Origin of the sequence: Nocardioides sp., assembly GCF_035576065.1 — a bacterium.
GTDB lineage: Bacteria > Actinomycetota > Actinomycetes > Propionibacteriales > Nocardioidaceae > Nocardioides.
On record NZ_DATLWX010000001.1, the window covers coordinates 1 to 224,551 of the forward strand.

Below are 224,551 nucleotides of genomic sequence, written 5' to 3' on the forward strand. Positions count from 1 at the left end.
GAAACGGCCGTCCCCGCTGCCCCTCGGACGATGGCATCAGCGGCTCGATCCGAGCCCACTGAGCGTCGGTCAGCACTGCAGAACGTGACATGAGTCAACAATCACGGCTCGACCCCGCGTTCTTTAGGAGACACGCCCTAGCTGCCCGGGGCCGTCAGCTCGATGTCGGCGCCGGCCTGGTTCGTCGCCGGGTCGGTCATCGCCGCGAGCGCGGGATCCGACACGATCGCGGCCACGGTGGCCGGGTCGAGGGCTGGCGTGGGGGAGTAGGTCTCGTACAACGCGTAGACGACTCGGCCGCTCTCGGGGTTGATCGACTGCGCCAACACCGTGGATCCGCGCGTGTTGTCGTCGCTGAACGCCTCGGCCGTGCCTGAGGCGAGGATCGTCCCGTCCTCGTCCGTCTCGCACTCGCCGCCGCCCATGGCGGTGTCGGCGATGTCCTCGCAGCTGTCGATGGGCGCGTCGCCGGTGACCTGCACGGTCACCACCAGCACCTGTCGTCCGCTGAGCCTGACCTGCACGCCGACGCTGTCGCTCTCGCCGGCGGCCGAGTAGGAGACGATCCGTTCGGCGCCGACGACCTCGCGGACCACGCCCGCGACCCCGGCCGGGGTGATCGCCTCGAGGGTGGCCGGGTCGCTCGACGAGGGATCGGGATCCGCCGCTTCGTCCGGGGCCGTGTCGTTGCCACAGCCGCCGGTCAGGACGAGCGCAAGCAGCAGGGGAAGGGCGCGACGCGGTCCGGGCATGCCTGAGTGTGCTCCTGACGGGGCGCCGGGGAAAGGACTTCGCCCCACGGAGCACGAGTGGATACGTTTCCGCCATACGCCACCGCCTCACCACCCGGTCCCGGGACGGACGCGACGTCACCTTGCGCCCCCTGTTGCCCCGGGACGCGCCTCGGGTGCAGGAGGCGTGCTCCGATCCCGAGACGGTCAGGTGGCTCGGCAGCGACGTCATCAACGAGCGCCACAGCCTGGAGCACGCCAACGGTTTCATCGAGCGCGCGCTCGCACACGTCGAGGGCGGAGGCTTCATGAGCTGGGCCGTCGCCGACGCGACGACGGACGTGCTGCTGGGGCACATCAGCCTGAGCGGTCGCCACGGCGAGCTGACCGACACGGCGGCGCTCGGCTACTGGGCCCACCCGGAGGCTCGCGGCACGGGGACGACGACCGCCGCAGCAGTCGCTGTCGTCGACGAGGCGCTCACGCCCTTGGCCGATGGGGGAAGTGGACTACGTCGTCTCACCCTTCTCGCAGCTGTGGCAACTGCGGGTCGCAGCGCGTGGCCGAGGCGGCGGGGTTCACGCGCACCGGTAGGACGCGCCAGAGCGACTGGCTGATCGACGGGACGTACACCGACGAGTTCGCCTACGACGTGCTGGCCACTGATCCTCGCTGAGGTGAGCACGTGCCGCTCAGCTCACGTGGCGCTGAGGACGAACTCCTCGATCACGGTCCCGGCCCGAGTGGGTCGGTTGCTGCTCCCCCGAAGCACCAGGTCCCAGCCGTGCCCGATGGGTGCCTCGTGGAAGCGGGCGCCGGTGGCTCGCGCCAGTTGTCGAGCCCTGCCGAACTCCAAAGGGCCGTCGCTGCGTGCGTAGACGACCAACCCGGGTTTCGTGATGTCCGGTGCCAGGTCGATCAGGTTGTCGCCGTCCCAGGCGCTGAGGCCGGACACGTCCACCCAGGCATCCACGCCTGCCCCACGAGCGACGGCTCGCACCGTCTGCGACCCGCCCATCGACGCGCCGATCAGGGTGACCGGCGCGTCTGGGGCTCCGACGTGAGCGAGGACGGCGTCGACCTGGACCTCGATCCGGTGAGTGATGGTGCCGCGGCAGGTGGCGCCGTACCCGCACACGTCCATCGACACGGCGAGCACCCCTCGCGTCGCCAGTCGTGCGGCATAGGGCAACCACCCGCACAGCCCGCCAGTCGTCTGGGGCAGCAACACCGCCACGGCCCGCGGTCGCCCGGTGGGCCGCACCGCGACTGCCGGGATCGTCATGCCGTCGCCCTTGACCGTCAGGTTGTCGAGAGTGGCGTCCGGGGGCGTGCTGCCCGAGCAGCGTTCCGCGATGGTCTCGTGTCCGGACGTCGAGTCGGACGTGGCCTCGGACGTGGCCTCGGACGGGGGCTCTGACGTCGGCGACGGAGCAGGTGCGTCTGCGTCCGTCGAGCCCTCGGCCCCGCACCCGGTCAGCAGCAACGCAGCCGCGAGCAGAAAGCCCAGGCCCTGTCGGAGGTGGCGGCGTTGAGGCATGCCCGGATGCTAGTACGGCAGTAGCCTGCCCCCATGTCTCTCGGGGACCTGCCCACCTCTCCACGGCTGACCTTTCGCCGGATGACGGCCAGCGACCTCGGCGTCATGGCCGATCTTCTCGGCAGTGCCGAGGTGATGCGCTTCTACCCGCGGCCCAAGACCCGCGAAGAGGCGAAGCAGTGGATCGAGTGGACGCTAGAGAACTACGCCCGGGACGGCTTCGGCCTGTGGGTCATCGAGGACGACAGCGGCGAGTTCCTGGGCGACTGCGGGCTGACGTGGCAGGTCGTCGACGGACAGCAGTACCTCGAGATCGGCTATCACGTCGTTCCGCACCGACAGGGTCAGGGCATCGCCACCGAAGGGGCTCGAGCATGTCGGGAGCTTGCGCAGGGCCGCGGCGTCAGGCGGCTCATCGCCATCACCCATCCGGACAACCGTGCCTCCCAACGTGTCGCTGAGAAGACCGGCATGACGCGCGAGAGGTCGACGTGCATCACCACGGCCGTCCCCGTCGTGGTGCACTCCATGACGCTGGACGATCACGCGTTCGGCTAGGCCTTCGGGCTCCAGCGGATGCAGGTCGCGACCTGCCGCAGCGGCATCGTCCGCGTCCCGTGCGCATCGCAGATCTGCTGGAGCAACGCCTGGGACTCCTCGAAGGAGGCGGCTCGCTCGTCCGCCGTCATGGCGATGGCCATGGAGGTCGTGGCCTGGAGGGAGGCCAGGTGGTGCGGGGACACCTCCCACACCCACTCGACCTGGTTGGACTCGAGCTCGTCCGGGTCGAAGTACGACAGCCGCTTGTTCAACCCGTCGGTGCTCGCCTTGCTCTTCCGGTCGTAGTCGTCGGAGTCGGCGGCCAGATCACGTTCCCACGGCTCGACCGGTTCGGCCGCGACGTTCCAGACGATTCCGAGCCAACCACCTGGCTTGAGGACGCGACGCAGCTCCGCGAGGGTGGGGTCCGGGTCGAACCAGTGCCACGCGTCCGCGACCAGGACTGCGTCGAGCGCGTGGTCCTCGACCGGGATGCGGGTCGAGCTGGAGTGATGGAGCCGAGCCGCTGGGTTGTTGGCCCCGAGCACCGCGAGCATCCGCTCGTCAGGCTCGACGGACTCGACCTCCAGGCCGCGGGCGAGCAGCAGCTCGGTGAGCTTCCCGCTTCCGGCACCCACGTCGGCGACCCGAGCCGGGGCGGCGGGCGCGAGCCAGTCCACAGCGGCTGGAGGGTAGGAGGGACGCCACCGGTGGTAGTCCTCGGCGACCTCCCCGAACGTCATTGCACGATCGCTGAGCGTCATGGCCAGCACCCTACGAGGCGGGCCGAGCGCCGTGGCCGCGCTGTGGTGGGATCGGGGCATGACCGCCGATGAGAAGACCCGCCTGCTCTACCTGGTGCGTCACGCCGAGCCCCGCCCGGACGGTTCCGGGCTGACACCAGCTGGCACCGAGCAGGCCGAGCACCTGGGTCGTCGGCTGGCACAGCTGTCAGTGGGCGAGGTCATGCACGGGCCCCTCCCGCGAGCGGCCGAGACCGCGCGGGTCGCAGCCGTTCAGTTCGACCACCCGCCGTCTTTGTCAGAAGCCGACGTGGCGGGCGACTACGTGCCGTCCGTTCCCGCGACTGACGAGGTGCCCTCTGCCTGGGCGGACACCGTCATGTCGACGTTCGCCGACGTCTCTGAGGAGGAGGCGCACGAGGGTGCGGCTCTGGGCTCCCGGGCGATCGAGCGCCTGGCCGGCCCGGCCACCGATGGGCGCAAGCCGGTCGAGATCGTCATCACGCACGCCTTCACGATCAGCTGGCTGGTCCGCGATGCCCTCGACGCGCCGCACTGGCGGTGGTGGGGGCCGATCCAATGCCATGCCGGCCTGACGGTCATCATGTATCCGTTGGACGGGCCACCTTCCGTCATGGTCTCCAACGACGTGACGCACCTGCCGCCGGAGCTCCGCTGGACGGGGTTCCCCGGCCATCTGCGCGTGTGAACCGACCGTCAGGTCAGCGCCCAGACGAGGTGCTCCTCGAGGCGGACCCGCTGCCCGGGTTCGTCGAACATGCCCCTGCGCCCGGGGGGCGGCAGGAAACCGACGACGTCCATCACGTCCCAGTAGGAGTCGCGCTCCACGCCGGTGAGTCGGGAGTACGCCGACGCGAACCGCTGGCCCGTCACGGTGTCGTGGCGCACGGCGAGGTTGGTCGCGCAGTGCGCCACGTCGAGCCACGCTGGTCCCGTCGAGGTCTCCACCCAGTCGACGACGCCGGTGATGGTGTCACCGGACCACAACAGGTTGCGCGGGCTGAAGTCGCGGTGCAGGAAGACCCTTGCGAAGGGCGGCGGATCGGCTGCCAGCACGTCGAACGCGGCTCGCCAGAGCTCCGGGCGTCGTGCCCATGCGGGCACCACCCACTTCGCCGGCCAGGCCCACGACTGGAACTCCCGCGGGGGCGGGATCGCCTCCACGGCGTGGATGGAGGCGAGCAGCGCGGCCATGGCCGTGAGCGCGTCGTCGTCGCAGCGGGACGTGTCGAGTGCCCCGGGCACGAGAGTCATGAGGTGCGCGGGGTGGCTCGTGCTCCGGCCGTCCAGGTCGGTCGCGAGGCTCGCGGGAGCCGGCACGGCCGTCCGCAGGAGCGTCTGCTGCGTGGTGGACTCGCGCGCGACCAGGTCGGGACCATGGGTCCGCCATGGTTGCTGGTCGATGAGCCGCAGGACCGCCGCTACGCCGCTCTCGTCGTGCAGCGCCAGCATCGTCGATGTCATGCCGCCGACCAGTGGCACCGCGTGGGTCACGACGCGGTCGAGGTGCTGCTGGGCCCAGGCGATGGCGTCGGCGTACATCCGGGACAGCATCCCAGCCCTGCGGACGCCACTGGAAGACTGGCCCCGTGAACGACGTCCGACCACCGCGCCCGCACACCAAGCTGACCGAGGACGGTCGCCGGATGCAGGAGGTGCTCACCTACGCCCGACGGGGGAGCCGGTTCACCCCCCAGCAGGCCGAGGGATGGGCGGCGCACCAGGCCGACTGGGTGATCCCGGACGCAGCGGTCGACCGCCCTGACTTCGACCTGGGCAGCTGGTGGGATCGCGAGGCGCCGCTGATCGTCGAGATCGGCTCGGGGATCGGCGAGGCGACCGCCGCGCTGGCTGCCGCGCGGCCCGAGGCGAACATCCTGGCCTTCGAGGTGTGGCTCCCCGGGATCGCCGACTCGTTGTGGCGCGTGGCGCAGGCGGGTGCCGACAACGTCCGCTTCTGCAGCGTCGATGCGGTCTGGTCGCTCGAGCACCTGGTGGAGCCCGACAGCCTGAGCGAGCTGTGGACCTTCTTCCCCGACCCGTGGCACAAGACCAAGCACCACAAGCGCCGACTGGTCACTCCGGCCAACGCAGCCAACCTGGCACGCCGCGTGAAGCCAGGTGGGGTCTGGCGGCTGGCCACCGACTGGGCCGACTATGCCGCGCAGATGGCCGAGGTGCTCGACGCGGAACCCCTGCTCACCGGCGGCCCGGTCGAGCGCTGGGCCGACCGGCCGATCACCCGCTTCGAACGCAAGGGGCTCGAGCGGAACCGCGTGATCACCGACCTCGCCTACACCCGCGTCGACGCCTAGGGCTCACCACCAGGGGAGCGTCAGCGCTCGCCCGTCAGCCTGTTGCGCATCACGGCCTCGCGCTCGAGGCGGGCCGAGTCGCGCTCGCGCCGCGACGCGATGACGGCCGCGAGGAAGTCGTGTGGCTGGGTGCCGCCCGGTGGCGCAGGCGAGACGTAGGTTGCGACGTCTGCGGCGAGGCGGGAGCCGAGATCGTGCCGGGTGCGTGGGTCCAGGGTCTGTGCGCGGCCCAAGTACTGGCGCACCGCCAACGCCAGGCTGGTCGGCAGGCGGGCCATGTCGGCCGACCGGGCCCAGGTGGCGAGGTGGATCGGCATCAACGCCGGGGGCGAGAGCCTCAGTCGGACGCGCTCGCGCACGACGTAGGTCCCGGCTGCGTGATCGCCCAGACGCTTGCCCTTGGCGGAGAGCATCGCCGAGAAGAAAGCGGGTGCGCCCGTGAACGCGTAGACCTCGACGAAGCCGACGAGCGCCCTGACGAACGCGTGCTGGAAGGAGATGGGCCCGGCGTCGTCCCGGACGGTGCGCAGGCCGCAGATCAGCTTGCCGAGCGAGCGGCCCCGGCTCAGCGTCTCGACGGTCGTCGGGATGACGAGGAAGACGGTGATGAGCGTGCCGATGAAGGCGACGTGGGCCAAGGCGCCGTCGGTCTGCAGGACGGCGATGCCGAGGAACAGGATGAACACGACCACCAGCACCAGGGTGACCAGGACATCGATCAGGCCGCTGCCGATGCGCGAGCCGAGGCTCGCCGCGGGCAGGTCGAGCGCGACAGCCTCCCCGGTGACCAGGTCATCGGAGGTGAGGCTGGCGAACGGGGATCCCTGAGCAGACATCGGCACCAGCATAGGCTGGGCGCGTGGACCTCGACGCATACGTGTTAGCTCACGGCGCACAGTGGCGTCGGCTCGAAGAGCTCACCACCCGCCGTCCGCTCAACGGCGCCGAGAACGACGAGCTCGTCGACCTCTACCAACGCGTCGCCACCCACCTCTCGGTCGTGCGCACCTCGGCACCCGACGCCGCGCTGATCTCCTACCTGTCCTCCATCCTGGCCCGGGCCCGACTGCGCACGGTGGGCGCGCGGACCACGACCTGGGGCAGCGTGGGGGAGTTCTTCACCAACCGCTTCCCGGCCGCCCTCTACCGGCTCCGCTGGTGGTGGTTGACCACCATGGCCGTCAACGTCGTCGTCACGGCAGTGATGATGTGGTGGCTCCTCCAGAATCCGGCAGTCGAGCAGAGCCTGCTCTCGCCCGACGAGGTCGACCAGCTAGTCCGCCACGACTTCGAGAACTACTACAGCGAGTACGCCGCCTCGCACTTCGCCGCCCAGGTGTGGATCAACAACGCGTGGGTCACGGCCCTGTGCATCGCCCTCGGAGTCCTGGGTGCCCCGGTCATCTACCTGCTGTTCAACAACATGGCGAACCTCGCCATCATCGGCTCGATCATGATCCGGCACGACCACGCTGCCCACTTCTTCGGCCTGTTGAGCCCCCACGGGCTCCTCGAGCTGACGGCCGTCTTCGTCGCCGGCGGGGTGGGCCTGCGGCTCTTCTGGTCGTGGGTCGCGCCCGGCGACGTCACCCGCGGCCAGTCGATGGCGCGCGAGGGTCGGACGGCGGGGACGGTCGCCCTGGGGCTGGTCGTGGTGCTGTTCGTCAGCGGGATCATCGAGGCCTTCGTGACGCCCTCCGGCCTGCCGACCTGGGCGCGGGTGGGGATCGGCGTCGTTGCCGAGCTGGCGTTCTTCGCCTACGTCTTCGTCTTGGGCCGCAGTGCCGTGGCACGCGGCCACACGGGTGACATCGACGCCGCACTGTTGGAGGCGCGCGTCGCCACCCAGGCCTAGACCCGAAGCGCCCTGAGCGCAAACCCCCGAGGGAAGGCCCGCGGCGGACGGCTCACAGCAGTCCGCGCGCCTTTAGTGCGAGGTAGTGGTCGGCTAACGCCGGCGGCAGCTGGTCGGCGTCGGCGTCCACCACGTGCACGCCCAGCGCCGCCAGGATGTCGCTGGCCCGTCGTCGTTGCTCGACGACGCGGGCAGCAGCCGCGGCGGCGTACACGTCGGACAGCGAATCGCGCTGCCGGGTCATCTCGCCGAGCGCTGGGTCCTGCACCGAGGCGACGACGACCCGGTGGTGCTTGAGCAGCGCCGGGAGCACCGGCAGGAGGCTCTCGATCACCGAGGCGGGCTCCAGGGGAGTCAGGAGCACGACGAGGGCCCGCTGGCGGCCCAGACGGTTGACCTCTCCGGCCAAGGCAGACCAGTCCGCCTCGGCGATCACCGGGTCGAGGTCGGCCATCGCCTCCTGCAGCCGGGCCGCGATGTCCCGCGCACCTGCGGCGCGGACGCGAGCCCGGACCCGACGATCTCCCGCCAGGAAGTCGACACGGTCGCCGGCACGCGCCGCCAGCGCCGCCAGCAGCAGCGTCGCGTCCATCGCCGCGTCCAGGCGCGGGACATCGCCGATCCTGGCGGCCGAGACGCGCGAGGTGTCGAGGACCAGGACGACTCGGCGGTCGCGCTCGGGCTGCCAGGTCCGGACCACCACGTTGCGGTTGCGGGCGCTGGCCCGCCAGTCGATGGACCGCACGTCGTCGCCGCGGACGTATTCGCGCAAGGAGTCGAACTCGGTCCCGGCGCCGCGGATGCGGACGGCAGAGCGGCCGTCGAGGTCACGAAGGCGCGCCAGCCGCGACGGCAGGTGCTTGCGCGACTCGAAGGGCGGAAGGGAGCGCACCGTCCCGGGCACGTCGAGCGTCAGCTGCCGGGCGGCCAGACCGAGGGGGCCGGGAGCGCGTACGGTCACGCCGACTGCGCGAAGGTCGCCTCGTCGGCTGGGACGCAGCGACGTGGTCACGACAGCGCGGCTGCCCGCCGCCAGTCGGAGCTGGTGCCTGTTGTTCTCGGCGCCTGCGCTGGGTTGCCAGGCGTCGCGCAGGACGGCGCGGACCGGCCGCGTGCCCAGATTTCCCACCGTCAGCCGGGACTCGGCCTCGTGGCCCAACCGGGTTGACCCGATGTCGCCACGCTCGATCGTCAGGCTCTGCGGCTTGACGGCCAGGAGCCAGTCGACGACGGTCGCCACCGCGACCAGGAGGAACCACAGCCACACCGTGCTCATGGCAGGCCGCAGCACCACGGGCACCAGCCCGAGGAGGAGCAGCAGTGGGACGCGACCAGTGATGACCATGGTCAGTGTGTGCTCAACGCGGAACCGGGACGGAGTTGAGCGCCGAGGTGAGGACGGCTGCGACGTCCACCCCTTCGAGCTCGGCCTCGGGCCGCAGTCCGAGCCGGTGGACCAACGTGGCGTGGGCGAGGGCCTTGACGTCGTCGGGCGTGACGAAGTCGCGTCCCGTCAGCCACGCCCACGCGCGAGCGGAACGCATGAGCGCCGTCGCACCACGGGGCGAGACCCCGAGTGACAGCGAGGGGGAGTCGCGCGTGGCCCGGGCGATGTCCACGATGTAGCCGGTCACCTCGGGGGAGACCTGGACGGAGCGCACCGCGACCTGACCGGCCTCGATGTCCCGAGGGCCGGCGACCGCCCGCACCCCGGCGGCGCGCACGTCGCGGGGGTCGAAGCCCGCCGCGTGCCGGTTGAGGATCTCCAGCTCGTCATCGCGTCCGGGAAGGGGCAGCACGATCTTGAGCAGGAAGCGGTCGAGCTGGGCCTCCGGGAGGGGGTAGGTGCCTTCGTACTCGACGGGGTTCTGGGTGGCCGCGACCAGGAAGGGGCGCGGCAGCTGTCGCGACACCCCGTCCACCGAGACCTGGCCCTCCTCCATCGCCTCCAGCAACGCCGACTGTGTCTTGGGGGGAGTCCGGTTGATCTCGTCGGCCAGCAGCAGCTGGGTGAACAGGGGCCCCTCGCGGAACGCCAGCTCGCCGGCGCGACCCTCGATCACCATCGACCCGGTGATGTCACCGGGCATCAGGTCGGGCGTGAACTGGACCCGACGGGTCTCGACGTCGAGGGCCCCGGCCAGCGTGCGCACCAGCAGGGTCTTCGCCACCCCGGGCACGCCCTCCATCAGCACGTGGCCGCCGCACAGCAGGGCGACGAGCAGCCCCGAGACGGCGGCGTCCTGGCCCACGACCGCCTTGGCGACCTCGGTGCGGACGGCACCCAGCCGCTCGCGCGCTCCCTCGTGCTCAGCGTGGGTCTCGTGGGGGCTCTGGTCGGTGCTGGTCATGTGCGGCCTACCTCTGTGTCGAGCTCGGCCAACGCGGTGGCCAAGCGGATGAGTTCGTCGTCGGTGCGGGGCGCCGTCGCCCCGTCACCGATCAGGTCGTCTATGTCGGCAGCGGTTCGGTCGAGGCGGGCGCTGACGTCGCGGACGAGGACGTCCACGTCGGACGGGGGCAGCCGCAGGTGGGAGGCCACGCTGTCCCGGGTGGATCGACGCAGCACGTCCGCCGCGTGCTGACGGGCGGAGGCCGAGCGGTAGAGGCGCCCCCGGGCCTCTGTGGTCTCCAGCGAACGGACCGAGACCGGCAGGGGTTCCACCGCGAGCGCGCCCAGTCGCCGGCCCCGCCACCAGATCAAGGCGAGGACAGCGAGCCCGAGCAACCACAGGGCCGGCTTGAGCCAGGGGGGGAGCAGCGAGCGCAGGCTCACCCCGTCGTCACCGACCAGGTCATCGAGGCTGGGGACGTACCAGACGACCCGCGGCTGCTGGCCCAGCAGCCTGAGCGCTGCCGCAGCATTGTCAGCCCGCAGGACCTGGTCGTTCTCCAGGATGCCAGGGGCACCGAGCAGGACCAGGCCCTCGTCGGCGGAGGCGACGAACCAGCCGCCGTCGGATGCGAAGCAACCGGCGTTCGTGGCATACGACGACGCCTCGTCGACCTCGATGTCGATCCCCTCGAAGTCCCCGAGGCCGGTGTCCGTGCAGGCGGCTGTCTGAGTGCCCTCGAGCGAGCTGAAGGCGACGGGTGCCTCGACACCCAGCGCCTCGACGGTCCCGGGAGCTGCCCCCGACACCACCACGGTGCTGTCGCGGGCGGCTTCGAGGAGTCGGTCAGCGGTGCTCTTGCCGAGATTGGAGGCGGACGTGACCAGGACCGTGGTGGCCGGGTCGAGGGTCTGCTCCTCGAGCGCTGCGGCCGAGCGCACGATCTCGACCTCGACACCCTCCTGCTCCAAGACCCGGGCCAGGGCCTGGGCGCCGCGTGCCCCGGGGTTCTCGGGGTCATGGTCGGCACCCGTGCGCGGTCCGCCACTGAGCAGCGCGGCGACGACGATGGCCGCGAGCGTGCCGAGCCCGATGAGCACCATCGAGCGGTTGCGCTCGAACCACCCGCTCATCGTGCCCCCGCGAGCTCGGCGTCGAGGGACAGCAGGAGCTCGGCCTGCTCGCGGGTGGCTGCGCGGTCGCCGTACAACACGAGATCGAAGAGCCGGGCGCCCTCGCTCATGCCATCGGCCTGCTGGGGGTATGCCGCACGCAGCGCCTGCGCGACCTCGTGGGCCGTGGCGCCGGGCGACTCCCCGAGGCCCCCCTGCTCGACCTGGCCGGCGGCAAGAGCGCGGAACGCGTCGACCAGCGCCTCGGAGAAGCGCCCGTCTGCGTGGGCGCGCTCGGCGCGCTCACGCCACTCCGCGGCGCTCATCGATTCGTCGGGGAGGACCGCACCCGTCGCCGAGACCGACCGCGGGGACGCGCGGGCGCGGGTCACGAGCCAGATCAGGGCGAGCACCAGCAACAGGCCGACGGCCATGGCCGCAAACGTGGAGAGGGGAGGGGCCCCCGAGGCCGCGTCGAGCAGGCCGAGGAGAACCCTTCTCAGCCACTCCAGGAAGCGGCGGACGACGTCGTCCTGGTGGTATTCGGGGTCGATGAGCTCGCGGCGCAGCAGGCCGCGCCCCTCCTCCGGCGACGGATCAAGAGGCGGATCGAGGCGGAGGGCCGCCGTCACCATCGGGTCACGACTGGGTGATTCCCGCTCGTTGCATGAGCTCCACGTCGAAGGCCTCCTTGCGCATCCTCAGGTCGACGTACTGCAGGGTCGCCACCGAGGTCGTGAAGGGGGCCACGAACGCTGCCGTGATCACTGAGGTCAGCGCCTGACTCACCACGAGGAGGTAGACGCCCGCCTCGCCCGGGAGGCCGCCGAGCAGGAGTCCCTGGCCCACGATGCTGACGGGGGCAGCCAGCATGGAGCCGGCGACCTGGGCGATGACGAAGGTCAGCAGGGCGATGCCGAAGGTCCGCCAGAAGGCCCTACCCGTGAGGTGGTAGCCGCGCCCGAGCGCGCCGAAGACGCCGACGTCCTCGAGCATCAGCACCGGCACGGGCAGGTAGTAGAGGCGGACCCAGAACCAGACCAGGAAGGCAAGGAACGCCGGGATGCTCACCAGGGCGTAGAGGACCGGCAGCTCCCAGGAGTCGGCGGCCATCGTGACCGGGATCCAGCTCAGGAGGTAGACCGTGATGATCATCGTGGTGGCCGCTCCGAGCATGAAGGTGAGGCCGATGAGGCGCCAGCGCTTCCCCCGGGTCGCCGCCCACGCCTCGCCGAGGGACATCTTGCGACCCATGACCGCGGCCGCCACCACGTGCGCGATCATGCCGGCGACCAGGATCAGCCCCAGGCTCTGCAGCAGAACACCCAGTCCGAGAGCTCCGAAGACCCCGAGGAAGCCCGCCACGTCCGCGGACGTGGCCGCGGCTCCGGCGTCGCCCGACGAGCTGGAGGTCAGGTCGCCGGTCATCGACAGGTCCATGACCGATCCGAGCACGGCCGTGATCACGACGGGGATCGCCATGGCCACGGAAGCCACCAGCACGGCGGAGCCGACGGTGGCCCGTGGGTTGAACCGGATGATCTTGAACGCTGCGTCATACATGTCGCCCAGCGACAGCGGCCGGAGCGGGATCGCGCCCGGCTTGTGGGCAGCACCGGCGTATGCCGCAGGACGGAACGACGACGCGGGGGCCTGATGGGGGGCTGGCTCGTCCGGCCGGCGCGGTCGCCTGTGCGCTGCGTAGGGGTCGTAGGGGCGCGGCGGGGCCTGCAGTGGGTCCTGGAGGGGGGCCTGGATGGGAGCCGTCGGCTCAGGTGCGGTCTCGCCTGCCGGGCCGTGCGGGCCCGGAGGCGGGCTCTGCCACCCCGGTGGTGGGTGATGCTCGGACACTGGATTCCCCGTTCGCTGAAGTCGGCGCAATCCTGTCAGGTCGCCCCGGGTCGTGGACCACCCGCAGGCAATAATGAGTGCGCACGGGCGCCCCCGATGCCCCCGATCGGTCCGATTTGGCGCGTACGGCGATCTCTGCCAAGATAGTCCGGTTGCTCCGGCGAGTCGTCTGTTCGCGGCTGGCGGAGTGTGGCAGCACTTGACTACTGAATCGCGTCTCCGAAGATCGATTGAGTCTGTTGCGTGTTTCCGCACCCGGCCATGTTGACGAGTAGGAGACCCGATCAGCCCGACGAACCCGTCGGGTGCCCCCCACAACACATCGAGATCCTGGTCTCGTGTCGTGCGAAAACCACACGACACGCCCGACCGCGGGGGTCGGTGGTGGGAGGCGGATGCACGGGCGGTACGGACTCACCCGAGGACGTGTCGTGAACCAGACCAGAACGCGGTACGACCCCCCGGGGCGTACGAGATCGATAAGGACGAGAGAGACCTATGGCGGGACAGAAGATCCGCATCAGGCTCAAGGCCTATGACCACGAGGTGATCGACACCTCGGCGCGCAAGATCGTGGACACCGTCACCCGCACGGGTGCCAAGGTCGCCGGCCCCGTGCCGCTGCCGACCGAGAAGAACGTGTTCTGCGTCATCCGCTCGCCCCACAAGTACAAAGACTCACGCGAGCACTTCGAGATGCGTACCCACAAGCGTCTCATCGACATCATCGACCCCACGCCGAAGACCGTCGACTCGCTGATGCGCCTCGACCTGCCTGCCGGTGTCGACATCGAGATCAAGCTCTGAGGTTGATATGAGCACTCTGGAACGCAATGTGAAGGGCCTGCTGGGCACCAAGCTCGGCATGACCCAATTCTGGGACGAGAACAACAAGATCGTCCCCGTGACCGTGATCGCGGCTGCGACCAACGTCGTGACCCAGGTCCGTCAGCCCGAGATCGATGGCTACAACGCCATCCAGGTCGGGTTCGGCGAGATCGAGGCACGCAAGGTCAACAAGCCCGACGCCGGACACTTCGCCAAGGCCGGCGTGACCCCACGCCGCCACGTCGTGGAGATCCGCACCGCTGACGCCGCGTCCTACACCATCGGTCAGGAGCTCAGCCCAGAGCTGTTCGCTGCCGGTGAGGAGATCGACGTGACCGGCACCAGCAAGGGCAAGGGCTTCGCCGGTGTCATGAAGCGCCACGGTTTCCACGGTGTCGGTGCCTCGCACGGTGCCCACCGCAACCACCGCAAGCCGGGCTCCATCGGCGCCTGCGCCACGCCTGGTCGCGTGTTCAAGGGCACGCGCATGGCCGGCCGCATGGGTAACGACACCGTCACCACCCAGAACGTCACGGTCCACGCCATCGACGCCGAGCGCGGCCTGATCATGCTCAAGGGCGCCGTACCCGGCCCCAAGGGTGGTCTCGTGGTCCTCCGCTCGGCCGCCAAGAAGACGGAGGCCTGATCATGGCTAGCAACAACGTCAAGGTCGTCCCCGTCGACCTGCCGGCCGCCATCTTCGACGTCGAGGTCAACATCCCGTTGATCCACCAGGTCGTCGTCGCTCAGCAGGCCGCAGCTCGTCAGGGCACCCACTCCACCAAGCGTCGCGGCGAAGTCCGCGGTGGTGGCCGCAAGCCCTACAAGCAGAAGGGCACCGGTCGCGCCCGTCAGGGCTCGACCCGCGCTCCCCAGTTCGTCGGTGGTGGCGTCGTCCACGGCCCCAAGCCGCGCGACTACAGCGAGCGGACCCCCAAGAAGATGAAGGCCGCCGCCCTGCGCGGTGCCCTCTCCGACCGGGCCCGCAGCGAGCGCATCCACGTCGTCGACGGGCTGATCTCCGGCGACAAGCCGTCCACCAGGACTGCCCTGGCCGCGTTGACCACCCTGAGCGACCGAGTTCGCTTCCTGGTGGTCCTCGAGCGCAGCGACACCATCACGTGGCTCTCGCTGCGCAACGCTCCGCAGGTGCACCTCGTGGCTGTCGACCAGCTCAACACCTACGACGTGCTCGCCTGCGACGACCTCGTCTTCACCCAGGGCGCCTACGACGCCTTCGTGAGCGGCTCCGCCAAGACGGCCAATGCCCGCCAGGGCGCCGTCGTCGAGGCCCCGGCCGCCGACGAGGTCGAGACGCCTGCCGAGAAGCCGGTCAAGGCTGCCAAGGCCGAGAAGCCTGCGAAGGCCGAGAAGCCCGCGAAGGCCGAGAAGCCCGCCAAGGCCGAGAAGGTCGAGGTCGAGGCTGAGAAGGCCGAGACCGACGCCGAGGTCGACGTCGAGACCACTGAGGAGGACGACAAGTGAGCACCCTGCACAAGGACCACCGCGACATCCTGATCGCGCCGGTCGTCTCCGAGAAGAGCTACAGCCTCCTCGACGCCAACAAGTACACCTTCATTGTCCGTCCGGACGCCAACAAGACCGAGATCAAGATTGCGGTCGAGAAGGTCTTCAACGTCAAGGTGACCTCGGTCAACACGATCAACCGCCAGGGCAAGACGCGTCGTACGCGCACCGGCCTCGGCAAGCGTGCCAACACCAAGCGCGCCATCGTCAGCCTCGCTGAGGGTCACCGCATCGACATCTTCGGAGGTCCGGTCTCCTGACCGGGCTTGCTGATTAGGAACTGATTATGGCTATCCGCAAGTACAAGCCGACCACCCCGGGCCGTCGTGGCTCCTCGGTGGCCGACTTCGTCGAGATCACTCGGACCACGCCCGAGAAGTCGCTGACGCGTCCGCTTCCCAAGAAGGGCGGCCGCAACAACCAGGGCCGGATCACCACCCGGCACCAGGGTGGCGGTCACAAGCGCGCCTACCGCATCATCGACTTCCGTCGCTACGACAAGGACGGCGTGCCGGCAAAGGTCGCTCACATCGAGTACGACCCCAACCGCACCGCCCGCATCGCGCTCCTGCACTACGCCGACGGCGAGAAGCGCTACATCGTGGCCCCCAAGGGCCTCGAGCAGGGCACGCCCGTCGAGTCCGGTCCCAACGCCGACATCAAGCCCGGCAACAACCTGCCGCTGCGCAACATCCCGGTCGGTACCACCATCCACTGCGTGGAGCTTCGTCCCGGGGGCGGCGCCAAGATCGCCCGCTCGGCCGGTAACTCCGCCCAGCTGGTGGCCCGTGAGGGCAGCCGCGCCACGCTGCGCATGCCTTCGGGCGAGATGCGCTTCGTCGACGTGCGTTGCCGTGCCACGGTGGGCGAGGTCGGCAACGCCGAGCAGTCCAACATCAACTGGGGCAAGGCCGGCCGCATGCGCTGGAAGGGCAAGCGCCCGACCGTCCGTGGTGTCGTCATGAACCCGGTCGACCACCCGCACGGTGGTGGCGAGGGCAAGACGTCCGGTGGTCGCCACCCGGTCTCGCCCTGGGGCCAGAAGGAAGGCCGTACGCGCAAGCGCAAGGCCTCCGACTCCCAGATCATCCGTCGTCGCAAGTCCGGCAAGGGTAGGAAGTAACCGACATGCCTCGCAGCCTGAAGAAGGGCCCCTTCATCGACGACCACCTTCAGAAGAAGGTGGACGCCGAGAACGCGAAGGGCAGCCACAACGTCATCAAGACCTGGTCACGCCGGTCGATGATCGTGCCCGACATGATCGGTCACACCATCGCCGTGCACGACGGTCGCAAGCACGTCCCCGTGTTCGTCACCGACTCGATGGTCGGTCACAAGCTCGGTGAGTTCGCACCGACGCGCACCTACAAGGGTCACGTCAAGGAAGACCGGAAGGGGAAGCGTCGATGAGTGTCACCGAGCGCCGGCGCACCAGTGCCCGCCGCGAGACCCTGCTGGGCGACCAGCCCGGGGCCTACGCGTGTGCCCGCTACGTGCGCATCACCCCCATGAAGGCCCGCCGTGTCGTCGACATGGTCCGTGGTCGCCGCGTCGACGAGGCCCTCGCGCTGCTGCAGTTCGCACCGCAGGCCGCCTCCGAGACCGTCTACAAGGTGCTGGAGAGCGCGATCGCCAACGCCGAGACCACCGAGGGCCTGGCCGTTGCCGACCTCGTCGTCTCGGTCGCCATGGTCGATGAGGGCCCGACGATGAAGCGTTGGCGTCCGCGTGCGCAGGGTCGTGCGACCCGCATCAACAAGCGCACCAGCCACATCACGCTGGTCGTGCAGCCGGCCGAGGTCGCTGCCGCCAAGAAGAACACCAGCGCCAACAAGAACGGAAGGGGTGCCTGATGGGTCAGAAGATCAATCCGAATGGCTTCCGCCTGGGCATCTCGACCGACCACAAGAGCCGTTGGTACGCCGACAAGCTCTACAAGTCCTACGTCGGCGAGGACGTCGCGATCCGCAGGTTGCTCTCCAAGGGCATGGAGCGGGCCGGCATCTCCAAGGTCGAGATCGAGCGCACCCGTGACCGTGTGCGAGTCGACATCCACACCGCGCGTCCCGGCATCGTCATCGGTCGCCGTGGCGCCGAGGCCGACCGCATCCGTGGCGAGCTCGAGAAGCTCACCGGCAAGCAGGTCCAGCTCAACATCCTCGAGGTCAAGAACCCCGAGGTCGACGCCCAGCTCGTCGCCCAGGGAGTTGCCGAGCAGCTCTCAGGTCGCGTGCAGTTCCGTCGCGCGATGAAGAAGGCCATGCAGACCTCGATGCGCTCGGGTGCCAAGGGCATCCGGATCCAGTGCTCGGGTCGTCTCAACGGCGCCGAGATGTCGCGTACCGAGTTCTACCGCGAGGGACGCGTCCCGCTGCACACGCTGCGCGCCGACATCGACTACGGCTTCTACGAGGCCAAGACGACCTTCGGTCGCATCGGCGTGAAGGTCTGGATCTACAAGGGTGAGGTTGCCGGCACACGTGCCGAGCGCCAGGCGCAGGCTGCTGCTCGCGCCGGTGCTCCTGGTCGTGGCGGTGCTGGTGGGGCTGGTGGCGCCGGTGGCGCCGGCCGTCCGACTCGTGGCGGAGAGCGCCCGAGCCGCGGCACCCGTACCGACCGTCCTGCTCGCACCGACGCGCCTGCTGAGGCTGCTGCTCCGGCGGCGACCGAGGCCCCGGCCGCCGAGGCAGCTGCGACCGCAGGACAGGAGGGCTGAGACCATGTTGATGCCCCGTCGTGTCAAGCACCGCAAGCAGCACCACCCCAAGCGGACGGGTGCGGCCAAGGGCGGCACCAAGCTCGCATTCGGTGACTATGGCATCCAGGCGATCGAGGGTCACTACGTGACCAACCGACAGATCGAGTCGGCTCGTATCGCCATGACCCGTCACATCAAGCGAGGCGGAAAGGTCTGGATCAACATCTACCCGGACCGCCCGCTGACCAAGAAGCCCGCCGAGACCCGCATGGGTTCCGGTAAGGGTTCGCCCGAGTGGTGGGTCGCCAACGTCAAGCCCGGCCGCGTCATGTTCGAACTTTCCGGTATCGACGAGGAGACCGCTCGTGAGGCCATGCGCCGCGCGATGCACAAGCTCCCCATGAAGTGCCGGTTCATTTCCCGCGAGGCAGGTGAATTCTGATGAGCAACAAGCTGAATGCCTTCGAGCTCGACGAGCTCAACGCTGTCGACCTCGAGTCGAAGCTTCGTGAGGCCAAGGAAGAGCTGTTCAACCTCCGCTTCCAGGCGGCCACCGGCCAGCTGGAGAGCAACGGCCGGCTCCGTACGGTCAAGAAGGACATCGCCCGGATCTACACCGTGGTGCGTGAGCGCGAGCTCGGCATCCGCAGCACCCCGGGTAGCACTGAAACTGAAGAGGCCAGCGCATGAGCGAGACCACCGAAACCACCCAGGACGCGCAGCGCAACCAGCGCAAGACCCGCGAGGGTCTGGTCGTCAGCGACAAGATGGACAAGACCGTCGTCGTCGTCGTCGAGGACCGCGTCAAGCACGCCCTGTACGGCAAGGTCCTGCGCAAGACCTCGCGGCTCAAGGCCCACGACGAGCAGAACCAGTGCGGCATCGGCGACCGGGTCCTGATCATGGAGACCCGCCCGCTCTCGGCCACCAAGCGCTGGCGCCTCGTCGAGATCCTCGAGAAGGCCAAGTGACCTGAGGCCGACCGCCTCGAGCTCCAACTTCCACCATTCCGTTCGGCCAGGCTCGCGATCCAGTGAGACCGCGAGAACCAGCTCGACAACCAGGAGAAACCAATGATCCAGCAGGAGTCGCGACTCAAGGTCGCCGACAACACCGGTGCAAAGGAAATCCTCTGCATCCGTGTTCTCGGTGGCTCGGGACGTCGCTACGCCGGCATCGGTGACGTCATCGTCGCCACCGTCAAGGACGCGATCCCCGGTGGCAACGTCAAGAAGGGCGACGTCGTCAAGGCCGTGGTCGTACGCACCGTCAAGGAGCGTCGGCGTGCAGACGGTTCCTACATCCGCTTCGACGAGAACGCCGCCGTGATCCTCAAGGCCGACGGGGAGCCCCGCGGCACCCGCATCTTCGGCCCCGTGGGTCGCGAGCTGCGCGAGAAGCGATTCATGAAGATCATCTCGCTCGCCCCCGAGGTGTTGTGAGAGATGGGTAAGGGCATGAACATCAAGAAGGGCGACACCGTCAAGGTCATCGCCGGCAAGGACAAGGGCGCCCAGGGCAAGGTCATCTCGGTGCTCCGCGAGGAGCAGCGCGTGATCGTCGAGGGTGTCAACCGCATCAAGCGGCACACGAAGGCTGTCCAGGGTGGCAACACCGGCGGGATCATCACCGCCGAGGCCCCCATCCACGTCAGCAACGTGATGCTCGTCGAGGGTGACGGCGTCACCCGCGTCGCGTTCCGTCGCGACGAGGTGACCAAGCGTCGCGCCGACGGTTCGACGTACCCCGCAGAGCGCAGCGTTCGCGTCTCGCGCAAGACCGGTAAGGAGATCTGAGATGGCTGAGACCACCCAGACCACCGAGATCCCCCGCCTCAAGGCTCGCTACCGCGCCGAGATCATCCCCGCGCTGCAGTCCGAGTTCGAGATCGCCAACATCATGCAGGTCCCCGGCCTGACCAAGATCGTGGTCAACATGGGTGTGGGCGAGGCTGCCCGCGACTCCAAGCTGATCGAAGGCGCGATCAAGGACCTGACCGCGATCACCGGCCAGAAGCCGTCGGTGACCAAGGCCCGCAAGTCGATCGCCCAGTTCAAGCTGCGCGAGGGTATGCCCATCGGTGCCCACGTCACGCTGCGCGGCGACCGCATGTGGGAGTTCCTCGACCGTCTGCTGTCCCTGGCGCTTCCTCGTATCCGCGACTTCCGTGGCCTCAGCGGCCAGCAGTTCGACGGCCGCGGCAACTACACCTTCGGTCTGACCGAGCAGGTCATGTTCCACGAGATCGACCAGGACAAGATCGACCGCTCGCGCGGCATGGACATCACGGTCGTCACGACCGCGACCAACGATGACGAGGGTCGCGCTCTGCTCAAGCAGCTCGGCTTCCCCTTCAAGGAGGAGAACTGACATGGCGAAGACTTCGCTGAAGGTCAAGGCCGCTCGCAAGCCCAAGTTTGCGGTCCGGGGCTACACCCGCTGCCAGCGCTGCGGGCGCCCCAAGGCCGTCTACCGCAAGTTCGGCCTGTGCCGGATCTGCCTGCGCGAGATGGCGCACCGTGGCGAGCTGCCCGGCGTGACCAAGTCCTCCTGGTAACCGACCACTTCTTTCACTTCAAACGATCGCTGCAGGTCGCACCTGAGATGCAGGTGCGAAACCACGGTGGAGAAAGGGCCTCACGGCCATGACGATGACTGACCCGATCGCAGACATGCTCACGCGTCTGCGTAACGCCAACCAGGCGTACCACGACGAGGTGTCGATGCCTTTCAGCAAGATGAAGGCCGGCCTCGCCGAGATCCTCCAGCAGGAGGGTTACATCACGTCCTTCGACGTGAAGGAGCCTACTGAGAACGAGGTCGGCAAGACGCTGATCGTCACCCTCAAGTACGGCCGCAACCGCGAGCGCTCCATCGCCGGGGTCCGCCGCATCAGCAAGCCCGGTCTGCGGGTCTACGCCAAGAGCACGGGTCTTCCCAAGGTGCTCGGCGGGCTGGGTGTCGCGATCATCTCGACGAGCCAGGGTCTCCTGACCGACCGCCAGGCCAACCAGAAGGGCGTGGGCGGAGAAGTCCTCGCCTACGTCTGGTAATCCGGACTACAAGACCAGAAGGAGAAACGAAGCATGTCGCGTATTGGCAAGCTCCCCATCCCGGTCCCGTCCGGTGTCGATGTAGCCATCGACGAGGCGACGGTCACCGTCAAGGGCCCGAAGGGCACCCTGAGCCACACCGTGGCCAACCCCATCGTGGTGGCGAAGAACGACGACGGTGTGCTGGAGGTCAAGCGTCCGGACGACGACCGCGTCAGCCGCTCGCTGCACGGCCTGACCCGCACCCTGATCCACAACATGGTCGTGGGTGTCACCGACGGCTACGAGAAGAAGCTCGAGATCGTGGGCGTGGGTTACCGCGTCCTGCCCAAGGGCCCCACGCAGCTCGAGTTCCAGCTCGGCTACTCCCACTCGATCGTGTTCGACGCGCCTGAGGGCATCACCTTCACCACTGAGGGACCGACCAAGCTCGGCGTCGTCGGCATCGACAAGCAGCTCGTCGGTGAGGTCGCAGCGAAGATCCGCAAGCTGCGCAAGCCGGAGCCCTACAAGGGCAAGGGCGTTCGTTACTCCGGCGAGCACATCCGCCGCAAGGTCGGAAAGGCCGGTAAGTGACATGGCTATCTCACTGTCAAACAACAAGCACACCGCTGGTCGCGTCAAGTCGCGTCTGCGTCGTCAGGTCCGAGGCCGCAAGCGCGTGTCCGGCACTGCCGAGCGTCCGCGCCTGGTCGTGACCAAGTCGGCCAAGCACTTGTCCGTCCAGGTCGTCGACGACCTGCAGGGTGCAACCCTGGCCTACGCCTCCACGATGGAGGCCGACGTCCGCGGCACCGACGGCGACAAGACTGCCAAGGCCGTCAAGGTCGGTGAGCTCGTTGCCGAGCGCGCCAAGGCCGCTGGCATCGACGCGGTCGTCTTCGACCGCGCCGGCAACAAATACCACGGTCGCATCGCGGCCCTTGCGGACGCCGCCCGTGAGGGCGGACTGTCCTTCTGATCGCTAGTCAACGCGGTAAGAGAGAGAACTTAGATATGGAGCACATCTCATGAGCGGAGCCCAGCGCGGACAGCGCAGCGGTGGCTCGGGCGACCGTCGTCAGCGTGACGACCGTCGCGGTGGCGGACCCGAAAAGTCCGTCTACATCGAGCGCGTCGTAGCGATCAACCGAGTCGCCAAGGTCGTCAAGGGTGGACGTCGCTTCAGCTTCACCGCCCTGGTCATCGTCGGAGACGGCGACGGCATGGTCGGCGTCGGCTACGGCAAGGCCAAGGAAGTGCCCGCGGCGATCGCCAAGGGTGTCGAGGAGGCGAAGAAGAGCTTCTTCCGCGTCCCCCGCATCCAGGGCACCATCCCGCACCCGGTCCAGGGCGAGAAGGCGGCAGGCGTCGTCCTGCTCCGTCCCGCGTCCCCCGGTACCGGCGTCATCGCCGGTGGGCCGGTGCGCGCCGTGCTCGAGTGCGCCGGCATCCACGACGTCCTCAGCAAGTCGCTGGGATCGTCCAACCAGATCAACATCGTCCACGCGACTGTCGCGGCGCTGCAGATGCTCGAGGAGCCCGAAGCCGTGGCTGCTCGTCGCGGTCTCACCGTCGAGCAGGTCACCCCGGCTGCGATCCTCAAGGCTCGCGAAGCCGGTCGTGCCGAAGCCGCAGCAGCTGCTGCCGCGGGGGTGTCCTCCTGATGGCACAGCTCAAAGTCCAGCAACTGAAGTCCACGATCGGCTGCAAGGCCAACCAGCGCGACACGATGCGATCGCTCGGTCTCAAGCGCATTGGTGACGTGGTCGTCAAGGAGGACCGCCCGGAGATCCGCGGCATGGTCCAGACGGTCCGTCACCTGGTGACGGTCGAGGAGGTCGACTGATGACGCTCAAACTGCATCACCTGCGCCCAGCACCCGGCGCCAAGACTGCCAAGACCCGCGTCGGTCGTGGTGAGGGCTCCAAGGGCAAGACGGCCGGACGTGGCACCAAGGGCACCAAGGCCCGCTACCAGGTCCCGGTCGCCTTCGAGGGTGGCCAGATGCCCATCCACATGCGCCTGCCCAAGCTCAAGGGCTTCCGCAACCCGTTCAAGGTGGAGTTCCAGGTCGTCAACCTCGACAAGCTGAGCGCTCTGTTCCCCGAGGGTGGACAGGTCACCATCGAGGACCTGATCGCCAAGGGCGCCGTCCGCAAGGGCCACCCCGTCAAGGTGCTCGGCCTCGGCGAGATCTCGGTCGCGGTCCAGCTCAGCGTCAACGCGTTCTCGGGCTCCGCCAAGGAGAAGATCGAGTCCGCTGGCGGCACCATCACGGTGGTCTGAGGACCATCACCCAGCATCAGTAGAACGCGGCCCGGTCGAACAGTGGGAACTGTGCGGCCGGGTTTGCGCGTTCACCGGGGAAGGCCGACGGTGTCCACACTGTTAGGCTTCCCCGGGCCCTCACGGAGGTAGTCCCAAGGGTTTCATCGCCGAGGCAGGTCCCCTGCTGCGTCGGCAACGTCCACGAAAGAGGATCCTGTGCTCAGCGCGTTCGCCAACGCTTTCCGCACGCCGGACCTGCGGCGCAAGCTGCTGTTCGTCCTGCTGATCGTCATGGTCTTCCGGCTCGGCTCGCAAGTGCCGACCCCTGGTGTCAATGTCGCCAACGTCCAGTCGTGCCTGGCCGACGTGGAGGACAGCGGGCTCTACCAGCTCGTCAACCTGTTCTCGGGCGGTGCCCTGCTCCAGCTCACGATCTTCGCGCTGGGGATCATGCCCTACATCACCGCGAGCATCATTCTCCAGCTGCTCGTCGTGGTCATCCCACGACTCGAGGCGCTGAAGAAGGAGGGCCAGTCGGGGCAGACCAAGATCACCCAGTACACCCGCTACCTCACCCTCGGGCTCGCGCTCCTGCAGGCGACCGGCATCGTGGCCCTCGCTCGCTCGGGCAACCTGCTCCAGGGCTGTGAGCGCGACCTGCTCCACAGCAACAGCACGTCCACCTTCCTGACGATGGTCATCACCATGACCGCCGGCACGGCCGTCATCATGTGGCTCGGTGAGCTCGTCACCGACCGCGGCATCGGCAACGGCATGTCGATCCTGATCTTCTGCCAGGTCGTCGCCACCTTCCCGGCCTCGCTCTGGCGCGTCCAGCAGACCGAGGGCCCGTGGGTCTTCGGCATCGTGATGCTGATCGGGCTGGTCCTCGTGGCCGCGGTCATCTTCATCGAGCAGGCGCAGCGGCGCATCCCGGTTCAGTACGCCCGTCGCATGGTCGGCCGCAAGATGTTCGGCGGCTCGTCGACGTACATCCCGCTCAAGGTCAACCAGGCCGGCATCATCCCGGTCATCTTCGCCAGCTCGCTGCTCTACCTGCCGGCGATGGCGGTGCAGTTCAACCAGACGAGCAGCTCACCCGTGCTGCAGTTCATCAACAAGTACCTCGTCGGCGGCGACCACCCGATCTACATGGCGGTCTACTTCCTGCTCATCATCTTCTTCACCTACTTCTACGTCTCCATCACCTTCAACCCCGAAGAGGTGGCGGACAACATGAAGAAGTACGGCGGGTTCATCCCCGGGATCCGTGCGGGCAGGCCGACCGAGGACTATCTCGCCTATGTCTTGTCGCGCATCACCTTCCCCGGAGCGCTCTACCTCGGCCTCATCTCGCTCATCCCGCTGATCGCGATCGTGCTGGTCAACGCCGACCAGAGCTTCCCCTTCGGCGGCACCTCGATCCTGATCATGGTCGGCGTCGCGCTGGACACGGTCAAGCAGATCGAGAGCCAGCTCCAGCAGCGAAACTACGAAGGGTTCCTGCGCTAAATGAGGCTGATCATGATGGGCCCGCCCGGCGCGGGGAAGGGCACGCAGGCGAAGTTCATCGCCGAGCACTTCGACATCCCCGCCGTCTCCACCGGGGACATCTTCCGGGCCAACGTCTCCCAGGGCACCGCGCTGGGCGTCAAGGCCAAGGAATACATGGATGCGGGGGAGTACGTCCCGGACGAGGTCACCAACGAGATGGTCCGCAACCGGATCCAGGAGCCCGACGCCGACAAGGGGTTCCTGCTGGACGGCTATCCCCGGACGCTGGCCCAGGTCGAGGAGCTCGACTCCATGATCAAGTTCACCGGTCACGCGCTGGACGCGGTCGTCGTCCTGACCGTCGACCAGGACGAGGTCGTCGAGCGACTGCTGCAACGCGCCGAGATCGACGGCCGGACCGACGACACCGCTGAGGTCATCCGGCGGCGACAAGAGCTCTACGGCGAGGAGACCGCGCCGCTGATCGAGGTCTACCGCGATCGCGGCCTGCTCATCGAGGTCGACGGGTTGGGTGAGGTCGAGGACGTCACCCAGCGCATCTTCGACGCCCTCGACGTCGTGCCCCAGAGCTGACCCCCACCCGGTGTTCAGCAACCGCGGCCTGGAGATCAAGACCCCGGCCCAGATCGACAAGATGCGCATCGCCGGACTGTTGGTCGGCGAGACGCTGGAGCTGTTGCGGGCCTCGGCGCGTCCTGGTGTGACCACAGGCGAGCTCGACGCGATCGCCGAGACCAACATCCGCGACCACGGCGGCATCCCGTCGTTCAAGGGCTACAGCCAACCGCCGTTCCCCGCCACCATCTGCGCGTCGGTCAACGACGAGGTGGTGCACGGCATCCCGGGCGACCGGACCCTGCGCGACGGCGACATCATCTCCATCGACTGCGGCGCCATCGTCGACGGCTGGCACGGTGACGCGGCCATCACGGTCGCGATCGGCGAGATCGCCCCCGAGGTCACCGAGCTGCTGCGCGTCACCGAGGAGGCCCTCTGGCAGGGCATGGTTGCGGCGCGCCTGGGCGGGCGGGTCAGCGACATCTCCCACGCGGTCGAGCGCCACGTCCGCGGCCAGGGCTCGTACGGCATCCTCGAGGACTACACCGGGCACGGCATCGGCAGCGAGATGCACATGGCGCCCAACGTGCCCAACGTCGGCAAGCCGGGCAGGGGGGCGACGCTGGTCGAGGGCCTGGCCCTGGCCGTCGAGCCGATGGTGACCCTGGGCACGAAGGAGACCGATCTCCTCGACGACGAGTGGACCGTGACGACGGCTGACGGATCGATGGCCGCGCACTTCGAGCACACCTTCACCCTCACCACTGCCGGCCCGTGGGTGCTGACGGCAATCGACGGCGGTGCCGCCCGACTGGCCGAGCTCGGAGTCTCGTTCGGCGGTCGATGACCGGGTCCGCTGTGCGTCGCGATTTCGACCACGTGCGGAGGCCCGTGTCAGACTGACGCGGCAGGAGGGGAGTATTCCCCCGTGATGGTGTCGTCAGTACGGAGCGGGCGCGAGCCCGCACCCGGTGCCATCGGTTCGCGCCAGCGGCGTTGAGCGGAAGAGACCTCCGGCACGGCCGCCCCGGCGCGGTGTCGGTGTTCGCACATCCCCCTTCCCTTCCGTAGGAGCAACCTCGTGGACGTCCCCACCTGGGTCTGGATCGCCACTGGCGTGGTGACCATCGCCGTCTTCACCTTCGACCTCGCAGTGGTCGGCCGCCGACCGCACGAGCCGAGCATGAAGGAGTGCGCCGCCTACCTGTCGATCTACGTCGGCATGGCCGTGATCTTCGGCCTTGGTGTCTGGTATTCGTCCGGCGGGACCTACGCGCTCGAGTTCTACTCCGGCTGGCTGGTCGAGTACTCCCTCTCGATCGACAACCTCTTCATCTTCATCATCATCATGGCGAAGTTCGCGGTGCCCCGCGAGCTCCAGCAGTACGCCCTGATGATCGGCATCGTCATGGCGCTCGTCATGCGCGCGATCTTCATCGCCGTGGGCGCAGCCGCGATCAGCAATTTCAGCTGGATCTTCTACCTCTTCGGCATCTTCCTCATCTACACCGCGATCAAGCTGGCCAAGGAGGGGGCCGAGGACGAGGACGAGGACGAGTTCGAGGAGAACAAGCTCGTCGCCTTCATCGAGCGCCGCTTCCCGGCGACCTCGGAGTGGCACGGCAAGAGCCTGTTCATCACGGGTGAGAACGCCAAGCGGATGATCACCCCGATGTTCATCGTGATCCTGACCCTCGGGACCACCGACCTGCTCTTCGCGCTCGACTCGATCCCGGCGATCTTCGGCATCACCAAGGAGCCCTACCTGGTGCTCACGGCCAACATCTTCGCGCTGATGGGCCTGCGCCAGCTCTACTTCCTCATCGGTGGACTGCTGCAGCGCCTGATCTACCTGTCCTACGGGCTGGCCTTCCTGCTCGCGTTCATCGGCGTGAAGCTGTTCATGCACGCCCTGCACGAGAACGAGCTGCCGTTCATCAATGGCGGCGAGCACCTCGACTACGCCTGGCTCGAGATCCCGATCTGGCTCTCGCTGGTCGTCATCCTCGCGACGTTGGCGATCACCGCGGTGCTGTCGCTGTGGGCGTCGAGCCGCATGTCGGCGGCGGAGCAGGACGCCAAGTCCGGTCCGCGCCGCGACTGGGACGACGACTAGGGCCGGGGCTGACGTCGACCAGCAGCTGGTCGGCGTACGCGCCTGATCGTGCAGATCAGGGCACGCATCTGTCGGCTGTCGGAGATTCGTCGGAGCCACGCACCTGTCGCACCTCGAGGCACACCGCGTCGGCGCTCTCGAACCGCACGGACAGCTTGTTCGTGCGTTCGAAGCCGTCGACCCCTGTTTGCTGCCAGATCCACCTGTCGCCCGGCTCGACACCCTCCTGACCGTCCCAACGGAAGACGACCGTGTTGCCGGTGCGCTCACCGCTGAGGGTCGGCGGCTTGGTCAGGGAATCGACGAGCAACGGGGCGGGAGTGGAGGCCGTCGGGGTGGGTGTCGGCTCCGGGTCGTCGCGACCACGGTCGGCGAAGACGAGCCCGCCGATCATGACGGCCGCTGCGACGAGACCGACCACGGCCCAGACGAGGGCGGGGGTGCTCTTCTCCGGCTCGGCCTCGGGCTCGCTCTGGGCGGTGGAGATCCGATGGGGTGCGGAGGCGGAGATCACGGTGACCGCCTTCATCACCGTCCGGTCCTCCTCGGGCTCGGGGCCGGGGGCCCGGACGGAGGTGTCAGGGCGGTCGCCCTCGACCGCGACCGCGGTCCGCGACCAGTTGGCCGCGGTCTCGATCTGCTGCAGGCTCCGCGCCAGCTCGAGGGCGCTCTGCGGGCGATGGGCCGGGTTCTTGGCCAGGCACTGCTGCAGAAGACGGTCGAGCGCGGGCGGCACGTCGGACCGTTGGGTGGCCGGCGGGGCGGCGTGCAGGATGCGGGCGCTCAGTGCGCGGGTCGAGTTGTCACCTGCCGGGATGGAGAACGGCGACCGGCCGACCAGCAGGTGCCAGATCGTGGCGCCCAGGGAATAGACGTCGGAGGCGACCGAGCCGTTGGACCGCCCGTCGAGCAGCTCCGGCGGCGACCACGGATAGGAGATCCGGACGTCGCTCTCGCCGGCGACGTCGGCGATGTGGCCCGCGATCCCGAAGTCGGTGAGGGCAGGTTCGTGGTAGGTCGTGACCAGCACGTTGCTGGGCTTGATGTCGCGGTGCAGGATGCCGGACCGGTGGGCCGTCTCGATGGCGCTGGCCAGCTTGATGCCGGTGCTGACGGCGTCCACGACCGCCATCGGGTTGGAGCGCACGCGCATGCCCAGGTCGGGTGGTGGGCAGTAGCGCATCACCAGGTAGGGACGCTCGCCCTCGAGCGTGACGCCGGCGGTGATCACCGAGACGATGTAGGGGTGGTCGGCCAGGCGAGCCATGGCGTTCGCCTCGGCCGTGAAGAGCTGCTTCTCCCTGTCGTTGAGGGGTACGTCGGGGCGCACCACCTTGACGGCGACGCGCTGACGGGGCCACTGCTGCTCGTAGAGGAAGACGTCGGCGAAACCGCCACTGCCGAGGTGCTCGACGAATGTGAAGCCAGCGATGACGGGTGCACTCATCGGGCACTCACCGCGGCACCACCGGACCGACCTCGAAACGGACCTCGTAGACCTCGGCCAGGTCCAGGCTGGCTCCCGGCTCGAGCACGTAGGCCTCGCCGGAGCGCATCTGTTCGGGAGCGCGGCCTGGCATGGTGAGCATCGTGCCACCTCGCGAGTCCAGGTCGCGCGCCAGTACCAACCAGCCGTCGAGCTCGATGTGCAGGTGCATGCGCGAGACGAAGGTGTGGTCGGCGGGCAGGTGCACCAGGTGTGGCCAGTCGGAGCTGTCCTCGAGGGGGGCCGGCTTCCGGCCGAGCACGACGCCGCGGTCGAGCGGGACCACCTCGCCGGTCGGCAGGCGCAGCCCGCCCAGTGGCGGGCGAGGCACCCGGCGCGGCTCCTGGGGAGCGACGGGCTGACGGCAGATGCGGCACATCCTGCTGTCAGCAGGGGTGAGGTGTCCCGAGGAGCAGCTGATCGCCAGCACCGTGTCGTTGGTGCCGTGCCGCAGGTGCGACGCGAGATCGGGTCGGTGGACCGTCGACCCGTCGTGGTCGTCGGGAACCTCGGGGCTGTCGGCAACCTCCTCCTGCGGCGGGTGGATCGTGGCGTGGGTCCCCTCATAGACGCGCTCGACAAAGCCTGGGTCGGGTTCGGTGGTGTCCGTCAGGGACCCGGTGTCGGCGGAGGGCTCGAGGTCGTCCTCAGCCCGCGGTGAGCCTCGACGACGCGGACGCAGAGGCGGGCCGTCGGGTCCGGTGGCGGCAAGGATGGCTTCGGGGATGCCGTCGATCAGCAGCCCGCCCGGCGGCGGCGGTGGCGCGCTCGCGATGGGCGGGGGGACCGACTTGTGGGCGAGCGGCTTCAGGGTCGCGCGGGCGGCCGACACCACGCCCCCTGTCAGGCGACGCGCCCGGGGTGGCGATGCGAGGTCGGCGCCGCCGTCCAGGGAGAGGATCCGGTCCGCACCGGAGATGCGTACGTGACCACGCCCGCGTGAGATGACGGTCGCGGCGCCCCCGCCCAGGTCGGCGACAGCCAGCGCAGGCGGGTCGCCGCCGAAGGCCTTTTCCACGATGGACAGGACCCGCTCGGTCGTCGTCGAAGCATCGCTCGCGCCGCTCTCCGAGAGCACGGCCCACAGCTCGTCCAGGACGTCATCGTCGCCGGGGTCCGTCACGAGCACCCAGTGGCCTCCGACCCCGAGGAGGACACCGTCGCCGGGGACATACGTGGTCTCCACGACCATGCCGGTCTCCTCTCCCCGTCCAGCGGCCACTGCGACCCATAGTGTCGCGCTCGTCGCCGACGAGGTGCCACTTTGTCTCAACTTGTCTTGAAGCGCACACCTACATACGCTCCACGTGCAATGTTGAGGTGTCGAAACATTGCGTGGCCAGGGGGATCGAAGTGGGACGCACGGGTTTCGTCGCACGGCACAAGGTCGCCGTGGCGTCCAACACCGCCCTCGTGCTGGCCGCCGCAGCCGTGCTGGCCTACGCCGTTGCGGCCGACGGATACCAGGCCCACGAGGCGCAGCTCAACGATGGCGGCATCTGGGTCGTCAACGGGGACAGCGGGATCCACGGCCGCATCAACAAGCCGATCAACCAGCTCGACACGAGCGTCCTGAGCGACGGTGGTGAGGACCGGCCCCTCGACGTCGTCCAGGACGGTGCAGCAGTCCTCGCGATCGACCGCAAGGCCAGCACCGCCCAGGTCATCGATCCGTTCGCGTCCAAACTCGACGCCGCGGCCAAGGTGTCCATCCCCTCCGAGAGCGACCAGCAGGCCGCGGGCGGCACGTTCGCCTCGATCGATCCCGAGACAGGCGACCTGTGGGCCGTCCAGCTCGATCCGCAGCGCGGACGGCCCGTGATCACCTCCCTCGACGCGCAGTCCGACCCGTTGGCGTCCGTCGGTGAGGGTGCGGCACTGGCGGTCAGCCAGTCCGGCACCGTCGTCGCCACCTCTGGCGAGGAGGGCACGGTCACCTATGTGGTGACGGCCGGCGACGGCTTCGCCAAGCCCCGCACCGAGGACCTCCCAGCCGCGGCGGGCGCTCCCACGGCCGTGACCACGGTCGGCGACCAGGTCGTCACCTTCGACGCAGTCACCGGTCAGCTGAGTGTGATCGGTGCGGGCAGCGCGACGTTGGCACTCGACGCCGTGCTGCAGCAGCCCGGTCCGTCGGCTTCCTCGGTCCTGGTGGCCACCCACGACCAGCTGATGGAGGTCAACCTCGCGACCGGGACGACCACTGTGGTCATCGACGGGCCCAACGGGAAGCCGGCCGAGCCCGTGCGCCTCGGAGCCTGCTCGTACGCCGCCTGGTCCCGCGGGCTCGGGGAGGTCGCCATCCGCTGCGGTGACGACGAGGCCACGCCCACCACCCTGGGCGGGCAGGCGAGTGAGCTGACGTTCCGCCTCAACCGCGGCGAGATCGTGCTCAACGACAACAAGAGCGGCGCGGTGTGGGACATCGACGCCCCCGAGCCCGAGCGGATCGACAACTGGAACGCCTTCACCAGCAGCAAGCAGGTGCAGGACGAGGACAAGAAGAGCGAGGAGCAGACCTCCGGGGATCGCACTCCGCCCAAGGCGCAGCCCGATGAGTACGGCGCACGCGCTGGCCGCACGACGATCCTGCACCCGCTCGACAACGACTCCGCCCCTCAGGGCCGGCTGCTGAGCATCATCGACATCGACCAGCCGACGGGGGGAGCGTCCGCGCAGATCAGTCCCGACGGCCAGACGATCGTCCTCAAGGTGCCCGGCGGGGCCCGCAACACCTCGTTCGACTACACGATCGACGACGGCCGCAGCAACTTCACCGACCACGCGACCGTCACCGTCAAGGTCCGCGGCGACGCCGAGAACGAGCAACCGACCCTGCGGGAGGGCTTCGAGTCGCGGCGGTGGCACGTGCCTGCCGCGGGGTCCCTGACCGTGCCGGTGCTCTCGGACTGGCGTGATGACACGGACGGCGACGCCCTCGTCCTCGACAGCGCGGTCGCGCTCGGGGTCGGCGAGTCGGGCGCGTCCGCCCGCACCACCTCGGACGGGCGGGTCCGGTTCACCGGCTCCCCCGAGGGAGGCGAGACGGTCCAGGTCGAGGTGACTGTCAGCGACGGCCGGTCGGCCCCCGTCCCGCAGACGCTGACCTTCGACGTACAGGAGAAGTCCGACCGCAAGAAGATTCCGGCCAGCGCGGAGCCGGACGTCGTGCGCGGTGAGGTCGGGACGCCGATCAAGATCCGACCGCTGCTCAACGACCTGCCGGGGTCTGATCCGAGCACGCCATACGCAGACCTGGCGCTGGGAGGGAAGATCCCTGCCCAGCCGGGCGCCACCATCAGGACCGACGTGGAGAGCGGCATCATCACGTTCGTCGGCGACCGACCCGGGACCTACTTCCTGGACTACGAGGCGGCCTTCGGCTTCGCCGAGCTGGACCGCGAGACCATCCGAGTCGACGTGCTCCCCGCGCCCAAGACCCCGGGCGCCCCGATCACCATGCCGGACACCCTGACCGTCTACGGCCAGGCGGCTGGCGTCGTCGACGTGCTGGCCAACGACGTGGACCCGGCGGGTGGACTGCTCGTGGTGCAGCGCGCGTTCGCCGACAACCCCGACGTCGACGTTGCCGTCATCGACGGCCGCTGGTTGAGGATCTCCGCGCCTCAAGGACGGCTGTCGCCCAACCCGCAGCTGGTTCGCTACACCGTCAGCAACGGCGCCACCTCCGGCATCGAGGGCGAGGTCTCCGTCAGTCACCGCCCGGTCCCCGGGGACAACACACCGGTGACGACCGTCGACCGGGTGCACGTGCGTAGCGGCAGCTCGGTCACCGTGCCCGTGCTCGACAACGACATCGCGCCTTCGGGGGATCGGCTGACCCTCGTGAGCGACACCCTCCAGGGCGTGCCCGGTGAGCTCAAGATCGACGTGGCGGGAGACGTCAAGGGCGACCTCGGCACGGCCCTGGTCTCGGGTCGCAGCGTGCGCTACATCGCCCCGGACCTCAAGGAGCGCGACTCGTTCCAGGTCATCTATTTGGCGCAGTCCAGCACGGGCGAGACGACCAACGGTCTGCTCGTCGTCACCATCACGCCTCAGGACGATCCCAACACCGCGCCTGAGCCGCCCACGTTGGAGGGGCGCGCCGTGGGCGGTGCGACCATCAAGGTCCGGCTGCCCGGCAGCGGGGTCGACCCCGAGGGTGACCCGGTGACGGTGGCGGGCCTCATCTCGGCGCCCAGGTTCGGTCGGGTGTTGTCCTACGGTGGCAACTTCCTCGAATATCAGGCCTACCCACGCGCCACGGGCACCGATGAGTTCGAATACTCCGTCGTCGACAGCCACGGCGGTCTGGCCACTGGCCTGGTCAGGGTGGCGGTCGTGCCTCCGGGCTCGCCGCAGCCCCCGTTGGCAGTCGCCGACCAGCTCACGGTCGAGGCCGGCCGCACGGCCGTGTTCGACCCGTTGAGCAACGACTTCATCGCTCCCGGCGACGAGGTCAAGATCACCCTGGTGGACCCGCCTGACGGTGTCACCCTCGACCCGGAGACCGACTTGGTGTCCGTGCCCGCTCCCAAGGAGACGAGCGGCGCCTCGTCGGCCATCGTCTACTCGATCACCAACGGGATCGACGTCTCCCTGGCCACCTTGAAGGTCGAGACGGGCGACGAGTTCGAGAACCCACCTGTGGTGTACGACGCCTTCGGGCGGACCACCGACAGCGGCGGGGTGTCGGTCGACGTCCTCGAGGGCGCCTACGACCCCGACGGGGAGGCCGCCGCGCTGACGGTGACCAAGGTCTACGGCACCGAGGGCAGCCCGACGATCGAGGACGACAACCGCACGATCCGGGTCAACCGCGGACCCAACCCGATCGTCGTGCCGTTCCGGGTCGAGGACGCCAACGGCGCGGCCGCGACTGCGTCCCTCTACGTGCCTCCCACGGGCACCGGCATCCCCTACGTCAAGCCGGACGCGCTGATCGAGCTCGAGGAGGGGGGCAGTGCGGAAGGGAAGCTCTCCGACTTCATCATCAACCCATCGGGCAACTCGCTGCGACTGACCAGCGGCACCGCCGTGTCTACGTCCCCCCCGACGGACCTCGAGCCGGCACGCGTGGGCGACGACGGCTTCGAGATCTCCGCCCGCGACGGCTACCGGGGGCCCGGTGCGCTGCTGCTCGAGGTGACGACGGCGACCAACGCCGCCGGCAACGAGGACCCCCAGGACCCGACCGACGGCTTCACCGCGCTGCTCTCGATCCCGGTCCAGGTCGGCGATGACCTGCCGGTCCTGGCGTGTCCAGAGGCCACCATCCCCATCTCCGCGGGTGAGTTCAAGGACCTCGACATCGCCGCCCTGTGCAACGTGTGGACCCCGGATCCGGCGGACATGGCCAGCCTTGTCTACGAGGGCACCTGGACCCAGGAGGTCGAGGCTCTCAGCGTTGACGGCAACGGGACCCAGGTCCTTCGGGTCACCGCCGCCGACGACGCCGACCGCGGAGGGGTGGCGGCGCTCTCGATCACGGGTGGGGGCAGCGCCCCCTCCGAGATCAGGTTCCGGCTCGACAACCCGCCTCCTCCCAGCATGCTGCCGATCCCTCCCGAGCAGATGGACGCGGGCCAGAGTCGTGAGATCAACCTGGCGCCCTTCCTCAAGCCGGGTGTCGCCGAACCGAACCCGACCGTGGTGTCGATCGAGGTCGTGAGCGGTGTCGGCGTCTCGGCGAGCAGGAGCGGGTCCAGCGTCACCCTGCGTGCGTCCAAGGAAGCCAGAGGCCGTGCGGTCTTCCGGGTGGTCATGAGTGACGTGGACGACTCGTCGCCGGCGCCAGGTCGTCGCGCCGAGGGGCGTCTCGAAGTCACCTTGGCGGGCGTCCCCGGCCAGCCCGGCACGCCGTACAAGCAGGACAACGAGGAGAAGGGCGTCGCCCGCATCAGCTGGTTCGCACCGGAGGACGACGGCGGGTCACCGATCACCCACTACATCCTCAAGGAGACACGGTCGAACGACCAGATCAGGTGCCGCACCAACCTCTGCGACTACCCGGGCCTGAAGGACGGGAAGAAGTACAACTTCCGGGTGGCGGCCGTGAACAAGGTCGGCACCGGACCGTTCAGCGACTTGTCGTTGACAGCGCAGGCCGCCACGAAGCCGGGGCGGGTCGCCAGCATCAGCATGGTCGACCGGGGTGACCACACGATCACCGTCGGCTGGACGAAGCCCGCGGGCGAGAAGACGATCGAGGCCTACATGATCAGCTGGCCAGGAGGCGGGCCCGTTACGGTCGCCGGCACCAGCACGTCCCACCTCGTCGACGGCCTCGACAACAACCGGACCTACGTCTTCTCGGTCGAGGCGAAGAACAGCGTCGGCTGGTCGCCCCCCCGCCTGTCCGCACCGTTCCAGTCGATGGGGACGCCTGCTGCCCCCGCGGGGCTCACGGCGGTCGACCAGCAGAGCGGCGTGCAGTCGACGAACATCAACGCGATCTGGACCGCAACCGCGCCCGAAGGGCCGGCGCCCACGCTCTACTCGCTGTCCTACAGCGCCAACGGTGGACCGATGGTCACGGTGCCCGGGTGCGGCCGCATCCAGGCGACGAGCTGCACGCACTCGGGAGTCGTCTACGACGGCACCAACTACAACTACTACGTCCAGGCCCACAACGCCGAGAACACCTCCGTGGCGAGCGCTCCCTTCCCGATCGACGCAACGGGCAAGCCGGCCAACTGGGGCGCGTGGACGGTGGGGCCGACTGGCCAGGACACCATGGTCCGGGTCACGGCGACGGCACCGGAGCCGCGGGGCGAACTGGCCCAGGCGTCGATCCTGGTGGCCGGTCAGGTCGTGTGGACCCTGAGGGTGCAGACCGGAGCCGTCATCAACGAGGTGGTGCGGACGCCCAGCAATGAGGAGGGCTATCCGGTCCAGCTCCGCATGTGCAACGAGAACGCCGCTCGCGTCGGTTGCAGCTTCTCCGATGTGAAGTCCGTGCAGGCGTACGGGCCGTTCCGCGAATCCCATCTCAACCAGCCCACTGCAGAGGTCAGCGGCCTCACCGTCACGTGGACCATCAGCGGGACGTCGAACGGCGACCCCGCCGTCGTCGGCCTCAGGATCGACGGCGGGAGCGAGGAGATGCGGATCCAATCTGCGCCGGGGGCGTTCTCCTTCACCAAGGTCGTTGCCGTCGGCACTTACAACACCAGCACCACCATCGCGGTGCGCTTGTTCGACGACAATCCTCTAGGACGGGGCGAGACGACCGACTACCAACAGGCCGAGAGCGGAGATCCGCCGACGCCGCTGCTCTCGATCTACAAGCGGGCCTCGTGCGACGACGACGACCTCGACTCCAATGGCAACCCGATCACGTCCAACGACTGCAGCAATCTGGGGGCCGCGGGCTGCACGGACGCCCGCTGCGGCTTCCTGGGCCTGCGTGTGTCCGATGGTCGTGACGGGATCCGGTGCTCGGTGACCGACTCCGACGACCCCGCAACCGTGCGCCCCGCGCTGGACGTGTCCAACGGCGAGACCGCCACCCCCTGGTACTTCGACAACGGCCGGGTCGAGGTCACCTGCCAGTTCAGGGACCGAGGACGGCTCTACGCGACGGTCGTCTCCAGCATGGACTGGCCATAGTGACCTCTCACACCCCGACCACCAGCGTCGGATGGACGCCGGCGCATCCACCACGAGGAGCAGCATGACGATCTCGCACGAGCAGGCCGACTGGTTCAAGCAGACCTTCGACCAGCTGACCGACAACATGGAGAAGGCCGTGCTGGGCAAGCGTCACGTCGTCCGGCTCGCGCTGACGTGCCTGCTCTCCGAGGGCCACATCCTGCTGGAGGACTTCCCCGGGACGGGCAAGACCATGTTGGCGCGGGCACTGGCGAACACCGTCCAGGGCTCGCACGCCCGGATCCAGTTCACCCCCGACCTGCTTCCCTCCGACGTCACCGGCGTCACGGTCTACGACCAGCACAAGGGCACCTTCGAGTTCCACCCCGGCCCGATCTTCCACACGATCGTGCTGGCCGACGAGATCAACCGGGCTTCGCCGAAGACCCAGTCGGCCCTGCTCGAGGTGATGGAGGAGAGCCGCGTCACCGTCGACGGCGTGGCCCACTCGGTGGGTCGGCCCTTCCTGGTGATCGCCACCCAGAACCCGATCGAGCAGGCGGGGACCTACCGGCTGCCGGAGGCGCAGCTCGACCGCTTCCTGATGAAGACCTCCCTCGGCTACCCCGACCGGGCTGCGACGATCGAGCTGCTCGTCAACGCTGCCGTGCGTGACCGGGCGTCCCTGGTGACCCCGGTGATCAGCGCGGCGACGATCTCGCAGATGAGCGGGCTCGCGGACCTGGTCTACGTCGATCCCGCAGTGATCGGCTACATCGCCGAGCTGGCGGAGGAGTCGCGGCGTCAACCGCACGTCAAGCTCGGCCTCTCGGCCCGTGGGTGCCTGGCCTTCATCCGGGTCGCCAAGACCTGGGCAGCCGCGGACGGCCGCGACCACGTCGTGCCCGACGACATCAAGGAGCTCGCCGAGCCCGTGCTGTCGCACAGGTTGCTGCTCGACGCCGAGGCGCAGTTCAGCGGCGTCAGCGTCCAGACCGTCATCGGTCGTCTGCTCGACGCGGTTGCGCCGCCGACCGACCGGGTTGCCTAACCCGAGATGGAACGGGCCCAGGAGCTGCTGAGTGTCGTCCGCCCGGTCGGGTGGTCGATCCTCGGCCTCGGAATCGGAGCGATGTATCTCGCCACGCTCGCGCACTGGCGCGAGCTGGCGGTCATCGCGGCTGCCTGCCTGCTCCTGGTCCTCTTCGCCGCACCGTTCCTCCTCGGGCGCACCAACGTCGACGTCGACCTGCGCCTCGAGCCGGAGCGGGTGGCAGCAGGGGAGTCGGTCGCTGCAGGGGTGGTCGTCAAGAACATCGCCAGCAGCCGGTTGATCCCGACCACCCTGGAGGTGCCGGTGGGGGGGTCCGTCCACCGCTACGGCATCTCCTCCCTCGCCGCCGGGGCACAGCACGAAGAGTCGTTCATGATCCGCACGGAGCACCGGGGCGTGATCCGCGTCGGCCCCGCCACGACGCGCCGCGGCGACCCGATCGGGATCTTCTCCCGCGACGTCATCTGGACGCCGGTGCGCGAGGTGCTGGTCCGGCCACCGATGGTCCCGCTGGAGTCGCTCGGAGCCGGTCTGCTGCGCGACCTCGAGGGCGTCTCCACCGATGCCGTCTCGCACAGCGACCTGGCCTTCCACGCGTTGCGCGAGTACGTCCCCGGTGACGACCTGCGGCACATCCACTGGCGTTCGTCGGCGAAGGTGATGGCATCGACGGGGGAGTCCAGCCTGTTGGTGCGGCAGTACCTCGACACCCGTCGGAGCCACGCGGCGATCGTGGTCGATGACGTCGCTGCGTCGTGGGCCGACCCCGACGACTTCGAGTCGGCCATGTCGGTGGCGGCCTCCATCGCCGTACGCGCGGTGCTGGATGAGTTCGAGGTGTCCTTCGTCTGCGGCGAGACGGCGTCGACCGGAGCCAACGGGCACCTGGCGCTCGATGCCGTGTGTCGTGCCGAGCACGGCAGCACCGGCATCGTGGTGGCGGCACGCCGGGCCACGCGGGTCGCCCCTGACTGCAGCCTGCTGTTCCTGGTCGGCGGCCCCGGCACGGAGTTCACCGACATGTTGCGCGGCGCGGCTGCGTTCCCGCCTGAGGTGCGGCGCTACGCGATCCTGATCGATCCTGCAGGCACGAGCCGGGTCACCGAGACGATGGGACTGCCGGTGCTGCACCTGGCAGACAAGAACGACCTCGGAGCCCTCCTCCGGTGGAGCGTCAAGTGAGCACCATGGCCGTCAACCCGGCCGAGACCGTCACCCGCTCTCGTGGCAGCAGGCTCCTGCCCGGCGCTGCGACCGCGCTGGACCTCACCGCGGTCCTGGTGCTCAGTGGGCTTGCCCTGAGCGGGTTCGCCACCTCGTTCACCGGTGGGGCCTTCCTCATCGTGGGGATGATCGGGGTGGTGCTCGGCATCGCGGTCACCCACCTGACCCGCGCCCTGCGGTGGCCCCTGATCGCCCCGGTCGTGATCCTGTCGTTCCTGTTCCTCGCCCTGGGGGGTCCGCTGTGCCTGCGATCGGTCGGCGACACGGCCTTCCTGCCGGGCGGTACGACGCTCGGAACCCTGACGGAGCAGGCAGTCTTCGGGTGGAAGGACATGCTGACGACCCTGCCGCCGGTCGACGGTGACGGGCCGCTGCTCGTCCTGCCGTGGCTGCTCGGGCTGGCCGCGGGCTTCGTGGGCACGGCCCTGAGCGGGGTCACGGGGAAGCGCTCGTGGGTGACCGCCCTGCTGCCGGTGCTCGGGTTGACCGCCGTGCTGGTCGCGGTGATCCTGCTCGGCGTGCGCCACCCGCACTCCGTCGTGGTGCAGGGCACGGCCTTCGCCGCCGTATCACTGGGGTGGCTCGCCATCCGAGCCCGACGGGCCTCAGCCGCCGTCCACGGCGGGTCGTCGGGCTACGGCAGGCTGGCCCTGGGCGCCCTGCTGGTCATCGGGGCGTCGGCGCTGGCGCTGCCGGCCAGCGGGCTGGTCACCGGTGAGGACGACGACGGTCGCACGGTGGTGCGGTCGTGGGTGGAACCGCCCTTCGACATCGGCCGCTACCCCTCGCCGCTGGCGGGCTTCCGCAAGTACATCGACCTGCGACCGAAGTCCGACCCGGCCAACGTCTTCGAGAAGACCCTGTTCACGATCGAGGGCGCCCCCGCCGGCGCCCGGGTGCGGATCGCCACGATGGACACCTACGACGGCTTGGTCTGGGGCGCCACCAACGACGCGATCCCCGGTGCCGCCGACGACTCCTTCCAGCGCGTGTCCTCGACCATCGACAACCCGGTGGAGGGGGAGCGGATCGAGGCGACGGTCACCATCGGCGAGGCGTACGACAGCGTCTGGTTGCCCACGATCGGTGCGCTGCAGGAGGTCGACTTCCGGTTGGGCGACCCTGAGTCGAAGGCGGAGACCTTCCGCTACAACCTCGCCACCTCGACCGCGGTCGTGCCGTCCGGCATGCGTCAGGGTGACACCTACTCCTTCACGGCCGTGCAACCGCCCGCCGCGGTCGACGAGCAGACCCTCGCCTCCAGGACACTGGCGCCAGCGCCCCCGGGCACCGGGTTCCTCCAGGCCCCGGCGACCGACTGGTCGGGCGAGGCCACCACTCCCATGGCCCAGGTGCTGGCGATCGCCGAGCACCTGAAGTCCGAGGGGAAGTACTCCGACGGGGTCACCAAGGCCGAGCAGGTGTACCACCCCGGCCACAACCTGAAGCGACTCTCCGACGAGTTCGTCAACGATCAGCAGATGGTCGGCAACGACGAGCAGTATGCCGCCGTGATGGCTCTCCTGGCCAACGAGGTCGGGGTTCCTGCGCGGGTGGTGCTGGGCGCCGTGATCCCCGAGGACGGCGTCGTCACCGGCGAGCAGGTCGAGGCGTGGGTCGAGCTCAGGGCAGCAGACGGCTCGTGGCGAACCCTGGAGACCGACCGGTTCATGTCCGACGAGCCGCCTGCCGAGAGGTTGCCCGAGACCAACACGCCGATGAGCGGGACCATCGTGCCGCCGCCCGCCCCGATCCCGCCGCCGTCGGACGCCGGCGACCAGAGCGACGCCGAGCTCAAGGAACGTCGGACCAAGAAGAAGGACAAGGTGGAGGCGGCGGCGGACGAGTCATTCGCCGAGAGCGTCCCGGGCTGGCTCGTCCTCGGGGCGAAGTACGTCGGCGGACCCCTGCTGCTCGTGGCGGTGATCCTTGCCTCGATCATCGGGCTCAAGGCGCTGCGCCGGCGACGGCGGCGTACCACCGCGAGCATGTCGGCGCGCATCGTCGGAGCGTGGCGTGAGCTGGTCGACCATGCCCGCGATCTCGGTCAGCCCGTGCCGTTGGGTCCCACGGTGACCCGCCGCGAGCAGTCGGGCTCCATCGTGTCGGGGACAGCGCCAGCGTTGGCCCGTCGCGCGGACAGCTTCGTCTTCGGACCAGCGGTGCCCGCGGCCGAGACTGCAGCGGCCTACTGGCAGACGGTCGAGTCCGAGCGCCGGGCCATGTCGCAGGCCGTGGGTCGCCGTCGTCGGTGGGCGGCGGCGATCAGTCCGGCTTCACTGCGGAGGAACAGGGCGACCTCATCCACCGGTGCGCGGGCCCGCGGGTCCCGCCGGTCCTCGTGATTGGTGTTTTCATCCCGGGGCGCACTAAACTGGCGTGTCGACCCAACGTGGGTTGCGTTTCGTGGTGCCTCGCGGCTGCCCGATCATCGCAGAGTTCGCTCGCAGGAGCGCCTCCCTGTGTGCCCGGGATGAGTCACCACGGACCACCGCACGAGGTCCACCGCCCCAGGGCGGAGGTTCCCGGGCCGGCCGCTCCACACCAGTGGCGTGAGCACCAGACGGTAGATGACCGAACAACAGATTGTGGAGGACATGCCGAAGAAAGAAGGCGTGATCGAGCTCGAGGGCACTATCACCGAAGCCCTGCCCAATGCCATGTTCCGCGTCGAGCTGAGCAATGGCCACAAGGTTCTCGCTCACATCAGCGGCAAGATGCGTCAGCACTACATCCGGATCCTCCCTGAGGACCGTGTGGTGGTGGAGCTCTCCCCCTACGACCTGACCCGAGGTCGGATCGTCTACCGCTACAAGTAACCAGCCGAGCAGCAAGGACTTCGTCAATGAAGGTCAACCCGAGCGTCAAGCCGATGTGTGTCAAGTGCAAGGTCATCCGTCGGCACGGACGCGTCATGGTCATCTGCGAGAACCCGCGTCACAAGCAGCGGCAGGGATGAGCGATGACCTTCAGGTTCGGCGCAGCCGAAGCTGAAGGGCAGCGCGAGCCCGACGAGAGCTTGCTCTCGAGGGAAACGCAGAACAACTGAATCAACCACAACGTGATCGCTAGGCAGGTGCCCTCCGGGAACCCTGTTGAAATCACCTCCGGAGCATTGGCCGGAGCTCACCCGAGGCGGGATGAGACGCGACACGACCAGAAACCAACGCGAACAACAGACAAGGAAACGCCACATGGCACGCCTCGTTGGTGTTGACCTCCCGCGCGACAAGCGCATCGAGATCGCACTCACCTACATCTACGGCATCGGCCGTACCCGCTCCCAGCAGCTGCTCGCCGCAACCGGGGTCGACCCGAACGCGCGCGTGCACACGCTCGGTGACGAGGAGCTGGTCAAGCTTCGCGATGAGATCGAAGCCAACTTCAAGATCGAGGGTGACCTCCGTCGCGAGGTCCAGGCAGACATCCGCCGCAAGATCGAGATCGGCAGCTACCAAGGTCGCCGCCACCGCATGGGCCTCCCGGTCCGCGGTCAGCGCACCAAGACCAACGCGCGCACCCGCAAGGGTCCCAAGCGCACAGTTGCCGGCAAGAAGAAGGCCAAGTGATCCGACGCGTTTCGCGTTGAGCCTCCAGGCGTAGATCACTGCCACTTCACGAAGCTTCCCGACCAGTTACCTCATAGGAGAAACGTATGCCTCCCAAGAGCCGCGCCACCAAGGTGCGTCGCAAGGAGAAGAAGAACATTGCTCAGGGCGAAGCCCACATCAAGAGCACGTTCAACAACACCATCGTCACCATCACCGACCCCACGGGCGCCGTGATCGCGTGGGCCTCTGCCGGCACCGTCGGCTTCAAGGGCTCGCGCAAGTCCACGCCATTCGCCGCGCAGATGGCGGCCGAGGCCGCTGGACGTCGCGCCATGGACCACGGCATGAAGAAGATCGACGTCTTCGTCAAGGGTCCGGGTTCGGGTCGTGAGACCGCCATCCGTTCGCTGGGTGCCATCGGCCTCGAGGTCGGCACCATCCAGGACGTCACGCCCACCCCCCACAACGGATGCCGCCCGCCCAAGCGCCGGCGCGTCTGACCCGGTCGACGAGAGACTGAAGGAGTAATTTAATGGCCCGTTACACCGGACCCATGACCCGCAAGTCGCGCCGTCTCGGCATCGACCTGGTCGGCGGCGACTCGGCCTTCGAGAAGCGTCCCTACCCCCCCGGCCAGCACGGCCGCGGCCGCATCAAGGAGAGCGAGTACCTCCTCCAGCTGCGCGAGAAGCAGAAGGCCCGCTTCACGTACGGCGTCATGGAGAAGCAGTTCCTCCGCTACTACAAGGAAGCCAACCGTCGCCAGGGCAAGACCGGTGACAACCTGCTCCAGCTCCTCGAGTGCCGCCTCGACAACGTCGTCTACCGTGCCGGCTTCGCCCGCACCCGCCGAGCTGCTCGTCAGCTCGTCGTGCACGGTCATTTCCTCGTCAACGGTCACAAGGTCGACATCCCCAGCTTCCAGGTCTCTGCACACGACATCATCGACGTGCGCGAGAAGTCGCTGGAGATGACGCCGTTCATCGTGGCTCGCGAGACCCACGCCGAGCGTCACGTGCCGGCTTGGCTGCAGGCCCTCCCGAGCCGGATGCGCATCCTCGTGCACCAGGTCCCGGTCCGTGCACAGATCGATGTGCCCGTCACCGAACAGCTGATCGTCGAGTACTACTCGAAGAAGTAACCGCGCGGGGGCTCCGCCCCCGTGTACCCCCGTCGGGCTCCACCCGGAGCCCGGCTGGGGAGCCTCCTTTTTCATGTGATCGGGTCCATCAAATGATGGTTGGGCCTGGGAAGGACACATTCAGTGCTTATTGCTCAGCGCCCGACCCTCTCCGAAGAGTCCGTCGACGAGTTCCGCTCGCGCTTCGTCATCGAGCCGCTGGAGCCCGGCTTCGGCTACACGCTCGGCAACTCCCTGCGGCGTACCCTCCTGTCCTCCATCCCGGGGGCTGCGGTCACGAGCATCAAGGTGGACACCGTCCTCCACGAGTTCTCGACCATCGAGGGCGTCACCGAGGACGTCACCGAGATCATCCTCAACCTGAAGGGCCTCGTCGTCTCCTCCGAGCACGACGAGCCCGTCACGATGTACCTGCGCAAGTCCGGTGCCGGCGACGTCACCGCCGCCGACATCGCGCCGCCCGCCGGCGTCGAGGTCCACAACCCCGAGCTCAAGCTCGCCACCCTGTCCGCCAAGGGCAAGCTGGAGATGGAGCTCGTCGTGGAGCGCGGCCGCGGCTACGTCTCTGCGGTGCAGAACAAGGGTGCCGACAACGAGATCGGCCGCATGCCGGTCGACTCGATCTACAGCCCCGTGCTGAAGGTGACCTACAAGGTCGAGGCCACCCGTGTCGAGCAGCGCACCGACTTCGACAAGCTGGTCATCGACGTCGAGACCAAGCCGTCGATGCGTCCCCGCGACGCCATCGCCTCGGCCGGCAAGACGCTCGTCGAGCTCTTCGGGCTGGCACGTGAGCTCAACGTCGAGGCCGAGGGCATCGACATCGGCCCGTCGCCCGTCGACGAGCAGCTCGCTGCCGACCTGGCCCTGCCCGTCGAGGACCTGCAGCTCACGGTCCGGTCCTACAACTGCCTCAAGCGCGAGGGCATCCACACCGTGGGTGAGCTCATCAGCCGCTCGGAGCAGGACCTGCTCGACATCCGCAACTTCGGCGCGAAGTCGATCGACGAGGTCAAGGCCAAGCTCGTCGAGATGGGTCTGTCCCTCAAGGACAGCGCCCCCGGCTTCGACCCGCAGGCTGCCCTGGCTGCCTACGGGGATGACGACGATGACGCATTCGTCGAGGACGAGCAGTACTAAATCGCACTGCTGACGTGCGCCTCGCGGCGTTCTCGTCGGTCGGCGACCCGCTGCGCTCCAAGGTCGCCTTCCTCCTCGGCCTTGCGAGGCACACGCCATCAGCACGATCACCCCAGAACGCACCATCTACTCGAGTACCTAGTACGGCCCGAGAGAAACGAGAACTGACATGCCCCAGCCCAAGAAGGGCAAGCGCCTGGGCGGCTCTGCCGCCCACCAGCGCCTCATCCTTGCCAACCTCGTGACCGCGCTCTTCGAGCACGGACGGATCACCACCACCGAGGCCAAGGCGCGCATGCTGCGCCCGTTCGCGGAGAAGCTGATCACCAAGGCCAAGCGCGGCGACCTGCACAACCGTCGCGAGGTCCTCAAGACCATCCGCGACAAGGGTGTCGTGCACGTCCTGTTCACCGAGATCGCGCCGACCTTCGCCGATCGTCCCGGTGGCTACACCCGCATCACCAAGATCGGGCCCCGCAAGGGCGACAACGCGCCCATGGCGGTCATCGAGCTGGTGACCGAGGCGTACGCCCCGAAGGCGACCTCGACGAGGAAGGCTGCTCCGGCGGCTGCTCCGGCGGCTGCTCCGGTCGAGGACGAGACCGAGATCGAGTCCGTTGAGGGCACCGACGAGACGACCGTCGACCCGGTGGAGGCCAAGGCCGAAGAGGTCGGCGTTGCGCCGCTCGTCGAGGTCGAGGGCGTCGACATGGAGGTCTTCGAGGAGACCACCGGCGGGTTCGCGGGCAAGTACGACGGCTCGCACATGCCGATGGAGAACGTCGACGAGGCTCCTGATGGCTTCCCGGTCAAGGGCAACGAGGACTCGATGAAGTTCCACGAGCCCGACGGCCAGTGGTACGCCCAGACCACGGCGGAGGTGTGGTTCGACTCCGTCGAGTCCGCCGAGGCCGCTGGTTTCACCCGCGCCGGCGAGTGATCTAGCCCCACGTCAGGTCAACGGACCGGTCAGCCCCCTGGGGATGGCCGGTCCGTTGTCATTTCGCACCGCGCTGCTGCTGATCGAGGGCATCGAGCACGACGCGCGCGTCCAGGCGTCGAGGGTCGCCGCCGGTCGATGTCAGGTCACGGGTCGCCGCGACGATCGCCTCGTTGGCGGGTGTGGGGGTGCCGTGGAGCCGACCGAGGAGCACGATCTCGCCTGCGCGGTAGTCGATCTCGGAGTCCAGGCCGCGACTCAGGCTCTGACGCAACGAGTTGCCGGAGATCGATGCGACGGTGTCACGGAGCTTGAGCGCGTCCCCGCGCCGCTCATCGTCGGCCGCCTGCGTGACCACGTGGAAGCCTGCTGCCGCCAAGGCAGCCTCGGCCTCGACGCGGACCCGTTCGGCCAGGTGGCGACCCGCGTCGTCTCGCCCGAAGAGCGCGCCGACGTCGCCGACGGCGTTGACCACCAGCTTGCGGCGCTTCCACGCCAAGATGTCGGGGCGCTCCTCGGAGACGAAGCCTGCACTGCGCAGGTCAGCGGAGACGACCGCCGTGAGTGCGTCCGTGCCGCCAGGGATGTGCCCGATGTCGAGGATGCCGGGCGTGGGGTGGCACTTCGCCACCACCAGCCCCGGATCGAGGTGGGTCGAGGGGAGCATCACGCAGAGGGCGTAGACACGGCCGAAGAGCCGTAGCGCGGCCTGCTCGGTGGCGATGCCGTTGGTAGCGCAGACGATCGCAATGTCCGGCGGTGCGTGGTTGCGCAGGTCGGCCAGCGCCTCCGCGGCCTGGTGGGACTTGACCGCGAGGACCACGACGGTGTCCTCCGACCACGACACCCGAGCCGCCGTGTCGGTCGCCGGTGCCGCGACCTCGGCCACCCCGGCGCCGGTGTCCAGGCGCAGCCCGCCTGATCGCATCGCCGCCAGGTGGGCTCCCCGTGCCACGAGCGTCACCGGGTGCCCTGCCTGGTGCAGGAGACCGCCGATCACACCACCGACCGCACCGGCCCCGTAGACGACGTACTTCACGGGTTCCAGCCGGTCTCGACCAGGCGCACGGCCTCGGCCTGGGTCAGGCCGTGGCGCCGGCAGGCCCGCACGTACGCCGAGGAGGCCTCGCGCACATCGGCGCCGGGGCTGGTGGATGACACATGGGTGCCACGACGTCCCTCCGTGACGACCAGGCCGTCAGCCTCCAGCTCCTTGTAGACCCGGGCCACCGTGTTCACCGCGACGTCCAGGTCCGCGGCCAGCGCACGCACGGTGGGCAGACGGGTGCCGCTCGGGAGCTCGCCGGCAGCGATCCTCGCTGCGATCTGGGCCCGAGCCTGCTCGAAGGGAGGCACGTCGGTGTCGTGGCGGATCGGGTCGAGCTGCATGACACCGACCCTACGGCTGGGTGCGAGGCCCCGGAGTGATAGACCAACTGACATGGAACAGGTCGCTCTGGTCGTGGGTGAGGCGCTGGTCGACGTGGTGAGGGCCCGCGACGGGTCTGACCGTCACCACCCGGGCGGGAGCTCGGCCAATGCCGCGGTGGCCCTGGCCAGGCTGGGACGGCCGGTCACCTTCCTCACTGCCTTCGCCGACGACGACCACGGCCGGCTCCTGGCCGACCACCTGCGGGACAACGGCGTGCACGTCGGCGGCGACCCGTTGACGCTCGACCGGACTCCGACGGCCGTCGCGACCCTGGCCGAGTCCGGGGCGGCGAGCTACGAGTTCGACGTGGAGTGGCGACCCGGCCTGATGTCGCTGCCCACGGGCACGGACCCGGTGGTCGTCGTCTTCGGTTCGCTCGGGGCGGCCCTCGACCCGGGCGCGCTGGACGTGGCCGCACTCGTCGCTGAGCAGCGCCCCGGGGCGCTCGTCGTCTTCGACCTGAACGCTCGCCCGCAGGTCACGGGTGCCGGCCCCGAGGTGGTGAAACGGGCCGAGGACATGGCTGCCCTGGCCGACGTCGTCAAGGCGAGTGACGAGGACCTCGACGTGCTGTGGCCCGGGCAGGACCACCGGGAGGTGGCAGCCGGCTTCCTGGCGCGGGGCGCCGGCGCCGTGGTCGTCACCAGGGGCGGCGACGGGGCGCGCTGGTTCACCGACGCGGGGGAGGGGGAGGTCCCCGCCAGTCGGACTCGCGTGGTGGACACCATCGGGGCGGGTGACACCGTCACGGCTGCCGTCGTGGACGCACTCTGGAGCTTCGACGTGGTCGGCCCCGGAGCCCGCGAGCGGCTGCGTGACCTCGGCCCGACGAGGTGGACCGCCGTGCTCGCCCACGCAGTCAGGGCCGCAGCAGTCACGGTCGGTCGCCCCGGTGCAGACCCGCCACGGCGGTCCGAGCTCAGCTGAGGCCGGTCACCCGCGCCAGGCAGGGTCTCGGCCGATGAACCCCATCAGCCGGTCCGCCACAGGAGCATCCGCAGGGACGGGCACCGGTGCGCCGTACTGCCCAGACGAGCGGAGCATCTCCTCGATGGGCCGCATGCCCTCGAGCAGCGCGCCGGCCTGGTCCTCGTCGAGGTCGGGCTCCTGGCTCGTCGCCCGGGCGAGGTCCCAGGTGTGCATGAACACGTCGGCGGTGTAGAAGCGGTCAACGGCGTCGACCAGTCGGTGGGTGCCGGCACGCGGGTGCGTGAACGACTCCTCACCGCGGGTCTCGATGAGTTCTTGTACGGCGTCGGCCTGGTGCTGCCACGCCGCCACCGGGTCGTCGGCAACGTCCGGACCGGCGGGGAGCACGACCTCCCCAGCAGCCAGGAAGTGCGGGAACCACCCGACGAGGTGACCCACGACGTCTCGCGCGGTCCAGCCCTCGACGGGCGCCGTTGCCTGCCAGTCCTGCGTGCCTGCGACCTTCTGCCCGAAGGTCGCGGCGACCTCCCGGTGGCGCTCGGTCGGAGACTCAGACAGCGTCATCGGCGAGCACCCCGCCCGCGAGCAGCCTGTCGAGCTTGGCGTAGCCCTCGTGGATCCCGACCTCCATGCCGCTGGACAGCATGCCGTCGCGGCCCTCAAAGGAGTCGCACAGGGAGAAGCCGTGCAGGCGGGTGCGGCCGTCGCCGAGATCCTCGAAGGTCATCGTCTCGAGCGCGATCGCCTCGGGCATGCCCTCCCAGGTGAAGGTCTGGACGATCTTGTCGTCGCCGATGTGTGGGAAGGTGCCGCGGAAGGCGTATTCCTCCCCATCGCGTTCGGCGACGTAGCGGTAGGAGCCCAGGGTCCGGCAGTCCCAGTGGTCGATCCGGGTCGTGAGCGAGTCGGGGCCGATCCACTGCTTGAACACGTCCGGGTCGGTGTGCGCTCTCATGAGCTGGGCCGGGGTGGCGGAGAAGTCGCGCCAGATGTGCACGGCCGGGACGTGCGGGTCGGCTTCGATGGCGGCCTCGGTGTAGCGGGCGTGGGTGTTGGCGGTGGTGGTCATGATCCTGTCGTTCCTTCCTTCAGGGGGTTGTCAGGTACGTCGATGTCGTCGGTGCCGTTCAGGGCTGCCAGGACGTCGTCGAGGCGGCTGAACCGTTCCTCGGCCTGGCGGCGGTATCGCTCGATCCACTTCGTCATGAGGTCGAACACCTCTGCTTCCAGGTGCACCGGGCGGCGTTGCGCCTCGCGGCTGCGGCTGACGAGACCTGCCTCCTCGAGCACCTTGAGGTGCCGCGAGACCGCTTGCAGGCTCACGTCGTACGGCGCCGCAAGGTCACCTACGGTGGAGTCGCCGGCCGTGAGCCGGGCGACGATGTCGCGGCGGGTGGGATCGGCCAGGGCGGAGAAGACCTGGGAGAGGCGGTCGACCATCGGACACCTTCTCAACTGATTGGTTGAATAAAGGTAGATCCGAGTGGGCTCGTTGTCAACGGATGAGTTGAACAAGGGTGGCTGCCCCTGACGAGGCAGCCACGGGACTCGGCGTCAGCCGCGGCGGATCCGGACCGTCCCGGACGTGTCGGCACCGCACTCGGCGGCGCCTGGCGCGTACGAGGCGGATGCCGTGATGTAGTAGCGACCTGCCTTGCGCGGTGCCTTCATGCGGTGGCCACCGGTGCTGCTCGTGGTGACGACGGTGAGACGACGATCAGCACCCTTCTGCTTCCGCATCAGGGTCACCTTCACGGCCGCCTGGCACGCCAGGGCGGTGGAAGCGATCGTGATGGCGAGCCGGTCCTTCTTCTTCTTGTGCTCGAGTCCTGCCGTCCTCGACGCGGTCGGACAGCCCGTCGCCGTGGACGCCGGAGCGACGCGGCACCCGTCGAGGGCATCGACGCGGCCGTCGGAGTCGTCGTCCAGGTCGCAGGCGTCGCCCACACCGTCGTCGTCGGTGTTGATCTGGTCGTTGGCGAGGCTGGGGCAGTTGTCGACGCTGTCCTCGACGCCGTCGCCGTCGGAGTCGCAGGTGGCGAACGTGAAGGTGAAGGTGAGTGCTCGCAGGGCGGCTCGGCTGGTCGAGGCGTTCAGGACCCACAGGCTCCAGTCACCCGCGGCCGAGTGCCCTTCGAGATTCGTGGCAGGTGAAGCCGGCCGATAGCGGCCGGCGGCGGGGTTGGTGCCACTGATCGGTGGCTGCAGCGCCTCGTCGTCGAACACGTAGAGGCCGTTGAGGGCACCCGTCGAGGAGCCGTTGTTGTAAGCCTGCATCGTCGGCTGGAGCGTCGCGCCGGACGTCTGAGGGCTGAGCACGTGCAGGGAGACCTTGGAGTCGGGATGGGTGAGGTCCACCGAGACGTCGAGGTCGGTCACGACCCGCGTGTCGGTCACCTTGATGTCGAACGGGTTCCAGGAGTGGTTCTCGTTGGGGCCCTTGGGCTCGATGGACCGAGGCATGGCCGAATGGGACACCGTGCACGGCTGGACGGCAGCGTGCGCGGGCGCGGTCCCGGTCGAGGTGGCGAGGGCGGGGGCGAGCGCTACGCCGAGCCCGAGGGCTAGCGCGCGGACGAGGAGACGTGAGGGCTTCATGGCAGGCCCAGCCTAAGGCACCCCGTCGTGCCCCCGTGGTGTCGGCGACCAGCGTGGCCCCGAGTGTCCGCTCACTCCAGCCAGGCGTGCACGTGCGAGACGACGGAGGCACCTTCACCGGAGGCCGAGGCAACGCGCTTCATGGAACCCGAGCGGATGTCGCCGGCAGCGAAGATGCCCGGCACCGTGGTGGCGAGGTTGTCTGGCGGTAGCCCGTCGACCCATGCCGCGGTGGGGACGTCGCGGCCGGTCAGCACGAAGCCCCGGTCATCGCGCGCCACCTCGTCAGGCAGCCAGTCACACCGCGGGTCGGCGCCCAGGAGGAGGAACAGTCCCCGTAGCTCGCGGCGGTGCACCTCGCCCGTCGTGACGTCCTGGATGTCAACCCATTCGAGGCGACCCTCGCCGCCCCCGTCGACGATGCTCGAGCTGGCGAGCACCTCGATGAGCGGGTTGAACCCGATCTCCGTCACCAGGTAGTGCGACATCGTGGCGGACAGGTCTGACCGGCGCACCATGATCGTCACCGAGCGGGCGAAGCGGGCGAGATGGACGGCTGCCTGTCCGGCACTGTTGCCGCCGCCGACGACGATGACGTCGCCTCCCTCCATCTCCCTGGCAGCAGCCATCGCCGCGCCGTAGTGGACGCCGGCCCCCACCCTGTCGTCGATGGACTCGATGCCGATGCGGCGGTACGTCACGCCGGTGGCGATCACCACCGCGCGCGCGAACACCTCGCCGCCCTCGGTGCGCACGACGTGCGGTGCGCCGTCGAGACCGGGTTCGAGGGACAGGACCGGCCAGCCGGTGAAGAACCGGGTGCCGAACCGGATGGCCTGGTTGCGGGCACGCTGGGCGAGTCGCATGCCAGAGATGCCGCGCGGGAAGCCGAGGTAGTTGCGGATCATCGAGCTGGTGCCGGCCTGGCCGCCGATCGCCTCGCTCTCGATGGTGACCGTGGACAGTCCTTCGCTGGCGCCGTACACACTGGCTGCGAGCCCAGCGGGCCCGGCGCCGATCACGACGAGGTCCATCACCTGGTCGACGTCGATGTCGTCGGGACGGCCGTACAACGTGACGGCCAGGTCGCGGGTGCTGGTGGGCACGAACGGGTCGGTCGTGTTGAAGGTCTCCACGACGGGCCACGCGCCCGTCGGCCCCTGATATCGCGCGAGCACCTCGCGTCCCTCGTTGCTGTCGGGCCGGTAGACGCCGCAGGGCGCTCCGACCCGGTCGAGATAGTCGCGGAGCTGCAGCGTCAGGGGATCCTGCTCCGGGGCGATGAGGCGCACCGAGACGACCTCCGGCACCGCGACGGTGGCTGCCCAGTCGTTGAGGAGGTCGATGATCGCGGTGTGGAACTCCTCGTCCCGGACACCTCGGGGCAGCAGGAGGAAGGCGTCGTACTTCCCGTTGGCCTGGCCGTCGCGCAGGCTGGTGGCGTCACGGCGGAAGTTCTCCCAGTGCGACACCACGACCCTCCGAGCGGTCGGGACCCCCTCCCGGATCCTCGTGATGGCGGGATAGAGCTCCATGTCGGGCAGCACGGACTCCAGCACGAACAGGGCGACCTGGCCGTCGTTCGCCATGACGTCCGCCGCCTGGATCTTCGCGTCGGCGGCAGTGGGGGCGCAGCGGACGTCGTACTCGCGTGTGTAGCGCCAGAACTGCTCCTCGAGGACGTCGAGGTTGTCGCCGGAGACGAGGATGATGGCGGGGTTGCTCACGCGTCGAGTATGGCGCGGTCACTCCTGCCGCGCCCGTACCTCGTCGGGCACCTAGGATCTGCGGGTGCGCATCCGGCTCGACGTGTCCTACGACGGCACCGACTTCAACGGGTGGGCCATCCAGCCCGCTCTCAGGACGGTGCAGGGCACCTTCGAGGACGCGTTGGGCACCGCGCTGCGGCTGCCTCAGGTGCGGGTCGTCTGCGCAGGTAGGACCGACGCGGGGGTGCATGCGCGTGGGCAGGTCCTGCACGCCGATCTGCCGCCTGACGCCCTCGATGTGCTGGTGGGTCGTTCGAGCGACGCGCCACTGGCCGCCCTCGTGCGCAGGGTCAACGGGATCCTGCCGCCCGACGTCCGCGTCCGGAGTGCGACCGAGGCCGAGCCGGGGTTCGACGCGCGCTTCTCGGCGATCTGGCGGCGCTACGCCTACCGCGTTGCCGACCGCCCGGACGGCGTCGACCCGCTGCTGCGCCATCACGTGCTCGCCTGGCCCCACGTTCTCGACGTGGACGCGTTGAACCGCGCCTCCACGCCGCTGCTCGGTCTCCAGGACTTCGCCTCCTTCTGCCGGCGGCGCGCGGGGGCGACGACGGTACGCACGCTGCTCGAGCTGGCCTGGTCCCGCACGCCCACAGGCCTGGTCGAGGCACGCGTCGTCGCTGACGCCTTCTGCCACACCATGGTGCGGTCGCTGGTGGGGTGCCTGCTGGAGGTGGGGGAGGGTCGGCAGCCGCCCGAGTGGCCGGCTGAGATGCTGGTCGGGCGCGCCCGCGTCTCCTCCCTCCGGGTCGCCCGCCCCCATGGGCTGACTCTGGAGGAGGTCCGCTACCCCGAGGGAAACGAGCTGACGGCCCAGGCGGAGCGGGCGCGCAACGCAAGGAGCCCCATCTGATGAGCGACGACCACTACTTCTCCGCCGACCCCGCGGTGCCGTTCACGCGGGAGTCGTTCACGGTCGAGGTCTGGGGGCACTCCTTCGAGCTGGTGAGCGGCTCGGGAGTCTTCAGCCGCGGTCACCTCGACCACGCGACCGCCATGCTCTTCCGCGAGCTCGAACCGCCCGTGCAGGGTCAGTTCCTCGACCTCGGCTGTGGGTACGGCGCCATCGGGCTCGCGATCGCCCGCGCCGTACCCCTCGCAACCGTGACGGGGGTCGACGTCAACGAGCGGGCGCTGCTCCTCGCCAACGAGAACGCGAGCGCTCTGGGGCTCGGGCCGCGCTTCGTGGCCGCCCTCCCGGACCAGATCCCCACGGACATGACGTTCGACGAGATCTGGTCCAACCCACCCATCCGGATCGGCAAGGAGGCCCTGCACGAGCTGTTGCTCACCTGGCTGCCGAGGCTGCGCCCGGAGGGACGCGCGGTGATGGTCGTGGGCAAGTTCCTCGGCGCCGACTCACTGCAACGCTGGCTGACCGAGCAGGGCTGGCCCACGACGCGCCTGGCCAGCGCCAAGGGTTTCCGGGTGCTGGAGACGCGTCGGGGCTAGCCCGCGGGCAAGGCTCAGTCCTCTTCGCGCTCGATCTGGGCGACGAGGTCAGCGGCGTCGGTGTCCACGGCGAAGACCGGCATGATGCTCACCATCCAGGTGGGTCGCATGCCTTCGATCTCGTGGGCGAAGTCCCACGCCTGACGGGCCGGGAGCGGCCCGAGACGCACGTAGTCGCCCTCGTCCTCGTGCTCGTGGTCGGTGTCGATCTCGATGACCCAGGTCTCGGACCAGTCGTCGACGAAGTGCTCGAAGGTCGTGTCGGCGTCGTCGGGGGTGTCCTCGGCGACGGGGTAGATCAGGGGCATGGCGACTCCGTTCGGTGGTGGTGGAGTGTGCTCGCTGGCTGAGGCCCATCGTCGCAGGCGGGTCAGCGAGGCGCTCGCCGGTCCGGTGGCGGCCAGCCTCCCGACGTCCGGACGGGCCCGTTCTACGGGGAGGTAGCGTCCCTGCCGTGTCACCGGCCGACCCCACACGACCAGTCTTCGACCGTCTCCTGAGTGACGCTGTCCCTGCTCTCCTCGGCGGGAGTCACCGGCAGGACGTCCCGCCCGTCGATGGCGGACGCTGGCCGGTCAGTGTCGTCTCGATCCCGGGCGAGCGTTCTCGCGATGTTCTCACCGAGGTGATGGACGAGGCGCTGGTCCATGCCGGACCGGGCCACTTCGAGACCGGCCGGGCAGACGCCAGTCATCTGACCGTCCGCGCGCTGGAGCCCTACCGCGACGCTGCAAGCCCTGCAGACGAGATCAGCGACGACTGGATCTCGGCGCTGGAACTGGTGGGCCGGGGATCGCCGCCCGTCCGGCTTCGCCTCACGGGAGTGACGCTGTCCACCAGCGCGGTCATGGTGCAGGCCGAGCCGCTCGACGACGCACCGTGGGAGCTCATGCGCCGACTACGCGCCGCCCTGGGGCCGCTGGCCTGGTTCGAGGAGCAGGAGCGTGACATCTGGTACGCCAGCGTCCTGCACTTCGCGGCGCCGATCCTCGACGCGCCGAGCCTTGTGTCCTGGGCGGCGGAGCGGCGACGGTCGCTCGCCCACGACCTGGTCCTCGACTCGTTGATGCTGGCTCGCTTCCGATACTGCGCCAACGGCGGCCGGCGGCACATGGCAATGGAGCCGTGGCACAGTGTCGACCTCGCCGGGGGCTAGCGGGTACGTGGAATAGCACGCCCACGTAGTTGCCTGCCGCGTCCCGGGAGCGGCGAACTCATCGAGGGCTGTGTCGGTGCTCGCTGACTGCTCCACGGTGGTCGTCGCAGTGCGCGCTCTGGCCAACGCGTAGGCCTTGGGCTATCGAACCGATGAGCAGGCAGACGCCCGCGATGACGGCTGCCGGGTAGGCCGCCAGTCCGTACCCCATCTCAGCGAGGACACCGGCGACAAGGGCGAGCCCTGCGCCGCCCAGGAGGTAGCTCCACGGTCCTGACGACGACTTCGAGTCTGTGGTCACGCACGGACCTTAGCGAGACCACGAGAAGGCGCGCCTACCGTGCCTGGAGCGCGAGGATCTGTCGAGAGTGGGCCGTCGATCAGCTGCTGCGCCAGGCGCGGAGCATGCCGGCGGTCAACCGGGGCTGGATCCGGTCGGAGGCCAGGGCGCTCCTGCTGGTGGAACCAGGCAGTCGGATCCCGCGGACGACGCCGTCACCGAGGGGGTAGCCGGTTCGCGGGGAGAATGCCATCCAGCGGATGGTGCGGAGGTCTACGCGGCGCGTTGCACTGCTGTCGGGTGCCAGTCGGACGCGGCCGGTGGGTTCGTCGGCCCGGAGGCCGCCGTAGATCACGATCGCTGGGCCCGTGCGGGGGTTGGTGAAGCGGAGCCAGCCCGGTCGCGCGGCTTTGCGGACAGCGACCTCGGGGGACTCGGTGACCGTCACGGTGACGGTGGCCGGGGTGAGGTGCTTGGAGTCGCACGCCCAGTAGGTGAACTGGTAGGTGCCGGCGCGGTTGGCCCATGGCAGCACGGCGATACGCTCGCGAGCGCCCTCCTCGAGGGGTCGTCCGCCTGAGCTGAGGCCAGAGTTGGGCGTCTCGATCGTGAAATCGCCATCGGGCTGGACCTCGGCCACAGACAATCCACGCTCAGGTGCCTGCACCCGGCAGATCTCGAGGATCTCGCCCGCCGCGCCGCTGTCATTGGCGAGGACGTCGATGAAGCTGACTCCTCCGAACTCGTCGCCTACCCCCTCGACGGCGACGGACTCGCCGACAGCGACGGGAGGAGGGCTGTCATCGGCCATCGCCGGCACGAAGGTCCCCAAGCTCAACATGGTGGTGACAACCGCCGCCGCGGTGGTCAGGACGGCGAAGCGCTGGGCGCGAAGAGGCACAAGAGGCTCCCGAAAGGTGGCGCCGAGGACGGCGCGTGGATGAGAGCGCACCTTACGACGCCGGACGCCCGACCAATGACACGGCGCGCCACACGGGCGATCTCACCGCTCGTCTCCCGGTATGGCCCGCCCTGGCACCGCCGGGTCCCAGCAGGTGTACCACTCGGTGCCGAGCAGCTCGGCGCGTGCGTCTGAAGCCAGGTTGGCCACAAGTCCGGGGAGTGCTCCTCGCCGTACCTCAGATCGGTGGGACAGGACGGCCCCGATCTTCTGGTCCAGCCACGGGGTGACGTCCAGGCTCAGGGCCACGTGCTCGTCGGGAACGCTGTGTTGCGTCCTCCGCGGTCCGATGATCCTCGTCAAGGTCTCCATGGCCGAGTGCGGATGGGTTGCCAGGTGGAGACTTCTCGTGGACCACGGCGGGCCGGCGTCTGGGTAGAGGCCCTCCAACGCGGCTGACTGCGCCGCAAGCACCGTGACTCGGTGCGTGTGCAGGTGGTCCGGGTGTCCGGTCACCCCGCCGTAGGCGTCGTGGGTCACGATGATGTCTGGACGGAAGTCGCGGATGTGCTCGACCAGCCCTCCCACGGCCTCATCGAGCGGCGCGTCGCAGAAGCGGGCGCGGTCCGGCGCTGACTCGGGGACACGCGCGTCGGCGTACCCCAAGAGTCTTGGCTCCTCCGCCCCGAGACACCGCAGCGCCTCGGCAAGCTCCAGGGCACGCAGACTGCCTGCTGCCCAGGTTGACGTGACCACGGCGGTGCGTCCGCCCGCGCTCGCCGTGCGGGCCAGTAGACCGCCTGCTGACAACGACTCGTCGTCGGGATGTGCGAACACCCCGAGGACACGTGGCACGCTCACGAGAACGATCTTCGACCATGTCACTGAACTGGTACGCGCCGGGCTGTGCGGAGCGTCCGGGGGTGTCGAATGTGATGGGGGCGGAATGGCGCAGGAGCCACGGGCAGGGGAGACTGCCGGAATGATCGGACGACTCGCAGGGATTGTCATCGACTGCCCAGAGCCCCGCGCGCTTGCGGAGTTCTACCAAGAACTCCTTGGCGCGAAGCGAGTCGAGGACAGCGCCGAATGGGTCACTCTTTCGCTAGCCGGCGGACTCCCTTCGTTCTCGCTGCAACGAACGGACCGGTATCAGGCTCCAGACTGGAACTCTGGTCTACCGCCTCAGCAGATGCATCTGGACGTCCTCGTCGACAATCTGGACACCGCCGAGGCGCAGGTCCTGAGCTTGGGGGGCACACTCCTGGACGGCTCCGACAAGCCCATCGGCTTCCGGGTCTACGCGGACCCTGTCGGCCATCCCTTTTGCCTGGTGACGTCCGAAGGCCTGACATAACGGCACCCGCTGGCGGTGCGGCGCATGAGCACCGACGTGCGGATGCCGACCGCAGCCAAGTGGACCGGGCCCTGGTGTCCGCAACCCAGACGGTCGGAGATGGGTGGCGGGATTCTTTCTCAATTTGTTCTCCCCACCAAGCGGATCAGGGCGAAATGGGGGCCAGATTGTCGGTGGCCCCTGCTTGGGTTGTCTCATGACAGCGACCGCCACCACCACCACTCTGCCGGACACTCCGGCCGAGGTGCTGGCTGCGTTGCGTGCCGAGCAGGACCTGCGGCGGGAGTCCGACGTCAGGTCGATGCAACTGGCTGCGCACTGGGTTTCGCTACACCCGGCCGCCGATTCAGAGGACCCGGCCGGGTGCTTCCAGTCCCCGAAGACCCTCGCCGGTGAAGGCTCCCCAGCCATCGACGAGTTCTGCATCCCCGAGGTCGCGACGAAGCTCGGGATGACGTGTGACTCCGTTGGGTCGTACCTCACCGACGTCATTGAGCTCCGCTACCGCCTGCCCCAGCTGTGGGCCGGGGTCCTGATGGGTGACGTGATGCCGTGGCGGGCGAGGGTGATCGCGCAGACCACCGTCGATCTGACACCTGAGGCGGCGGCGTTCGTGGACCAGCAGACCGCGTGGTGCGCCAACAGGGTCACCCCCTCCCAGCTGATGAGGCTGGTCGCCCACACCCGGGCCAGGTTCATGCCGAACAGCTGGCCGCGGAGATCGAAGCCGCCGCGGACAAGCGGCACGTCACCTTCGTGGTTGACCAGGTGTCCTTCGACGGCACCATGCACCTCGAGGCCGACCTCGAGGTCCCCGACGCCCTCGGCCTCGCCCAGGCGGTCGCAGACGGTGCCGCCCGCCTCGCCGCGCTCGGCTCGGACGACACCCTCGACGGGCGCCGGGCCACAGCGCTGGGTGACCTGGCGCGCCACCAGCTCGCGTTCGGGTTCGACGAGGTTTCCTCTGACGAGCGGGCGGCTACATCGGCCAAGCCGGTGACCCAGATCGTCCTCTACGCCCACCTCTCGGCGGACGCCATCCTCCGCCCAGGTGGGATCGACGGGGAGTGCCTGAGCGGGTACGTCGAACAGGCCGACCACCGGGTCCTGACGGCCGCCCAGATCCGGGACTGGTGCGGACGACCCGACGTGAGCGTGGTCGTGAAGCCCGTGATCGACCTCCACGAGCGTCTCGAGACGGCCGGCTACACCCCCACCGACCGGATCCGCGACTACGTGACTGCCCGGGACCGGACGTGCGTTTTCCCGTGGTGCGGTCGCAACGCGCGCAGCTGCGACCTCGACCACGTCGTCCCGTTCGACCACTCCGACCCGACCCGCGGTGGTCCCACCAGCACCGACAACCTCGCCCCGTTGTGCAGGCGACATCACCGCCTCAAGACCAAGGGTCGCTGGCGATACCGAATGACCAGCCTCGGGGTGTTCGTGTGGACCAGCCCCCTCGGACACCAGTACCTCCGCGACCACACCGGCTCGCGAGCCCTCGGCCACGAGCACCCAGCATCAGGTGCAGCCGATCACCCATCGGACGTCACGAGCCACCCACCCGACCAGTGACAACCAAGCCCAACACCCCGCAGAGCACATCTGCTGCGGGGCTGCAGGCACGCCCGGGACCTGCGCGGCGTCAGGGCTCGGTCAGGCAATCGCCCCGGAGCCGATCAGCTCAAGGACCTCGGCGGTTTCGGCCAGCGTGTTGATGTTCGCCACGATGCCGCGGCAGTACGCCGACTCGTCGAGGAAGAAAGGGACCATGTCGATGACGACGAGCGCGGTTCGACGTGGGTCGATCACCTCGAACGCGTGCTGACGCCCGCGACGGGGGATGTGGCGGCGGACCTCGCGCTCCTCCACCTGCCAGTCGTGGAAGGCGAGCTCGGAGGAGTCGGGCAAGGAGGCGGTCACGGGACGACGCTGGGCGACCGGGCCTCCGATGTGCGGACGGGCGCGCCCTCAGTTGGAGAGCGTTCGTGACGCCACCAGCACACCAATTTTGTCGATGCGGTGCTCGGGGTTGTCGAACTCGTCCGCCCAGTAGTTGCCGGCCGCATGGTCCTCGATCGTCGCGCAGGTCGACAGCGTGATCATCGCTCGGGTCGCCTCGCGCCCCGGCCGGCCCGGCACCGGAGCGCGTTGGGCAGCCAGGGACGACGGGGAACGGAAAGAGGTCCGTCGCGTGCGGCGTACCTCGTAGACGAGGAGCGTGTCCCCTACCCGGAGGAGGACACGGCTGCCGCGGGGGAGCGAGGGCAGGTAGCGGAAGGGTTCGGTCGAGGAGAGTCGGTGACCGGTCACGATGTGGTTGCCGATCACTCCCGGAGCTGCACCGCCGCCGGGGCCTCGGGGAGAGGCCAGCGAGCCGTCGTTCTGCAGCCGGGTGCCCTCGGCGTCGTCGGGAGAGCCGCGATAGCGGATCACAGGGAAGCCGCGCAGACCCAGACGCGGGATGGTCAGGAACGATCGACGAGGATCGGGCGGCGGTGTCGTCTGGGTCGGGCTGGACGCGGAAGCTGCCGGCGGTGATGCAGCGGCGCCGGGCGACGCAGGCTCCGTGGACTCCGTGGACTCCGTGGAGGGCGTGGAGGGCGTGATGGTCGACGAGGGGGAGGCTGCAGGCGAGGGCGCCGGCTCCATGGACACCGTCGAGGAGCAGCCCGCTGCCACTGTCGCGAGGGCGAGCACAGTCGCCGTACGCCCGAAACGTTGGAGTGCTCGCATACGTCCACGGTAGGCGCGGTCCGGGCAACGTCCCTTCCTACGCGGCACAATTGCCTGCATGACGTACGCCGCCGACGAGCACCGCTACGACCAGACCGACTACCGCCCCAGCGGACGCAGCGGGCTCAAGCTGCCGCCGCTGAGCCTCGGCCTGTGGCAGAACTTCGGCGACGATCGGCCGGAGGAGACTCAGCGGGCGATCCTGCGGCGGGCCTTCGATCGCGGGGTCACGCACTTCGACCTGGCCAACAACTACGGACCGCCCTACGGCCGGGCGGAGGAGAACTTCGGTCGCTACCTCGCCGACGACTTCAAGCCCTACCGCGACGAGCTGATCATCTCGACCAAGGCGGGCTGGGACATGTGGCCGGGGCCCTACGGCCAGGGCGGCGGCTCGCGGAAATACGTCCTGGCCAGCCTCGACCAGTCGCTCCAGCGGATGGGCCTGGACTACGTCGACATCTTCTACAGCCACCGCTTCGACCCGGAGACCCCGGTGGAGGAGACGATGATGGCCCTCGACGCGGCGGTGCGGTCGGGCCGCGCCCTCTACGCCGGCATCTCGTCCTACTCCGCGGCAAAGACCCGCGAGGCCGCCACGATCGCCCGCGAGCTCGGCACCCCGTTGTTGATCCACCAGCCGTCGTACTCCATGCTCAACCGCTGGATCGAGGAGGACCTGCTCGACGAGCTCGAGGAGCAGGGGATGGGCTGCATCGTCTTCAGTGCGCTCGCACAGGGCCTGCTGACGGACCGCTACCTCGACGGCGTGCCGCCGGACTCCCGCGCCGCCCGTGACGACTCGACGATCGCCGGCCTGGAGGACGACGTCCTCGATCGCGTGCGCAGGCTCGACGAGATCGCCGTCGGACGAGGCCAGAAGCTCGCCCAGCTCGCACTGCAGTGGGTGCTTCGCGACGACCGCGTCACCAGCGCCGTCATCGGCGCCAGCAGCGTCGAGCAGCTCGACACCAACCTCGATGCCCTGGACGCACCGCCGCTGACCGAGGACGAGCTGGCCGAGATCGACAAGCACGCCGTCGAGTCGGGCATCAACCTGTGGGCCAAGCAGACCGAGGAGTGATTGCTCGCAACGGGTGAGCCCGTGCCCCGTCGGCTGGTCGGTGTCCTGTGGTGAATTCGTGGACACCGCACAAGGCCTTGCTGCCTTTGGCATGCTTGACACGGTCAGTACGCGGAGAGGAGCCGGGTGAGCACGGCACCAGACTTCGACGAGTGGGTAGCGGCGCGTGGACAGCCACTTCTGCGGCTCGCGTACGTGCTGACAGGAGATCCGGTCGAGGCTGAGGAGATCGTCGAGGACGCGCTGTCCCGGGCGTTGCCTCGCTGGTCGCGGATCTCGCGTCGCCACGACCCCGACGCCTCCGTGCGACGACTGGTCGTCCGGGCGCACGTGTCGCGGTTGCGCCGCTTTCGCCGCCGACACGCGCCGCCGCCACCCCCTCTCGAGCTCGTGGCCACGACCGGAATCACGATCGAGGTCCCGGATCTCATCTGGCCGGCATGTGGGTCCCTGCCCCGGGACCAGCGCACCGCTCTCGTGCTCTGCTACTACGAAGGTCTCTCGGACGAGGAGATCGCGGACCTGACAGGTGTGCGCGCAGGCAGCGTCCGTTCCCAGATCTCCCAAGGGATCGCCGCGGTCCGGGCCGAGCTGGCAGAGCTGTGACGGACTTCGAGACCCGACTGCGCGACAGCCTTGCCGAACGGGCCGAGGAGGCTCCGGCGCCGACCGGCCTGGCAATGGGCGCCAGGGGGCGGCTGCATCGGCGTCGTGCCGCCATCGCCAAGGTCGCGGCTGGCGTCGCCGTGGGGACCGTGGTGGTCGCGGCCGTGCCGTTGGGGATGGCCCTCGTGGAGGGAGTGGACGCACCATCGCGTCCACGGCAGGTTGCCCCCAACACGCCGTTCATCGTTCCCGACAACTCGCCCGAGATCGAGCCAGCGCGCGACACCCGGCGCGAGGTCGAGTGGTCGGACATCACTTTCAAGGTGCCCTCGGAGTGGAAGGCCGGTGCGACCACGGCCTGGTGCGCGAAGGCCCGGAAACCCGGAGGTGTCGTGCCTCGCATCGACATGCCGGACCAGGAGCGGCCGACGACCTCGTGCACGCCGACGAGCGGGTACGGCGTCCGGGTGAGCCCGGCCGCGGATTTCGAGCCCGACCGCAACTCCCGCGAGGTCTGGGAGTACGACGCGGAGGGCGCCACCACCGAGGAGTACCCCGACGGCGCGTGGGTCTCCTACTGGTACGACGACGACTGGGTCGTCACGACCGCGACGCCCGACCCGGGGCTGACGAGCCGGATCACCCGGTCGGTCCGCGGCATGGGGGCCGACGTCAACGGCTGCGCGATGATCCTCGATGAGTCGGACCTGCTGGAGAAGGTCGGGGCGCCGGGAGTGGGTGCCTCGCTGTGCCGATACGCCTGGGACGGCGAGCTCGAGGACAGCCAGCGCCTCACCGAACGCGAGGCCGACCTGGCCCTGGCCGCTCTGGGTGCCGCGCCCGAGATCGCCGGCGACGACGGTTGCGTCCAGGAGCGGGGGTGGGTGGTCGCGCTGACGCCCGCGGGCCAGCCGTCCTACCTCGCCCGCTACGGCACCTCGGGACTCGGCTCCTGCCAGGACGGTGTCGAGTCCGGGGCGCCGGAGCAGCTGGTCTCTCGCGACCGGCTGGAGCTCACCACCGAGGTGGCGCTGGCGCTGGACCTTGGCGACCTGTCGATCGACTGAGGCGCCGGATCGTGCTGTTGATCAAACGCGTAGCCGTGGGGGCCGCCGTCACGGACAATGCTCCCCGTGGGACATGTGGATGTGTCGGGAGTGCGCTACGAGCTGCCCGACGGACGAGTACTCCTCGACGAGGTGAGCTTCCGCGTCGGCGACGGCGCCAAGGTTGCCCTCGTCGGGGCCAACGGTGCCGGCAAGACGACGCTGCTGCGCATCATCACCGGTGACCTCAAGCCGCACGCGGGCGCGGTCACGCGCAGTGGCGGGTTGGGAGTCATGCGCCAGTTCGTCGGTCACGGAGGTGGGGACGAGACCGTCGCGGACCTGCTGCTCAGCGTCGCGCCCGAGGCGGTCCGCGAAGCCGCAGCCGCGGTGGACGCGTGCGAGCTCGCGCTGATGGACGTCGACGACGAACCCACCCAGATGGCCTACGCCACCGCCCTGTCGGACTTCGCCGACGCCGGAGGCTATGACGTCGAGGTCACCTGGGACACGTGCACCGTCGCCTCGATGGGGCTGCCCTTCGAGCGTGCCCGGCACCGGATGCTCTCCACGCTGTCCGGCGGCGAGCAGAAGCGACTGGTCCTCGAATACCTCCTCCGCGGTCCCGACGAGGTCCTGCTGCTCGACGAGCCGGACAACTATCTCGACGTCCCCGGCAAGATCTGGCTCGAGGAGCGCATCCGGGAGTCGACCAAGACCATCCTCTTCATCAGCCACGACCGTGAGCTCCTCAACAACACCGCGACCCGCATCGTCACCGTGGAGCTGGGTCACGCCGGCAACCTCGTCTGGACCCACCCGGGAGGGTTCGCGAGCTACCACGAAGCACGCGAGGACCGGTTCCTGCGCTTCGAGGAACAACGACGCCGCTGGGACGAGGAGCACGCCAAGATCAAGGCGCTCGTCCTGCGGCTCAAGATCAAGTCGGAGTACAACGACGGCATGTCGTCGCAGTACCGCGCGTCGCAGACCCGGCTCCGGAAGTTCGAGGAGGCCGGCCCGCCCATCGAGCAGCCGCGCGAGCAGCAGGTGACGATGCGGCTCAAGGGCGGCCGCACCGGCAAGCGCGCCGTGGTGTGCACCGACCTGGAGATGACGGGGCTGATGCGCCCGTTCGACCTCGAGGTCTGGTACGGCGAACGCGTGGCCGTTCTCGGCAGCAACGGCTCGGGGAAGTCACACTTCCTGCGGTTGTTGGCGGCCGGCGGCTCGGACCCGGACGTGGAGCACCAGCCGGTGGGGGACCCGCCCAAGCCGGTGCCGCACACGGGGAAGGCCAAGCTCGGTGCCCGCGTCCGACCGGGCTGGTTCGTGCAGACCCATGAGCACCCCGAGCTCACCGGTCGCACGCTGCTCGAGATCCTGCACCGGGGCGACGGGTCGCCTGGCGGCCGCAGCGGGATGGGTCGCGAGGCGGCAGCCCGCGTGCTGGATCGCTACGAGCTCGCGCACGCAGGTGAGCAGTCCTTCGAGTCGCTCAGCGGCGGCCAGCAGGCGCGCTTCCAGATCCTCCTGCTCGAGCTGTCCGGAGCGACGCTGCTCCTGCTGGACGAGCCGACCGACAACCTCGACGTACAGAGCGCCGAGGCGTTGGAGGCAGGGCTCGACGCCTTCGACGGGACCGTGCTGGCCGTGACCCATGACCGCTGGTTCGCTCGCGGCTTCGACCGGTTCCTCGTGTACGGCGCGGACGGCGAGGTCTACGAGTCGGACGGACCGGTCTGGGACGAAGGAAGGGTCGTGCGGACGCGATGAATGACCTTGAGATTCGCGAGCTGGACCCGAATGACGAAGCCGCCTTCGCCGCCTGGCACCACGCGTATGCCGTTGCGGAGGTCCACGAACTCGGGGAGGTGGGGTCTGCCTGGCAACTGCAGGAGGTCCACGCCGCGATGGAGGACGGCGGCTCGCACACGTGGAGCGGCGGCTGGTCGGGGGTCGTTGACGGCGAGACCGTTGCTGCGGGGTGGATGAGCACGCCGCTGCTCGACAACCGGGAGCTGGCGGAGATGGCTGTGCACGTGCTGCCGGATCACCGCCGCCGCGGCTACGGCTCGGCGGTCCTCGCCCACCTCGAGTCCGTCGCGCGCGAACGTGGCCGCCGGGTCCTGACCGGCCTCGCTTCCTGGCGCCACGAGGCCGGATCCAGCGGAGCCGGCGCCTCCGGACCCGGCTTCGCCGAGGCTCACGGCTGGACGCTCGCACTGACGGAGGTGCAGCGTGACCTGGCGCTGCCGGTCCCCACGGCTCTACTCAACCGCCTGGCCGCGGAGGCGGCCCCGGCTCATGCGGACTACACCCTCCGGTCGTGGTCGGGGCCGGTCCCTGACGACCTCTTGCAGGGATGGGCGGAGCTCAACGCGCTCCTGCCCACCGAGGCGCCGACCGGCGATCTGGAGCTCGAGCCCGACTCGGTCAACACCACCGTTGTCCGGGAGCGGGAGTCGACGTTGGAGAGGCAAGGCCGGACGAAGTACAACACCATCGCACTGGACGGCACCGGCACCGCTGTCGCCTACACGGACCTGGTCACCACCATCCATGAGCCGGGACGGGCCTACCAGTTTGGGACGATGGTTCGCCGCGAGCACCGCGGGCACCGACTGGGGGTTGCAGTCAAGGTGGCCAACCTCCGCCTGCTGCAGGACGAACGCCGCGACATTCGTCGCCTCACGACGTTCAACGCCGAGGTCAACGCGCACATGGTCGGCGTCAACGACGCCATGGGTTTCGAGCCGGTAGCCCGGCTCGGGGACTTCCAGAAACGCCTCGAGGACTGACTCCGTCATCACCGCGGCACCGGCCCCTCGCCGTACCACGAGGGACCGAGGCCGTCGGGTGCTCTCTCAGCTCGCGGGGACGCCGTTCTCCGGGGGAGCGTCGTCGCCCTGTCCTGATTCGTCGGTCGTGATCTCGGCGTCACCGATGTCGGTGGTCAGCACGTCGGTGATCGGCTCCCCGACGCCGCCGGCGATCTCGACGAGTCGCACGCCGGCGATGCCCATGTGGCTCTCGGCGCTGTATCGGAACGGCGCGAGCTGCGGGCCCTCCCACTCGGTGCCGCCCTCCTCGATCGCCTCGACCAGTCCTTCCCGGGTCAGGTCCTCACCGGCGGACTCCAGCGCCTGCACGAACGCGTAGGCCTGGGACATGCCGTAGATGCGGTAGTTGGTGAGCTCCCCGTCCTGCCCGTGCTCGTCCCACACCTGCTGCCACAGCTGGACCCACGGGTCATCGGGGCTGTCGACGCCGGGGATGTATTCGCTGGTCATGATGCCGTCGAGGGCTGAGGCATCGCCGGCCACAGCACCCTCGGAGAACCGCTCGAGCAGGGAGCCCACCAGTGCCGGGTCGGAGCCGATGTTGGCGTAGAACCACTTCGGCTGGTAGCCGGTCTTGAGCGCCACGAGCTGGCTGAGCGCGGTGTAGGACGGGGTGTTGAACGCGAGGACCAGGTCGGCCTTCTTGGCCTGCAGCCCGGAGATCTGCGGCGCAACGTCGGTGTTGCCCGACGTGTAGCGCTCGACGGCGACGATCTGGTCGTCGACGTACTGTCGCACGCCCTTCTCGGCATCCACCCCGAGGTCGTCGTCCTGCAGGAACAGGCCGACCTTGGCGTCGGGCATGTTCTCGGCGACCCACTGGCCGATGATCTTGCCCTCGATCTCGTAGTCGGGCTGCCACCCGAACGTCAGCGGCCGCTCCTCGACGTTGTCGCCCCACTGGAGCGACCCGGAGGAGACCATCAGCTGCGGCACGCCCTCGTCGTTGAGGTAGTCGGCGACCGAGGCCTGGGTCGGCGTGCCGAGTGAGCCGACCGTCGCAAACACCTCCTCCTTGAGCACGAGCTCGTTGGTCACGGTGCTCGTGGTGGTGGGGTTGTAGCCGTCGTCCTTGACGATGTAGTCGATCTCGCGACCGTGCACGCCGCCCTGCTCGTTGACGTAGTCGAAGTAGGCCTGCGCCCCGGTGGGGATCTCCGAGTAGCCAGGCGCAGCCACGCCGGTGAGGGGGAACGTCGCGCCGATCTTGATCGAGGAGTCGGTGACTCCGGGATCGGTGGCGCCGCCACCTCCTCCGCCGTCGTCGGAGCTGTCGCGCCCGCCGGCACCACACGCGCCAAGGGCAAGAGTGGTCGCCAGCGCGACCGCCAGGGGTCCTGCGACCCGGGTGTGTCTTCTCATGCTGCTGTTCCCTTCGGTGAGGTGCTGCGAGTTTTCGTACGTCGACGCGCGAGCGCTCCCCGGAGGGAGCCGATGATGCCTGCGGGGGCGAGCAGGATGACCGCCACCATCACGAGGCCGTAGACCAGCGGAGCGAGCTCGGCCGCCTTGATGTCGGAGAGACCTGCATTCGTTCCCAGGTCGGTGACCACGCTGGGAAGGAACGTCAGCAGCGCTGCCCCGATCAAGGCACCCGACAGGCTCCCGAGCCCGCCCAGGACGATGGCGGCGAGCAGCGTGAGGCTGAGCGTGAGCGTGAACGCGCTCGGCGCGGCCAGCTTGACGGTGAAGGCGAGTACGGCGCCGGCGGCACCAGCAGCGGCTGCGCTCACCATGAAGGCCGAGACCCGGGCGCGACCGAGGTCGATGCCGGCGAGCTCGGCGGCCACCTCGTCGTCGCGGACGGCCCGCCAGCGACGTCCGACGCGACCCGAGCTGAGGTTGGCCAGCAGGAAGAAGACCACGATCAGCGTGAGCCATCCGAGGTATGCCGTGAACCGCGAGCGGGTGAGGTCCTGCCCGGTCACGAAGAACGCGAGGTCCAGGGCCCAGACGGGGATGTCGGGCATCACCACCCGCAACCCCTGCTCCCCCCCGAGGGTCTCCTTGAAGTAGAGCGCGATGCCGGGAACGGCCACAGCGAGCGCGAGGGTGGCCCCGGCCAGGTAGGGGCCGTGCAGTCGGGCCGCCGCGAGACCCACGACGGTTCCTACGGCCAGGGTGACGAGGACCGATGCGACGATCACCGCCGTCAGCGGCACGGAGGAGTCGCGGTCGGGGAGCAGCAGGGCGGCCGTGTAGGCACCGATCGCCATCAGTGCGCCGTGGCCCAGCGAGAGCTGCCCGTTGATCCCCGTCAGGACCGTCAGCCCGCCGGCGGCGATGCCGAGGTAGGCCATGGCTGCCAGCTGGGTGTTGCGGTAGTCGGACACGCTCTCCAGCACGAGCACCACGACGACGAGGGCAGCCATGGCCAGGAGCAGGTGCCGACCCAGCGTGGAGCCCCAGACCGAACCGAGTCGCGACCGCATCAGACCCTCCGCTCCGGCGCCTGCGCGAAGAGACCACCCGGTCGGAGCGTGAGGACGAGCATGAGGATCACCAGGGCAGCCAGCGGCACGAGCTGGGAGCCGACGTAGCCGCTGACGAAGCTGAGCGACACTCCCAGGATGAGCCCGCCCAGGACAGCACCGAGCGGGCTGTCCAGACCACCCAGCACTGCAGCGACGAAGCCGAAGACGACCACCGAGTCCATGTAGGAGGGATGGACCAGGCTGCCGCCGGCGATGAGGATCCCGGCGAGGGATCCGACGAGCGCCGCGAGCGCCCACCCGAGGGTCAGCATGTGTCCGACGCGCACCCCCAGGAGCCGGGCGACCTCCTGGTTGAAGGCGGCCGCTCGCATCTTGAGGCCCACGTCGGTGTATCGGAAGAGGGCGACCAGCAGGCCCATCACGACCAGCACCGAGATGATCGTGAAGATGCCGAAGCCGTTGAGGGCGATCGTGGTGTCACCGATCTCGATCCCCCTCAGCCCGAAGGGAGCAGGGAACGAGCGGTAGCGGTTGCCGAAGACCACCGCTGCCAGCGCGTGGAGGACGATGAAGAGCCCGAGGGTCAAGATGACGGCATTGATCTCGGACTTGCCCTCCACCGGGCGGATGACGACCCGCTCCAGTAAGGCGCCGAGGACGAGTCCTGCCAGCAGTGCGGCTGCGAACCCGAGCCAGTAGCTGTAGCCCGCGTCGATGATGACCAGGGCGATGAACGTGGTCATCATCGCCATCGGCGCCTGGGCGAAGTTGACGACTCGCGTCGAACGCCAGATCAGCACCAGCGCGAGGGCGAAGGCGGCATAGACCATGCCGAGCGTCAGGCCGGTGAGGGCGGTGTTGAGGAACTGCTGCACGAGGGCTCCCGATCCTAGAATCCGAGGTAGGCGTGCCGGAGCTGGTCGTCCGCTGCCAGCTCGTTCGCGGGGGCGTCTGCGACCACCCGGCCGAGGTTGAGGACCACTCCACGGTCGGCGACCGAGAGGGCGCTGCGCGCGTTCTGCTCGACCAGCAGCACGCTCAGTCCCTCGTCGCGCACCAGGTCGCGGAGCAGGCTGAAGATCTGGGTGACGATGCGAGGCGCCAGGCCGAGGGACGGCTCGTCGAGCAGCAGCATGGTCGGTCTGGCCATGAGGGCACGCCCGATGACCAGCATCTGCCGCTCGCCGCCGGACAGCGTGCTCGCCATCGCAGCGCTCCGGTCACCCAGCACCCCGAACAGGTCGTAGATCCGCGTCAGGTCCGACGGGGCGACCCGGCCGCCGCGCCCGAGGCCGCCGAGGCGGAGGTTCTCCTCGACGGTGAGCTCGGTGATGACGCCACGACCTTCCGGGACCTGGGACAGGCCGAGACCCGGCATCCGCTCGGCCGACACCCGATCGATCCGGGTCCCGTCGAACTCGATCGTCCCGGCTCGCGGTCGGTGCAGGCCCGAGATCGTTCTCAGCAGTGTCGTCTTGCCGGCGCCGTTGGCGCCCAGCACCGCGGTGATCTGACCCTGGGCAGCGGTGAAGGTGACGTCGTCGAGGGCAGTGATGGGGCCGTAGCCGGCCGAGACATGGGTGAGGGCCAGCATCAGTGGATGTCCTCCCCGAGGTAGGCCGCCAGTACCGCTGGGTCTGCTCGCACGTCGTCCGGACCGCCATGGGCGATGACCCGGCCGAAGTCCAGGACGGTGATCTCGGTGCACACCCGCATCACCAGGTCCATGTGGTGCTCGACGAGGAGGACCGACGTCTGTTCGGCGAGGGACTGGATGAGATCGCCGAGCTCGTCCATCTCGCCGGCGGACAGGCCGCTGGCAGGCTCGTCGAGCAGCAGCAGGTCCGGTTCGGCCACGAGCGCGCGGGCGAGGGCGACGCGCTTCCGGATCGGATAGGGAAGGCTGGGCGGGTAGCGGTCGGCGTAGGCCGCCACGCCGAGGTCGTCGAGCGTACGGCGAGCGCGCTCGCGTAGCGCCCGTTCGTCGCTGCCGGCCCGGGGCAGGGCGAGCAACGAGCCGAGGAACCCGGAACGGGCGTGGTGGTCGGCTCCGACCATCACGTTGTCCAGGACGGTCATGCGGTCGAAGAGGCCGAGTCCCTGCAAGGTACGCGCCATCCCGATGCCGGGGAGGTCCCTCGGGCGGAGCCGCTCGATGCGCTTGCCCCGGCGGAACACCTCGCCGCTGTCGGGTTGGACGAAGCCGCACGCCACGTTGAACAACGTGGTCTTGCCGGCGCCGTTGGGACCGATCACGCCATGGACGCGGCGCGGGCCGACCTCGAGACTGACGTCCTCGAGCGCGGTCAGGCCGCCGAAGGTGACGGTGATGTCGCTGAGCTGGAGCTCGGTCACGAGTGGCGGTCCTGCCCTCCGAGAAGTGATGCGCACCACTCTCACCACGATGGGCGCAGAGCACATTGGGCGGACAGCACAAGATGCGACGCTGATTCCCGCCTGACGGTGGCGGGATGTGTGCTCGGAGTGTCACGGTGGCCAGATGAGCAACACCGACCCAGGGACGATGCAGGACAGCGAGCGAGCCGCTGACCCCGTGGCCAGGGCGTGGCGGCTGGTCCTGCACCGCTCCGACGAGATCGCGGACGCCATCTCGTCGCGCCTTCTGACGCGTGATCTGGACGCCTACATCACGCTCAGTCCGCACCTGCCCGACGACATCCGTCACAGCTCTCGCGAGCACATCCGGCGGGGGCTGCAGAATCTCTCCGGCGTGGGTGTGGACACCGCCACTGCCGTCAGCCTCTGGCGCGAGACCGGACGACGTCGGGCCCGGCAGGGAGTGCCGCTCGAGCTGGTCCTCAACGCCTACACGATGGGGGCCCGGGTGTTGTGGGAGGCGCTCATCGAGACGGCCACCACGCACGGGCACGTGCCTGACGCCGACCTGCTGGGCGCCGCTCGCGGTGTGTGGGCCAACCTCGACGTCCAGAACGCGGTCCTGATCGAGGCCTACCACCGCGAGCGAGACCGCTTGCAGCGGCGCGACCAGCAGCGGCAGCAGACGGTGCTCGACGGACTGGTCGACGGTCGCGGAGGCGACCCCACCTTCGCTGCCGAGGCGCGCGACTCGTTGGGAGTCCCGCTCGATGCCGCAGTTGCGTGCGTCCTGGTGCTCGCCGACGGCGCCGACGGAGACGTCGTCGGCCCTGTCGAGGACCGGCTCGACCGTCAGGGGATCGCCTCGCACTGGCACGTGCGCTCCGGGGTCGCCTACGGCCTGGTGGCGGGGGCGTTGCCGGACGAGTCAGTCCTGGTCGCCCTCCTCGGACCGGTCGCCGCGAGCCGGATCGCAGTGGCCGAGAGCCCCGGTGGCATGGCGGGGTTCGGTACGGCGTTCCAGCTGGCGCTGCGGACGGCCGAGACCCTGCCTGCCGGGGAGACCGGTGCCGTCGGGGTGACCGACCGGCTGCCGGAGGTCCTGCTCGCAGGCGACTCCTACGTCACGCCGCTGCTGATGGCCGAGGCGTTCGGCGATCTGCTGGACCACCCCCAGGCCGACACCCTGCTCATCACGCTGCGCGCGCTTCTCGCCCACGACGGATCAGCGACGCACGCGGCCGAGGAGCTCTACTGCCACCGCAACACCGTGATCTATCGGATGAAGCAGATCGAGCGGCTCACCGGACGCCGGCTCAGCGACCCGCGGGACAAGATGCTGCTCTGGCTCGCGGTCACGGCGCACGCCTGAGCCTGCTCAGACGAAGGCGCTGATGCCGGTCTCGGCCCGGCCGATCAGCAGCTTCTGGATCTGCGAGGTGCCTTCGTAGAGGGTCATCACCCGGGCGTCACGGAGATACTTCGCTGCTGGGTAGTCGTCGACGTACCCCGCGCCTCCGTGCACCTGGATCGCGTTGTTCGCGGCGCGCACGGCTGCCTCGGAGGCGAAGAGCTTGGCCTTGGAGGCGGCCGTGCCGAAGGGCTCGCCCCGGTCGATGAGGTCGGCGCAGCGCCACACGAGGAGCCGCGCGGCGTCGGCGTCGACCGAGATGTCGGCGAGCATGTCCTGCACGAGCTGGAAGGACGCGATCGGCCTGCCGAACTGGGTGCGGCTCTTGGCATAGTCGACCGAGGTCTCCAGGCAGCCCTGCACGATGCCGACGCAGCCGGCGGCGACGGCGAGCCGGCCCTTGTCCAGGGTGCTCATCGCGATCTTGAAGCCGCCGCCCACCTCGCCCAGCACGGCCGAGTGAGGGACCCGGACGTCGGCGAGGAAGAGCTCCGCTGTGGCCTGGCCGCGCAGACCGAGCTTGCCGGTGATCTCGCGCGCCTCGAACCCCGCTGCGTCGGTCGGGACGAGGAACGCGGTGATGCCGCGCGCACCGTCGTCGCTCGTGCGGGCGAAGACGAGCGCCAGGTCGGCCCACGTGCCGTTGGTGATGAACAGCTTCTGCCCGTTGATCACCCAGTCGTCACCGTCCCGGGTCGCCCGCGACGTCAGGTTGCCGGCGTCGGAGCCGGTGTCCGGCTCCGTCAGCCCGAAGCATCCCAGCTTGCCGGCGGTTGCCAGCTGGGGCAGCCACTCCTGCTTCTGCTCCTCGGAGCCGAAGAACAGGATCGACTTGCCGACCAGACCGCTGCTCACCGACACGATCCCGCGCAGCGCCGAGTCGGCGCGGCCGAGCTCCTCCATCGCCAGCGCGTAGGTGACGTAGTCGCCGCCCAGCCCGCCGTACTCCTCGGGGATGGTGAGACCGAAGAAGCCGATCTCGGCCATCTTCGGCACGATCGCGAGGTCGACGGCCTCGTCGCGGTCCCACCGCGTGCGGTGGGGGACCGCCTCGCGGTCCAGGAAGGAGCGAGCGAGCTCGCGGAACGCCTGCTGCTCGTCGGAGAGGGAGAGGTCCATCAGCTGAGCGCTTCGACTGTCTCGTGCTCGGTCACGGTCCCGGCCAGGCGCGTCAGGTGGTGCTGCGCGCCGCCGAGCCACTGCTCGAGCACGGCGAGATGCGCCGTTCGTACGCCGACGGAGTACTCGGCCGTCATCGCGATCCCTCCGTGCAGCTGGATCGCCTCCTGGCCGATGTGGCGGGCCGCGCGCGAGACCTGGAGACCCACCCGGTCGGCGGCCGACGCAATGTCCGCGCGGGTGCCGGAACCGACGATCATCGTGGCCCAGTCCGCCACGCTGTGGGCCAGCTCGAGCGAGACGTACATGTCCGCGGCGCGGAACGTCAGGGCCTGGAACGAGTTGAGCGTGACGCCGAACTGCTTGCGGCTCTTGAGGTAGTCGGTCGTCGACGCCACCTGCGCCTGCATGACGCCGAGGGCCTGCTGGGCGCCCATGATCCGCGTGATGTCGCTGATGGTGGCGATGGTGGTCGTGAGGTCGCGGCCGGGCTCGCCGAGGGGTTCGGCGGGCGTGGCGTCCAGCTCGACCCGGGCAGCGCGGCTGCCGTCGATGACGGCGTAGTCGCTGCGGGTGGCCGCGGAGGCCTCGACGACGAAGAGTCCCGTGCCGCCGTCGGGCAGCGAGGCGGTCACCACGAGGTGGTCGGCGCGAGCGCCGTGGGGGACCGGGTCGCGGACACCCGTGAGGGTCCAGGCCTCACCGTCCTGGGCAGCTGTGACGCCACTGCCGTCGGCGGACCATCGGTCGCCCGGTGAGGTGTCGGCGGCAGCGAGCACGATCTCGCCGGCGGCGAGGCGGCCCAGCAGGTCGCTGCGCTGCTCGGGCGAGCCGGCCGCCGCAACGAGGCCGCCGGCGTGCACCACGGAGGCGAGGAAAGGTTCGGGGGCAAGCGCCCGGCCCAGCTCCTGGCAGACCAGGCCGATCTCGACCGGCCCGGCCGCGACCCCGCCGTCGTCCTCGCTGAAGGGCAGTCCCAGGACGCCCATCTCGGCCAGCCGGGTCCACTGGGCCTCGTCGAAGCCGGGCGCCTTGGCGACGACCTGTCGCCGGCTCTCGAAGCTGCCGTATGCCTTGGTCGCGAGCCCGCGGACCGCCTCGCGGAGGGCGGTCTGCTCGTCGTCGTAGGTGAAGTCCATGTCAGAGTCCCAGGATCGTGCGGGCGATGATCTGGCGCTGGATCTCGTTGGAGCCACCGTAGATCGAGGCCTTGCGGAGGTTGAGGTAGGTCGGGGTGGAGCGGCGGGCCCAGCCCGGGACCTCGGAGTCGTCCTCGGCGCCGTACGCCAAGGAGCCGGGACCGGCCAGGTCGAGCGCGAGCTCGCTGACGGCCTGCTGCAGCTCGGTGCCCTTGAGCTTGAGCACCGAGGACGCCGGGTGCGGCTCGCCCCCGGCGGAGTGGGCCACGACGCGCAGTGCGGTGAGCTCCAGCGCCAGCAGCTCGTTCTCGAGCTCGGCCACCCGAGCGCGGGTCAGCGGGTCGTCGAGGAGGTCGCCGGCGTTGTGCTTGAGCGTGGCCAGGGCGCGCTTGGTGGCGCCGACCGGCGCGACGCCGACCCGCTCGTTGCCGAGCAGGAACTTCGCGATCGTCCAGCCGCTGTTGAGCTCACCGACCATCAGGTCGCCGGGCACGCGCACGTCGTCGAACCAGACCTCGTTGACCTCGTAGGAGCCGTCGATCAGCTCGATGGGGCGGACCTCCACCCCGGGCAGGGTCATGTCGATGAGCAGCATCGAGATGCCGGCCTGCTTCTTCACCTCGGGGTCGGTGCGGACCAGTGTGAAGATCCAGTCGCCGAACTGACCCAGCGTGGTCCAGGTCTTCTGCCCGTTGACGATCCAGTCGTCGCCGTCGCGCACTGCGGTGGTGCGCAGGCTGGCGAGGTCGGAGCCGGCATCCGGCTCGGAGAAGCCCTGCGACCACCACATGTCCAGGTTGGCCGTCGCCGGCAGGAAGCGCGCCTTCTGCTCCTCGGTGCCGAACTGGGCGATCACCGGCCCGATCATCGAGGCGTTGAAGGCGAGCGGTGTCGGCACGCCGGCTGCCTGCATCTCCTCGTGCCACAGGTGGCGCTTGAGGTCGGTCCATCCGCGCCCTCCCCACTCCTCGGGCCAGTGGGGCACAGCCAGCCCCGCCGCGTTCAGCGCCTGCTGGCTCCGGACGATCTGCTCCTGGGACAGCTCTCGTCCCTCAAGCACGGTGTCGCGGATGTCCTGAGGGAACTCGGTGGTGAAGAAGGAGCGCATCTCCTCGCGGAAGGCGGCGTCCTCTGCGGACAGCTCGAGCTGCATGCTGCTCCTTGTTGTGGGGCGTGGCCGACGGGCCCTCCCATCATGTCGCGTGCGTCCACACGCTGCGATGGGCGCGGAGCACAGGCGCCGGTCACTCGGCGTCGGAGTCCAGCACGAAGTCGCCTGTCTTCTCCTCGTCGCCGCTGAGCCAGGTGAGGGCGACGGTGTCGCCGGGACGGTAAGAGCGGACCGTGGCCACGAGCGAGTCGGCGTCGGTGATGCGGGCGTCCTCGATCCGGGTGATGAGGTCTCCGGGTGCCAGGCCTCCCTCGTCCGCGGTCGACCCCGCGGTGACGCCTCTGATGAGCGCTCCGGTTTCGCCGGATGCCGTGCCCACCTCGATCCCGAGCCGCGCGTGCGTAGGGGTCTCACCAGCACCCATCTGCTCCACGATGGGCATGACCCCGTCGATCGGGATGGCGAAGCCCAGGCCGATGGAGCCCGCCGGGCCCTGCTGTCCCGACTGTGACGCGGCTGTGCGGATGGAGGAGTTGATCCCCACGACAGCGCCCGACATGTCGACCAGCGGGCCGCCGCTGTTGCCGGGATTGATGGCCGCGTCCGTCTGGATGGCGGGATAGGTAGTCGAGTTGCCACTGGTGTCCCGCCCCACGTTGACGGGTCGGTCCAGCGCGCTCACGATGCCGCTGGTGACGGTGGCGTCGAGGCCGAACGGAGAGCCGACGGCGACGACCTCCTGCCCCACGGCGAGGCTGGCCGAGGTGCCGATGACGGCCGCGTCCAGGTCGCTGACGCCCTCAGTCTGGATGACGGCGGTGTCAGTCAGGGGATCTGCTCCCAGGATGGTCGCCCCAGCGCTCGTCCCGTCGGCGAAGCTCACCACGATCTGGCCCGTGCCGCTGGCGGCGTCGACGACGTGGTTGTTGGTCAGGATCATGCCGTCCGAGCTGAGGATGATGCCCGAGCCGGAGCCCGCGCCCTCCGGGCCGGCGACGTCGATCTTCACGACCGAGGGCAGCACCGCGGCGGCCACGTCCTCGACTGAGCCGTCCGCCGAGCCGCTCGCCGAGCCGTCGGCCGAGCCCTCCTCGGCCGGCTCGTCGGCCCGGTCCGAGACGGTCGTCGTCGCGCTCGGCGGCGTACGAGCTGAGGGGGTGTCGTCCTGCGTCTGGTCCCAGAGCGCCGCGCCCCCGAAGCCGGCCCCGCCACCCACGACCAGCGAGGTGAGGACCACGGCTGCAGCCAGCGAGCTCAGACGCCGTGGCCGGTTGCTGCCGGCCCCCGTGCGTGATCCCGCAGGGTCGATGATGCCCTGCGCGCCGTAGGGGTCGAGCGGATGGTCGGTGCGAGGTGCGGAGATCATCTCCCCATGGTTGCCCGCGAGTCTGGGGGAAGGCTGAAAGGCCGCTGGGGGCTGGCCAAGAAGACCGGCGCTGCAAGATCTGCAGCCGTTCACGTCCACGGCCTATGAAAGATCTTGCAGCCGTTGCAATATCTGCCAAGAGGCTCCTATCGTGACGCACGCCACACCCGCCCCCATCTCTCGGGAGAAATCGTGCGTCGTCCGCTGTTGGCCGTCACCGGCCTCGCCACTCTTCTTGCCACGATCTCACCGCTGACCCCGGCCCGAGCCGAGCACCGCGCCGAACCTCCGGCCTCTGTGACCCTGGTCGGGAATCTGCAGGACGAGGTCGGGTGCACCGCCGACTGGGTCCCCGACTGCGTGCAGTCCAGCCTGTCTCTCCAGGCCGACGGTTCGTGGGCGCTGACCGCAGACGTCCCGGCTGGCACCTACGAGTTCAAGGTGACGATCAACGGATCATGGGCCGAGAACTACGGCGCCAACGGTGCGGCCGGAGGGGCGAACTTGCCGCTCGTGCTGTCCCACCCCGCCAAGCTTCGCTTCACCTACGACGACGCAAGCCACCGCGTGGCCGTCGCGCCCGCCGCACAGCCGGTGGGCAGGCCGACTGCCGGGGACGAGGCGCTCGCCGGGACATCTCTGCGTGCGCCCCTGACGCGCGAGCAGTTCTACTTCGTCATGGCCGACCGGTTCGAGAACGGCGACCCGGGCAACGATGCAGGCGGCCTCTCCGGCGACCGGATGGTGACGGGCCTGGACGCGACCGACAAGGGCTTCTTCCACGGCGGCGACATCGCGGGTCTGGCCCAACGGCTCGACTACATCGCCGGCCTGGGGACGACCGCCATCTGGCTCACCCCCAGCTTCATGAACCGGCCCGTCCAGGGCGCTGGCGCCGACGCGAGCGCCGGCTATCACGGCTACTGGGTCACCGACTTCACCCGGATCGATCCGCACTTCGGCACCAACGCCGAGCTCAAGGCCTTCATCGACAAGGCCCACGGGCGAGGCATCAAGGTCTTCTTCGACATCATCACCAACCACACGGCTGACGTGATCGACCACGAAGAGGCGACCCACCCCTACATCAGCAAGGACTCCGAGCCCTACCGCGATGCCTCCGGCCAGCCTTTCGACGACCGCGACTTCGCCGGCAAGGACACCTTCCCCGAGCTGGACCCGACCACGTCGTTCCCCTACACGCCGCAGTTCCGCACGGAGGCGGACCGTACCGTCAAGGTCCCGGCCTGGCTCAACGACCCGACCAACTACCACAACCGCGGTGACTCGACCTTCGCCGGTGAGTCCTCGCTGTATGGCGACTTCGTCGGCCTCGACGACCTCTTCACCGAGCAGCCGGACGTGGTGGACGGGATGACCGACATCTACAAGACCTGGGTCGACTTCGGCATCGACGGCTTCCGCATCGACACCGTCAAGCACGTCAACCTGGAGTTCTGGCAGGAGTTCGCCCCGGCGATCCGCGAGCACGCCGCCTCGCGAGGCAACGACGACTTCTTCGCCTTCGGCGAGGTGTATGACGCCGACCCGGCCTACCTGTCGACGTTCAGCACCACCGGTCGGATGGACGCGACCCTCGACTTCGGCTTCCAGAGCACGGGCACGGGCTTCGCCAAGGGTGCTCCCACCCGCCGGCTCCGCGACTTCTACGCCGCCGACGACCACTACACCGACACCGACTCCAACGCCTACGCCGTGCCGACCTTCCTCGGCAACCACGACATGGGCCGGATCGGGACATTCCTCGCCGGCAGTGAGCAGGCGCTTGAGCGCGACCGGCTCGCCCACTCCTTGATGTACCTCACCCGCGGTCAGCCGGTCGTCTACTACGGCGACGAGCAGGGGTTCGTAGGAGACGGCGGTGACAAGGACGCTCGCGAGGACATGTTCCCGAGCAAGGTGGCGTCGTACAACGACAACGACCTGCTCGGCACCGACGCGACCACGGCCCAGGCCAACTTCGACACCACCCACCCGCTCTACACGACTATCCGCGACCTCGCTCGCCTGCGCACGCGCTATCCGGCTCTCGCCGATGGCGCGCAGCTGCACCGCTACTCCTCGAACGACGCGGGTGTCTTCGCCTTCAGTCGCATCGACGCCCGGGAGCGGCGCGAGCACGTCGTCGCGCTGAACAACGCCACGACTGCCAAGACGGTCACCTTCGGCACCGAGATGCGCCGGGGGACCTTCAAGCAGGTCTGGCCCGCCGCCCGTACGTCGCTGCGCAGTGATGCGGAAGGCCGCGTCACCGTCACGGTGCCCCCACTCTCAGCAGTGGTGTGGCGCGCTGCCGGCACGCTCGCCGGGCGCGCCCAAGCCCCGGCCGTGCACTTCGAGAAGCCGTCTGCCGGCGGGGTGGTCGGCGGTCGCTCGCCGATCACCGTGGGTGTGCCCGATGGCGGCTTCAACCAGGTGACGGTCGCCTGGCGTCCGGTCGGGGCCAAGGAGTGGACGCCGCTCGGCACCGACGACAACGCGCCGTACCGCGTCTTCCACGACACCGGCGGGCTGGCTCGAGGCACGCTGGTCGAATACCGCGCCGTGCTGCGCGACAGCTCCGGCAACCTCTCGGTAGCGTCGACCTCAGCCTCGGTCGGCGACCCGGAGGCAGAGCCGACTCCCGGCGGTGGTGGGGGCGGCTCCGGCCCGGTCACCCAGCCCGGTGCGGTCTCGATGCCCGGCAGCCACAACTCCGAGATCGGTTGCGCCTCCGACTGGTCGCCCGACTGTCCAGAGGCCCAGATGTCCCTCGACGCGAAGGACCTCGTCTGGAAGCGGACGGTCACGCTGCCCGCCGGCGACTACGAGTTCAAGGCAGCCATCAACGGCAGCTGGGACGAGAACTACGGCGCAGGGGGCACCCCCGGGGGTGGCAACCTGGCACTGAAGCTCGACTCGGAGCAGGCGGTGACCTTCTACTACGAGCACGGCTCCCACTGGATCACCACCGACGCCAACGGACCAATCGTGACCCTGGCGGGCAACATGCAGTCCGAGCTCGGCTGCCCCGGCGACTGGTCGCCGGACTGCATGCGCGGCTGGCTCAAGGACCTCGATGGCGATGGCAGCTACACGTTCGCCACCGGCGCCCTGCCTGCCGGCGACTACGAGACCAAGGTCGCCCACGGGCTCTCGTGGACCGAGAACTACGGCAAGGACGGAGTCGCGGGCGGTGCGAACATCCCCTTCACAGTGCCGGCATCGGGGGGCGAGGTGGTCTTCACCTACGACGTGGCCACGCACGTCCTGAGCATCGGCACCCGGGCCGCCGGGGCCGCGCCCGACCTGACCAAGGCTAGAGCGCACTGGCTGCGCGCAGGCCTCGTTGCCTGGGACGTCCCGGACGGCGCCAGTGGGCGCTACCGCCTGCACTGGTCGCAACAGGCCGACCTCGCCGTGGACGCCGAGGCGGTCACCGGCGGCTCGAGCGCGCGTCTGGTCCACGACCCCGCCGGCCTGCCGGCGGACGTCGTCGCGGACTTCCCGCACCTCGCCGACCATGAGGCCTTCCGCCTCGACCCGGCGGCCGTCAACAGGGTGTCCGAGATCCTCACCGGCCAGCTCGCCGTGGCGTCGTACGCCGCCGACGGGACCCTGCGCGACGCGACAGGGGTGCAGGTGCCGGGAGTGCTCGACGACGTGTACGCCGCAGCCGCCGCCCGGACGCTGGGCGTGACGTGGAAGAGCCGACGGCCCACGCTCAGTCTCTGGGCGCCGACGGCGCAGGACGTGGCAGCGGTGGTCCGCGGCCGCCGGCTGCCGATGGACCGGCACGCCGACGGCACCTGGACGGTCACCGGCCCGGGCTCCTGGAAGGGGGCGCCGTACACCTACGAGGTGCGCGTCTTCTCCCCGCGCCTGCAGCGGGTCGTCACCAACACCGTCACCGACCCCTACTCGGTCGCCCTCACCGCCAACTCGGCACAGTCGTTGATCGTCGACCTGGCTGATCCCGCCCTGGCGCCTCCCGGCTGGTCCCAGACCCAGCCGCCCGTGATCGCGCAGCCCGAGGACCGCAACGTCTACGAGCTGCACGTCCGGGACTTCTCGATCGCGGACAAGACCGTCCCGCAGGCCGAACGCGGCACCTACCTCGCCTTCGCCCGCGACGACACCGCCGGCATGCGGCACCTGCGTCGGCTCGCCGACGCGGGCCTCAACACCGTGCACCTGCTCCCGGTCTTCGACATCGCCACGATCGAGGAGCGGCGCGCCGCCCAGAGCGTGCCCGGCTGCGACCTGGCGTCCCTGCCGCCCGACTCGCCCGAACAGCAGGCGTGCGTCGACGACATCCGCTCGGGCGACGGCTTCAACTGGGGCTACGACCCCCTCCACTACACCGCGCCCGAAGGGTCGTACGCCACCGACCCGAACGGCACGCAACGCACCGTCGAGTTCCGCCGGATGGTCCAGGGACTCAACCGCACTGGGCTGCAGGTCGTGATGGACGTCGTCTACAACCACACCGCCGCCGACGGCCAGGACGCGAAGTCCGTGCTCGACAAGGTCGTGCCCGGCTACTACCACCGCCTGAACGCCACCGGTGCCGTCGAGAGCTCCACGTGTTGCTCCAACACCGCCACCGAGCACGCGATGATGGAGAAGCTGATGATCGACTCGGTGCTCACGTGGGCGCGCGACTACAAGGTCAACGGTTTCCGTTTCGACCTGATGGGTCATCACAGCCTCGAGAACATGCAGCGGCTGAGAGCGGCGCTCGACGACCTGACGATCCGTCGCGACGGCGTCGACGGACGTTCGATCTATCTGTACGGCGAGGGCTGGAACTTCGGCGAGGTGGCCGACGACGCGCGCTTCGTGCAGGCCACCCAGCTCAATCTCGCCGGCACTGGGATCGGCTCATTCAGCGACCGCCTGCGTGACGCCGTCCGCGGTGGCGGTCCCTTCGACGCGGACCCGCGCGTCCAGGGCTTCGGCTCCGGGCTCTTCACCGACCCCAACGGCGCCCCGGTCAACGGCAGTCCCGACGAGCAACGGGCCGACCTCCTGCACGCCCAGGACCTGGTCAAGCTCGGCCTGGCCGGCAACCTCGCGGACTTCTCGTTCCGCGACTCCAGCGGGGCGACCGTCACCGGCAAGGACGTCGACTACAACGGTCAGCCGGCCGGCTACGCCGCCGACCCGGCAGAGACCATCACCTACGTCGACGCCCACGACAACGAGACGCTGTTCGACTCTCTCGCCTTCAAGCTGCCGCAAGGAACCTCCATGGCAGACCGCGTGCGGATGAACACCGTGTCACTGTCGACCGTCGCGCTCTCCCAGACAGTGGTGTTCTGGCACGCCGGAACCGACCTGCTGCGCTCGAAGTCCCTGGACCGCAACTCCTACGACTCGGGCGACTGGTTCAACCGGATCGACTGGGAGCGCCGAGAGCACACCTTCGGTTCCGGGTTGCCGTTGCGAGCCGACAACGAGGCGAAGTGGGACTTCATGCGCCCCCTGCTCGCCGATGCGGCGCTGAAGCCGAACGCGGCCGCCATGGACGCTGCGCATGAGCGCGCTCAGGACCTGCTGAGGATTCGGATGTCGTCTCCGTTGTTCCGGCTCGGTTCCTACGACGCCATCCAGGCCAAGGTCAGCTTCCTGGACGCCACGCCCGGTGTCATTGCGATGCTCATCGACGACACAGCAGGCGCCGATGCCGACGCCGACCGGGACGGGGTGCTCGTCGTCTTCAACGCCACCCCGGGCGAGCAGACGGTCAGCGGCACCGGCGCCGGCTGGAGGCTCCACGACGTGCAGGCTGCCGGCAGTGACGGCGTCGTCAAGGTGAGCACTGCAGCAGCCGACGGCGTCACGGTGCCTGGCCGGACGACAGCTGTGTTCGAGCGCTGAGTCGCCGCGGGAAGGGGGTCACGAGGACCGTGGCGAGCAGGACGGCAGCCATCACGACGAAGGCGACCGGGAAGGACCAGGACGCGGCCAGCGCGCCCACGAGCATGGCGCCGGAGGCCGTGCCTGCGTCGAAGCCGATGTTCCAGCCGGCGCTGGCGACGGGGATGCGGCCCGGTCCTGCGGCCGCGAACGCAGCGACGAGGGTGAGGTTCTGCAGGGCGCCGTACGAGATCCCCAGGACGGTCGCGGCCACGACCAGGGCGACCGGGTGGCGGTGGTGGACCGCCCAGGCACACCCGGCGGTGGCTGCCGCCGCGACGACGAGCAGGGGCGCCAGGAACCGCGACGCACCGTGCCGGTCGGCGACGTGCCCGACCAACCAGCGGGCGAGGGTCGCGGTCAGACCCATCCCGAGGAGCAGGGCCATCGCCGTCGTCGGGCCTGCCAGAAGGGGGGCGAAGGTCAGCAGCCCGCCGCCGGCCATGGTGACGGCGAACAGCACGAGGATCGGCGGCACCATGACGAGCAGCGTCCGGGGGTCCGGGCGGCCGGCCCGGGAGGTGGCGGGTGCGGGTCGGTCGTGCCCGAGGTCCCGGAGCACGGCCCCCAGCCCGAGCGCCGCCGGGACACCGAGGACGGGCAACGCGGCGATCCAGAAGACCCACGCGAAGCCCAGGCCCTCGGCGAGGGGCACGGACGCCGGGAGCAGGAGCAGGTTCGGTACGGCGACCGCGAGACCGTACGCGCCGATCGCCCGACCACGGCGTGCCGGATCGACGAGGTGGGCGGCGGCGGCCGACCCGGTGACGGTGAGGACGCCGAAGCCGACTCCGCGCAGTGCCGAGAGGGCGAGCACCCAGGCCAGGCCGTCGGACAGGAGGTAGGCCGGGGCGGGGAGCCCGAGGAGCAGCAGCCCCGCGGCCAGGACGCGTCGGGTCCCGAAGGCGGCCAGCGCACGCGGCACGAGCAGCTGCGCCAGAACGGTGGCGCCGAGGAGGACGCCGTTGACGAGCCCCCCGCCCGCCTCGGAGGCTCCGCCGCGGATGGCCCACAGCGGAGCGACGGCCAGCAGTGCGGCGTACCCGGCGAAACCGACGACCGAGAGGAGCCCCAGCTGGGGCATCCCGGGCGTGCGCCAGACGCTCAGCATCCCGGCTTGCCCGGCTGTCGCCGTGCTGCGCCCCTCGCACTGTCCGGCTTGCCCGGCTGACGCCGGGCTGCGCCGTTCGCACCGCTGCGGGTCGCGCGGCTGCGCCGCGCACTGTCCGGCTTGCCCGGCTGACGCCGGGCTGCGCCGTTCGCACCGCTGCGGGTCGCGCGGCTGCGCCGCGCGACCCGGGCGGTGCTCAGGACCAGCGCTCGGAGGACGGTGTGAACGTCAGCTCGCGATCACCGGTGTAGATCTGCTTGGGGCGCGCGATCTTCTGGTCCTTGTCCTGGACCAGCTCGAGCCACTGCGCCAACCAGCCCGGCGTGCGGCCGATGGCGAAGAGGACGGTGAACATCTCGGGCGGGAACTGGAAGGCCTCGTAGATCAGGCCGGAGTAGAAGTCGACGTTGGGGTAGAGCTTGCGCTTGACGAAGTATTCGTCCTCGAGCGCGATCTTCTCCAGCTCTTTGGCGATGTCGAGGAGCGGGTTGGTGCCGGTGACCTCGAAGACGTCCTCGGCGGACTTCTTGATGATCTTGGCGCGCGGGTCGTAGTTCTTGTAGACCCGGTGACCGAAGCCCATCAGCTTCTCGTTGCCGTCCTTGACGCCCTCGATGAATGCGGGGATCTCCGAGGTGCTGCCGATGCGCCGCAGCATGCGCAGCACGGCCTCGTTGGCGCCGCCGTGCAGCGGACCGAAGAGCGCACCGACACCGGCGGCCACGGCCGAGTAGGGGTCGACCTGGGTCGAGCCCACCGAGCGGACCGCGTTGGTGGACGCGTTCTGCCCGTGGTCGGCGTGGAGGATGAACAGGACGTCGAGGGCCTTGACCAGACGCTCGTCGGCCTCGAACTTCTTCTCGCTCATCTTGAAGAGCATCGAGAGGAAGTTGGCGGTGTAGCCGAGGTCGTTGTCGGGGTAGACGAAGGGCTTGCCCTGCGCGTGCCGGAAGGACCAGGCGCCCAGCGTCGGCATCTTCGCGATCATGCGGACGATCTGCATGTGCCGGTTGTCGGCGTCGCCGATGTTGCGCGCGTCGGGGTAGAACGTCGAGAGCGCACCGACAGACGCCATCAGCATCCCCATCGGGTGCGCGTCGTAGCGGAAGCCCTCCATGAAGGACTTCACGTTCTCGTGGACGAACGTGTGGTAGGTGATCTCGTGCACCCAGCTGTCGTACTCCGCCTTGGTGGGGAGTGCGCCGTGGATGAGGAGATAGGCGACCTCGAGGAAGTTGGACTTCTCAGCCAGCTGCTCGATGGGGTAGCCGCGGTATTCGAGGATGCCCTTGTCGCCGTCGATGTAGGTCACGGCGCTTCGACACGAGGCTGTGTTGACGAAGCCGGGGTCGTACGTCGCAAGTCCTGGGGTGTTCTCGTCGGTCCTGATCTGGCCGAGGTCCTTGGCGTTGATCGTCCCATCCGTGATCGGGATGTCGTACTCCTGGCCGGTGCGGTTGTCGCGTACGGTCAGGGAGTCGGAGTTGGCCGCTACGTCGGTCACGTCGGCTCCTGTCCTGGAAGTCAATGGAGTCCGTCCAACCTAGCCGCGACCCCGCAGGCCACGCCAACCCGGTCCGGCCGCCGTCGGCTGCTCGGCGTGCCGTGGCTGCGGCGTTTTGACCCCCGGGTGTGCCGGGCGTAATCTTGCTGGTCGCGACTCCTGCCGCACCCATGATCCGCACGGATCCGGGTGCAGACCCAGACGCTGTGTTCATTCAAGCGGCGAGCTGGGCAGTGTTCGTCAGAAGCCGCAGCACCACACCGGGTGGGACATCCCCCATCTGGCACTACGAACGAGATCGGGATACAGCCGTGCGCACGTACAGCCCCAAGCCCGCTGACATCCAGCGAGAGTGGCTCGTCATCGACGCCACCGACGTGGTCCTGGGACGCCTCGCCGTCCAGACCGCCAACCTTCTCCGCGGCAAGCACAAGCCGACCTTTGCTCCGCACATGGACATGGGCGACTTCGTGATCATCATCAACGCCAGCAAGGTCGCCCTCTCGGGCAACAAGAAGGTCACCAAGCTTGCCTACCGCCACTCGGGTTACCCCGGCGGCCTCTCCTCGACGCCGTTCGGTGAGCTCCTCGAGAAGGACGCTCGCAAGGCCATCGAGGGCGCTGTCTGGGGCATGCTCCCCAAGAACAAGCTCGGCCGTCAGGTGCTGAAGAAGCTCAAGGTCTACGCCGGCCCGGAGCACCCCCACGTGGCACAGCAGGCCATCCCGTTCGAGATCTCCCAGGTCTCCCAGTAAGCGCATAGGACCGAACAGTGACTGAGAACATCGAGACCACGTCAGAGGTCGAAGAGACCTTCGAGACCGACGCCGACGGCGTCGCCTACAGCTCCGAGAGCGCCCCGTCCGCCGACGCCCCGCTGCGTCCCGCGACGATCGCTCCCGGTGCCGCGACCGGCCGCCGCAAGGAAGCCGTCGCCCGCGTCCGGCTCGTCCCGGGCACCGGCCAGTGGACGGTCAACGGCCGCACGCTGGAGGACTACTTCCCCAACAAGCTGCACCAGCAGATCGTCAACGAGCCGTTCGTCGCGCTGCAGCTCGAGGGCCGCTTCGACGTGCTGTGCCGCATCCACGGCGGCGGCATCGCCGGTCAGGCCGGCGCCCTGCGTCTCGGCGTGGCCCGCTCGCTCAACGCCATCGACATCGACGCCAACCGCGCCGAGCTCAAGAAGCTCGGGCTGCTCACGCGTGACGCCCGCGCCGTCGAGCGCAAGAAGGCCGGACTCAAGAAGGCTCGCAAGGCCTCGCAGTTCAGCAAGCGCTGATCTGACCGCATGACTCGCCTCTTTGGCACGGACGGGGTCCGGGGTCTGGCTAACGTCGCACTGACGGCGGAGCTGGCCCTGGACCTTTCTGTTGCCGCAGCACACGTGCTCGCCGACCGCGGCGAGTTCGCCGGGCACCGCCCGAGGGCTGTGGTGGGACGCGACACCCGCATCTCGGGGCAGTTCCTCGAGGCGGCGGTGGTCGCAGGTCTCGCCTCGGCCGGCGTCGACGTCCTCCTCCTGGGAGTGCTGCCGACACCGGGTGTCGCCTACCTCACCGGCGCGCTCGACGCCGACCTGGGCGTGATGCTGTCGGCCTCGCACAACCCGATGCCCGACAACGGCATCAAGTTCCTCGCCCGCGGAGGGCTCAAGCTCGATGACGCGATCGAGGTCGCGATCGAGAAGCGCATGCGCGAGGAGTGGCAGCGGCCGACCGGTGGCGACGTGGGCCGCGTCTCGCCGTACGCCGACGCCGTGACCGCCTACGCGAGCCACCTCGTCGCCGCGACACCCGAGCCGCTGCGCGGTCTCAAGGTGGTGCTCGACTGTGCCAACGGTGCCGCCTCCGAGGTCGGACCCCGGGCCCTGCGCGAGGCCGGCGCGGAGGTCATCAGCATCCATGCCGACCCCGACGGCCTGAACATCAACGACGACTGCGGCTCGACCCACCTGGAGTCACTCCAGGCCGCCGTCCTGGAGCACGGAGCCGACGCCGGGTTCGCACTCGACGGCGACGCCGACCGGTGCCTGGCGGTGTGCCAGGAGGGCAACGTCGTCGACGGCGACCAGATCCTGGCCGTCCTGGCGCTCGCCATGCGCGATGAGGGCACCCTGGTCAAGGACACGGTGGTGGCGACCGTGATGAGCAACCTCGGCTTCGTCCACGCCATGAAGGGCGCGGGCGTGGGAGTCCGCCAGACCAAGGTGGGCGACCGTTACGTCCTCGAGGCGATGCGGATCTCGGGCTACAACCTCGGTGGCGAGCAGTCCGGACACGTGATCCTCTCCGACCACGCCACCACGGGTGACGGCATCCTGACCGCCCTGAAGGTGCTGCAGCGGATGGCCGCTACCGGCACCTCGCTGAGGGAGCTGGCGGGGGTGATGACTCGCTTGCCGCAGGTGCTCGTCAACGTGGCGGACGTGGACAAGTCCCGCACCGACGAGGACGCCGTCCTGGCCGCGGCCGTGGCCGAGGAGGAAGCCGCACTGGGGGACTCCGGTCGGATCCTGCTCCGGCCCTCGGGCACCGAGGCCCTGGTCCGGGTGATGGTCGAGGCCCCGACGCACGACCTCGCCCATGACGTCGCCCACCGACTCGCCGACGTGGTCAAGGCCCAGCTCGCCCTCTGAGGCTGAGCACGCGGGCTCATCGCCCCCGCACCCCGATGCTGACACCTTGTGGTCATGAACCAGACCCGGCGTCCCATGTCCTGGCGCGCGATCGCCCTCGGCTCCTTCGTGACGCTCGGGCTGGTCGCCCTGGCGTTGAATCTGGCGGCATCCGCCATCGACGAGAGTGCGCTGGCGGGGCCAGAGGACGGGTGGGGCATGACTTTCTCCTCCTTCATCATCACAGTCGTCTACGGCTCGGTGCCCATCCTCCTGTCGCTGGTCGCGTCACTGGTTGCCGCCTTCGGTGGGCCGCACACGGCGCGCGCCGCTGCGTGGTGCATCGCCGTGCTCTCGGTGCTCAGTGCCTTTGGCCTGGCGGCGGTCGCGGCACTGTCGATCACGCGGACGACGGCCGAGACGGCGTTCGGCGTCGTGAGCCTGCTGCTCGCTCTGGTGCTCTTGGTCCCCCTCGTCCTGTGTGTCGAGCGGGCCCGGTGGGCGCAGCCCGAGGACGCCAGGGCCACCTCAGTGGCGTGAGTCGCGCGACACGCCGTACAACTGCCGACACGCCGGACGAGATCGGCGAGGCCACTGCGAAGTGGCCCCGATTGTCGCAACCAGCGCCCCGGACGTGGCTGGGCTGACATCCTGCTTCCATGACTGAAGAGACTGGGTACGGCCCGTCGTGGCGCGGGGTGGCTCTCGGCTCATTCCTGACGCTGGTCCTCGCGGTGGTGGTGTGGAACGCCGCTGCCTTCGCGATCGAGTCGAGCGGCCTCGAGCTGGGGGATGGCTCGATCGGGCTGGCAGCCAGCTCGTTCCTCGCCACGATCATCTGGGGTGGACTGCCCCTCCTCCTGGCGACGGTGGCGGCCCTGGTCGCAGTGGTCGCCGCTCCGAGGGCTCGTGCGGCTGCGTGGGTCATAGCAGCCATGGCCGCGGTCTGCGGTGTGGGGCTGTTGCTGGTCGCGGGCCTGACCGTCCGTGGTGTCCAGGCCGAGCAGGCCTACGCTGCGGCGAGCTTCGTGCTCGGGCTGGTGCTTCTTCTTCCAGTCCTCCTGTGTGTACGCCGCATGAGGGCTCAGTCGCCCTGACGAGCGGCATGACGGAGAAAACCAGGCTGCTGGTCGCGCGCAACTGACCTAGGGTCGAGCGGTGCCTCCGGAGATCCGTGTCATCGACCCGCACGACGAGATCGCGCTGCGCGCCTGGTGGGAGGTCGGGAAGGCCGCGACTGCGGAGCGACCGGGCAAGCCATGGCCGCTGTGGGAGCAGAGTCGGGTGTCCCTGCCGGCCCACAACCCGGAGCAGGGGATCGTGCTGCTGGGCGCGACGGACGCCGGCCGGACGGTGGGAGCTGGTCTGCTGACAAAGTCGCTGAACGAAAACCTGCACGCGGCCATGGTGTTCGCCTTCGTCGTGCCGGAGCGGGCTCGCGAGGGCGTCGGCACAGCGCTGGCACGCGAGCTGGAGGCCCTGGCCGCGGCCGATGGGCGTACGACGATCCAGAGCGAGGCCTACGTGCCGCCGGGTGGTACCGCCCCCGGGGAGCCCTTCGCCATCGCCCTGGGCTACGCGGTGGCGAGCCGGGAGTCCCTCAAGGAGCTGTCGGTGGTCGACTACGTCTCCCGTCGCGGGACCTTGGTGGAGCGGGTGGGTCGGGCCGCCGACGGCTATCGCATCGTCACCTTCGACACCCTCTGCCCCGAGGAGCACCTGGCCTCGTTCGGTCGGCTGCTGGGCATGCTGATCGCCGAGATCCCGCTGGGGGACCTGGACCTCGAGGACTCTGAGTGGACCCCTGAACGGCTCCGCGCTGCGGAGCAGCTGTACGTCGCGACGGGGCGTCGCCGGCTCACAGCCCTGGCGCTCGCGCCGGACGGGTCGGTGGCCGGCAGCTCCGACGTCCGCATCAACGAGGCGGACCCGACACACGGCGAGATCGGCGTCACGCTCGTCGACCCGGCGCACCGCGGACACCGCCTCGGCATGGCGCTCAAGCTCGCCACCCACGACCTCGCCCTTGCGACCTGGCCGGACCTGCGCACGGTCGACACCTGCAACGCCGAGGCCAACCAGCACATGAACGCGGTCAACGAAGCCCTCGGCTATCGCAGCATCGAGACCTTGCTCGAGCTCCAGAAGAAGACCTGATCCCTGACGTCATGGGGATTGCCTGTTGGAACGCTCTGGCTGCACGACGTCAGGCCCCGTCGCGGTAGTGCCCCCATCTGTCACAGCTTGCGCAGCCGCACGTAGCGCACCGAGTGGTCCGCGTCCTTGCGGAGCACGAGGGTGGCGCGGCCACGGGTGGGAGCGACGTTCTCGACGAGGTTCGGGCCGTTGATCGAGTCCCAGATGTGCGTCGCCACGTCGACCGCCTGGTCGGGGGTGAGTGCGGCGTACTTGTAGAAGTAGGACGCCGGGTCTGCGAACGCGGTCTCGCGGAGTCGCAGGAAGCGTTCGACGTACCACCGTTTGATGTCCGACAGTGCCGCGTCGACATAGACGGTGAAGTCGAAGAAGTCGCTCACGGCCAGGCCGGTGCGGCCGTCGTCGCGGATCCGGGCGGGCTGCAGCACGTTGAGACCCTCGATGATGACGATGTCGGGGCGCTTGATGACGACCCGCTCGTCGGGGACCACGTCGTAGACGAGGTGGGAGTAGGTGGGAGCCTCGACCTCGTCGCGGCCGGACTTGATGTCGACGACGAAGCGCAGCAGCGCCTTGCGGTCGTAGGACTCGGGGAAGCCCTTGCGGTGCAGGATCCCGCGTCGCTCGAGCTCGGCGTTGGGATAGAGGAAGCCGTCGGTGGTGACGAGGGCGACGTTGGGGTGCTCGGGCCAGTGGGCCAGCACCTGCTGGAGCACGCGCGCCGTCGTGGACTTGCCGACGGCCACGGAGCCCGCCAGTCCGATGACGAACGGGGTGCGCGGCGGCTGCTGGCGGTGGAGGAACTCCTCCTGCTTGCGGTGAAGGCGGCCGGCTGCTGCGACGTACATCGACAGCAGCCGCGACAGGGGGAGGTAGACCTGCTCGACCTCCTGGAGGTCCAGCTCGTCCCCGAGCCCACGGAGCTGGCGGACCTCGTCGGGTGTGAGCGGGCTCTCGCTCTCCTGTGCCAGCGCTGCCCAGGCGGCCCGCTCGAGCTCCACGTAGGGGGATGACTCACTCGCGATGGACAGCCCCGGTGCGTCCGACATGCGCAGGATTCTTGCACCGGTTGGGGATCATGCCCGCACGGGTGCCGATGCGTAGACTCCGCACCATGTGCGGAATCGTGGGATATGTCGGTGAGAAGCAGGCGCAGGACGTCGTGATCGAGGGCCTGCGTCGGCTGGAATACCGCGGCTACGACTCGGCCGGGATCGCGCTGGTGGACATGTCCGACGGCACCGGAGTCCTCGTCTCCGACAAGCGCGCCGGCAAGCTGGTCAACCTCGAGAAGGCCATCTCCGAGTCGCCCCTCCCCGCAGCAACCACCGGCATCGGCCACACCCGATGGGCCACCCACGGAGCCCCCAACGACCAGAACGCCCACCCGCACCTCGGCCGGCACCGCCGCGTCGCTGTCGTGCACAACGGCATCCTGGAGAACTTCGCGACGCTGCGCGCCGAGCTCGAGGACGCCGGTCACGAGATGCTCTCCGAGACCGACACCGAGGTGGCCGCCCACCTGCTCGAGCTCGAGGTGCAGTCCGGAGCCGACCTGACGACCGCCATGCAGCGGGTCTGTCAGCGCCTCGAGGGGGCCTTCACGCTGGTCGCGGTCGACGGCCAGGACCCGTCCCGTGTCGTTGCGGCGCGCCGCAACTCCCCGCTGGTCGTCGGTCTCGGTGAGGGTGAGAACTTCATCGGCTCAGACGTCGCTGCCTTCATCCAGCACACCCGGGAGGCGCTCGAGCTGGGACAGGACGAGGTCGTCACGATCACCCGCGACGCGGTCGAGGTCACCGGTTTCGACGGGACGCCGGCGCAGGGCAAGCGCTACCACGTCGACTGGGACCTGTCGGCTGCGGAGAAGGACGGCTACGACTGGTTCATGCGCAAGGAGATCTTCGAGCAGCCGCGCGCCCTCGCCGACGCGATGCTCGGCCGACACGACGGCAGCGGCAGGCTGCAGCTCGACGAGGTGCGCATCTCGGAGGACGAGCTGCGCACGGTCGACAAGATCATCGTCGTCGCCTGCGGCACGTCCAACTACGCCGCGATGGTCGCGAAGTATGCGATCGAGCACTGGACCCGGATCCCGTGCGAGGTGGAGCTCTCCCACGAGTTCCGATACCGCGACCCGATCCTGACCCGCGACACCCTGGTCGTCGCCCTGAGCCAGTCGGGCGAGACGGCCGACACCCTGATGGCGATCCGGCACGCGAGGGCGCAGGGCTCCCGGGTGCTCGCGATCTGCAACACCAACGGCTCCACCATCCCGCGGGAGTCCGACGCGGTGATCTACACGCACGCCGGACCCGAGATCGGGGTGGCGTCGACCAAGGGGTTCCTGACCCAGCTGGTCGCCTGCTACCTGCTCGGTCTCTACCTCGCCCAGGTCCGTGGCATGAAGTTCGGCGACGAGATCTCCCAGATCCTCGATGAGCTCGCCAAGATGCCGCAGCACGTGCAGACGGTGCTCGACCGGGCGGACGAGATCTACGCCATCGCCGCGCAGCACGCCGAGACGCGCTCGGTCCTGTTCCTGGGCCGCCACGCAGGCTTCCCGATCGCACTGGAAGGTGCGCTCAAGCTCAAGGAGCTCGCCTACATCCACGCCGAGGGCTTCGCCGCGGGCGAGCTCAAGCACGGACCCATCGCGTTGATCGAGGAGGGGCTGCCGGTCTTCTGCGTCGTCCCGCCCAAGGGCCGCGACGAGCTGCACCAGAAGATGGCCAGCGCCATCCAGGAGATCCGCGCGCGTGGGGCCCACACCATCGTCCTGGCCGAGGAGGGCGACGAGTCGATCACTCCGTACGCCGACGACCTCATCCGGCTCCCGAAGGTGCCGACGCTGCTCCAGCCGATCGTCGCCGTCATCCCGCTCCAGCTGTTCGCCTGCGAGCTCGCCACCCGGATGGGCCATGACGTGGACCAGCCGCGCAACCTGGCCAAGTCCGTCACGGTCGAGTAGACGTGACGATCGTCGGGGTCGGCATCGACGTGGTCGACGTCGAGAGGTTCGGCGCGTCCCTCACACGCACGCCCGCGCTGCGCGACCGGCTCTTCACCGCTGCCGAGGCGACTCGCCCGCTGGCGTCGCTGGCGGCGCGATTCGCCGCCAAGGAAGCCATTGCCAAGGCTCTGGGTGCCCCCGGCGGACTCGCCTGGCACGACGCCGAGATCGTGTCGGAGGAGACGGGCCGTCCCCGCTTCGTGCTGAGGGGGACCGTCGCTGCCCGGGCCGAGGCGCTGGGCGCCCAGCACGTGCATGTCTCGCTGTCCCACGACGCCGGGATCGCCTCCGCGGTGGTCGTGCTGGAGTGCTGACCCAGCGGCTGGGCTAGCGTGGGCTCGGACGTCGACGACAACACGCGAGGTGGCGAAATGGGTTTCCTGGACAGCGTCAAGGGTGCTCTCAGGGATGCCGTCTCCACGCGGGCGTCGAAGCAGACAGCAGCGGCCTCGAGGACGGCCAAGACTGACGAGCCGGCCGCCGCTCCGGTCGAGACCACGCCGGAGGTGTTCGACACCTACACGGTCGAGGTGGGCGACACCCTCCAGGAGATCAGTGCCCGAGCCGGCACGTCCGTCGACGAGATGGTCCGCATCAACGACATCGAGGACCCCGACCTGATCTTCCCGGGTCAGGTCTTCCGGATCCCGATGCGCTGAGCCGTGCGTCTCGCCCACCAAGTCGCCCAGGTCCGCTCCTGCGAGGACGACTTGATGCGGACCCTGCCGGACGGCGCGCTCATGGACCGCGCTGCCACCGGGCTGGCCCATGCCGTGCTCGACTTCCTCGGTGGGGGCTATGGCCGGCGGGTGCTGCTCCTCGTGGGTGCCGGTGACAACGGCGGAGATGCGTTGTACGCCGGCGTGCTGCTGCGTCGTCGAGGGGTGGTGGTGGACGTGCTGCTCCTGGGATCGCGACACCATGAGGCCGGGCTCGAGGCCCTGCTCGTCGCCGGGGGCAGCGTCCTGGAGTCGCTGGAAGGACCGCCACCCGACGTCGCGGTGGACGGCATCGTCGGCATCGGCGGCCGCCCTGGTCTCACGCCCGGAGCGGCTGCGGCACTCGCGTCCCTCGACGGCATCCCAGTGGTGTCGGTCGACGTCCCGTCCGGGGTCGGAGTGGACACCGGGGAGGTCGACGGCCCCCACGTCGTCGCGGACGTGACGATCACCTTCGGGACCCACAAGGTGGCGCACCTGGTGGATCCGGCGGCTGCCGCCTGCGGCGCCGTCCACTTGGTCGACATCGGGCTCACCCTGCCCGAGGCATCGGTGGAGTCGCTCCAGCCGGCGGACGTGACGCGACTGCTTCCCCGACCGGGCGGGGAGGCCCACAAGTACACCCGCGGCGTCGTGGGCATCCGTGCCGGCAGTCCGACCTATCCGGGGGCGGCCCTGTTGTGCGTGGCCGGCGCATCGTGCGGGCTGGTCGGGATGGTGCGCTACGCCGGCCCTGACGCCGTCGCTGACCAGGTCCGCCTCATCCATCCGGAGGTCGTCGGTCCGGGCCGCGTGCAGGCGTGGGTCGTGGGGCCCGGCGGGGGAGAGCACGCGGGGGCTGAGCTGGCGAGCGCGCTGACCGACGAGGTCCCGGTCGTCATCGACGCCGATGCGCTCGCTCATGTGGTCGGGCCTGTCGGCATACCGTGCGTGCTGACGCCGCACGCAGGGGAGCTGGCCGCCATGTTGGGCTGCGCGCGCGAGGAGATCGAGGCCCGTCCGCTCGAGCACGCACGGGCGGCAGCCGTTCGCTTCGAGGCGGTCGTCCTGCTCAAGGGGCGCAGGACGCTGATCGCCAGGCCGGACGGCCTGGTCCGGGTCACCACGACGGGGGTGCCCTGGTTGGCCACCGCCGGAGCCGGAGACGTGCTGGCGGGGTTGATCGGTGCGCTGCTGGCGGCCGGGCTCTCGCCCTGGGACGCCGCGTCAGCCGGATCGTGGGTGCACGGTGCTGCAGCGACCGAGGCGTCCGCCGGAGGGCCGCTCGTGGCGGGAGACGTCGCCCACGCTGTGGGCGGTGTGCTGCGATCCCTCCTGTGAGGGGTGACAGGATTGCTCCCATGACGTCGACCGGTCCTGCGCGCGCGGAGATCGTGGTCGACCTGGCGGCGATCCGGCACAACGTCCGCCGCCTCCGCGAGATCGTGGGCCCGGACGTGGCGATGATGACGGTGGTCAAGGCCGACGGCTACGGCCACGGCATGGTGCCGGTCGCCCGCGCGGCTCGCGAGGCGGGCGCCGACTGGCTCGGCGTCGCGACCCTCGACGAGGCCCTTGCCCTGCGTGCTGCCGGCGACGACGGGCGGGTGCTGTGCTGGTTGGCGGTGCCGGGCGAGGACTACGACGTGGCGGTGGCCGCGGACATCGACCTGACGGCCTACACGATCGAGGAGCTCGACGAGATCGTCGAAGCCGGTCCGCGTCCCCGGGTGCAGCTCAAGCTCGACACCGGCCTCGCGCGTGGTGGCGCGTCCCGGGCCGACTGGCTGCAGCTGTTCTCCAGGGCCGCTGAGCTGGAGCGGCAGGGCGCGCTCGACATCACCGGGATCTGGTCTCACCTCGCAGCGAGCGACGAACCGGCTCACCCCGCCAACGACGCGCAGGAGCAGGCCTTCCTCGAGGCGGTCGACCTGGCCGCGACCCTCGGCGTGCAGCCCGGGTTGCGGCACCTCGCCAACTCCGCGGCTGCGGTGCTCCGTCCTTCGGCACGGTTCGACCTCGTCCGCTGTGGCATCGCCAGCTACGGCCTCGACCCGGCTCCCGGATTCACCCACGACCTCGACCTGGTCCCGGCGATGAGCGTCCGAGCCAGGCTGGTGATGAGCAAGCCGATCGCCGCGGGTGACGGCGTCTCCTACGGCCACACCTGGGTGGCAGAACGCGACACCAGCGTCGGCATCATCCCTGCGGGGTATGCCGAAGGCATCCCCCGAGCCGCAGGCAACGCTGCTTCGGTGCGCGTGGGCGACACGTGGCGACCCATCCGGGGACGGGTGTGCATGGACCAGTTCGTGGTCGACCTCGACGGAGAGCTCCCACCCGCTGGCACCGAGGTGGTGCTCTTCGGCTCAGGGCTTCATGGTGAGCCCACCGCCCAGGACTGGGCGGTGGCCGTCGACACCATCAACTACGAGATCGTGACCCGGGTCGGCGGCCGCCTCACGAGGCGCTACGTGGACGAGACGACGTCATGAGCGTCAAGCGCAGGGCGATGGGCGCGGCCGCCGGCGCCGCTGGACTCGCGGCGGCGGGTGTCGTCGTCGGAGTCGCGCAGCGGCACCGGGTGATCGCCAAGCGCGGCGTGGGCGACGTGATCCCCTTCGGCTCGCTGCGCAGCACGCCGTTGAACGTCATCACCGACGACGGCGTCGACCTCCACGCGGAGGTCGACGAGGTCGTAGCGACGAAGAGCCGCCGCAAGAAGCTCCAGGACGGCGCGGACCTCACGGTCATCTTCGCCCACGGCTACTCCCTCAACCTCGACAGCTGGCACTTCCAGCGAGCCGGCTATCGCGGCCAGATCCGCACTGTCTTCTACGACCAGCGGTCCCACGGTCGGTCCGCGCGATCCGAGGATCACCGCACGACCATCGATCAGCTCGGCCTCGACCTGCTCCGGGTGATCGAGCAGACCTCGCCGGGGCCGTGCGTGCTCGTCGGCCACTCCATGGGCGGCATGAGCATCATCTCGCTGGCCGAGCAGTTCCCCGAGCTGTTCGGGGACAAGGTGGTGGGGGTTGCCCTGATCTCGACCACGGCAGGTGGCCTCGACCCGGGCCGGATCCTCTTCCCGATGCTGCCGCTCGGACTGGGTGGCCGGTTCATGGGCCGTGCCGTGCGCACCCTGGACCATGGCCATCGGGTCGTCGACCTGGCCCGCAAGTGGGGGCACGCCCTGGCAGACGTGGTCACGGACCGCTACGCCTTCGGCGACGACGTGCCGGGCCACTACGTCGACTTCACCTTTGACATGCTCAACGCCACCCCGTTCGCCGTGGTCGCCGACTTCTATCCGACCTTCGCCAGCCTCGACAAGTTCAAGCACGTGGAGGTCCTGGGCCAGGTGCCCTCAGCGGTGATCTGCGGGACCAACGACAAGATCACCGACATCAGTCACGCTCGCGAGCTGCACGCCCGCATCCCGGGATCGAGCCTGCTGGAGTGCGAGGGCGCCGGGCACATGGTGATCCTGGAGCGGCACACGGACGTCAACGCCGAGCTCGACGACCTCATCTCGCACGCCTTCGCGCGGCTCGAGGCGCTGTGACGCTGCACGTACGCCGCGTCGGAGCCGACGCCGCCGCCGATGTCCACGCCGTGGTCGGCGCAGCCTTCGCGGCACGACCCGTCCTGGACCCACCGGCCGACGCGCTGTCGGAGACCGTGTCCAGCGTCCGGGCCGAGCTCGGGACGCACGGGGGCCTGCTGGCCACCCTCGACGGCCGGCCGGTGGGTGCCCTGCTCTTCGGTCCTCGCGCCGACGTGATGATGCTGCGCCGATTCGGTGTCGTCCCGGAGGCACAGGGGCACGGCGTCGCCAGCGCGCTGGTGGCCCAAGCCGTCGACTGCACCCTCGGCTATCGGTGGTTGGCGGTGCTCGCCCGAGAAGAGCTCCCTGCCACCTCTGCGTTCTGGCAGCGGCACGGCTTCCAGGTGGTCGAGGCCACCTCGCCCTACCTCGAGCTGCGGCGCGAGCTCGAGTCGTCCTGGGACGTCGCGGACGCCGACGACATGCGGGTGCTGGGGGAGCGGTTGGGCAGGTCGACCCACGCCGGCGACCTCGTGGTGCTCACCGGCGAGCTCGGGGCCGGCAAGACGACGCTGACCCAGGGGATCGGCCGCGGGCTCGGGGTCCGGGGTGACGTGACGTCGCCGACGTTCGTCATCGCCCGGGTGCACCCGTCGCTGGTCGCTGGGCCTGACCTCGTCCATGTCGACGCCTATCGCCTAGGCGGGATCGACGAGCTCGACGACCTCGACCTCGACACCTCGCTCGACGAGGCGGTCACGGTGGTGGAGTGGGGCGCCGGCCTCGTGGAGGCCCTCACCGACTCCAGGCTGGAGGTCACGATCAGTCGGGCGATGGCTGATGCGATGGACGGCCAGGAGCTGGATCCTCGTGTCGTCCACGTGCGCCGCGTGAGCGCCTGAGTAGCCTCACGACCGTGCTTCTCTCGTTCGACACCGCCACTCCGCTCGTGAGCGTCGCGCTCCACGACGGCCACGAGGTCGTGGCCGAGCGCGTCTCCGACCACCCGATGAAGCACGGGGAGCAGCTGGCGCCCCTGATCGCGTCCGTCCTCACCGACGCCGGAGTGGTGCGCCAGGACCTGACCGCGATCGCCGTGGGTGTCGGTCCCGGACCCTTCACCGGCCTGCGTGTCGGCCTGGTCACTGCCCGCACGCTGGCCCACGTCCTGGACGTCCCGGTCTACGGCGTGTGCTCCCTCGACGTGATCGCGATCGAGGCCGTCGACACCGGCACGGTGAGGGGCGAGTTCCTGGTGGCGACGGACGCGCGTCGCAAGGAGGTCTACGTGGCGGCGTACGACGACCAAGGGCGGCGCACGGACGGCCCTCACGTCTCGAAGCCGGCCGATGCTGCGACCGCCCTGCCCGTTGCCGGTGACGGAGCGCGCCTCTACGCCGAGGCCTTCCCGCACGCGGTGGCACCGCACCGCCCGAGTGCGGGCTGGCTGGCCCGGGTCGTCACGGAGGAACGGGCCGTCCTTCTCGATCCGGACCCGCTCTACCTCCGCCGGCCGGACGCGGTGGAGAGTTCGCTCCGCAAGCCCGTGCTCCCCGGCGCATGATCCGGCTGGCGACCGCCGCGGACCTTCCTGACCTGGCGGTGCTGGAGCGGGAGCTCTTCGGTGCGGACGCCTGGGACGAGGCGGCTCTGCGTGCCGAGCTGGACGGTCCGGGTCGCCGGTTCGTCGTGACCGACCCGGACGGGACGGACGGGCTGGTCGGCTACGCGGTCTCGATGTCCCTCGGCGACGTGGTGGACCTGCAACGCATCGCGGTGCGTGCCGACGCACAGAGGTCGGGCGTGGCCACGGCACTGCTGGATGACCTCCTCGAGCACCCGAGGGAGGCGGACCGGATGCTCCTCGAGGTGAGTGCTGCCAACGGAGCCGCGATCGCGTTCTACGCCCGGGCGGGCTTCGCCCGGATCGACGTGCGGGCCCGCTACTACCGTGACGGGTCCGATGCGATCGTGATGCGACGGGCCCTGGTCACCGACGGGCACTGGTCACCGACCGGCGCGGCTGATGGGGGAGGATCGAGTCATGAGTGACGGACCCCTCGTGCTCGGCATCGAGACCTCCTGTGACGAGACCGGTGTCGGGATCGTGCGCGGCCACACCCTGCTTGCGGATGCCGTGGCGAGCAGCGTCGACGAGCACGCCCGCTTCGGCGGGGTGGTGCCCGAGGTGGCCAGTCGTGCCCATCTCGAAGCCATGGTCCCGACCATCGAGCGTGCGTGCGAGACCGCCGGGATCAGCCTGCACGACGTCGACGCCATCGCGGTCACCTCGGGGCCCGGGCTGGTCGGTGCACTGCTCGTCGGAGTGGCAAGTGCCAAGGCGCTGGCCCTGGGGCTGGGCAAGCCGTTGTACGGCGTCAACCACCTGGCCGCCCACGTCGCCGTCGACCAGCTCGAGCACGGTCCCCTCCCGGAGCCCTGTCTGGCCCTGCTCGTCTCGGGTGGCCACTCGAGCCTGCTCAAGGTCGAGGACGTGACCGTCGGGGTGGACCCGCTGGGCGCCACGATCGACGACGCCGCTGGCGAGGCCTTCGACAAGGTGGCCCGGCTGCTCGGTCTCCCGTTCCCGGGCGGTCCTCACATCGACCGTGCGGCCCTCAGCGGCAACAGTGTCGCCATCGACTTCCCGCGGGGTCTCACCAGTCGCAAGGACGTCGAGCGGCACCGGTTCGACTTCTCCTTCTCCGGGCTGAAGACGGCCGTCGCCCGGTGGGTGGAGACACAGCAACGCGCCGGCAACCCCATCGACGTGGCGGACGTGGCCGCATCGTTCCAGGAGGCGGTGTGCGACGTGCTGGTCCGCAAGGCTCTCGACGCGGCCCAGTTCCACGGGATCGACGACATCCTCATCGGCGGCGGGGTGGCCGCCAACAGTCGGCTCCGAGCGATGGCCACCGAGCGTGCCGCTGCCCGCGGGATCCGGGTCCGGGTGCCGCGCCCCGGCCTGTGCACGGACAACGGTGCCATGGTCGCCGCCCTGGGAGCCGAGCTCGTGACGAGAGGTCGAGCGCCGTCGGCGCTCGACCTCCCAGCCGATTCGTCCCAGCCCATCACCACCGTGGTGGCGTGAGCCCGGCCCGCGTCAGTCCAGCACTCCTGGGGCGGCCGCGTCGTCGCCCAGCCAGTCCTGCTCGTAGACCAGCGCGTCGGTAGAGGTAGCGCTCTCGTCCTGGCCCTTGTTGCCCGAACGGCCGCCGGAGGTGGACCCGTTGGATCCACGACGGAACAGTCCCTTGCCCTTGCCCTTGCCCTGACCCTTGCCGCTGGTGGACCCGGCTGCGCCTCCCGTGCCGCCCCGCGCTGAGCCCTTGGAAGCCCCGCCGGCTGCCCCGGAACGTCCGCCGGCGCCTGTGGAACGCGAGGTGCTGCCGGCTGCGGCACCGCGTGTGCCGCCCTGGCCGGTCGAACCGGTCGCTGCTCCTCGGCTGCCCGAGCCCGCAGCAGTTGCGCGAGCCGTCGATCCAGGTGCCGCCGCGCGGCCGGACGCGCCCCCTGCCGCAGCTCCTCTGGTCAGCGCGCCCGGGGCAGCCGCGCGGCCACCGGCGCCGATGCCGCGCACCGAACCCGCCTTCAGTGGTGCCGAACCTCCGCTGAGCCCGCCTCGCATCATGCCGGCCCCCATCCCGGCCCCGGCCGCACCGGCCGCACCGGCCGCACCGGCTGCACCGGCTGCGGCTCCGCCGCCGATGGGACTGACCCCGCTGACCCCGCTGACACTGCCGGCACCGCCGGTCGCCGAGCCGCTGGGAACGTTTTGGTAGGTGCTCCCGGAGTCGGTGCTGCCCGGCACGTTGGTCGTCGGCACGCCCGGCTGGTGAGGCGTTGGAATCGGGGTGGGTTGCGGTGTCGGTGGGGGATCCGGGTTTGGGATCGGGTTTGGGATCGGGGTTGGTGTCGGGGTTGGTGTCGGGGTTGGTGTCGGTCCGCCAGTGCAGACGATTGTCGGTATCGGTCCCACCGACGGGGGACCGCCACCCGGTTTCCCAGGACCGGGGGTGTTGCCGCCCGGGCTGCCCGGGCTGCCCGGGTTGCCGGGCCCGCCGGGGGTGCCGGCAGGGATGCTGGGACCCGTCGGCATGCCGGGGCCGGCCGGGCCGCCGGGACCCGGAACGGGAGCGGTCGGGTCGGGGCCGCCGTGGAGCGCCACCATCGGCGGGATCGCTGTCAGGAAGGCCGTGTCCATCTTGGCGACCGCCTTGCCGGCGGCAGCCTCCTGTGCGTCAAAGGCTGCCTGGTACTCCGCGTGCGCGCTGTTGGACGCTGCACGTTCGTTGGCCGCCTTGGTGATCTCATCCGGCGTCGGCTGGCTGCCGACGGGCGGAGTCTCGTGGTAGGGCGGCGGCTCCTGCAGCTCGTCGGGCATCGAGCCGCTGACCGCGCGAGCGATCTCGACGGTCCCGCTGACGTCATCGAGGGCTGTGCCCGCTTCCTTGAGCTTCAACCCCTGGGAGCGCATGTGCGTGGCGGACTGGAGCAGCTTCTCCTCGAGCTTGGCTGCGGTCTGACTGTCCTTGCCGAGCTTCTGGGCCAAGGCAGGGCCTCGCCTCTCCAGGGCGTCAGCGACCACCTGGAGCGTGTCGCCCTTGGTCTTCCAGTCGTCGCCGGCAGTCCGGATCGCCTCCTCACGCGCGCCGGAGAGGTAGCGGAGGAGCTTGATCTTGTTGGGTCCGTCGGCCATGTCAGGGGTTCTCCGTCGGTGGTGTGCACGTCGTGGCCGGGACGCCGTCGGTGCAGGCGACAGCATTCTCGAATTTGGTCATGGAGACGCCGATGTTGTCGTCGGTGGCCCTCATGTCGTTCGCGAAGGTCCTGAGCAGCTCGTTGTACTGCTCCAAGCCCATGAGCATTTCTGCCAGCGAGTCCGCGACCACGGTGCTCGCCTGCATCGCGTTGGTGGCCAAGCGGTATCCGCCAGTGCGGGAGTCGCCGAACCACGACTCCTGGATGTCCGGGAGCGGCCTGTCGAGAAGCTCGACTCTCTGCTCGTCCAGCATCGACATGATTTCGTCGATCAACCGGTCGTCCAGGCTCAGGCTCACGAGAGTGTCCTGGAGGAGGATCTGATCTTCCCTGGGGAGTGACATGGGAGCCACTTTCCCACTCCTCGTGCATCTCAATCCAACCAGCGCGAAAAACTTTCTGTTCGCTACGGTTGGGATCATGCCTCTCGGATCGCAGCACCAGCACGCCCGGACCATGCTCGCCCTCGTGCTGAGTGCCGCGGTGCTCGTCGGCTGCGGCGAGGACGAGGTCCGCGCACCGTCCGGGTCCGAGTCGTCTGCTGGCGAGGCAACGAACGAGACAGCGACGACGGAGTCCGCCGAGCAGTCCACGGTCGAGGCAACACCGGCGGTCGAGCCGGCGACCGGCCCCAAGCTCAGGCACGATCTCGCCGAGATCACCATGCCGGAGGGGTGGAGACGCGCCGAGAGCAACGGCATCCCGTTCCTGCGAACGGGCAGATCCCCCAATGCGTTCGGCATCCTGCTCTTCACCGAGCTGGGCGGCGCAGACACGGACCCGGCAGCGACGTCCCTCGATGCCATCGCGAAACGCGCCCTGCGGTTGTTGCGCGAGCCCCACATGAGGAGGGTCGATGACGCCGTCATCGGCGGGGACACGATGGCCTACCGGCTGGTGGGCAGGGACAAGTACTACTACTCGGAGCAGTACGGCGTCCTGCTGGGCAACTTCGAATACGTCATCAGCTTCGACTTCAACATGGGTAGCGGCACGGTGAAGGAGGCCGTCGCGATCATCGAGTCGATCATGGCCACGTGGGACTTCAACCCCTGACCGGAGCTGTGCAAGGCTGCAGACGACGTCCATCCAGGGAGCGCGCATGCAACAGGTGAAGGCCGTGGTCGCCCACGGAAAGGGCCAACCGGTCACGATCGAGACGATCAACGTGCCCGACCCCGAGCCGGGCGAGGCCGTGGTGAAGGTGCAGGCCTGCGGGGTCTGCCACACCGACCTGCACTACCGCGAGGGCGGGATCAACGACGAGTTCCCCTTCCTCCTCGGCCACGAAGCTGCCGGGGTCGTGGAGTCGGTGGGCGAGGGTGTCACCGGACTCGAGGTGGGGGACTTCGTCGTACTCAACTGGCGTGCTGTCTGTGGCAGCTGCCGGGCCTGTCAGCGAGGTGAGCCGTGGTACTGCTTCGCCACCCACAACGCCACCCAGAAGATGACGCTCGCAGACGGCACCGAGCTGTCCCCGGCGCTGGGCATCGGCGCCTTCGCCGAGAAGACTCTCGTCGCCGCCGGCCAGTGCACCAAGGTCGACCCGTCCGCCCGGGCAGCGGCCGTCGGTCTGCTCGGGTGCGGCGTCATGGCGGGCCTCGGAGCCGCCATCAACACCGGCAACGTCAGTCGCGGCATGTCCGTTGCCGTGATCGGGTGCGGGGGAGTGGGCATGGCGGCGATCGCCGGCTCCGTGCTCGCAGGAGCCTCCAAGGTCATCGCCGTCGACATCGACGACACCAAGCTCGAGTGGGCCGCGCGCATGGGCGCCACCGACACCATCAACTCCTCCGCCACCGACCCGGTGCCGGCCATCCAGGCGCTGACCGACGGCAACGGTGCCGACGTGGTGATCGATGCCGTGGGCCGTCCCGAGACGTGGAAACAGGCCTTCTACGCCCGTGACCTCGCAGGCACCGTCGTCCTGGTCGGAGTGCCGACGCCGGACATGAAGGTCCCCGACATCCCGCTGATCGATGTCTTCGGTCGCGGCGGGGCGTTGAAGTCGAGCTGGTACGGCGACTGCCTGCCCTCGCGCGACTTCCCGATGCTCGTCGACCTCTACCAGCAGGGCCGGCTCGACCTTGACGCATTCGTCACTGAGGAGATCGCCCTGGACGACGTCGAGGCGGCCTTCACCAAGATGCACGACGGCGGCGTACTGCGCTCCGTGGTGGTCTTCCCATGACAGTCCGGGTCGACCACGCGGTCTCGTCGGGCACGTTCTCCCTCGACGGCGAGACGCACCAGGTGGACAACAACCTCTGGGTCGTGGGGGACGACGAGGAGTGCATCGTGATCGACGCCCCTCACTCGGTCGACGACATCCTGGCCCTCGTGGCCGGCCGCAGCGTCAAGGCGATCATCTGCACCCACGCGCACGACGACCACGTGCGGGTCGCGCCGGCGCTACGAGTTGCCACCGGCGCCCCGATCCTGCTGCACCCCGACGACCGGCCCCTGTGGGAGCTCACGCATCCCGACGAGCTCTGGGACGCAGACCTGGAGGACGGCCAGACCATCAAGGTGGCCGGAGCCGGGCTGAAGGTGCTGCACACGCCCGGCCACGCCCCCGGCGGGATCTGCCTCTACGTCCACGACCTCGACTGCGTCTTCACTGGTGACACCCTCTTCCAGGGTGGTCCGGGCGCGACAGGTCGATCGTTCAGCGACGAGCACCAGATCAAGGACTCCATCCGTACCCAGCTGTTGCGGCTGCCCGACGAGACCGTGGTGCACACCGGCCACGGCCCGGACACGACCATCGGTGCCGAGCGGGACAACCTCGGCTGAGGACCGTCCGCGGTCCGGATGCGAGACTGCTGGGATGCGTCGAGGAGTCTGGGTGTTGGTCGCGCTGAGCCTCGTGGGCTCCAGCTGCAGCAGCGACCCTGATTCCCCGGCGCCGTCCCGGGACGAGTCGCCCGCGGTCACCGACAAGGTGACGGAGCCCCCGACGCCCCCGACGCCCGCCGAGAAGCTCGGGCTGGTGGCGGGCTGGGGACCCACGAGGTCAGAGCTCGAACGGGCGGCGCGGCTCGTCGACACGATGCCGCTGCCCGAGCTGGCGGGACAGGTGATCATCGCCGAGTGGCGAGGCACGACCGCCCCGATCGACATGGTCCGGAGCCTTCACCTGGGCGGCGTCATCGTCTTCGCCGACAACGTCACGTCCACCGCGCAGATCCGCGCGGTCAACGGCCAGCTCGCTCGCGCCGTACGCCGCAAGTGGCCGCTGTTCATCTCCGTGGACCAGGAGGGCGGCATCGTCGAGCGCATCAAGGGCGACGCGACGCGCTTCCCGACGTTCATGAGTGCGGGCGCCGCCGACAAGCTGAGCGTGACCAAGCAGGCGGCCCGGGCGAGCGGCGCCGAGCTGCGTGGCCTTGGCTTCGACGTCGTCTTCGCCCCCGACGCGGACGTCACGACGGGTCCGGACGACCCCACGATCGGGTCCCGCTCAGCCGGTTCGGACACCCGGACCGTGATCGAGCGGGTGGGCGCGGCGGTGGACGGATACACCGGCTCGTCGCTGGTCCCGGTCCTCAAGCACTTCCCCGGGCACGGCTCGGTGCCGCAGGACAGCCACTTGACGCTCCCGGTGCAGACGCGCACGCTCAAACAGCTGACGGTGCGTGACCTGGCGCCGTTCGCGGCAGCCGTCGAGGCGGGCGTGCCCGCGATCATGACCGGCCACATCGACGTACGCTCCGTCGACCCCCAGGTCCCGGCGTCGATGTCGAAGGAGCTGGTGACCGGAGTGCTGCGCGAGGACCTCGGCTTCGACGGTCTCGTCGTGACCGACTCTCTTGCGATGGCGGGCGTGCGGGCGAAGTACGACGCAGCTCGCTCGGCGGTGCAGGCACTACGAGCCGGCAACGACGTCCTGCTCATGCCACCCTCCCCGGCCGTGGCGCGCGCCGCGATCGTGGCAGCCGTGCGCGCCGGGACGCTCGAGCGCGGACGCCTGGAGCAGGCCGCTGCGCGGCAGATCGCGCTGCTGACCCACTACGCCGGGACACCGGCACAGCGCAGCGGACGACCACCCGGCTCCGGACGCGCCGCCTCCAGGGCCCTCAGTGCGGCGGCGGTGACCATGGTGGCGGGGGACTGCGGCGCCCGGCTGGTGGGTGAGGCGGTCACGCCGATCGGTGACCCGGTCGCGGTGGCCAACTTCGCCAGCGCTGCACAGGCGGCAGGCCTGGTGGTGCTGTTCCGGCAACCGACTCCGGCTGCCCTGAGCACCCCCGAGCCCGCGCCGCAGCGGAAGAAGAAGGAGAAGGAGAAGCTCTTCGAACGCCGCGTGCAGGCGTGGAAGGCGCGCGAGCGTCGTCGCCGGTCCGGGCTGAGCCGTTTCCTCGCCGTCGAGGAGTCGCGGTTGGCCCAGGGCACCAACATCGGCTTCACCGGCTACCAGGACATGGCGTACGACGGGGAGATCGCGGTCGCGACCGACACCCCCTACGTCCTCGCGAGGCTGGAGGCGCCCGTCAAGATCGCCACCTTCGGTGACACCGCGGGCGCCATGTCGGTGCTGGTCGAGGTGCTCCTGGGGCGGGCCGAGGCGCCCGGCTCGCTGCCGGTGCCTGTCGCAGGTGTCACGCGTGAGGGCTGTTAGAAGGGCTCGACGAGATAGGCCCGGCCGGCGCCGGCGACGCGGGTGAGCACGAGCGTGGTCGCGTTGTCGCCTCGCAGGTCGAGGCGCTTGCGCAGCTGCTCCGGCACGATCTCGACGCCGCGCTTCTTGATGGTGAGTGAGCCCACGCTGCGCTCGCGCAGCGCAGCCTTGAGCTGCTTCTCGCGGTAGGGGACCTCCTCGAGGACGCGGTAGGAGCGGGCGAACGGTGTCTGGAACGCAGAGTCACTCGTGACGTAGGCGATGTGCTCGTCGAGCAGCCCGCCCCCGACGCCGGCCGCGACGGCGGTCACCAGTCCGGCCCGGATCACCGCACCGTCGGGTTCGTAGAGACAGGCGCCCATCTCCCTGACCGGACGTGGCTGCCCGGCGTAGGGGTCGTCCTCGTCGGTGATCGTGGCCAGACCGCCGGTCCCGATCACGGTGGCCCGCCGGTCCGTCGTGGCGAAGACACCGGCCCAGAGGACGGCCTCCTTGACGTCTCCGCCCTCGCTGACCCACTCGGCCTCCACACCGTCGGGGATCACGTCGTGGGAGATGCCCGGAGCCACCTTCACGACACCGCGCCCGGCCAGCAGCCGCAGGACGAAGGGCCAGGGCGGGGTCCATCCGTCGACATCGAAGACCCGGCCGCGGGCGCCACGGCGCGCCGGGTCGGCGAACGCCGCGCCGAAGGCGAGGGTGTCGATCGCCTCGACGTCAGCCACCTCGACGGCGCCCGGGAGCCCGAGCGCGGCGAGGTTGGCTCGGGCGATGGCGACCCTCACCGGGTCGATGTCGACGCCGGCCGCCGTGAGTCCCGCGCGAGCGAAGGCGATGAGGTCGCCGCCGATGCCGCACCCCAGGTCGATGATGCTGTCGACCTGAGCGGCCACCAGCCTGGCAGCTCGATGCTCGGCGACCCGCAGCCGTGTCGCCTGCTCAAGGGCGTCGGGGGTGAAGAACATATGAGCAGCCGGCTCGCCGAACTTGGCCACGGCGCGTCCGCGCAGCTCCACCTGCGTCAACGCCGCCGCCGCGCGTTCGGCGTCCGGCTCCAGCCTGCGGACCGCTGTCGCTGCCCGGACCGGGTCACCCTCGGCCTCGAGATGGACCTTCCTGGCTGCCTCGAGCAGGGCACGCCCGGCATCTGTCGTCAGCCAGACGAGCGTGGAAACCTGCATCTGCGCATCTTGTCAGGTGCTTCGGCGCGCCCGGACGGGGTGGAGGTGGCCTGGTCGTGGCCCGGTCATGGCATGGTCTAGTCCGTGCGCAAGTTCATCTGGCCAGTCGTCCTCGTCCTCGTCACCGCCCTCCTGATCGCCGGCGGCATCCTGCTGTCTCGCCAGCAGCCACAGGACGGGCTCGAGGCGGGGACGCTCATCTCCGAGACGGCGTCGGGGGCCCTGGTGGGTCGCAGCACGGAGGTGCGGGTCCCGTGGGGGAGCCTGCAGGTGACGGTGACCGAACCGCTCGACGAGACCCCGGACGGCGAGAAGGTCGGTCCGGGCGCGAGCCTGGTCGGGGTGCAGGTGTCGCTCCGCGGGCCTGAGGACCTCCTGGTGACCGATCGGGTGCCGAACGGCTACCTGCTGGACCCGACATTCACCCTCGTGGCTGACGACGAGGAATACCTGCTCGAGGGCCTGGCGGGGTGGATCAACGACGAGGAGATCACTCCGGTCTCCCGTCGCCAGTACGTCGCCCTGAAGGGCGTGCCGGAGAAGTTGAGCCTCCGCGTGGGCTACGAAGGCGTCGAGCAGGTGGTGGATGGACTCACCGGCATCCTCGCCCGCGGGAAGGCCCTTCCCCTGTACGAGCTGGGGTTCCCGGGAGGAGCCCAGCCCTGCGCCGAACCGCTGTGGAGCACCGGTGCCGGTGATGTGGGCGAGAACGTCACGACCTGCCTGATCACCTCGTCGGCGATGCGGCCCTATGTCGCCGGTCTCGGCTGGGCGCCGGAGGGCAGTCGCTGGATGTTGGTGACCGTGCTGCCCGGGACGCCAGCGGAGTTCGAGGGGCCGAAGGGCACCTACACGGTGGTGGACGCCACCACGACGTACCTCCTGGACCTGCAGGCACCCGTGAAGACGTTCGACTACAACGACGCCCTGCCGCCCGGAGTTGTCCCGGCCGAGAACGACCCGCAGGTGGCCGTCTTCGAGGTTGCCGAGGACCGGCCCACGGGGCAGTTCGAGGTCCGCACCGAGCTGGTCGGCGAGACCGAGGTGACGTTCGGCAAGGGGAAGAAGGAGCGGACGAAGACCAAGACGTTCGAGGCGCTGGTCGCCCAGGGCGCCTTCCTCTGATCCCGTCCCTTCCGCCTCTGAGCGGGGCACTCTGGCACTCGCACAGGTGGAGTGCTAACGTCTGAGTTGGCACTCTCACCATGAGGGTGCCAGCGCTTGCCACGACGTGCGACCCCCGCGACGGCGTACATCACGGCAAGCCCAAGCGTGCGAAGGACATCCGTCCTTCGAGTCCAGTTCAAGCCCAACGTGGAAAGTGGAGGTCGACACGTGTCGGTCAACATCAAGCCCCTCGAAGACCGGATCGTCGTCAAGCCCCTCGACGCCGAGCAGACCACGGCCTCCGGCCTGGTCATCCCGGACACCGCCAAGGAGAAGCCCCAGGAGGGCGAGGTCATGGCGATCGGTCCGGGTCGCGTCGACGACAACGGAAACCGCGTGCCGCTCGACGTCGCCGTCGGCGACAAGGTCATCTACAGCAAGTACGGCGGCACCGAGGTCAAGTACGCCGGTGGCGACTACCTCATCCTGTCCGCCCGCGACGTCCTCGCTGTCGTTTCCTGACGTAATGGCATCCCGCCCGGCTTCGTTGGGCGCGCTTGACGACCCGCTTCGCTCAGAGGTCGCCTGCGCGCACCCGCCTGGCCGGGCGGGCGCCATTTCGCCAGGAACCAGCGAACCTGAAGCCACAACTAGGAGCACCTGATGTCCAAGATCCTCGAATTCGACGAGAACGCCCGCCGCGCCCTGGAGCGCGGTGTCGACGCGCTCGCCAACGCCGTCAAGGTGACGCTCGGCCCCAAGGGCCGCTACGTCGTGCTGGACAAGAAGTGGGGAGCGCCCACGATCACCAACGACGGTGTCACCGTCGCCCGTGAGATCGAGCTCGACGACCCCTTCGAGAACCTCGGCGCCCAGCTGTGCAAGGAGGTCGCGACCAAGACCAACGACGTCGCCGGTGACGGCACGACGACCGCGACCGTGCTCGCCCAGGCGATGGTGCACGAGGGTCTGCGCGCAGTCGCCGCGGGCGCCAACCCGATGGGCCTCAAGCGCGGCATGGACGCCGCCGCCGAAGCCGTCGGTGACGCTCTGCGTGAGGCCGCCCGGGAGGTCGAGTCCAAGGAGGACATGGCCTCGGTGGCCACGATCTCCTCGCGCGACAGCCACATCGGCGACCTGCTGGCCGAGGCCTTCGACAAGGTCGGCAAGGACGGCGTGATCACGGTCGAGGAGTCCAACACCATGGGCACCGAGCTCGAGTTCACCGAGGGGATGCAGTTCGACAAGGGCTACATCTCGGCCTACTTCGTCACCGACCCCGAGCGGATGGAGGCCGTCCTCGACGACGCCTACATCTTGCTGCACCAGGGAAAGATCGGCGCGATCGGCGACCTGCTGCCCCTGCTCGAAAAGGTCATCACCGCCGGCAAGCCGCTCTTCATCCTCGCCGAGGACGTCGAGGGCGAGGCTCTCTCCACCCTGGTCGTCAACAAGATCCGCGGCACGTTCAACGCGGTGGCGGTCAAGAGCCCCGCGTTCGGTGACCGCCGCAAGGCCATGATGGAGGACATCGCCGTCCTCACCGGCGGCCAGGTCGTCGCTCCCGAGGTCGGCCTCAAGCTCGACCAGGTCGGTCTCGAGGTGCTGGGCCAGGCCCGCCGCGTCGTGATCACCAAGGACAACACCACGATCATCGACGGTGCGGGCGACTCCGGCGCCGTGGAGGGCCGCGTCAACCAGATCAAGGCCGAGATCGAGTCGTCCGACTCCGACTGGGACCGCGAGAAGCTCCAGGAGCGCCTCGCCAAGCTCGCGGGCGGCGTGTGCGTCATCAAGGTCGGCGCCGCCACCGAGGTGGAGCTGAAGGAGAAGAAGCACCGCATCGAGGACGCCGTCTCCGCGACGCGCGCTGCGATCGAGGAGGGCATCGTCCCCGGCGGTGGCTCGGCCCTGATCCACGCAGTCTCGGTGCTCGAGGACAACCTCGGCCTGACCGGTGACGAGGCCGTCGGCGTGCGCGTCGTGCGCAAGGCCGCCGACGAGCCGCTGCGCTGGATCGCCGAGAACGGTGGCGTGAACGGCTACGTCGTCACCACCAAGGTCCGCGAGCTCGGTGTCGGCAACGGCTACAACGCCGCGACCGAGGAGTACGGCGACCTGGTCGCCCAGGGCGTCCTGGACCCGGTCAAGGTCACCCGCTCGGCGCTCGTCAACGCCACCTCGATCGCGGGCATGCTGCTCACGACCGAGACGCTGATCGTCGACAAGCCCGAGGAAGCCGAGCCCGCCGCGGCCGGCCACGGGCACGGCCACGGTCACTGATCGACGTACCTGCTCCATCGACTGACCCGTCCGGGGTTCCCCGGGCGGGTCAGTCGCATTGCGGCGGTGCCTGCGCTCAGCTCCGCGGGCTTCACGCCCGTAGTTGGACACGAACTGGCGGCGGACGACAGCGCCGTGGGGCAACTGGCGGCGGACGACATGCTCTTGCGCCGGCGACGTGTCTCGCGCCGCCAGGTGTCGGACACCAGGGCTGATTGCGGGCGGTGCCGGTCAGGGGACCCGGGCGATGGTCTGGGCAAACATCCCATCTGTCCCTAGCCCCTCGGCCCACAGCAGGTAGCCGGCGGCAACCTGGGCCGGCGGGACGTACCTCACGATGGAGGTGCTCAGCCGCACGAAGTCGCCTGTCGCAAGGTCGTAGAAGTAGACGCCCTCGCCCTCGTCCCCTCGTTCGGTTGCCTCGATCAGCACGTGGCCACCGCCATCGACATGTCCCCAGATGTTGTCGTCCCGGAACGTGACCACGGGCTCGCCGGTCATCGTGACGACCTGCACCCGGTCGTCGGTCACGCCACCCTCGGTGCCACAGCTCTGTGACATCACGATGCGATCGCTGTCGAGGCCGAGATAGGTCTGGGTGCAGTGGCGTCCGGACTGCGGGTCGAAGGACGTCTCCTCGCCGGTCTGCATGTCCCGGACCGTGAGCTGGTTGCTGACGCCACCGGCACGCTCGCTCCACACCAGGTGGTCGCCGTCGATGGCGAACCCGCCGACGACCAGCCCCTCGTCGCGCACGTCGGCGGGATCGGTCAGGGACACCGACCACAAGTCGCCGGTCAGTCCCTCAGCCGTCATGGTGTCCAGGTCCTCGGCGTCGGGGTTGATCGAGACGTACATCCGGCCGTCGGGCCCGACGTCGCGGTCCAGCACCGTGCCCTCGGGCAGGTCGGGCCACCGCATCTCGCGCCAGGTATCACTCGCGACGTCCAGGACCAGGGCTCCGACCTCCCGAGTCGTGGGCCCCGATTGCAAGGTCGAATTGTCGTAGTTGTAGACGATGCGCTCGTCAGTGGCCTCGAGGAGCCACGCGCTCGGACCAGGAAGCGCGGGAAGTGAGGTTTCCGCTCCCGTCGCGAGGTCCACGAGCATCGACCTCCACCGGTTCGGGTTGTTCGTGGCGTCGCGCACGAGCGCCTGGCCGGCCTCGGTCACGCCGTCGACGAATCGAGTGGTGGCGAAGGCGAGCTCAATCTCGTATCGAAGGATCGGCTCGAGGTCGGAGGCGGTGGCGTCCTGGAGGTCCAGCACCTCGCCGACGGGCTCAGTGGTGGGGCCGTCCGGGGGAGTGCGGTCGGTGGAGCCGCCGAGCACCAGGGCCGATCCGATCACCGCGCTCGCGGCGAGGGCACACGCACCGGTGACCGTGGCGCGGCGGCGCCGAAGCCTCGAGTTGCCCAGGCGGATGGTCGAGGCGACGTCGTAGTGGTCGTGCGGTGCGTTGTCACTGGTCTCGTGCAGGAGGCTGCGAAGGTCGTTCACCATGACGAGGTCCCCTCGTTGATGACCACGAGCTCGCCGGTCGGCGACTCGTCGAACATGGACCGCAGTGAGTCGAGGGCGCGCGAGGTCTGGCTCTTGACCGTGCCCTGCGTGCACCCGAGTGCGGCTGCCGTGGCGGCGACGTCGAGGTCCTCGAAGTAGCGCAGCACGACGCACGCACGTTGCCTCGGGGGCAGCTTCTCGAGCGCCGCCATCAGTGCTCGTCGCGCCGTCACCGACTCGGCGACGTCCTCATCGGACGACAGAGTGGCGTCCGCCTCGGTGGCGTACTCCTTGCTCGACCTCTTGCGGGTCGAGTCGAGGAACGCGCTGAGCACGGCCCGTCTCGCATAGGCGTGCTCCCCGCCCGTACGCCGCATCCGCGGCCAGGCGACGTACACGCGGATGAGCCCCTCCTGGACGTGGTCCGAGGCAAGGTCCCAGTCTCCGCAGAGAAGATAGGCCGTACGCCGCAGGCGCGGCCGCGCTCCCTGCGCGAAGTCGACGAAGGCGATCTCGTCAGCCGGCTTCATGTGCGCGCCCTCCCCGTCGCTGGTGCGGATCCATGCTGACTGAACGAGATGAACCGGGCGAACGGTTGCACCGACCTCGGCACCAATCTGCCGACTGTGTCTCGAGCCCGCACATGGCGCAGGGTACGGCGCGAGGGTTTAGGCACCGCAACGACCGACCACTAGACTTGCGGAGGTGGAGATCCCCGAGAAGTTCGCTGCGCTGGGCCTCACCTACGACGACGTGCTGCTGCTGCCGGGCGAGTCCGACCTCGCGCCGAGCGACATCGACACCACGAGCCGACTCACGCGTGAGATCTCCCTCAAGATCCCCATGGTCAGCGCCGCCATGGACACCGTCACGGAGTCCCGGATGGCCATCGCCATGGCCCGCGAGGGCGGCCTGGGCGTGCTCCACCGCAACCTCTCGATCGAGGACCAGGCCTACCAGGTCGACCTCGTGAAGCGGACCCAGACGGGGATCATCTCCAACCCCATCACCATCGGCCCTGACGCGACGTTGGAGGACCTCGACCGCGTGTGTGGCGAATACCGGGTGTCCGGGCTCCCCGTGGTCGACGTCGACAACCGCCTCATCGGCATCATCACCAACCGCGACCTGCGGTTCACCCCGGTCGCGGAGTGGGCCACGACCAAGGTGGACGAGGTGATGACGTCCGAGGGGCTGATCACCGGCCACTCGGGCATCTCCCGCGACGACGCGACGGCCCTGCTCCGCCAGCACAAGCGCGAGCGGCTGCCCCTCGTCGACGGCGGCGGTCACCTCACCGGGCTGATCACGGTCAAGGACTTCGTCAAGAGCGAGCAGTTCCCGCATGCGTCGTACGACGCCGACGGCCGTCTCCTCGTGGGCGCGGCCATCGGCTACTTCGGCGACGCGTGGGAGCGCGCGACGACGCTCGTCGAGGCGGGGGTCGACGTGTTGGTTGCGGACACCGCGCACGGCCACGTCCACCTGTTGCTCGACATGGTCAAGCGACTCAAGTCCGACCCGGCCACCCGCCACGTCCAGGTCATCGGTGGCAACGTCGCGACCCGGCAGGGCGCCCAGGCGTTCGTGGACGCCGGTGCGGACGCGGTGAAGGTGGGCGTGGGTCCCGGCTCCATCTGCACCACCCGCGTCGTGACCGGAGTGGGTGTGCCGCAGGTCTCGGCCGTCTATGAAGCGTCGCTGGCCTGCAAGCCGGCCGGTGTCCCACTCATCGCCGACGGCGGCATGAAGTACTCCGGCGAGATCGCCAAGGCGCTCGTCGCCGGTGCTGACTCGGTGATGCTCGGCTCCCTCCTCGCGGGGTGCGAGGAGTCGCCCGGCGAGCTGGTCTTCGTCAGCGGCAAGCAGTTCAAGTCCTACCGCGGCATGGGCTCGCTCGCCGCGATGAGCAGCAGGGGCAAGAAGTCGTACTCCAAGGACCGCTACTTCCAGGCAGAGGTCGCCAGTGACGACCAGATCGTCCCCGAGGGCATCGAAGGCCAGGTCGCCTTCCGCGGACCCCTGGGTGCCGTGGCCCACCAGCTCGTCGGCGGCCTCACGCAGTCGATGTTCTACGTCGGCGCCCGGACGGTCCCCGAGCTCCAGGAGAAGGGGCGGTTCGTCCGGATCACCAGCGCCTCGCTCAAGGAGAGCCACCCGCACGGCGTCACGATGACGGCCGAGGCGCCCAACTACTCCGGGCGGTAGACCAGCAGAGCACCGTCCACCGGCCCGCCCTCGGCGAGCAGCGTGACGTCGTAGGTGTCGCCGCGCAGCAGCAGCCCGTCGACGAACACGCCCGGACCCGAGTCGATCACGCCGTGACGCGAGTCCACGTAGATCCGGCCCGGGCTGCCCTCAGTGAACTCGCCCTCCCAGGTGGCGCGGACGCCTTTGCCCTCGGCGACGAAGCCCAGGAGCAGGTCCGTGTCCGCCTCGAGGGTCGCGACCGCCTCGGGGTTGGTGTCCATCAAGAGCTGTGGGTCCAGCCGCCACGTGCGCCCAGCGTGCTCGACGACCTCGTCGACTCTGATGCCGTCCACCAAGCGGCTGTCGCCGGCCAAGTAGGCCGCCGCCCCAAGTTGGACGTCGGCGTCCTCGACGACGGGGCCGTCCCGCCCGCGGGTGACGTAGGCCGTCAAGGTGTGCTTGGACATGGGCTCGTAGCGGATGGTCGCGGACGAACCACGGGCGTCCAAACCGTCGTGGTCGCCGCACATGCCTGAGCTGGTGGACCCCGTCCCGTCCTCGACCGTGAACCACAGACCGGGCTCGTCGGACCGGCAGAACCCAGCGATTGTCGCCCAGCCCTCGGGGAATTGACCGAAGGAGACCGTGGCGGTCCTCCCCTTGCCCTCGGCGTTGAAGGTTGCGGCCACCAGTCGATCGCCCGCGATCCGCTCACGGAAGACGACGCCACCGTGGGAGAGCCCGGGCGCCAGCTCGCCAGTGGCCTCGTAGATCGCCACCCCTGTCCGGGCGTCGGTAGAAGCGTCGTGCAGCTCGACCCGGAGCAACGGTGCCGGGGCCCCCTCGGACGCAGGAAGCGGCACCGGGTAACCCACCTCGTCGCCCTCGAACACTCGTGCCACGGCGGTGTCGCCGAGATAGAGGGTTGCCGACCCCGAGCCGAGCCCGTTCGCGACGAGGGAAACCGCCCGTGGCTCCTCGCTGCTGTCGAGCTCGAGCCACACGCCCCCGTCCTCGATGGAATCCGTCCCTGCGAAGTCGTACGGGAAACCGTGGATCGCGATCTCCTCCGGCACCGGCACGCCGACCACGTTCGGCCCGGCAACCTCAGGCTTCTGGGGCGCTTGGAACGTGGCGACGCCAGCGACCCCGCCCACCACAGCGAACGCCGCGGCGACGGCCGTGGCAGCGGTACGGCGACGGCGGACCACGCGAGCCCGGCGGCGTACGGCCGTGGCCCTGTCGTGACGGCCGGTGTCCTCGAGGCCCCCGGCGTGCCTCGCCAGGGTCTCGCGCAGGTCGTGGAGCGTGCTCATGAGCGGTCCTCCGGGCTGGTCGACGTGACGGTCGGCTCCACGAGCGCGGGGTCGATCCGCAGCTTCGCGAGCGCCTTGCTGGTCTGGCTCTTGACGGTGCCGGGCGCGATGCCGAGCAACCGGGCGGTCTCGGCCTCGCTGAGGTCCTCGACGAACCGCAGCACGATGACGGCGCGTTGCTTCCGGGGCAGCCGCCCCATCGCCTCCCACAGGTCGTGGCGCTGGTCGGCACCGGCGTGCTCGTCACGTCGGGGATGTGACGGGTCCGGCTCGGGGAGCTCGCCGTGGGAGTGCTCACCGTTCCACTTGCGTCGCCACCAGGACGCGAAGGTGTTCACCAGGATCTTGCGGACGTACGCCTCGGGGTTGCTCTCGATCCGCGGCCAGGCGAACCACGCCTTGGTCAGCGCCGTCTGCAGGAGGTCCTCGGCCAGCGCGTGGTCGTGGGTGAGCAGGTACGCCGTACGCAGCAGGCTGGTCGAACGGGCGACGACGAACTCGTCGAAGTCCACCCTGCTGTCGTCGGCCGCGCCGCCCACCGTGTCTCCCCGCGTCGTCGGCCGGTCGCCGGCCAATGTCTCCATACCCTGCACGACCACCGGGGCACAGCGTTTGGTTGCCTATCGGTCTGGGCGCAACCCGTGGGCCTTCACCAGCTTGCGTTGCGTACGCCGCCCCTTCTTCACGAACACCGGTGCCACGGCGAGACTGAACGCCGGGAAGGTGGCGCCGAAGCGGGCCAGCGCTCCGCGGAGCGGCGGCACTGCGGTGACGAGGCGCGGCTTGTCCAGCACCTTGCGGACCGCGTCGACCACATCAGCGGGCTGGAGCAGCTTGCCGGAGAAGGACAACGCCGCCGCGGGGTCGTCGAGCTTGTCGTAGAGCATGGGGGTCCAGATCCCGTCGGGGCAGATGCAGGAGATGTCGATGTTCCTCACCCCGGCGGCCCGCAGGTCCGCCATGGTGCTGAGGCTGAAGCCGATCGCCGCGTGCTTCGACGCGGCATAGACCGCTTCGCCGGCCACTGCGCTCAGGCCGGCCAGCGAGACGATGTTGACGACGTGTCCGCCGCCGGCGCCGTCCGGGCCACGCATGGCCGTGAGCGCTGCGATGGTGCCGTTGATCGTGCCGAGGGCGTTGACCTCGATCATCAGGCGTCGGGTGGCGTCGTCCTGCTCCCAGGCCGGCCCGGTCACGATCACCCCCGCGTTGTTGACCCACACGTCGAGGCGACCCGCACGCGCCACGACGTCCTCGCAGGCCGCCACGACGGCTGCGTGGTCCCGGACGTCAAGGGCGCGTGCGATTGCACGGTCGCCGAGCTCGGCTGCCGTGGCCTGCGCGGTCGCCTCGTCGATGTCGGTGACCAGGACGAGGTGCCCGCGCTCGACCAGCAGCCGGGCGATCTCCTTGCCGAGGCCGCGTCCGGCGCCGGTGACCACTGCTCCGCCTGCGGTGATGTCAGAGTCCATGCGCACATCTGACCACGCTCGGGGCCGTCGGCCCGGTTAGGCTGCCGCGGTGACTGAGATCGAGATCGGCCGAGCCAAGCGAGCCCGTCGTGCTTACTCCTTTGACGACATCGCGATCGTGCCCTCCCGGCGCACCCGCGACCCCGAAGAGGTCAGCGTGGCCTGGCAGATCGACGCCTACCGCTTCGAGATCCCCGTCATGGGCGCCCCGATGGACTCGGTGATGTCGCCGGCCACGGCGATCGCCTTCGGGAAGTTCGGCGGACTGGGCGTGCTGAACCTCGAGGGCCTCTGGACGCGGTACGACGACCCGTCCGGGCTGCTCGAGGAGGTGGCTGGGCTCCGCGGCAGCGACGCCACGCGCCGGATGCAGCAGATCTATTCGGAGCCCATCAAGGCCGAGCTGATCACCGAGCGACTCAAGCAGGTGCGCGAGGCCGGGGTCACCGTGGCCGGATCGCTCTCCCCTCAGCGGACCAAGGAGTTCGCCAAGGCGGTCGTCGACGCCGGGGTGGACATGTTCGTGATCCGCGGCACGACCGTGAGCGCCGAGCACGTCTCCTCGCAGGCCGAGCCGCTCAACCTCAAGGAGTTCATCTACGAGCTCGACGTCCCCGTCATCGTCGGCGGGTGCGCCACCTACCAGGCGTCGCTGCACCTCATGCGCACCGGTGCGGCCGGTGTGCTCGTCGGCTTCGGCGGGGGAGCGGCCCACACGACGCGGACGGTGCTCGGCGTCGCCGTACCCATGGCCTCCGCGGTCGCGGACGTGGCAGCCGCGCGACGTGACTACCTCGACGAGTCCGGCGGTCGCTACGTCCACGTCATCGCGGACGGCTCGATCGGTCGTTCCGGCGACATCTCCAAGGCCATCGCCTGCGGTGCTGACGCCGTCATGGTCGGCTCCCCCCTGGCCCGTGCGACCGATGCTCCGGGATGTGGTTTCCACTGGGGCGGGGAGGCCCACCACCCCGACCTGCCGCGCGGCGAGCGGGTCGAGTTCGGCCCCGTCGGCACGATGGCCGAGATCCTCTTCGGTCCCTCGCGCGTGGCGGACGGCACGATGAACCTCATCGGGGCGTTGCGTCGCTCGATGGCCACGACCGGCTACACCGACATCAAGGAGTTCCAGCGCGTCGAGGTCGTCATCGGCTGACGCTCGTCGACTCCGCGCTCGCCGGCAGCAGGGGCAGCTGTCGCTCGCTGACGAACGTCCGCCGGGTCCCGTCGACCGGGTCGACGAAGTCCAGCTCGCTCGCCAGCAGTTGGAGCGGGCGCGAGAAGTCGTCGATGGACGTCTCACGCACGACGGGATAGAGCGGGTCGCCCTCGATCGGGATGCCGAGTCCGTCGAGGTGCACGCGCAGCTGGTGGGTCCTGCCCGTGCGCGGTGTCAACCGGTAGACGGCGAGGTCGCCCAGCCGAGACTCCACCTCGACCAGGGTCTCCGCGTTGACGCGGGCGTCGGGCACCACCTCGGCCCGCCACTCCCCACGGGTCTTGTGGATGTGGTTGCGGACGGTGACGGGCAGCGGCAGGTCTGGGCGCCACGGCGCCAGTGCGCGGTAGGTCTTGCGGACGGTGCCGTGCTCGAACATCGTCTGGTAGGGCCCGCGCCACCGGCGTTCGGTCGCCAGCAGCAGCAGGCCGGACGTCACCCGGTCGAGGCGGTGCAGCGGTGAGAGCTCGGGCAGCCCGAGGTCGTTGCGCAGCCTGACCACGACGCTCTGCTGCACGTGCTGGCCGCGGGGGATGGTCGCGAGGAACGCGGGCTTGTCGACCACGACGATGCGCTCGTCCCGGTGGACGACGACGAGGTCCCCGGGCACCTCGACCTCGGGGCGCAGGTCCCGGTGGAACCACACGAACGTGTGGGGGCGGTAGGGGTCGTCACCGCGGACGGCCCGCCCATCGCCGTACACGAAGCGGGCCTCGGCCAGGAACGGCGCCACGTCGACGTGCTGCGGAAGCTTGTCCCTCAACCAGGCCCCCATGGTCGGCCAGGTCGTTGGGCCTTCGCGACCACGGTCAGGCGTGCGCACCCAGGCCGCGCGCAGACCGTGGCGATCAGGAAGGGGTGAACGAGGGGGCACCCGCTCGATGCTAGGGCCCATGCTCTCGGGGGCCCTGACAGAATGGCGGGGTGACGTATCAACTCAGTCCCGACCACCGCGCCGATGCCCTGGCGGCGATGACCGCCTCGGAGCTCGACGTGCTCGTGGTCGGGGGTGGCATCGTCGGCGCCGGAGCGGCCCTCGATGCCGTGACCAGGGGGCTCAGCGTCGGCCTGCTCGAGCAGCGCGACCTCGCCTCCGGCACCTCCTCGCGCAGCTCCAAGCTGGTGCACGGCGGTCTTCGCTACCTGGAGATGCTCGACTTCGGTCTGGTGAAGGAGGCGCTGGAGGAGCGGGGACTGCTGCTGGGCCGGCTCGCTCCGCACCTGGTCCGCCCGGTGCCGTTCCTCTACCCCCTCAAGCACGCCTGGGAACGGCCCTATGTCGGCGCCGGGGTCGCGTTGTACGACGGCATGGCGATGACCGGCAAGTACGAGATGGGTGTGCCCAAGCACAAGCACCTGTTCCGCAAGCAGCTGGCCCGGATGGCCCCGGACATCAGGACCGAGGACCTTCACGGCGCGATCCGCTACTACGACTGCCAGGTCGACGACGCGCGACTGGTGATGACGATCGCTCGCACCGCCGCCAACAACGGCGCCCAGATCGCGACCCGCACCAAGGTCACCGGCTTCATCCGCGAGGGCGACCGGGTCGTCGGCGTCACCGCGCGCGACCTGGAGAACGAGGTGGACCTCGAGGTGCGCGCCAAGGTCGTCATCAACGCGGCCGGCGTCTGGACCGACCAGGTGCAAGAGCTGATCGGCGGCGACGCGACCCTCGACGTGGGGGCCAGCAAGGGCGTCCACCTCGTCGTTCCCCGTGACCGCATCCGGTCGGAGTGTGGCTTCATCACCAAGACCGAGAAGTCGGTGCTCTTCGTCATCCCGTGGGGGGCCTTCTGGATCATCGGCACGACCGACACCCCCTGGGACCTCGACCTGGCGCACCCGGCGGCGAGCAGGACCGACATCGACTACCTCCTCGGCCACGTCAACGCGCTGCTGAAGGACCCTCTCGACCACCGCGACGTCGTCGGGGTCTGGGCCGGGCTGCGGCCGCTGCTCAAGCCCGTGATGCGCAAGGGTGAGCAGGGCGAGACCACGAAGCTCTCCCGCGAGCACACGGTCGCCAACCCGGTCCCCGGCCTGGTGCTAGTCGCAGGCGGCAAGCTCACGACCTACCGCGTGATGGCCAAGGACGCTGTCGACCACGCGATCCGCGACTTCGTGACCGCCCCACCGAGCATCACTGAGCGCGTACCGCTGCTCGGAGCGTGGGGGTACGAAGCTCGCACCAACCAGCGGGTCGCGCTCTCCCGCGCCTCGGGCATCGAGGTCGGGATGATCGATCACCTCCTCGGCCGCTACGGCGGGCTGATCGACGAGGTGTTCGAGCTGATCCGCGCACGACCGGAGCTGGCCGCACCCCTTCAGGGAGCACCCCTCTACCTGGCGGCTGAGGTCGTCTACTCCGTCTCCCACGAAGGTGCGCGACACCTCGACGACGTGCTGACTCGGCGTACCCGCATCTCCATCGAGACCTTCGACCGCGGCGTGCACTCTGCTCGACCGGCGGCGTTGCTGATGGCGGAGGCGCTCGGCTGGGAAGCGGCGCGGGTCGACGAGGAGGTCGACCACTACCTGCGCCGGGTCGAGGCCGAGGAGCAGTCGCAGCTCAAGATCACCGACCAGGAAGCCGACGAGGCGCGCGTGCGGGCGCCGGAGATCGTCTGAGGATCGTCAGCCGTTGAGGGCGGTGGCGAGGTCGGCCCGGCCGCCCTCACGTTCGAGGCTGCTCTGCGTGCGGGCGATCGTGCTGTCGGTGGGTAGGGCGTAGACGGCCAGCAGGGTCAGCGAGATCGCGGCGCCGAGCAGGTAGAGGGCGTACCCGCCGTCGTCGGTGACGAAGGCGAGGGCGATCGCCGCGATCGCGGGCGTCTCAGCCATGGCCATCCGGCTGATGGTGCCAGCCTGGAACGAGGCGCGGGCCTGTTGGGCAGACTCCTCGGTCGTCGCACTCGGTGCGACCGCTGGCGTGCGGAACCCGACCGTGTTGATCAGCCCGGCCGCAGCCACGCCCAGCGCGAGCACGATGGCGGGCCAGAGCGGATCCGGCGTCTCGCTGTGGTCGGTGAGCACGAACCACAGGGCGAAGCCGACGATGACCAGCCCGCCCATGACGGACGAGACGACGGTGCGAAGGTTCGCGAGCATGGCGCGACCCTAGTGCTTGACAAATGAAGGCTTCGTGTCAAATGCCGGGACGATGTGACTGACCAGTAGCATGCGGCCCCTGCGCGCCCTACCCTCGGAGGATGAGCGAGCAGACTCCCGCCTCCGGCCATCTCGTCAACGGCCCCGCGGACCCCGAGCACGACCCCAAGGCCAGCTACGCACTGGAGCCGGACTACGTCGCCAACCTGACGCGGCGCGTCGTCAGCACCACCGGGGCGACCGTCCCGGTCGAGTCGCCCCTCAACGGTCAGCCGCTCGCGCACATCCCGCAGTCGAGCGCGCAGGACGTCGCCGAGGCCTACGCCCGGGCCCGGCGGGCCCAGGTCACGTGGGCCCGGACCTCCCTCGCCGACCGCGCCGCCATGTTGTTGCGTCTGCACGACCTGGTCCTCGATCGCCAGGAGGAGATCATCGACCTGATCGTGCTGGAGTCGGGCAAGTCCCGCAAGCACGCCTTCGACGAGCCGATGCACATCGCGCTGACCGCTCGCTACTACGGGCGTACGGCGCACGAGCACCTCGATCCCCAGCGCAAGCTCGGCGTCGTGCCCGGCCTGACGAGGGTCGAGGTCAACCGCCTCCCCAAGGGCGTCGTCGGGATCATCTCGCCGTGGAACTACCCCTTCACGATGGCGCTGTGCGACGGGCTGCCGGCTCTGCTCGCAGGGAACGCCGTGGTGACCAAGCCTGATGCGCAGACCATGCTCTCCGCGCTGCTCGGCGCCCAGCTGCTCGAGGAGGCTGGCTTCCCCGAGGGCGTGTGGAACGTCGTGGCCGGGCCCGGTGCGGAGATCGGCACGCCGATGATCGAGCGCTCCGACTACGTCTGCTTCACCGGCTCAACGGCGACCGGCAAGCTGATCGCCTCCCAGTGCGCCGACCGGCTGATCGGTGCATCGTTGGAGCTGGGCGGGAAGAACCCCATCCTGATCCTGCGTGATGCCAACCTGGAGAAGGCCGCCGAGGGTGCGGTCCGCGCGTCGTTCTCCAACGCCGGACAGCTGTGCGTCTCCGTGGAGCGGATGTTCATCGCCGACCAGATCTACGACCGTTTCGTCCAGCGCTTCGTCGCCCGCACCGAGGCCATGACGCTCGGTTCCTCGATGGAGTGGGGCGTCGACATGGGCAGCCTCATCTCGCAGACCCAGCTCGAGACGGTGCAGGCCCACGTGGACGACGCCGTCGCCAAGGGTGCCCGCGTGTTGACCGGCGGCCGGGCGCGTCCCGACCTCGGCCCATACTTCTTCGAGCCGACGATCCTCGAGGGAGTCACTCCCGACATGACCTGCTTCGGCGACGAGACCTTCGGGCCGGTGATCGCGCTCTACCGCTTCCACGACGAGGCGGACGCCGTCGCGCGTGCCAATGCCGGTGACTACGGCCTCAACGCCTCGATCTACACCTCTGACGGTGCTCGCGGGAGGGTCATCGCCAAGGAGATCAAGTGCGGCACCGTGAACATCAACGAGGCCTTCGGTGCCACCTTCGCCAGCATCGACTCCCCGATGGGCGGCATGCGCCAGTCCGGGATGGGCCGGCGGCAGGGCAGCGAGGGGATCCACCGCTACACCGAGTCGCAGTCCGTGGCCACCCAGCGGCTCGTGCGCTTCGCCCCCATGCTCGGCATGTCGGACGAGACGTACGCCAAGGTGATGACCGCGCAGCTGCGGTTGATGAAGAAGCTGGGCCGCGCCTGATGGGGACCCACTACGACGTGCTGGTCATCGGGTCCGGCTTCGGCGGCTCGGTCACCGCGCTCCGCCTGACCGAGAAGGGCTATCGCGTGGGCGTCCTGGAGGCAGGCGCACGGTTCGACGACTCGTCCTTCCCGGCGACGTCGTTCGACGCCAAGAAGTTCCTCTTCGCCCCGTCGCTGGGGATGTACGGCATCCAGCGCATCGACATGGTCAAGGACTGCATGATCCTGGCCGGAGCCGGCGTCGGCGGGGGGTCGCTGGTCTACGCCAACACGCTCTACGAGCCGCTCGACGCGTTCTACCGCGACCAGTCCTGGGCCCACATCACCGACTGGAAGGCCGAGCTCCACCCCTACTACGACCAGGCCAAGCGCATGCTCGGGGTGGTCGACACGCCCTGGCACACGCCGTCTGACGAGGTGATGAAGAAGGTCGCCGAGGAGATGGGCGTCGCGGACACGTTCCACCCCACTCCGGTGGGGGTGTTCTTCGGCGACGTGGACGACCAGGACGACAAGCAGGGCCGGACGCACGCCGACCCCTACTTCGGTGGCGCCGGTCCCGAGCGCTCCGCCTGCATCGGCTGCGGTGAGTGCATGACCGGCTGCCGGCACAACGCCAAGAACACGCTGGTGAAGAACTACCTCTACCTCGCTGAGACCAACGGCGCCGTCGTACACCCGCTGACCACGGTCACCCGGGTCCGACCGCGCGCCGAGGGTGGCTACACGATCGAGACCCGCTGGACCAAGGCGAAGATGTCGCGGCGCACGGCTCTGCGCACCTTCACCGCCGACCAGGTCGTCTTCTCGGCGGCGGCCCTCGGGACCCAGAAGCTGCTCCACCAGCTCAAGGGCGAGGGCGACCTGCCCCACGTGTCCGACCGGCTCGGTGTGCTGACGCGCACCAACTCCGAGGCCATCCTCGGCGCTCTCGCACCGGACCTGTCCGTCGACTACACCCAGGGTGTCGCGATCACCTCGTCGTTCCACCCCGACGAGCACACCCACATCGAACCTGTGCGCTACGGCAAGGGTTCCAACGCGATGGCGCTCATGCAGACCGTGCTCGCCGACGAGGTCGTGGGCGAGCACCGCCTGAAGACGTGGCGCCGCGAGCTGTGGGCCAAGCGCCGGGACGTGCTGGACCTCTACGACATGAAGCACTGGTCGGAGCGGACCGTCATCGCCCTGGTGATGCAGACGCTGGACAACTCGATCACCACGATGGGGGTGAGGGGCCGGTTCGGCTGGCGGATGACCAGCAAGCAGGGTCACGGCCTGCCCAACCCGACGTACATCCCCGTCGCCTACGACGCCGTACGCCGCATGGCGAAGGTCATCGGCGGTGAGCCCGGCGGCAACGTCGGCGAGCCGTTCGAGCGACCCCTCACCGCGCACTTCATCGGCGGCTGCACGATCGGGGACAGCCCCCAGACCGGCGTCGTCGACCCCTACCAGCGCATGTTCGGCCACCCCGGTCTCCACATCGTTGACGGGTCGACCATCTCCGCCAACCTCGGCGTCAACCCGTCGCTCACGATCACCGCGCAGGCGGAGCGCGCCATGGCGTTCTGGCCCAACAAGGACGAGGCCGACACCCGCCCCGCACTCGGCTCCGGCTATCAGCAGATCGCCCCGGTCGCGCCCAAGAACCCCATCGTCCCTGACCAGGCTCCGGCTGCCCTGCGGCTGCCCATCGTGGGAGTCAGCTAGCTCGCGAAGTTTCTCTCCTCGACGCGTAACCCGCCGCGGTCGGGGTCGTTGCTCCCATGACGGACCCGGGCACTCGCGCTCCCTCCCAGCAGCCGGGACCGTCTTGTCCCAGCGCTGTCCAGCAGACGCGAGGACGACTAGGGCCCGACCAACCTCCCTCCCCGGTCGGGCCCTGGTGCTATTTGCGAGTTGTTCGGCCCGGGCCCGACACTCTGCCGGCACTGGGACGTCCGACATGCTGGCGGCCCCGACGGCCGCCCCGTCGGACGTCCGGCTCAGCGTCCGACGAGGTGGCGGCCTCGGTGTCGGACGCAACTTCGGATGTCCCGCACGTCGGCTGACAGCTCGGCATACAGCGGGATTCCACTGCCACCAGGTGGCAGCGAACTACCGCTGTCAACCGGCAGGGCTGGGCTCGACGCGGCCTCGATAGACTCCGCCCGTGACGAACCCACACGCCGACCACGACCTCGTCCTGGTCGTCGACTTCGGCGCCCAGTACGCCCAGCTGATCGCCCGGCGGGTGCGGGAGGCCCGCGTCTATTCCGAGATCGTCCCGCACTCCATGCCGGTCGCCGAGATGCTCGCGCGCCAGCCCAAGGCGATCATCCTCAGCGGCGGCCCGTCCTCGGTCTACGCCGACGACGCCCCGGGGATCGACAACGCGGTCTTCACCGCGGGCGTCCCCGTCTTCGGCATGTGCTACGGCTTCCAGCTGATGGCTCGCGGCCTCGGCGGCGAGGTCGCGCACACCGGAGCGCGTGAATACGGCCGTACGCCGGTCACCGTTACCAACCCCGGCATCCTGCTCGCAGGCATCCCCGAGGCGCACAAGGTCTGGATGTCGCACGGCGACTCCGTCGCTGCGGCCCCTGACGGCTTCACCGTCCTGGCCTCGACCGACGTCACCCCGGTCGCCGCGTTCGAGGACGTCGCCCGCGGACTCGCCGGGGTCCAGTGGCATCCCGAGGTCCTCCACTCCGAGCACGGCCAGCAGGTCCTGGAGCACTTCCTCCACGAGATCGCCGCCTGCCGACAGACCTGGACGATGGTCAACATCGTCGAGGAGCAGGTCGCGCAGATCCGCGAGCAGATCGGCGAGACCGGTCGCGCGATCTGCGCGCTCTCCGGCGGGGTCGACTCGGCCGTCGCGGCCGCGATCGTGCAGCGCGCCATCGGCGACCGCCTGACCTGTGTGTACGTCGACCACGGGATGATGCGCCAGGGCGAGACCGAGCAGGTGAAGCGGGACTTCGAGGAGGTGTTCTCCGCCCTCGACGTGGTCGACGCAGCCGACCAGTTCCTCGACGCGCTCGAAGGTGTCCGCGACCCGGAGGAGAAGCGCAAGATCATCGGCCGTGAGTTCATCCGCACCTTCGAGGCCGCCGAGGTCCGGGTCTTCGGGGGCCTGGCTGCAGGCGACGCCACGGCGTGGCTCGTGCAGGGGACCTTGTATCCCGACGTCGTGGAGTCCGGCGGTGGTGCTGGGACCTCGACGATCAAGTCGCACCACAACGTCGGCGGTCTGCCCGACGACCTGCAGTTCGAGCTCGTCGAGCCGCTGCGGACGCTCTTCAAGGACGAGGTGCGTGCCGTGGGGGAGCAGCTGGGCCTGCCGTCGACCATGGTGTGGCGCCAGCCCTTCCCCGGACCCGGTCTCGGGATCCGGATCATCGGCGAAGTCACGCGGGAGCGGCTCGACCTGCTCCGGCAGGCGGACGCGATCGCTCGCGAGGAGCTGACCCGCTCCGGCCTCGACCGCGACATCTGGCAGATGCCGGTCGTACTGCTGGCCGACGTCCGATCCGTCGGAGTCCAGGGCGACGGTCGGACCTACGGTCACCCCGTCGTCCTGCGTCCGGTCACCTCCGAGGACGCGATGACTGCCGACTGGGCCCGGCTGCCGTACGACGTGATGGAGACGATCTCGACCCGGATCACCAACGAGGTGGCCGAGATCAACCGCGTCACCATCGACATCACGTCCAAGCCTCCCGGCACGATCGAGTGGGAGTAGCTGGTCCAGTCCAGCGACGAACCAGGCTCGCATCGCACTAGGCTTGACACCCGGATTCCGGACGTTCCCCCACACCACACCCACGGGAGCAGGACATGGACCAAGACGCAGGCGGCGACGTGCAGGCGGAGATCGAGTCGCTCCAGGACTTCATCGAGGACAAGCGCGTCACCCAGCAGGCCTTCCAGGACGAGGCCGACAAGGAGGCCGACCGCATCGCGGACCTCGAGTCGGAGCTGGCGGATCTCCGGGCCGCGGGCGAGCTCGCGTAGTTGAGCCGTGCGACCGTGCCATGACCCTCAGGGAGGTGGTCGGCCGTGCGTCACGGGGCTGACCGGTCGTAGGTTGTCGCGCAACGGCAAGGGGGCCAGATGAAGACGTGCACCTCTCATGTGGACGACGCCCGATGACGCGTCCCGACTCGATCGACCTGCGTGCGCTCCTCTCGAGCGCTGAGGATGCGTCTCCCGCGTCCGCAGTGGAGACGGTCGCCGAGCACCTGCGCGAGCAGGTCGGCGCAGAGCGAGTCTCCTTCTGGATCGCCGACGCCGCGGGCCAGGCCCTGCTGCTGATGCCCAGCGGCGAACGCCTCGAGATCGCGGGGACGTCGGCCGGCTCGGCCTGGCTCGAGCAGGAGGTCGGCCGCGACGAGTCGTGGTGGCTGCCGGTCACCGTGCGGGGTGATGCCATCGGCGTCCTGGAGGTCCGGCTCGACGAGGCCGCCGAATCGCCCGAGGACCTGGGCGAGCAGCTGAGCGCGGTTGCGCACCTGCTGGCGTACATCATCGTCGCCAACCAGCGCCATACCGACGAATACGAGAGAGCCCGCCGGTCGGAGTCCTTCGAGCTGTCGATGGAGGTCCAGTACCAGCTGCTTCCCGAGGCCTTCGTCTGCGAGGGCGGCTCCTTCAGGCTTGCGGGCTGGCTGGAACCGAGCAGCACCGCGGGTGGCGACACCTTCGACTACACGGTGTCCCGGGACCGCCTGACCGTCAGCCTCATCGACGCGGTGGGTCATGACGTGGGGGCGGCCATGCTGGCCACCCTCACGATCAGCGCCATGCGCAAGGCGCGACGTGACGGCGGCGACCTGCGCGACCAGGCGGCGGCCGCGCAGGCGGCCCTGATCCGGCATGGTGACGACGAGGACTACGCCACCGGCATCATCATCGAGATCGATCTCGATTCGCGGAAGCAGGAAGACCCCGCCACCGGGGGCGCTGATGCGGATCGCGCGACGACCGACAGCGGCGTGATCCGCGCTCGGATGCTCAACGCCGGCCATCCCCTGCCCCGGCTGGTCCGCGACGGGAAGCTCAGCCACGTCGAGCTCACACCCGACCCGCCGTTCGGCTTGGACGACCAGCAGGTCCACGGCGACTACACCGCACACGGCGTCGAGCTGGACCCGGGCGACCGCCTGGTCCTCCTGACCGACGGCATGTACGAACGCTCTGCGGAGTCCTTCGATCTCGACGACCACCTCGTCCGGACCGCCGACCTCCACCCGCGCAACGCTGTCCAGAAGATCGCAGCCGCCTTCCGGGAGCACGTCGAGTCAGCACCGGAGGACGACGCCACCTTCCTCCTGCTCGACTGGTGCGGCGGCGACACCGAGCGGGACACCGAGGGCGGATCCGACATCCAGTCCTGACTGGACCGATGTTCCCCACACCGGTCTAGGGTGCGGGCATGGAGCCTCAGGGTGGTCTCGGCCTCGACCTCGTCCGGATCGCCGAGGAGCTGGACGGCCGCCTCGAGGCCGCCGATGCCGCGCTGGCCCGCCAATATCCGGGGGTGCGACCGGGTCGGCAGCCCGTGCACACCGTCTACGTCCCCGCGGACCTCTTCCACGCCGACATCGTCGCGTCGTACGCCGAAGAGGCGCTGAGCACAGTCAAGGAGCACGAGTCCCTCCTGCTCGAGCTCCTCGACGGCGACGAGGCCCTGCTGGAGCTGGTGCGCGAGAAGCTCGGTCGCGAGCCGATCGAGGACCTCCGCATCGACTTCGAGGACGGCTACGGCCCACGCCCCGACGAGGAGGAGGACCGCCATGTGCAGAGCGCTGCGCAGGGCCTCCGCACCGCCATCGCCGATGGGACGGCTCCGCCCGGGCATGGCATCCGGTTCAAGAGCTTCGAGGCACCCACGCGGCGGCGTGGACTCCGCACCTTGGCGCTGTTCGTCGAGGCCCTCACCGATGGGGGACCGCTCCCGGACGGCTTCGTCGTCACGCTGCCGAAGGTGACGTCCGTCGACCAGGTGGAGGCTCTCGTCCAGACGGCCCTGCGGGTCGAGTCCGCGCTGGGACTGACGGAGGGGGCGCTGCGCTTCGAGATCCAGATCGAGACGCCCCAGTCGATCCTCGGCCCCGATGGCACCGCACTGGTGGCGCGGATGATCCACGCGTCGGGCGGGCGCTGCACCGGCCTGCACTACGGCACCTACGACTACTCGGCGTTCTGCGGGATCGCCGCGGCCCACCAGAGCCTCGAGCACCCCGTCGCCGACCACGCCAAGGCCGTCATGCAGGCCGCTGCCGCAGGCACCGGCGTGCGCCTCTCCGACGGGTCGACCAACCTGCTCCCGGTGGGCAGTCCGGAGCAGGTCCGAGAAGGGTGGAGCAACCACCTGCGGCTCGTCCGGAGGTCTCTGGAGCGGGGCTACTACCAGGGCTGGGACCTGCACCCCGCCCAGCTGCCGACCCGCTTCGCAGCGACGTTCGCCTTCTATCGCGGCGGGTCCGGAGCCGCGACGGCCCGCCTGCGCAACTACGTCGAGCGGCAGGCCTCCGGGGTGCTCGACGAGCCCGCGACCGCCCGCGCCCTGGCCGACTTCCTCCTCCGCGGTCTCGACTGCGGCGCTCTCGCCGCCCCGGAGGTCGAGGAAGCGGCCGGACTGGACGCAGCGGCGCTGGCCTCGCTCGCCCACCGCACCACCACGAAGGAAGGCTGAGTGATGGGGATCATCCTGGGACCCAACCAGTACGGCAAAGCCGAGAACCGCGTCGTCCGGATCGTGCGCGACACCCCGCGGCACGAGATCCGTGACCTCAATGTCTCCAGCTCGCTGCGCGGCGACTTCGCCGCAGCCCACGTGGACGGTGACCAGTCGCAGGTCCTGCCGACCGACACCCAGAAGAACACCGCGTTCGCCTACGCCAAGAAGCACGGGGTGACCTCGCCCGAGGACTACGCGCTCGCCCTCGCTCGGCGGCTCCTGGAGGCGACCCCGGCCGCGACCGGCGCCCTGGTCGACGTCGAGGAGTACGCGTGGGACCGGATCACCGTCGACGGCGACGGTCACGACCATGCGTTCGTACGCCGCGGGGGCGAGGTGCGCACCACGCAGGTCGACCTGTCCTCGGAGGGAGCCCACGTCCGCTCCGGCCTCACCGACCTCACGGTGCTGAAGTCCACGGGCTCGGAGTTCAAGGGCTTCCTCGTCGACGACTACACGACCCTGGCGGAGGCGGACGACCGCATCCTCGCCACATCGCTCACCACGACCTGGCGCTACTCCGATCACGGGCAGGTCGACTGGAACCGGGCGTACGACGACGTGCGCGCGTTGTTGCTCGCCACGTTCGCCTCGACGTACAGCCGAGCTCTCCAGGAGACCTTGTTCGCGATGGGGCGGGCGGTGCTCGAGGCGCACGACGAGATCGAGGAGATCTCCTTCACCGCCCCCAACAAGCACCATCACCTGGTGGACCTGGCGCCGTTCGGGCTCGACAACGCCGGTGAGGTCTTCATCGCGGCCGACCGGCCCTACGGCCTGATCGAGGCCACCGTGACCCGCGACGAGGAGGGGCGATGAGCATCGGCCGACCCGGCCTGGCGGCCTTCAACACCATGGAGCGCGACGAGGCCCACCGCCTGGTGCGGACCTGGCTCGACGTGCCGCGCTGGGCCGACGACCTCGCCGTCACCCGCCCGTACGCCGACGTCGACGAGCTCGAGACGACGATGGTCTCGGGCTCGGCCACCATCACCGATGTCGAGCTGGAGCAGGCCCTCGCGCGGCACCCGCGGATCGGCGAGCGTGCCGACGACGCGGTGCACGACGCGGAGCACTCCACCCGCGAGCAGTCGGGGGTGGACCAGACCGACGCGGAGGTCGCCCGCCGGCTCGAGGAGGGCAACCGGGCCTACGAGCAGCGCTTCGGCCGGGTCTTCATCATCCGGGCCGCCGGCCGCGACGCCCACGAGATCGTGGAACAGCTTCGGCTCCGGCTGGAGAACACCGACGAGCTCGAGCGGGCCGAGACCATCGACCAGCTGACCCAGATCGCGGTCCTGCGCATGAAGGAGACGTTGTCCTGATGGCGACGCTGAGCACGCACGTCCTCGACACCAGCCTCGGTCGGCCGGCGGTCGGTGTCCGGGTGAGCCTGGAGGGGGACGGCGGACAGCTGGCCGAAGGCCTCACGGACTCCGACGGAAGGGTCTCGGACCTCGGCGGCAGCACGCTGGCTCCGGGCACCTACCGCCTGCGCTTCGAGACCGGCGACTACTTCGCCCAGCGCGGCATCGAGGGCTTCTACCCCGAGGTGCTGGTGACGTTCACGGTCGAGGGCGACGGGCACGTCCACGTGCCGCTGCTCCTCAGCCCCTTCGGCTACTCGACCTACCGTGGCAGCTGAGACGCTGATCCGCGCCCGCCGTGCCGTCGTCGGGGGCGAGGAGTCGGCGGTCGCGGTGCGGATCCGCGACGGTGTCATCATCCAGGTCATCACCGACCTGTCGCCGTACGACGTGGACGCCGGCGGCGCCGAGGTCGTCGAGCTGTCCGAGGACGAGGTGCTGCTGCCCGGACTCGTGGACACCCACGTGCACGTGAACGAGCCGGGCCGGACCGAGTGGGAGGGGTTCGCGAGCGCGACGAAGGCTGCGGCCGCCGGCGGCGTGACCACGATCGTCGACATGCCGCTCAACAGCATCCCGCCGACCACTACGGTCGCGGCACTGGAGGAGAAGCGGGGCGTGGCAAACGGGCAGGTGTTCGTCGACGTGGGCTTCTGGGGCGGCGCGATCTCCGGCAACCTCGGCGATCTCCGTGGCCTCCATGGAGCCGGGGTGTTCGGCTTCAAGTGCTTCCTCCTCGACTCGGGGGTCGAGGAGTTCCCACACCTGACCCCGGCCGAGTTCACCGCCGCCATGACAGAGGTCGCGCGGCTGGGCGCGCTGATGCTCGTGCACGCCGAGGACGGCGATGCGGTCGCGGCGTGCGCCCACGGGGAGTCCTACGCCGGGTTCCTCGAGAGTCGTCCCGACGCCGCCGAGGAGCGCGCCATCTCCCTGGTCATCGACGCAGCGCGCACGAGTGGCGGACGCGCACACGTCGTGCACCTCAGCGCTTCCGGGGCCGTCCCGATGCTGCGTGGGGCTCGCGCTGAGGGAGTCGACGTCTCGGTGGAGACCTGCCCGCACTACCTGTTCTTCGAGTCCGGAGCGATCCCCGACGGGGCCACCGAGCTCAAGTGCTGCCCACCGATCCGCGACGCAGCCAACCGGGACGCCCTCTGGGCAGCGCTGGGCACCGGTGACATCGACTTCGTCGTCACCGACCACTCACCGTGCACCACCGAGCTCAAGCGGCTCGAGACGGGTGACTTCGCCGACGCCTGGGGCGGGATCGCGTCCCTGCAGCTCGGTCTGCCGGTCGTGTGGACCACCGCTCGCGACCGGGGACTGGGCCTCGTCGACGTGGTGCGCTGGATGGCGACGGCACCCGCCCGCAGGGTCGGACTGGCCGGCAAGGGTGAGATCGCGGTGGGGGCCGATGCCGATCTGTGCGTGTTCGCCCCGGACGAGGAGCTCGTCGTCGACGTACACGCGTTGCACCACAAGAACCCGGTGTCCGCCTACGCCGGGCGTACGCTCACCGGCACCGTCCGCCAGACCTGGCTGGCCGGCGTGCCGGTCGACCTGGACGCCGCTCCGCGCGGCCGGATGCTGAGCAGAGGAGAGTCGAGATGACCGGCTACTACGTGCCGCGCGGGGGCCTGCCCGCCCAGACGGAGCTGACGACGGACCGCGCGGTGTTCACCACCGCCTACGCCGTGCTGCCGCGGGGCACCATGCGCGACATCGTCACCAGCCAGCTGCCGCACTGGCGAGAGACCCGCGCCTGGGTGATCGCCCGGCCGCTGTCGGGCTTCGCGGAGACGTTCTCGCAGTACGTCGTGGAGGTCTCACCGGGCGGAGGCAGCGACCGGCCCGACCTCGACCCGACAGCCGAGGGAGTCCTGTTCGTGGTGGACGGGACCGTGCACCTGACGATCGCCGGCATCGACCACCGGCTGGGACCGGGGGGCTACGCCTTCCTACCGCCGGGGGCGACATGGTCGCTACGCAACGACAGTGCCGAGACGGCGACCTTCCACTGGATTCGCAAGGCCTACGAGCACGTCGACGGCATCGACGTGCCGGAGGCGTTCGTGACGCAGGAGACCGAGGTCCGCGCCGAGCCGATGCCCGGCACCGACGGCGCGTGGAGCACCCAGCGCTTCGTCGACCCGCTCGACACCCGCCACGACATGCACGTGAACATCGTGAACTTCGAGCCCGGCGGCGCGATCCCCTTCCCGGAGACGCACGTGATGGAGCACGGCCTCTACGTCCTGGAGGGCAAGGCGGTCTACCTGCTCAACAAGGACTGGGTCGAGGTGCAGGCCGGTGACTTCATGTGGCTGCGCGCCTTCTGCCCGCAGGCCTGCTACGCCGGTGGTCCGGGACGGTTCAGATATCTGCTCTACAAGGACGTCAACCGGCACGCCACGTTGTCGCAGCATCCCCGTTTGTGACCCCGTTTGTGACCCCGTTTGTGACTCGGACCACGTAACATGGCGAACGGCGGATCGTCGTTCGGCATGGACAACCGGCGCCCGCGTCTGACGAACCATGCGTTCCGCGCACCATGCCCGCGTGAGGGAGACACATGTCGGACTCGCAGGTCGTCGTCAACGGGAGGCCGCGCCCGCTCGCCGGCGTGCCCACCCACACCAACGCGCTCGACTTCGTGCGCGGCCTCGGCCTGACCGGAGCCAAGGAGGGCTGCGCCGAGGGGGAGTGCGGGGCCTGCGCCGTGCTGGTGCTGCGACCGGACGGGGCGAGGAGCCGGTGGACGTCGATCAATGCCTGCCTGGTGCCGGCTGCTGCCCTCGACGGCCAGGAGGTTGTCACGGCCGAGGGACTGGGTCGTCCGGACGACCTGCACCCCGTCCAGACCGAGATGGCGCTGCGCGGTGGCTCCCAGTGTGGCTACTGCACCCCGGGGTTCGTGTGCTCGATGGCGGCGGAGTACTACCGGCCCGACCGGGTCGACACCGACCACGCGGATGCCGAGCACGGTCCCAACGGCTTCGACCTGCACGCCATGGGCGGCAACCTGTGTCGCTGCACCGGCTACCGACCGATCCGGGACGCCGCCTGGGCGCTCGGCACCCCACCTGAGGCCGACGCGCTGGCGGAGCGGCAGCAACTGCCGGCCCCCGGCCCGGCCGCCACCCGGCTGGCAGGGTCCGCGGGTGAATTCGTCCGCCCGACCGACCTCGCCGAAGCGCTCGACCTGCTGCGGGACCAGCCCGATGCCGTGGTCGTCGCCGGCGCCACCGACTGGGGGGTCGACGCCAACCTGCGCGGGCGCCGCGCGCCATACGTCGTGGCCATCGACCGCCTGCCGGAGCTGCGGCAGGTCTCGACCGACGGCGTCGTCGAGATCGGATCCGCGCTCACCCTCAGCGAGGCGGAGACAGCGCTCGGTGGAGCGGTGCCGCTCCTCGATGCGCTGTGGCCGCTCTTCGCGTCCCGGCTGATCCGCAACGGCGCGACGATCGGGGGCAACCTGGGCACCGCGTCGCCGATCGGTGATCTCCCGCCGGCGTTGCTGGCTCTCGACGCGAGCGTCGTCCTGTCCTCGATCGAGGGGGACAGGGAGGTGGCTCTCGCCGACTACTTCACCGGCTACCGCGAGACCGTGCTTCGGCAGGGAGAGCTGATCCGCTCGGTCCGGATCCCCCTGCCGCTCGCCGGCCTGACCGGGTTCCACAAGATCAGCAAGCGGCGTTTCGACGACATCTCCAGTGTTGCCGTCGGCTTCGCGCTCGACGTGGTCGACGGCACCGTGGTGCGGGCCCGCATCGGGCTCGGTGGCGTGGCTGCCACGCCGATCCGGGCGCTGGCGACGGAGGCGGCGCTCGAGGGTCGGCCCTGGAGTCTCGAGTCCGGCGAGACCGTCGAGGCAGCGGCGGAGGTGCTGCGCGGCGAGGGCACCCCGATCGACGACCAACGCGCCAGTGCCGCCTACCGCTCGGCGATGCTCGGCAACGCCCTGCGCAAGCTGTGGACGGAGACGGTCCGATGAGCGTCGGTCTTCCCGTGGCGCACGAGAGCGCGGCCGAGCACGTGACCGGGCACGCCCTCTACACCGACGACCTGGTGCACCGCACCCACGGCGTGCTGCACGCCCACCCCGTGTGCTCTCCCCACGCCCACGCCCGGGTGACCCGCCTCGACGTCGGCGCAGCCCTCGAGGTCGAGGGGGTGGTGCGGGTGCTCACCGTCGCCGACGTGCCGGGCGTCAACGACGCCGGCGTGAAGCACGACGAGCCGCTGTTCCCCGACGAGGTGATGTTCGTCGGGCACGCGGTCTGCTGGGTGCTGGGGGAGACCCTCGAAGCCGCGCGCATGGGGGCAGCCGCGGTCGCGGTCGACTACGACCCGCTCCCTGCCGTCGTCGCGCTCACCGAGGCGATCGCGGCGGAGAGCTTCCAGGGTGGACAACCCGTCGTCAGCCGGGGCGACGTCGAGCAGGGCCTGGTGGGGGCTGCCCACGTCTTCAGCGGCGTCACCGAGATGGCCGGGCAGGAGCACTTCTACCTCGAGACCCATGCCGCGTTGGCCCTGGTCGACGAGGGTGGTCAGGTGTTCGTGCAGAGCAGCACGCAGCACCCTACGGAGACCCAGGAGATCGTCGCCCACGTGCTGGGTCTCGCGAGCCACCACGTCACCGTCCAGTGCCTGCGGATGGGGGGCGGGTTCGGCGGCAAGGAGATGCAGCCGCACGGGTTCGCCGCGATCGCGTCGCTGGGCGCGATCCTGACCGGCCGCCCGGTCAGGCTGCGACTCAGCCGGACCCACGACATGACGATGACCGGCAAGCGGCACGGCTTCCACGCGCAGTGGCGGGTCGGCTTCGACGACGAAGGCCGGCTGGTGGCGTTCGAGGCGACGCTGACCTCGGACGGCGGCTGGAGCCTCGACCTCAGCGAGCCGGTGCTCGCGCGGGCCCTCTGCCACGTCGACAACGCCTACTGGATCCCCCACGTGCTCCTCCACGGTCGCGTGGCCAAGACCCACAAGACGTCCCAGACCGCGTTCCGGGGCTTCGGCGGCCCGCAGGGGATGCTCGTGATCGAGGACGTCCTCGGTCGCTGCGCACCCCTGCTGGGGATCGACCCCATGGACCTGCGCCGCCGCAACGTCTACGTCGACGGCCAGGCGACGCCGTACGGCCAGGTCGTGCGCCATCCCGAGCGGATCCTCGCCGCCTGGGACCAGGTCGTGGCGACCGGGCAGATCGCGAGCCGGTCTGCAGAGATCGCCGAGTTCAACGCCGCACACCCGCACACCAAGCGTGGCCTGGCCATGACGCCGGTGAAGTTCGGGATCTCGTTTAACTTCACGGCGTTCAACCAGGCTGGCGCTCTGGTGCACGTCTACAAGGACGGGTCCGTGCTGATCAACCACGGCGGCACCGAGATGGGCCAGGGCCTCCACACCAAGATGCTCCAGATCGCCGCCACGACCCTCGGTGTCCCCCTCGCCCGCGTCCGACTCGCGCCCACCCGGACCGACAAGGTCCCCAACACCTCCGCCACGGCCGCCAGCTCGAGTGCTGACCTCAACGGCGGCGCGATCAAGCACGCGTGCGAGCAGATCCTCGCGCGGCTGACCGAGCTCGCCGGCGACCGGGAGATCGCTCGAGACATCACCTGGGACGAGCTGGTCCGCGAGGCCTACTTCAGCCGGGTGCAGCTGTGGGCGGCCGGCTTCTACCGGACCGAGGGCATCCATTGGGACTCCACGGCGATGGCGGGTCATCCGTTCAAGTACTTCGCCTACGGCGTGGCCGCGACCGAGGTCGAGGTGGACGGCTTCACCGGGAGCTATCGCGTCCGCCGGGTGGACATCGTCCACGACGCGGGTGACAGCCTCTCCCCGCTCATCGACATCGGCCAGATCGAGGGCGGGTACGTCCAGGGCCAGGGCTGGCTCACGCTGGAGGACCTGCGCTGGGACGAGTCCGACGGACCGGGTCGCGGCCGTCTCACCACCCAGTCCGCCAGCACCTACAAGCTGCCCAGCTTCAGCGAGCTCCCCGAGGTGTTCAACGTCGCCCTCCTCGAGCACGCGCACGAGGACGGCGTGGTCTACGGGTCCAAGGCGGTGGGCGAGCCGCCGCTGATGCTGGCGTTGTCGGTCCGGGAGGCGCTGCGACAGGCCGCCGCGGCGTTCGGTCCGGCCGGCACCAGCGTCGACCTCGCCTCCCCGGCCACCCCCGAGGCGGTGTTCTGGGCCACCGATCGCGCTCGGAGCGCCGGTCCCGACCACGTCGCCGTGGGGCTGCCGGGTGCTGTCCCCGACCGGCCCGACCCGTCCGCGCCGGCCCTGCACCCGCGGTCCGAGCAGGCCGCCCACGACACTGATCACGACCCGGCTCACGACCCGGTGGAGGTCTGACGTGCGCTGGATTGCTGCGATCGAGCTGCTCCGGAGCGAGCGGCGTGCCGGGGTCCTCGTCACCGTGGTCGCCACGCGCGGGCACGCACCCCGCGAGGCGGGCGCCAAGATGGTGGTGGCCGCCGACCGGGCGTGGGGCAGCATCGGCGGGGGCAACCTCGAGGAGACCGCGGTCGCCCGGGCGCGGGCCATGCTCGACACGTCCGCCGCCTCGCCGGAGCAGCTGACCCTGGGACTGACCGACAAGGCACGGACCGACCATGGCCGTCAGTGCTGCGGCGGCGAGGTCGCGGTGTTGTTGGAGCCGCTCCCGGTCGTGCCCTCGGTCGCGATCTTCGGTGTCGGCCACGTGGGGCTCGAGCTGGCACGGATCCTGACCCGGCACGACCTCGACCTGCACCTCGTCGACTCCCGCGCCCTCCAGCTGGCCGACGAGCGGCTGCATTGTCTCGCCGACAGTGAGGCACGTGTGCAGGTTCATCATTCACCGGTGCCCGAGCTCGCTCTCGGTGCGGTGCCGCCGGGGACCCACCTGCTGGTCATGACGCACGACCACGCTGAGGACTTCGCCCTCTGCGACGCCGCCCTGCGCTGCCGTGAGCTGGGCAGCATCGGGCTGATCGGCTCGGGGGCGAAGTGGGCCCGGTTCCGCGCCGGACTCCTCGCAGAGGGTCACGACGAGGAGTCGATCGGCCGGATCCGAAGTCCGATCGGCGCGTCAGCGGTGGTCGGCAAGGAGCCCGCCACCATCGCCGTCTCGGTGGCCGCCGAGCTGCTCCGGTTGTTCGCCTCCGCGCCGTCCCGGACCGACGCATGAGCACCCCACGGATGAGCACCGCATGATCCCGGGCAGCGTCCTCTACCGCGCCCGCGCCTACGACACTCCCGACAACCCCTTCATCGACGACCTCACGCGCCCGGGTTTCCGCTACGACGACGACCTCGGGCTGGTCGTGTCGGCGCAGGGGGTCATCACCGCACGTGGGCCGTTCGCGGCGATGGCTGCAGCGTCTCCGCAGGCGACGGTCATCGACCTGCGTGCTGGGATCCTGCTCCCCGGACTCGTCGACACCCACGTGCACTTCCCGCAGGTTCGCGTGATCGGCGCGCTGGGGATGCCGCTGCTCGAGTGGCTGGAGCGGTGCGCCCTGCCCGAGGAGCAGCACCTCGCGTCGCCCGACTACGCCGCCACGATCGCGACGGAGTTCGTGGCTGGCCTGATCGCAGCGGGGACCACGACCTCGCTGGTCTTCGGTTCCCACTTCGCCCCGGCGGTGGATGCTCTGTTCACCGAGGCGGCACGCTTCGGACTACGGGTGACCAGCGGTTTGGTCGTGAGCGACCGGATGTTGCCGGAGCCGCTGCTCACCACTCCGCAGCGTGCGTACGCCGAGTCCCTGGCTCTGGCTGCGCGCTGGCACGGCGTCGGCCAGGCCAGATATGCGGTGACGCCACGGTTCTCGCTGTCCGCCTCCGACCCGATCCTGGCCGCCTGTGCGTCGGTCATGAGCGACGTCGAGGGAGCCTTCTTCACCTCGCACGTCAACGAGAACCTCGTCGAGGTGGCGACGGTCCGGGGCCAGTTCCCCGACAGGTCGGGCTACGTGGACACCTACGACCACCACGGGCTGCTGGGGCCAGGGTCGGTCCTGGCCCACAACGTGCACCCGCTGGACGCCGAGCTCGCCGCGCTCGCCGACCGGTCGACGGCGGTCGCGCACTGCCCGAGCAGCAACTCCGCCCTCGGCTCGGGCCTGTTCAGCCTGCGTCGGCACGTGGCGGCGGGCGTGCCGGTGGCCCTGGGCAGCGACGTGGGTGCCGGCACGGGCTTCTCACTGTTCAAGGAGGGCCTCCAGGCCTACTTCGTCCAGCGGCTGCTCGGCGACCAGGGTCTCCCGCTGGCTCCCGGTCACCTGTTGCACCTCAGCACCTCCGCCGGCGCGGCCGCCCTGGGTCTCGCAGACGTCATCGGCGACTTCTCCGAGGGCAAGGAGTTCGACGCGATCTGTCTGCGCCCGCCCGCCGGCACCGCGCTGGACATCGGGCTGCGCCATGCCGGCTCGCCCGAGGAAGCGCTGGGCAAGGTGTTCGCGCTCGCCGGTGATGCCGACGTGGCCGACGTGTGGATCGCTGGCGAGCAGATCGCCTCGGGTGGCTTCCTGCGGCCGGTCAGTCCTCTGACGCCAGCACGACGGCATATGCCGGCAGGGTCAGGAAGTCGGGGAACTCCTCGCTGAGGGCGGACTCGGCGAACAGTCGCCGCGCGTCGGCCCAGTGGCCGGACTCGAACGCCTCCGCTCCGACGACGTCGCGCAGGGCGGCGTACTCCTCCTCCACGATCTGCTCGACGAGCTCGCGGGTGACGACCTCGCCGGAGTCGAGGGTGGCGCCGGTGAAGATCCACTGCCACACCTGGGAGCGGGAGATCTCGGCGGTGGCGGCGTCCTCCATCAGGTTGTCGATGCCGGCCGCACCGTTGCCGGAGAGCCAGGACTGGAGGTACTGGATGCCGATCCGGACGTTGCCGCGCAGCCCTTCCTCGGTGCGTTGGCCGGGGGTCTGGTCGACCGCCAGCAGGTCGTCGGCGTCGACCGACACCTCGTCGCGGCGTACGTCGAGCTGGTTGCTGCGCTCCCCGAGGGTCTCGGAGAAGATGTCGACGCACAGCTCGACGAGGTCGGGATGCGCCACCCATGATCCGTCGAAGCCGGCCTTGGCCTCCCGCGTCTTGTCCTCCCGCACCTTGGCGAACGCGAGCTCGTTGGCCTCGGCGTCACGCCGGCTCGGGATGAACGCCGCCATGCCGCCGATCGCGAAGGCCTCGCGGCGGTGGCAGGTCTGCACCAACAGGTCGCTGTAGGCCTGCATCATGGGTGCGGTCATACGGACCGCGTTGCGGTCAGGGAGGGTGAACCTCGACCCGGCGTCGCGGAAGTTCTTGATGATGCTGAAGAGGTAGTCCCAGCGACCGGCGTTGAGCCCGGCGACGTGGTCCCGCAGCTCGTAGAGGATCTCGTCCATCTCGAACGCGGCGGTGATGGTCTCGATGAGCACGGTCGCGCGGATCGATCCGTGCGGGACGCCCAGTGCGGCCTGGGCGTGGGTGAAGACGTCGTTCCACAGCCGGGCCTCGAGGTGGGACTCCAGCTTGGGCAGGTAGAAGTACGGGCCGCTGCCTCGCTCGAGCAGCTCGCGGGCGTTGTGGAAGAAGTAGAGCCCGAAGTCGACGAGTGCGGCCACCACCGGCCGTCCGTCGCGCCGGAGGTGGGCCTCGTCGAAGTGCCACCCCCGCGGTCGCGGCAGGATCACCGGCCGGTGACCGTGGCCGGCCAAGGCGTACTGCTTGCCCTCCGGAGAGGTGAACGCCAGCTGGCCCCGGACGGCGTCGTGGAGCGTGACCTGGCCACCGACGACGTTGCGCCAGTGTGGGGTGTTGGCGTCCTCGAGGTCGGCCAGCCACACCCGGGCACCCGAGTTGAGGGCGTTGATCGCCATCTTGGGGTCGGTCGGACCGGTGATCTCGACACGGCGGTCGGTCAGGTCGGCGGGGATGGGCGCGACCGTCCAGTCGTCCGCCCTGACCGAGGCCGTCTCGGGCAGGAAGTCGAGGCTCCCGGTGCGGGCGATCACGTCGCGGCGGGCCTGCCGCGCGGCGAGGAGCTCGTCGCGCCTGCCATGGAACCGGTCGTCCAGGTCCGCGATGAAGTCGAGGGCCTCAGTGGTGAGGATCTCCTCGGCCCGCGAGACGGCGGGAGCGGTGACATCAAGAGTGGCCATTGCGTCACCGTATCGCCCCGTCAGTCGGGTAGCGGAGCCGTGTGGGGCCGCAGGAACGGCCCCCGCAGGGCTGGCGTCGTGGTGAATTGATAACGAATTGCTAACGGCTCGCCGGGGGTATCGACGTGACCCCCGTCACTGTATATGTTGTGGCGAACAACATATGCGTTAGGCGTGACGATGAGGGCAGGCCGACGCGATCATTCACAGGAGGCGGTTCGCGTGAAGCGGAAGCACAGTCTGGTCCTCGTTCCCATGCTCGGATTGGCCATGTCCCTGACCGCGTGCGGCAGCGACTCGGACAGCGGCACTGACAGCGGCAACGACGACGGCGGCGGTGAGGCCACGGGCAAGATCGGCGTCATCCTGCCCGACACGGAGTCCTCGGTCCGTTGGGAGAGCCAGGACCGCCCCAACCTCACGGCAGCCTTCGAAGAGGCGGGCGTCGAGTTCGAGATCCAGAACGCTGAGGGCGACGCGGAGAAGATGACGCAGATCGCTGACACCATGATCGGCGACGGCGTCACCGTCCTGGCGATCGTCAACCTCGACTCCGAGTCTGGCGCGGCCATCCAGGAGAAGGCGGCCTCCCAGGGGGTCGTGACCATCGACTACGACCGCCTCACCCTCGGTGGGACGGCGGAGGCCTACATCTCCTTCGACAACGCCAAGGTGGGCGCGCTCCAGGGTCAGGCCCTGGCGGACTGCCTCGGCGACAAGACAGCGAACGTCATCTACCTGAACGGCTCGCCCACCGACAACAACGCGACGCTGTTCGCGCAAGGGGCCCACGAAGTCCTCGACCCGATCACCGACTACAAGGTCGTCGGCGAGCAGGCCGTCCCTGACTGGGACAACGAGGAAGCGGCCGTCATCTTCCAGCAGCTCTACACCGCTGCGGATGGCAAGGTCGACGGCGTGCTCGCCGCCAACGACGGTCTGGGCGGTGCCGCGATCGGTGTCCTCGAGGCCAACGGACAGGCCGGCAAGGTCCCGGTCACCGGCCAGGACGCCACCGTCGAGGGTCTCCAGAACGTCCTTGCAGGCACCCAGTGCATGACGGTCTACAAGTCCGCGAAGGCCCAAGCCGCCGCACTCGCCGAGACGGCGATCGCACTGCTCAACGGCGAGGACGCGCCGACCACGGGTACGACGAAGGACGAGGAGGGTGGTCGCGACGTGCCGTCGGTGCTGCTCGACCCCGTGTCCATCACCAAGGACAGCGTCAAGGACGTCATCGACGACGGCGGCCAGAAGGCCGAGGACGTCTGCGTGGACGACTTCGCAGCGCTCTGCGAAGAGGCCGGTATCTCCTGATCGTCTGACCGATCACTGAAACGGCGCCCGGACCGCACCCGGTTCGGGCGCCGTTCCCGTTCTCTCGGACAACAAATTATCTCGATCGGAAGTGGGACCCATGGCTGAGCCACTGCTCGAGCTGCGCGGAGTCAACAAGAGCTTCGGTGTCGCGCACGTGCTGCACGACGTCGACTTCGCGGTCTATCCCGGGCAGGTCACCGCCCTCGTCGGGGACAACGGCGCCGGCAAGTCCACCCTGGTCAAGATCATCGCCGGCATCTATGGCCGGGACAGTGGGGACTACTTCTTCGACGGCAAGCCCGTCGTCGTCCACGGGCCGCGCGACGTCGCGGCCCTCGGTGTCGAGGTCGTCTACCAGGACCTCGCCCTGTGCGACAACCTCGACATCGTCCAGAACATGTTCCTCGGCCGCGAGGAGACCAAGGGCATCGGTCTCGACGAGGTGTCCATGGAGTCCCGGGCCCGAGAGACGCTCGCCTCCCTGTCAGTACGCACGGTCAAGTCGGTGCGGCAGAGCGTGGCCAGCCTCTCGGGCGGCCAGCGCCAGACCGTGGCGATCGCCAAGGCCGTGCTGTGGAACTCCAAGGTCGTGCTCCTCGACGAACCCACCGCCGCGCTGGGTGTCGCGCAGACCCGGCAGGTCCTCGACCTGGTCCGGCGGCTCGCCGACCGCGGGCTCGGGGTCGTCCTGATCTCGCACAACATGGGCGACGTCCTGGAGGTCGCCGACCGGATCACCGCGCTCTACCTCGGCCGCGTGGCCGCCGACGTCCCCGCGAAGGATGTCACCCACGGCCAGATCGTCGAGCTCATCACCGCCGGACGCTCCGGGAACCTCGGCATCGCCGAGAATCCCGCGACCGCGACCGTCTGAGAAGGACCGGAGACCTCACCATGACCGACGGAACAGACGTCCAGCCCCACGGCCGCTCGACTACCGCGCCCAGCACGACCGGCGGGTTCGACCACGACAACCGCCAGGCGGCGAGCATCGGCGACTCGGCCCGCGACTACGTCAACCGCCTGCGGGGCGGCGACATGGGCTCGCTCCCTGCGATCCTCGGGCTGATCGTGCTCTTCATCGTCTTCTCCTCGTTGCACGATCGGTTCCTGACGACGTACAACATGGCGAACCTCGTCATCCAGTCCGCCTACATCATCGTCCTGGCGATGGGCCTGGTCTTCGTCCTGCTGCTGGGAGAGATCGATCTCTCCGCCGGGGTCTCGGGTGGCGCTTCAGCAACGATCATCGCGTTGATGCTCATCGACTACGACTGGACATGGTGGCTGGCGGTCCTCGCAGGAATCGCCTCCGGTGCGGTGATCGGGTTGGCGATCGGAGCGCTGGTGTCCTACCTCGGGATCCCGTCGTTCGTGGTGACCCTCGCCTTCTTCCTCGCGCTGCAAGCGGTTCCGCTGCGGCTGATCGGCTCCGGCGGCTCCCTGCGGTTCAACGACCCGGTGCTGCGCGGCCTGTCCATCAAGAACGTGCCCGTGACCGCCGGGTGGATCGCCGCCGCGCTGATCGTCGTCGGTTTCGCTGCACTCTCCCTGTGGCGCTACCGCTCACTCTCCGCACGTGGCCTGGTCCACCAGCCGCTGGGGCTCGTGATCCTCAAGGTCGCGGTCCTCGCCGCGGTCGTCCTCGGCCTCACGGCGCTGCTCAGCGCCAACCGCGCCCCCAACCCCGAGCTCTTCGACATCAGCGGGGTCCCCTGGGTGCTGCCCGTGGTGATCGCCCTGCTGCTCTTCTGGACCTTCGTGCTGACGAAGACCCGCTTCGGCCGGCACCTCTACGCCGTCGGCGGCAACGCCGAGGCCGCGCGTCGCGCCGGCATCAACGTGCGCCGGGTCAAGGTCGCGGCGTTCATGATCTGCTCGAGCATGGCCGCAATCAGCGGCCTGCTGCTGGCCTCGTTCGTCGGCAAGGTGTCGCCGGGCTCCGGCGGTGGCAACGTGCTGCTCTACGCCGTCGCCGCGGCGGTCATCGGCGGCACCAGCCTCTTCGGCGGTCGCGGTCGCGCGATCGACGCCGTCGTCGGTGGCTTCGTCATCGCCACCATTCCCAACGGCCTGGGACTGCTCAACCAGGCGAGCTACATCAACTACATGGTCACCGGTGCGGTGCTGCTCCTCGCCGCGAGCGTGGACGCGATCTCGCGCCGCCGTCGCTCCGCAGCGGGCGTCTAGGTCGCCCAGGTGAGTCCACACGGGCGCTCGGGTCTCGGCACCAACCAGGAGGCCGTTCGGCGCCACAACCTCGGGACGCTGCTCAGGCACGTCCACGGCGCGGGCCACATCTCGCGTGCCGAGCTGACCAGCCTGATGGGCCTCAACCGGAGCACCATCGCCGGGTTGGTCGCGGAGCTGGAGTCGCTCGGCGTCTCGGAGCGGGCGCTGCCGGTCGGCTCTCCCCAGGGCGCAGGCCGGCCGTCCGCCGGCGTCCGGCTCGCAGCCGAGGGCCCCTACGTGATCGCCGTGGACCTCGCGGTCGACCGGGCCGTCGTGGCCCGCGTCGGTCTCGGTGGCCAGATCCTGCGCCGTGCGCAGGCCCCCGTCGTCGACGGAGGCGAGGCCTGGCAGGTGGGCGCCTCCGTCGCCGGTCTCATCCGCTCCGTCGTCGACGATGCCCCGGCCGCCGCGCGGCTCGTGGGCATCGGCATCAGCGTCCCCGGCATGGTGCGCCGCAGTGACGGACTCATCCGGTTGGCGCCCAACCTCGAGTGGCACGACGTCTCCTTCGGGGGCATCGTGCTCGCCGCGCTCGGGTTGGACATCCCGGTGTCCCTCGCCAACGACGCCGACCTCGGTGCGCTGGCCGAGCACCGCCGAGGCGCCGGAGTGGGCATCGACGACCTGATTTACGTCTCAGGCCACGTCGGCGTCGGTGCCGGCGTGATCACCGGCGGTCACCGGCTCGAAGGAGCCGGGGGGTACGCCGGCGAGGTGGGCCACCTGCGCTTCAACCCGGCCGGCCAGCGGTGCCACTGCGGCAACCAGGGGTGCTGGGAGACCGAGGTCGGTGCGCACGCGATCGCCCAGGCGATCAACTGCCCCGCCGACAAGGTCGCCCAGCTCGACGAGGTGCTCGACGGCTTCCGCGAGCCACCCGCCGAGCTGCGTGCCACCGGCACCGCCCTCGGGCACGGTCTCGCGAGCATCGTCAACGTCTTCAATCCTCGGCTGGTCGTGCTGGGCGGCTACTTCCGCTCGCTCTATCCGCTCGTCCGCGCCGAGGTCAACGCCGGGCTCAGCGAGCGCTGCCTGCCTGCTGCCCTGGAGTCGGTGACGCTCACCCTGCCCAGCCTGGGGGCCGACTCACCACTCCTCGGTGCGGCCGAGATCGCCCTGGAGCCGTTGTTCGTCGACCCGGTCGCGGCCCTCGGCACAGCGCTGGTGGACGTGCGGAGCGGACTCGCCGGCTGAGAGCAGCCAGCCCGACTCTCACGCCGTCAGGTCGCGCTGCCCCGAGAAGACGGGGTCGAGCGACTGCTCGGCGGCGCCGAGGGCCGCGGCCTGGATGCCGAGGGTGCTGAGCCGCAGGTCCGGGCGCACCTGCACCTCGGAGGCCAGTCGCGCGTCCAGCGTGCGTCGGGCCGGCTCGAGCACGAGATCGCCCAGCGGCACGAAGTAGCCGCCCAGCACGACGACCTCCGGGTCGAGGACGCTGCTGAGCATCGCGATGCCCAGCCCGACGTCGTGCCCGACTCCCTCGAGAGCACGCCTGACGGCCGGGTCGGTGCGGGCGCGGTCGGCGACGGCCTCCGCCGTGCGTACGGGCGTCTCGAGCTCCGGCATGCCCACGGCGGTCAGCATCGCGTGCAGGCCGATCGACGCCTCCCAGCAACCCCGGCGTCCGCAGCCGCAGGTGGCAGCGGGGTCGCCCACCGGCATGTGTCCCACCTCGCCGGCGAAGCCAGCCCCCCCGCGGACGAGCTCCCCGTCCTGGACGATCCCGGCACCGATGCCGACGGTGCCGGTCAGGTAGAGGGCATGGGCCGCGCCGCGGGCCGCGCCGTGGTGGGACTCGGCATACGCCGCGCAGTTGGCGTCGTTGCTCACACGCACCTCGCCCCCCGGCACGAGCGGGGCGAGGGCATCCGCCAGACCGGGCCCCGCGACGTCGAGGTTGGGCGCCCACGCGACCGTGCGGTTGTCGGCTCGCACCAGGGCTGGTACGGCGACCGTGGCACCCACCAGCGTGCGCCCGGGCCCGACGTGCTGCTCCTGGGCCCTGCGGGCCAGCGCGAGCAGGTCAGCCTCAGCCCCGGCCGGACGGCTCTCGCTGAACCGCACCTGTCCGGCGAGGTCCAGCACGACCACGGAGGCGTAGTCGACGTTGAGCTCGAGGCCGAGCCCCACGAAGCGCTCGCCGCGCAGCGCCACGGGTCGCCCCGGACGCCCACGCGCACCGGGGCGTGACCCCTGCTCCGCCACCGCGCCGGCGGACTCGAGGTCGGCCACGATCGCGCCGACCGTGGCCTTCGCGAGTCCGGTGTCCTTGGCCAGCTCGGCTCGAGTGGCCGACCCGAGACGGCGCAGCGCCCCGAGGACCGAGGCCGTGGTGTGCCGCCTCAGGCTCTCGGTGCCGATGGTCGCCCGCGGAGACGTCGGCGGCCGGCGGGTGGTCAGCGGACGCCGTACAGGTGCTCGAGGGCCAGCTGGTCGACGAGCTCGAACCCGCCGCCGCGAACCGCCAGGGCGTCGGGGTCCGGCAGGTCGGCCTCGAGCAGCTGCTGCCAGCCCTCACCGTCGGCGAGCGTGGGGGTGCTCAGCTCCGGCACCTTGGCCGCGTCCAGCGCGGCCTGCACCTCCGGATCGGCGCGGAACGCCTTCACCTTCTCGCGCAGGATCAGGTAGTTGCGCATGTTGGCTTCGGCGCTCACCCAGACGCCGTCGTCGTCCTCGGTGCGGGCGGGCTTGTAGTCGAAGTGGACCGGGCCGTCGTAGCCACCGGCCAGCAGGGCGTCCACCACCCAGAAGGCGCCGCGGACGTTCCCGGCGCCGAAGCGCAGGTCCTGGTCGAACTTGGGGCCGTTCTGGCCGTTGAGGTCGATGTGGAAGAGCTTGCCCTGCCACAACGCCTGGGCGAACCCGGCGGCGGCGTTCATGCCGGCCATCTCCTCGTGGCCAACCTCGGGGTTGACCCCGACCAGCTCGGGACGCTCCAGGCGCTCGATGAAGGCCAGGGCGTGACCGACGGTGGGCAGCAGGATGTCGCCACGCGGCTCGTTCGGCTTGGGCTCGATCGCGAAGCGCAGGTCGTAGCCCTGCTCGGTGACGTAGTCCCCGAGGAGGTCGAAGGCCTCCTTCATCCGATCGAGGGCGACCCGGGTGTCCTGCGAGGCGCCGTACTCCGCACCTTCCCGACCGCCCCAGGCGACGTACACCTTGGCACCGAGCTCGGCGGCCAGGTCGATGTTGCGCATCACCTTGCGCAGCGCGAACCGACGAATGTCGCGGTCGTTGTTGGTGAAGGCCCCGGACTTGAAGACCGGGTGGGTGAACAGGTTGGTGGTCGCGGTGGTGACGGCGAGACCGGTGTCCTCGAGGCCCTTCCTGAAGCGCTGGATGATCGCGTCGCGCGTCGCGTCGTCGCTGCCGAACGGGATCACGTCGTCGTCGTGGAAGTTGACGCCGTACGCCCCGAGCGCTGCGAGCTTCTCCAGGGCGTAGACGGTGTCCATCTCGGGCCGGGTCGCCTCGCCGAAGGGGTCACGGCCCTGCCAGCCCACGGTCCAGAGGCCGAAGGAGAACTTGTCCTCGGGGGTCGGGGCGGGGACGTTGATGCTCATGTGATGCCTTCCGTGTGGGTTGCAGACGTTGTCCAGGGGGCGGTGCGCGCGGCGAGGTCGGCGTAGACCTCGCGGACGTGGGGGGTGGGGTCGGACCGGAGGACCTGCGTGTCGCGCAGCGGCCAAGCCGGCGGTTCGCTGGCACCCGACAGTGCCCAAGCAGCCTGTCTGGCGGCGCCGAGAGCGACGTACTCGCCGGCCGGGGGCAGCGTGACGGCGCGCCCGAGGACGGCTGGTGCGAGCGCACGCAGGGCGGGACTGCGGGTGGCCCCGCCGACCAGGAAGAGCCGACGCGGCTCCGCACCGGTCTCCGCGACCAGGCGGTCGACGGCGTCCGCGAGCGAGCACAGCAGCGCTTCGTACGCCGCGCGCGCCAGGTCGGCACGGGTGGTGGCGGGCGTCAGTCCGGTCCAGGTCCCGACGGCGTCGGGACGGTTCGGGGTGCGCTCACCGCCGTAGTAGGGCAGCACGGTGACGCCACCCGCGCCGGCCCGGGACTCCAGCGCCAGGGTGGCCAGCCCGTCGTGGTCCACCCCGAGCCACCGCGCCTGGAGGTCGAGGATGCCGGCGGCGTTCATGGTGGCGATGAGCGGAAGGAACCCGTGGGCTGCGTCGGCGAAGCCGGTGACCGTGCCGGTGCCGTCGGCGACCGCGGACGTACTGATGCCCGATGCGACGCCCGAGGTGCCGACCGAGATGAGGAAGTCACCCGGCCCGAGTGCCATCCCGAGTGCGGCCCCCATGTTGTCCCCGGTGCCGCCGGCGACGACCCGGCCGTCTGGTGTCTCTCCGGCGACTTCTCCCGGCGCGACCAGCCGGGGGAGTCCGACCGCCCTGCCCAGGGCGTTCTCGGCGAGGTCGGGACGCCAGACGCCGGCCCTGGTGTCGAAGTAGCCGGTGCCGGACGCGTCGCCCCGGTCGGTGAAGGCCGGGGTGCCGGGTGCGCACAGGTGGCGGGAAACGAAGTCGTGGGGGAGCAGCACCTCGACGACCTCGGCGGCCAGGGCGGGCTCGTGGTCGCGGAGCCACCTGAGCTTGGTGGCGGTGAACGAGGCGACGAGGACGCTCCCGACAGCGTCGGCGCACGCCTGCGCGCCCCCCATCTCCGCCACGAGGTCGCGTGCGGCCGGGGCGGAGCGGGTGTCGTTCCACAGCAGGGCGTCGCGGACCGGGGCGCCCGAGCTGCCGAGCGCGACCATTCCGTGCTGCTGGCCCGCAACCGAGATCGCGTCCGCCCGCTGGAGCAGACCGTCGGTCGCAGCGTCCACGGCGGTCAGCCACGCGCGAGGGTCGACCTCGGTCCCCGGGGGATGCGGGGCAGTCCGTTGCTCGACGACGGTGCCGTCATCGGCGTCGACGAGCACCGCTTTGGTCGACTGCGTCGAGGAGTCGATGCCGAGCACGAGGGTCACGTACCTATTAAGTACGCGACTCGAACTAAAGTCAATGTCCAGCGCCCATCTCGTGGACTGCGCACGTCCTGTGGTCGTGTCCAACGGACGAGTGAGACCATGACGTCGTCATGCGAAGCGCTCTCCTTGCCTGCAGCCTGCTCCTGGTGAGCATGTTGAGCGGGTGCACCTCGTTGAACCCCACCGTGATCGCCGTCCTGGTCGCCGACGAGAGTGCTGCGCTCCAGCGGCCTCTGGACCTGGACGCGCTGGAGTCCCGGGTCGAGGAGATCTGCGACGGCTGCACGGTGTCGGTCTACGACGCCGGGAGTGACGCCGACACGCAGTCCGACCAGCTCGACCAGGCGCTCGCGGCGAGTGCCGACGTCGTGATCCTCGAAGCCGTCGATCCGGAGCTCGCCGAGTCGCTGGTCCAGCGGGTCGAAGAGGTGCCGGTCCTCGCCATCGGCACACTGGTCCCGGGGTCCGACTGGTTCGTCGGCCTGACGGAGCCGGTCGAGCCGGCCGAGGGGGCCGACAGCGACCTCGAGGCGGCGCGCGAGGTCATCCTCCGCGACCGCACGTCCTTCACCTTCGTCCCAGCGGCGCAGATCAGCGCCAAGGCAGCCGAGGTCGCGGTGGGCGAGCTCGTCGACGAGCCGGTCGGCGGATCGGTCGACACCGAGGGAGTGCCCTCCTGGCTCTACGAGCCGGTCGAGGTCAACGTCCAGGACCTGACCTCGGTCGTCGTGGCAGCGGGTGCCTTGACGCTGGAGGAGCTGTGCTCAGGCGACACGGCGAAAAGGTGCGGCAAGCTCGGTCTGGTCTGAGCGCGTTCATCCGACGGTCACGTCGAGGGCCTACGCTCGGCGCGTTCCGCTCGACCAACTCGGAGGTTCACACCATGTTGCGCCCATCCCTGCTCGCCGCCTCACTGCTGGCCCTCGCGCCGCTGGCCCTGGCGCCACTGACGCTGACGCCCGTCGCACAGGCCAGTCCTGACAAGGACCAGACGGTCCGATTCTCGACCTTCAACGCATCACTCAACCGCCTCACTGCCGGCCAGCTCGTGCGCGACCTGTCGACACCGGACAACGTCCAGGCGCAGAACGTCGCCGAGACCATCCAGCGGGTGCGCCCCGACGTGCTCCTCATCAACGAGTTCGACTATGCGCCGGCGGCAGTCGACCTCTTCCGCGACAACTACCTCGAGGTCTCGCACCACGGCTCCGAGCCGATCGACTATCCCTACGCGTACATCGCGCCGTCCAACACCGGCGTCTTCAGCACCTTCGACCTGAACAACGATGGTCGTCTGGGCGGGCCCTCAGCGCGCGACTACGGCAACGACTCGTGGGGGTACGGCGAGTTCGTCGGCCAGTTCGGCATGGTGGTCTACTCGAAGTACCCGATCGACACCGACTCCGTCCGCACCTTCCGGGACTTCAAGTGGGCCGACATGCCGGGTGCCCTGCTCCCCGACGACCCGGCGACTGCTGCGCCGGCCGACTGGTATTCCCCCGCTGAGCTCGCGAAGTTTCCCCTCTCATCGAAGTCGCACTGGGACCTCCCGATCATCATCGGGAAGAAGGCCGTGCACTTCCTGGTCTCGCACCCGACCCCGCCGGTCTTCGACGGCCCCGAGGACCGCAACGGCACCCGCAACCACGACGAGATCCGCTTCTGGGCCGACTACATCGACCGCAACCCGCGCCGCTCGGCATACATCTACGACGACTCAGGCGTGCGCGGCGGCCTCGCGCCGTCGGAGGAGTTCGTGATCGCCGGGGACCTCAACTCCGACCCCCTAGACGGCGACTCGATCGCCGGGTCCGCCCAACAGCTGCTCGACCACAAGCGAGTGAACGCAACGTCTGCGCCGTCGTCGGACGGTGGCACCTGGGCGGCGGCCAAGCAGGGGCAGAAGAACCTCACGCACAAGTCCGACCCCGCCTTCGACACGGCCGACTTCGACGACCGGATCTGTTGTGGCCCGGGCAACCTTCGAGCCGACTACGTCCTCCCGTCCAAGAAGCTGGACATCGTCGGGTCCGGCATCTTCTGGCCCAAGGGTCCCAATCCGGTGACCGGTGCGCCGGCCGACGAGTTCTTCTACCTCACCGGCGACTTCCCGTTCGTGCCGGCCTCGGACCACCGCCAGGTCTGGGTGGACGTGGCCTACTGAGCTAGTCGAGCCGCGCAGGCTTGACGGTGGGGCGGGCGTACACCGTCGTCCGCTCCACCATCGGCCGACCGATGCCGGCACCGATCTCGACCAGCTCGGCGACGGTCTTCGCCGAGCCGTGCTCGCTGCCCGCCATGCGGGAGATCGTCTCCTCCATCAGCGTCCCGCCGACGTCGTTGGCCCCGGCCTGCAGCATGGCGCGCGTCCCGTCGACCCCCAGCTTGACCCAGCTCGTCTGGATGTTGGGGATGCCGCCGGAATTCTTCGAGCCGTGCAGCATGATCCGGCCCATCGCATGGACCGCCAGGTTGTCCCGCAGCGTCGGACCCGGCCGGGCGACCCCCGCGAGGTAGATCGGTGAGCTGATGTGCACGAAGGGCAGGGGCACGAACTCGGTGAAGCCGCCGGTCTCGGACTGGATCTGCCGCAGGACGCGCAGGTGCTGCACCCAGTGGCGAGGGTTGTCGACGTGGCCGTACATCATCGTCGAGCTCGAACGGAGCCCGACGCGGTGAGCGGTGGTGACCACCTCGATCCACGTCTTCGCCGGCAGCTTGCCCTTGGTGAGGACCCAGCGGACCTCGTCGTCCAGGATCTCCGCTGCGGTGCCCGGGATGGTGTCGAGCCCGGCTTCGCGCGCCTTGATCAGGAAGTCCTCGATCGACAGTCCGGTGCGGGCGGCGCCGCTGACGATCTCCATCGGGCTGAAGGCATGCACGTGCATCTGGGGCACGCGTTGCTTCACGGCCGACACCAGGTCGAAGTAGGCCGACGCCGGGAGCTCCGGGTCGATGCCGCCCTGCATGCAGACCTCGGTGGCCCCGAGCTCCCAGGCTTCCTCGGCCCGGTCGGCGACCTGCTCGAGGGAGAGGGAGAAGGCGTCGGCGTCGGTCTTGCGCTGCGCGAACGCACAGAAGCGGCAGCCGACGTAACAGATGTTGGTGAAGTTGATGTTGCGGTTGACGACGTAGGTGACCTCGTCGCCGACCGTCTCGCGACGCAAGTCGTCGGCCAGCCGGCAGACCTCCTCCAGGAGCTCGCCCTCGGCGGACATCAGCGCCAGGGCCTGGTCGTCGGTGAGAGCGCTCGGGTCGGCCTCGGCGGCCCGGAGTGCGGCGTACCCCTCGGAGCCGGCGCTGGTACCGACGGCCATCCCGGTGGCGGCGTCGGCGATCGCGGCCCAGTCGCCGTACACCCTGTCGAAGTCATCTCGCCGGTCCGAGGTGCGGCCGGTCGAGTCGATGGTGCTGTGCAGGTCCGTGCGCCCGGACCCGTCGAGGCCGCCGTCGGGCTCCTGCCACGGCAGTCCGACGGGGCGTACGCCGATGCGCGCGAGCCCGTCGGGGAGCGCGAGCGCGTCGAGGTGGGCGTCGAGTCGCGGATCGAGCCAAGGGGTGCGCTGCCGGACGTAGTGCGGGTGGACCGTCAGGCGGGGGGCGAGCTGGAAGCCCGCCTCCGCGGTCAAGGCGCGCAGCCGCTCGAGCGAGGGCCAGGGACGCTCGGGGTTGACGTGGTCGGGGGTCAGCGGCGAGACGCCACCCCAGTCGTCGATGCCGGCATCGAGCAGCGAGCGGCACTCGGTCGTGTCCACGAGGTTGGGCGGGGCCTGGACCCGCGCCGTCGGGCCCAGCACGATCCGGGTGACGGCGATGGCGGCCCGGAACTCCGCGAGCCCGAGGTCGCCCGCGTGACGCATGGCCGTGTCCGGCTTCGCCCTGAAGTTCTGGACGATCACCTCCTGGATCGACCCGTAGAGGCGGGAGATGCGGCGGAGCTCGAAGATCGTCTCGGCGCGCTCGGTGAGCGTCTCGCCGATCCCGACCAGCAGCCCGGTCGTGAAGGGGATCGAGAGCCGACCGGCGTCCTCGAGGACGCGCGAGCGGACGGCCGGGTCCTTGTCGGGTGAGCCGTAGTGCGCTTCGCCGCGGGTGGTGTGCAGCCGCTCCGACGTCGTCTCGAGCATCATCCCCATCGACGGTGCGACCGGCTTGAGCCGCGTCATCTCCTCCCAGGACATGACGCCGGGGTTGAGGTGAGGCAGCAGGCCGGTCTCCTCGAGCACCCGGATGGCCATGGCGCGGACGTAGTCCAGGGTCGAGTCGTAGCCCTGCTCGTCCAACCACACCCGGGCCTCGGGCCAGCGCTCCTCGGGGCGATCGCCCAGCGTGAAGAGCGCCTCCAGGCAGCCCAGCTCCGCGCCCTCGCGGGCGATGGTGAGGATCTCGTCGGGCGACAGGTAGGGCGCAGCCAGCTTGCCCGGCACGGTGACGAAGGTGCAGTAGTGGCAGCGGTCGCGGCAGAGCCGGGTGATGGGGATGAAGACCTTGGGGGAGTAGGTGACGACCCCCGGCCGGCCGGCCGCGACCAGCCCGGCGTCGCGCACGCGGGCGGCGACCGCGCACAAGCGTTCCAGCTGCTCGTCGCGCGCGGCGAGCAGGACGCCGGCCTCCTCGACGTCGAGGGCGGCGCCCCGCTCGGCACGCGCGAGCGCCCGACGGACCTGGGTGGCGGTGACCTCCATGTAGGCCATTGTCACAGCACGGCGGTGCCGTGCTGTGACCCCAGGTCAGTGAACGGTCTCGAGCCGCTCCTCGGCCTCGGCGACCGTCAGTGGGCTGTCGTCGCTGTCGATCTTGCTCGGCCACCAGATCTTGCCGCCGAGATCCATGTTGATCGCGGTGACGAGCACCGAGCGGACGATCATCGTGTCGAGGATGACGCCCAGGGCGACGGCCACGCCGAGCTGTGCCAGGAAGACGACGGGGATGGTGCCCAGCACGAGGAAGGTCGCGGCGAGCACGAGACCGGCCGAGGTGATCACGCCCCCGGTCGAGGTCAGCGCGACCAGCGCCCCCTTCCTCGTGCCGTGGTGCATCGTCTCTTCGCGCACGCGCGTCATCAGGAAGATGTTGTAGTCGATGCCGAGGGCCACCAGGAACACGAAGGAGAACAGCGGGAAGCCTGGATCCGAGCCCTCGAAGCCGAAGACGTAGTCGAAGAGCAGCGCCGAGATGCCGAGGGCGGCGCCGAAGGACAGCACGACGGTCGCGATCAGGATCACCGGTGCCAGCACCGACCGCAGGAGGGCCATCAGGATCAGGAACACCACCAGCAGGATGATCGGGATGATCACCAGGTTGTCGCGGTTGGCGGCGTCCTTCGTGTCGAGGTAGAACGCAGAGTTGCCGCCGACGAGGGCATCCGCGCCGTCCACTGCATGCACCGCGTCGCGCACGCTCTCGACGGTCTCGAACGCCGCCGGCGACGCAGGATCGGACCCGATCGCCGCCTCGACGAAGGTGACGTCTCCCTGGGTGACGGCGGGCTTGGGCGGCTGGACGTTGTCGAGGCCGGTCAGGGCCTCGGTCACGGCGTCCTCGCTGCCGGCGTTGGCCACCACCATCACCGTGTTGGACTGGTCGATCAGGCCCGCGTCGACCAATGCCTTCTGGCCGGTGATCGACTGGAACTCCTTGGTGTAGGAGTCCTCCGTCGCCAGTCCGTTGGTGTCGAGACGGAGGAGTCCGAGGCACGCGATGGCGAGCAGGATCGAGGTGACGACCCAGACCTGACGCGGCCGCGGCACGATCCAGCGACCCACCTTGGCCCACATCCCGTTCTCGGTGGGCTCGGGCGACCGGAAGCCTGGGCGTCGGGGCCAGAAGATCCACCGGCCGGTGATGACGAGCAGCGCGGGGAGCAGCGTGATCATGACGAGGAACGTCACCGCGATGCCGATGGCCGCCACCGGACCCAGGCCGGCGGTCGAGTTCATCTCGGCGAAGAGCAGGCACAGCATCCCGAGCGCCACGGTCGCCGCACTGGCGAAGAGCGCCGGGGCGGCTCGGTGGAGGGCGAACGCCATCGCCTCGTGCCGGTCCTCGTGGCGGCGGAGCTCCTCGCGGTAGCGCGCGACGAGCAGCAGGGCGTAGTCGGTGCCGGCGCCGATCACCAGGATCGTCAAGATGGCATAGGACTGGCCGTTGACGGTGAGGTCGGCGTACTTCGCCAGGAAGTAGATGAGGGCCTGGGAGACGAACAGGGCCACGATCGCACTGAAGATCGGCAGGATCCACAAGATGGGGCTGCGGTAGGTGAACAGCAGGATGAGGATGACGATGCCGAGCGTGGCCGCGAGCAGCGTGGTGTCGATGCCGCCGAACGCCTCGGCCGAGTCAGCGGCTGACCCGCCCACGCCGGCGATGTAGACGTCGCCGCCGTCGAGGTCGGCGATGTCACGCAGCTCGTCGGCGATGCCGGGCATCTTGTTCCAGCCCTCCGAGCCGAGGTCGAAGGTCACCGTCGTCTGCGCGACCTCCCCGTTGTCGGAGATGGCGGGGAACCCCACCTGCTCAGCCAGGGCGGGGCTGATCACCGACGGCGGTCGCCCCTCCTTCGCCACCGCGACGCCCTCGATCCCGGCGAACTCCTTCGCGTGCTCCTCGATGGCCGCGAGATCCTCGTCGGTCAGGCCGCCGTCGCGCTCATAGACGATGGTGGTGGGGATGGCGTTGGGGTCCTGGAACGGCTCGAGCTTCTCGAAGGCTCGCGTGGACTCGGCGGACTGCGGCAGCCACGAGGACGCCTCGTTGTTCTGGACGTCGGCGAGCTTGGAGGCGAAGAAGGCGGATCCCACGCCCAGCAGCAGCCAGGTGACGAGGACGACCCATTTGGTGGCGCGCCCGGTCAGCGTGCCGGCGAGTTGACGGTTCATGGGCACAAGTGAAGCGGATCGCACCGACACCGCGCATCGGGATAACCCCTGAGGTCTAGTCAGGGTCGTCCCGGGTCAGGTGACGGGCAGGACGAGCGTGTCGATGCCCAGCCCGCCACGTCGCACCCACCACCTCATCGCGGCGGATAGGACATCGGCAGGGGCAGGCCGTGTTGCTCCAGGACGGCTCGCAACCGGTCGGGGTGGTTGGTGATCAGTCCGTCGACACCGAGCCCCAGCAGGGCTGCCATCGTCGGCGGGCCGTCGACGACGTACGGGATGACCGCGAGTCCTGCCGCGTGGGCCTCGTCGACGAGATCGGCGGTGACGAACGGGACGTAGGCCGGGTTGTCCACGCCGCTGCGGAACGGACTGCCGTGGATCGGGGACAGTGCGTCGAAGCCCTCGCCCGCCGCCGCCTCGACGAGGCCGAGGGCGAAGTCGTCGATGTCGAGGCCGCCCAGCCAGGGGGACCGTCCCTCCATCCCGGGCTGGAGGTACTTGTCGCTGGCCAGCACATTGAGCTGGAGTCCCGGCTCGACCCCACGCACCAGTCGGAGCACCTCCCAGTCGAAGCACTGCACGCTGGCGCGCTCGACGAGTCCGTCGATGCGGATCGCGTCGACGGCGACGGCCACGAAGTCGGCGCGGGTGGTCAGCTCGGCGGCCGACCCAGTGGCGAGCACGGCGTCGTACTTGATCTCGAGGTTGACCCGGACGTCGTGCGCCCCCCGGGAGTCGAGGAGCGCCGCGACGTCGCGCAGGAGCGGCATCGTCGGCGGCAGGTCGCTGCGGGTGAGCTGCCGGATGAGTCGCGCGTCGGCCAGCGCCGGGTCGTGGCTGACCACGACGTCGTCCTCGCTGGTCAGGTGCACGTCGAGCTCGAGCGTGGAGACGCCCAGCGTCAGGGCAGCCGCGAACGCCTCGAGGGTGTTCTCCGGGTGCAGCCCGGCGCCGCCGCGGTGCGCCTGGAGGTCGAACCTCACGCGTCCGTGGCGTAGAGGGCGGTCACGACGTCGGCGTACTTCTCGTTGACGACGCGGCGCTTGAGCTTGAGGGTCGGTGTGAGCTCGTCGGACTCGGCCGTCCACTCCTGCGAGAGCAGCTCCCACGACTTGACCTGCTCGGGGCGCGACAGGCGTGCGTTGGCCTTGTCCACGGCGTCCTGGGCCATCGCTCGGATCTCCGGCTTCTGCGAGAGGTCGGCCAGGTCGGCGAACTCGATGCCCATGGACGCAGCCACCGCCGGAGCCACCTCCCCGTCCAGGGTGAGGATGGCGACGACGTAGGCCTGGTTGTCGCCGATGGCCATCGCGTGGCCGACGATCGGTGACTCCTTGAGGTAGTTCTCGATGTTGGAGGGGGCGATGTTCTTGCCGGCGCTCGTGATGATGAGCTCCTTCTTGCGGTCGACGATCGCGAAGAAGCCGTCCTCGTCCAGGGTGCCGATGTCCCCGGTGTGGACCCACCCGTCGGCGTCGATGAGGTTGCGCGTGGCCTGCTCCTGGCGGTGGTATCCGGGGGTCACCACCGGGCCGCGGACCAGCACCTCGCTGTCCTCCCCGAGCTTGACCTCCATGCCCGGGGTGGCACGCCCGACGGTGCCGAGACGGAAGCCGCTCGGGCCGTTGGCGGTGACCGCTCCGCACGTCTCGGTCATGCCGTAGACGTCGAACACCTTGAGGCCGAGCCCGGCCATGAACTTGGCGACCTCGAGCGGCATCGGCGCGGCTGCCGAGCCGGCCCAGGTGACCTGGTCGAGTCCCAGGATGAGCTTGAGGAAGCCCAGAATTGCTTCGTCCGCCTGCTTGTATGCCGCCTCGATCTCGGGCGTCATCACGCCGCCGACCTCCTGGGCCTGCACCCAGGCGAGACCGGCGGCCATGGAGTCCTGGACCATCTTCACGTTGTCCGGGTTGGGGTCTGCGGCGAGCTTCGCCGAGATCCCGGTCTTGATCTTCTCCCACACCCGCGGGACGCCGAAGAACGCCGTCGGATGGATCTCCCCCAAGGTGGCGAGCAGCTCGGCCGGATCACCGATGCAGTAGGAGTGGCTGCCCACGACCTGCGGTCCGTAGAGGCTCAGGACGCGTTCGGCGATGTGGGCGAGCGGCAGGTAGGAGACCTGGCGCAGGCCGGGCTCGAGTCCGGCCGCCTCCAGGGTGGAGAGTGCTTCGTAGATGACGTTGTGGTGCGTCAGCACGACGCCCTTGGGACTGCCTGTCGTGCCGGACGTGTAGAGGATGGTGGCGGGTGCGTCGGGGTCGAGGGCCCGCTGCCGGTCGTCGAGCTCGCCCTGATGGGCGGCGCGGTAGTCCCTCCCGTCCGCGACGAACGTCTCCCAGTCGACGTACTCATCGCCCTCAGGTGTTGCCAGCGCATCGATCACGACGACCTTGGCCACCCCGTCCAGGGCCTGTGTCCAGCGCTGCAGGTGGTCATTGGTCTCCAGGATGACGACCTTGGGCTGCGACTCTCCTGCGATGAAGGCCACCTGGTCGGGGGAGAGGGTGTTGTAGATCGACATCGGCGTCGCGGCCGCGTGCACCGCACCCATGTCCGCGGCCAGGTGCTCGATGCGGTTGGAGGCCATGATCGCCACGGTGTCGCCGACCCCCACGCCGTTCTGCACCAGCGCGGCCGCGACGTCCAGGGCCAGCTCGCGGATCCCGCTCCAGGTCAGCGTGCGCCAACCGTCCTCGCCGACCTCCCCGTGCTTGTCGCTGTATGCCGACTGGTCCGCGAACTCCGCGGCCGTCTCGGCCAGGCAGTCGATCAGCGTCCGCCCGCCGACCAGCTCCTCGATCCGCGTGCGGTGGGCCAGGACGTCCTCGGTCATCTCGTGCTCCCTCGACGGTTCCAACATGATCGGCGTTCCGATCCTCGTGCACGAGGCGGTGCGGTGGCTAGGGGTGCTCTCGAGCCATCTCGTAGGCTCGCGGGCCAGGAGCAGCACCCCGGAACACGACGGAGACGACGACCTGACATGGTGGCGAGCCGATCAGCGCGCGAGCGGAAGGCTGGTGTCGAGGCGGGCGCGCTGGCGACGGTGACGATCGACCTCGACGAGCAGAAGCAGTTCGTCTACAAGATCGCCTGCACCCGTTGCCGGGCCAAGGGCCACCGCAAGTGGTCCGTCTATCGTCCCGGCGGCGACAACGGCTACATGGCGGCGATGGACCGGTGGATCTTCCACCTCGTCGAGAAGCACCCCGAGGCCGAGGCCCCGTGCCTCGCCTATGTCCCTGCGGCCCAGCAACGCCTCCACGAACGCCGGGAGCGACCGGCTGCGGACCCGTCGTCTCAGGCGGTCGAGCCGGCCGAGCCGCCCGCGACCTCGTAGTTCCACACCTCGCTGTGCGTCGAGACCGGGCGGGGCGCGTCGCCGCCGGCCCGCTCGACCGCTGAGCGGTGACCCTCGGCAAACCCGGGGGAGCTCACCCATGCCTGGAAGGACTCCTCGTCGCGCCACCGGGTGATCACGAGCCACTGCTCACGATCGTCGGTGGGACGCAGCAGCTCGAACCCCTCGAACCCCTCGGCGCCGTCCACCGCTCCGGCTCGGGCGGCGAAGCGGTGGGCCAGCTCGTCCCCGGACCCGGCAGGGACGGTGATGGCGTTGATCTTGATCGTCGTCATGGGCCCAGCCTGCCAGTCATCACCACGTGAGCTCGATCTCGCTCTCGTTCGGCACCACGTTCGCCTCGCGTGTCGCGTCGACCTCGCCCCCGAGGCCACGATCCGTTGGTGGCGACGAACTAACCTCGTGGCGTGGATGCCGAGGTGCTCGTCGTGGGGGCAGGACTCGCCGGTCTACGGTGCGCCCGGGTGCTGCACGAGGCGGGGCACGACGTCATCGTGCTCGAGGCGGCAGACGCCGTGGGCGGTCGCATCCGCACCGACCGGGTGGACGGATATCTGGTCGACCGGGGCTTTCAGCTGCTCAACCCGGCCTACCCTGCCGTCCGGCGCTGGATCGACGTCCAGGCGCTCGGGCTCCAGGGCTTCGGGGCGGGGGTTGCCGCCGTCGCCGAGACCGGCACCATCGTCCTGGGCCATCCGCTGCGTGCTCCTGGTCTGCTGCCGCAGACGGGGCGTACGGCGATGAGCCACCCACGCGAGGTCGCGAGCGTGCTCCGGTGGGCCGCCCCCCTGCTGCGCCCCCGAGCACGCACGTCGCTGTCCCACGTGCTGGCCCGGCGTGCGGACGTCGACCGCGCTGCCGCACTCGACCGGGCCGGACTGGACGGCCTGCTCCGGCGGGTGGTCGACCGGTTCCTCGCGGGCGTCCTCCTCGAGGACGACGGAAGCACGGCCGACCGCTACGCCCTGCTGCTGGCCTGGATGTTCGCTCGCGGCGTGCCGTCCCTGCCGGCAGCAGGAATGCAGGCCCTCCCCGAGCAGGTCGCCGCGCCACTGGGGGAGCGGATCCGGCTGGGGCAGCCCGTCGACCGGGTGGAGGCCACCTCGGTCGTCGCTGCCGGCCGCACCTGGACCGCTCGCCACGTGGTCGTCGCCACGGGGGGTTCCCAGGCCCGTGCCCTGACCGGGGTGGACGTCCCGGCCGGCAAGGGCGTGGTCACGGCCTGGTGGGCCGCACCCCACGCCCCGACCTCCGACCTGCTGCACGTGGACGCGCGCCGCCAGCCGCGGGGACCGCTGGTCAACGCTGCAGTCGTGTCGCGCGCCGCACCGACGTACGCCCCCACCGGCCGGCACCTGGTCCAGGGCTCGTCGCTGCACGTCCAGGGTCAGGCCACCGATGAGTCGGCGATGCGTCACCACGCGGGAGACCTCCTGGGGGTGGATCCGTCCGGCTGGGAGGTGGTCGCCGTGCACGAGATCCCCGACGCGCTGCCGGCCCAGCCGGGGCCGTACTCCGCTGAGCGACCCACCCGCATCGGCGAGCTCTTCGTCTGCGGGGATCACCGCGACACCGGATCGATCCAGGGTGCCCTCGTCAGTGGGCAGCGTGCTGCCACCGACGTGATGGCAGCACTGAGGTGACCGCCCTCGTCGCCTTCGCGCTCGCCTCAGCCCTCCATGCCGGCTTCCAGGCCACCGTCACCGTGCTGGTCTATCCGGTCCTGGGCGACCGTGGACCCGACGAATGGCGCCTCGCCCACGCCCGGCACTCCAGGGCGATCACCCCACTGGTGGTCGTCGTCTACGGCGCGATCGTGGTCTCGGGTGCGGTGCTCGTGCTCTCCGGTCCCGGGCTGCTCGGCTGGCTGGCCCTCGCAGCCGTGGCCGGGGCGCTCGGCATGACGGCGGCCGCAGCGGCCCCGACCCACGGACGCCTGACCGACCGCGACGATGCACTCGTCACCCGGCTGCTCGCCGCCGACCGGTGGCGGTGCGCCTTCGCCGTGGCCGGAGCGGTCCTGGCGCTGGCGGCTCTCGCCGCCGAGGGATGATGTCGCCGTGAGCCCCCGGGAGAACGGCGACCAGGTCGTGGTGGTCGGCGCCGGGATCTCGGGCGTGGCCTGCGCCCGTGAGCTGCGGGCCGCCGGGATGGGCGTGCGGGTGCTCGACCGCGGCCACCACCCGGGCGGCCGGATGGCGTCGAAGCAGTGGTCGGGTCGAGCGGTCGACCTCGGAGCGTCCTACCTGACCGCAGCGCATCCGGAGTTCCGCGCCGTGGTGGAGGACTGGCGAGAGCGCGGGCTGGCGCGGGAGTGGACCGACACCTTCGGTGCGCTCGAGGGAGGCACCTGGACCGCCAAGCAGGGCCCGATGCGCTGGGGTACGCCCGCCGGCATGCGGTCCCTCGTCGTCGACCTGGCCGCCGGGCTGGACGTCCAGCGGCACGAGGTCGTCGCGTTGGCGGAGTTGAAAGGGCTGTCTGCCGCCGCCGTAGTCCTGGCGATGCCTGATCCGCAGGCCATGCGGTTGATCGACCCGGACCACCCGATGGCGGCACACCTGGACCGTGAGTTCGAACCCGTCATCGCCCTGGCCGCGCGCTGGGGCGAGCGCGCCTGGGACGACGTCAGCGCCACCGGCCGCTTCGACGGGGGCTTCGTCAACACCGACCGTGTGCTGGGTTGGGTCGCCGACGACGGGCGGCGGCGCGGGGACGACGCGCCGGTGCTGGTCGCGCACTCCACACCCGACTTCGCCCGCCAGCACCTCGACGATCCCGAGGCGGCGGGGCCGGAGATGGTGCGGGCGTTGCGCGAGGTGATGGGCCTCTCGGAGCCGGTCGAGGTCCACGTGCACCGCTGGTCGTTGGCGCGACCCGTCGGTGAGCGCGAGGCGGCGTACGCGTTGGAGACGGGACCGCAGGGGCTGCTCGGCGTGTGCGGCGACGGTTGGGGACTGTCCCCGAAGGTGGAGACCGCGTGGCGGTCGGGCCGTGATCTCGGCCGTGCGCTGGCCGAGCGGCTCAGCTGACCAGCGACCTGGTCATGAAGACGCTGTACGGGTCCTCGGCGTACGACCCGAAAGGACCGCACGGGACGAAGCCCGCCCGGGCGTAGAGCGACCGGGCGGGGATGAAGAAGTCCATGCTGCCGGTCTCCAGCGACACCCGGCCGACGTCCCGGTGGCGTGCGTCGTCCAGCAGGTGGTCGAGCACGAAGGACGCCACGCCCCGGCCGCGGCGTGACGGGTCGGTGCGCATCGACTTGAGTTCCTCGTGGCCGTCCTCCACGACCGCGAGCGCTCCGGTGCCGACCAGATCGTCTCCGTCGAAGGCGACCCAGACCCGGATGTGGGAGGCGTCGAGGTCGGTCAGGTCGAGGGCGTGACGACTCTCGACGGGAGCTGTCGGCTCGGTCTCGTCGAGGTGAGCCTGCAGAAAGGCAGAGAGACGAGGGTCGGCGAAGTCGGCGCGATCGATCCTCAGCAGCATGGAGCCATGGTGACCGATCGGACCGGTACGGTCGACGCCATGGCCGACGAGCTCTCCCACCAGGACATCGTCCATCAGTCAGCCCTGCAGCTGTGGGCGGCCGCGCAGACGGACTTCGATCCGTTCGCCGTCCCGCCGGCGGACTGGGGCCCGAACATCGTCCCGGTCCGCGACGCCGACATCGCGGTCGACACCCACCTCGACCTCGACGCCGTCCGGGAGGCGCTGACCACCCTCGACGGGCATCGGCTGGTGGTCGGGCGAGACGCCGGCAACATGAGCGTCGAGCGGATCATCCCCGACGACCCGTCGTGATGCAGCGCCTGTTCGTCTACGGCTCGCTGGCCCCGGGCGCATCCAACGAGCACGTCCTGGCCGACGTGGACGGCCAGTGGGAGCCGGCGTCGGTCACGGGCGCGCTCGTCGACGAGGGCTCGGCGTTCGAGCAGGGCTACCCGGCCATCGTGCTGTCGATGGACGGCCCGGTGGTGGACGGGCTCCTCTTCAGCTCCGACGACCTCGCGGAACACTGGGCCCGTCTCGATGAGTTCGAGGGCGAGGACTACGAGCGCGTCACCGTGCGGGCCAGGCGCCAGGACGGACAGCCGGTGGCGGCCCACGTCTACGTGCACAAGGCCAACTAGAGCCCCAGCATCCGGCCGATGATCTCCTTCTGGATCTCGGTGGTCCCGCCGTAGATCGTCTGGATGCGTGAGTCGGTGTAGGCCTTGGAGATCGGATACTCCGACATGTAGCCGTAGCCCCCGTGCAGCTGGACCCCGGCGTCCACCGTCCGCTTCTGCAGCTCGGTGGTCCACCACTTCGCCATCGAGGCGAGCGAGGTGTCGACCGTCCCGGCGTTGAGGCGCAGCACGCAGTCGTTGACGAACACCCGCGCGATGTGGGCCTCGGTCGCCATCTCCGCGAGCACGAACCTGTTGTGCTGGAACTTCCCGATCGGCTTCCCGAACGCCTCACGCGACTTGGCGTAGTCGAGGCAGAGGTCGAGGACGTGCTCGACGGCGGCGACGGCGATGCAGGCGATCGAGATCCGCTCCTGCGGGAGGTTCTGCATCAGGGAGACGAAGCCGGACCCCTCCGGTCCGAGCAGGTTGTCCTTCGGCACGCGCACGTCGGTGAACGACAGCTCCGCGGTGTCCTGCGCGTGCAGCCCCATCTTGTCCAGGTTGCGCCCGCGCTCGAAGCCCGGCATCCCGCGCTCGACCACCAGCAGGGAGATCCCCTGGTGGCCCGCATCGGGGTCGGTACGCGCGACCACGACCACCAGGTCGGAGAGGATGCCGTTGCTGATGAAGGTCTTCGACCCGTTCAGCACGTAGTGGTCCCCGGCGTCGATCGCGGTGGTCCGGATGCCCTGCAGGTCCGACCCGGCACCGGGCTCGGTCATGGCGATGGCCGAGATCAGCTCCCCGGACACGAGCCCGGGCAGCCAGCGTTCCTTCTGCGACGGCGTCCCGAGCGACGAGATGTAGGGGACGATGATGTCGGTGTGGACCGCGAACCCGGGTCCGGAGGCGCCGGCTCGCGTCGCCTCCTCCGCCAGGACCATGTTGTAGCGGAAGTCCGTGATCCCGGCCCCGCCGTACTCCTCCTCCACGTCGAAGCAGAGGAGTCCGGCCCGGCCGGCCTCCATCCAGACCTCGCGCGACACGACGCCGTCGAGTTCCCACTGTGCGTGGTGGGGGACCACCGAGCGCTCGAAGAACGCCCGCGCCGTGGCGCGGAAGTCCTCGTGCTCCTGCTCGAGGATGGAGGGACGCTCAGGCATGGTGCTCCTTCTTGGTCGGGCCGGAGGCACTCTCCGCCGGGGTGAGGCGACGCCGTGGCGACGCGCCTAGGTTGGCCACATGACCCTCGTGAGCACAGCCGTCCGCGCCACCCACCTGGTGACGAACGCTGCGTGGTTCGGCGGGTCGCTGATGGGAGCAGTGGGGCTCAACCCGGCTGCCCGGCGACCCGACACGCAGCGGGAGCGGGTCGAGGTGTCCGGCACCGGGTGGGAGCGCTGGGGACCGGTGCAGGGCGCCTCGATCGGTCTGCACCTGCTGAGCGGGATGGCGATCCTCGCCGACAACAGCAACCGCGTGGTGGCGCACCGACCCACGACGGTCGCGGTCCTGGCCAAGACCGCGCTGACCGGCGCCGCCGTCGCGTCGACCGCGGCTGCCTATGTGTACGGCGAACGGCTCGGCAAGGCCTCCGGCGAGGACGGTCACCCGACTGATCCCGAGGCGGCGGACCGGGCGCGGCGCAAGCTGGCCTGGCTGCAGTGGACCACGCCGACGCTCACCGGTTCGCTGCTGGTGCTCGACGCCCAGCTCGGCGAGCAGCAGCGCGGCGCTGCCGGCCTGCTCGACCGACCCTGGTGACGAGCCGCGCAGCGGCGTAGGGCGGCTCCCGCAGCGCCAGCACGAACGGGTACTGCTCGGTCCCGGCGAGCTGGTTGGTCAACGGGTCGAACCGCTCGGTGGTGTCGTGCTCGGACCAGGTGATCTCGATGCGCCCGACGCGGACCCAGTCGCCTGCGCCCACGGCGATGTGGAGCGTGTACGCCGCAGGCGGCGACCCACCGCTGGGCTCGGCGTCCGGTGCGATCATGAAGGTGACGGGGCCTGTCGGCGTACGGACCGGAAGCAGCGACGTCTGGTGACCGAACCGGCCCGCAGCGCGCAGCAGCAGGAGGTAGCGGGACGGACCGTGGGTCCCGGTGCTGGCGAGGAGCACGTCGGCGACACCGCCGTCCGAGCCGCCGGTCGGCAACCGCAGCGCCATCCCCTCGATGTCGGGCCAGCCCTCCGGCAGCCCCATCGAGCGGGACCACCTCACGGTGCACGGGTGGGTGCCGGTGTGCGCCAACGCATCGATGCCGAGGCCCGGCACCGGGTCGGTCACGGTCAGGTCCGCCGTGCCCTGACGGCCGACCGGGTGCAGCGGCTTGTCGCGGCGCGCCAGTCCGGCAGCCAGCGCGGCGGCAGCCAGGGCGACCCCGGGCAGCGCGCCTGCGGCCAGCCCGGGCACTCGCGTCACGACACCCACTCCTTGACCTGCGCGATCGTCGCTGCGGGGTCGTCGCTCGCCGGGGTCAGGGACAGGTTGGTGACACCGGCCTCGCGGAACGCCTCGATCCGCTCGCGGACGTAGGAGGCGGGCCCGACGAGGTTGGCGGCTTCGAGCCAGTCGGTCGGGATCAGCGCCTCGGCCTCCTTCTTCTTCCCCGCGAGGTAGAGGTCCTGGATCTCGGCCGCCTCCGCCTCGTAGCCGTAGGCCGCGGCGACGTCGTTGTAGAAGTTCTTGCCCTTCGCGCCCATGCCGCCGACGTAGAGCGCGAAGATCGGCCGGGCGAAGTCCAGCAGTGCCTTGGTCTCGGGGCCTTCGCCGATCGCCACCATCCCGCCCGCGGTGACCTCCAGCGGCTTCAGGCTCAAGGACCGCTTGGCGGTGCCCGCCTCGAGCGCATCGCCCCAGACCAGGTGGGCCTTCTCGGGGTGGAACAGGTGCGGGATCCAGCCGTCGGCGATCTCGGCGGCCTGCTCGACCGACTTCGGACCCAGGCCGGCGATGTAGATGGGCACCTCATCGCGCTCGGGGTGGGTGAGGATCTTGAGCGCCTTGCCGAGGCCGGTGATGGCTCCGTCGTCCTTGGTCAGCGGGAGCTTGAAGATCGCGTCGCTCTCCAGCTTCTCGCGCTTGAGGCCGCGCCGGATGAGGTCGATCACCTCGGCCGTACGAGCCAGCGGCTTCGAGTAGGGCACCCCGTGGAAGCCCTCGATCACCTGGGGCCCGCTCGCGCCCAGCCCGAGGATCGCCCGCCCTCCGGAGACGTTGTCGAGGCCCGCGACGGTCTGCAACAACGCGCCGGGCGTGCGGGAGTAGATGTTGAGGATCGCGGCGCCGATCTCGATCGTCTCGGTCTTCGCCGCGAGATAGCCCATCAGCGTGGGGGAGTCGAAGCCGTAGGCCTCGGCCACCCAGACGGTGTCGAGGCCGGCCTTCTCGAGCTGGCTGACCTGGTCGGCGGCGTCGCGGGGGTTGCCGGCATACATCAAAGGCATCGAGAGCTTCATGCGATCAACTGTGACACCGACGCTGTCACCATCGCAAGGAGGGTGTCTCATGCGCGGTGAGCACGACGGCGGGGCGCGCGCGTCAGGCGCGCTGTCGAGATGCAGGGAGGATCTGACGGCGCGCCCGCGGGACAGATTCACGAGAGCGGTCGGTCAGTGGATCGCCGTCTAGGTAGGCGATGGGCCCCGGTTCGTGGAGATGGCGGCCCGTCCGAACAGGGGCCCTTCACCGGGACACATCACCGGACGGGCTCAACGGACACGCTCAGGGGCGCAGGCAACGCTGGCCTGCATCGTTCCCGTTGGAGGTTGGGCTTCCGCGACGTCCGGACGTGGCGCCGATGAGCGGTTACGGCAGCGCGCTACGGGCCGGGGAACGCCCGGAAGTCCTAGGTGTCCGCGTCCTGAGCCACGACATCCCAGGTGGCGAATGGGATCAGGCCAGCCGCGTCAGCCAGGGCGATCGAAGCGAGGTTGTCGAGCTGGCAGCGGTACTGCGGCTCGTATCCAGCCGCGAACGCTGCCGTGCTAATGGCACGCACCGTTTCGCGTGCCAGACCACGACCGCGGAACTGCGGCAAGGTGATGACCCCGAGGTCGGCAAGACTGGTCTGTCTCCAGGGATACATGCTGGCGGCGCATGCGAGTTCGTCGCCGGCGAAGGCGCCGAAGGCCAGCCAGTGGTCGAGCTCGACGTACGCCTCCTCGAGGTCATCTTCAGGCGCGGCAGCGGCGAAGGCGGCGAAGGCGCCCGCGTCCTCGTTCGTCAGACGCCGTACGTGCGCCGGCGTTCTCTCCATGCGCAGTTGAGCTTGGGCGTCGGCTGCGAAGTAGAAGATCTGATCAGCCCCATTCATCTCGACTGCTGCGCCATCCAGCAACGCTTTGAACTCGGCCGCCGCAAGCTCATCACGAGACCGCACGTGGAGCTCGGTGGCGGCAGCAGACGTCACTGACACCACGCCTCCAGATCCCGCCAGCTCCAGCACCATCACCCGCCGATCGGCCGTCAAGGTGTCATCCACATGGACCCGTAGCTGCCCGGGAGATCCTGGCACCTGGCTACGGTCAATCGATTCGAACCAGTGCTCATCCACGACGCTGGAGAACATCTCACCTCATCTGTCAGGAGCGCCCTCAGGCGCTGGGCCACGCCACCGTAGACGGCACCTAGTCCGACGTCGACCCGTTTATCGCGCTAGGGATCTATCGCGCCGAGGTGCAGGCCGCCCTGGTCACGGCGCTGGCGATCGAGGGGTGGCCCATTCTGTCCGTGGCCATACTGCAACCGGGGGGGGCACGGCATCGACGTGATCGCCGTCCGCGATGGCCAGACCGTCGACATCGTCCTCGACGTCCGCGATCGCCCCGGTCATTCGTAAGGCGGGGGTCATGGCTGTCGTTGAACGAGACGGGACGGTCCTCCCCGGAGCCCTGATCACCGTGACTTCTGCCTGATGCACCTCACGTCCCCCTCGCCCCCGTCTAGGACGACCGCTGATCGCACCGCGCCACCTGAGGAACGCGACTTTTCGGGGCATCCTGCAAGGCGATCCCCGCACGGTCACGCTCCGCGTGACGATCGGCCAGCGGTCGGTGGGACGCTCGTGGGATCAGTCTGGCGGTATGGCCAGCCCACGGAATGCGCTGGCAGCGACCTCAGGCCCGACTGTTGTGTGCATGAACAGCAGTCCGTCGAGGATTGCTAGTAGCCCCGCTGCCCGGTCGTGGACAGAACCGTCAGGCCGGTCGTCGACAAGATGGAGCGCTAACCAGTGGATCCAGGTCTGCGCCAAACCGGATGCAATGAATGCATATGGCTCGTTCCCGCGCACCGCTAGGCCCAAGGTCTCGGCGTACAAGCGCACCCACGGATCGGCACGGGGCTGCTGTAACGCTCCCCATGACACCGCTAAAAGTTCGCGTTCGGAAAGCATGCTGTCGCCAACGGCCGGAGCGACTGTGTCGAGTAGTTGCTCAGTCGCACGACCGAGCACCGCCGTTACCAGGTCTGTCTTGTTGGGGTAGTAGTACACGACGGTCCGGTCCGCTATGCCGAGATGCCGCCCGGTGGCGCGGAAGGTCAGCTTCCCCAATCCGGAGTCGCTGGCCACCTGGACCGCCGCCCGAAGGACGTCCTCCCGGTCGTGTCTATACCCCATAGCAGGTGACTGTAGTGGGTGCTACATTGTAGTTATGACTACATATTTGGGACGGCGAGTGACCACACTGGTTGCGGCAGTCGTGGCCGGGTACGGCCTGTCCATGGTCTTGGCGGCCCCACTCACCGGCGGACTGTTTGAGGCGCTGGGGTTTGGAATGCGCCAAGCCGGCATCACCGAGGGTGCAGGTCGCGACTACGTGCTGTTCCTCTACGGCGTGTTGGGCGCCGTCATCGTGGGATGGATGGTTCTGATCGTCGCTGTCCTCAACGGAGCGTTCTTGGCGAGAGGCAGTTCTGGATCGGGGTTCTGTGTGGCGCTCTCGCTCGGGGCGTGGTTCGTAGTCGACACCGGCTTCTCCATCGTCGTTGCCCAGTGGCAGCACGCTCTATTCAACGTGGCCTTCCTTGTTGCGCTCGGGCTGCCATTGCTGGTGTGCCTGCGCCACGACCGAGGAGTTGCCACGCGGGCCCCCGTCGACTCCCATTAACGGAACGTCTATGACGACGCCGAAGCTGGCTGATCCGTCCATACCGCCCGTCCCGCAGGGGATCGGCATACGGTTGGAGCATGAACCGCGACCCCCTCGATGACTTGCCGTTCGAATCGCGGCAGTGGGTGGTTGCCGAGGTGCGCAGCGTCATAGATGTAGACGAGGCGACAGCCGAAGACCTCGTCCGGTCGACTGAGCCCTTCTGGGAAGCGATGGAAAGGGCTGGCGGCCTCGTCGACTCCTGGGGTGGCGGCGAGTTCTGCACCCTTCTGCCACGGTTGCTTGCGTTCATCCGCGCCGAGGTCTAGCCAGACTCAGTTGTCTGGCAGCGAGGCGCAGATGGCTCGTCTGTCTGGCAGCGAGGCGCAGATGGCTCGTCGACCATGTTCGAGTCCACGACGCACGATCGCCGCAAGCGGATCGGCTCGCGGAGCTCGCCAGTGCAGGATCCGGTACTGGGCACGTTCCACCGCTTGTCGACGTACGTTTACACGCTCCCTGTCGGACGTCGCGATCCGTGAAGTCGTTTGTCAGACGTAGTCGCGTGCCCGGGTCAGGTCGGTCACGAGGTGCGGGTTGCCGTCCGCGGCGATCCGGCGTGCTAGCTCGCGTGCGCGATCTTCTGAGCCCTCGGGAGACTCGCCCGCGAGCCAATCGAGTTCCGGCTGGGTTATACCAACCAGCTGGACGAAGTCCACGGTCCATGGACCGTCTCGATGCCCGGCACCTCGGTGTCCTGGACGAAGAGGTAGCTCGTCAGCCGTGTTGTGCTGGTGTCGCGCAAGGGTGCGCCTTGGCCGCTGATGAACTGGTGCGGCTCGAACCAGCGCTTCGTCGTGTAGGTGTGTCGCCCAAGCCTGCTGAGGGAACCGATGGCCCACCGGCATTCGGCGGGGTCCGTCGCAGCGATCTTCATCGTCATCTCGTAGCCCCAGCCGCTGAACTCCCCGCCGAATGCCTCCTCGTCGACGTACAGGGTCGACATTCCGTAAGTGACCAAGTGCTGGTAGCCGTTCGGGCTAGGGAACAGGCTGTAGCCGTCGATGTACTCGTTCCCCCCGAACATGGCACGCGCGGCGAGGTCTGCGCCGAAGTGGGAAGGCGTGACGCCCGGGTACAGCCTCTTGAACGCCTCGTCTATCTCGGCCCAGCCCGGCGCCCAGTCGTCCTCCGCCTGAGCGCGAGCCAGGTACTCGTTTCTGGTCATCACGTCCCGAGCATCTCAGCCCGGGCGGTGAGTGCCCGTCAATCCGGGGTTCTCAGCGCAGCGCGTCCGTCACTCCGCGCGGTATGTGTCATTGGAATCGTGGTGCGTTCCTGGGACGGGATCGTCACGCGGAGCGTGACCGTGCGGGGATCGGCTCGCGGAGCTTGCCAGTGCAGGATCGGTAAGCGGCCAGCGTGCACGGACCGCGGCAGCACCGGGCGACCTTCCATACACTCAGCGGGATGCACCCCTTGCAGGAGTCGTGGGACCGCTCAACCCGCCATCTGACCACCGCGAGAGACCTCCTGGATCTCGACGAATCCACACTCCGCGACGTCAACGAGTACCTCGATCACAATGAGCTGGGGCTGGCGCTCGAGGTAATTGTCGATGCGTGTGAGCAGCTTGGGGATGCAGTGGCGCTCGCCGCTTGGTCGTCATTGCGGGCGGCAGTGCAGGAGATGCAAATCGGGCCTGACGACGAAGCACACGGCTCTGCCGCCCGCGAGGTCTTGCGTCACTAGACCCGCAGCTCCTGACGCCGACAAGCGCACGACGGCAGTGCACTCATCTCGGTCGATCAGGATCGTCACGCGGAGCGTGACCAGTACGGGATCCCGCGCGGGGCGCAGCCGCAGGGCAAGATGTTCACGTGCGAGGACATGTGCGGCTGGACCATGTGGTGATCGCTGTTACCGAATGGGAACGCTCGATTGCCTTCTATCGCGACGTGCTCGGCGCGCGGGTGGTTGACCATCCCGACGGTCGGGTTGCCTTCCGTTTCGGAGACCAGCAGTTGAACGTTCACGGCCCGGGTCTCGACATCGGCCCCTTGGTCGCTGACCCACCAGTGGTCCCTGGGGGCAGTGATCTGTGTCTGGTGTGGCCCGGGAGCGTCGAGGACCTGTCGCAGCACCTCACCGAGCATGGTGTCGCCGTCGAAGCGGGTCCGGTGCAGCGTCACGGAGGTGGCGGTGCTGGAGTCAGCATGTATTTCAGAGACCCGGATGGGTCCCTGCTTGAGTTTGTCGTTTACCCGAGCCCCCCGAGTGGATCGGTTGCGGGCTGACCAGCGGCGGGACGAGCTCGGATGGCGGAACATGAGGGCGTTCCGAAATGCGACGAGAAGCAGTGTGGGAGCATCGCTGGCCGTGGACGTCTGGGAGCACGAAGGACGCAACTTCGAGGTCGTGATGGCCTCGGATGTCATCAACGACGGGATGGGTCTCGAATTGACGGACCTCGGCTCATCCGAGAGTGGTCCAGCCCTACAGGCGTTCTGGCACGACGACGGCAGCGGGTTCGACTTCATCTTCCATCACGCGGGCACTATGCCGTTCGCTGTCGTCGAGCGCTTCGTGACCGCAGCCAGGAAGCTCCTCCCGCCTACTCACGAGTCCTGACCGCCGGACCAACGACATGCGGCGACTCCGCGGTCCTGACGGCGCGGCGCATGTCGATCGCCGCGAGCCGATAGGCGTGTGGTGACTACTCACAGGGCTGCTGGGGATTGAGATGTCGGCGTAGTTCCATCGAGTCGTGGAGGACCCGACCGACGACCAGTACTTCGCCCTCGCGTCGGCAGACAAGGAAGTGTCGCGGACGGTGGACCTTTCCACCGGGTGAGTGAGCGCGGCTCTGCGCCAGATGCCAAGAGAACACCCCGTCACCCAGTTCAGGGCGCACCGTCCGCCCAACCTCGTCGTTGCGCGTGGCCGCGTCCCGGATGGCGGCGGCGATCAGTGCCTCGTAGCGCTTGCGTGCCTCCTCGCCGAACCGGTCGTGCGACCACGCGAGGATCGAGACGATGTCGGCCTGGGCGGCATGGGTGAGGCGATACCTCGCCATCAGCTCGCTGGCTGAGTCTTGGCCGCGCGTACGCCAAGTTGCCCGACGAAGTCATCAAGGGACTCGTCCTCGACTTCATCGAAACGTCCCGAGGCGAGATCAGACCAGCCCTGCTCGGCGGCCTGGCGCAGTACGGCAACCTTGGCCGCCTCCTCGGCTTGCTCGCGCTCCAAGAGCCGAAGGCCTTCGCGCAGCACCTCACTGGCGTTCTGGTAGCGCCCAGACTTCACTAGCGACTCCACGAGTTCGTGCTGGTGCTGACTCAGGACAACGTTTCTCGTCGCCATGGAAACCACCTCCGTTGGCAGTATATGCCATGACCTGGGCCCGTTCGATCGGTGGCGCGAGCGCCTGGAGTGTCACGAGACGTGCGTCCCTTGGCGGGCACGAAACGCCGGACGTCGGGGCTCAGACGGGCAGCCGTGGACCGAAGGTCACGTCCACACCGGGCGAGAACATCACGTGGTCGGGTGGGCGGGCGGCCAGGTCGCCGAACCCGTGCACGCCCAGCAGCTCGTCGTCGAGCTCCTCCAGGACCGCATGCTGCAGCGGCCAGGTGGGGTGGGCGTTGGGCCAGTAGCGGGTGCGACCACGCCGGTCCGCCAGGTGCAGGCCCCACCGAGCGGTGAGGAACAGCTCCAGGGGGCCCGCTTCGAACGCGTCCCCGACGCTCACCGAGATCCGCGACCTGGTGCCCCGCGGCCCGGGCCAGCGGCGCCGGCAGGTGTAGCTGACGCGCGCCCCGTCGCGCGTGCGGTCCATGCGCGACCAGAGGTACGGCAGCTGCGGCCCCTGGCGAGCCGCGATCACGGGCGCCAGCCGGGACGCGTCGAGGCTGAGGAAGACCACGCCCCGGCGTCCTTGGTCGTCGACGGAGTAGAGCCGCACGTTGGTCTCGTGGAACGACCCCACGTAGGGCAGGCCCGGGCTTCCCCGGAAGCCGATGCCCTCCATCCAGAAGGGGATGAGCCCGACGTACGTCTTGCCCCCGAACGTGTCGGGCCGCGTCCCCGCCGGGAGGTAGGGCTGCACACGGTCGGGATCGACCGCCCAGTGCAGGAAGGTGAGCTCCTCCCAGCGCTGGGTGAAGACGGTCGTGGCGAAGGTGCGCGGCGCGAGCGGCGTGATCGCCTCAGGCTCCATGGTCAGCCTTCCCGTGCCACGACTCCCACAGAGCGGCATATGACCCACCGGCGGCGACGAGCTCGTCGTGCGACCCGAACTCGGAGATCACGCCGTCCTCCACGACAGCCACCCTGTCCGCGTCGTGGGCGGAGAACAGCCGGTGTGCGATCGCGATGACCGTCCGACCTTCGAGTACGGCGGCCAGGGACCGCTCCAGGTGGCGCGCTGCCCGCGGGTCGATCAGCGAGGTGGCCTCGTCCAGCACCAGCGTGTGCGGGTCGGCGAGGACGAGTCGGGCCAGCGCGATCTGCTGGGCCTGGGCCGCGGTCACGGCACGTCCACCTGAGCCGACCAAGGTGTCGAGGCCGGCAGGCAGGGCCGCGACCCACTCGGTGGCGTCGACAGCGTCCACTGCTTCGTGGACCTCGTTGTCCGTGGCGGAGGGGCGAGCGAGGATCAGGTTCTCGCGGAGCGTCCCGACGAAGACGTGGTGCTCCTGGGTGACGAGCGCGACGTGACCGCGGAGGTCACCCAGTGGCAGCTCGACCAGACCCACGTCGCCGACGGTGACGGACCCGGTCCTCGGCGGGTGGATCCCGGCCAGCAGGCGCCCGAGGGTCGACTTCCCGGCGCCGGAGGGGCCGACCATGGCGATGCGCTCCCCGACGCCCACGTCGAGGTCAACGCCGTGCAGCACGTCGCGTCCCTCCACGTAGGAGAAGCGCACCTCCTCGGCGTCGAGCTTCTCCGAGGACGGCGTGCGGCCGGTGACCGAACGGTCGTCCGGCACCTGGGCGACGCCCAGCAGCCGGGACAGCGACGCCGCACCGAGCTGGAGCTCATCGAGGATGGAGACGATCCGGTCGACGGGGTCGATCAGCATCTGTACGTACAACGTGGCTGTGGTCACCTCGGCCAGCGTCACCTCGCCGCGGGTGTAGAGCCAGCCGCCGAAGAGCAGCGTGCCGACGACAGGGAGCAGGTAGCTCATCTCCATGCTCGGGAAGAAGACGGTGCGCAGGTGCAGGGTGTAGCGCTCGGCCTTGAAGGAGGCCGCACAGTCGTCGTCGCTGAGGCGCACCCGCTGAGGTCCGAGGCCGAGTGCCTCGACGGTGCGGGCGCCCTCGACAGTCTCGGACAGGGTCGTGTTGATTTGGGAGTAGGACGCGGTCTCCGCCAGGTAGCCGTCCTTGGCACGGGCGAGGTACCACCGCAGCCCGATGGTGAGCGGCGGCAGGGCGAGCAGGCACGGCAGTGCCACCCACCAGCCGACACTGAGAGCGGCGGCAAACGTGAGCGTCGCCGACAGGACCGCGATCGTCCACTCGGGCAGCGCCCACCGCACCGAATAGCCGAGCTGGTCGATGTCGCTTCCCGTGCGGGTCAACAGGTCGCCCGAGCCGGCCGCCTCGACCGTGCCGATCGGCAGTGCGAGGGTGTTGGAGACGAAGTCTTCCCGCAGCTCGGCCAGCACCAGCTCGCCCATCACCTGCGAGCGGTAGCGGGCGTAGCGCGTCAGTACGGACTGCAGCACCAGGAAGAACGCCAGCCACAGGACGATCGAGTCGACGCGAGCGCTCGTGGTGCCCTCCTCGACAGACTGGACGAGGTCGCCGAGCAGTCGTGGCGCAGCCAGCCCGGCGAGGGCCGCCGCGATGTGCAGAGCCAGTGCCGTCCACAAGAGCCGTGGGTGGCGGTGGGCGACCTGACCGACGTAGCGGCGCACGGCCTTGCCGTCGGCGATGGGGAGACGGGTCGTGACGCTCATCCGCGTACTCGCTTCGCTCCGTGCGCGGATGAGGACCATGTCGCGCGGTGTTTGATGGCTCGCTCGCTTCGCTCGCTCACGAGACGACCTCCACGTCACGCACGACGACCGTGCGGTAAGCCGGGTGGTCGGCGAGCAGCTCGGCATGGGTGCCGACAGCGACGACCACCCCGTCCACGAGGAAGGCCACCTCGTCGACCGCGTCGAGGACGAGCGGACTGACCGTGGTCACGATGGTCGTGCGGCCGGCGCGGTGGGCCTTCAGCCGGGAGGCGATCCGGACCTCGGTGTGAGCGTCCACGGCACTCGTCGGCTCGACCAGCACCAGGATCTCGGGGTCCGCGGCCAGGGCCCGGGCGAGCACGAGCCGCTGCCGCTGACCTCCGGAGAAGGAGCGTCCCTTCTCCGTGACGACGGTGTCGAGCCCGTCGGGCAGCGCGTCGAGGATGTCCTCGGCGGACGCGGTGGCGAGCGCGTCTTCGACGCCGCCCAAGCCATGCTCGTCGATCCGGTCGGCCAGCCGGCCCGCGAAGAGCGCGGCCTGGGTGTCCGAGACGACGATGCGTTCCCGGACCACTGCGTGCGGCAGCGAGGTCAGGGGGACCCCGCCGAGGGACACGTCGTCGTCGATCTGCGGGGCGCACAGGCCCAGCCGGTCGGCCAGCAGTGCCGACTCGTCCGGCTGCTCGGACACGATGGCGACGAGCGTGCCGGGACGGACCCGCAGACCCGAGCGCGCGTCGAACAGCACGCTGTCGCCGGGAGGGGCAGGGGACGGAGTGGCGGGCTCGACGACGTCGGGATCCAGCGCGAGGACCCGGCACAACCGGCCGGCCGCGACCCGGCCACGGATCATCTTGTTGGCGAACTCCGTCGCCGTACGCAGCGGGATCAACAGGAACGCGGAGTAGCCGTAGAACGCGACGAGCTCACCGGCACTGAGCTCGCCGGCGACGGCGGCGCGGCCCGCGAGCCAGACCACGAGCACGACGAAGACGCCGGGAAGGAATATCTGCAGGGCGTCGAGCACCGACTGGAGTTTCGCGACGTTGACCGCCGCCACCCGGGTGGCCTGGGACTCGCGGCGGTAGCGGTCGAGGAAGACCCCTTCGCCGCCGATCCCTCGCAGCACGCGCAACCCGCCCACGATGTCGGTGCCGGTGTTGGACAGGTCGCTGCGCATCTGGCGCTCGGTGGCACTGCGGACCTGCAGCGGCTTGAGGATCGGGCCGAGCACGAGCATCAGCACCGGCACGCCGATCAGCACCACGAGACCGAGCTGTACCGACGTCGTCAACAGGATCGTCGAGACCAGCAGGAAGGAGACGATGGCACCCGCGAAACGCGCGGTCACGTCCATCACGTTGCCAATGTGGTTGAGGTCGGTGGTGCCGATCGCGACCACCTCTCCGGTGCTGACCTTCCGCGGCAACGAGCCCCCCAGGCGGACCGACTGCCGCGTGGTGAGCTGCACGACGCGGTAGGACGCCGTGAGCCAGTTGGTCACCGCGAACCGGTGACGCATGATCCCGGTGACCGCCTGGACCAGCCCGATCAGCAGCATCACGCCGGCCCAGAGCAGCAGCTGCTCCTGGTCCCGGTCGGCGACACCGCGGTCGATCGCACGGCCGAGAACGGCCGGCAGCACGGCCTGGCACGACATCCACAGGATCCCGAAGGTCATCCCGCCCAGCAGGGTGCGTCGTTGGCCCATCGCCAGCCACCACAGGAAGCGTCCGGGCGAGCGGTGGTCCGCGATGCCGGGGTCGGGGACGGGTAGCTGACGCACTCGTACGAGGCTACGGAGGAGGGGGGCGTCCTAGCGAATCCTTTGTTGCCCCCGTTCCTCACGAGGCGTTCACCTGCCTGTCGCCGCAGGGACGCTCGGCGGGCTCACTGTGGATGTCATGAGCGTGACCTGGCAGCAGCCGGTCCTCGACCGCACACCGAGCCTGGTCGTCACCCCCGCGATCGTCGGCCACCGGGGCGCGAGCGGACACCGCCCGGAGCACACGCTCGCGGCCTACCGGGCAGCGATCCGCATGGGCGTCGACGACATCGAGATCGACCTGGTCAGCACCCAGGACGGGGTGCTCGTCGCGCGCCACGAGCCCGAGCTGAGCAGGACGACCGACGTCGCGGAGCACCTCGACCTCGCCGACCGACGGGTCACCAAGACGATCGACGGCCGCGCGGTCACCGGCTGGTTCGCAGAGGACTTCATGCTGGCCGAGATCAAGATGCTCACGGCACGCGAGCGGCTGCCCGTCACCCGGCCGGAGAGCGCCGCCCACGACGGGTGCGACGGCATCGCCACGCTCACCGAGATCCTGGCGATGGTGCACGCCGAGTCCATCCGCCGGCGACGCACGGTCGGGGTGATGATCGAGCTCAAGCATGCGGCCTACTTCGACTCCATCGGGCTCCCACTCGACGTACCGCTCCTCGCAGCATTGCGTCGCCACGACCTGGACGGGCCCATGGCCCGCATCAGCCTGATGGCCTTCGAGCCCGCCATCCTTCAGCGGCTCGCGCTGCGGACGCGGCTGCCGATCATCCAGCTGCTCGAGGTCGGTGACTCGCACGCCGAGCTGTGCACTCCCGAAGGACTCGCCTGGATCGACGAGTACGCCGACGGCATCGGCCCGCACAAGAACCTCGTCCTGCCCCGTGACCAGTCGGCGGCCATCGGCGAGCCCTCCAGCCTGGTGCGGGACGCCCACCGCCTCTGGCTGACCGTCCACGTCTGGACGGTGCGTGCCGAGAACCGGTATCTGCCCAGCAACCTGCGGCACGGGGACGACCCGGATGCGCCCGGCGACATGGCCGGCGAGGTCCGCGCGCTCCTCGACGTCGGTGCCGACGGTGTCATCACCGACCACCCGGACCGGGCCGTGTCCACTGCTCGCGAGCTCGTCGCCTGACGTTCATCGCGACCTCGCGGATCGGTCGTCCGGCTCCGGTTGCCTCCTCGGCATGACTACTCGGAGATCCACCGGCACGGCCCTCGCCGCAGCCCTCGCCCTGTCCGCCACGCTGTCCGTCACCCTGCCTGCAGGGGCGGCCCTGGCCGCCGTACCCACCCACGACCAAGGCCACGCTCAAGGCCACGCTCGCGTGCCCGCTCAAGGCCAGGGTCACGCCGACGACCCCGTGGTCATCGGCCACCGGGGCGCCTCCGGCTACCGCCCCGAGCACACGCTGGCGGCCTACGAGCTGGCCATCGAGCAGGGCGCCACCTACATCGAGCCCGACGTCGTCTCGACGAAGGACGGCGTGCTCGTCGCCCGGCACGAGAACGAGATCAGCGGGACCACCGACGTCGCCGAGCACCCGGAGTTCGCGGCCCGCAGGACCAGCAAGGTCATCGACGGCACCACGTTCACGGGCTGGTTCACCGAGGACTTCACCTACGCCGAGCTGAGCACGCTGCGGGCCAAGGAGCGGTTGCCCCAGGTCCGCCCCCAGAACACCGCCTACGACCGACAGTTCGCGATCCCGACCCTCGACCAGGTCCTGGACCTCGCCGTCCGTGCCGGTGTGGGCGTCTACCCCGAGACCAAGCACCCCACCTACTTCGACTCGATCGGGCTCTCGCTCGAGGAGCCGCTCGTGGCGGCCCTCGAGGCACACGACCTCGATGACAAGAAGGACGCGGTGATCGTCCAGTCCTTCGAGGTCGGCAACCTCCAGGACCTCAACCGGATGACCAAGGTCGACCTCGCACAGCTCGTCAGCTCCTCGGGCGGCCCGGCGGACCTCCCCGGCGTCACCTACGCCTCGATGGTCACCCCCGCGGGACTCAAGGCGATCTCGAAGTACGCCGACGGCCTGGGCGCCAACAAGGACCTGATCCTGCCGCGGACGAACGGGGCGACCACCGCCCCGTCCAACGTCGTCCGGGACGCGCACAAGGTCAACCTGGTCGTGCACGTGTGGACGCTGCGTCGGGAGAACCAGTTCATGGCCACCAACTTCAGGGTCGGCACCAACCCGACCGCGCCCGGTGACATGTATGCCGAGACGCTGGCGTTCCTCGATGCCGGGGTCGACGGCGTGTTCTCCGACAACCCCGACATCGCGTCCGCTGCCTTGGCGGACTGGCTCGCCCGGAGCGCGGCCTAGATCCTCTCGGTCCTGTCCTCGGCCTCGTCCTCGCGCAGGGCGCCGGTCTCGTCGTGCTCGGCCCACAGCGGCTCGGGCGTGGCAGCGGCCGGCTCTTCGGCGTATCCGGGCCTGGCCCGGCGGCTGGTGAGTGCCACGGCGAGCAGGCCGGCCAGACCTGCTGCGAGCCACGGCAGGGGCAGGAACCACTGCAGGTCGTCACTGCCGATGGCGTCGGTCTGGAACAAGGCCCAGATGGCGGCGAGGCCGAGGAAGGCCACGCCCATCACCAGGTGTCCGACGTTCACCGGGTGTCGTCCCGACACGTCGGGACCGGCCCCGTCGGCGGGGGGAGTGGCGGTGGGGTAGGAGTAGGGGCTGGGGTAGTCGCTCATGGTGGGCCTCATTTCTCGCGGATGGTGATCTCGCCGACGCCGAGGTCGACGAAGATGTTCATGTCGGGCACGTCGTCGCCCCGGTCCAGCAGCTCCTCGACGGTGACGTCGAGGCCGTCGTTGCGCCGCTCGAAGACGCTGACGTCGCCGACACCGGTGGTCCCTGCGGCGGTGACGTCCATCCCGTCAGGGACGATCACTTCGATCTCCCCCACGCCGCCCTCGACCCGGAGCTCGTGTCCGTCGAGTCCTTCGACGTCCTCGACCTGCGAGAGGTCGATGGACAGCTCGCCACCGTCGATGGTGTAGAGCTCACGAACCTCGGTGGAGCTCGTCGGTGTGTAGGAGAGCGTGGTGTCGACGTAGTTCGACGTCGCGGTCGCAGCGAGCGTCGCGGCGCTCAGCACCAGGCCGATGAAGATGAGGCCGCCCGCACGACCCCAGAAGGCGCCCAGGACCAGCATGAGTCCGGTCAGCGCCAGGCTCAGGGCAGGGTATGCCGCGTCGGGCACGGCGTTGCCGGAGACGTCGATCAGCCCGAGCGTGCCGATCCCGGTCGCGATCAGCGCGAGCGTGAACCAGAAGAGGATCGGACCCTTCTTGCGCGGGTTGCGTGGCCGTGAGTAGCTCGCAGGGTCGTAGGGCAGGTAGGACTGCTGGTAGGGCTGGTAGGGCTGGTACTGACTGGTCGGCACCGGGCCCGACTGCGAGGCCCAGGCGGGCTGCTCCGCGCCAGTGGTGGCGGGGTCTGTGGTGGTCGAGGTGGTGGGCCAGCTCCCGGCCATGGGCGCGCCGTAGCCGCTCACCGGCGGCACGTAGGGCTGAGCTCCCTGGTCCTTGCGGTTGAGGAACCACACGATGCCCAACGCGACGAGGACGAACGGCCAGGGGAACCAGAAGGCACCAGCAGAGTCACCGACGCCGGCGAGCGCCGCCACGATGCCGGCGATGAGCAGGGCAATGCCCCGGTTGCGGTCGTCGAGCCCGAGCGGTTGGGCGGTCGACCCCTCCTCCGGCACGAGCAGCCAGACAGCGCCGTACACCACCAGACCAGCACCACCGAAGAACACCAGCACCACGAGCGTGACCCGGACGATGATCGGGTCGATGTCGAGGTGGCGCGCCAGGCCGGCGGAGACGCCGGCGAGGCGACGGTCGTGGTTGCTGCGGCGCAGCCGGCCGAGGTCGAGGACGTCGTTGCGAGTGGGTCGCGGGCTCTGCTGCTCGGGCCGGTCGGCAGGCCGTGGCTCTGCGGCCGGCGGGGGAGAGGGGTTCGTCATGGCTCCAGTCAACGCCCAGCGGCCGGCCAGCACCATCGGGGACGACCCTGGTCATGACCGGGCGTGCTCGAAAGTGCGCCTCAGGGTTCGTTCGGGGTCGATCCTCATGGTGAGCAGGCGTCCTGCCTGCGACGATGGACCCACGATGAGCCTCGCTTCCCCCCACCCACCGTTCGGGCCCCCACCCGTGGCCCCACCCTTCCGCCGCGCCACCCGTGACACCGAGTCACCCATTGCCGGTGGCGTGTCGGGCGGGTTGGCTGCGCACTTCGGGGTGCCCGTCCTGTGGGTGCGGGTCGCCTTCGTGGTGCTCGCCGTGCTGGACGGTGTCGGGCTGATGCTCTATGCCGGCCTGTGGATGTTCCTGCCCACCGATTCCCGGTTTGACGAGTCGGCCCCGGGCCTGGAGAGCGCCACTCGCACCGGCAAGCGGCCTCGGCGCACCTCGCGACTGAGGGACGCAGGCCCCGCCATCGCCATCGGCGCGCTGCTCTTCGGGGCGGTCCTCGCGTTCGAGGCCGCCTTCGGTCAGGGGGCACTTTTCTGGCCGGTCGTGATCGCGGTGGCCGGTATCGCCCTGCTGTGGCGCCAGGCGGACGAGGCGCAACGCGAGCGCTGGCTCGACTCCACCGGGCGCATCGATCCGTTCCGTGCGGTCTTCGGCGTCGGTGGGTGGGCCTCCTACTTCCGCGTCTTCGCCGGTCTCTCGCTGGTCGTGGGCGCGCTGATCATGTTCGCCGTCTGGACCGGGACCTTCGCCTTCGCCGTCCCGGTCATCGTCGCCGGCCTGCTCGGTGTGCTCGGACTCGCGATCGTCGTCGGCCCCTGGGCGGTCCGCCTGGTGCACGACCTCGGTGCGGAGCGGGCCGAGCGCGTCCGCAGCCAGGAGCGCGCCGACATGGCGGCCCACCTGCACGACTCGGTGCTCCAGACCCTTGCCCTCATCCAGAAGAACTCCGGCGACGCCGCGATGGTGGCCCGGCTCGCCCGCTCGCAGGAGCGCGACCTGCGTTCATGGCTCTTCGAGTCGGTGGGCACCGACGTCACTCTGGCCGGGGAGCTCCGCGCCGTCGCTGCCATCGTCGAGGACACCTACTCCGTGGTGGTCGACGTCGTAGCGGTCGGTGACGTGGACATGAACGAAGCGCTCAAGCCCATCACCGACGCCGCGCGCGAAGGTATGGCCAACGCTGCCAAGCACGCCGGGGTCCAGCACATCGATGTGTACGCCGAAGTGTCGGCCACCGCCGTCGACGTGTTCGTCCGCGACCGCGGCGCGGGCTTCGACACCAGCGCCATCGCGGGTGACCGCCAAGGCGTCCGTGGCAGCATCATCGACCGGATGGCCCGCCACGGCGGGACCGGCGAGGTGCGCTCCGCGCCCGGCGACGGCACCGAGGTACGTCTCCACCTGCCCCTGACGAATGAGGAATCACCATGAACGACGTGACCAGCCCCACGGGGACCCCCCGACCCGTACGCATCGTGATCGTCGACGACCACGCCATGTTCCGTGCCGGCGTGCGTTCCGAGCTCACGACGGTGGGCGCAGGGGTCGTCGACATCGTCGCGGAGGCCGCTGACGTCGACTCGGCGGTCACCGCCATCCGCGAGCAGCAGCCGCACGTCGTGCTGCTCGACGTGCACCTTCCCGGAGGCGGTGGCGTCGAGGTCATGCGACGCCTGCCGGCACCCGACGCGCGCTACCTCGCCCTGTCGGTGAGCGACGCCGCCGAGGACGTCATCGGCACCATCCGGGGCGGGGCCAGGGGATACGTCACCAAGACGATCACTGGACCAGAGCTCGTCGATGCGATCGCCCGCGTGGCCGGGGGCGACGCGGTGTTCTCGCCGCGCCTGGCCGGCTTCGTGCTCGACGCCTTCGCCGGGTCCATCGATGTCGCGGCCGTCGATGAGGACCTCGACCGGCTTACCGAGCGCGAGCGCGAGGTGATGCGCCTGATCGCTCGCGGCTACGCCTACAAGGAGGTCGCCAAGGAGCTCTTCATCTCGGTGAAGACGGTCGAGACCCACATGTCCTCGACGCTCCGCAAGCTCCAGCTCTCCAGCCGTCACGAGCTCACCCGCTGGGCGTCGGATCGCCGACTTCTGTAGCTGTGTGCGTCTCGCGGACGGGTCCACCCACTGCGGGGGGGCGACAGCAGGTGTGCGCGACCAGAAGTGCCGATAGTCTGCGCGACGGCTTGCTCGTAGTCATCGGGACTGGGCGCGGACGAGGGGAAAGAGATGCTCCGTTTCGGGGTGCTACTAACTGTCGGCATTTTCGGTTGTACGGCGTTGTTGCCCGCAGATGGCATCGCTGCGGGGGCTCAGACTCCCGGCAGCGAGCTTGCCGCGGTCGCGGCCACGTCTGAGCGTGGCGAGGCGATGCCCGGGCCGGCGTCCGGGGTCTTGCGTGTTCGGATCTCGGGGTTGCCCTCCGGCGTGCGACCAGTGGGCACCCTGCGTGGACCGGGCACCCAGGTGCAGGTGACCAAGGCGAGGGTCAAGCTGCGTGGGCTTCGGTCGGGCACCTATACGTTGTCGCTGCGCCCATCGACCGTCACCTCGGCGTCGTACGGGATCAAGCGTGGCGCGACCGTCCTCCCGGAACGCGTTCGCTACAAGGTGCGACTCAACCGGCGCACTGGCGGCGTGCTCACTGGCGCATACGGCACTGTCGTCGCCCGAGACGCCGTCGGAGCACCGGGCAAGGTCTTCGCCGTCCGTGGTGACAAGCACGACCCCAAGGCCATCGTCGTGCCCAGGTCAGCGCGATACGTTCGAGGAGGCTTCGTCACATCCGGTCCGACCAAGGCACTGCCGAGCGGTCTCGTCGCGCGCATCACCCGCTTGCGCGAGCGCGGGGGCAAGGTCGAGCTGAGGTTGAAGTCGGTGCCCGTGGCGAGGGTCGTGCCGATACTCGGGGACGTGGACGCCGCGCAGGCGAAGACCTCTGCTCGCCGGGCGTTCGGTGGATCGAAGCCACCTGGCTGGGACATCTACAAAAAAGCGGGGAAGATGTTTCCGTGCAAGGTGTTCACGGGGAGTGGCGAGGAGACCGGTGAGCTGGATGTCGGCCTCAAGAACCTCGTGCTCGACGACATCGCCTGGCCAGGACCAGCCACGGGCGGCTTCTCCGCCCACCTGAGCGGCGAATACTCGCTGTCCGCGACAGCGCTGGCGCCGGGCAGTTCGATCGAGTGTTCGGAGTCGGCTAAGTCGTTCTCGAAGGAGGGGTTCTTCATGGTCGGCGTAGTACCCATCCCGGTCTACGCAAGTGTGAGCGTCAAGGGCAAGCTCTCCGCGCGCAACACCGGCACTGTTCCCGTGGCTCTCGCCACGGGGATGCGGTTCGAGGCTGGTGTGAACACTCTCGACTCCGACCCGGCCGTCTTCCACGGCCACCTCGATCCCTTCCTGGAGACGACGGGAAGCCTCACGATTGATGTCTCGGTCAACCCGGAGATCTCGGTGGGAGTCGGAGTCCGCAACCTGGTTGGTATCAAGCTCGAAGTAGGACCCGAACTGAGACTCCGGCGCTACACCGACGGCACCTGCCGGGCTGACGGCTGGCTCGTCGGCACCCTGGCCTGGGATGCCGTGATCTGGAAGGGCAAGCCGTGGACCGATCGGCTGGCGCTCTTCGCCAACAAGGAGATCGCTGGCTGCGCGCTCCCCGATCCGCTCGTCGGGGTCTGGGAGAGCAGCTCCGACGCGTCGTTCAAGATTGAGCCTGCTGGGGGTGGCCAGTTCACCGCAACGGCCATCGAGTCTTCTCGGCCCGGCGAGGCGTGTCAGCCGACCCCGGTCGGTGCGACGTCCTCGATCATTGGGGCGAACGGCACCTACCAGTGGGCCTACAGCTGGTGGGACTACGACGAGTGCCGGATGGTGGAGCGTGACAGTGCCGCGAAACTGACGCTCGACCCCGCTTATCCCACCACCTTCCGGCTGTGCGGACGTCGTGCTTCGGGGCTCTCCTCATGTGAGACCTGGAGCCGGGCCGATTAGGCCCCCGCCTCCATTGGGGGGACTGAGCTTTGACATCTGTGCTGAATCAGGGTGAGGTCGACGGATCCCCAATCTCGGAAGTGAGGGCCGCCTGATGGTCGACTCCACAAAAACCGTCCCCCACACCGATGACGACGGCACCGGCCTGAAGAGGTCGATCACCGGCAAGCAGCTGTTCTTCTACACCCTCGGTGACGTCCTCGGCTCCGGGATCTACGTCCTCATCGGCCTCGTCGCCGCCGCAGTAGGTGGGGCGTTCTGGATCGCCTTCGCCGTCGGCGTCGCAGTGGCGACGATCACCGGGACGGCTTACGCCGAGCTGGTGACGAAGTACCCGCAGGCGGCCGGGTCCTCGCTGTACGTCCAGAAGGCGTTCGGCAACCGGGCCCTCACCTTCCTGGTCACCGTGTCCTTCCTGGCGGCCAGCTTCGCGGCCACGGGCTCGCTGGCGACCGGCTTCGCGACGTACTTCGCCGAGCTCTGGAGTGCACCGCCGGCCCTGATCGTCTCGTTGGTCTTCGTCGCGTTCCTCGTGCTGGTCAACTACATCGGCATCACCGAGTCGGTGGTGATGAACATGGTGATGACCTTCGTCGAGCTCAGCGGCCTCATCATCATCATGATCATCGGCGTCTACTACGTCGTCCAGGGCAACGCGGACTTCGGGACGCTCACCGACATCAGCGTCTCGGGCAACCCGGCGCTGGCCGTGCTGGCTGGGGTGGCGCTCTCCTTCTTCGCGATGACGGGCTTCGAGAACACCGCCAACGTGGCGGAGGAGACCATCGACCCGCACAAGGCCTTCCCGCGCTCCCTCGTCGGCGGCATGGTCGTGGCCGGGGTCGTCTACGTCCTGGTTTCCGTCTCCGCAGCCCTGACGGTGCCCACCAGCGAGCTGGCGGACGAGGAGAACGGACCGGCCCTGCTGCAGGTGGTCGAGCAGGGGATCCTGCCCTTCTCCACCGACCTGATGGTCACCATCTTCACGATCATCGCCCTCGTGGCGATCACCAACACCACTCTCGTCACCCTCGTCACGCAGCCACGGATCCTCTACGGCATGGCCCGCGAGGACGTCGTCCCCGGCGTGTTCGCCAAGATCCACCCGACCCGGCGCAGCCCATGGGTGGGCCTCATCTTCAGCGGCCTCGTCGTGGCGGGCCTGCTTGTCGCTGGGACGCTGGTCCTCGAGGCGAGCGGCGACCTCGACCTCGTCAATCGGCTGGCCCTGGTGACGGTGGTCTTCCTCCTCGCCATCTACGCGCTCGTCATCGTCACCTGCCTGAAGCTCCGCGGACACGACGAGGACGACCGCGCCTTCCGGGCCAACACACCCCTGCTCATCGTCGGGCTGGTCGGCAACCTCGCCATCCTCTTCTGGGTCGTCTACGACGACCCAGCCTCGCTGCTCTGGTGCGCTGCACTGCTCGCCGTGGGCGGGCTGCTGTACGTCGCCGAGAAGCTCTTCGGCAGCCGTTCGGATGCGAGCTCCACCACCTCTGACAGGAAGGCAGACCTCTGATGCACGTCATCGTCGCCACTGACGGATCCAAGCAATCGCTCGCCGCCGCCAAGCACCTGAAGGCCTTCGCGGACCCCGCCAAGTTCACCGACATCTCCGTCGTCGCGGTGATCCGCCCCCTGGCTGCTGTCGCGTTCGCCGACGAGCTGTCCGAGACCGAGCATCAAGCGTCCTGGGACTCCCTGTCGTTCCGTGAGGCCGCCGAGAACGCCGTCGCGGTGATCGCGGCGCAGTTCGACGGCTGGGGGCCCAAGGTGCACCAGCGGGTGCGGTCGGGCTCGCCGGCCAACGAGATCATCAAGGCCGCCAAGCAGTACGACGCCGGGCTCGTCGTCGTCGCGGCCGGCGGTCGCGGCCTGAGCGAGAGCGTGCTTGTCGGCAGCACCGCCCAGCGGGTCCAGCACTACGCGCCGTGCCCGGTGCTCGTCGTACGCCCCAAGCCGCGCGCCAAGAAGGCGAAGAAGTCCTGACCCCATCGCGCCGCTAGTCTTCGCGCATGGAGATCCTGCGCCTCGTCCTGCTGTTCCTGCACCTGCTCGGCTTCGCTGCACTCTTCGGCGGACTCGTGGTGCAGGCGAGGGAGTCGCAGAAGTCGGTCAACTCGGCCATGCGTGACGGGGTCGGTACGGCGTTCCTGGCCGGACTGCTGCTCGTGGGGGTGCTGGAGGCCGGCGACGGCGAGGTGAACCACACCAAGATCGGGGTGAAGTTCGTCATCGGCCTGGTGCTCCTGGTGCTGGTGATGGCGAACGCCCGGAAGCCGACGATCCCGCAGGGGCTGTGGGCCGGACTTCTCCTGCTGAGCGTGGCCAATGTCGCCGTCGCTCTCTTCTGGTCGCCGACTCACGCGGCCTGAGCGCCGTCGGTCCCAGCCCGTAGGCTGGTGGGGAGATGAGTAGCCCCCACCTGATCCCCGGCCTCGAGCACGTCACCTCCCCTCCGGAGGCGCGCACCACCCGCAGTGGACCGACCCCCGAGGAGCTGCTCGACGGGCTCAACGAGCCGCAACGTGCCGCGGTGGTGCACGTCGGCGCGCCCCTCCTCGTGGTGGCCGGCGCCGGTTCCGGCAAGACGCGCGTGCTCACCCGACGGATCGCCTGGCTCATCACCGAGCGCAGGGCGCATCCGGGCTCGATCCTGGCGATCACGTTCACCAACAAGGCAGCGGCCGAGATGAAGGACCGCGTCGAGGACCTCGTCGGCAAGCGCGCGCGGATCATGTGGGTCTCGACCTTCCACTCCGCCTGTGTGCGGATCCTCCGCAAGGAGATCACCGCCCTCGACGTCGGTGGGACGGCCTACAAGTCCAACTTCTCGATCTACGACGCCGCCGACTCCAAGCGCCTGATGACGCTGGTCCTCAAGGGCCTCGACCTCGACCCGAAGCGCTACCAGCCCGGAGCGGTGCTCCACTGGGTGAGCGACCAGAAGAACGAGCTGCGCGACCCCGAGGACGCCGTCAAGGACGCACGCAACGGCTTCGAGGAGGCCTACGCAGCGGCATACACGAACTATCAGCGCCGCCTGCGTGAGGCCAACGCGCTCGACTTCGACGACCTGATCATGACCGCCGTGCGGCTGTTCCAGACGCTGCCCGACGTCCGGGAGAACTACCGCCGCCGGTTTCGGCACGTCCTGGTGGACGAATACCAGGACACCAACCACGCGCAGTATGCGCTGATCCACCAGCTCTGCGGCCAGGACCTGGAGGAGGGGCGACCGGTCGACGACACCCCCAGCGAGCTGATGGTGGTCGGCGACGCCGACCAGTCCATCTATGCGTTCCGCGGCGCCAACATCCGCAACATCCTCGACTTCGAGAAGGACTTCCCCGATGCCACGTCGATCCTGCTCGAGCAGAACTACCGATCGACCCAGACGATCCTGACGGCGGCCAACTCGGTCATCAAGAACAACGCCGGCCGGCTCGACAAGCGGTTGTGGTCCGACGCGGGTGACGGCGAGCGGATCGCGGGATACGTCGCCGACGACGAGCACGACGAGGCCCGGTTCGTCTCGGAGGAGATCGACAAGCTCGTCGACACGGGCCGTCTCAAGGCCGCGGACGTCGCCGTGTTCTACCGCACCAACGCCCAGTCGCGGGTCTTCGAAGAGGTCTTCATCCGCACCGGCCAGCCCTACAAGGTCGTCGGCGGTGTCCGCTTCTACGAACGCAGAGAGGTCCGCGACGCCCTCGCCTACCTCCGGATGCTGGTCAACCCGGCCGACGAGATCTCGTTGCGACGGGTCCTCAACACTCCCAAACGCGGGATCGGGGACCGTGCCGAGGCCTGCGTCCAGGCGCTGGCCGAGCGCGAGCGGATCACCTTCTGGGAGGCGCTCCTGCTGGCCGACCAGGCGCCCGGACTGGCGACCCGGTCACTCAAGAACATCCAGGGGTTCGTGGCGCTGATCCAGGAGCTCCAGTCGATGGTCGCCGCCGACGAGCGGGCCGACGTGATCCTGGAGTCGGTGCTCGAACGCTCCGGATATCTGGCCGAGCTCGAGGCCAGCGACGACCCTCAGGACGCCACGCGGGTCGAGAACCTCGCCGAGCTCGTGGCGGTGGCTCGGGAGTTCTCGGATGACCCGCAACCCGGGCCCTCCGCCGACCCCTCCGACCCGGAGGACACCGTGGCGGGGACGACGGTCCCCGGGCTGGGTGACTTCCTCGAACGCGTGGCACTCGTGGCCGACTCCGACCAGATCCCTGACGCCCCCGACGGGGAGAGCGCCGGCGTGGTGACCCTGATGACCCTGCACACCGCCAAGGGCCTGGAGTTCCCGGTGGTCTTCCTGACAGGTCTCGAGGACGGCGTGTTCCCGCACCAGCGGTCGCTGGGCGACCAGACCGAGCTCGAGGAGGAGCGCCGGCTCGCCTACGTCGGCGTGACCCGCGCCCGCGAACGCCTCTACGTCTCCCGGGCGATGGTGCGGTCGGCGTGGGGAGCGCCGTCGCACAATCCGGCCTCGCGCTTCATCGACGAGCTGCCCGTCGACCTCGTCGACTGGCGGCGCACGGCGCAGGCCCAGACCCGTTGGGGCCGTCCCGACCTCGCGGCCGGCTCCCCCGCGCGGCTCGGTGTGCCGACGGACGCGGGTCGCCGCAACTTCTCCTCCGCGGCTGCACGCGCCGATGTGGCTGCCAAGGCGAAGCCCGCGCGGCAGATCCCGTCGCTGGAGCCCGGCGACCGGGTGCTCCACGACTCGTTCGGGATGGGCACGGTCGTGGCGCTGGAGGGCGCGGGGGAGAAGTCCGTGGCGTCGATCGACTTCGGGTCCGACGGCGTCAAGCGGCTGCTGCTGCGCTACGCGCCGGTCGAGAAGCTGTAGGTCGGACGGACGAGCTAGGGGTTGATGCCGTGCTCGAGGAACGCGGTGAACGGGTCGACCGGGTCACCGGCGCCGGGGCGCACCTCGATGTGCAGGTGGGGGCCGGTGCTGTTGCCGGTGGAGCCGACGGTGCCGATGGCTTCGCCGCCGCGGACGACGTCGCCGACGCCGACGAGGTAGGAGGTCTGGTGGCAGTACCAGATCTCGGTGCCGTCATCGAGGGTGACGACGGTCTTGTTGCCGTAGGAGCCGTCGTAGCCCACCTCGGTGACGACGCCGTTGGCGACCGAGCGGATCGGCGTCCCGGACGGGGCCGACATGTCGAGGCCGGTGTGGACGCTGGACCAGAGATAGCTGGAAGCGCCGAAGGGTGCGGAGATGCGGTAGTCGGCCAGCGGGAGGACCCACTGGTTCTCCTTGATCTTGGCGGCCTGCTTCTCCGCGGCCTTGGCGAACTGCTGGAGGGCGGCGTGCTGCTGCTCGGCCTGGGCCTCCGCCTGAGCGACGAGATCTTCGTTGGCCGCGTCCGCCATGGCGTCGCGGCGGGAGTCGCGCGACACGATGGCCTCGCGGTTGCGGAGGGGGGAGACGCTGGAGAAGCTGGTGCTGCCCGCAGCGGCGATCGCGCCGGGCTGCGAGCTGACGGTGCGGACGATGTCGGTGTCGGCCGCGGTGACGGCGCCATAGGCGGAGATCGCGAGTGCAGCGACCCCGGCGACGACCGGGGCAGACGGCAAGGCGCGAAGGACGGGGTGGCGAGCAGGCTGCTTCTCTGCCTTGCGTCGACCCGCGACGGGTGCTGCCGAGTGGTCGCGGCCTGAGCCGCGGTGCGCTCGGTGGTTGCCCATGTAGAAGGTCCTTCGTGCCGGAGAGTGAAGAGTGAGGCGTCGCAGACTGTAACGGATAGGTCACAGTGATTGAAATCGTCTCGTGGTGCCAATTGTGGAGGACGTCGGCGGGCCCCTGCAGCCGTTCGCCGAAGTTGGCACCGCTGGTGCTGGTGACGTGGGCCACCTCCTCGGGTTGGTTAACCTTCGGTCATGACGTCCGGCGCCCTCCACAGCGGCCTCCGAGTCGTGGTCGCAGAGAGTGCAGCTGACGGGCAGGACGGCCGCGGCACGAGTCTCGCCCGTGCTCTGCGAGACGCGGGACACGAGGTCGTCTACACGGGGCTGCAGCAGGCCCCCGAGCAGATGGTGGAGACCGCGATCCAGGAGGACGCAGACCTGATCGGCCTCTCAGCCCACGCCGGAGCAGACCTCGTGCCGCTCCTCACGGCGCTGGTCTCGCTCCTCCGGGCACGCGAGGTGGAGGACATCGAGGTCTTCGTGGTGGGCGGCAACCAGGAGGACCTCGCGGTGCTCACCACGATGGGCGTCGCCGCGGTGTTCGCGGCGGCGACCCCCACCACGGAGGTCACCCGATGGCTGGCGGAGCACGTCGCGCAGGAACCCGCCGGGCGATGAGTCCTCAGGCCCGCGCGGCCTGGTAGCGGAGCAGCGCCTCCGCGCGCTCGTCGGCGTGGTCGACGATGCGCAACGGATAGCCGCCCTCGTAGCCCGCGTCGGACTTCCAGGGCTCGTGCGCGGCGGCGCCACCCAGGTGCGCCAGCTCGGGCACCCAGCGGCGTACATAGGAACCGTCCGGATCGAACTTCTTGCCCTGCGTGACGGGGTTGAAGACCCGGAAGTACGGCGACGCGTCGGTGCCGGTCCCGGCCACCCACTGCCAGCCGTGGTTGTTGGACGCGACGTCACCGTCGATCAGCGACGACAGGAAGTGTCGCGCGCCCACCGTCCAGTAGACGTGCAGGTCCTTGGTGAGGAAGGAGGCGGTGATCATGCGCACCCGGTTGTGCATCCAGCCGATCTCGCAAAGTTGCCGCATCCCGGCATCCACGATCGGATAACCGGTGGTGCCGGTGCGCCAGGCCTCGATCGCGTCCTCGGGATCGTCGTACGTCATGCCCGACAGTGCCGGCTTGAGGTCCGACCAGGCCGAGACAGGCGCGTGCCACAGGACGTCTGCATAGAACTCCCGCCAGGCGAGCTCGGTGGCGAAGGTCGACGTGGGCTCGATGTCCGCGAGCAGCGAGCGCGGGTGGAGCACCCCGAGGTGGAGGTATGGCGAGAGCCGTGACGTGCCGTCGTGGTCGGGTCGGTCCCGCTCGACGGCGTAGTCGGCCAGGCCGTTGTCGCGGAAGTCCTGCCAGCGCCGCCACGCCGCCTGCTCCCCGGCCCCCGGGAGCTCGAAGGGGGCGTCGGCAACTGCCTGTTCGAGCAGGCTGACCGCACGCTCGTCCGAGTCGGCCGGCACGAGGCCGGGGGACCGCGGACTCTCGGCCGGCGCGGGCCAACCGTGCGCCCGCCAGGACCGGGCGAAGGCACTGAAGACCTGGTAGGGGTCGCCGGTCCCGTTGGTCACCAGGCCGGGACCGATGGCGTACGGCGAACCCGTGGCCTTCAGCTCGACGTTCTCTCCCACCGCCTGGTCGCGCCGGCGGCCGTAGGGGGTCGTCTCGGCAGCAACGTGGACGACATCGCCGCCCGCCACCGCCGGGACGACGTCGACGGGGTCGCCGTACCGGATCGTCAGGGGAAGGTCCTGGGCGAGAGCCAGCACGTTGGCTGCCAGCCACGCCTGACGAGCAGGACCTGCTGCTGACCACAGTGCGGGATCGACGACGAAGAGCCCGGTGACGGGCCCGTCTGCCAGCGCGGACAGCAGCGCGGGGTTGTCCCGGACGCGTAGGTCGCGGCGGAACCACATGACCGAGGACATGCCGTTCACGGTACCGACGGTGTGATGAGGGCGACCCGCCCCGACCTCGATGTGACCCGCCCGACAGGTCTAGGGTGCCAAGGAGAATTTGCCGGAGTCGTTACGCACCAACGAAAAGGACTGGGTACGTCGTGGACTTGATGGAGTACCAGGCGAAGGAACTCTTCGCGAAGTATGGAGTAGCCGGAGCGCTCGGCAAGACCGTCATGACTCCCGAGGACGCTCGCGCGGCCGCGGAGGAGATCGGTGGCGTCGTCGTCGTCAAGGCCCAGGTCAAGGCCGGCGGTCGCGGCAAGGCCGGCGGCGTCAAGGTCGCGAAGACGCCTGAGGAGGCCGAGGAGGCCGCTCGCGCGATCCTCGACCTGGAGATCAAGGGTCTCCCGGTCAACCGCGTCCTCGTGGTCCCCGGAGCCTCGATCGAGGAGGAGTACTACTTCTCCTACCTGCTCGACCGCTCCAACCGCTCCTACCTCTGCATCGCCAGCGTCGAGGGTGGTGTGGAGATCGAAGAGGTCGCCAAGACCAACCCCGACGCGGTCAAGAAGATCGCGATCGACGCCGGCACCGGCGTCGACGAGGCCAAGGCGATCGCCATCGTCGACGAGGCCGGCTTCCCCGCCGAGCTGCGCGACCAGGCCATCGAGATGGTCCAGCAGCTGTGGACCGTCTTCGTCGAGGAGGACGCGACCCTGGTCGAGGTCAACCCGCTGGCGCGCCTGACCGGTGACAAGCTCGAGGCCCTCGACGGCAAGGTCTCCCTCGACGAGAACGCCGAGTTCCGTCACCCCGAGCACGCCTCCTTCGAGATCCGCGACGAGGAGGACCCGCTCGAGGCGAAGGCCAAGGACAAGGGCCTCAACTACGTCAAGCTGGACGGCGCCGTGGGCATCATCGGCAACGGCGCCGGCCTGGTCATGTCGACCCTCGACGTGGTCGCCTACGCCGGTGAGAAGCACGGCGGCGTGAAGCCCGCCAACTTCCTGGACATCGGTGGTGGCGCCAACGCCCAGGTGATGGCCGACGGCCTCGACGTGATCCTGAACGACGAGCAGGTCAAGAGCGTGTTCGTCAACGTGTTCGGCGGGATCACCGCGTGCGACGAGGTGGCCAACGGCATCAAGGGCGCGCTCGAGATCCTCGGTGACGCCGCGACCAAGCCCCTGGTCGTCCGGCTCGACGGCAACAACGTCGAAGCCGGCCGCGCCATCCTGGACGAGCTCAACCACCCGCTGGTGACCCAGGTCGACACGATGGACGGAGCGGCCGACAAGGCCGCCGAGCTCGCGAACGCCTGAGGACGGAGAGAAACCATGAGCATCTACCTGAACAAGGACTCCAAGATCATCGTCCAGGGCATGACCGGCGGGATGGGTGCCAAGCACACCACCCTGATGGTCGAGTCCGGCGCCGACATCGTCGGTGGTGTCAACGCCCGCAAGGCCGGCACCACTGTCGAGCTCGGCGGCAAGGAGCTGCCCGTCTTCGGCAGCGTTGCCGAGGCCATGAAGGAGACAGGCGCCGACGTGTCGGTCGCATTCGTGCCGCCGGCGTTCACCAAGGACGCGTGCATCGAGGCGATCGACGCCGAGATCCCGCTCCTCGTCGTGATCACCGAGGGCGTGCCGGTGCAGGACACCGCATCGGTCGTGGCCTACCTCGAGGGCAAGTCCACCCGGATGATCGGCCCGAACTGCCCCGGAATCATCACGCCGGAGGAGTCACTGGCCGGCATCACGCCGCACACCATCGCCGGCAAGGGCCCGGTGGGCCTCGTGTCCAAGTCGGGCACCCTGACCTACCAGATGATGTACGAGCTGCGTGACTTCGGCTTCACCACGGCGATCGGCATCGGCGGTGACCCGATCGTGGGCACCACGCACATCGACGCCCTCGAGGCGTTCGAGAACGACCCCGACACCAAGGCGATCGTGATGATCGGCGAGATCGGTGGCGACGCCGAGGAGCGGGCGGCGGCCTACATCAAGGACCACGTCACCAAGCCGGTCGTCGGGTACGTCGCAGGCTTCACCGCCCCCGAGGGCAAGACCATGGGCCACGCCGGCGCCATCGTGTCGGGCTCGTCCGGCACGGCGCAGGCCAAGAAGGAGGCCCTCGAGGCCGCCGGGGTCAAGGTCGGCAAGACGCCGTCGGAGACCGCCGCGCTGATGCGGGAGATCCTGCAGGCCATGTGAGTCGAGCCGTCCGCGGACTGTAACGCCGGGTTACTGCTTGTACCCACCCTGATATTTCAGGGTGGGTACAGCTGTTTTCACGGCGTTACAGGGGGCCTGGCGTTACAGGGGGCTGGCGGTCCCGGGACTCCTGCCTGTTCACCATGGGATGTCGGCCAATGCGCACTTCCCTCGGTCAACTGACCGAGGGAAGTGCCTGTTGAGCAACATCCCATGGTGAAGGGTCAACGGGCAGGCCAGTCGGTTCAGCAGCCGGCGCGGGTGAACACGCACATGTCGACTGCCAGGTCGCGCGCCAGCCGGGTCTGCCTACGGATCTGACCGCGGCTCTCCGAGAGCCTGCCTTCGCCATACGTGTGGGTGATCAGCACGCCCTTGCCGACCCGGATGACCTGGAAGGTCGAGAGCCCCAGACCGCGGGTCCAGCTCTGTGTGAAGGTGACGGCGTCGTAGCCGGTGTCCGCGGCGTGCACGGTCCAGACTGCCCCTCGAACGGGCTCGGCGCAGGCGGCGAGCGCGGTGCGGATGCGGGCCAGCGCCCGGACCGCCACCCGGGCGCCCCGCATCGAGACGAGCTCACGGGCGTCGAGGTATTCCGGACCGGTCGCCCGCACCGCGAGCCTGTCCTCCACCAGGGCGGGCGCCAAGGGCCACAACCGCTCGCCGCACGCCGGGATCCGGCCGATGCCCTTCGCGTCGGGTGCCGGGACCGGCTGCTCGCCATCGGCGTCGTCGACCGAGATTCGCAGGGCAAGCGGGAAGTCGTCCGGGATGGGCGTCGGGGTTGCTGCCGTGGCCGTGGCCGGGGCAGCCGTGAACAGGAGCACCAGCGCGAGCAGGGTGGTGATGAGTCTCGTCATGAGACAACAGCCTAGGCGCCGGGCAGGTCGCTGAGCCGCTCCAGCGCCCGCTCGGCGATGGCGATGAAGGCGTCGCGCTGGAGCGACTTCCCCTCGGAGGGGGTGAAGCCGACCTGGGAGACGGCGTTGCCGTCGCGCATGATCGCCATCCAGAACTGCATGGTCCTCTCGTCCGAGATCTCGATCTCGACGTCCCATACGGTCAGCTGCGCCCGCTTGCTCGAGCGGTCGACCAAGGTGTCGACCGTCGTGCCCAGGTCGTCCTGTCCGCACTTGCGGATGCGGCTGCGGACCTCGCTGACGAAGGCTGATGCCAGCCGCCCCTTCATCGTCGCGACCGTCTGGGTGAGGCCGAAGGTGTCCATCTTCTTCTGGGCCGGGAACAGGAAGGTCCGTGTCAGCGGCCGCTTGACCGCCTTGCCGGCGAACTGCGTGTTGTCGCAGTAGGTGGACGCGGCGTTGGCCCGGGGGCGCTGGGGGTCCGTGCCGACCCAGGGACCGACGGCGCCGGCCACCGGTGGCAGGTCGACCGCACTGAGCAAACCTGGCGGTCTGCCCACGGCAAGGGGGGCGCTCGACCGCATCTTCGGCGGTCCGGCGCAGGCGCCGGCACCCGCCTTCCCGCACGTGGCGTTGACGGCAGCGGCCAGTCCGGTGGCAGTCGCCTGCACGGGCACCGGCTTGCCGGTGGAGCTGACGAGGGTGATGACGGTCAGCCTGCCGGTGCGAGCCAGGCCGACGGCGATCCGGGCGGGGGTCTTGTTCCAGGTGCGCAGGTTGAGCACCGTCGCCTCGTCGCCCACCCGACCGATCGTGTGGGTCGAGAGCAGCTGGGCTCGTGAGTCGAGGCAGTCGGCGTACCAGCCTTGTGCTGTCCTGAAGGCGACTCGCGCAGCCTTCGGGTCGGCCGACATCTCGACGTACTCGACGGCGGTGGCCCGTTCGCGCGTGGCCTTGCGGCTGCCGTTCCTGCCGTCGCTCTTGCCCTTGCCGCTGCCCTTGCCGGTCGGCTCGGCGCTGGTCTTGCCGATGAACGACCGCATCAGGGCGCCGGCGCCGTCGGTCTTGACGCTCCTGAGGAAGTCGTCGAGCGTCGTCGGGTCGGCGAAGCGCGCCTGCTGGCACGGCATCACCAGGCCGTCACCCGCCGAGTTGTCGGACGTCTCGCTGATGCGCCACTTCATGCTCGGGTCGAACCGGGCGACCTGGTCGAGCTCGAGCAGGGACTCGGCAGCGAGCGAGGGTGGTACGGCGGGCTGGGTCTCACGCAGGGTCACGCTCGGCAGCGCGCTCTCCTGGTCGAGGCTGCTGGGCTCGACGCCGTCCGAGGTCACGACCGTGCCAGAGACGAGGAGGGCGGCGACCACCGCGGCGGAACCCATGAGCGTGTGCGTCCGCCGGCGGGCGGCACCGGAACGACGCACGATCGTGCTGCGGGGCCACCGGGTGTCGGCGATGGGTTCGAGCAGGGCCTCGAGAAGAGGGCGTACGTCGGTGCTGGCCACGTCGCGGGAGATCGAGAAGCGTGAGGTCGCGCTCTGGAGGACTCGCTCCGCGTCGGACTGGGGGAGACCGACCTCGCGCGCGATGTCTCCCAGGGTCATCGGGGAGAGCGTGCTCAGCACCAGCGTCCGGCGCTCCTGCGAGCTGAGCTTGGACAGCGCATCCAAGGTCGCCCGGACATCGTCGTCGATGCCCTTGTCCCGGTGCCACGGACGGGCCGCGTGCCGGCGTTGGGCCCGCCGGTGGGCCAACGGACGGACGAAGGCCTCGCGGTCCTCAAGTCGCGAGACCTTGCGCCAGTGGTGCCAGGCGACGGTGAAGGCATCGCGCACCGCGACCCTGGAGGCCGACAGGTCACCCGTCAACGCGTAGGCCTCGTGCAGGAGGCGGTCGCGGGTCTCCGCGTAGAACGCGTCGAACGTCTCTGGGCTCCTCATGACCTTTCCACGGTACGTGATCCGCCGCAGCAGGCGCACACTCCGGCCCTGCGCCGGGGGGAGGCTCTGCCCGTGCGCCGTGTCCGGCTCTGCCCGTGCGCCATACCCGGCGTGGGAACCCGAACCCCATCGGTGCTCGCGTCATGATGGCGGAGCCATGACTTCACTGCTCGTCGACCGCCGTGACCGCACGGGCGCTGCATCGGCCGCCCAGCGACCCTTGGTCCTGATCGCCACGCTGGGTGGGGCAGTTGCTGCTCTCGCCCCCTTGCTGGTGTGCGTCGCGGTGGGAGTCGTCGGCTGGTTCGCCTCCGACGCCGGCGCGCACGGGGCTCCGCGCGACGGGATGCGCATGGGCGCCCTGGCGTGGCTGATGGCTCATGGATCGGGCATCACCGTGCAGGGCGTGGCGGTGGGCGTCGTGCCCCTGGGGCTCACGGCGATCTGCGCGTGGTCGATGTGGCGCGTGGCTCACCGCGTGGGTGACGCGCTGTCCGGTCACGGACCGGACGCTGACCGCATCTCCGACGGAGAGCGCGACCTGACGGTGCCCGTGGCGACTGGCACGTTCTTCGTCGGCTACGCCGTCGTGGCGGTGGTGACCGCCTCGTTGGCGTCCACGGTGGCGACCGCGCCCAGTGTCCCCCCGGTCATCCTGTGGAGCCTGGCGATGTCGCTGCTGTTCGCAGCGCCCGCCATCGCCATCGGCGCGGGTCGCGCGGCGATCTGGGCGACCTTCGTGCCTGCCGTGGTGCGACAGGCCGCTGCGACCGCAGGAGCGATCCTGACCGCGTTCCTGGCCTTGGCTGCCCTGGTGTTCCTCATCTCCCTCGCCGCCGGCGTGGGCGAAGCGGCGACCATGGTGAGCCAGCTCCACCTGACCGCGGCCGAAGGCACGGTCTACGCGCTGGCCAACGCCGGCTTCGTGCCCAACGCGACCCTCTTCTCCGGGTCCTTCCTGCTGGGTCCGGGCTTCGCGGTCGGGGGCAACACGCTCGTCTCGCCCGACGCCGTGGTGCTGGGTCCGCTCCCACTGTTCGCCCTCCTGTCCGCCCTGCCGGATGCCGGGATGAGCGCCCCATGGCTTGCCGCGATGGTGTGGCTGCCGCCGTTGACCGCCGCAGCAGCGACCATGAGGTTCCAGCGACGACACCCTGCCCTGACCTGGCTGGACGCCGGGCTCCGCGGTTGCGGAGGCGGGATCGCAGCCGCGGTGGCGTTCGCCGTCCTGGCATCGGTGGCCGGTGGCGCCGCGGGGCCCGGCCGGATGCGTCACGTCGGACCCGACGTGTTCGACGTGCTCCTCGCCTCGATCCCAGCGCTCGGCTTCGGGGGTCTCGTCGGGGCTCTCACCATGACGTGGTGGCAGCGACGCCGACTGGCGTCGGCTGGGCCCTAGGATCCATCGGGTGACCAGTCGTCTCGTCGTCCTCGTCTCGGGCACCGGCACCAACCTGCAGGCCCTGGTCGACGCTTGCGCGGATCCGGCGTATGGCGCACACGTCGTCGCGGTGGGCGCAGACCGTGACGGCATCGAGGGCCTCGCACGGGCAGACCGGGCGGGGATCGCCACCTTCGTCAAGCAGGTCAAGGACTTCACCACGCGGGAGCACTGGGACCGCGCGATGGCGGACTCAGTGGCCGGCTTCGAGCCCGACCTGATCGTGCTCGCCGGCTTCATGAAGCTCGTCAGCGACGACTTCCTCGCTCGCTTCGAGCACCGCGTCGTCAACACCCACCCCGCGCTCTCCCCGTCCTTCCCGGGCATGAACGGCCCGGCCGACGCCCTCGCGTACGGCGTCAAGGTCACCGGGGCCACCCTCTTCGTCGTCGACGGGGGAGTCGACACCGGCCCGATCGTCGCCCAGGTGGCCGTGCCCGTCCTCGACGACGACAGGGTCGAGACCCTGCACGAGCGGATCAAGACGGCCGAGCGGACCATGCTGGTCGAAACCCTCGGCCGGATGGCCCGCGAGGGCTGGGAGCTCGACGGCCGCCGGGTCCGGATCGGCTGACCGGCTCCGGTCGACTAGTCTGACGCCACACGACTGGCGCAGGTGGGGGACCACCGGGGAGTGAAGCCAGGGAGCATCGAACGCCTGGGTGCTCCCCTCCGCAGCGACTCATGGAGCAACCGTGTCCGAACGCCTTTCCGACCAGATCCCCCTCCGCCGCGCCCTCGTCTCGGTCTACGACAAGACCGGGCTCGACGACCTCGTCCGCGGCCTGCACGTTGCCGGTGTCGAGCTCGTCTCCACCGGTGGCTCGGCCAAGCTGATCGCGGACCTCGGCCTGCCGGTCACGAAGGTCGAGGACCTCACCGGCTTCCCGGAGTGCCTCGACGGCCGGGTGAAGACCCTGCACCCGCGCGTGCACGCCGGCATCCTGGCCGATCGCCGTCTGGACTCCCACGTGCAGCAGCTCGAGGACCTCGACGTCGAGCCCTTCGACCTGGTCGTCTGCAACCTCTACCCCTTCGCGCAGACGGTCGCGTCCGGCGCCTCGCCCGACGAGTGCGTCGAGCAGATCGACATCGGCGGTCCCTCGATGGTCCGAGCAGCCGCCAAGAACCACCCCTCGGTCGCCATCGTGACCTCACCCGACCGCTACCCCGAGGTGCTGTCCGCAGCTGCGGCGGGGGGCTTCACGCTCGAGGCGCGCAAGGCGCTGGCCGCCGAGGCGTTCGTGCACACGGCGACGTACGACGTGCACGTGGCGTCCTGGATGGGCAACGTGCTGACCGACACGTCCGTGGGCTCGGGCTTCCCGGCCTGGATGGGCGCGACCTGGGACAAGGACGCGGTGCTGCGGTACGGCGAGAACCCCCACCAGTCGGCGGCGATCTACTCCAACGGGCACCTCCCCGGCGGACCCGGGCTCGCCCAGGCGACCCAGCTGCACGGCAAGGAGATGTCCTACAACAACTACGTCGACGCCGACGCGGCCCGCCGTGCGGCGTACGACTTCGACCAGCCGGCGGTCGCGATCATCAAGCACGCCAACCCCTGTGGGATCGCGGTAGGACCTGACGTCGCTGACGCGCACCGCAAGGCCCACGACTGTGATCCGGTCAGCGCGTTCGGCGGCGTCATCGCGACCAACCGGCCCGTCTCGGTGGAGATGGCCGAACAGGTCGCCGAGATCTTCACCGAGGTCGTGGTCGCACCCGGCTACGAGGACGGTGCGGTCGAGATCCTGTCGGCGAAGAAGAACATCCGCCTGCTCGAGTGTGCCCCGCTCGCGCGCGGGGGCGTCGAGATGCGCGCCATCTCCGGCGGCCTGCTGCTCCAGGGCCGCGACCTCCTCGACGCCGCCGTCGAGGGTGGTGGCGACGACCCGGCCGCTTGGACGCTGGCCACCGGCGACGCCGCCTCGGACGCGCTGCTGGCCGACCTGGTCTTCGCCTGGCGGGCGTGCCGCGCCGTGAAGTCCAACGCCATCCTGCTGGCCGCCGACGGCGCCTCGGTGGGAGTCGGGATGGGTCAGGTCAACCGGGTCGACTCCTGTCGGCTGGCGGTGGAGCGGGCGGGCGATCGTGCGCGAGGCTCGGTCGCCGCTTCGGATGCCTTCTTCCCCTTCGCCGACGGCGCCCAGGTGCTCATCGACGCCGGCGTGAGGGCGATCGTGCAGCCGGGCGGCTCGGTGCGCGACAGCGAGGTGGTCGAGGCGGCTGAGTTGGCCGGGATCACGATGTACTTCACCGGCGCGAGGCACTTCTTCCACTGATGGTCCGCTTCCTCACCGGGCGTGGCGGGGCCCCCTCGACCGCCACCAGCACGACTGCCTCACCTGCAACCTCCCCCGCACACCCTTCGGCCCACCTGGAGACATCGTGACCGCACAGACCCTCGACGGAGCAGCCACGCTGCGCACCATCAAGGCCGAGTTGGCCGAGCGCGTCGGCGCGCTCAAGGCCCGTGGCATCACGCCGGGGCTCGGCACCGTCCTCGTCGGCGACGACCCGGGCTCGCACTGGTACGTCGGAGCGAAGCACCGGGACTGCGCCGAGCTCGGGATCGAGTCGATCCGCCGCGACTTGCCCGCGACGGCCACCCAGGCGGAGGTGGAGGCCGTCATCGACGAGCTGAACGCCGATCCGGCGTGCACCGGGTTCCTCGTCCAGCAGCCCACCGGGCTCGACGAGTTCGCGCTGCTCTCGCGCGTCGACCCGGACAAGGACGTCGACGGCCTCCACCCGACCAATCTCGGCAAGCTCGTGCTCGGCAAGGCCGGACCGCTGCCGTGCACCCCGGTCGGCGCCATCGAGCTGCTCCGTCGCCACGGTGTGCCGATCGCCGGCGCCGAGGTGGTCGTCGTCGGCCGCGGGCTCACCGTCGGCCGCCCGCTCGGGCTGCTCCTGACCCGCCGCTCGGAGAACGCGACCGTCACCCTGTGCCATACCGGGACCGTGGACCTCGCAGACCACGTGAGGCACGCCGACATCGTCGTGGCCGCTGCCGGCGTGCCCGGCATCATCACCGGCGACATGGTCAAGCCGGGTGCCGCCGTCCTCGACGTCGGCGTATCCCGCGTCGAAGGCAAGATCACCGGGGACGTGGCCCAGGACGTCTGGGACGTGGCCGGCTGGGTCTCGCCCAACCCGAAGGGTGTCGGTCCGATGACCCGCGCGATGCTGCTGAGCAATATTGTGGAGATCGCCGAGCAGAACACCACGCCATGACGGGACCCCTGTGACCGACCCTGCCCCCGACTCGCCGCCCGACGAACACGTCGAGCGGCCCCGCGACGAGAACTGGATCGCGCCGCCGGAGAGCGTGCCGCCGATCTCGGCCGAGGACCTCGTCGACGGCGACCATCCTGGGTACGGTCCCCAGGAACGCCGCTATCCCTCGACCATCGGGGGCGCCTTCTACATCTGCGTGCTCGTGGTCACGATCGCCGGCCTCGCCGTGGTCACGAGCGGCGACTGGCGGCTCGGGATCCGCATGGTGGGCGGAGCGTTGATCGCGGCTGCCGTCGTACGCCTGCTGCTCTCGCCCCGGGACGCTGGCATGCTCGCCGTCCGCCACAAGGCGCTGGACATGGCTCTGCTCACGGGACTCGGCGCTGCCCTGATCTTCCTGACGACCTCGATCCCGGACCAGCCGGGGCTCTGACGGGGGAGTCCCCGCTTAAGCGGGGACTCCAGCACTTCCTAGCCGTTGCAAAGGCCTAGAACTGCAGGACTTCGTCATGAAGTTCGCCACGCGCGCAACAAAGCCCCTTCCGGGTAGACCGGGAGGGGCTTCGTCGTACGGCGATGTCGGGCTGTCTGGGCGGGTCGTTCCCGGGTGACCAGATGCTGCGAGCTAGATGAGGCCGAGCTCGGTGACCTGGTCACGCTCGGACTCGAGGCGGGCGACCGACGCGGCGATCCGCTGCTTGGAGAAGTCGTTGAGCTCGATGCCCTCGACGATCTTGTATTCGCCGTCGGTGACCGTGCACGGGAACGACGAGACGATGCCCGTGGTGACGCCGTAGGAGCCGTCGGACGGGACCGACATCGACACCCACTCCGAGGTGCCGTTCAGCCAGTCCAACATGTGGTCGATGGTGGCGTTGGCGGCCGAGGCTGCGGAGGACGAGCCCCGGGCCTTGATGATCGCGCCGCCGCGGGTCGCGACCGTGGGGATGAACTCGTCGGTGATCCAGGCCTCGTCGACCTGCTCGGCCGCCGAGCGGCCCCCGACCATGGTGTTGAAGAGGTCGGGATACATCGAGTCGTCGTGGTTGCCCCAGATCGCGAGGTTCTCGATCTCGGTGACCGACACGCCCAGCTTCTTGGCGAGCTGCGTCTTGGCGCGGTTGTGGTCGAGGCGGGTCAGGGCGTTGAAGCGCTCGCGCGGGATGTCGGGGGCGTTGCTGAGCGCGATGAGCGCATTGGTGTTGGCCGGGTTGCCCGTCACCAGCACCTTCACGTCGTCGGCCGCGTTGTCGTTGAGCGCCTTGCCCTGCCCGGTGAAGATCTTGCCGTTGGCCGCCAGCAGGTCGGCACGGTCCATGCCCTCCTTGCGCGGCATGGCACCCACCAGCATGGCGGCGTTGACGCCGTTGAAGATGGTCGCCGGGTCGGCACCGATCTCGACGCCGGCCAGCAGCGGGAAGGCGCAGTCGTCCAGCTCCATCACGACGCCCTCGAGGGAGGGCAGGGCCGGCTCGATCTCCAGCAGGCGGAGCTCGATCGGGCGGTCGCCCAGGGCGCCGGCGGCAAGACGGAAGAGCAGGCTGTAGCCGATCTGACCGGCTGCGCCGGTGACGGCGACCTTCAAGGGAGTGGTGGTCACGAGGACTCCTGTGGGCGAAGTGAGATGGGGTCGAACCACGACCGACGCTAGCAGCGCCGCTCGCTGTCCGGCCCGGGAGGGTTGGCTGGCATTCTCCTCCCATGTCGCGCACCTCCGTCCCCCCGCGCCGCGGTCGCCACCTTGCCGTCCTCGCCCTCGCCCTGGCCCTGACGGGCTGCAGCGCGGGTGAGCCACGCTCCGTCGGTCCGGCGGGTGTCGACGGCCTCGAGATCCCGACGGCCTCTCCCGACCCGAGGGACTTCGTGCGGGTGGTCGACAACCCCTACCTGCCGCTCGTGCCCGGCAGCGAGTGGATCTACGACCGGGTCGAGGGCGCCGTCACCGAGTCGGTCACCGTCTCGGTGAGCGACGAGACCCGCACCATCGACGGGGTCACCGCGACCGAGGTCACCACCGTCGTGGACGGCAGCTCAGGACCGGTGACCTCCAGCGAGTTCTTCGCCCAGGACCGCGAGGGCAATGTCTGGTCCTTCGGCGGTGACGACTGGCTGGCGGGGGTCGACGGGGCCCAGGCCGGACTCGTCATGCCGGCCACGCCACGCGTCGGCGACGGCTTCCGCCAGCAGTACGCCGCAGGGGTAGCCGAGGACCGGTCGCAGGTGCTCGACACGGCGGCCAGCGCCACGACGGCGTACGACTCCTGGACAGACCTCGTCGAGGTGCTGGAGACCGACGGAGTCGCGTCGGAGGAGACCCGTCGCTTCTACGCACGGGGGGTGGGGCTGGTGCTCGCCGAGGCACCGGACACCACCACGGAACTCATCGCCCACGGGACGGCCGAGAGTCCCGTGAGGCGATGACCTCGCTCACCTAGTCGGGGCGACGCACCTGGGTGCGGCCGTCCTCGCCGTCGTCCTCGACCGGCTGGCCCCAGTGCTGAGCGGGCGGCTGCTGCTGCGGCACGGGCGGGGCGTAGGGGTCGGGTGCGGGCTGGCCCCAGTGCTGGGGAGCGCCAGCAGGCTGACCTGACGGCGGCCCTGCTGGCGCTGCCGGCTGACCCCACTGCTGGGCGGGGGGCTGCTGCTGCGGCACGGGCGGGGCGTACGGGTCGGGTGCGGGCTGCCAGTGCTGCGGCGCGGCCTGGGGCGGCTGGGCGCTGTGCTGCCCCTGCGGCCCAGACTGCACCGGCTGCCCCTGCCACTGCGGCTGGCCCTGGTTCCACTGCTGCTCGTAGGTGCCGGGCGGGGCATGGACGGCCTGCTGCCGACCGGACCGGAAGCTGAGCCCGGATCCCGGGACGGGGGCGGAGGCGTGGCCGAAGACCAGGGGGTAGGTGAGGCCGGCGATCGTGGCGCCCACCAGCGGGGCCAGGATGAACAGCCACAGCTGGATGAGCGCGTCGGTGCCGCCGAAGACACCCACGCCGATCGAGCGGGCGGGGTTGACCGAGGTGCCGGTGGCACCCATGGAGGCGAAGTGGATCATCGCCAGCGCGAAGCCGATGGCCAGCGGGCCCATCAGCGCCTGGAACTCGTTGCGCTCGTCGGTCACGGCCAGGATGACGTACAGGAAGATCATCGTCAGCAGCATCTCGAGCACGAAGGCTGCCCACAGGGCATAGCCCGAGCCCTCGTCGCCGAAGGAGTTGGCTCCCATGTTGCCGTCGGCGGAGAAACCGTCGAAGCCGTGCATGAGACCGAAGAGGGCCGCGCCGGCGAGCAGGGCGCCGAGGAGCTGGGCACCGACGTAGACGGGTGCCGACTTCCAGGGCAGTCGCCCGCCGAGGACGGCACCGAGCGTCACTGCGGGGTTGAAGTGGCCGCCGGAGATGCGACCGACGGCGTAGGCCATCACCATGACGGCGAGGCCGAAGGAGAGGCCGGTGGTGACGTAGTCGTTGCTCATCAGCGCCGCCCCCACGCCGAAGAAGACGAGGACGAAGGTGCCGAGCAGTTCCGCCGCGAACTTCTGGCCCGTCGTGGGTGTCTCGTCTGTGCCGTTGTGTGGTTCGGTCATGAAGCAGCCTTCCGTCAGGAGTTACAGGTGCCCACCCCCCGTGGACCACGGGCACTCTAGCGAGGCGAGGTGACGGGTGCGAGGCTAGGGACAGGCGACGTCAGGTATCTTGACGTCAAGTTAGTTTGCTCGCGCCGTACTCATGTCTCGTCTAGGAGCGTCTCGCACCCATGGCCAAGATCATCTACACCCACACCGACGAAGCACCCATGCTCGCGACCTACTCGTTCCTGCCGATCGTGGCGACCTACGCCAAGACCGCCGGCGTCGAGGTCGAGACGCGCGACATCTCGCTGGCGGGGCGGATCATCAGCCAGTTCCCCGATCGACTCTCACCCGAGCAGCGCATCGACGACGCCCTCGCCGAGCTCGGCGAGCTGGCGACCAAGCCCGATGCCAACATCATCAAGCTGCCCAACGTCTCGGCCTCCCTCCCGCAGCTCAAGGCGGCGATCAAGGAGCTGCAGGGCAAGGGCTACGACCTCCCGCACTACCCCGAGAACCCCCAGTCGGCCGAGGACAAGGACGCCCGCGCGAAGTACGACAAGGTCAAGGGCTCCGCGGTCAATCCCGTGCTGCGCGAGGGCAACTCCGACCGCCGCGCGCCCGGGGCGGTCAAGAACTACGCCAAGTCCCACCCGCACTCGATGGGTGCGTGGAGCAGCGACAGCAAGACCAACGTGGCCACCATGGGCGCCCACGACTTCCGCTCCAACGAGAAGTCGGTCGTCATCGAGTCCGACGACACCCTGAGCATCGTGCACGTCGCCACCGACGGCACCGAGACGGTCCTCAAGGACGCCCTCCCCGTGCTGGCCGACGAGGTCGTGGACGGCACCTTCATGAGCGTCGCCGCACTCCGACGCTTCCTCACCGAGCAGATCGCCCGGGCCAAGGCCGAGGACGTCTTGTTCTCGGTCCACCTCAAGGCGACGATGATGAAGGTCTCCGACCCGATCATCTTCGGCCACGTGGTGCAGAGCTTCCTCCCCACCCTCTTCGAGCAGTACGGCGAACAGCTGGCCGCCGCCGGCATCAGCGCGGGCGACGGGCTGGGCGCCCTGCTCGACGCCGTGTCGGCCCTCCCCGAGGGGGACGCCATCAAGTCGGCGGTGGCCCAGGGCATCGCCGACGGCCCCGCCCTGGCGATGGTGGACTCCGACAAGGGCATCACCAACCTGCACGTGCCCTCGGACGTGATCGTCGACGCGAGCATGCCCGCGATGATCCGCACCAGCGGCCACATGTGGGGCCCCGACGGCGAAGAGGCCGACACCCTGGCCGTGATCCCCGACTCCTCCTACGCCGGCATCTTCCAGACCGTCATCGACGACTGCCGTGCCAACGGCGCCTTCGACCCCTCGACCATGGGCTCGGTGCCCAACGTGGGACTGATGGCCAAGGCAGCCGAGGAGTACGGCTCGCACGACAAGACCTTCGAGGCGCCGGCTGCGGGCAAGATGCAGATCCGCAGCGGAGCCGGCGACGTGCTGATCGAGCACGACGTCGAGCCCGGTGACATCTGGCGCGCCTGCCAGACCAAGGACGAGCCGATCCGTGACTGGGTCAAGCTGGCCGTCACCCGCGCCCGCGCCACCGGTTCACCGGCCATCTTCTGGCTGGACGAGTCCCGGGCGCACGACGCCAACCTGATCGAGAAGGTCAACACCTACCTCGCGGAGCACGACACCTCCGGCCTCGACGTCACGATCGCCAAGCCGGCGGACGCATGCGCGACCTCGATCGAGCGGATCCGCCGCGGCGAGGACACCATCTCGGTGACCGGCAACGTGCTGCGCGACTACAACACCGACCTCTTCCCGATCCTCGAGCTGGGCACCAGCGCCAAGATGCTCTCGATCGTCCCGCTCATGAACGGCGGTGGCCTCTTCGAGACCGGCGCCGGTGGGTCAGCACCCAAGCACGTCCAGCAGCTCGTCAAGGAGAACTACCTGCGCTGGGACAGCCTCGGGGAGTTCTTCGCCCTGGCTGCGTCGTTCGAGCACCTTGCGGCGTACGACGACAACCGGCGCGCCAAGATCCTCAGCGACACCCTCGACCGCGCGACGGAGACGTTCCTCAACGAGGACCGCTCGCCGGGTCGCAAGCTGGGCACCATCGACAACCGCGGGTCGCACTTCTACCTCGCGCTCTACTGGGCCGAGGAGCTCGCCAAGCAGACGGAGGACGCCGAGCTGGCGGACGCGTTCGCGGCCCTGGCCGGTGCCTTGCGGGACAACGAGCAGAAGATCGTCGACGAGCTCCTCGCCGTACAAGGGAAGCCGGCCGACGTGGGCGGCTACTACGAGCCCGACGACGAGCTGGCCACCGCGGTCATGCGTCCCAGCACCACCTTCAACGAGGTGCTCGCCTCGCTCTGAGCGCCGGTCAGCCACCGGCCCCGAGCTCGAAGACCCCGTTCATCAGAAGACCCAGTCCGAGGGCGCCGCAAACGACGGCGACGAGGACTCCGCCCACGAGGCCCCCGGTGCTGGTGGGGCGGAGGATCTGCGACTGGGTGGGATCGGAGGGGTCGACGAGGATGTCGATGACCTGCGATGAGCCGTCGACCGCCACTCCCTGGCTGCCGAGGTCTCCGGAGCCGGTGCGCACCTGCTCGTTGCGGTCGTAGTACTCGTAGGTGCCGACCAGGATGGTCACTAGCGAGTCGTCGCCGCTCCTACGTGACTCAGTATGGACCCGCAAGACCTTCGCGGTGGTGCGGAACCAGGTCTTCTGCCGCTCGCTCGACCTCATCATGCTGCGGACCTGGGACGCTGCCACGGCGATCAACACCAGGCCGAAGATGATCAAGAGGAAGGCGGTCACGCAGGGAGCCTAGGGGATCGGGGACCAACGGATCGGGGATGGTGGATTCGGGGAATAGGCCCGGTCGTGACCGCCTTGCAGAATGAAGTGCCCATGACGACCGCTGACCACCTCGACCTCGACGACGCCCCGGTCGTCCGCGCCCGACACTTCGGGCTGGCCGTCGCCGCCCTGGCGATGGGCGGCTTCGCGATCGGCACCACCGAGTTCGTCACCATGGGGCTGTTGCCGCAGATCTCGCGGGGTGTCGACGTCTCCATCCCCACCGGCGGACACGTGATCTCGGCGTACGCGCTCGGCGTGGTCGTCGGGGCCCCCGTGCTGGCGTTCCTCGGCGCGCGGCTGCCTCGGCGCGCGCTGCTGGTGGCACTGATGGTCGCCTTCGCCGTGGGCAACGCGGCGAGTGCGCTCGCGACGTCGTACGCCGCACTGATGGCCGCACGGTTCGCCGCCGGCCTGCCTCATGGTGCCTACTTCGGTGTGGCCTCGCTGCTGGCGGCGAGCATGGCCACTCCGGGGCGTAGGGGACGTGCCGTCGCGGCTGTGATGCTCGGGCTGAGCGTGGCCAACGTGGTCGGTGTCCCGGCAGGGACGTGGCTCGGACAGAACTTCGGGTGGCGGTCGGCCTTCTGGGTCGTGACCGTTCTCGGCGTGGTCACCCTCGCTCTCGTGCTGGCCTTCGTGCCCAGCTGTCCCGGCGACGGGCAGGCGAGCGGCCGACGCGAGCTGACCGCCTTCGCGCTGCCCCAGGTCTGGTTGACCCTGGTCGCCGGGGCGATCGGCTTCGGCGGGATGTTCGCCGTCTACACCTACATCGCTCCCACCGTGACCGAGGTCGGGGGGCTGGGGGAGTCGGCGGTGCCGGTCTTCCTGCTGTCCTTCGGGCTCGGCATGGTCGCCGGGACCTGGGTGGCGGGGGTCATGGCGGACTGGTCGATCTTCGGCTCGCTGCTGATCGGCTCGGCAGGCCTCGGCCTGACGCTGGTCCTCTTCTGGCTCGCTGCCCCTGCCGGCTGGCTCGCGCTCCCGGTGGTCTTCCTCATCACGGCGCTGGGCTCGGTGCTGGTGGTCAACCTCCAGCTGCGGCTGATGGACGTCGCCGGGGACGCGCAGGCCCTCGGCGCTGCCATGAACCACGCGTCGCTCAATGTCGCCAACGCGCTCGGTGCCTGGCTCGGCGGGCTCGTGATCGCTGCGGGCCTGGGCTATCGCGCGCCCGCGCTGGTCGGTGTCGCGCTGAGCGTGCTGGGGTTCCTGGTGGTGGTGCTCTCGGCGGTCGTCCACCGACGTAACACGCCCTCAACGCAATCGGCCCGAACTGGCGCCTCGGTTTAACGCGCAGTCAACGCCTCGTTAGCACGCGTCGAGCAGGCTGCAGGCATGAACACGGACCCGAACTCATACCTCGAAGACGCTGGCCCCGCCTGGCGCCGCCAGCTCCGCGACCGGCGGACCAGCGACGTCGTCGAGCTTCTCACCCGCCGTCGCGAGCTCGTCGGCCTCAACCCCTGGGCGGACCACGTCATCGAGAGTGTCGCCTGGACCGCATGAGGCGGTCCAGGCGACGTGCTCGTGACCTCAGATCGCCCAGCAGTTGCTCCACTGGGAGAGCCCGGCGAAGCGCGCCTCGAAGAACAGCGCCGCCTCGACTCCGAAGGGCACGTAGCCGCCGACGTGCGTGGGGATCAGCGTGGGGGAGAACCGCACGTTGGCGCCCTTGCTGCACCATGACTTCGCCATTCCCTTGCCCGCGGAGTAGGGGATGACGTCGTCGAAGGTCGAGTGGCTCACGAACACCGGCATGGCCGGCTTGATGGTGCCGATCCTCTGCTCGGCGATCATCGTGGCGAACTGCGGCAGCGCGATCAGGTCCGACATCGGCTTGCCGTTGTAGCTCAGCGTCGAGGACTTCACGAAGGCATGGCCGAACAGGTCGAAGACACAGTCCTGCTCGACCGTGGTCATGGTCTCCACGCCCTTCGCGTTGAGGTAGGGCGTCAGGTCCGTGCCGTAGCTGGCCGAGATCCCGCGCAGGGCGAAGAACGCGAAGGCCGAGTAGAGGCTCCCGTCGAGCTTCGTCGCCACGGCGGCCAGGTCGGCCGGGACGGCACCGACGGCAACGCCCTTGACCCGGAGCTCGGGGGCGTACGTCGCCGCGAGCTCCGCCGCCGAAGCGGCCGCGCCGCCACCTTGCGAGTAGCCCTGGATGCCCACCGGGCTGTTGACCGACAGGCCGGTGCCCGCGATCTGCTGGGCGGCGCGGATGACGTCGAGCACGGCCCGGCCCTGGGAGACGCGGTCCATGTAGGTGTGGATGCCCGCCGTGCCGAGGCCCTCGTAGTCGGTGACGGCGACGGCGTACCCGCGATTGAGAAGTCCCTGGATGGCGATGCCTTCGTACTCGAGGCCCTCGCTGTACTGGCGCGAGGGTGCGCACCGGTCACCCATGCCCTGGGTGCCTGCGGCAAAGCCGATCACTGGGCGGCTGCCGACACCGATCCAGGCCGTCTTGGGGACCATCACGACCCCGGAGACTGCGATCGCTCTGCCGGCGCGGTTGGTGGTCTTGTACAGCACCCTCTTGGCGTTGGTCACCAGGCTGGTGGCGTTGAGTGGGTCGAGCAGGAAGGTCATCGGCTCGGTCCGGATGACCGCGCCGTTGGCTGCCGGCAGGGTGGCCGGTGCCTCGTAGAAGGCCGGCCGTGGCGGTTCGATGACCACGGCGTTCGCCGTAGGTGCTGCCACGACGACGATGGCCGAGGCCACCAACGTCGCGATGGATGCTGCAAGTGCGCGCGTTCGAGTCATGGATCTGTGCCCTCCCAAGCAACTGCCCCCGTGACCGGCCCTCCCGGTTGGGCGATGTTACTGGTGAGTTACCTCACAGCGCCAGAGGTGAGCTGAGAAAAGTTACTGGCGCGTAGAACGACTCGGGTCTCAGGTGTAGACCATGCCCATGCGCTCTCGGACCTCGTCGAGGGTGCGTTCGGCGACCTCGCCTGCTCGCTCGTTGCCGCGGCGCAGGATGTCCGAGACGTAGGACGTGTCCTGCTCGAGCTCGAGCCGCCGAGCGCGCAGGGGAGCGAGCTCGGTGTTGATGGCGTCGGCCAGCCGCTTCTTCAGGGTGCCGCCACCGCCGTCGCCGATCTCGTCGGCGACCTGCTCGGGGGCCACGCCCTCGCACAGGGAGATGAGCAGCAGCAGGTTGGCGACCTCGGGCCGGGCCGCCGGGTCGTAGGTGATGACCCGGTCGCTGTCGGTCTTGGCGCCCTTGAGCTTCTTGGCCGTCTCGTCGGCGGTCATCCGGAGCTCGATGACGTTGCCCTTGGACTTGCTCATCTTGGTGCCGTCGAGGCCCAGGATGAGCGGTGCGTCGGAGAGCAGCGCGTCCGGCTCGGGGAACGTGGCGCCGTACCGCTCGTTGAACCGGCGCGCCACGACGCGGGTCTGCTCCAGGTGGGGGAGCTGGTCGCGACCGACGGGCACGACGTCGGCCTTGCAGAAGAGGATGTCGGCGGCCTGGTGGACCGGGTAGGTGAGCAGCAACCCGCCGATGCTGGTGATGCCGGCGCTCTTCGCCTCGTCCTTGACGGTGGGGTTGCGCTGCAGCTCGGCCACGCTGACCAGGCTCAGGAACGGCAGCAGCAGCTGGTTGAGGGCCGGCACGGCCGAGTGGGTGAAGATCGTCGCCCGGTCGGGATCGAGGCCGGCCGCGATGTTGTCGATCGTCAGGTTGCGGACGCTGCCCTGGATGTCACCGAGCATGTCGCGGTCGGTGATCACCTGGTAGTCGGCGATCAGCTGCCAGATCTCCGCGCCGCTCTGTTGCAGCTTGACGCGGTTCTGGATCGAGCCGAAGTAGTGCCCGATGTGCAGCGCGCCGGTGGGCCGGTCGCCCGTCAGCATCCGCAGGCTGCCCGGATCGTCGTCCAGGCGCTGCTCGATCGCGGCGCTGCGCGCCAGGGCTGCCTGGTAGGAGTCGGTCACGAGGAGGGATCCTACAAACCGCCCGCCGGGCTCCGCGAACCAGTTGGGGCAAGCACTTGGGTAGGGTCTCCCGAGTGCCGACCATCGGAGTTGCCGTGGCGATCCCCGAGCCCTGGGCGACTGAGCTCCAGGACTACCGGACCTCCGTCGGCGACCTCACAGCCCCGCAGATCCCGACGCACATCACCCTGATCCCTCCGGTCGAGGTGGATGACTCCCAGCTCGACGACGTCGAGGCGCACCTGGCACAGGTCGCAGCGCAGATGGACGTGTTCCGGATCCACCTGCGGGGGACGGGCACCTTCCGGCCCGTCTCGCCGGTCGTCTTCGTGACGCTGGCCGAAGGCATCTCCAAGTGCGAGATGCTGGCCGCCGCCGTACGCCGAGGACCGCTGGCCGTCGACCTCCACTTCCCCTACCACCCGCACGTCACCATCGCGCACCACCTCGCGGACGCCCAGCTCGACCAGGCCTTCACCGAGCTCGCCGACTTCGAGTGCGCGTTCTCGGCCGACGCGTTCTCGCTCTACGTCCACGACACCGACGCCGGCTGGCAGGCGACGCGGGAATTCGCGCTGCAGCCGACCGCCTGAGTCCGGGAGCTCTGCATGAAGCTGATCGACAATCTCAAGAAGCGCGTCCACGAGGTGCGTGAGCACCGCCCTCTCGTGGACCACATCGTCCGCACGGTCGAGCACTACGGCAAGGTCAACGGCAGCCTGCAGGCCGGCGCGGTCACGTACTTCGCGTTCTTGTCGTTCTTCCCGGTCCTCGCGCTCTCCTTCGCGATCATCGGCTATGTCTCGACGGTCTATCCCGAGGCGCAGCGTGACCTCGTCAAGGCGATCGACGCCGTGCTTCCCGGGATCGTCGGGCCGAAGGACGGCCAGGTGAAGCTGGACGACATCGAGGATGCGGCCCCGGGGATCTTCAGCATCGGGTTGGTGACGGTCCTGTACGCCGGTCTCGGCTGGTTGTCGGGCATGCGCACCGCCCTGCTGACCGTCTTCGAGCAGCCGGAGCGCGAGCGGCCCAGCTTCTTCTCAGGCAAGCTGCACGACCTGATGGCGCTGGGCGCCCTGGGCGTGATCCTGATGGTGAGCGTCGGGGTCTCGACAGTCGTCACCACGCTCTCGACCACCATCCTGGAGTGGTTGGGGCTGGGCCTCGGGCTCGAGCCGCTCGTGTGGATCCTGGCCGTCCTGATCGGCATCGCCACCAACACGTTGCTGTTCTTCGCGTTCTTCCGGCTCCTCGGCGACCCCGACGCGCCCGCCAAGGCGCTGTGGTCGGGGGCGTTCGTCGGAGCCATCGGCTTCGAGCTCCTCAAGCAGGCGTCCCGCTACCTGCTGGCACTCACCGAGAACCAGCCCGCCTTCCAGGCCTTCGGGATCGCGCTCGTCCTGGTCGTGTGGATCAACTACTTCTCCCGCGTGATCGTCTACGCGGCCAGCTGGGCCCACACCCATCCCGCCGCACGTGTCGCCGAGCCGGTCGACACCGACGAGCCCGTGCAGGGGCCGCGAATCGACCTGCGGCAGGCTGTTGAGCACAACCCTGACGTCGCCTCGGCACCACCGGGCATGTCCCCCACGGGCGCGTTCGCGGCCGGCGCCGCGGCGATGCTCGCGCTCGTCGCCATACTCCGCCGCAAGAGGCTCTGACGCGGTCCGCCGGGTCCGAGCCTGGCGGTGTGTGAGTCACATTTCCTGGTTAGCGAATGTGGCTTTGATACCTCTGCTGGTGGTGGCAGTTGGACCGGAGAACGTCCACAGACGCCCGGCCGGCCGTGGTCTCCACAGTCGTACGGCGACGTGCTGACCGCGGGGAGACGAGGTGTGGCGAGATGTCGTCCGTGTTCGACGTACCCGAGAAGTTCCGTCGCAGACCCTTTGCCCGCGCCGAGGCGCTCGAGGCCGGCATCTCGGCGCGAGTGTTGGAAGGAGCTCAGTTCGTCCGTCTCCATGACGCGGTCTACCGACACCGCAGCCACGAGATGACCTTCGCCGACCGAGTCGCTGCGGCGCGGATCGCATTGCCTGACGCGGCGCGCACCACGGGGATCACCCGACTGCAGGAGCTCGGCCTCGACTACGGATCTCGGTTGCCCCTCCACTTCGTCGTGGCCGCCGATCATCACGTGAGGATCTCGGGCGTCTTCCTGCACCGCACCGTCGCGATGCCAGCAGCGGACGAGCTCGGCGTCAGCGCAGAGGCGGCGTTCGTCGCGTACTGCGTCGACGCGCGCGCCGTCGACGCCATCAAGGTGGGCAGCATGCTGCTCCATCTCGGCCGGATGTCGGGGGCAGCGCTTGCGGCACTCGTCTCCGCGCAACCGTGGCGGAACGGCTGCACGGAGGCGCGATGGGTGAGCGAGCACCTCGACAGACGTTGTCGGTCGCTGCCAGAGGCGGAGCTTCTCACCCTCATCCGGTTCAGTGGGTTGCCCAATCCGGACGTCAACCCGGAGCTTCGTGCCCCCGACGGCCGGATCGTGATCCCCGACCTCTGGTACGCCGCGCTCCGGCAGGCCGTCGAGTACGAAGGGAGCCACCATCAGCAGGAGCGTCAGCAGTACGTCGCCGACATCGATCGCTACCTCGTGTTCCGAACGATGCAGATCTCCTACCTGCAGATCACCAAGGAGCGACTGCGGACGCCGCGCCTGGCGGTGACGTCGGTCCACCGGGCGCTGGTCCAGGCGGGCTACTCAGGGCCCGGTCCGGACTTCGGGGAATGCTGGACGACGCTGTTTCGAAGACTGTCCGACGTTGCACGCTCACGTGCTCGCGCTACGGCGGTGCGTGAGCCACATTCTGCAGCGTGAAAATGTGGCCCTGTCACCGTCTGCCGCCGAGTCAGCCCGGGGCTGGCGCCGGGGAGGTGCGTGAGCCACCTTCGACATCCACCCAATGTGGCTCACGCACCTCCCGCGGCCGGCTGGGAAGCCGAACTCAGTGGCCGTGCCGCATGGCCGTGCGAAGGTCCTTGTTGAGCTGCGAGATCACGTCGAGCGGGATCTCCTTGGGGCAGGCGGCCGTGCACATGCCGATGTTCGTGCAGCCGCCGAAGCCCTCGTGGTCGTGCTGGGCCACCATGTTGACGACGCGGGAGTCGCGCTCGGGCTGACCCTGGGGGAGCTCACCGAGGTGGGTGATCTTCGCGCCCATGAAGAGCGAGGCCGAGCCGTTCGGGCAGGCGGCGACACACGCGCCGCAGCCGATGCAGGTGGCGACGTTGAAGGCGCGCTGCGCATCGTCACGGGGGACGGGCACCGAGTGGGCCTCGGGGGCGGAGCCGGTGTTGACCGAGATGAAGCCGCCCTGCTGGATGATCCGGTCGAAGGCGCTGCGGTCGACGATGAGGTCCTTGAGCACCGGGAAGGCGTTGGCGCGCCAGGGCTCGATGGTGATGGTCTCGCCGTCGACGAACGAACGCATGTGCAGCTGGCAGGTCGTGGTGACCTCAGGACCGTGCGCGTCTCCGTTGATCATCAGCCCGCACTGGCCGCAGATGCCCTCGCGACAGTCCGAGTCGAAGGCGATCGGGTCTTCGTCCTTGGCGTTGAGCTGCTCGTTGAGCACGTCGAGCATCTCGAGGAAGGACATGTCCGGGGACACGTCGTCGAGCTGGTAGGTGTGCATCGCGCCGGCCGACGCCGCGTCCGGCTGGCGCCAGATCTTGAGCGTCAGGCTCATGTTGTCGTTGCTGCTCACTTGTAGCTCCGCTGCTTCATCTCGATGGCCGTGTAGGTGAGGTCTTCCTTGTGCAGGACCGGGGGCTCGCCGTCACCGGCGAACTCCCACGCTGCGACGTACGCGAAGAGGTCGTCGTGGCGCAGCGCCTCGTTGTCCTCGGTCTGCGACTCGGTCCGGAAGTGGCCACCGCAGGACTCGCGACGGTTGAGCGCGTCGATGCACATCAGCTCGCCCAGCTCGATGAAGTCGGCCACCCGGCCGGCCTTCTCGAGCGACTGGTTGAGCGACTCGTTGGTGCCGAGCACCTTGACGTTGCGCCAGAAGTCGTCCTTGAGCGTCCGGATGAGGTCGATGGCCTTCTTCAGGCCGTCCTCGGTCCGCTCCATGCCGCAGTACTCCCACATGATGTTGCCGAGCTCGCGGTGGTAGGAGTCGACGCTGCGGGTGCCCTTGACGTCGAGGAAGTGCTGGATCCGCTGTTGGACCGACGCGCGGGCCTCGACCACGGCCGGGTGCGACTCGTCGATCGTCTCGAAAGGCCCGTCGGCGAGGTAGTCGCGGATGGTGTGCGGCAGCACGAAGTAGCCGTCAGCCAGGCCCTGCATCAAGGCTGAGGCTCCCAGGCGGTTCGCGCCGTGGTCGGAGAAGTTGGCCTCACCGGTCACGAACAGCCCGGGGATGGTGGACATCAGGTCGTAGTCGACCCACACGCCGCCCATGACGTAGTGCACGGCCGGGTAGATGCGCATCGGCACCTCGTAGGGGTTCTCGCCCGTGATCCGCTCGTACATGTCGAGGAGGTTGTCGTACTTCTCCTCGATGCCGTCGCGGCCGAGTCGCTCGATGGCGGCGGCGAAGTCGAGGTAGACACCGCGGCGCACGCCCTCGACCGCCGGCCCGACGCCGCGGCCCTCGTCGCACACGTTCTTGGCTGCGCGCGAGGCGATGTCGCGGGGGACGAGGTTGCCGAAGGAAGGGTAGATCCGCTCGAGGTAGTAGTCGCGGTCCTCCTCGGGGATCTCGCGCGGGTCCTTGTCGCAGTCGGCCTCGTTCTTGGGCACCCAGATGCGGCCGTCGTTGCGCAGCGACTCGCTCATCAACGTCAGCTTGGACTGGTGGGCGCCGGACACCGGGATGCAGGTCGGGTGGATCTGGGTGTAGCAGGGGTTGGCCATGTAGGCGCCCTTGCGGTGCGCGCGCCAAGCAGCGGTGACGTTGCAGCCCATGGCGTTGGTCGAGAGGTAGAAGACGTTGCCGTAGCCGCCGCTGGCGAGAACCACGACATCTGCCAGGTGCGTCTCCACTGCGCCGGTGACCATGTCGCGGGCGATGATGCCGCGTGCACGGCGACCCTCGCCCTCGCCGACGACGATCAGCTCCAGCATCTCGTGCCGCGTGAACGTCTCGACGGTCCCGGCCGCCACCTGGCGCTCAAGGGCCTGATAGGCGCCTATGAGGAGCTGCTGGCCGGTCTGGCCGCGGGCGTAGAACGTGCGGGAGACCTGGACGCCACCGAAGGAACGGTTGTCCAGCAGCCCGCCGTACTCACGAGCGAAGGGGACACCCTGCGCGACGCACTGGTCGATGATGTGGGTGCTGACCTCGGCCAGGCGATAGACGTTGGACTCGCGGGAGCGGTAGTCGCCGCCCTTGACCGTGTCGTAGAAGAGACGGTGGACCGAGTCGCCGTCCTCCTTGTAGTTCTTGGCGGCGTTGATGCCGCCCTGCGCGGCGATCGAGTGCGCCCGGCGCGGGGAGTCCTGGTAGCAGAAGGACTTGACGTTGTAGCCGGCCTCGCCCAAGGTCGCGGCCGCGGAGGCGCCCGCCAGGCCGGTGCCGACGATGATCACCGAGAGCTTGCGGCGGTTGGACGGGTTGACCAGCCGCGCCTCGAACTTGCGGTCCTGCCAGCGGCCGGCAATCGGCCCCTCCGGTGCCTTCGTGTCGACGAGGGGCTCGCCGGGGGTGTAGTAACCGACGGCGTCGTCGGTCATGTCCGCCGGAGAGTCCTTCGAGGGATCGGCGTGCGTCGTGGTGTCGGGCATTTCGTAGGCCATGGAACGTCCCTTACTTCGAGATGACGCCGGCGAGGACGGCGATCGGCACGAGCGAGAAGCCGACCGAGATGATCAGCGCGGTGACGAAGGCGATCCGCTTCCACCTCAATCGCGCAGCCGCAGTGCCGGTGAGGCCGAGGGTCTGGGCAGCGCTCCAGACGCCGTGGTGCAGGTGTGCGCCCAGGGCCAGCATCGCCGCGAGGTAGATCAGCGTGAGCCACCAGGTGCTGAACGAGTCCACCATCAGGTTGTAGGGGTCGTTGGTCGCACCACCGGTGACGTTGACCTTGCCGACGGTGAAGTTCAGCAGGTGCCAGATGATGAACAGCAACAGCGCGACGCCGCCCCAGCGCATCATCCGACTGGCGAAGTTGGCGCCCGTGCTCTTCTTCACGACGTATGGCGTCGTGCGGGCCTGGCGGGCGCGGCGCCACAGCGCCATCGCGGCGTAGACGTGCACGACGAGCGCCAGGAGCAGCACGACCCGGATGATCCAGAGCGCACCCTCGTGGGGAAGGATCGGCTCACCGATCTCGCGGATGTGCTCGGCGTATTCGTTGAAGGCGTCGTGGCCGGCGAAGGCCTTGAGGTTTCCGTACATGTGCAGCAGCACGTAGCCGATGAACACGAGGCCGGAAACGGCCATCAGAAGCTTGAGGGCGATGGTCGAGCGCGAGGCGCGCGCCCCTTTGACCAGAGACGTGGTTGACACATTCGAACCGTACCCCGCGGGTCACGATGAGACCGCCGTGGGCGCGTCCTCTTCCCCTTGGGTGTGACACAAGCCATAGTCTGTCGCGTTGTCCACCCTGAGGAGCAGCGACTGTGGCCCTGACAAATACCGGAACAACCGGCGTGACCGGACCCACGCGTGCCAGCATCGAGGCGCGCACCCTGCGCAACGACCGCTGGTGGCTCGCGCCGCTGATGACGTTCCTGGTCTTCACGGCCTTCGTCATCTACGCCTCGATCCGGGCGTTCATGGGTCGCGACTACTACGCCTCGCCGTACCTCTCGCCGTTCTACTCGCCGTGCCTGGGTGACTGCGTCGAGGGATCGTCGGACTTCGGCCAGCCGTTCAAGGGCTTCCCGTTCTCGGCGGCCCTCATCGTGCTGATCTTCCCGCTCGGCTTCCGGATGACCTGCTACTACTACCGCAAGGCCTACTACCGGGCGTTCTGGCTCTCACCGCCGGCGTGCGCGGTCGCCGAACCGCACAAGTCCTACTCGGGCGAGTCACGATTCCCGCTCATCATCCAGAACCTCCACCGCTGGTTCTGGTACGCCGCCGTGCTGATCGGCCTCATCCTGACCTTCGACGTCGTGCTGGCGTTCCGCAACGCGGACCACGAGTGGGGGCACATGGGCCTGGGCACCCTGCTGATGCTCATCAACGTGGTGTTCATCTGGCTCTACACGCTGTCGTGCCACTCCTGCCGGCACGCCGTCGGCGGCCGCCTGCGGCACTTCTCCAAGCACCCGGTGCGCTACAAGCTGTGGACGTGGGTCTCGAAGCTGAACGCCCACCACGCGAGGTATGCGTGGTACTCCCTGTTCTCCATCGTCGTGGTCGACCTGTACATCTTCCTGCTCGCCACGGGCACGATCAACGACCTGAGGTTCTTCTGATGACCGAGCACCCCACCACCAGGCACCCGATGACCGGCAACGAGATGTCCGGAGCCGCGGCCGGGGGCATGGAGCGGCACACCTACGACGTCGTGGTCGTCGGGGCAGGCGGTGCCGGGCTCCGGGCTGCGATCGCCGCACAGGACGCCGGCGCCCGCACTGCGCTCGTGTGCAAGTCGCTGCTCGGAAAGGCGCACACCGTGATGGCCGAGGGCGGCATCGCCGCGGCGATGGGCAACCGCTGGCCGGAGGACAACTGGGAGGTCCACTTCCGCGACACGATGCGCGGCGGGAAGATGCTCAACAACTGGCGGATGGCCCAGCTGCACGCGCAGGAGGCGCCCGAGCGGGTCCAGGAGCTCGAGGACTGGGGTGCCCTCTTCGACCGGACCGAGGACGGGCTGATCAGCCAGCGCGACTTCGGCGGCCACAAGTACGCCCGGCTCGCCCACGTCGGCGACCGCACCGGGCTCGAGATGATCCGCACGCTGCAGCAGCGCGCCGTACACCTCGGCATCGACGTCTTCATGGAATGCACGATCACCGACCTGCTCCTCGACAAGAGCGCCGGGGACGCGAAAGTCTCCGGGGCCTTCGGCTACTGGCGTGAGTCGGGACGGTTCATCACCTTCGAGGCGCCGAGCGTGATCCTGGCGACCGGCGGGATCGGCAAGTCCTTCAAGGTCACCAGCAACTCCTGGGAATACACGGGTGACGGCCATGCCCTGGCGATGCGCTCGGGGGCCAACCTGATCAACATGGAGTTCGTCCAGTTCCACCCCACCGGCATGGTCTGGCCACCGTCGGTGAAGGGCCTGCTCGTCACCGAGTCGGTCCGCGGCGATGGCGGCATCCTGAAGAACTCCGAGGGCAAGCGGTTCATGTTCGACTACATCCCGGAGTACTTCAAGAGCGAGACCGCTGACACCGAGGCGGAGGCCGACCGGTGGTACGACGACAAGTTGAACAACCGCCGACCACCGGAGCTGCTGCCTCGTGACGAGGTGGCGCGCGCCATCAACTCCGAGATCAAGGCCGGTCGCGGCACGCCCCACGGCGGCATCTACCTCGACATCGCATCGCGGCGCTCGCCCGAGTTCATCCGCAAGCGGCTGCCGTCCATGTACCACCAGTTCAAGGAGCTGGCGGACGTCGACATCACCGCGGAGCCGATGGAGATCGGCCCCACCTGCCACTACGTGATGGGTGGCGTCGAGGTCGACGCGGACACCCAGGAGAGCGCCGTGACGGGCTTGTACGCCGTCGGCGAGTGCTCCGGCGGCATGCACGGGTCCAACCGGCTCGGTGGCAACTCGCTGGGCGACCTGCTGGTGTTCGGCAAGAGGGCGGGCGAGGCCGCCACTGCCTACGCCGAGTCCCTCGGCGACGCGCGTCCCAAGGTCGACGAGGCGGACGTGAAGGCGGCCCAGGTCAGTGCCTTGGCGCCGTTCGAGGTGGAGGGCGGTGAGAACCCCTACACGATCCAGTCCGACCTCCAGCAGTCGATGAACGACCTGGTCGGGATCATCCGCACCGCCTCCGAGCTGGAGGAGTCGCTGAGCAAGATCGAGGCACTCAGGAAGCGCGCGGAGACGATGGTCGTCGAGGGGCACCGCCAGTACAACCCCGGCTGGCACCTGGCCCTCGACCTGCGCAACATGCTCATCGTGAGCGAGGCCATCGCCAAGGCCGCGCTCGCCCGCGAGGAGTCGCGTGGCGGGCACACCCGGGACGACTTTCCGGGTCCGAACGACGACGTCTGGGGCAAGAAGAACCTCGTCGTGTCGACCGACGACAGCGGGCAGGGCGTGGTCCTGCGGGAGCAGCCGCTGCCCGAGATGCCCGTGGAGCTCAGGAAGTACTTCGAGCCCGCGTCCGCCGAGAGTCCCGCAGCCAGCAAGGAGGGGAAGTAACCATGGGGTACGACCTGAAGATGCGCGTATGGCGCGGCGACGTCGACGGCGGTGACCTGGCCGACTACACCGTCGAGGTCTCCGAGGGTGAGGTCGTCCTCGACGCACTCCACCGCTTGCAGGCCACCCAAACCGGCGACCTCGCGATCCGGTGGAACTGCAAGGCCGGCAAGTGCGGCTCGTGCAGTGCTGAGATCAACGGACGGCCGCGGCTGCTGTGCATGACCCGCCTCTCCGACTTCGACGAGTCCGAGACCATCACCGTGACGCCGATGCGGACGTTCCCGGTGATCCGCGACCTCGTCACGGACGTCTCGTACAACTACGAGAAGGCCAAGGAGCTGCCCGGCATCGCGCTGGGTCCACGAGACGCCGACGGCAAGCGTCGGATGGCGCAGATCGACGTGGAGCGCGGCCAGGAGTTCCGCAAGTGCATCGAGTGCTTCCTGTGCCAGAACACCTGCCACGTCGTGCGCGACCACGAGGACAACAAGCCCGCCTTCGCCGGGCCGCGGTTCTTCCTGCGCTACGCCGAGCTCGACATGCATCCGCTGGACACCCACGACCGTCGCGAGCTCGCCCAGGGCGCAGCGGGCCTGGGGATGTGCAACATCACCAAGTGCTGCACGGAGGTGTGTCCCGAGAACATCCAGATCACCGACAACGCGAT

General features: G+C 69.4%; 223 protein-coding genes, 1 pseudogene and 1 riboswitch (1 of these 225 cut by a window edge). Of the genes and pseudogenes, 140 read left to right on the forward strand and 84 right to left on the reverse strand.

Features of this window, described 5'->3' with window-relative positions; all coding sequences use genetic code 11:
- Positions 1–137 precede the first annotated feature (137 nt).
- On the reverse strand, positions 138–752 hold the full coding sequence (locus VNJ48_RS00005) for a hypothetical protein (RefSeq protein ID WP_325597843.1): 615 nt from the start codon (positions 750–752) through the stop codon (positions 138–140).
- A gap of 122 nt (positions 753–874) precedes the next feature.
- Here VNJ48_RS00005 and VNJ48_RS00010 point away from each other — a divergent pair, with 122 nt between their 5' ends.
- Complete coding sequence (locus VNJ48_RS00010) at positions 875–1,348, forward strand: GNAT family N-acetyltransferase (RefSeq protein ID WP_325597845.1); 474 nt, start codon at positions 875–877, stop codon at positions 1,346–1,348.
- Between the two features lie 80 nt (positions 1,349–1,428).
- On the opposite strand, the gene VNJ48_RS00015 is transcribed toward VNJ48_RS00010, so the two are convergent.
- Positions 1,429–2,271 (reverse strand): hypothetical protein, encoded by an 843-nt coding sequence (locus VNJ48_RS00015; RefSeq protein ID WP_325597847.1) that lies wholly within the window; start codon positions 2,269–2,271, stop codon positions 1,429–1,431.
- Positions 2,272–2,304: 33 nt separating this feature from the next.
- Between VNJ48_RS00015 and VNJ48_RS00020 the strand changes: the two genes are divergently transcribed.
- Positions 2,305–2,829 carry a GNAT family N-acetyltransferase gene (locus VNJ48_RS00020; protein ID WP_325597849.1) on the forward strand — a complete coding sequence of 175 codons (525 nt, stop codon included), beginning with the start codon at positions 2,305–2,307 and terminating at the stop codon, positions 2,827–2,829.
- Here VNJ48_RS00020 and VNJ48_RS00025 read toward each other — a convergent pair.
- Positions 2,826–3,575, reverse strand: coding sequence for a class I SAM-dependent methyltransferase (locus VNJ48_RS00025; RefSeq protein WP_325597851.1), 750 nt, complete (start codon positions 3,573–3,575; stop codon positions 2,826–2,828). The genes VNJ48_RS00020 and VNJ48_RS00025 overlap by 4 nt on opposite strands.
- Between VNJ48_RS00025 and VNJ48_RS00030 the strand changes: the two genes are divergently transcribed.
- Positions 3,574–4,263, forward strand: coding sequence for a histidine phosphatase family protein (locus VNJ48_RS00030; protein ID WP_325597853.1), 690 nt, complete (start codon positions 3,574–3,576; stop codon positions 4,261–4,263). The genes VNJ48_RS00025 and VNJ48_RS00030 overlap by 2 nt on opposite strands.
- Before the next feature lie 8 nt (positions 4,264–4,271).
- On the opposite strand, the gene VNJ48_RS00035 is transcribed toward VNJ48_RS00030, so the two are convergent.
- Positions 4,272–5,117, reverse strand: a complete 846-nt coding sequence (locus VNJ48_RS00035) for an aminoglycoside phosphotransferase family protein (RefSeq protein WP_325597855.1) — start codon at positions 5,115–5,117, stop codon at positions 4,272–4,274.
- Between the two features lie 47 nt (positions 5,118–5,164).
- On the opposite strand from VNJ48_RS00035, the gene trmB reads away from it, so the two are divergent.
- Positions 5,165–5,890: a tRNA (guanine(46)-N(7))-methyltransferase TrmB gene (gene trmB / locus VNJ48_RS00040; RefSeq protein WP_325597857.1), complete on the forward strand. Its 726-nt coding sequence runs from the start codon at positions 5,165–5,167 to the stop codon at positions 5,888–5,890.
- Positions 5,891–5,910: 20 nt separating this feature from the next.
- Here trmB and VNJ48_RS00045 read toward each other — a convergent pair whose 3' ends face one another.
- Entirely contained in the window at positions 5,911–6,726 is an 816-nt protein-coding gene (locus VNJ48_RS00045) for an RDD family protein (protein WP_325597859.1), read from the reverse strand.
- 23 nt (positions 6,727–6,749) lie between these two features.
- Here VNJ48_RS00045 and VNJ48_RS00050 point away from each other — a divergent pair, with 23 nt between their 5' ends.
- Positions 6,750–7,745 (forward strand): stage II sporulation protein M, encoded by a 996-nt coding sequence (locus tag VNJ48_RS00050; RefSeq protein ID WP_325597861.1) that lies wholly within the window; start codon positions 6,750–6,752, stop codon positions 7,743–7,745.
- A 52-nt stretch (positions 7,746–7,797) separates the two neighbouring features.
- Here the strand turns inward: VNJ48_RS00050 and VNJ48_RS00055 are convergent, their stop codons facing one another.
- From VNJ48_RS00055 to VNJ48_RS00075, 5 genes are read right to left on the reverse strand one after another with little or no spacing between them, the layout of a single operon-like run.
- A complete protein-coding gene (locus tag VNJ48_RS00055) occupies positions 7,798–9,090 on the reverse strand; it encodes a DUF58 domain-containing protein (protein WP_325597863.1) in 1,293 nt (430 codons plus the stop codon).
- A gap of 13 nt (positions 9,091–9,103) precedes the next feature.
- Positions 9,104–10,096, reverse strand: a complete 993-nt coding sequence (locus tag VNJ48_RS00060; RefSeq protein WP_325597865.1) for a MoxR family ATPase — start codon at positions 10,094–10,096, stop codon at positions 9,104–9,106.
- The gene (locus tag VNJ48_RS00065) at positions 10,093–11,211 is read right to left on the reverse strand and encodes a DUF4350 domain-containing protein (protein WP_325597867.1); all 1,119 of its coding nucleotides are present in this window, start codon (positions 11,209–11,211) and stop codon (positions 10,093–10,095) included. Before VNJ48_RS00065 ends, VNJ48_RS00060 begins: the two co-directional genes overlap by 4 nt.
- On the reverse strand, positions 11,208–11,825 hold the full coding sequence (locus VNJ48_RS00070) for a DUF4129 domain-containing protein (RefSeq protein WP_325597869.1): 618 nt from the start codon (positions 11,823–11,825) through the stop codon (positions 11,208–11,210). Before VNJ48_RS00070 ends, VNJ48_RS00065 begins: the two co-directional genes overlap by 4 nt.
- Before the next feature lie 4 nt (positions 11,826–11,829).
- Complete coding sequence (locus tag VNJ48_RS00075; RefSeq protein WP_325597871.1) at positions 11,830–13,041, reverse strand: hypothetical protein; 1,212 nt, start codon at positions 13,039–13,041, stop codon at positions 11,830–11,832.
- A 498-nt stretch (positions 13,042–13,539) separates the two neighbouring features.
- Here VNJ48_RS00075 and rpsJ point away from each other — a divergent pair, with 498 nt between their 5' ends.
- The 25 genes and pseudogenes from rpsJ to VNJ48_RS00200 all read left to right on the forward strand — a co-directional run bounded on the left by rpsJ (position 13,540) and on the right by VNJ48_RS00200 (position 27,586).
- A complete protein-coding gene (rpsJ, locus tag VNJ48_RS00080) occupies positions 13,540–13,848 on the forward strand; it encodes a 30S ribosomal protein S10 (protein WP_007078637.1) in 309 nt (102 codons plus the stop codon).
- A gap of 7 nt (positions 13,849–13,855) precedes the next feature.
- A complete protein-coding gene (rplC, locus tag VNJ48_RS00085; RefSeq protein ID WP_325597873.1) occupies positions 13,856–14,515 on the forward strand; it encodes a 50S ribosomal protein L3 in 660 nt (219 codons plus the stop codon).
- 2 nt (positions 14,516–14,517) lie between these two features.
- A pseudogene (gene rplD / locus VNJ48_RS00090) lies at positions 14,518–15,159 on the forward strand (50S ribosomal protein L4); the annotation flags it as partial.
- A gap of 191 nt (positions 15,160–15,350) precedes the next feature.
- A complete protein-coding gene (rplW, locus tag VNJ48_RS00095; RefSeq protein WP_010831710.1) occupies positions 15,351–15,656 on the forward strand; it encodes a 50S ribosomal protein L23 in 306 nt (101 codons plus the stop codon).
- Between the two features lie 26 nt (positions 15,657–15,682).
- Positions 15,683–16,519 (forward strand): 50S ribosomal protein L2, encoded by an 837-nt coding sequence (rplB, locus tag VNJ48_RS00100; RefSeq protein ID WP_325597876.1) that lies wholly within the window; start codon positions 15,683–15,685, stop codon positions 16,517–16,519.
- Positions 16,520–16,524: 5 nt separating this feature from the next.
- On the forward strand, positions 16,525–16,806 hold the full coding sequence (rpsS, locus tag VNJ48_RS00105) for a 30S ribosomal protein S19 (RefSeq protein ID WP_056887117.1): 282 nt from the start codon (positions 16,525–16,527) through the stop codon (positions 16,804–16,806).
- Positions 16,803–17,249 carry a 50S ribosomal protein L22 gene (gene rplV, locus VNJ48_RS00110; RefSeq protein ID WP_325597878.1) on the forward strand — a complete coding sequence of 149 codons (447 nt, stop codon included), beginning with the start codon at positions 16,803–16,805 and terminating at the stop codon, positions 17,247–17,249. The genes rpsS and rplV overlap by 4 nt, the downstream gene beginning before the upstream one ends.
- Positions 17,249–18,112 (forward strand): 30S ribosomal protein S3, encoded by an 864-nt coding sequence (gene rpsC / locus VNJ48_RS00115; RefSeq protein ID WP_325597880.1) that lies wholly within the window; start codon positions 17,249–17,251, stop codon positions 18,110–18,112. Before rplV ends, rpsC begins: the two co-directional genes overlap by 1 nt.
- A 4-nt stretch (positions 18,113–18,116) precedes the next feature.
- Entirely contained in the window at positions 18,117–18,536 is a 420-nt protein-coding gene (gene rplP / locus VNJ48_RS00120; protein WP_325597882.1) for a 50S ribosomal protein L16, read from the forward strand.
- Positions 18,536–18,784, forward strand: a complete 249-nt coding sequence (rpmC, locus tag VNJ48_RS00125) for a 50S ribosomal protein L29 (RefSeq protein WP_325597884.1) — start codon at positions 18,536–18,538, stop codon at positions 18,782–18,784. The genes rplP and rpmC overlap by 1 nt, the downstream gene beginning before the upstream one ends.
- Complete coding sequence (gene rpsQ / locus VNJ48_RS00130) at positions 18,781–19,065, forward strand: 30S ribosomal protein S17 (RefSeq protein WP_325597886.1); 285 nt, start codon at positions 18,781–18,783, stop codon at positions 19,063–19,065. Before rpmC ends, rpsQ begins: the two co-directional genes overlap by 4 nt.
- Before the next feature lie 102 nt (positions 19,066–19,167).
- On the forward strand, positions 19,168–19,536 hold the full coding sequence (rplN, locus tag VNJ48_RS00135) for a 50S ribosomal protein L14 (RefSeq protein ID WP_201938339.1): 369 nt from the start codon (positions 19,168–19,170) through the stop codon (positions 19,534–19,536).
- A gap of 3 nt (positions 19,537–19,539) precedes the next feature.
- Entirely contained in the window at positions 19,540–19,890 is a 351-nt protein-coding gene (gene rplX, locus VNJ48_RS00140; protein WP_325597889.1) for a 50S ribosomal protein L24, read from the forward strand.
- A gap of 1 nt (position 19,891) precedes the next feature.
- A complete protein-coding gene (gene rplE, locus VNJ48_RS00145; protein WP_297735454.1) occupies positions 19,892–20,464 on the forward strand; it encodes a 50S ribosomal protein L5 in 573 nt (190 codons plus the stop codon).
- Between the two features lies 1 nt (position 20,465).
- Entirely contained in the window at positions 20,466–20,651 is a 186-nt protein-coding gene (locus tag VNJ48_RS00150) for a type Z 30S ribosomal protein S14 (protein WP_010831721.1), read from the forward strand.
- An 88-nt stretch (positions 20,652–20,739) separates the two neighbouring features.
- A complete protein-coding gene (gene rpsH / locus VNJ48_RS00155; protein ID WP_297735459.1) occupies positions 20,740–21,147 on the forward strand; it encodes a 30S ribosomal protein S8 in 408 nt (135 codons plus the stop codon).
- Positions 21,148–21,180: 33 nt separating this feature from the next.
- Positions 21,181–21,723: a 50S ribosomal protein L6 gene (rplF, locus tag VNJ48_RS00160; RefSeq protein WP_325597894.1), complete on the forward strand. Its 543-nt coding sequence runs from the start codon at positions 21,181–21,183 to the stop codon at positions 21,721–21,723.
- A 1-nt stretch (position 21,724) separates the two neighbouring features.
- The gene (rplR, locus tag VNJ48_RS00165) at positions 21,725–22,108 is read left to right on the forward strand and encodes a 50S ribosomal protein L18 (RefSeq protein WP_325597896.1); all 384 of its coding nucleotides are present in this window, start codon (positions 21,725–21,727) and stop codon (positions 22,106–22,108) included.
- A 49-nt stretch (positions 22,109–22,157) separates the two neighbouring features.
- On the forward strand, positions 22,158–22,793 hold the full coding sequence (gene rpsE / locus VNJ48_RS00170; protein ID WP_325597898.1) for a 30S ribosomal protein S5: 636 nt from the start codon (positions 22,158–22,160) through the stop codon (positions 22,791–22,793).
- On the forward strand, positions 22,793–22,975 hold the full coding sequence (gene rpmD / locus VNJ48_RS00175; RefSeq protein WP_297735471.1) for a 50S ribosomal protein L30: 183 nt from the start codon (positions 22,793–22,795) through the stop codon (positions 22,973–22,975). Before rpsE ends, rpmD begins: the two co-directional genes overlap by 1 nt.
- Complete coding sequence (gene rplO, locus VNJ48_RS00180) at positions 22,975–23,415, forward strand: 50S ribosomal protein L15 (RefSeq protein WP_325597901.1); 441 nt, start codon at positions 22,975–22,977, stop codon at positions 23,413–23,415. Before rpmD ends, rplO begins: the two co-directional genes overlap by 1 nt.
- A gap of 198 nt (positions 23,416–23,613) precedes the next feature.
- Positions 23,614–24,909: a preprotein translocase subunit SecY gene (gene secY / locus VNJ48_RS00185; protein ID WP_325597903.1), complete on the forward strand. Its 1,296-nt coding sequence runs from the start codon at positions 23,614–23,616 to the stop codon at positions 24,907–24,909.
- Positions 24,910–25,485 carry an adenylate kinase gene (locus VNJ48_RS00190; RefSeq protein WP_325597905.1) on the forward strand — a complete coding sequence of 192 codons (576 nt, stop codon included), beginning with the start codon at positions 24,910–24,912 and terminating at the stop codon, positions 25,483–25,485. It begins immediately after the preceding gene.
- A 10-nt stretch (positions 25,486–25,495) separates the two neighbouring features.
- Positions 25,496–26,317: a type I methionyl aminopeptidase gene (map, locus tag VNJ48_RS00195; protein WP_325597907.1), complete on the forward strand. Its 822-nt coding sequence runs from the start codon at positions 25,496–25,498 to the stop codon at positions 26,315–26,317.
- Positions 26,318–26,551: 234 nt separating this feature from the next.
- Complete coding sequence (locus VNJ48_RS00200) at positions 26,552–27,586, forward strand: TerC family protein (protein ID WP_325597909.1); 1,035 nt, start codon at positions 26,552–26,554, stop codon at positions 27,584–27,586.
- 55 nt (positions 27,587–27,641) lie between these two features.
- Here VNJ48_RS00200 and VNJ48_RS00205 read toward each other — a convergent pair whose 3' ends face one another.
- Together VNJ48_RS00205 and VNJ48_RS00210 are read right to left on the reverse strand one after the other, a co-directional pair.
- Positions 27,642–29,033, reverse strand: coding sequence for a serine/threonine-protein kinase (locus VNJ48_RS00205; RefSeq protein WP_325597911.1), 1,392 nt, complete (start codon positions 29,031–29,033; stop codon positions 27,642–27,644).
- A gap of 7 nt (positions 29,034–29,040) precedes the next feature.
- A complete protein-coding gene (locus VNJ48_RS00210; protein WP_325597913.1) occupies positions 29,041–30,264 on the reverse strand; it encodes an FHA domain-containing protein in 1,224 nt (407 codons plus the stop codon).
- A 161-nt stretch (positions 30,265–30,425) separates the two neighbouring features.
- On the opposite strand from VNJ48_RS00210, the gene VNJ48_RS00215 reads away from it, so the two are divergent.
- From VNJ48_RS00215 to rplQ, 11 genes are all read left to right on the forward strand, one after another.
- The gene (locus VNJ48_RS00215; protein WP_325597914.1) at positions 30,426–36,686 is read left to right on the forward strand and encodes an Ig-like domain-containing protein; all 6,261 of its coding nucleotides are present in this window, start codon (positions 30,426–30,428) and stop codon (positions 36,684–36,686) included.
- Between the two features lie 64 nt (positions 36,687–36,750).
- Complete coding sequence (locus VNJ48_RS00220) at positions 36,751–37,719, forward strand: MoxR family ATPase (RefSeq protein ID WP_325597916.1); 969 nt, start codon at positions 36,751–36,753, stop codon at positions 37,717–37,719.
- A gap of 6 nt (positions 37,720–37,725) precedes the next feature.
- Positions 37,726–38,904, forward strand: a complete 1,179-nt coding sequence (locus VNJ48_RS00225) for a DUF58 domain-containing protein (protein WP_325597919.1) — start codon at positions 37,726–37,728, stop codon at positions 38,902–38,904.
- Positions 38,905–38,909: 5 nt separating this feature from the next.
- A complete protein-coding gene (locus VNJ48_RS00230) occupies positions 38,910–41,291 on the forward strand; it encodes a DUF3488 and transglutaminase-like domain-containing protein (RefSeq protein WP_325598362.1) in 2,382 nt (793 codons plus the stop codon).
- Positions 41,292–41,543: 252 nt separating this feature from the next.
- Positions 41,544–41,765: a translation initiation factor IF-1 gene (infA, locus tag VNJ48_RS00235; RefSeq protein ID WP_026145687.1), complete on the forward strand. Its 222-nt coding sequence runs from the start codon at positions 41,544–41,546 to the stop codon at positions 41,763–41,765.
- Between the two features lie 26 nt (positions 41,766–41,791).
- Positions 41,792–41,905 carry a 50S ribosomal protein L36 gene (gene rpmJ, locus VNJ48_RS00240; protein ID WP_297739624.1) on the forward strand — a complete coding sequence of 38 codons (114 nt, stop codon included), beginning with the start codon at positions 41,792–41,794 and terminating at the stop codon, positions 41,903–41,905.
- Between the two features lie 235 nt (positions 41,906–42,140).
- The gene (gene rpsM, locus VNJ48_RS00245; RefSeq protein WP_036490072.1) at positions 42,141–42,515 is read left to right on the forward strand and encodes a 30S ribosomal protein S13; all 375 of its coding nucleotides are present in this window, start codon (positions 42,141–42,143) and stop codon (positions 42,513–42,515) included.
- Positions 42,516–42,601: 86 nt separating this feature from the next.
- Entirely contained in the window at positions 42,602–42,997 is a 396-nt protein-coding gene (rpsK, locus tag VNJ48_RS00250) for a 30S ribosomal protein S11 (RefSeq protein WP_325597924.1), read from the forward strand.
- A 32-nt stretch (positions 42,998–43,029) separates the two neighbouring features.
- The gene (gene rpsD / locus VNJ48_RS00255) at positions 43,030–43,638 is read left to right on the forward strand and encodes a 30S ribosomal protein S4 (protein ID WP_325597925.1); all 609 of its coding nucleotides are present in this window, start codon (positions 43,030–43,032) and stop codon (positions 43,636–43,638) included.
- Between the two features lie 123 nt (positions 43,639–43,761).
- Positions 43,762–44,778: a DNA-directed RNA polymerase subunit alpha gene (locus VNJ48_RS00260; RefSeq protein ID WP_325597927.1), complete on the forward strand. Its 1,017-nt coding sequence runs from the start codon at positions 43,762–43,764 to the stop codon at positions 44,776–44,778.
- A 169-nt stretch (positions 44,779–44,947) separates the two neighbouring features.
- Positions 44,948–45,718: a 50S ribosomal protein L17 gene (rplQ, locus tag VNJ48_RS00265; RefSeq protein ID WP_325597929.1), complete on the forward strand. Its 771-nt coding sequence runs from the start codon at positions 44,948–44,950 to the stop codon at positions 45,716–45,718.
- A 58-nt stretch (positions 45,719–45,776) separates the two neighbouring features.
- On the opposite strand, the gene VNJ48_RS00270 is transcribed toward rplQ, so the two are convergent.
- Positions 45,777–46,757, reverse strand: a complete 981-nt coding sequence (locus tag VNJ48_RS00270) for a 2-dehydropantoate 2-reductase (RefSeq protein ID WP_325597931.1) — start codon at positions 46,755–46,757, stop codon at positions 45,777–45,779.
- Complete coding sequence (locus VNJ48_RS00275) at positions 46,754–47,107, reverse strand: GntR family transcriptional regulator (protein WP_325597933.1); 354 nt, start codon at positions 47,105–47,107, stop codon at positions 46,754–46,756. The genes VNJ48_RS00270 and VNJ48_RS00275 overlap by 4 nt, the downstream gene beginning before the upstream one ends.
- A 52-nt stretch (positions 47,108–47,159) precedes the next feature.
- Between VNJ48_RS00275 and VNJ48_RS00280 the strand changes: the two genes are divergently transcribed.
- Complete coding sequence (locus VNJ48_RS00280) at positions 47,160–48,077, forward strand: carbohydrate kinase (RefSeq protein ID WP_325597935.1); 918 nt, start codon at positions 47,160–47,162, stop codon at positions 48,075–48,077.
- Between the two features lie 6 nt (positions 48,078–48,083).
- Here VNJ48_RS00280 and VNJ48_RS00285 read toward each other — a convergent pair whose 3' ends face one another.
- The 5 genes from VNJ48_RS00285 to VNJ48_RS00305 all read right to left on the reverse strand — a co-directional run bounded on the left by VNJ48_RS00285 (position 48,084) and on the right by VNJ48_RS00305 (position 52,405).
- Positions 48,084–48,644, reverse strand: coding sequence for a TIGR03086 family metal-binding protein (locus tag VNJ48_RS00285; protein ID WP_325597937.1), 561 nt, complete (start codon positions 48,642–48,644; stop codon positions 48,084–48,086).
- Entirely contained in the window at positions 48,631–49,149 is a 519-nt protein-coding gene (locus tag VNJ48_RS00290) for an SRPBCC domain-containing protein (RefSeq protein WP_325597939.1), read from the reverse strand. The genes VNJ48_RS00285 and VNJ48_RS00290 overlap by 14 nt, the downstream gene beginning before the upstream one ends.
- Positions 49,146–49,520, reverse strand: coding sequence for a metalloregulator ArsR/SmtB family transcription factor (locus tag VNJ48_RS00295; RefSeq protein WP_325597941.1), 375 nt, complete (start codon positions 49,518–49,520; stop codon positions 49,146–49,148). The genes VNJ48_RS00290 and VNJ48_RS00295 overlap by 4 nt, the downstream gene beginning before the upstream one ends.
- A gap of 114 nt (positions 49,521–49,634) precedes the next feature.
- Complete coding sequence (locus VNJ48_RS00300) at positions 49,635–50,678, reverse strand: thrombospondin type 3 repeat-containing protein (RefSeq protein WP_325597943.1); 1,044 nt, start codon at positions 50,676–50,678, stop codon at positions 49,635–49,637.
- Positions 50,679–50,749: 71 nt separating this feature from the next.
- Complete coding sequence (locus VNJ48_RS00305; protein ID WP_325597945.1) at positions 50,750–52,405, reverse strand: FAD-dependent oxidoreductase; 1,656 nt, start codon at positions 52,403–52,405, stop codon at positions 50,750–50,752.
- A 64-nt stretch (positions 52,406–52,469) separates the two neighbouring features.
- Here VNJ48_RS00305 and truA point away from each other — a divergent pair, with 64 nt between their 5' ends.
- A complete protein-coding gene (gene truA, locus VNJ48_RS00310; protein WP_325597947.1) occupies positions 52,470–53,300 on the forward strand; it encodes a tRNA pseudouridine(38-40) synthase TruA in 831 nt (276 codons plus the stop codon).
- The gene (locus tag VNJ48_RS00315) at positions 53,300–53,899 is read left to right on the forward strand and encodes a class I SAM-dependent methyltransferase (RefSeq protein ID WP_325597949.1); all 600 of its coding nucleotides are present in this window, start codon (positions 53,300–53,302) and stop codon (positions 53,897–53,899) included. Before truA ends, VNJ48_RS00315 begins: the two co-directional genes overlap by 1 nt.
- 14 nt (positions 53,900–53,913) lie before the next feature.
- On the opposite strand, the gene VNJ48_RS00320 is transcribed toward VNJ48_RS00315, so the two are convergent.
- Entirely contained in the window at positions 53,914–54,207 is a 294-nt protein-coding gene (locus tag VNJ48_RS00320; protein WP_325597951.1) for a hypothetical protein, read from the reverse strand.
- 146 nt (positions 54,208–54,353) lie between these two features.
- On the opposite strand from VNJ48_RS00320, the gene VNJ48_RS00325 reads away from it, so the two are divergent.
- Complete coding sequence (locus VNJ48_RS00325) at positions 54,354–55,055, forward strand: hypothetical protein (protein WP_325597953.1); 702 nt, start codon at positions 54,354–54,356, stop codon at positions 55,053–55,055.
- A gap of 58 nt (positions 55,056–55,113) precedes the next feature.
- On the opposite strand, the gene VNJ48_RS00330 is transcribed toward VNJ48_RS00325, so the two are convergent.
- The 3 genes from VNJ48_RS00330 to VNJ48_RS00340 form a co-directional block, all read right to left on the reverse strand.
- The gene (locus VNJ48_RS00330; RefSeq protein WP_325597955.1) at positions 55,114–55,356 is read right to left on the reverse strand and encodes a hypothetical protein; all 243 of its coding nucleotides are present in this window, start codon (positions 55,354–55,356) and stop codon (positions 55,114–55,116) included.
- Positions 55,357–55,435: 79 nt separating this feature from the next.
- The gene (locus VNJ48_RS00335) at positions 55,436–56,236 is read right to left on the reverse strand and encodes an Ig-like domain-containing protein (protein ID WP_325597957.1); all 801 of its coding nucleotides are present in this window, start codon (positions 56,234–56,236) and stop codon (positions 55,436–55,438) included.
- A gap of 102 nt (positions 56,237–56,338) precedes the next feature.
- Positions 56,339–57,097, reverse strand: a complete 759-nt coding sequence (locus tag VNJ48_RS00340) for a PIG-L deacetylase family protein (protein ID WP_325597959.1) — start codon at positions 57,095–57,097, stop codon at positions 56,339–56,341.
- 121 nt (positions 57,098–57,218) lie between these two features.
- Here VNJ48_RS00340 and VNJ48_RS00345 point away from each other — a divergent pair, with 121 nt between their 5' ends.
- Positions 57,219–57,593, forward strand: a complete 375-nt coding sequence (locus tag VNJ48_RS00345; RefSeq protein WP_325597961.1) for a VOC family protein — start codon at positions 57,219–57,221, stop codon at positions 57,591–57,593.
- A gap of 501 nt (positions 57,594–58,094) precedes the next feature.
- Here VNJ48_RS00345 and VNJ48_RS00350 read toward each other — a convergent pair.
- Positions 58,095–58,340 (reverse strand): hypothetical protein, encoded by a 246-nt coding sequence (locus VNJ48_RS00350; protein ID WP_325597962.1) that lies wholly within the window; start codon positions 58,338–58,340, stop codon positions 58,095–58,097.
- A 9-nt stretch (positions 58,341–58,349) separates the two neighbouring features.
- On the opposite strand from VNJ48_RS00350, the gene VNJ48_RS00355 reads away from it, so the two are divergent.
- Positions 58,350–59,171, forward strand: a complete 822-nt coding sequence (locus VNJ48_RS00355) for an HNH endonuclease signature motif containing protein (protein WP_325597963.1) — start codon at positions 58,350–58,352, stop codon at positions 59,169–59,171.
- An 81-nt stretch (positions 59,172–59,252) separates the two neighbouring features.
- Here VNJ48_RS00355 and VNJ48_RS00360 read toward each other — a convergent pair whose 3' ends face one another.
- A complete protein-coding gene (locus tag VNJ48_RS00360) occupies positions 59,253–59,519 on the reverse strand; it encodes a hypothetical protein (protein WP_325597964.1) in 267 nt (88 codons plus the stop codon).
- Between the two features lie 48 nt (positions 59,520–59,567).
- The gene (locus VNJ48_RS00365) at positions 59,568–60,332 is read right to left on the reverse strand and encodes a sortase domain-bontaining protein (protein WP_325597965.1); all 765 of its coding nucleotides are present in this window, start codon (positions 60,330–60,332) and stop codon (positions 59,568–59,570) included.
- Between the two features lie 58 nt (positions 60,333–60,390).
- On the opposite strand from VNJ48_RS00365, the gene mgrA reads away from it, so the two are divergent.
- The 5 genes from mgrA (at position 60,391) to VNJ48_RS00390 (ending at position 65,869) form a co-directional block, all read left to right on the forward strand.
- A complete protein-coding gene (gene mgrA, locus VNJ48_RS00370; RefSeq protein WP_325597966.1) occupies positions 60,391–61,416 on the forward strand; it encodes an L-glyceraldehyde 3-phosphate reductase in 1,026 nt (341 codons plus the stop codon).
- Between the two features lie 126 nt (positions 61,417–61,542).
- Entirely contained in the window at positions 61,543–62,022 is a 480-nt protein-coding gene (locus VNJ48_RS00375; protein ID WP_325597967.1) for a SigE family RNA polymerase sigma factor, read from the forward strand.
- Positions 62,019–63,089 carry a hypothetical protein gene (locus VNJ48_RS00380; RefSeq protein WP_325597968.1) on the forward strand — a complete coding sequence of 357 codons (1,071 nt, stop codon included), beginning with the start codon at positions 62,019–62,021 and terminating at the stop codon, positions 63,087–63,089. Before VNJ48_RS00375 ends, VNJ48_RS00380 begins: the two co-directional genes overlap by 4 nt.
- Before the next feature lie 66 nt (positions 63,090–63,155).
- A complete protein-coding gene (locus VNJ48_RS00385; protein WP_325597970.1) occupies positions 63,156–64,844 on the forward strand; it encodes an ABC-F family ATP-binding cassette domain-containing protein in 1,689 nt (562 codons plus the stop codon).
- The gene (locus VNJ48_RS00390; protein WP_325597972.1) at positions 64,841–65,869 is read left to right on the forward strand and encodes a GNAT family N-acetyltransferase; all 1,029 of its coding nucleotides are present in this window, start codon (positions 64,841–64,843) and stop codon (positions 65,867–65,869) included. Before VNJ48_RS00385 ends, VNJ48_RS00390 begins: the two co-directional genes overlap by 4 nt.
- 66 nt (positions 65,870–65,935) lie before the next feature.
- Here the strand turns inward: VNJ48_RS00390 and VNJ48_RS00395 are convergent, their stop codons facing one another.
- From VNJ48_RS00395 to VNJ48_RS00415, 5 genes are read right to left on the reverse strand one after another with little or no spacing between them, the layout of a single operon-like run.
- Entirely contained in the window at positions 65,936–67,273 is a 1,338-nt protein-coding gene (locus VNJ48_RS00395) for an ABC transporter substrate-binding protein (protein ID WP_325597974.1), read from the reverse strand.
- The gene (locus VNJ48_RS00400) at positions 67,270–68,343 is read right to left on the reverse strand and encodes a branched-chain amino acid ABC transporter permease (RefSeq protein WP_325597976.1); all 1,074 of its coding nucleotides are present in this window, start codon (positions 68,341–68,343) and stop codon (positions 67,270–67,272) included. Before VNJ48_RS00400 ends, VNJ48_RS00395 begins: the two co-directional genes overlap by 4 nt.
- The gene (locus VNJ48_RS00405) at positions 68,343–69,221 is read right to left on the reverse strand and encodes a branched-chain amino acid ABC transporter permease (protein ID WP_325597978.1); all 879 of its coding nucleotides are present in this window, start codon (positions 69,219–69,221) and stop codon (positions 68,343–68,345) included. Before VNJ48_RS00405 ends, VNJ48_RS00400 begins: the two co-directional genes overlap by 1 nt.
- Positions 69,222–69,235: 14 nt before the next feature.
- Positions 69,236–69,940: an ABC transporter ATP-binding protein gene (locus VNJ48_RS00410; RefSeq protein ID WP_325597980.1), complete on the reverse strand. Its 705-nt coding sequence runs from the start codon at positions 69,938–69,940 to the stop codon at positions 69,236–69,238.
- Positions 69,940–70,701: an ABC transporter ATP-binding protein gene (locus tag VNJ48_RS00415; RefSeq protein ID WP_325597982.1), complete on the reverse strand. Its 762-nt coding sequence runs from the start codon at positions 70,699–70,701 to the stop codon at positions 69,940–69,942. The genes VNJ48_RS00410 and VNJ48_RS00415 overlap by 1 nt, the downstream gene beginning before the upstream one ends.
- Before the next feature lie 145 nt (positions 70,702–70,846).
- Between VNJ48_RS00415 and VNJ48_RS00420 the strand changes: the two genes are divergently transcribed.
- Positions 70,847–72,055 carry a helix-turn-helix domain-containing protein gene (locus tag VNJ48_RS00420; protein ID WP_325597984.1) on the forward strand — a complete coding sequence of 403 codons (1,209 nt, stop codon included), beginning with the start codon at positions 70,847–70,849 and terminating at the stop codon, positions 72,053–72,055.
- Between the two features lie 6 nt (positions 72,056–72,061).
- Here VNJ48_RS00420 and VNJ48_RS00425 read toward each other — a convergent pair whose 3' ends face one another.
- The 4 genes from VNJ48_RS00425 to VNJ48_RS00440 all read right to left on the reverse strand — a co-directional run bounded on the left by VNJ48_RS00425 (position 72,062) and on the right by VNJ48_RS00440 (position 76,829).
- A complete protein-coding gene (locus VNJ48_RS00425; protein WP_325597986.1) occupies positions 72,062–73,213 on the reverse strand; it encodes an acyl-CoA dehydrogenase family protein in 1,152 nt (383 codons plus the stop codon).
- Positions 73,213–74,352, reverse strand: coding sequence for an acyl-CoA dehydrogenase family protein (locus VNJ48_RS00430; RefSeq protein WP_325597988.1), 1,140 nt, complete (start codon positions 74,350–74,352; stop codon positions 73,213–73,215). The genes VNJ48_RS00425 and VNJ48_RS00430 overlap by 1 nt, the downstream gene beginning before the upstream one ends.
- A gap of 1 nt (position 74,353) precedes the next feature.
- Positions 74,354–75,505 carry an acyl-CoA dehydrogenase family protein gene (locus VNJ48_RS00435; protein ID WP_325597990.1) on the reverse strand — a complete coding sequence of 384 codons (1,152 nt, stop codon included), beginning with the start codon at positions 75,503–75,505 and terminating at the stop codon, positions 74,354–74,356.
- 91 nt (positions 75,506–75,596) lie between these two features.
- Entirely contained in the window at positions 75,597–76,829 is a 1,233-nt protein-coding gene (locus VNJ48_RS00440) for a S1C family serine protease (RefSeq protein ID WP_325597992.1), read from the reverse strand.
- A 192-nt stretch (positions 76,830–77,021) separates the two neighbouring features.
- Between VNJ48_RS00440 and pulA the strand changes: the two genes are divergently transcribed.
- Positions 77,022–82,712, forward strand: coding sequence for a pullulanase-type alpha-1,6-glucosidase (gene pulA / locus VNJ48_RS00445; protein ID WP_325597994.1), 5,691 nt, complete (start codon positions 77,022–77,024; stop codon positions 82,710–82,712).
- On the opposite strand, the gene VNJ48_RS00450 is transcribed toward pulA, so the two are convergent.
- Both VNJ48_RS00450 and VNJ48_RS00455 read right to left on the reverse strand, forming a co-directional pair.
- Positions 82,672–83,862 (reverse strand): MFS transporter, encoded by a 1,191-nt coding sequence (locus VNJ48_RS00450; protein WP_325597996.1) that lies wholly within the window; start codon positions 83,860–83,862, stop codon positions 82,672–82,674. The two genes, pulA and VNJ48_RS00450, sit on opposite strands and share 41 nt — an antisense overlap.
- Positions 83,863–84,058: 196 nt before the next feature.
- Positions 84,059–85,366: a citrate synthase gene (locus VNJ48_RS00455; protein ID WP_325597998.1), complete on the reverse strand. Its 1,308-nt coding sequence runs from the start codon at positions 85,364–85,366 to the stop codon at positions 84,059–84,061.
- A gap of 311 nt (positions 85,367–85,677) precedes the next feature.
- On the opposite strand from VNJ48_RS00455, the gene rplM reads away from it, so the two are divergent.
- The 6 genes from rplM to VNJ48_RS00485 all read left to right on the forward strand — a co-directional run bounded on the left by rplM (position 85,678) and on the right by VNJ48_RS00485 (position 90,140).
- On the forward strand, positions 85,678–86,121 hold the full coding sequence (gene rplM / locus VNJ48_RS00460; RefSeq protein WP_297736451.1) for a 50S ribosomal protein L13: 444 nt from the start codon (positions 85,678–85,680) through the stop codon (positions 86,119–86,121).
- A 29-nt stretch (positions 86,122–86,150) separates the two neighbouring features.
- Positions 86,151–86,648 (forward strand): 30S ribosomal protein S9, encoded by a 498-nt coding sequence (rpsI, locus tag VNJ48_RS00465; protein WP_297736454.1) that lies wholly within the window; start codon positions 86,151–86,153, stop codon positions 86,646–86,648.
- 9 nt (positions 86,649–86,657) lie between these two features.
- Positions 86,658–88,004: a phosphoglucosamine mutase gene (glmM, locus tag VNJ48_RS00470; RefSeq protein ID WP_325598002.1), complete on the forward strand. Its 1,347-nt coding sequence runs from the start codon at positions 86,658–86,660 to the stop codon at positions 88,002–88,004.
- Positions 88,005–88,058: 54 nt separating this feature from the next.
- Positions 88,059–88,523, forward strand: a complete 465-nt coding sequence (locus tag VNJ48_RS00475) for a hypothetical protein (RefSeq protein ID WP_325598004.1) — start codon at positions 88,059–88,061, stop codon at positions 88,521–88,523.
- 119 nt (positions 88,524–88,642) lie between these two features.
- On the forward strand, positions 88,643–89,080 hold the full coding sequence (locus VNJ48_RS00480; protein WP_325598005.1) for a hypothetical protein: 438 nt from the start codon (positions 88,643–88,645) through the stop codon (positions 89,078–89,080).
- 61 nt (positions 89,081–89,141) lie between these two features.
- A complete protein-coding gene (locus tag VNJ48_RS00485) occupies positions 89,142–90,140 on the forward strand; it encodes a GNAT family N-acetyltransferase (RefSeq protein WP_325598007.1) in 999 nt (332 codons plus the stop codon).
- An 80-nt stretch (positions 90,141–90,220) separates the two neighbouring features.
- On the opposite strand, the gene coaA is transcribed toward VNJ48_RS00485, so the two are convergent.
- Positions 90,221–91,189 carry a type I pantothenate kinase gene (coaA, locus tag VNJ48_RS00490; RefSeq protein WP_325598009.1) on the reverse strand — a complete coding sequence of 323 codons (969 nt, stop codon included), beginning with the start codon at positions 91,187–91,189 and terminating at the stop codon, positions 90,221–90,223.
- A gap of 65 nt (positions 91,190–91,254) precedes the next feature.
- Here coaA and glmS point away from each other — a divergent pair, with 65 nt between their 5' ends.
- From glmS to tsaD, 10 genes are read left to right on the forward strand one after another with little or no spacing between them, the layout of a single operon-like run.
- Positions 91,255–93,111: a glutamine--fructose-6-phosphate transaminase (isomerizing) gene (gene glmS / locus VNJ48_RS00495; protein ID WP_325598010.1), complete on the forward strand. Its 1,857-nt coding sequence runs from the start codon at positions 91,255–91,257 to the stop codon at positions 93,109–93,111.
- A gap of 2 nt (positions 93,112–93,113) precedes the next feature.
- Positions 93,114–93,467 carry a holo-ACP synthase gene (locus VNJ48_RS00500; RefSeq protein ID WP_325598011.1) on the forward strand — a complete coding sequence of 118 codons (354 nt, stop codon included), beginning with the start codon at positions 93,114–93,116 and terminating at the stop codon, positions 93,465–93,467.
- 57 nt (positions 93,468–93,524) lie between these two features.
- Complete coding sequence (locus VNJ48_RS00505) at positions 93,525–93,812, forward strand: LysM domain-containing protein (protein ID WP_325598013.1); 288 nt, start codon at positions 93,525–93,527, stop codon at positions 93,810–93,812.
- Positions 93,813–93,866: 54 nt separating this feature from the next.
- Positions 93,867–95,192 carry an NAD(P)H-hydrate dehydratase gene (locus VNJ48_RS00510; RefSeq protein WP_325598015.1) on the forward strand — a complete coding sequence of 442 codons (1,326 nt, stop codon included), beginning with the start codon at positions 93,867–93,869 and terminating at the stop codon, positions 95,190–95,192.
- Between the two features lie 20 nt (positions 95,193–95,212).
- The gene (gene alr / locus VNJ48_RS00515; RefSeq protein ID WP_325598016.1) at positions 95,213–96,346 is read left to right on the forward strand and encodes an alanine racemase; all 1,134 of its coding nucleotides are present in this window, start codon (positions 95,213–95,215) and stop codon (positions 96,344–96,346) included.
- Positions 96,343–97,419 carry an alpha/beta hydrolase gene (locus VNJ48_RS00520; RefSeq protein WP_325598018.1) on the forward strand — a complete coding sequence of 359 codons (1,077 nt, stop codon included), beginning with the start codon at positions 96,343–96,345 and terminating at the stop codon, positions 97,417–97,419. Before alr ends, VNJ48_RS00520 begins: the two co-directional genes overlap by 4 nt.
- On the forward strand, positions 97,416–98,303 hold the full coding sequence (gene tsaE / locus VNJ48_RS00525; protein ID WP_325598020.1) for a tRNA (adenosine(37)-N6)-threonylcarbamoyltransferase complex ATPase subunit type 1 TsaE: 888 nt from the start codon (positions 97,416–97,418) through the stop codon (positions 98,301–98,303). The genes VNJ48_RS00520 and tsaE overlap by 4 nt, the downstream gene beginning before the upstream one ends.
- Before the next feature lie 14 nt (positions 98,304–98,317).
- Positions 98,318–98,965, forward strand: coding sequence for a tRNA (adenosine(37)-N6)-threonylcarbamoyltransferase complex dimerization subunit type 1 TsaB (gene tsaB, locus VNJ48_RS00530; protein ID WP_325598022.1), 648 nt, complete (start codon positions 98,318–98,320; stop codon positions 98,963–98,965).
- Complete coding sequence (locus tag VNJ48_RS00535) at positions 98,962–99,453, forward strand: GNAT family N-acetyltransferase (RefSeq protein ID WP_325598024.1); 492 nt, start codon at positions 98,962–98,964, stop codon at positions 99,451–99,453. The genes tsaB and VNJ48_RS00535 overlap by 4 nt, the downstream gene beginning before the upstream one ends.
- On the forward strand, positions 99,446–100,492 hold the full coding sequence (gene tsaD / locus VNJ48_RS00540; RefSeq protein WP_325598025.1) for a tRNA (adenosine(37)-N6)-threonylcarbamoyltransferase complex transferase subunit TsaD: 1,047 nt from the start codon (positions 99,446–99,448) through the stop codon (positions 100,490–100,492). Before VNJ48_RS00535 ends, tsaD begins: the two co-directional genes overlap by 8 nt.
- A 12-nt stretch (positions 100,493–100,504) precedes the next feature.
- Here the strand turns inward: tsaD and VNJ48_RS00545 are convergent, their stop codons facing one another.
- Both VNJ48_RS00545 and VNJ48_RS00550 read right to left on the reverse strand, forming a co-directional pair.
- Complete coding sequence (locus VNJ48_RS00545; RefSeq protein WP_325598027.1) at positions 100,505–102,100, reverse strand: hypothetical protein; 1,596 nt, start codon at positions 102,098–102,100, stop codon at positions 100,505–100,507.
- A gap of 1 nt (position 102,101) precedes the next feature.
- Complete coding sequence (locus VNJ48_RS00550; protein ID WP_325598029.1) at positions 102,102–102,506, reverse strand: hypothetical protein; 405 nt, start codon at positions 102,504–102,506, stop codon at positions 102,102–102,104.
- Positions 102,507–102,582: 76 nt separating this feature from the next.
- Here VNJ48_RS00550 and VNJ48_RS00555 point away from each other — a divergent pair, with 76 nt between their 5' ends.
- The 4 genes from VNJ48_RS00555 to VNJ48_RS00570 are packed head-to-tail and all read left to right on the forward strand — an operon-like array spanning position 102,583 to position 106,783.
- On the forward strand, positions 102,583–103,218 hold the full coding sequence (locus tag VNJ48_RS00555; RefSeq protein WP_325598031.1) for a hypothetical protein: 636 nt from the start codon (positions 102,583–102,585) through the stop codon (positions 103,216–103,218).
- A gap of 46 nt (positions 103,219–103,264) precedes the next feature.
- Positions 103,265–104,353, forward strand: a complete 1,089-nt coding sequence (locus VNJ48_RS00560; RefSeq protein WP_325598033.1) for an S-(hydroxymethyl)mycothiol dehydrogenase — start codon at positions 103,265–103,267, stop codon at positions 104,351–104,353.
- Positions 104,350–104,958 (forward strand): MBL fold metallo-hydrolase, encoded by a 609-nt coding sequence (locus VNJ48_RS00565; protein ID WP_325598035.1) that lies wholly within the window; start codon positions 104,350–104,352, stop codon positions 104,956–104,958. Before VNJ48_RS00560 ends, VNJ48_RS00565 begins: the two co-directional genes overlap by 4 nt.
- 34 nt (positions 104,959–104,992) lie before the next feature.
- Entirely contained in the window at positions 104,993–106,783 is a 1,791-nt protein-coding gene (locus tag VNJ48_RS00570; RefSeq protein ID WP_325598037.1) for a glycoside hydrolase family 3 protein, read from the forward strand.
- Here VNJ48_RS00570 and VNJ48_RS00575 read toward each other — a convergent pair.
- Entirely contained in the window at positions 106,780–107,964 is a 1,185-nt protein-coding gene (locus VNJ48_RS00575; protein WP_325598039.1) for a THUMP-like domain-containing protein, read from the reverse strand. The two genes, VNJ48_RS00570 and VNJ48_RS00575, sit on opposite strands and share 4 nt — an antisense overlap.
- Before the next feature lie 84 nt (positions 107,965–108,048).
- Between VNJ48_RS00575 and VNJ48_RS00580 the strand changes: the two genes are divergently transcribed.
- The 3 genes from VNJ48_RS00580 (at position 108,049) to groL (ending at position 111,354) form a co-directional block, all read left to right on the forward strand.
- Positions 108,049–109,089, forward strand: a complete 1,041-nt coding sequence (locus tag VNJ48_RS00580; protein WP_325598041.1) for a hypothetical protein — start codon at positions 108,049–108,051, stop codon at positions 109,087–109,089.
- A 210-nt stretch (positions 109,090–109,299) separates the two neighbouring features.
- Positions 109,300–109,593 carry a co-chaperone GroES gene (gene groES, locus VNJ48_RS00585; RefSeq protein ID WP_325598043.1) on the forward strand — a complete coding sequence of 98 codons (294 nt, stop codon included), beginning with the start codon at positions 109,300–109,302 and terminating at the stop codon, positions 109,591–109,593.
- A 141-nt stretch (positions 109,594–109,734) separates the two neighbouring features.
- Positions 109,735–111,354 carry a chaperonin GroEL gene (gene groL / locus VNJ48_RS00590; protein WP_325598045.1) on the forward strand — a complete coding sequence of 540 codons (1,620 nt, stop codon included), beginning with the start codon at positions 109,735–109,737 and terminating at the stop codon, positions 111,352–111,354.
- Positions 111,355–111,585: 231 nt separating this feature from the next.
- Here groL and VNJ48_RS00595 read toward each other — a convergent pair whose 3' ends face one another.
- Both VNJ48_RS00595 and VNJ48_RS00600 read right to left on the reverse strand, forming a co-directional pair.
- Positions 111,586–112,857, reverse strand: a complete 1,272-nt coding sequence (locus VNJ48_RS00595) for a hypothetical protein (RefSeq protein ID WP_325598047.1) — start codon at positions 112,855–112,857, stop codon at positions 111,586–111,588.
- Positions 112,851–113,387: a SigE family RNA polymerase sigma factor gene (locus VNJ48_RS00600; protein ID WP_325598050.1), complete on the reverse strand. Its 537-nt coding sequence runs from the start codon at positions 113,385–113,387 to the stop codon at positions 112,851–112,853. The genes VNJ48_RS00595 and VNJ48_RS00600 overlap by 7 nt, the downstream gene beginning before the upstream one ends.
- Before the next feature lie 175 nt (positions 113,388–113,562).
- Here VNJ48_RS00600 and guaB point away from each other — a divergent pair, with 175 nt between their 5' ends.
- Positions 113,563–115,065, forward strand: coding sequence for an IMP dehydrogenase (guaB, locus tag VNJ48_RS00605; protein WP_325598052.1), 1,503 nt, complete (start codon positions 113,563–113,565; stop codon positions 115,063–115,065).
- Here guaB and VNJ48_RS00610 read toward each other — a convergent pair.
- The 3 genes from VNJ48_RS00610 to VNJ48_RS00620 are packed head-to-tail and all read right to left on the reverse strand — an operon-like array spanning position 115,050 to position 117,835.
- Complete coding sequence (locus VNJ48_RS00610) at positions 115,050–116,363, reverse strand: hypothetical protein (RefSeq protein WP_325598054.1); 1,314 nt, start codon at positions 116,361–116,363, stop codon at positions 115,050–115,052. The genes guaB and VNJ48_RS00610 overlap by 16 nt on opposite strands.
- A complete protein-coding gene (locus VNJ48_RS00615; RefSeq protein ID WP_325598056.1) occupies positions 116,360–116,947 on the reverse strand; it encodes a SigE family RNA polymerase sigma factor in 588 nt (195 codons plus the stop codon). Before VNJ48_RS00615 ends, VNJ48_RS00610 begins: the two co-directional genes overlap by 4 nt.
- 36 nt (positions 116,948–116,983) lie before the next feature.
- On the reverse strand, positions 116,984–117,835 hold the full coding sequence (locus VNJ48_RS00620) for an SDR family oxidoreductase (protein ID WP_325598058.1): 852 nt from the start codon (positions 117,833–117,835) through the stop codon (positions 116,984–116,986).
- Positions 117,836–117,884: 49 nt separating this feature from the next.
- Between VNJ48_RS00620 and VNJ48_RS00625 the strand changes: the two genes are divergently transcribed.
- Complete coding sequence (locus tag VNJ48_RS00625; protein WP_325598060.1) at positions 117,885–118,991, forward strand: GuaB3 family IMP dehydrogenase-related protein; 1,107 nt, start codon at positions 117,885–117,887, stop codon at positions 118,989–118,991.
- On the opposite strand, the gene VNJ48_RS00630 is transcribed toward VNJ48_RS00625, so the two are convergent.
- Positions 118,981–119,829 carry a pseudouridine synthase gene (locus VNJ48_RS00630; RefSeq protein WP_325598364.1) on the reverse strand — a complete coding sequence of 283 codons (849 nt, stop codon included), beginning with the start codon at positions 119,827–119,829 and terminating at the stop codon, positions 118,981–118,983. The two genes, VNJ48_RS00625 and VNJ48_RS00630, sit on opposite strands and share 11 nt — an antisense overlap.
- A gap of 197 nt (positions 119,830–120,026) precedes the next feature.
- Here VNJ48_RS00630 and VNJ48_RS00635 point away from each other — a divergent pair, with 197 nt between their 5' ends.
- Positions 120,027–121,685, forward strand: coding sequence for a glycerol-3-phosphate dehydrogenase/oxidase (locus tag VNJ48_RS00635; RefSeq protein WP_325598366.1), 1,659 nt, complete (start codon positions 120,027–120,029; stop codon positions 121,683–121,685).
- A 6-nt stretch (positions 121,686–121,691) separates the two neighbouring features.
- On the opposite strand, the gene VNJ48_RS00640 is transcribed toward VNJ48_RS00635, so the two are convergent.
- The gene (locus tag VNJ48_RS00640; RefSeq protein ID WP_325598062.1) at positions 121,692–122,165 is read right to left on the reverse strand and encodes a hypothetical protein; all 474 of its coding nucleotides are present in this window, start codon (positions 122,163–122,165) and stop codon (positions 121,692–121,694) included.
- Between the two features lie 101 nt (positions 122,166–122,266).
- Between VNJ48_RS00640 and VNJ48_RS00645 the strand changes: the two genes are divergently transcribed.
- The 15 genes from VNJ48_RS00645 to VNJ48_RS00715 all read left to right on the forward strand — a co-directional run bounded on the left by VNJ48_RS00645 (position 122,267) and on the right by VNJ48_RS00715 (position 140,597).
- Positions 122,267–123,883, forward strand: coding sequence for a succinic semialdehyde dehydrogenase (locus VNJ48_RS00645; protein ID WP_325598064.1), 1,617 nt, complete (start codon positions 122,267–122,269; stop codon positions 123,881–123,883).
- On the forward strand, positions 123,883–125,598 hold the full coding sequence (locus VNJ48_RS00650) for a GMC family oxidoreductase (protein WP_325598066.1): 1,716 nt from the start codon (positions 123,883–123,885) through the stop codon (positions 125,596–125,598). Before VNJ48_RS00645 ends, VNJ48_RS00650 begins: the two co-directional genes overlap by 1 nt.
- A gap of 442 nt (positions 125,599–126,040) precedes the next feature.
- Complete coding sequence (guaA, locus tag VNJ48_RS00655) at positions 126,041–127,615, forward strand: glutamine-hydrolyzing GMP synthase (RefSeq protein ID WP_325598068.1); 1,575 nt, start codon at positions 126,041–126,043, stop codon at positions 127,613–127,615.
- A 95-nt stretch (positions 127,616–127,710) separates the two neighbouring features.
- Positions 127,711–127,887, forward strand: a complete 177-nt coding sequence (locus VNJ48_RS00660) for a hypothetical protein (RefSeq protein WP_325598070.1) — start codon at positions 127,711–127,713, stop codon at positions 127,885–127,887.
- 134 nt (positions 127,888–128,021) lie between these two features.
- Entirely contained in the window at positions 128,022–129,269 is a 1,248-nt protein-coding gene (locus tag VNJ48_RS00665) for a GAF domain-containing SpoIIE family protein phosphatase (RefSeq protein ID WP_325598072.1), read from the forward strand.
- A gap of 38 nt (positions 129,270–129,307) precedes the next feature.
- Entirely contained in the window at positions 129,308–130,570 is a 1,263-nt protein-coding gene (locus VNJ48_RS00670; protein WP_325598074.1) for a DUF6986 family protein, read from the forward strand.
- A 3-nt stretch (positions 130,571–130,573) separates the two neighbouring features.
- On the forward strand, positions 130,574–131,434 hold the full coding sequence (pucL, locus tag VNJ48_RS00675; RefSeq protein WP_325598368.1) for a factor-independent urate hydroxylase: 861 nt from the start codon (positions 130,574–130,576) through the stop codon (positions 131,432–131,434).
- Complete coding sequence (gene uraD, locus VNJ48_RS00680) at positions 131,431–131,940, forward strand: 2-oxo-4-hydroxy-4-carboxy-5-ureidoimidazoline decarboxylase (RefSeq protein WP_325598076.1); 510 nt, start codon at positions 131,431–131,433, stop codon at positions 131,938–131,940. The genes pucL and uraD overlap by 4 nt, the downstream gene beginning before the upstream one ends.
- Positions 131,940–132,260: a hydroxyisourate hydrolase gene (uraH, locus tag VNJ48_RS00685; protein WP_325598078.1), complete on the forward strand. Its 321-nt coding sequence runs from the start codon at positions 131,940–131,942 to the stop codon at positions 132,258–132,260. Before uraD ends, uraH begins: the two co-directional genes overlap by 1 nt.
- Positions 132,250–133,596 (forward strand): allantoinase AllB, encoded by a 1,347-nt coding sequence (gene allB, locus VNJ48_RS00690; protein WP_325598080.1) that lies wholly within the window; start codon positions 132,250–132,252, stop codon positions 133,594–133,596. The genes uraH and allB overlap by 11 nt, the downstream gene beginning before the upstream one ends.
- Positions 133,593–134,423, forward strand: a complete 831-nt coding sequence (locus VNJ48_RS00695; RefSeq protein ID WP_325598082.1) for a bifunctional allantoicase/(S)-ureidoglycine aminohydrolase — start codon at positions 133,593–133,595, stop codon at positions 134,421–134,423. Before allB ends, VNJ48_RS00695 begins: the two co-directional genes overlap by 4 nt.
- A 134-nt stretch (positions 134,424–134,557) precedes the next feature.
- Positions 134,558–135,982, forward strand: a complete 1,425-nt coding sequence (locus VNJ48_RS00700) for a xanthine dehydrogenase small subunit (protein ID WP_325598083.1) — start codon at positions 134,558–134,560, stop codon at positions 135,980–135,982.
- Positions 135,979–138,360, forward strand: coding sequence for a xanthine dehydrogenase molybdopterin binding subunit (gene xdhB / locus VNJ48_RS00705; protein ID WP_325598084.1), 2,382 nt, complete (start codon positions 135,979–135,981; stop codon positions 138,358–138,360). Before VNJ48_RS00700 ends, xdhB begins: the two co-directional genes overlap by 4 nt.
- 1 nt (position 138,361) lies before the next feature.
- Positions 138,362–139,177, forward strand: a complete 816-nt coding sequence (gene xdhC, locus VNJ48_RS00710; RefSeq protein WP_325598086.1) for a xanthine dehydrogenase accessory protein XdhC — start codon at positions 138,362–138,364, stop codon at positions 139,175–139,177.
- Positions 139,178–139,199: 22 nt separating this feature from the next.
- The gene (locus VNJ48_RS00715) at positions 139,200–140,597 is read left to right on the forward strand and encodes a guanine deaminase (protein ID WP_325598088.1); all 1,398 of its coding nucleotides are present in this window, start codon (positions 139,200–139,202) and stop codon (positions 140,595–140,597) included.
- Here the strand turns inward: VNJ48_RS00715 and aceB are convergent.
- Entirely contained in the window at positions 140,530–142,137 is a 1,608-nt protein-coding gene (gene aceB, locus VNJ48_RS00720; protein WP_325598090.1) for a malate synthase A, read from the reverse strand. The two genes, VNJ48_RS00715 and aceB, sit on opposite strands and share 68 nt — an antisense overlap.
- Before the next feature lie 270 nt (positions 142,138–142,407).
- On the opposite strand from aceB, the gene VNJ48_RS00725 reads away from it, so the two are divergent.
- From VNJ48_RS00725 to VNJ48_RS00740, 4 genes are all read left to right on the forward strand, one after another.
- Entirely contained in the window at positions 142,408–143,454 is a 1,047-nt protein-coding gene (locus VNJ48_RS00725; RefSeq protein WP_325598092.1) for a sugar ABC transporter substrate-binding protein, read from the forward strand.
- A gap of 100 nt (positions 143,455–143,554) precedes the next feature.
- On the forward strand, positions 143,555–144,331 hold the full coding sequence (locus VNJ48_RS00730; RefSeq protein ID WP_325598094.1) for an ATP-binding cassette domain-containing protein: 777 nt from the start codon (positions 143,555–143,557) through the stop codon (positions 144,329–144,331).
- Between the two features lie 20 nt (positions 144,332–144,351).
- Complete coding sequence (locus VNJ48_RS00735) at positions 144,352–145,647, forward strand: sugar ABC transporter permease (protein WP_325598096.1); 1,296 nt, start codon at positions 144,352–144,354, stop codon at positions 145,645–145,647.
- A gap of 9 nt (positions 145,648–145,656) precedes the next feature.
- Positions 145,657–146,883, forward strand: a complete 1,227-nt coding sequence (locus tag VNJ48_RS00740) for an ROK family protein (RefSeq protein ID WP_325598098.1) — start codon at positions 145,657–145,659, stop codon at positions 146,881–146,883.
- An 18-nt stretch (positions 146,884–146,901) separates the two neighbouring features.
- Here VNJ48_RS00740 and VNJ48_RS00745 read toward each other — a convergent pair whose 3' ends face one another.
- The 3 genes from VNJ48_RS00745 to VNJ48_RS00755 all read right to left on the reverse strand — a co-directional run bounded on the left by VNJ48_RS00745 (position 146,902) and on the right by VNJ48_RS00755 (position 150,664).
- On the reverse strand, positions 146,902–147,921 hold the full coding sequence (locus VNJ48_RS00745; protein ID WP_325598100.1) for an ROK family protein: 1,020 nt from the start codon (positions 147,919–147,921) through the stop codon (positions 146,902–146,904).
- A 164-nt stretch (positions 147,922–148,085) separates the two neighbouring features.
- Positions 148,086–149,252, reverse strand: coding sequence for a xylose isomerase (xylA, locus tag VNJ48_RS00750; RefSeq protein WP_325598102.1), 1,167 nt, complete (start codon positions 149,250–149,252; stop codon positions 148,086–148,088).
- Positions 149,249–150,664 (reverse strand): FGGY family carbohydrate kinase, encoded by a 1,416-nt coding sequence (locus VNJ48_RS00755; RefSeq protein ID WP_325598104.1) that lies wholly within the window; start codon positions 150,662–150,664, stop codon positions 149,249–149,251. Before VNJ48_RS00755 ends, xylA begins: the two co-directional genes overlap by 4 nt.
- A gap of 146 nt (positions 150,665–150,810) precedes the next feature.
- On the opposite strand from VNJ48_RS00755, the gene VNJ48_RS00760 reads away from it, so the two are divergent.
- Positions 150,811–151,473 (forward strand): hypothetical protein, encoded by a 663-nt coding sequence (locus VNJ48_RS00760; protein ID WP_325598106.1) that lies wholly within the window; start codon positions 150,811–150,813, stop codon positions 151,471–151,473.
- A 74-nt stretch (positions 151,474–151,547) separates the two neighbouring features.
- Positions 151,548–152,828, forward strand: coding sequence for an endonuclease/exonuclease/phosphatase family protein (locus VNJ48_RS00765; RefSeq protein WP_325598107.1), 1,281 nt, complete (start codon positions 151,548–151,550; stop codon positions 152,826–152,828).
- A 1-nt stretch (position 152,829) separates the two neighbouring features.
- Here the strand turns inward: VNJ48_RS00765 and VNJ48_RS00770 are convergent, their stop codons facing one another.
- The 4 genes from VNJ48_RS00770 to VNJ48_RS00785 form a co-directional block, all read right to left on the reverse strand.
- Complete coding sequence (locus VNJ48_RS00770) at positions 152,830–155,349, reverse strand: bifunctional FO biosynthesis protein CofGH (protein ID WP_325598109.1); 2,520 nt, start codon at positions 155,347–155,349, stop codon at positions 152,830–152,832.
- A 45-nt stretch (positions 155,350–155,394) separates the two neighbouring features.
- Complete coding sequence (locus VNJ48_RS00775; RefSeq protein ID WP_325598111.1) at positions 155,395–157,542, reverse strand: MMPL family transporter; 2,148 nt, start codon at positions 157,540–157,542, stop codon at positions 155,395–155,397.
- A 134-nt stretch (positions 157,543–157,676) separates the two neighbouring features.
- A complete protein-coding gene (locus VNJ48_RS00780) occupies positions 157,677–158,528 on the reverse strand; it encodes a glycerophosphodiester phosphodiesterase (RefSeq protein ID WP_325598113.1) in 852 nt (283 codons plus the stop codon).
- Positions 158,525–160,381 carry an AMP-dependent synthetase/ligase gene (locus VNJ48_RS00785; protein ID WP_325598115.1) on the reverse strand — a complete coding sequence of 619 codons (1,857 nt, stop codon included), beginning with the start codon at positions 160,379–160,381 and terminating at the stop codon, positions 158,525–158,527. The genes VNJ48_RS00780 and VNJ48_RS00785 overlap by 4 nt, the downstream gene beginning before the upstream one ends.
- Before the next feature lie 147 nt (positions 160,382–160,528).
- On the opposite strand from VNJ48_RS00785, the gene VNJ48_RS00790 reads away from it, so the two are divergent.
- Entirely contained in the window at positions 160,529–160,885 is a 357-nt protein-coding gene (locus tag VNJ48_RS00790; RefSeq protein ID WP_325598117.1) for a hypothetical protein, read from the forward strand.
- On the opposite strand, the gene VNJ48_RS00795 is transcribed toward VNJ48_RS00790, so the two are convergent.
- Positions 160,846–161,181, reverse strand: coding sequence for an antibiotic biosynthesis monooxygenase (locus VNJ48_RS00795; protein WP_325598119.1), 336 nt, complete (start codon positions 161,179–161,181; stop codon positions 160,846–160,848). The genes VNJ48_RS00790 and VNJ48_RS00795 overlap by 40 nt on opposite strands.
- 132 nt (positions 161,182–161,313) lie before the next feature.
- Here VNJ48_RS00795 and VNJ48_RS00800 point away from each other — a divergent pair, with 132 nt between their 5' ends.
- Genes VNJ48_RS00800 through VNJ48_RS00810 form a run of 3 tightly spaced genes read left to right on the forward strand, consistent with a single transcriptional unit; the run spans position 161,314 to position 163,938 of the window.
- Entirely contained in the window at positions 161,314–162,549 is a 1,236-nt protein-coding gene (locus VNJ48_RS00800; protein ID WP_325598121.1) for an NAD(P)/FAD-dependent oxidoreductase, read from the forward strand.
- Positions 162,546–162,959 (forward strand): hypothetical protein, encoded by a 414-nt coding sequence (locus tag VNJ48_RS00805; RefSeq protein ID WP_325598123.1) that lies wholly within the window; start codon positions 162,546–162,548, stop codon positions 162,957–162,959. The genes VNJ48_RS00800 and VNJ48_RS00805 overlap by 4 nt, the downstream gene beginning before the upstream one ends.
- Before the next feature lie 7 nt (positions 162,960–162,966).
- A complete protein-coding gene (locus tag VNJ48_RS00810) occupies positions 162,967–163,938 on the forward strand; it encodes an NAD(P)/FAD-dependent oxidoreductase (RefSeq protein ID WP_325598125.1) in 972 nt (323 codons plus the stop codon).
- Here VNJ48_RS00810 and VNJ48_RS00815 read toward each other — a convergent pair.
- Complete coding sequence (locus VNJ48_RS00815) at positions 163,931–164,398, reverse strand: GNAT family N-acetyltransferase (RefSeq protein ID WP_325598127.1); 468 nt, start codon at positions 164,396–164,398, stop codon at positions 163,931–163,933. The genes VNJ48_RS00810 and VNJ48_RS00815 overlap by 8 nt on opposite strands.
- Before the next feature lie 6 nt (positions 164,399–164,404).
- Between VNJ48_RS00815 and VNJ48_RS00820 the strand changes: the two genes are divergently transcribed.
- Together VNJ48_RS00820 and VNJ48_RS00825 are read left to right on the forward strand one after the other, a co-directional pair.
- Positions 164,405–164,713 carry a hypothetical protein gene (locus VNJ48_RS00820; protein ID WP_325598129.1) on the forward strand — a complete coding sequence of 103 codons (309 nt, stop codon included), beginning with the start codon at positions 164,405–164,407 and terminating at the stop codon, positions 164,711–164,713.
- The gene (locus VNJ48_RS00825; protein WP_325598370.1) at positions 164,713–165,042 is read left to right on the forward strand and encodes a gamma-glutamylcyclotransferase family protein; all 330 of its coding nucleotides are present in this window, start codon (positions 164,713–164,715) and stop codon (positions 165,040–165,042) included. The genes VNJ48_RS00820 and VNJ48_RS00825 overlap by 1 nt, the downstream gene beginning before the upstream one ends.
- Here VNJ48_RS00825 and VNJ48_RS00830 read toward each other — a convergent pair.
- Positions 165,039–166,187, reverse strand: a complete 1,149-nt coding sequence (locus VNJ48_RS00830; protein ID WP_325598131.1) for an acyl-CoA dehydrogenase family protein — start codon at positions 166,185–166,187, stop codon at positions 165,039–165,041. The two genes, VNJ48_RS00825 and VNJ48_RS00830, sit on opposite strands and share 4 nt — an antisense overlap.
- Before the next feature lie 79 nt (positions 166,188–166,266).
- Between VNJ48_RS00830 and VNJ48_RS00835 the strand changes: the two genes are divergently transcribed.
- Positions 166,267–166,788: a hypothetical protein gene (locus VNJ48_RS00835; RefSeq protein ID WP_325598133.1), complete on the forward strand. Its 522-nt coding sequence runs from the start codon at positions 166,267–166,269 to the stop codon at positions 166,786–166,788.
- Here the strand turns inward: VNJ48_RS00835 and VNJ48_RS00840 are convergent.
- The 4 genes from VNJ48_RS00840 to VNJ48_RS00855 form a co-directional block, all read right to left on the reverse strand.
- Positions 166,706–167,446: a hypothetical protein gene (locus VNJ48_RS00840; RefSeq protein WP_325598135.1), complete on the reverse strand. Its 741-nt coding sequence runs from the start codon at positions 167,444–167,446 to the stop codon at positions 166,706–166,708. The genes VNJ48_RS00835 and VNJ48_RS00840 overlap by 83 nt on opposite strands.
- Positions 167,443–168,483: an LLM class F420-dependent oxidoreductase gene (locus VNJ48_RS00845; RefSeq protein ID WP_325598137.1), complete on the reverse strand. Its 1,041-nt coding sequence runs from the start codon at positions 168,481–168,483 to the stop codon at positions 167,443–167,445. Before VNJ48_RS00845 ends, VNJ48_RS00840 begins: the two co-directional genes overlap by 4 nt.
- Before the next feature lie 389 nt (positions 168,484–168,872).
- The gene (locus tag VNJ48_RS00850; protein ID WP_325598139.1) at positions 168,873–169,595 is read right to left on the reverse strand and encodes a GNAT family N-acetyltransferase; all 723 of its coding nucleotides are present in this window, start codon (positions 169,593–169,595) and stop codon (positions 168,873–168,875) included.
- Positions 169,596–170,096: 501 nt separating this feature from the next.
- Entirely contained in the window at positions 170,097–170,645 is a 549-nt protein-coding gene (locus VNJ48_RS00855) for a TetR/AcrR family transcriptional regulator (RefSeq protein WP_325598141.1), read from the reverse strand.
- Positions 170,646–170,703: 58 nt separating this feature from the next.
- Here VNJ48_RS00855 and VNJ48_RS00860 point away from each other — a divergent pair, with 58 nt between their 5' ends.
- Positions 170,704–171,135 (forward strand): hypothetical protein, encoded by a 432-nt coding sequence (locus VNJ48_RS00860; RefSeq protein ID WP_325598143.1) that lies wholly within the window; start codon positions 170,704–170,706, stop codon positions 171,133–171,135.
- A gap of 80 nt (positions 171,136–171,215) precedes the next feature.
- Entirely contained in the window at positions 171,216–171,446 is a 231-nt protein-coding gene (locus tag VNJ48_RS00865) for a hypothetical protein (protein ID WP_325598145.1), read from the forward strand.
- A 222-nt stretch (positions 171,447–171,668) separates the two neighbouring features.
- On the opposite strand, the gene VNJ48_RS00870 is transcribed toward VNJ48_RS00865, so the two are convergent.
- Positions 171,669–171,836 carry a hypothetical protein gene (locus VNJ48_RS00870; RefSeq protein WP_325598147.1) on the reverse strand — a complete coding sequence of 56 codons (168 nt, stop codon included), beginning with the start codon at positions 171,834–171,836 and terminating at the stop codon, positions 171,669–171,671.
- Entirely contained in the window at positions 171,809–172,345 is a 537-nt protein-coding gene (locus VNJ48_RS00875) for a suppressor of fused domain protein (RefSeq protein WP_325598149.1), read from the reverse strand. The genes VNJ48_RS00870 and VNJ48_RS00875 overlap by 28 nt, the downstream gene beginning before the upstream one ends.
- Before the next feature lie 242 nt (positions 172,346–172,587).
- Here VNJ48_RS00875 and VNJ48_RS00880 point away from each other — a divergent pair, with 242 nt between their 5' ends.
- The 3 genes from VNJ48_RS00880 to VNJ48_RS00890 all read left to right on the forward strand — a co-directional run bounded on the left by VNJ48_RS00880 (position 172,588) and on the right by VNJ48_RS00890 (position 173,748).
- Entirely contained in the window at positions 172,588–172,869 is a 282-nt protein-coding gene (locus tag VNJ48_RS00880; protein ID WP_325598151.1) for a MafI family immunity protein, read from the forward strand.
- Positions 172,870–173,027: 158 nt separating this feature from the next.
- Entirely contained in the window at positions 173,028–173,414 is a 387-nt protein-coding gene (locus VNJ48_RS22610; RefSeq protein ID WP_414689898.1) for a VOC family protein, read from the forward strand.
- A gap of 64 nt (positions 173,415–173,478) precedes the next feature.
- Positions 173,479–173,748 carry a hypothetical protein gene (locus VNJ48_RS00890; protein ID WP_325598154.1) on the forward strand — a complete coding sequence of 90 codons (270 nt, stop codon included), beginning with the start codon at positions 173,479–173,481 and terminating at the stop codon, positions 173,746–173,748.
- An 85-nt stretch (positions 173,749–173,833) separates the two neighbouring features.
- On the opposite strand, the gene VNJ48_RS00895 is transcribed toward VNJ48_RS00890, so the two are convergent.
- The 5 genes from VNJ48_RS00895 to VNJ48_RS00915 form a co-directional block, all read right to left on the reverse strand.
- Entirely contained in the window at positions 173,834–174,193 is a 360-nt protein-coding gene (locus VNJ48_RS00895) for a type II toxin-antitoxin system RelE/ParE family toxin (RefSeq protein ID WP_325598156.1), read from the reverse strand.
- Positions 174,193–174,480, reverse strand: a complete 288-nt coding sequence (locus VNJ48_RS00900) for a type II toxin-antitoxin system ParD family antitoxin (RefSeq protein WP_325598158.1) — start codon at positions 174,478–174,480, stop codon at positions 174,193–174,195. Before VNJ48_RS00900 ends, VNJ48_RS00895 begins: the two co-directional genes overlap by 1 nt.
- 121 nt (positions 174,481–174,601) lie before the next feature.
- Entirely contained in the window at positions 174,602–175,336 is a 735-nt protein-coding gene (locus tag VNJ48_RS00905) for a DUF2071 domain-containing protein (protein WP_325598160.1), read from the reverse strand.
- Positions 175,326–177,086, reverse strand: a complete 1,761-nt coding sequence (locus VNJ48_RS00910; RefSeq protein ID WP_325598162.1) for an ABC transporter ATP-binding protein — start codon at positions 177,084–177,086, stop codon at positions 175,326–175,328. The genes VNJ48_RS00905 and VNJ48_RS00910 overlap by 11 nt, the downstream gene beginning before the upstream one ends.
- A gap of 76 nt (positions 177,087–177,162) precedes the next feature.
- Positions 177,163–178,875, reverse strand: a complete 1,713-nt coding sequence (locus tag VNJ48_RS00915; RefSeq protein WP_325598164.1) for an ABC transporter ATP-binding protein — start codon at positions 178,873–178,875, stop codon at positions 177,163–177,165.
- Between the two features lie 118 nt (positions 178,876–178,993).
- Here VNJ48_RS00915 and VNJ48_RS00920 point away from each other — a divergent pair, with 118 nt between their 5' ends.
- Complete coding sequence (locus VNJ48_RS00920) at positions 178,994–180,010, forward strand: glycerophosphodiester phosphodiesterase family protein (RefSeq protein WP_325598166.1); 1,017 nt, start codon at positions 178,994–178,996, stop codon at positions 180,008–180,010.
- A gap of 52 nt (positions 180,011–180,062) precedes the next feature.
- Positions 180,063–181,211, forward strand: coding sequence for a glycerophosphodiester phosphodiesterase (locus tag VNJ48_RS00925; RefSeq protein WP_325598168.1), 1,149 nt, complete (start codon positions 180,063–180,065; stop codon positions 181,209–181,211).
- On the opposite strand, the gene VNJ48_RS00930 is transcribed toward VNJ48_RS00925, so the two are convergent.
- Both VNJ48_RS00930 and VNJ48_RS00935 read right to left on the reverse strand, forming a co-directional pair.
- Complete coding sequence (locus tag VNJ48_RS00930; RefSeq protein WP_325598170.1) at positions 181,208–181,585, reverse strand: hypothetical protein; 378 nt, start codon at positions 181,583–181,585, stop codon at positions 181,208–181,210. The two genes, VNJ48_RS00925 and VNJ48_RS00930, sit on opposite strands and share 4 nt — an antisense overlap.
- 8 nt (positions 181,586–181,593) lie before the next feature.
- On the reverse strand, positions 181,594–182,865 hold the full coding sequence (locus VNJ48_RS00935; RefSeq protein WP_325598172.1) for a PspC domain-containing protein: 1,272 nt from the start codon (positions 182,863–182,865) through the stop codon (positions 181,594–181,596).
- Positions 182,866–183,010: 145 nt separating this feature from the next.
- Here VNJ48_RS00935 and VNJ48_RS00940 point away from each other — a divergent pair, with 145 nt between their 5' ends.
- From VNJ48_RS00940 to pcrA, 7 genes are all read left to right on the forward strand, one after another.
- Positions 183,011–184,306, forward strand: coding sequence for a PspC domain-containing protein (locus VNJ48_RS00940; protein WP_325598174.1), 1,296 nt, complete (start codon positions 183,011–183,013; stop codon positions 184,304–184,306).
- A complete protein-coding gene (locus tag VNJ48_RS00945; protein ID WP_325598176.1) occupies positions 184,303–184,980 on the forward strand; it encodes a response regulator transcription factor in 678 nt (225 codons plus the stop codon). Before VNJ48_RS00940 ends, VNJ48_RS00945 begins: the two co-directional genes overlap by 4 nt.
- Positions 184,981–185,319: 339 nt before the next feature.
- Positions 185,320–186,879 carry a hypothetical protein gene (locus VNJ48_RS00950; protein WP_325598178.1) on the forward strand — a complete coding sequence of 520 codons (1,560 nt, stop codon included), beginning with the start codon at positions 185,320–185,322 and terminating at the stop codon, positions 186,877–186,879.
- A gap of 94 nt (positions 186,880–186,973) precedes the next feature.
- Complete coding sequence (locus VNJ48_RS00955) at positions 186,974–188,401, forward strand: APC family permease (RefSeq protein ID WP_325598180.1); 1,428 nt, start codon at positions 186,974–186,976, stop codon at positions 188,399–188,401.
- Positions 188,401–188,871 carry a universal stress protein gene (locus tag VNJ48_RS00960; RefSeq protein WP_325598182.1) on the forward strand — a complete coding sequence of 157 codons (471 nt, stop codon included), beginning with the start codon at positions 188,401–188,403 and terminating at the stop codon, positions 188,869–188,871. Before VNJ48_RS00955 ends, VNJ48_RS00960 begins: the two co-directional genes overlap by 1 nt.
- Positions 188,872–188,897: 26 nt before the next feature.
- On the forward strand, positions 188,898–189,257 hold the full coding sequence (locus VNJ48_RS00965) for a hypothetical protein (RefSeq protein ID WP_325598183.1): 360 nt from the start codon (positions 188,898–188,900) through the stop codon (positions 189,255–189,257).
- 35 nt (positions 189,258–189,292) lie between these two features.
- The gene (gene pcrA, locus VNJ48_RS00970) at positions 189,293–191,734 is read left to right on the forward strand and encodes a DNA helicase PcrA (protein ID WP_325598185.1); all 2,442 of its coding nucleotides are present in this window, start codon (positions 189,293–189,295) and stop codon (positions 191,732–191,734) included.
- A 14-nt stretch (positions 191,735–191,748) separates the two neighbouring features.
- Here pcrA and VNJ48_RS00975 read toward each other — a convergent pair whose 3' ends face one another.
- The gene (locus VNJ48_RS00975; protein WP_325598187.1) at positions 191,749–192,582 is read right to left on the reverse strand and encodes a M23 family metallopeptidase; all 834 of its coding nucleotides are present in this window, start codon (positions 192,580–192,582) and stop codon (positions 191,749–191,751) included.
- A gap of 192 nt (positions 192,583–192,774) precedes the next feature.
- Between VNJ48_RS00975 and VNJ48_RS00980 the strand changes: the two genes are divergently transcribed.
- Positions 192,775–193,200 (forward strand): cobalamin-dependent protein, encoded by a 426-nt coding sequence (locus tag VNJ48_RS00980; protein ID WP_325598189.1) that lies wholly within the window; start codon positions 192,775–192,777, stop codon positions 193,198–193,200.
- A gap of 4 nt (positions 193,201–193,204) precedes the next feature.
- Here VNJ48_RS00980 and VNJ48_RS00985 read toward each other — a convergent pair whose 3' ends face one another.
- Positions 193,205–194,515, reverse strand: a complete 1,311-nt coding sequence (locus VNJ48_RS00985; RefSeq protein WP_325598191.1) for a deoxyribodipyrimidine photo-lyase — start codon at positions 194,513–194,515, stop codon at positions 193,205–193,207.
- Positions 194,516–194,646: 131 nt separating this feature from the next.
- On the opposite strand from VNJ48_RS00985, the gene sucC reads away from it, so the two are divergent.
- The gene (sucC, locus tag VNJ48_RS00990) at positions 194,647–195,810 is read left to right on the forward strand and encodes an ADP-forming succinate--CoA ligase subunit beta (RefSeq protein ID WP_325598193.1); all 1,164 of its coding nucleotides are present in this window, start codon (positions 194,647–194,649) and stop codon (positions 195,808–195,810) included.
- A gap of 15 nt (positions 195,811–195,825) precedes the next feature.
- Entirely contained in the window at positions 195,826–196,707 is an 882-nt protein-coding gene (sucD, locus tag VNJ48_RS00995; protein ID WP_325598195.1) for a succinate--CoA ligase subunit alpha, read from the forward strand.
- A gap of 245 nt (positions 196,708–196,952) precedes the next feature.
- Here sucD and VNJ48_RS01000 read toward each other — a convergent pair whose 3' ends face one another.
- On the reverse strand, positions 196,953–197,567 hold the full coding sequence (locus VNJ48_RS01000) for a hypothetical protein (RefSeq protein ID WP_325598197.1): 615 nt from the start codon (positions 197,565–197,567) through the stop codon (positions 196,953–196,955).
- A gap of 11 nt (positions 197,568–197,578) precedes the next feature.
- The gene (locus tag VNJ48_RS01005) at positions 197,579–199,507 is read right to left on the reverse strand and encodes a hypothetical protein (protein ID WP_325598199.1); all 1,929 of its coding nucleotides are present in this window, start codon (positions 199,505–199,507) and stop codon (positions 197,579–197,581) included.
- A gap of 157 nt (positions 199,508–199,664) precedes the next feature.
- Between VNJ48_RS01005 and VNJ48_RS01010 the strand changes: the two genes are divergently transcribed.
- From VNJ48_RS01010 to VNJ48_RS01030, 5 genes are all read left to right on the forward strand, one after another.
- Positions 199,665–200,906, forward strand: coding sequence for a DUF6350 family protein (locus VNJ48_RS01010; RefSeq protein WP_325598200.1), 1,242 nt, complete (start codon positions 199,665–199,667; stop codon positions 200,904–200,906).
- A gap of 10 nt (positions 200,907–200,916) precedes the next feature.
- Positions 200,917–201,522 (forward strand): phosphoribosylglycinamide formyltransferase, encoded by a 606-nt coding sequence (gene purN, locus VNJ48_RS01015; RefSeq protein WP_325598202.1) that lies wholly within the window; start codon positions 200,917–200,919, stop codon positions 201,520–201,522.
- Between the two features lie 19 nt (positions 201,523–201,541).
- A riboswitch (ZMP/ZTP riboswitch) is annotated at positions 201,542–201,619 on the forward strand.
- 24 nt (positions 201,620–201,643) lie between these two features.
- Positions 201,644–203,233 (forward strand): bifunctional phosphoribosylaminoimidazolecarboxamide formyltransferase/IMP cyclohydrolase, encoded by a 1,590-nt coding sequence (gene purH / locus VNJ48_RS01020; RefSeq protein WP_325598204.1) that lies wholly within the window; start codon positions 201,644–201,646, stop codon positions 203,231–203,233.
- 106 nt (positions 203,234–203,339) lie between these two features.
- Positions 203,340–204,188: a bifunctional methylenetetrahydrofolate dehydrogenase/methenyltetrahydrofolate cyclohydrolase gene (locus VNJ48_RS01025; RefSeq protein WP_325598206.1), complete on the forward strand. Its 849-nt coding sequence runs from the start codon at positions 203,340–203,342 to the stop codon at positions 204,186–204,188.
- Positions 204,189–204,198: 10 nt separating this feature from the next.
- On the forward strand, positions 204,199–204,624 hold the full coding sequence (locus VNJ48_RS01030) for a DUF3017 domain-containing protein (protein WP_325598208.1): 426 nt from the start codon (positions 204,199–204,201) through the stop codon (positions 204,622–204,624).
- Positions 204,625–204,816: 192 nt separating this feature from the next.
- Here the strand turns inward: VNJ48_RS01030 and VNJ48_RS01035 are convergent, their stop codons facing one another.
- Positions 204,817–205,791: a malate dehydrogenase gene (locus VNJ48_RS01035; protein WP_325598210.1), complete on the reverse strand. Its 975-nt coding sequence runs from the start codon at positions 205,789–205,791 to the stop codon at positions 204,817–204,819.
- 101 nt (positions 205,792–205,892) lie between these two features.
- Here VNJ48_RS01035 and VNJ48_RS01040 point away from each other — a divergent pair, with 101 nt between their 5' ends.
- Complete coding sequence (locus tag VNJ48_RS01040) at positions 205,893–206,612, forward strand: hypothetical protein (protein WP_325598212.1); 720 nt, start codon at positions 205,893–205,895, stop codon at positions 206,610–206,612.
- Between the two features lie 10 nt (positions 206,613–206,622).
- On the opposite strand, the gene VNJ48_RS01045 is transcribed toward VNJ48_RS01040, so the two are convergent.
- Positions 206,623–207,768 carry an MIP family channel protein gene (locus VNJ48_RS01045; RefSeq protein WP_325598214.1) on the reverse strand — a complete coding sequence of 382 codons (1,146 nt, stop codon included), beginning with the start codon at positions 207,766–207,768 and terminating at the stop codon, positions 206,623–206,625.
- Between the two features lie 170 nt (positions 207,769–207,938).
- On the opposite strand from VNJ48_RS01045, the gene VNJ48_RS01050 reads away from it, so the two are divergent.
- Entirely contained in the window at positions 207,939–210,149 is a 2,211-nt protein-coding gene (locus VNJ48_RS01050; RefSeq protein ID WP_325598216.1) for an NADP-dependent isocitrate dehydrogenase, read from the forward strand.
- A 7-nt stretch (positions 210,150–210,156) separates the two neighbouring features.
- Here VNJ48_RS01050 and VNJ48_RS01055 read toward each other — a convergent pair whose 3' ends face one another.
- A complete protein-coding gene (locus tag VNJ48_RS01055) occupies positions 210,157–210,597 on the reverse strand; it encodes a DUF3592 domain-containing protein (protein WP_325598218.1) in 441 nt (146 codons plus the stop codon).
- A 93-nt stretch (positions 210,598–210,690) separates the two neighbouring features.
- Here VNJ48_RS01055 and VNJ48_RS01060 point away from each other — a divergent pair, with 93 nt between their 5' ends.
- Together VNJ48_RS01060 and VNJ48_RS01065 are read left to right on the forward strand one after the other, a co-directional pair.
- The gene (locus VNJ48_RS01060; RefSeq protein ID WP_325598220.1) at positions 210,691–211,932 is read left to right on the forward strand and encodes an MFS transporter; all 1,242 of its coding nucleotides are present in this window, start codon (positions 210,691–210,693) and stop codon (positions 211,930–211,932) included.
- Positions 211,933–211,977: 45 nt separating this feature from the next.
- The gene (locus VNJ48_RS01065; RefSeq protein WP_325598222.1) at positions 211,978–212,148 is read left to right on the forward strand and encodes a hypothetical protein; all 171 of its coding nucleotides are present in this window, start codon (positions 211,978–211,980) and stop codon (positions 212,146–212,148) included.
- A gap of 27 nt (positions 212,149–212,175) precedes the next feature.
- Here VNJ48_RS01065 and VNJ48_RS01070 read toward each other — a convergent pair whose 3' ends face one another.
- The gene (locus VNJ48_RS01070; protein ID WP_325598224.1) at positions 212,176–213,405 is read right to left on the reverse strand and encodes a lipase family protein; all 1,230 of its coding nucleotides are present in this window, start codon (positions 213,403–213,405) and stop codon (positions 212,176–212,178) included.
- 129 nt (positions 213,406–213,534) lie between these two features.
- The gene (gene trpS, locus VNJ48_RS01075; protein ID WP_325598226.1) at positions 213,535–214,584 is read right to left on the reverse strand and encodes a tryptophan--tRNA ligase; all 1,050 of its coding nucleotides are present in this window, start codon (positions 214,582–214,584) and stop codon (positions 213,535–213,537) included.
- Positions 214,585–214,658: 74 nt separating this feature from the next.
- Here trpS and VNJ48_RS01080 point away from each other — a divergent pair, with 74 nt between their 5' ends.
- The 3 genes from VNJ48_RS01080 (at position 214,659) to VNJ48_RS01090 (ending at position 217,411) form a co-directional block, all read left to right on the forward strand.
- Entirely contained in the window at positions 214,659–215,177 is a 519-nt protein-coding gene (locus tag VNJ48_RS01080; RefSeq protein ID WP_325598228.1) for a 2'-5' RNA ligase family protein, read from the forward strand.
- A 15-nt stretch (positions 215,178–215,192) separates the two neighbouring features.
- Positions 215,193–216,248 carry a YihY/virulence factor BrkB family protein gene (locus tag VNJ48_RS01085; RefSeq protein ID WP_325598230.1) on the forward strand — a complete coding sequence of 352 codons (1,056 nt, stop codon included), beginning with the start codon at positions 215,193–215,195 and terminating at the stop codon, positions 216,246–216,248.
- A 182-nt stretch (positions 216,249–216,430) separates the two neighbouring features.
- Positions 216,431–217,411: a hypothetical protein gene (locus tag VNJ48_RS01090; RefSeq protein ID WP_325598231.1), complete on the forward strand. Its 981-nt coding sequence runs from the start codon at positions 216,431–216,433 to the stop codon at positions 217,409–217,411.
- 127 nt (positions 217,412–217,538) lie between these two features.
- Here VNJ48_RS01090 and VNJ48_RS01095 read toward each other — a convergent pair whose 3' ends face one another.
- The 3 genes from VNJ48_RS01095 to VNJ48_RS01105 all read right to left on the reverse strand — a co-directional run bounded on the left by VNJ48_RS01095 (position 217,539) and on the right by VNJ48_RS01105 (position 221,051).
- Positions 217,539–218,282: a succinate dehydrogenase/fumarate reductase iron-sulfur subunit gene (locus tag VNJ48_RS01095; protein WP_325598372.1), complete on the reverse strand. Its 744-nt coding sequence runs from the start codon at positions 218,280–218,282 to the stop codon at positions 217,539–217,541.
- A 14-nt stretch (positions 218,283–218,296) separates the two neighbouring features.
- Positions 218,297–220,276: a fumarate reductase/succinate dehydrogenase flavoprotein subunit gene (locus VNJ48_RS01100; protein ID WP_325598374.1), complete on the reverse strand. Its 1,980-nt coding sequence runs from the start codon at positions 220,274–220,276 to the stop codon at positions 218,297–218,299.
- 73 nt (positions 220,277–220,349) lie between these two features.
- Positions 220,350–221,051, reverse strand: a complete 702-nt coding sequence (locus VNJ48_RS01105) for a succinate dehydrogenase cytochrome b subunit (RefSeq protein WP_325598233.1) — start codon at positions 221,049–221,051, stop codon at positions 220,350–220,352.
- A 143-nt stretch (positions 221,052–221,194) separates the two neighbouring features.
- On the opposite strand from VNJ48_RS01105, the gene VNJ48_RS01110 reads away from it, so the two are divergent.
- The 3 genes in view from VNJ48_RS01110 to VNJ48_RS01120 are tightly spaced (at most 2 nt apart) and all read left to right on the forward strand, a layout consistent with a single transcriptional unit that may run on beyond the window.
- Positions 221,195–221,968, forward strand: a complete 774-nt coding sequence (locus tag VNJ48_RS01110; RefSeq protein ID WP_325598235.1) for a hypothetical protein — start codon at positions 221,195–221,197, stop codon at positions 221,966–221,968.
- Positions 221,968–223,881 carry a fumarate reductase/succinate dehydrogenase flavoprotein subunit gene (locus tag VNJ48_RS01115; protein WP_325598237.1) on the forward strand — a complete coding sequence of 638 codons (1,914 nt, stop codon included), beginning with the start codon at positions 221,968–221,970 and terminating at the stop codon, positions 223,879–223,881. Before VNJ48_RS01110 ends, VNJ48_RS01115 begins: the two co-directional genes overlap by 1 nt.
- A gap of 2 nt (positions 223,882–223,883) precedes the next feature.
- On the forward strand, positions 223,884–224,551 hold the 5' portion of the coding sequence (locus tag VNJ48_RS01120; protein ID WP_325598239.1) for a succinate dehydrogenase/fumarate reductase iron-sulfur subunit. 109 nt of this gene lie beyond the right edge of the window; 668 of the gene's 777 nt are visible here — the first part of the coding sequence; it begins with the start codon at positions 223,884–223,886; the stop codon falls past the right edge of the window.

Coding starts and splice junctions, on each gene's coding strand:
- VNJ48_RS00785 (WP_325598115.1), bottom strand. CDS start 160,381: ATGACCGAGGACGTCCTGGCCCACCGCACGCGGATCGAGGAGCTGGTC.
- VNJ48_RS00060 (WP_325597865.1), bottom strand. CDS start 10,096: ATGACCAGCACCGACCAGAGCCCCCACGAGACCCACGCTGAGCACGAG.
- VNJ48_RS00565 (WP_325598035.1), top strand. CDS start 104,350: ATGACAGTCCGGGTCGACCACGCGGTCTCGTCGGGCACGTTCTCCCTC.
- VNJ48_RS00475 (WP_325598004.1), top strand. CDS start 88,059: ATGAACCAGACCCGGCGTCCCATGTCCTGGCGCGCGATCGCCCTCGGC.
- VNJ48_RS00980 (WP_325598189.1), top strand. CDS start 192,775: ATGACGTCCGGCGCCCTCCACAGCGGCCTCCGAGTCGTGGTCGCAGAG.
- VNJ48_RS00700 (WP_325598083.1), top strand. CDS start 134,558: ATGTCGGACTCGCAGGTCGTCGTCAACGGGAGGCCGCGCCCGCTCGCC.
- VNJ48_RS00985 (WP_325598191.1), bottom strand. CDS start 194,515: ATGTCCTCGGTCATGTGGTTCCGCCGCGACCTACGCGTCCGGGACAAC.
- VNJ48_RS00275 (WP_325597933.1), bottom strand. CDS start 47,107: ATGCAGCTCGACCCGATCCGCCACGACACCGACGTGCCTCCCTTCGAG.
- VNJ48_RS00550 (WP_325598029.1), bottom strand. CDS start 102,506: ATGTCACTCCCCAGGGAAGATCAGATCCTCCTCCAGGACACTCTCGTG.
- rpsE (WP_325597898.1), top strand. CDS start 22,158: ATGAGCGGAGCCCAGCGCGGACAGCGCAGCGGTGGCTCGGGCGACCGT.
- VNJ48_RS00770 (WP_325598109.1), bottom strand. CDS start 155,349: ATGGAGGTCACCGCCACCCAGGTCCGTCGGGCGCTCGCGCGTGCCGAG.
- VNJ48_RS00615 (WP_325598056.1), bottom strand. CDS start 116,947: ATGGAGACATTGGCCGGCGACCGGCCGACGACGCGGGGAGACACGGTG.
- coaA (WP_325598009.1), bottom strand. CDS start 91,189: ATGTCGGACGCACCGGGGCTGTCCATCGCGAGTGAGTCATCCCCCTAC.
- VNJ48_RS00030 (WP_325597853.1), top strand. CDS start 3,574: ATGGCCAGCACCCTACGAGGCGGGCCGAGCGCCGTGGCCGCGCTGTGG.
- uraD (WP_325598076.1), top strand. CDS start 131,431: ATGAGCATCGGCCGACCCGGCCTGGCGGCCTTCAACACCATGGAGCGC.
- VNJ48_RS00190 (WP_325597905.1), top strand. CDS start 24,910: ATGAGGCTGATCATGATGGGCCCGCCCGGCGCGGGGAAGGGCACGCAG.
- VNJ48_RS00510 (WP_325598015.1), top strand. CDS start 93,867: ATGCGGACCCTGCCGGACGGCGCGCTCATGGACCGCGCTGCCACCGGG.
- VNJ48_RS00280 (WP_325597935.1), top strand. CDS start 47,160: ATGGAACAGGTCGCTCTGGTCGTGGGTGAGGCGCTGGTCGACGTGGTG.
- VNJ48_RS00210 (WP_325597913.1), bottom strand. CDS start 30,264: ATGGTCGTGGAGACCACGTATGTCCCCGGCGACGGTGTCCTCCTCGGG.
- VNJ48_RS00535 (WP_325598024.1), top strand. CDS start 98,962: ATGATCCGGCTGGCGACCGCCGCGGACCTTCCTGACCTGGCGGTGCTG.
- VNJ48_RS00850 (WP_325598139.1), bottom strand. CDS start 169,595: ATGTTCTCCAGCGTCGTGGATGAGCACTGGTTCGAATCGATTGACCGT.
- rpmJ (WP_297739624.1), top strand. CDS start 41,792: ATGAAGGTCAACCCGAGCGTCAAGCCGATGTGTGTCAAGTGCAAGGTC.
- rpsK (WP_325597924.1), top strand. CDS start 42,602: ATGCCTCCCAAGAGCCGCGCCACCAAGGTGCGTCGCAAGGAGAAGAAG.
- rplQ (WP_325597929.1), top strand. CDS start 44,948: ATGCCCCAGCCCAAGAAGGGCAAGCGCCTGGGCGGCTCTGCCGCCCAC.
- VNJ48_RS00910 (WP_325598162.1), bottom strand. CDS start 177,086: ATGAGCGTCACGACCCGTCTCCCCATCGCCGACGGCAAGGCCGTGCGC.
- VNJ48_RS00635 (WP_325598366.1), top strand. CDS start 120,027: ATGACCGCCTCGGAGCTCGACGTGCTCGTGGTCGGGGGTGGCATCGTC.
- VNJ48_RS00735 (WP_325598096.1), top strand. CDS start 144,352: ATGACCGACGGAACAGACGTCCAGCCCCACGGCCGCTCGACTACCGCG.
- xylA (WP_325598102.1), bottom strand. CDS start 149,252: ATGAGCATCAACGTCCCCGCCCCGACCCCCGAGGACAAGTTCTCCTTC.
- VNJ48_RS00055 (WP_325597863.1), bottom strand. CDS start 9,090: ATGGTCATCACTGGTCGCGTCCCACTGCTGCTCCTCCTCGGGCTGGTG.
- rpmD (WP_297735471.1), top strand. CDS start 22,793: ATGGCACAGCTCAAAGTCCAGCAACTGAAGTCCACGATCGGCTGCAAG.
- VNJ48_RS00795 (WP_325598119.1), bottom strand. CDS start 161,181: ATGACGACGATCAAGATCAACGCCATCACCGTCCCTGCCGGGTCCGGG.
- VNJ48_RS00520 (WP_325598018.1), top strand. CDS start 96,343: ATGAGCGTCAAGCGCAGGGCGATGGGCGCGGCCGCCGGCGCCGCTGGA.
- sucD (WP_325598195.1), top strand. CDS start 195,826: ATGAGCATCTACCTGAACAAGGACTCCAAGATCATCGTCCAGGGCATG.
- VNJ48_RS00880 (WP_325598151.1), top strand. CDS start 172,588: ATGCACCCCTTGCAGGAGTCGTGGGACCGCTCAACCCGCCATCTGACC.
- VNJ48_RS00600 (WP_325598050.1), bottom strand. CDS start 113,387: ATGAAGCCGGCTGACGAGATCGCCTTCGTCGACTTCGCGCAGGGAGCG.
- rplN (WP_201938339.1), top strand. CDS start 19,168: ATGATCCAGCAGGAGTCGCGACTCAAGGTCGCCGACAACACCGGTGCA.
- VNJ48_RS00610 (WP_325598054.1), bottom strand. CDS start 116,363: ATGAGCACGCTCCACGACCTGCGCGAGACCCTGGCGAGGCACGCCGGG.
- VNJ48_RS00480 (WP_325598005.1), top strand. CDS start 88,643: ATGACTGAAGAGACTGGGTACGGCCCGTCGTGGCGCGGGGTGGCTCTC.
- VNJ48_RS00410 (WP_325597980.1), bottom strand. CDS start 69,940: ATGCTGGCCCTCACCCATGTCTCGGCCGGCTACGGCCCCATCACTGCC.
- VNJ48_RS00725 (WP_325598092.1), top strand. CDS start 142,408: ATGTCCCTGACCGCGTGCGGCAGCGACTCGGACAGCGGCACTGACAGC.
- VNJ48_RS00045 (WP_325597859.1), bottom strand. CDS start 6,726: ATGTCTGCTCAGGGATCCCCGTTCGCCAGCCTCACCTCCGATGACCTG.
- VNJ48_RS00320 (WP_325597951.1), bottom strand. CDS start 54,207: ATGCCCCTGATCTACCCCGTCGCCGAGGACACCCCCGACGACGCCGAC.
- pcrA (WP_325598185.1), top strand. CDS start 189,293: ATGAGTAGCCCCCACCTGATCCCCGGCCTCGAGCACGTCACCTCCCCT.
- VNJ48_RS01100 (WP_325598374.1), bottom strand. CDS start 220,276: ATGACCGACGACGCCGTCGGTTACTACACCCCCGGCGAGCCCCTCGTC.
- VNJ48_RS01050 (WP_325598216.1), top strand. CDS start 207,939: ATGGCCAAGATCATCTACACCCACACCGACGAAGCACCCATGCTCGCG.
- VNJ48_RS00555 (WP_325598031.1), top strand. CDS start 102,583: ATGCCTCTCGGATCGCAGCACCAGCACGCCCGGACCATGCTCGCCCTC.
- VNJ48_RS00965 (WP_325598183.1), top strand. CDS start 188,898: ATGGAGATCCTGCGCCTCGTCCTGCTGTTCCTGCACCTGCTCGGCTTC.
- rplR (WP_325597896.1), top strand. CDS start 21,725: ATGGCTATCTCACTGTCAAACAACAAGCACACCGCTGGTCGCGTCAAG.
- VNJ48_RS00005 (WP_325597843.1), bottom strand. CDS start 752: ATGCCCGGACCGCGTCGCGCCCTTCCCCTGCTGCTTGCGCTCGTCCTG.
- rplF (WP_325597894.1), top strand. CDS start 21,181: ATGTCGCGTATTGGCAAGCTCCCCATCCCGGTCCCGTCCGGTGTCGAT.
- VNJ48_RS00450 (WP_325597996.1), bottom strand. CDS start 83,862: ATGCTGAGCGTCTGGCGCACGCCCGGGATGCCCCAGCTGGGGCTCCTC.
- VNJ48_RS00825 (WP_325598370.1), top strand. CDS start 164,713: ATGCAGCGCCTGTTCGTCTACGGCTCGCTGGCCCCGGGCGCATCCAAC.
- alr (WP_325598016.1), top strand. CDS start 95,213: ATGACGTCGACCGGTCCTGCGCGCGCGGAGATCGTGGTCGACCTGGCG.
- VNJ48_RS01060 (WP_325598220.1), top strand. CDS start 210,691: ATGACGACCGCTGACCACCTCGACCTCGACGACGCCCCGGTCGTCCGC.
- VNJ48_RS00390 (WP_325597972.1), top strand. CDS start 64,841: ATGAATGACCTTGAGATTCGCGAGCTGGACCCGAATGACGAAGCCGCC.
- VNJ48_RS01010 (WP_325598200.1), top strand. CDS start 199,665: ATGACTTCACTGCTCGTCGACCGCCGTGACCGCACGGGCGCTGCATCG.
- aceB (WP_325598090.1), bottom strand. CDS start 142,137: ATGGCCACTCTTGATGTCACCGCTCCCGCCGTCTCGCGGGCCGAGGAG.
- VNJ48_RS01065 (WP_325598222.1), top strand. CDS start 211,978: ATGAACACGGACCCGAACTCATACCTCGAAGACGCTGGCCCCGCCTGG.
- VNJ48_RS01085 (WP_325598230.1), top strand. CDS start 215,193: ATGAAGCTGATCGACAATCTCAAGAAGCGCGTCCACGAGGTGCGTGAG.
- VNJ48_RS01090 (WP_325598231.1), top strand. CDS start 216,431: ATGTCGTCCGTGTTCGACGTACCCGAGAAGTTCCGTCGCAGACCCTTT.
- VNJ48_RS00730 (WP_325598094.1), top strand. CDS start 143,555: ATGGCTGAGCCACTGCTCGAGCTGCGCGGAGTCAACAAGAGCTTCGGT.
- VNJ48_RS00435 (WP_325597990.1), bottom strand. CDS start 75,505: ATGCAGCTCGAGCTGTCCGCAGAGGACGCCGCCTTCCGCGAGGAGATG.
- rpsH (WP_297735459.1), top strand. CDS start 20,740: ATGACGATGACTGACCCGATCGCAGACATGCTCACGCGTCTGCGTAAC.
- VNJ48_RS00440 (WP_325597992.1), bottom strand. CDS start 76,829: ATGATCTCCGCACCTCGCACCGACCATCCGCTCGACCCCTACGGCGCG.
- groL (WP_325598045.1), top strand. CDS start 109,735: ATGTCCAAGATCCTCGAATTCGACGAGAACGCCCGCCGCGCCCTGGAG.
- VNJ48_RS00765 (WP_325598107.1), top strand. CDS start 151,548: ATGTTGCGCCCATCCCTGCTCGCCGCCTCACTGCTGGCCCTCGCGCCG.
- VNJ48_RS00015 (WP_325597847.1), bottom strand. CDS start 2,271: ATGCCTCAACGCCGCCACCTCCGACAGGGCCTGGGCTTTCTGCTCGCG.
- VNJ48_RS00900 (WP_325598158.1), bottom strand. CDS start 174,480: ATGGCGACGAGAAACGTTGTCCTGAGTCAGCACCAGCACGAACTCGTG.
- VNJ48_RS00225 (WP_325597919.1), top strand. CDS start 37,726: ATGGAACGGGCCCAGGAGCTGCTGAGTGTCGTCCGCCCGGTCGGGTGG.
- rpsD (WP_325597925.1), top strand. CDS start 43,030: ATGGCCCGTTACACCGGACCCATGACCCGCAAGTCGCGCCGTCTCGGC.
- VNJ48_RS00205 (WP_325597911.1), bottom strand. CDS start 29,033: ATGAGTGCACCCGTCATCGCTGGCTTCACATTCGTCGAGCACCTCGGC.
- VNJ48_RS00420 (WP_325597984.1), top strand. CDS start 70,847: ATGAGCAACACCGACCCAGGGACGATGCAGGACAGCGAGCGAGCCGCT.
- VNJ48_RS00630 (WP_325598364.1), bottom strand. CDS start 119,829: ATGGGGGCCTGGTTGAGGGACAAGCTTCCGCAGCACGTCGACGTGGCG.
- VNJ48_RS00505 (WP_325598013.1), top strand. CDS start 93,525: ATGGGTTTCCTGGACAGCGTCAAGGGTGCTCTCAGGGATGCCGTCTCC.
- rplC (WP_325597873.1), top strand. CDS start 13,856: ATGAGCACTCTGGAACGCAATGTGAAGGGCCTGCTGGGCACCAAGCTC.
- VNJ48_RS00935 (WP_325598172.1), bottom strand. CDS start 182,865: ATGACGAACCCCTCTCCCCCGCCGGCCGCAGAGCCACGGCCTGCCGAC.
- VNJ48_RS00300 (WP_325597943.1), bottom strand. CDS start 50,678: ATGAAGCCCTCACGTCTCCTCGTCCGCGCGCTAGCCCTCGGGCTCGGC.
- VNJ48_RS00650 (WP_325598066.1), top strand. CDS start 123,883: ATGGGGACCCACTACGACGTGCTGGTCATCGGGTCCGGCTTCGGCGGC.
- VNJ48_RS00895 (WP_325598156.1), bottom strand. CDS start 174,193: ATGGCGAGGTATCGCCTCACCCATGCCGCCCAGGCCGACATCGTCTCG.
- VNJ48_RS00955 (WP_325598180.1), top strand. CDS start 186,974: ATGGTCGACTCCACAAAAACCGTCCCCCACACCGATGACGACGGCACC.
- VNJ48_RS00665 (WP_325598072.1), top strand. CDS start 128,022: ATGACGCGTCCCGACTCGATCGACCTGCGTGCGCTCCTCTCGAGCGCT.
- VNJ48_RS00875 (WP_325598149.1), bottom strand. CDS start 172,345: ATGACCAGAAACGAGTACCTGGCTCGCGCTCAGGCGGAGGACGACTGG.
- VNJ48_RS00395 (WP_325597974.1), bottom strand. CDS start 67,273: ATGAGAAGACACACCCGGGTCGCAGGACCCCTGGCGGTCGCGCTGGCG.
- VNJ48_RS00940 (WP_325598174.1), top strand. CDS start 183,011: ATGAGCCTCGCTTCCCCCCACCCACCGTTCGGGCCCCCACCCGTGGCC.
- pucL (WP_325598368.1), top strand. CDS start 130,574: ATGGGGATCATCCTGGGACCCAACCAGTACGGCAAAGCCGAGAACCGC.
- uraH (WP_325598078.1), top strand. CDS start 131,940: ATGGCGACGCTGAGCACGCACGTCCTCGACACCAGCCTCGGTCGGCCG.
- rplO (WP_325597901.1), top strand. CDS start 22,975: ATGACGCTCAAACTGCATCACCTGCGCCCAGCACCCGGCGCCAAGACT.
- VNJ48_RS01115 (WP_325598237.1), top strand. CDS start 221,968: ATGACCGAGCACCCCACCACCAGGCACCCGATGACCGGCAACGAGATG.
- VNJ48_RS00570 (WP_325598037.1), top strand. CDS start 104,993: ATGCGTCGAGGAGTCTGGGTGTTGGTCGCGCTGAGCCTCGTGGGCTCC.
- rpsS (WP_056887117.1), top strand. CDS start 16,525: ATGCCTCGCAGCCTGAAGAAGGGCCCCTTCATCGACGACCACCTTCAG.
- VNJ48_RS00645 (WP_325598064.1), top strand. CDS start 122,267: ATGAGCGAGCAGACTCCCGCCTCCGGCCATCTCGTCAACGGCCCCGCG.
- VNJ48_RS00425 (WP_325597986.1), bottom strand. CDS start 73,213: ATGGACCTCTCCCTCTCCGACGAGCAGCAGGCGTTCCGCGAGCTCGCT.
- VNJ48_RS00285 (WP_325597937.1), bottom strand. CDS start 48,644: ATGACGCTGTCTGAGTCTCCGACCGAGCGCCACCGGGAGGTCGCCGCG.
- VNJ48_RS00070 (WP_325597869.1), bottom strand. CDS start 11,825: ATGGTGACGGCGGCCCTCCGCCTCGATCCGCCTCTTGATCCGTCGCCG.
- VNJ48_RS01005 (WP_325598199.1), bottom strand. CDS start 199,507: ATGAGGAGCCCAGAGACGTTCGACGCGTTCTACGCGGAGACCCGCGAC.
- VNJ48_RS00065 (WP_325597867.1), bottom strand. CDS start 11,211: ATGAGCGGGTGGTTCGAGCGCAACCGCTCGATGGTGCTCATCGGGCTC.
- VNJ48_RS00545 (WP_325598027.1), bottom strand. CDS start 102,100: ATGGCCGACGGACCCAACAAGATCAAGCTCCTCCGCTACCTCTCCGGC.
- rpsQ (WP_325597886.1), top strand. CDS start 18,781: ATGAGCGAGACCACCGAAACCACCCAGGACGCGCAGCGCAACCAGCGC.
- VNJ48_RS00430 (WP_325597988.1), bottom strand. CDS start 74,352: ATGGACTTCACCTACGACGACGAGCAGACCGCCCTCCGCGAGGCGGTC.
- VNJ48_RS00830 (WP_325598131.1), bottom strand. CDS start 166,187: ATGCCTGAGCGTCCCTCCATCCTCGAGCAGGAGCACGAGGACTTCCGC.
- VNJ48_RS00815 (WP_325598127.1), bottom strand. CDS start 164,398: ATGCTGCTGAGGATCGATCGCGCCGACTTCGCCGACCCTCGTCTCTCT.
- xdhB (WP_325598084.1), top strand. CDS start 135,979: ATGAGCGTCGGTCTTCCCGTGGCGCACGAGAGCGCGGCCGAGCACGTG.
- VNJ48_RS00925 (WP_325598168.1), top strand. CDS start 180,063: ATGACTACTCGGAGATCCACCGGCACGGCCCTCGCCGCAGCCCTCGCC.
- rplP (WP_325597882.1), top strand. CDS start 18,117: ATGTTGATGCCCCGTCGTGTCAAGCACCGCAAGCAGCACCACCCCAAG.
- VNJ48_RS00660 (WP_325598070.1), top strand. CDS start 127,711: ATGGACCAAGACGCAGGCGGCGACGTGCAGGCGGAGATCGAGTCGCTC.
- rpsJ (WP_007078637.1), top strand. CDS start 13,540: ATGGCGGGACAGAAGATCCGCATCAGGCTCAAGGCCTATGACCACGAG.
- VNJ48_RS01045 (WP_325598214.1), bottom strand. CDS start 207,768: ATGACCGAACCACACAACGGCACAGACGAGACACCCACGACGGGCCAG.
- VNJ48_RS00575 (WP_325598039.1), bottom strand. CDS start 107,964: ATGCAGGTTTCCACGCTCGTCTGGCTGACGACAGATGCCGGGCGTGCC.
- VNJ48_RS00820 (WP_325598129.1), top strand. CDS start 164,405: ATGGTGACCGATCGGACCGGTACGGTCGACGCCATGGCCGACGAGCTC.
- mgrA (WP_325597966.1), top strand. CDS start 60,391: ATGACGTACGCCGCCGACGAGCACCGCTACGACCAGACCGACTACCGC.
- VNJ48_RS00920 (WP_325598166.1), top strand. CDS start 178,994: ATGAGCGTGACCTGGCAGCAGCCGGTCCTCGACCGCACACCGAGCCTG.
- VNJ48_RS00930 (WP_325598170.1), bottom strand. CDS start 181,585: ATGAGCGACTACCCCAGCCCCTACTCCTACCCCACCGCCACTCCCCCC.
- VNJ48_RS00695 (WP_325598082.1), top strand. CDS start 133,593: ATGACCGGCTACTACGTGCCGCGCGGGGGCCTGCCCGCCCAGACGGAG.
- VNJ48_RS00220 (WP_325597916.1), top strand. CDS start 36,751: ATGACGATCTCGCACGAGCAGGCCGACTGGTTCAAGCAGACCTTCGAC.
- VNJ48_RS00025 (WP_325597851.1), bottom strand. CDS start 3,575: ATGACGCTCAGCGATCGTGCAATGACGTTCGGGGAGGTCGCCGAGGAC.
- VNJ48_RS00845 (WP_325598137.1), bottom strand. CDS start 168,483: ATGAAGCTCTCGATGCCTTTGATGTATGCCGGCAACCCCCGCGACGCC.
- rpmC (WP_325597884.1), top strand. CDS start 18,536: ATGAGCAACAAGCTGAATGCCTTCGAGCTCGACGAGCTCAACGCTGTC.
- VNJ48_RS00960 (WP_325598182.1), top strand. CDS start 188,401: ATGCACGTCATCGTCGCCACTGACGGATCCAAGCAATCGCTCGCCGCC.
- VNJ48_RS00595 (WP_325598047.1), bottom strand. CDS start 112,857: ATGGTGAACGACCTTCGCAGCCTCCTGCACGAGACCAGTGACAACGCA.
- VNJ48_RS00715 (WP_325598088.1), top strand. CDS start 139,200: ATGATCCCGGGCAGCGTCCTCTACCGCGCCCGCGCCTACGACACTCCC.
- VNJ48_RS00230 (WP_325598362.1), top strand. CDS start 38,910: ATGGCCGTCAACCCGGCCGAGACCGTCACCCGCTCTCGTGGCAGCAGG.
- VNJ48_RS00020 (WP_325597849.1), top strand. CDS start 2,305: ATGTCTCTCGGGGACCTGCCCACCTCTCCACGGCTGACCTTTCGCCGG.
- rpsC (WP_325597880.1), top strand. CDS start 17,249: ATGGGTCAGAAGATCAATCCGAATGGCTTCCGCCTGGGCATCTCGACC.
- VNJ48_RS01095 (WP_325598372.1), bottom strand. CDS start 218,282: ATGAGCCTGACGCTCAAGATCTGGCGCCAGCCGGACGCGGCGTCGGCC.
- tsaD (WP_325598025.1), top strand. CDS start 99,446: ATGAGTGACGGACCCCTCGTGCTCGGCATCGAGACCTCCTGTGACGAG.
- rplB (WP_325597876.1), top strand. CDS start 15,683: ATGGCTATCCGCAAGTACAAGCCGACCACCCCGGGCCGTCGTGGCTCC.
- glmM (WP_325598002.1), top strand. CDS start 86,658: ATGACTCGCCTCTTTGGCACGGACGGGGTCCGGGGTCTGGCTAACGTC.
- VNJ48_RS00835 (WP_325598133.1), top strand. CDS start 166,267: ATGACCCTCGTGAGCACAGCCGTCCGCGCCACCCACCTGGTGACGAAC.
- VNJ48_RS01040 (WP_325598212.1), top strand. CDS start 205,893: ATGTCGCGCACCTCCGTCCCCCCGCGCCGCGGTCGCCACCTTGCCGTC.
- VNJ48_RS00315 (WP_325597949.1), top strand. CDS start 53,300: ATGAGCGACGACCACTACTTCTCCGCCGACCCCGCGGTGCCGTTCACG.
- VNJ48_RS00620 (WP_325598058.1), bottom strand. CDS start 117,835: ATGGACTCTGACATCACCGCAGGCGGAGCAGTGGTCACCGGCGCCGGA.
- glmS (WP_325598010.1), top strand. CDS start 91,255: ATGTGCGGAATCGTGGGATATGTCGGTGAGAAGCAGGCGCAGGACGTC.
- VNJ48_RS00975 (WP_325598187.1), bottom strand. CDS start 192,582: ATGGGCAACCACCGAGCGCACCGCGGCTCAGGCCGCGACCACTCGGCA.
- VNJ48_RS00945 (WP_325598176.1), top strand. CDS start 184,303: ATGAACGACGTGACCAGCCCCACGGGGACCCCCCGACCCGTACGCATC.
- VNJ48_RS00150 (WP_010831721.1), top strand. CDS start 20,466: ATGGCGAAGACTTCGCTGAAGGTCAAGGCCGCTCGCAAGCCCAAGTTT.
- VNJ48_RS00790 (WP_325598117.1), top strand. CDS start 160,529: ATGGTGGCGAGCCGATCAGCGCGCGAGCGGAAGGCTGGTGTCGAGGCG.
- VNJ48_RS00905 (WP_325598160.1), bottom strand. CDS start 175,336: ATGGAGCCTGAGGCGATCACGCCGCTCGCGCCGCGCACCTTCGCCACG.
- VNJ48_RS00295 (WP_325597941.1), bottom strand. CDS start 49,520: ATGGTCGACCGCCTCTCCCAGGTCTTCTCCGCCCTGGCCGATCCCACC.
- VNJ48_RS00855 (WP_325598141.1), bottom strand. CDS start 170,645: ATGGGGTATAGACACGACCGGGAGGACGTCCTTCGGGCGGCGGTCCAG.
- VNJ48_RS00290 (WP_325597939.1), bottom strand. CDS start 49,149: ATGACCACCACCGCCAACACCCACGCCCGCTACACCGAGGCCGCCATC.
- VNJ48_RS01070 (WP_325598224.1), bottom strand. CDS start 213,405: ATGACTCGAACGCGCGCACTTGCAGCATCCATCGCGACGTTGGTGGCC.
- VNJ48_RS00670 (WP_325598074.1), top strand. CDS start 129,308: ATGGAGCCTCAGGGTGGTCTCGGCCTCGACCTCGTCCGGATCGCCGAG.
- VNJ48_RS00865 (WP_325598145.1), top strand. CDS start 171,216: ATGAACCGCGACCCCCTCGATGACTTGCCGTTCGAATCGCGGCAGTGG.
- VNJ48_RS00775 (WP_325598111.1), bottom strand. CDS start 157,542: ATGAACCGTCAACTCGCCGGCACGCTGACCGGGCGCGCCACCAAATGG.
- VNJ48_RS01000 (WP_325598197.1), bottom strand. CDS start 197,567: ATGACGAGACTCATCACCACCCTGCTCGCGCTGGTGCTCCTGTTCACG.
- VNJ48_RS00345 (WP_325597961.1), top strand. CDS start 57,219: ATGATCGGACGACTCGCAGGGATTGTCATCGACTGCCCAGAGCCCCGC.
- rpsM (WP_036490072.1), top strand. CDS start 42,141: ATGGCACGCCTCGTTGGTGTTGACCTCCCGCGCGACAAGCGCATCGAG.
- VNJ48_RS00365 (WP_325597965.1), bottom strand. CDS start 60,332: ATGCGAGCACTCCAACGTTTCGGGCGTACGGCGACTGTGCTCGCCCTC.
- rplE (WP_297735454.1), top strand. CDS start 19,892: ATGGCTGAGACCACCCAGACCACCGAGATCCCCCGCCTCAAGGCTCGC.
- rplX (WP_325597889.1), top strand. CDS start 19,540: ATGGGTAAGGGCATGAACATCAAGAAGGGCGACACCGTCAAGGTCATC.
- VNJ48_RS00035 (WP_325597855.1), bottom strand. CDS start 5,117: ATGTACGCCGACGCCATCGCCTGGGCCCAGCAGCACCTCGACCGCGTC.
- infA (WP_026145687.1), top strand. CDS start 41,544: ATGCCGAAGAAAGAAGGCGTGATCGAGCTCGAGGGCACTATCACCGAA.
- VNJ48_RS00640 (WP_325598062.1), bottom strand. CDS start 122,165: ATGCTCGCGAACCTTCGCACCGTCGTCTCGTCCGTCATGGGCGGGCTG.
- rplV (WP_325597878.1), top strand. CDS start 16,803: ATGAGTGTCACCGAGCGCCGGCGCACCAGTGCCCGCCGCGAGACCCTG.
- VNJ48_RS00400 (WP_325597976.1), bottom strand. CDS start 68,343: ATGCGGTCGCGACTCGGTTCGGTCTGGGGCTCCACGCTGGGTCGGCAC.
- VNJ48_RS00560 (WP_325598033.1), top strand. CDS start 103,265: ATGCAACAGGTGAAGGCCGTGGTCGCCCACGGAAAGGGCCAACCGGTC.